The 208,362-nt window shown below is 49.8% G+C and carries 203 protein-coding genes, 3 tRNA genes, 1 rRNA gene, 3 riboswitches and 3 other annotated features; of the genes, 55 read left to right on the top strand and 152 right to left on the bottom strand.

What is annotated here, in order from left to right; all coding sequences use genetic code 11:
- The 24 genes from KI362_RS16945 to KI362_RS16830 form a co-directional block, all read right to left on the bottom strand.
- Window positions 1-87, bottom strand: a 16S ribosomal RNA gene (locus KI362_RS16945); the annotation flags it as partial.
- A gap of 372 nt (window positions 88-459) precedes the next feature.
- Window positions 460-2,061, bottom strand: coding sequence for a LysM peptidoglycan-binding domain-containing protein (locus tag KI362_RS16940; protein ID WP_301628835.1), 1,602 nt, complete (start codon window positions 2,059-2,061; stop codon window positions 460-462).
- A gap of 153 nt (window positions 2,062-2,214) precedes the next feature.
- Entirely contained in the window at window positions 2,215-3,093 is an 879-nt protein-coding gene (gene ilvE / locus KI362_RS16935) for a branched-chain-amino-acid transaminase (RefSeq protein ID WP_301628833.1), read from the bottom strand.
- A gap of 5 nt (window positions 3,094-3,098) precedes the next feature.
- Window positions 3,099-3,983 carry a prephenate dehydratase gene (gene pheA / locus KI362_RS16930; RefSeq protein WP_301628832.1) on the bottom strand — a complete coding sequence of 295 codons (885 nt, stop codon included), beginning with the start codon at window positions 3,981-3,983 and terminating at the stop codon, window positions 3,099-3,101.
- Window positions 3,984-3,987: 4 nt separating this feature from the next.
- On the bottom strand, window positions 3,988-4,947 hold the full coding sequence (gene thrB, locus KI362_RS16925; protein ID WP_301628853.1) for a homoserine kinase: 960 nt from the start codon (window positions 4,945-4,947) through the stop codon (window positions 3,988-3,990).
- A 14-nt stretch (window positions 4,948-4,961) separates the two neighbouring features.
- On the bottom strand, window positions 4,962-6,248 hold the full coding sequence (locus tag KI362_RS16920) for a homoserine dehydrogenase (protein ID WP_301628831.1): 1,287 nt from the start codon (window positions 6,246-6,248) through the stop codon (window positions 4,962-4,964).
- Between the two features lie 34 nt (window positions 6,249-6,282).
- Window positions 6,283-6,720, bottom strand: a complete 438-nt coding sequence (locus KI362_RS16915; RefSeq protein ID WP_301628829.1) for an ACT domain-containing protein — start codon at window positions 6,718-6,720, stop codon at window positions 6,283-6,285.
- 174 nt (window positions 6,721-6,894) lie between these two features.
- Entirely contained in the window at window positions 6,895-8,208 is a 1,314-nt protein-coding gene (obgE, locus tag KI362_RS16910) for a GTPase ObgE (RefSeq protein WP_301628828.1), read from the bottom strand.
- A 14-nt stretch (window positions 8,209-8,222) separates the two neighbouring features.
- A complete protein-coding gene (locus KI362_RS16905) occupies window positions 8,223-8,969 on the bottom strand; it encodes a Spo0B domain-containing protein (RefSeq protein WP_301628826.1) in 747 nt (248 codons plus the stop codon).
- Window positions 8,970-9,151: 182 nt separating this feature from the next.
- Window positions 9,152-9,463, bottom strand: a complete 312-nt coding sequence (gene rpmA / locus KI362_RS16900) for a 50S ribosomal protein L27 (protein WP_044481732.1) — start codon at window positions 9,461-9,463, stop codon at window positions 9,152-9,154.
- Between the two features lie 19 nt (window positions 9,464-9,482).
- The gene (locus tag KI362_RS16895) at window positions 9,483-9,818 is read right to left on the bottom strand and encodes a ribosomal-processing cysteine protease Prp (RefSeq protein ID WP_044481734.1); all 336 of its coding nucleotides are present in this window, start codon (window positions 9,816-9,818) and stop codon (window positions 9,483-9,485) included.
- A gap of 12 nt (window positions 9,819-9,830) precedes the next feature.
- On the bottom strand, window positions 9,831-10,142 hold the full coding sequence (rplU, locus tag KI362_RS16890; protein ID WP_044481735.1) for a 50S ribosomal protein L21: 312 nt from the start codon (window positions 10,140-10,142) through the stop codon (window positions 9,831-9,833).
- 14 nt (window positions 10,143-10,156) lie between these two features.
- Window positions 10,157-10,243: a sequence feature (ribosomal protein L21 leader region), on the bottom strand.
- A 75-nt stretch (window positions 10,244-10,318) separates the two neighbouring features.
- Window positions 10,319-11,500 (bottom strand): Rne/Rng family ribonuclease, encoded by a 1,182-nt coding sequence (locus KI362_RS16885; protein ID WP_301628822.1) that lies wholly within the window; start codon window positions 11,498-11,500, stop codon window positions 10,319-10,321.
- Between the two features lie 65 nt (window positions 11,501-11,565).
- Window positions 11,566-12,423, bottom strand: coding sequence for a M50 family metallopeptidase (locus KI362_RS16880; protein WP_301628820.1), 858 nt, complete (start codon window positions 12,421-12,423; stop codon window positions 11,566-11,568).
- Window positions 12,416-13,318 (bottom strand): M23 family metallopeptidase, encoded by a 903-nt coding sequence (locus KI362_RS16875; protein ID WP_301628818.1) that lies wholly within the window; start codon window positions 13,316-13,318, stop codon window positions 12,416-12,418. Before KI362_RS16875 ends, KI362_RS16880 begins: the two co-directional genes overlap by 8 nt.
- Before the next feature lie 193 nt (window positions 13,319-13,511).
- On the bottom strand, window positions 13,512-14,660 hold the full coding sequence (locus KI362_RS16870) for an FtsW/RodA/SpoVE family cell cycle protein (protein WP_301628815.1): 1,149 nt from the start codon (window positions 14,658-14,660) through the stop codon (window positions 13,512-13,514).
- Between the two features lie 6 nt (window positions 14,661-14,666).
- Window positions 14,667-15,461: a septum site-determining protein MinD gene (gene minD / locus KI362_RS16865; protein ID WP_301628813.1), complete on the bottom strand. Its 795-nt coding sequence runs from the start codon at window positions 15,459-15,461 to the stop codon at window positions 14,667-14,669.
- A gap of 3 nt (window positions 15,462-15,464) precedes the next feature.
- The gene (gene minC, locus KI362_RS16860; RefSeq protein ID WP_301628811.1) at window positions 15,465-16,124 is read right to left on the bottom strand and encodes a septum site-determining protein MinC; all 660 of its coding nucleotides are present in this window, start codon (window positions 16,122-16,124) and stop codon (window positions 15,465-15,467) included.
- Between the two features lie 76 nt (window positions 16,125-16,200).
- A complete protein-coding gene (mreD, locus tag KI362_RS16855; RefSeq protein WP_301628809.1) occupies window positions 16,201-16,731 on the bottom strand; it encodes a rod shape-determining protein MreD in 531 nt (176 codons plus the stop codon).
- Window positions 16,728-17,606, bottom strand: coding sequence for a rod shape-determining protein MreC (gene mreC, locus KI362_RS16850; protein ID WP_301628807.1), 879 nt, complete (start codon window positions 17,604-17,606; stop codon window positions 16,728-16,730). Before mreC ends, mreD begins: the two co-directional genes overlap by 4 nt.
- A gap of 93 nt (window positions 17,607-17,699) precedes the next feature.
- Window positions 17,700-18,734, bottom strand: coding sequence for a rod shape-determining protein (locus KI362_RS16845; RefSeq protein WP_301628805.1), 1,035 nt, complete (start codon window positions 18,732-18,734; stop codon window positions 17,700-17,702).
- Window positions 18,735-18,772: 38 nt separating this feature from the next.
- The gene (gene radC / locus KI362_RS16840; protein WP_044481745.1) at window positions 18,773-19,468 is read right to left on the bottom strand and encodes a RadC family protein; all 696 of its coding nucleotides are present in this window, start codon (window positions 19,466-19,468) and stop codon (window positions 18,773-18,775) included.
- A 69-nt stretch (window positions 19,469-19,537) separates the two neighbouring features.
- Window positions 19,538-20,137, bottom strand: coding sequence for a Maf family protein (locus KI362_RS16835; protein WP_301628802.1), 600 nt, complete (start codon window positions 20,135-20,137; stop codon window positions 19,538-19,540).
- A 153-nt stretch (window positions 20,138-20,290) separates the two neighbouring features.
- A complete protein-coding gene (locus tag KI362_RS16830) occupies window positions 20,291-21,478 on the bottom strand; it encodes an SPOR domain-containing protein (protein WP_301628801.1) in 1,188 nt (395 codons plus the stop codon).
- Between the two features lie 436 nt (window positions 21,479-21,914).
- Between KI362_RS16830 and KI362_RS16825 the strand changes: the two genes are divergently transcribed.
- The 4 genes from KI362_RS16825 (at window position 21,915) to KI362_RS16810 (ending at window position 26,351) form a co-directional block, all read left to right on the top strand.
- On the top strand, window positions 21,915-22,577 hold the full coding sequence (locus tag KI362_RS16825) for a response regulator transcription factor (protein WP_301628799.1): 663 nt from the start codon (window positions 21,915-21,917) through the stop codon (window positions 22,575-22,577).
- On the top strand, window positions 22,574-23,587 hold the full coding sequence (locus KI362_RS16820; protein WP_301628797.1) for a sensor histidine kinase: 1,014 nt from the start codon (window positions 22,574-22,576) through the stop codon (window positions 23,585-23,587). The genes KI362_RS16825 and KI362_RS16820 overlap by 4 nt, the downstream gene beginning before the upstream one ends.
- 69 nt (window positions 23,588-23,656) lie before the next feature.
- Complete coding sequence (locus tag KI362_RS16815; protein ID WP_044481750.1) at window positions 23,657-24,415, top strand: ABC transporter ATP-binding protein; 759 nt, start codon at window positions 23,657-23,659, stop codon at window positions 24,413-24,415.
- Complete coding sequence (locus tag KI362_RS16810) at window positions 24,405-26,351, top strand: ABC transporter permease (RefSeq protein WP_301628794.1); 1,947 nt, start codon at window positions 24,405-24,407, stop codon at window positions 26,349-26,351. Before KI362_RS16815 ends, KI362_RS16810 begins: the two co-directional genes overlap by 11 nt.
- Window positions 26,352-26,517: 166 nt before the next feature.
- Here KI362_RS16810 and murC read toward each other — a convergent pair whose 3' ends face one another.
- From murC to KI362_RS16680, 26 genes are all read right to left on the bottom strand, one after another.
- On the bottom strand, window positions 26,518-27,891 hold the full coding sequence (murC, locus tag KI362_RS16805) for a UDP-N-acetylmuramate--L-alanine ligase (RefSeq protein WP_301628792.1): 1,374 nt from the start codon (window positions 27,889-27,891) through the stop codon (window positions 26,518-26,520).
- Between the two features lie 8 nt (window positions 27,892-27,899).
- Window positions 27,900-29,273: a bifunctional folylpolyglutamate synthase/dihydrofolate synthase gene (locus KI362_RS16800; protein WP_301628790.1), complete on the bottom strand. Its 1,374-nt coding sequence runs from the start codon at window positions 29,271-29,273 to the stop codon at window positions 27,900-27,902.
- Between the two features lie 12 nt (window positions 29,274-29,285).
- Window positions 29,286-31,967: a valine--tRNA ligase gene (locus KI362_RS16795; RefSeq protein WP_301628789.1), complete on the bottom strand. Its 2,682-nt coding sequence runs from the start codon at window positions 31,965-31,967 to the stop codon at window positions 29,286-29,288.
- Between the two features lie 51 nt (window positions 31,968-32,018).
- Window positions 32,019-32,310, bottom strand: a binding site (T-box leader).
- A gap of 323 nt (window positions 32,311-32,633) precedes the next feature.
- Window positions 32,634-33,968: a LysM peptidoglycan-binding domain-containing protein gene (locus tag KI362_RS16790; RefSeq protein WP_301628787.1), complete on the bottom strand. Its 1,335-nt coding sequence runs from the start codon at window positions 33,966-33,968 to the stop codon at window positions 32,634-32,636.
- A 115-nt stretch (window positions 33,969-34,083) separates the two neighbouring features.
- Entirely contained in the window at window positions 34,084-34,995 is a 912-nt protein-coding gene (locus KI362_RS16785) for an RluA family pseudouridine synthase (protein WP_306432845.1), read from the bottom strand.
- Window positions 34,992-36,293 carry a glutamate-1-semialdehyde 2,1-aminomutase gene (hemL, locus tag KI362_RS16780; RefSeq protein ID WP_301628786.1) on the bottom strand — a complete coding sequence of 434 codons (1,302 nt, stop codon included), beginning with the start codon at window positions 36,291-36,293 and terminating at the stop codon, window positions 34,992-34,994. Before hemL ends, KI362_RS16785 begins: the two co-directional genes overlap by 4 nt.
- 20 nt (window positions 36,294-36,313) lie before the next feature.
- A complete protein-coding gene (gene hemB, locus KI362_RS16775; RefSeq protein WP_044481755.1) occupies window positions 36,314-37,318 on the bottom strand; it encodes a porphobilinogen synthase in 1,005 nt (334 codons plus the stop codon).
- A gap of 40 nt (window positions 37,319-37,358) precedes the next feature.
- Complete coding sequence (gene cobA, locus KI362_RS16770) at window positions 37,359-38,906, bottom strand: uroporphyrinogen-III C-methyltransferase (protein ID WP_301628784.1); 1,548 nt, start codon at window positions 38,904-38,906, stop codon at window positions 37,359-37,361.
- 6 nt (window positions 38,907-38,912) lie between these two features.
- Window positions 38,913-39,863 (bottom strand): hydroxymethylbilane synthase, encoded by a 951-nt coding sequence (gene hemC, locus KI362_RS16765; protein WP_301628782.1) that lies wholly within the window; start codon window positions 39,861-39,863, stop codon window positions 38,913-38,915.
- Window positions 39,860-40,516, bottom strand: coding sequence for a precorrin-2 dehydrogenase/sirohydrochlorin ferrochelatase family protein (locus KI362_RS16760; protein ID WP_044481757.1), 657 nt, complete (start codon window positions 40,514-40,516; stop codon window positions 39,860-39,862). The genes hemC and KI362_RS16760 overlap by 4 nt, the downstream gene beginning before the upstream one ends.
- A 226-nt stretch (window positions 40,517-40,742) precedes the next feature.
- Window positions 40,743-42,131 (bottom strand): glutamyl-tRNA reductase, encoded by a 1,389-nt coding sequence (gene hemA / locus KI362_RS16755; protein ID WP_044481758.1) that lies wholly within the window; start codon window positions 42,129-42,131, stop codon window positions 40,743-40,745.
- A 229-nt stretch (window positions 42,132-42,360) separates the two neighbouring features.
- Window positions 42,361-42,759 carry an adenosylmethionine decarboxylase gene (gene speD, locus KI362_RS16750; RefSeq protein WP_044481759.1) on the bottom strand — a complete coding sequence of 133 codons (399 nt, stop codon included), beginning with the start codon at window positions 42,757-42,759 and terminating at the stop codon, window positions 42,361-42,363.
- A 358-nt stretch (window positions 42,760-43,117) separates the two neighbouring features.
- Window positions 43,118-44,131: a glycoside hydrolase family 130 protein gene (locus tag KI362_RS16745; RefSeq protein ID WP_101781204.1), complete on the bottom strand. Its 1,014-nt coding sequence runs from the start codon at window positions 44,129-44,131 to the stop codon at window positions 43,118-43,120.
- Between the two features lie 50 nt (window positions 44,132-44,181).
- Window positions 44,182-45,813, bottom strand: coding sequence for an extracellular solute-binding protein (locus KI362_RS16740; RefSeq protein ID WP_301628777.1), 1,632 nt, complete (start codon window positions 45,811-45,813; stop codon window positions 44,182-44,184).
- A 60-nt stretch (window positions 45,814-45,873) separates the two neighbouring features.
- Complete coding sequence (locus KI362_RS16735; RefSeq protein WP_301628775.1) at window positions 45,874-46,749, bottom strand: carbohydrate ABC transporter permease; 876 nt, start codon at window positions 46,747-46,749, stop codon at window positions 45,874-45,876.
- Between the two features lie 52 nt (window positions 46,750-46,801).
- Window positions 46,802-47,755 (bottom strand): ABC transporter permease, encoded by a 954-nt coding sequence (locus KI362_RS16730; RefSeq protein ID WP_374705674.1) that lies wholly within the window; start codon window positions 47,753-47,755, stop codon window positions 46,802-46,804.
- A 255-nt stretch (window positions 47,756-48,010) separates the two neighbouring features.
- The gene (locus KI362_RS16725; RefSeq protein ID WP_301628774.1) at window positions 48,011-50,296 is read right to left on the bottom strand and encodes a helix-turn-helix domain-containing protein; all 2,286 of its coding nucleotides are present in this window, start codon (window positions 50,294-50,296) and stop codon (window positions 48,011-48,013) included.
- A 187-nt stretch (window positions 50,297-50,483) separates the two neighbouring features.
- Entirely contained in the window at window positions 50,484-51,071 is a 588-nt protein-coding gene (locus KI362_RS16720) for a hypothetical protein (protein WP_044481765.1), read from the bottom strand.
- Between the two features lie 224 nt (window positions 51,072-51,295).
- Window positions 51,296-51,913 carry a ribosome biogenesis GTP-binding protein YihA/YsxC gene (gene yihA, locus KI362_RS16715; protein WP_044481767.1) on the bottom strand — a complete coding sequence of 206 codons (618 nt, stop codon included), beginning with the start codon at window positions 51,911-51,913 and terminating at the stop codon, window positions 51,296-51,298.
- 16 nt (window positions 51,914-51,929) lie between these two features.
- Window positions 51,930-54,269 (bottom strand): endopeptidase La, encoded by a 2,340-nt coding sequence (lon, locus tag KI362_RS16710; protein ID WP_301628771.1) that lies wholly within the window; start codon window positions 54,267-54,269, stop codon window positions 51,930-51,932.
- A gap of 200 nt (window positions 54,270-54,469) precedes the next feature.
- Window positions 54,470-56,188 carry an ATP-dependent protease LonB gene (gene lonB / locus KI362_RS16705; protein WP_301628769.1) on the bottom strand — a complete coding sequence of 573 codons (1,719 nt, stop codon included), beginning with the start codon at window positions 56,186-56,188 and terminating at the stop codon, window positions 54,470-54,472.
- A 133-nt stretch (window positions 56,189-56,321) separates the two neighbouring features.
- Window positions 56,322-57,446: a flavodoxin-dependent (E)-4-hydroxy-3-methylbut-2-enyl-diphosphate synthase gene (gene ispG, locus KI362_RS16700; protein WP_044481772.1), complete on the bottom strand. Its 1,125-nt coding sequence runs from the start codon at window positions 57,444-57,446 to the stop codon at window positions 56,322-56,324.
- A gap of 121 nt (window positions 57,447-57,567) precedes the next feature.
- Entirely contained in the window at window positions 57,568-58,830 is a 1,263-nt protein-coding gene (gene clpX / locus KI362_RS16695) for an ATP-dependent protease ATP-binding subunit ClpX (protein ID WP_044481773.1), read from the bottom strand.
- Window positions 58,831-58,849: 19 nt separating this feature from the next.
- Entirely contained in the window at window positions 58,850-59,434 is a 585-nt protein-coding gene (clpP, locus tag KI362_RS16690) for an ATP-dependent Clp endopeptidase proteolytic subunit ClpP (RefSeq protein ID WP_044481774.1), read from the bottom strand.
- A gap of 246 nt (window positions 59,435-59,680) precedes the next feature.
- Window positions 59,681-61,084: a trigger factor gene (gene tig / locus KI362_RS16685; protein ID WP_301628765.1), complete on the bottom strand. Its 1,404-nt coding sequence runs from the start codon at window positions 61,082-61,084 to the stop codon at window positions 59,681-59,683.
- A 207-nt stretch (window positions 61,085-61,291) separates the two neighbouring features.
- The gene (locus KI362_RS16680; RefSeq protein ID WP_301628845.1) at window positions 61,292-62,122 is read right to left on the bottom strand and encodes a hypothetical protein; all 831 of its coding nucleotides are present in this window, start codon (window positions 62,120-62,122) and stop codon (window positions 61,292-61,294) included.
- A gap of 218 nt (window positions 62,123-62,340) precedes the next feature.
- Between KI362_RS16680 and KI362_RS16675 the strand changes: the two genes are divergently transcribed.
- The 3 genes from KI362_RS16675 to KI362_RS16665 all read left to right on the top strand — a co-directional run bounded on the left by KI362_RS16675 (window position 62,341) and on the right by KI362_RS16665 (window position 64,354).
- Window positions 62,341-62,414: transfer RNA gene (locus tag KI362_RS16675), tRNA-Arg, on the top strand.
- A gap of 396 nt (window positions 62,415-62,810) precedes the next feature.
- Entirely contained in the window at window positions 62,811-63,779 is a 969-nt protein-coding gene (locus KI362_RS16670; RefSeq protein ID WP_301628763.1) for a MerR family transcriptional regulator, read from the top strand.
- 17 nt (window positions 63,780-63,796) lie between these two features.
- A complete protein-coding gene (locus KI362_RS16665; RefSeq protein ID WP_301628761.1) occupies window positions 63,797-64,354 on the top strand; it encodes a hypothetical protein in 558 nt (185 codons plus the stop codon).
- Window positions 64,355-64,467: 113 nt separating this feature from the next.
- Here the strand turns inward: KI362_RS16665 and KI362_RS16660 are convergent.
- Window positions 64,468-64,538, bottom strand: a tRNA-Gly gene (locus KI362_RS16660).
- A 38-nt stretch (window positions 64,539-64,576) separates the two neighbouring features.
- Entirely contained in the window at window positions 64,577-64,954 is a 378-nt protein-coding gene (locus KI362_RS16655; RefSeq protein WP_301628759.1) for a PilZ domain-containing protein, read from the bottom strand.
- 503 nt (window positions 64,955-65,457) lie between these two features.
- Between KI362_RS16655 and KI362_RS16650 the strand changes: the two genes are divergently transcribed.
- Window positions 65,458-66,417, top strand: coding sequence for an L-lactate dehydrogenase (locus KI362_RS16650; protein ID WP_212941491.1), 960 nt, complete (start codon window positions 65,458-65,460; stop codon window positions 66,415-66,417).
- 220 nt (window positions 66,418-66,637) lie between these two features.
- Here the strand turns inward: KI362_RS16650 and KI362_RS16645 are convergent.
- Window positions 66,638-66,711 (bottom strand) — tRNA-Arg (locus KI362_RS16645).
- A gap of 283 nt (window positions 66,712-66,994) precedes the next feature.
- Here KI362_RS16645 and KI362_RS16640 point away from each other — a divergent pair.
- Window positions 66,995-68,614 carry a hypothetical protein gene (locus KI362_RS16640; RefSeq protein WP_301628757.1) on the top strand — a complete coding sequence of 540 codons (1,620 nt, stop codon included), beginning with the start codon at window positions 66,995-66,997 and terminating at the stop codon, window positions 68,612-68,614.
- Between the two features lie 142 nt (window positions 68,615-68,756).
- Here the strand turns inward: KI362_RS16640 and KI362_RS16635 are convergent, their stop codons facing one another.
- Entirely contained in the window at window positions 68,757-69,110 is a 354-nt protein-coding gene (locus KI362_RS16635) for a hypothetical protein (RefSeq protein WP_301628755.1), read from the bottom strand.
- 4 nt (window positions 69,111-69,114) lie between these two features.
- The gene (locus KI362_RS16630) at window positions 69,115-69,441 is read right to left on the bottom strand and encodes a hypothetical protein (RefSeq protein ID WP_301628753.1); all 327 of its coding nucleotides are present in this window, start codon (window positions 69,439-69,441) and stop codon (window positions 69,115-69,117) included.
- Window positions 69,442-69,591: 150 nt separating this feature from the next.
- Between KI362_RS16630 and asnB the strand changes: the two genes are divergently transcribed.
- Complete coding sequence (asnB, locus tag KI362_RS16625; RefSeq protein WP_301628751.1) at window positions 69,592-71,436, top strand: asparagine synthase (glutamine-hydrolyzing); 1,845 nt, start codon at window positions 69,592-69,594, stop codon at window positions 71,434-71,436.
- A gap of 92 nt (window positions 71,437-71,528) precedes the next feature.
- Here asnB and KI362_RS16620 read toward each other — a convergent pair whose 3' ends face one another.
- The 3 genes from KI362_RS16620 to KI362_RS16610 all read right to left on the bottom strand — a co-directional run bounded on the left by KI362_RS16620 (window position 71,529) and on the right by KI362_RS16610 (window position 74,159).
- On the bottom strand, window positions 71,529-72,152 hold the full coding sequence (locus KI362_RS16620) for an XTP/dITP diphosphatase (protein WP_301628749.1): 624 nt from the start codon (window positions 72,150-72,152) through the stop codon (window positions 71,529-71,531).
- Complete coding sequence (gene rph, locus KI362_RS16615; protein WP_283571214.1) at window positions 72,152-72,913, bottom strand: ribonuclease PH; 762 nt, start codon at window positions 72,911-72,913, stop codon at window positions 72,152-72,154. Before rph ends, KI362_RS16620 begins: the two co-directional genes overlap by 1 nt.
- 184 nt (window positions 72,914-73,097) lie before the next feature.
- Window positions 73,098-74,159: a GerMN domain-containing protein gene (locus tag KI362_RS16610; protein WP_301628745.1), complete on the bottom strand. Its 1,062-nt coding sequence runs from the start codon at window positions 74,157-74,159 to the stop codon at window positions 73,098-73,100.
- Between the two features lie 189 nt (window positions 74,160-74,348).
- On the opposite strand from KI362_RS16610, the gene KI362_RS16605 reads away from it, so the two are divergent.
- The gene (locus tag KI362_RS16605) at window positions 74,349-74,927 is read left to right on the top strand and encodes a phosphatidylglycerophosphatase A family protein (RefSeq protein WP_044481786.1); all 579 of its coding nucleotides are present in this window, start codon (window positions 74,349-74,351) and stop codon (window positions 74,925-74,927) included.
- A gap of 40 nt (window positions 74,928-74,967) precedes the next feature.
- On the opposite strand, the gene KI362_RS16600 is transcribed toward KI362_RS16605, so the two are convergent.
- From KI362_RS16600 to KI362_RS16590, 3 genes are all read right to left on the bottom strand, one after another.
- Window positions 74,968-75,972 carry an MBL fold metallo-hydrolase gene (locus KI362_RS16600; RefSeq protein ID WP_301628743.1) on the bottom strand — a complete coding sequence of 335 codons (1,005 nt, stop codon included), beginning with the start codon at window positions 75,970-75,972 and terminating at the stop codon, window positions 74,968-74,970.
- A complete protein-coding gene (locus tag KI362_RS16595) occupies window positions 75,969-76,721 on the bottom strand; it encodes a class I SAM-dependent methyltransferase (protein ID WP_301628741.1) in 753 nt (250 codons plus the stop codon). Before KI362_RS16595 ends, KI362_RS16600 begins: the two co-directional genes overlap by 4 nt.
- Before the next feature lie 131 nt (window positions 76,722-76,852).
- A complete protein-coding gene (locus tag KI362_RS16590) occupies window positions 76,853-78,031 on the bottom strand; it encodes a foldase protein PrsA (protein ID WP_301628739.1) in 1,179 nt (392 codons plus the stop codon).
- Between the two features lie 213 nt (window positions 78,032-78,244).
- On the opposite strand from KI362_RS16590, the gene KI362_RS16585 reads away from it, so the two are divergent.
- From KI362_RS16585 to KI362_RS16575, 3 genes are all read left to right on the top strand, one after another.
- Entirely contained in the window at window positions 78,245-79,600 is a 1,356-nt protein-coding gene (locus tag KI362_RS16585) for a dipeptidase (protein ID WP_301628737.1), read from the top strand.
- A 283-nt stretch (window positions 79,601-79,883) separates the two neighbouring features.
- Window positions 79,884-80,837: an ArsR/SmtB family transcription factor gene (locus KI362_RS16580; RefSeq protein WP_301628735.1), complete on the top strand. Its 954-nt coding sequence runs from the start codon at window positions 79,884-79,886 to the stop codon at window positions 80,835-80,837.
- A 4-nt stretch (window positions 80,838-80,841) separates the two neighbouring features.
- Window positions 80,842-82,128 carry an MFS transporter gene (locus KI362_RS16575; RefSeq protein ID WP_301628733.1) on the top strand — a complete coding sequence of 429 codons (1,287 nt, stop codon included), beginning with the start codon at window positions 80,842-80,844 and terminating at the stop codon, window positions 82,126-82,128.
- A gap of 197 nt (window positions 82,129-82,325) precedes the next feature.
- Here KI362_RS16575 and KI362_RS16570 read toward each other — a convergent pair whose 3' ends face one another.
- The 4 genes from KI362_RS16570 to KI362_RS16555 all read right to left on the bottom strand — a co-directional run bounded on the left by KI362_RS16570 (window position 82,326) and on the right by KI362_RS16555 (window position 85,206).
- On the bottom strand, window positions 82,326-82,550 hold the full coding sequence (locus KI362_RS16570; protein WP_044481798.1) for a helix-turn-helix domain-containing protein: 225 nt from the start codon (window positions 82,548-82,550) through the stop codon (window positions 82,326-82,328).
- A gap of 116 nt (window positions 82,551-82,666) precedes the next feature.
- Window positions 82,667-84,157 (bottom strand): glycerol kinase GlpK, encoded by a 1,491-nt coding sequence (glpK, locus tag KI362_RS16565; RefSeq protein ID WP_301628731.1) that lies wholly within the window; start codon window positions 84,155-84,157, stop codon window positions 82,667-82,669.
- 57 nt (window positions 84,158-84,214) lie between these two features.
- The gene (locus KI362_RS16560) at window positions 84,215-84,640 is read right to left on the bottom strand and encodes a DUF1801 domain-containing protein (RefSeq protein ID WP_301628729.1); all 426 of its coding nucleotides are present in this window, start codon (window positions 84,638-84,640) and stop codon (window positions 84,215-84,217) included.
- A gap of 116 nt (window positions 84,641-84,756) precedes the next feature.
- On the bottom strand, window positions 84,757-85,206 hold the full coding sequence (locus tag KI362_RS16555) for a MarR family winged helix-turn-helix transcriptional regulator (protein ID WP_301628727.1): 450 nt from the start codon (window positions 85,204-85,206) through the stop codon (window positions 84,757-84,759).
- Window positions 85,207-85,399: 193 nt separating this feature from the next.
- On the opposite strand from KI362_RS16555, the gene KI362_RS16550 reads away from it, so the two are divergent.
- The 3 genes from KI362_RS16550 to nagA are packed head-to-tail and all read left to right on the top strand — an operon-like array spanning window position 85,400 to window position 88,168.
- Complete coding sequence (locus KI362_RS16550) at window positions 85,400-86,269, top strand: MurR/RpiR family transcriptional regulator (protein WP_044482139.1); 870 nt, start codon at window positions 85,400-85,402, stop codon at window positions 86,267-86,269.
- Window positions 86,262-86,981 carry a glucosamine-6-phosphate deaminase gene (gene nagB, locus KI362_RS16545; RefSeq protein ID WP_081671829.1) on the top strand — a complete coding sequence of 240 codons (720 nt, stop codon included), beginning with the start codon at window positions 86,262-86,264 and terminating at the stop codon, window positions 86,979-86,981. Before KI362_RS16550 ends, nagB begins: the two co-directional genes overlap by 8 nt.
- The gene (nagA, locus tag KI362_RS16540; RefSeq protein ID WP_301628725.1) at window positions 86,981-88,168 is read left to right on the top strand and encodes an N-acetylglucosamine-6-phosphate deacetylase; all 1,188 of its coding nucleotides are present in this window, start codon (window positions 86,981-86,983) and stop codon (window positions 88,166-88,168) included. The genes nagB and nagA overlap by 1 nt, the downstream gene beginning before the upstream one ends.
- A gap of 76 nt (window positions 88,169-88,244) precedes the next feature.
- Here nagA and KI362_RS16535 read toward each other — a convergent pair whose 3' ends face one another.
- Window positions 88,245-89,159: a YhcN/YlaJ family sporulation lipoprotein gene (locus KI362_RS16535; protein ID WP_301628723.1), complete on the bottom strand. Its 915-nt coding sequence runs from the start codon at window positions 89,157-89,159 to the stop codon at window positions 88,245-88,247.
- A 120-nt stretch (window positions 89,160-89,279) separates the two neighbouring features.
- Window positions 89,280-90,263 carry a glycosyltransferase gene (locus KI362_RS16530; protein ID WP_301628722.1) on the bottom strand — a complete coding sequence of 328 codons (984 nt, stop codon included), beginning with the start codon at window positions 90,261-90,263 and terminating at the stop codon, window positions 89,280-89,282.
- 68 nt (window positions 90,264-90,331) lie between these two features.
- On the opposite strand from KI362_RS16530, the gene KI362_RS16525 reads away from it, so the two are divergent.
- Window positions 90,332-91,312, top strand: coding sequence for a DUF4855 domain-containing protein (locus KI362_RS16525; RefSeq protein WP_301628720.1), 981 nt, complete (start codon window positions 90,332-90,334; stop codon window positions 91,310-91,312).
- A gap of 62 nt (window positions 91,313-91,374) precedes the next feature.
- On the opposite strand, the gene KI362_RS16520 is transcribed toward KI362_RS16525, so the two are convergent.
- The 5 genes from KI362_RS16520 to KI362_RS16500 form a co-directional block, all read right to left on the bottom strand.
- Window positions 91,375-91,929 (bottom strand): hypothetical protein, encoded by a 555-nt coding sequence (locus KI362_RS16520; RefSeq protein ID WP_301628717.1) that lies wholly within the window; start codon window positions 91,927-91,929, stop codon window positions 91,375-91,377.
- A 143-nt stretch (window positions 91,930-92,072) separates the two neighbouring features.
- The gene (locus tag KI362_RS16515; protein ID WP_301628715.1) at window positions 92,073-93,392 is read right to left on the bottom strand and encodes a nucleotide sugar dehydrogenase; all 1,320 of its coding nucleotides are present in this window, start codon (window positions 93,390-93,392) and stop codon (window positions 92,073-92,075) included.
- 36 nt (window positions 93,393-93,428) lie between these two features.
- The gene (locus KI362_RS16510) at window positions 93,429-94,136 is read right to left on the bottom strand and encodes an N-acetyltransferase (protein WP_044481808.1); all 708 of its coding nucleotides are present in this window, start codon (window positions 94,134-94,136) and stop codon (window positions 93,429-93,431) included.
- Entirely contained in the window at window positions 94,137-95,171 is a 1,035-nt protein-coding gene (locus tag KI362_RS16505; protein ID WP_301628714.1) for a glycosyltransferase family protein, read from the bottom strand. It abuts the gene before it with no gap.
- Complete coding sequence (locus tag KI362_RS16500) at window positions 95,172-96,167, bottom strand: glycosyltransferase family protein (protein ID WP_301628712.1); 996 nt, start codon at window positions 96,165-96,167, stop codon at window positions 95,172-95,174.
- 177 nt (window positions 96,168-96,344) lie between these two features.
- Between KI362_RS16500 and KI362_RS16495 the strand changes: the two genes are divergently transcribed.
- Entirely contained in the window at window positions 96,345-97,367 is a 1,023-nt protein-coding gene (locus KI362_RS16495; RefSeq protein WP_301628710.1) for a DUF4855 domain-containing protein, read from the top strand.
- Between the two features lie 128 nt (window positions 97,368-97,495).
- Here KI362_RS16495 and KI362_RS16490 read toward each other — a convergent pair whose 3' ends face one another.
- The 7 genes from KI362_RS16490 to KI362_RS16460 all read right to left on the bottom strand — a co-directional run bounded on the left by KI362_RS16490 (window position 97,496) and on the right by KI362_RS16460 (window position 103,773).
- The gene (locus tag KI362_RS16490; RefSeq protein WP_301628708.1) at window positions 97,496-97,906 is read right to left on the bottom strand and encodes a hypothetical protein; all 411 of its coding nucleotides are present in this window, start codon (window positions 97,904-97,906) and stop codon (window positions 97,496-97,498) included.
- 22 nt (window positions 97,907-97,928) lie between these two features.
- Complete coding sequence (locus KI362_RS16485) at window positions 97,929-98,945, bottom strand: glycosyltransferase family 4 protein (RefSeq protein WP_301628706.1); 1,017 nt, start codon at window positions 98,943-98,945, stop codon at window positions 97,929-97,931.
- Complete coding sequence (locus KI362_RS16480) at window positions 98,915-99,874, bottom strand: NAD-dependent epimerase/dehydratase family protein (RefSeq protein ID WP_301628704.1); 960 nt, start codon at window positions 99,872-99,874, stop codon at window positions 98,915-98,917. Before KI362_RS16480 ends, KI362_RS16485 begins: the two co-directional genes overlap by 31 nt.
- A complete protein-coding gene (locus KI362_RS16475; protein ID WP_301628702.1) occupies window positions 99,871-100,938 on the bottom strand; it encodes a Gfo/Idh/MocA family protein in 1,068 nt (355 codons plus the stop codon). The genes KI362_RS16480 and KI362_RS16475 overlap by 4 nt, the downstream gene beginning before the upstream one ends.
- The gene (locus KI362_RS16470) at window positions 100,935-102,047 is read right to left on the bottom strand and encodes a DegT/DnrJ/EryC1/StrS family aminotransferase (protein ID WP_301628700.1); all 1,113 of its coding nucleotides are present in this window, start codon (window positions 102,045-102,047) and stop codon (window positions 100,935-100,937) included. Before KI362_RS16470 ends, KI362_RS16475 begins: the two co-directional genes overlap by 4 nt.
- A complete protein-coding gene (locus KI362_RS16465) occupies window positions 102,040-103,047 on the bottom strand; it encodes a CgeB family protein (protein ID WP_301628698.1) in 1,008 nt (335 codons plus the stop codon). The genes KI362_RS16470 and KI362_RS16465 overlap by 8 nt, the downstream gene beginning before the upstream one ends.
- Before the next feature lie 216 nt (window positions 103,048-103,263).
- Complete coding sequence (locus tag KI362_RS16460; RefSeq protein ID WP_301628696.1) at window positions 103,264-103,773, bottom strand: hypothetical protein; 510 nt, start codon at window positions 103,771-103,773, stop codon at window positions 103,264-103,266.
- A 189-nt stretch (window positions 103,774-103,962) separates the two neighbouring features.
- Here KI362_RS16460 and rfbG point away from each other — a divergent pair, with 189 nt between their 5' ends.
- From rfbG to KI362_RS16435, 5 genes are read left to right on the top strand one after another with little or no spacing between them, the layout of a single operon-like run.
- Window positions 103,963-105,078: a CDP-glucose 4,6-dehydratase gene (gene rfbG / locus KI362_RS16455; RefSeq protein ID WP_301628695.1), complete on the top strand. Its 1,116-nt coding sequence runs from the start codon at window positions 103,963-103,965 to the stop codon at window positions 105,076-105,078.
- A complete protein-coding gene (gene rfbC, locus KI362_RS16450; RefSeq protein ID WP_301628693.1) occupies window positions 105,075-105,641 on the top strand; it encodes a dTDP-4-dehydrorhamnose 3,5-epimerase in 567 nt (188 codons plus the stop codon). The genes rfbG and rfbC overlap by 4 nt, the downstream gene beginning before the upstream one ends.
- 2 nt (window positions 105,642-105,643) lie before the next feature.
- Window positions 105,644-106,411, top strand: a complete 768-nt coding sequence (locus KI362_RS16445; RefSeq protein ID WP_301628692.1) for a glycosyltransferase family 2 protein — start codon at window positions 105,644-105,646, stop codon at window positions 106,409-106,411.
- A 37-nt stretch (window positions 106,412-106,448) separates the two neighbouring features.
- A complete protein-coding gene (locus tag KI362_RS16440) occupies window positions 106,449-107,123 on the top strand; it encodes a GNAT family N-acetyltransferase (RefSeq protein ID WP_044481821.1) in 675 nt (224 codons plus the stop codon).
- A 14-nt stretch (window positions 107,124-107,137) separates the two neighbouring features.
- Entirely contained in the window at window positions 107,138-108,271 is a 1,134-nt protein-coding gene (locus tag KI362_RS16435; protein WP_301628690.1) for a DegT/DnrJ/EryC1/StrS family aminotransferase, read from the top strand.
- 107 nt (window positions 108,272-108,378) lie between these two features.
- On the opposite strand, the gene rfbF is transcribed toward KI362_RS16435, so the two are convergent.
- The 14 genes from rfbF to KI362_RS16365 all read right to left on the bottom strand — a co-directional run bounded on the left by rfbF (window position 108,379) and on the right by KI362_RS16365 (window position 121,569).
- Window positions 108,379-109,149, bottom strand: a complete 771-nt coding sequence (rfbF, locus tag KI362_RS16430) for a glucose-1-phosphate cytidylyltransferase (protein ID WP_301628689.1) — start codon at window positions 109,147-109,149, stop codon at window positions 108,379-108,381.
- Between the two features lie 129 nt (window positions 109,150-109,278).
- Window positions 109,279-110,451 (bottom strand): CgeB family protein, encoded by a 1,173-nt coding sequence (locus KI362_RS16425; protein ID WP_301628688.1) that lies wholly within the window; start codon window positions 110,449-110,451, stop codon window positions 109,279-109,281.
- Between the two features lie 26 nt (window positions 110,452-110,477).
- On the bottom strand, window positions 110,478-111,470 hold the full coding sequence (locus KI362_RS16420; protein WP_301628686.1) for a CgeB family protein: 993 nt from the start codon (window positions 111,468-111,470) through the stop codon (window positions 110,478-110,480).
- A 1,302-nt stretch (window positions 111,471-112,772) separates the two neighbouring features.
- Window positions 112,773-113,138 (bottom strand): hypothetical protein, encoded by a 366-nt coding sequence (locus KI362_RS16415; RefSeq protein ID WP_044481824.1) that lies wholly within the window; start codon window positions 113,136-113,138, stop codon window positions 112,773-112,775.
- Window positions 113,139-113,157: 19 nt separating this feature from the next.
- Entirely contained in the window at window positions 113,158-113,454 is a 297-nt protein-coding gene (locus KI362_RS16410; RefSeq protein ID WP_044481825.1) for a hypothetical protein, read from the bottom strand.
- Window positions 113,451-113,804 carry a hypothetical protein gene (locus tag KI362_RS16405; protein ID WP_044481826.1) on the bottom strand — a complete coding sequence of 118 codons (354 nt, stop codon included), beginning with the start codon at window positions 113,802-113,804 and terminating at the stop codon, window positions 113,451-113,453. The genes KI362_RS16410 and KI362_RS16405 overlap by 4 nt, the downstream gene beginning before the upstream one ends.
- Before the next feature lie 33 nt (window positions 113,805-113,837).
- Window positions 113,838-114,125, bottom strand: a complete 288-nt coding sequence (locus KI362_RS16400; protein WP_081671834.1) for a nucleoside-diphosphate sugar epimerase — start codon at window positions 114,123-114,125, stop codon at window positions 113,838-113,840.
- Between the two features lie 144 nt (window positions 114,126-114,269).
- Window positions 114,270-115,607, bottom strand: coding sequence for a glycosyltransferase family 2 protein (locus KI362_RS16395; RefSeq protein WP_301628681.1), 1,338 nt, complete (start codon window positions 115,605-115,607; stop codon window positions 114,270-114,272).
- 34 nt (window positions 115,608-115,641) lie between these two features.
- Window positions 115,642-116,718, bottom strand: a complete 1,077-nt coding sequence (locus tag KI362_RS16390) for a GT-D fold domain-containing protein (protein ID WP_301628679.1) — start codon at window positions 116,716-116,718, stop codon at window positions 115,642-115,644.
- Between the two features lie 17 nt (window positions 116,719-116,735).
- Window positions 116,736-117,479 (bottom strand): sugar phosphate nucleotidyltransferase, encoded by a 744-nt coding sequence (locus tag KI362_RS16385; protein ID WP_301628677.1) that lies wholly within the window; start codon window positions 117,477-117,479, stop codon window positions 116,736-116,738.
- Window positions 117,476-118,246 carry a glycosyltransferase family 2 protein gene (locus KI362_RS16380; protein ID WP_301628676.1) on the bottom strand — a complete coding sequence of 257 codons (771 nt, stop codon included), beginning with the start codon at window positions 118,244-118,246 and terminating at the stop codon, window positions 117,476-117,478. The genes KI362_RS16385 and KI362_RS16380 overlap by 4 nt, the downstream gene beginning before the upstream one ends.
- Window positions 118,246-119,277: a glycosyltransferase family 2 protein gene (locus KI362_RS16375; protein ID WP_301628674.1), complete on the bottom strand. Its 1,032-nt coding sequence runs from the start codon at window positions 119,275-119,277 to the stop codon at window positions 118,246-118,248. Before KI362_RS16375 ends, KI362_RS16380 begins: the two co-directional genes overlap by 1 nt.
- Window positions 119,278-119,433: 156 nt before the next feature.
- On the bottom strand, window positions 119,434-120,261 hold the full coding sequence (locus KI362_RS16370; RefSeq protein ID WP_301628671.1) for a glycosyltransferase family 2 protein: 828 nt from the start codon (window positions 120,259-120,261) through the stop codon (window positions 119,434-119,436).
- Window positions 120,262-120,417: 156 nt separating this feature from the next.
- Entirely contained in the window at window positions 120,418-121,569 is a 1,152-nt protein-coding gene (locus tag KI362_RS16365; RefSeq protein ID WP_301628670.1) for a glycosyltransferase family 4 protein, read from the bottom strand.
- 276 nt (window positions 121,570-121,845) lie between these two features.
- On the opposite strand from KI362_RS16365, the gene KI362_RS16360 reads away from it, so the two are divergent.
- Entirely contained in the window at window positions 121,846-122,943 is a 1,098-nt protein-coding gene (locus tag KI362_RS16360; protein WP_044481832.1) for a YheC/YheD family endospore coat-associated protein, read from the top strand.
- Between the two features lie 9 nt (window positions 122,944-122,952).
- On the opposite strand, the gene KI362_RS16355 is transcribed toward KI362_RS16360, so the two are convergent.
- Genes KI362_RS16355 through KI362_RS16345 form a run of 3 tightly spaced genes read right to left on the bottom strand, consistent with a single transcriptional unit; the run spans window position 122,953 to window position 126,019 of the window.
- The gene (locus KI362_RS16355; RefSeq protein ID WP_301628668.1) at window positions 122,953-123,765 is read right to left on the bottom strand and encodes an energy-coupling factor transporter transmembrane component T family protein; all 813 of its coding nucleotides are present in this window, start codon (window positions 123,763-123,765) and stop codon (window positions 122,953-122,955) included.
- On the bottom strand, window positions 123,762-125,378 hold the full coding sequence (locus KI362_RS16350) for an ABC transporter ATP-binding protein (RefSeq protein ID WP_301628666.1): 1,617 nt from the start codon (window positions 125,376-125,378) through the stop codon (window positions 123,762-123,764). The genes KI362_RS16355 and KI362_RS16350 overlap by 4 nt, the downstream gene beginning before the upstream one ends.
- 2 nt (window positions 125,379-125,380) lie before the next feature.
- Window positions 125,381-126,019 carry an ECF transporter S component gene (locus tag KI362_RS16345; protein ID WP_301628665.1) on the bottom strand — a complete coding sequence of 213 codons (639 nt, stop codon included), beginning with the start codon at window positions 126,017-126,019 and terminating at the stop codon, window positions 125,381-125,383.
- A gap of 100 nt (window positions 126,020-126,119) precedes the next feature.
- Window positions 126,120-126,231, bottom strand: a riboswitch (TPP riboswitch).
- Window positions 126,232-126,613: 382 nt separating this feature from the next.
- On the opposite strand from KI362_RS16345, the gene asd reads away from it, so the two are divergent.
- A complete protein-coding gene (asd, locus tag KI362_RS16340; protein ID WP_301628663.1) occupies window positions 126,614-127,435 on the top strand; it encodes an archaetidylserine decarboxylase in 822 nt (273 codons plus the stop codon).
- Here asd and KI362_RS16335 read toward each other — a convergent pair.
- Both KI362_RS16335 and KI362_RS16330 read right to left on the bottom strand, forming a co-directional pair.
- A complete protein-coding gene (locus tag KI362_RS16335; RefSeq protein ID WP_301628661.1) occupies window positions 127,400-128,308 on the bottom strand; it encodes a hypothetical protein in 909 nt (302 codons plus the stop codon). The two genes, asd and KI362_RS16335, sit on opposite strands and share 36 nt — an antisense overlap.
- Before the next feature lie 211 nt (window positions 128,309-128,519).
- Window positions 128,520-129,305: a helix-turn-helix transcriptional regulator gene (locus KI362_RS16330; protein WP_044481837.1), complete on the bottom strand. Its 786-nt coding sequence runs from the start codon at window positions 129,303-129,305 to the stop codon at window positions 128,520-128,522.
- A 177-nt stretch (window positions 129,306-129,482) separates the two neighbouring features.
- Between KI362_RS16330 and KI362_RS16325 the strand changes: the two genes are divergently transcribed.
- A complete protein-coding gene (locus KI362_RS16325; RefSeq protein WP_044481838.1) occupies window positions 129,483-130,781 on the top strand; it encodes an aminotransferase class I/II-fold pyridoxal phosphate-dependent enzyme in 1,299 nt (432 codons plus the stop codon).
- Between the two features lie 99 nt (window positions 130,782-130,880).
- On the top strand, window positions 130,881-130,994 hold the full coding sequence (locus KI362_RS16320) for a YjcZ family sporulation protein (RefSeq protein ID WP_212941163.1): 114 nt from the start codon (window positions 130,881-130,883) through the stop codon (window positions 130,992-130,994).
- 70 nt (window positions 130,995-131,064) lie between these two features.
- Here the strand turns inward: KI362_RS16320 and KI362_RS16315 are convergent, their stop codons facing one another.
- Genes KI362_RS16315 through KI362_RS16305 form a run of 3 tightly spaced genes read right to left on the bottom strand, consistent with a single transcriptional unit; the run spans window position 131,065 to window position 134,418 of the window.
- Window positions 131,065-132,279, bottom strand: a complete 1,215-nt coding sequence (locus tag KI362_RS16315) for an ABC transporter permease (RefSeq protein WP_301628657.1) — start codon at window positions 132,277-132,279, stop codon at window positions 131,065-131,067.
- Between the two features lie 3 nt (window positions 132,280-132,282).
- Complete coding sequence (locus tag KI362_RS16310; RefSeq protein WP_301628656.1) at window positions 132,283-133,029, bottom strand: ABC transporter ATP-binding protein; 747 nt, start codon at window positions 133,027-133,029, stop codon at window positions 132,283-132,285.
- A 12-nt stretch (window positions 133,030-133,041) separates the two neighbouring features.
- Window positions 133,042-134,418, bottom strand: coding sequence for a DEAD/DEAH box helicase (locus KI362_RS16305; RefSeq protein ID WP_374705675.1), 1,377 nt, complete (start codon window positions 134,416-134,418; stop codon window positions 133,042-133,044).
- A 170-nt stretch (window positions 134,419-134,588) separates the two neighbouring features.
- Between KI362_RS16305 and KI362_RS16300 the strand changes: the two genes are divergently transcribed.
- Window positions 134,589-135,512 carry a helix-turn-helix transcriptional regulator gene (locus KI362_RS16300; RefSeq protein WP_301628652.1) on the top strand — a complete coding sequence of 308 codons (924 nt, stop codon included), beginning with the start codon at window positions 134,589-134,591 and terminating at the stop codon, window positions 135,510-135,512.
- 1,289 nt (window positions 135,513-136,801) lie between these two features.
- Here KI362_RS16300 and KI362_RS16295 read toward each other — a convergent pair.
- Entirely contained in the window at window positions 136,802-137,578 is a 777-nt protein-coding gene (locus tag KI362_RS16295; RefSeq protein ID WP_301628650.1) for an SDR family NAD(P)-dependent oxidoreductase, read from the bottom strand.
- Between the two features lie 29 nt (window positions 137,579-137,607).
- Window positions 137,608-138,069, bottom strand: a complete 462-nt coding sequence (locus tag KI362_RS16290) for a chemotaxis protein CheX (RefSeq protein ID WP_301628647.1) — start codon at window positions 138,067-138,069, stop codon at window positions 137,608-137,610.
- Window positions 138,070-138,313: 244 nt separating this feature from the next.
- Here KI362_RS16290 and KI362_RS16285 point away from each other — a divergent pair, with 244 nt between their 5' ends.
- Window positions 138,314-139,216, top strand: a complete 903-nt coding sequence (locus tag KI362_RS16285; protein ID WP_301628645.1) for a LysR family transcriptional regulator — start codon at window positions 138,314-138,316, stop codon at window positions 139,214-139,216.
- A gap of 43 nt (window positions 139,217-139,259) precedes the next feature.
- Window positions 139,260-140,069: a histidinol-phosphatase gene (locus tag KI362_RS16280; protein ID WP_301628643.1), complete on the top strand. Its 810-nt coding sequence runs from the start codon at window positions 139,260-139,262 to the stop codon at window positions 140,067-140,069.
- A gap of 98 nt (window positions 140,070-140,167) precedes the next feature.
- On the opposite strand, the gene KI362_RS16275 is transcribed toward KI362_RS16280, so the two are convergent.
- The 3 genes from KI362_RS16275 to KI362_RS16265 form a co-directional block, all read right to left on the bottom strand.
- On the bottom strand, window positions 140,168-140,656 hold the full coding sequence (locus KI362_RS16275) for a GNAT family N-acetyltransferase (RefSeq protein WP_301628841.1): 489 nt from the start codon (window positions 140,654-140,656) through the stop codon (window positions 140,168-140,170).
- A 64-nt stretch (window positions 140,657-140,720) separates the two neighbouring features.
- The gene (locus KI362_RS16270; protein WP_301628642.1) at window positions 140,721-141,458 is read right to left on the bottom strand and encodes a DUF1361 domain-containing protein; all 738 of its coding nucleotides are present in this window, start codon (window positions 141,456-141,458) and stop codon (window positions 140,721-140,723) included.
- Window positions 141,459-141,609: 151 nt separating this feature from the next.
- Complete coding sequence (locus tag KI362_RS16265; protein ID WP_301628640.1) at window positions 141,610-142,164, bottom strand: GNAT family N-acetyltransferase; 555 nt, start codon at window positions 142,162-142,164, stop codon at window positions 141,610-141,612.
- A 74-nt stretch (window positions 142,165-142,238) separates the two neighbouring features.
- On the opposite strand from KI362_RS16265, the gene KI362_RS16260 reads away from it, so the two are divergent.
- A complete protein-coding gene (locus KI362_RS16260; RefSeq protein WP_044481868.1) occupies window positions 142,239-142,556 on the top strand; it encodes an MGMT family protein in 318 nt (105 codons plus the stop codon).
- Here the strand turns inward: KI362_RS16260 and nagZ are convergent.
- From nagZ to KI362_RS16215, 9 genes are all read right to left on the bottom strand, one after another.
- Window positions 142,519-143,820 carry a beta-N-acetylhexosaminidase gene (nagZ, locus tag KI362_RS16255; RefSeq protein WP_301628637.1) on the bottom strand — a complete coding sequence of 434 codons (1,302 nt, stop codon included), beginning with the start codon at window positions 143,818-143,820 and terminating at the stop codon, window positions 142,519-142,521. The genes KI362_RS16260 and nagZ overlap by 38 nt on opposite strands.
- 19 nt (window positions 143,821-143,839) lie before the next feature.
- On the bottom strand, window positions 143,840-144,373 hold the full coding sequence (locus KI362_RS16250; RefSeq protein ID WP_301628635.1) for a hypothetical protein: 534 nt from the start codon (window positions 144,371-144,373) through the stop codon (window positions 143,840-143,842).
- 181 nt (window positions 144,374-144,554) lie between these two features.
- Window positions 144,555-145,583, bottom strand: a complete 1,029-nt coding sequence (locus KI362_RS16245) for a LacI family DNA-binding transcriptional regulator (RefSeq protein ID WP_301628633.1) — start codon at window positions 145,581-145,583, stop codon at window positions 144,555-144,557.
- 86 nt (window positions 145,584-145,669) lie between these two features.
- Complete coding sequence (locus KI362_RS16240; RefSeq protein ID WP_301628631.1) at window positions 145,670-146,503, bottom strand: carbohydrate ABC transporter permease; 834 nt, start codon at window positions 146,501-146,503, stop codon at window positions 145,670-145,672.
- Entirely contained in the window at window positions 146,503-147,345 is an 843-nt protein-coding gene (locus tag KI362_RS16235; RefSeq protein ID WP_301628629.1) for a carbohydrate ABC transporter permease, read from the bottom strand. The genes KI362_RS16240 and KI362_RS16235 overlap by 1 nt, the downstream gene beginning before the upstream one ends.
- Before the next feature lie 124 nt (window positions 147,346-147,469).
- Complete coding sequence (locus tag KI362_RS16230; RefSeq protein ID WP_301628628.1) at window positions 147,470-148,846, bottom strand: ABC transporter substrate-binding protein; 1,377 nt, start codon at window positions 148,844-148,846, stop codon at window positions 147,470-147,472.
- A 452-nt stretch (window positions 148,847-149,298) separates the two neighbouring features.
- Entirely contained in the window at window positions 149,299-150,066 is a 768-nt protein-coding gene (gene sdhB / locus KI362_RS16225) for a succinate dehydrogenase iron-sulfur subunit (protein ID WP_044481877.1), read from the bottom strand.
- 13 nt (window positions 150,067-150,079) lie between these two features.
- Window positions 150,080-151,825: a succinate dehydrogenase flavoprotein subunit gene (gene sdhA, locus KI362_RS16220; protein WP_301628626.1), complete on the bottom strand. Its 1,746-nt coding sequence runs from the start codon at window positions 151,823-151,825 to the stop codon at window positions 150,080-150,082.
- Window positions 151,826-151,979: 154 nt separating this feature from the next.
- Window positions 151,980-152,654 carry a succinate dehydrogenase cytochrome b558 subunit gene (locus KI362_RS16215; RefSeq protein ID WP_301628624.1) on the bottom strand — a complete coding sequence of 225 codons (675 nt, stop codon included), beginning with the start codon at window positions 152,652-152,654 and terminating at the stop codon, window positions 151,980-151,982.
- A 240-nt stretch (window positions 152,655-152,894) separates the two neighbouring features.
- Here KI362_RS16215 and KI362_RS16210 point away from each other — a divergent pair, with 240 nt between their 5' ends.
- The 4 genes from KI362_RS16210 to KI362_RS16195 all read left to right on the top strand — a co-directional run bounded on the left by KI362_RS16210 (window position 152,895) and on the right by KI362_RS16195 (window position 157,173).
- Window positions 152,895-153,794 carry a LysR family transcriptional regulator gene (locus KI362_RS16210; RefSeq protein ID WP_301628622.1) on the top strand — a complete coding sequence of 300 codons (900 nt, stop codon included), beginning with the start codon at window positions 152,895-152,897 and terminating at the stop codon, window positions 153,792-153,794.
- A gap of 1,407 nt (window positions 153,795-155,201) precedes the next feature.
- On the top strand, window positions 155,202-155,576 hold the full coding sequence (locus KI362_RS16205; protein ID WP_044481880.1) for a GntR family transcriptional regulator: 375 nt from the start codon (window positions 155,202-155,204) through the stop codon (window positions 155,574-155,576).
- A 17-nt stretch (window positions 155,577-155,593) separates the two neighbouring features.
- Window positions 155,594-156,484 (top strand): ATP-binding cassette domain-containing protein, encoded by an 891-nt coding sequence (locus tag KI362_RS16200; RefSeq protein WP_301628619.1) that lies wholly within the window; start codon window positions 155,594-155,596, stop codon window positions 156,482-156,484.
- Window positions 156,485-156,486: 2 nt separating this feature from the next.
- The gene (locus KI362_RS16195) at window positions 156,487-157,173 is read left to right on the top strand and encodes a DUF4052 family protein (protein ID WP_301628617.1); all 687 of its coding nucleotides are present in this window, start codon (window positions 156,487-156,489) and stop codon (window positions 157,171-157,173) included.
- 67 nt (window positions 157,174-157,240) lie between these two features.
- Here the strand turns inward: KI362_RS16195 and KI362_RS16190 are convergent, their stop codons facing one another.
- Complete coding sequence (locus KI362_RS16190; RefSeq protein ID WP_044481882.1) at window positions 157,241-157,906, bottom strand: potassium channel family protein; 666 nt, start codon at window positions 157,904-157,906, stop codon at window positions 157,241-157,243.
- 12 nt (window positions 157,907-157,918) lie between these two features.
- Window positions 157,919-159,262, bottom strand: a complete 1,344-nt coding sequence (locus KI362_RS16185) for a TrkH family potassium uptake protein (protein WP_301628615.1) — start codon at window positions 159,260-159,262, stop codon at window positions 157,919-157,921.
- Window positions 159,263-159,581: 319 nt separating this feature from the next.
- On the opposite strand from KI362_RS16185, the gene KI362_RS16180 reads away from it, so the two are divergent.
- Window positions 159,582-161,264: a CPBP family intramembrane glutamic endopeptidase gene (locus tag KI362_RS16180; RefSeq protein WP_301628613.1), complete on the top strand. Its 1,683-nt coding sequence runs from the start codon at window positions 159,582-159,584 to the stop codon at window positions 161,262-161,264.
- On the opposite strand, the gene uvrC is transcribed toward KI362_RS16180, so the two are convergent.
- Together uvrC and trxA are read right to left on the bottom strand one after the other, a co-directional pair.
- A complete protein-coding gene (uvrC, locus tag KI362_RS16175) occupies window positions 161,233-163,122 on the bottom strand; it encodes an excinuclease ABC subunit UvrC (RefSeq protein WP_301628840.1) in 1,890 nt (629 codons plus the stop codon). The genes KI362_RS16180 and uvrC overlap by 32 nt on opposite strands.
- A 142-nt stretch (window positions 163,123-163,264) precedes the next feature.
- Window positions 163,265-163,582: a thioredoxin gene (gene trxA / locus KI362_RS16170; RefSeq protein ID WP_044481884.1), complete on the bottom strand. Its 318-nt coding sequence runs from the start codon at window positions 163,580-163,582 to the stop codon at window positions 163,265-163,267.
- 193 nt (window positions 163,583-163,775) lie between these two features.
- Here trxA and KI362_RS16165 point away from each other — a divergent pair, with 193 nt between their 5' ends.
- On the top strand, window positions 163,776-163,931 hold the full coding sequence (locus tag KI362_RS16165) for a YqzM family protein (protein WP_101781207.1): 156 nt from the start codon (window positions 163,776-163,778) through the stop codon (window positions 163,929-163,931).
- Window positions 163,932-164,081: 150 nt separating this feature from the next.
- Here KI362_RS16165 and dnaI read toward each other — a convergent pair whose 3' ends face one another.
- From dnaI to KI362_RS16150, 3 genes are all read right to left on the bottom strand, one after another.
- The gene (gene dnaI / locus KI362_RS16160; protein WP_301628610.1) at window positions 164,082-165,035 is read right to left on the bottom strand and encodes a primosomal protein DnaI; all 954 of its coding nucleotides are present in this window, start codon (window positions 165,033-165,035) and stop codon (window positions 164,082-164,084) included.
- A 43-nt stretch (window positions 165,036-165,078) separates the two neighbouring features.
- The gene (locus KI362_RS16155; protein ID WP_301628608.1) at window positions 165,079-166,608 is read right to left on the bottom strand and encodes a DnaD domain protein; all 1,530 of its coding nucleotides are present in this window, start codon (window positions 166,606-166,608) and stop codon (window positions 165,079-165,081) included.
- Between the two features lie 214 nt (window positions 166,609-166,822).
- The gene (locus KI362_RS16150) at window positions 166,823-166,993 is read right to left on the bottom strand and encodes an anti-repressor SinI family protein (RefSeq protein ID WP_101781215.1); all 171 of its coding nucleotides are present in this window, start codon (window positions 166,991-166,993) and stop codon (window positions 166,823-166,825) included.
- A 36-nt stretch (window positions 166,994-167,029) separates the two neighbouring features.
- Window positions 167,030-167,112: riboswitch (cyclic di-GMP riboswitch) on the bottom strand.
- 429 nt (window positions 167,113-167,541) lie between these two features.
- Here KI362_RS16150 and KI362_RS16145 point away from each other — a divergent pair.
- From KI362_RS16145 to KI362_RS16130, 4 genes are all read left to right on the top strand, one after another.
- The gene (locus KI362_RS16145) at window positions 167,542-168,423 is read left to right on the top strand and encodes a hypothetical protein (RefSeq protein WP_301628605.1); all 882 of its coding nucleotides are present in this window, start codon (window positions 167,542-167,544) and stop codon (window positions 168,421-168,423) included.
- The gene (gene sipW / locus KI362_RS16140; RefSeq protein WP_301628604.1) at window positions 168,413-168,985 is read left to right on the top strand and encodes a signal peptidase I SipW; all 573 of its coding nucleotides are present in this window, start codon (window positions 168,413-168,415) and stop codon (window positions 168,983-168,985) included. Before KI362_RS16145 ends, sipW begins: the two co-directional genes overlap by 11 nt.
- A 76-nt stretch (window positions 168,986-169,061) precedes the next feature.
- The gene (locus KI362_RS16135) at window positions 169,062-169,658 is read left to right on the top strand and encodes a TasA family protein (RefSeq protein WP_301628602.1); all 597 of its coding nucleotides are present in this window, start codon (window positions 169,062-169,064) and stop codon (window positions 169,656-169,658) included.
- Between the two features lie 146 nt (window positions 169,659-169,804).
- Window positions 169,805-170,137 carry a helix-turn-helix domain-containing protein gene (locus KI362_RS16130; protein ID WP_216481154.1) on the top strand — a complete coding sequence of 111 codons (333 nt, stop codon included), beginning with the start codon at window positions 169,805-169,807 and terminating at the stop codon, window positions 170,135-170,137.
- Window positions 170,138-170,172: 35 nt separating this feature from the next.
- On the opposite strand, the gene KI362_RS16125 is transcribed toward KI362_RS16130, so the two are convergent.
- Window positions 170,173-170,466: a YuiB family protein gene (locus tag KI362_RS16125; protein WP_044481891.1), complete on the bottom strand. Its 294-nt coding sequence runs from the start codon at window positions 170,464-170,466 to the stop codon at window positions 170,173-170,175.
- A 189-nt stretch (window positions 170,467-170,655) separates the two neighbouring features.
- On the opposite strand from KI362_RS16125, the gene hemQ reads away from it, so the two are divergent.
- Window positions 170,656-171,402, top strand: coding sequence for a hydrogen peroxide-dependent heme synthase (gene hemQ / locus KI362_RS16120; RefSeq protein WP_044481892.1), 747 nt, complete (start codon window positions 170,656-170,658; stop codon window positions 171,400-171,402).
- 108 nt (window positions 171,403-171,510) lie between these two features.
- Here hemQ and KI362_RS16115 read toward each other — a convergent pair whose 3' ends face one another.
- Together KI362_RS16115 and KI362_RS16110 are read right to left on the bottom strand one after the other, a co-directional pair.
- Window positions 171,511-171,765 carry a hypothetical protein gene (locus KI362_RS16115; RefSeq protein WP_301628598.1) on the bottom strand — a complete coding sequence of 85 codons (255 nt, stop codon included), beginning with the start codon at window positions 171,763-171,765 and terminating at the stop codon, window positions 171,511-171,513.
- A complete protein-coding gene (locus KI362_RS16110) occupies window positions 171,766-172,959 on the bottom strand; it encodes an NAD(P)/FAD-dependent oxidoreductase (protein ID WP_044481894.1) in 1,194 nt (397 codons plus the stop codon).
- Window positions 172,960-173,364: 405 nt separating this feature from the next.
- Here KI362_RS16110 and KI362_RS16105 point away from each other — a divergent pair, with 405 nt between their 5' ends.
- Both KI362_RS16105 and KI362_RS16100 read left to right on the top strand, forming a co-directional pair.
- Complete coding sequence (locus KI362_RS16105; protein WP_301628596.1) at window positions 173,365-174,363, top strand: NAD(P)/FAD-dependent oxidoreductase; 999 nt, start codon at window positions 173,365-173,367, stop codon at window positions 174,361-174,363.
- A 72-nt stretch (window positions 174,364-174,435) separates the two neighbouring features.
- Window positions 174,436-174,684: a hypothetical protein gene (locus tag KI362_RS16100; protein ID WP_301628594.1), complete on the top strand. Its 249-nt coding sequence runs from the start codon at window positions 174,436-174,438 to the stop codon at window positions 174,682-174,684.
- 35 nt (window positions 174,685-174,719) lie between these two features.
- Here KI362_RS16100 and sda read toward each other — a convergent pair whose 3' ends face one another.
- Both sda and KI362_RS16090 read right to left on the bottom strand, forming a co-directional pair.
- Window positions 174,720-174,860 carry a sporulation histidine kinase inhibitor Sda gene (gene sda, locus KI362_RS16095; RefSeq protein WP_301628592.1) on the bottom strand — a complete coding sequence of 47 codons (141 nt, stop codon included), beginning with the start codon at window positions 174,858-174,860 and terminating at the stop codon, window positions 174,720-174,722.
- Window positions 174,861-175,121: 261 nt separating this feature from the next.
- Window positions 175,122-175,787, bottom strand: a complete 666-nt coding sequence (locus KI362_RS16090; protein ID WP_301628590.1) for a YheC/YheD family protein — start codon at window positions 175,785-175,787, stop codon at window positions 175,122-175,124.
- A 159-nt stretch (window positions 175,788-175,946) separates the two neighbouring features.
- Here KI362_RS16090 and KI362_RS16085 point away from each other — a divergent pair, with 159 nt between their 5' ends.
- A complete protein-coding gene (locus tag KI362_RS16085) occupies window positions 175,947-176,165 on the top strand; it encodes a hypothetical protein (protein ID WP_044481898.1) in 219 nt (72 codons plus the stop codon).
- 34 nt (window positions 176,166-176,199) lie between these two features.
- Entirely contained in the window at window positions 176,200-177,399 is a 1,200-nt protein-coding gene (locus tag KI362_RS16080) for an AI-2E family transporter (RefSeq protein WP_301628588.1), read from the top strand.
- Between the two features lie 194 nt (window positions 177,400-177,593).
- Here the strand turns inward: KI362_RS16080 and KI362_RS16075 are convergent, their stop codons facing one another.
- The 3 genes from KI362_RS16075 to KI362_RS16065 form a co-directional block, all read right to left on the bottom strand.
- Window positions 177,594-178,010 (bottom strand): type II toxin-antitoxin system HicB family antitoxin, encoded by a 417-nt coding sequence (locus KI362_RS16075; protein WP_301628586.1) that lies wholly within the window; start codon window positions 178,008-178,010, stop codon window positions 177,594-177,596.
- Between the two features lie 23 nt (window positions 178,011-178,033).
- Window positions 178,034-178,225, bottom strand: coding sequence for a type II toxin-antitoxin system HicA family toxin (locus KI362_RS16070; RefSeq protein WP_301628584.1), 192 nt, complete (start codon window positions 178,223-178,225; stop codon window positions 178,034-178,036).
- 168 nt (window positions 178,226-178,393) lie between these two features.
- The gene (locus KI362_RS16065) at window positions 178,394-178,750 is read right to left on the bottom strand and encodes a HesB/IscA family protein (protein ID WP_301628582.1); all 357 of its coding nucleotides are present in this window, start codon (window positions 178,748-178,750) and stop codon (window positions 178,394-178,396) included.
- Window positions 178,751-178,912: 162 nt separating this feature from the next.
- Here KI362_RS16065 and mqnE point away from each other — a divergent pair, with 162 nt between their 5' ends.
- Together mqnE and KI362_RS16055 are read left to right on the top strand one after the other, a co-directional pair.
- A complete protein-coding gene (gene mqnE / locus KI362_RS16060; RefSeq protein WP_044481902.1) occupies window positions 178,913-180,019 on the top strand; it encodes an aminofutalosine synthase MqnE in 1,107 nt (368 codons plus the stop codon).
- A 76-nt stretch (window positions 180,020-180,095) separates the two neighbouring features.
- Entirely contained in the window at window positions 180,096-180,341 is a 246-nt protein-coding gene (locus KI362_RS16055; protein ID WP_044481903.1) for a NifU family protein, read from the top strand.
- 73 nt (window positions 180,342-180,414) lie between these two features.
- Here the strand turns inward: KI362_RS16055 and KI362_RS16050 are convergent, their stop codons facing one another.
- From KI362_RS16050 to KI362_RS15965, 18 genes are all read right to left on the bottom strand, one after another.
- The gene (locus KI362_RS16050; protein WP_301628580.1) at window positions 180,415-181,197 is read right to left on the bottom strand and encodes an SDR family oxidoreductase; all 783 of its coding nucleotides are present in this window, start codon (window positions 181,195-181,197) and stop codon (window positions 180,415-180,417) included.
- A 136-nt stretch (window positions 181,198-181,333) separates the two neighbouring features.
- Window positions 181,334-182,209, bottom strand: a complete 876-nt coding sequence (locus KI362_RS16045; RefSeq protein WP_301628578.1) for a MetQ/NlpA family ABC transporter substrate-binding protein — start codon at window positions 182,207-182,209, stop codon at window positions 181,334-181,336.
- Window positions 182,210-182,304: 95 nt separating this feature from the next.
- Window positions 182,305-182,973 carry a methionine ABC transporter permease gene (locus KI362_RS16040; protein ID WP_301628576.1) on the bottom strand — a complete coding sequence of 223 codons (669 nt, stop codon included), beginning with the start codon at window positions 182,971-182,973 and terminating at the stop codon, window positions 182,305-182,307.
- Window positions 182,973-183,998, bottom strand: coding sequence for a methionine ABC transporter ATP-binding protein (locus tag KI362_RS16035; RefSeq protein WP_044481907.1), 1,026 nt, complete (start codon window positions 183,996-183,998; stop codon window positions 182,973-182,975). The genes KI362_RS16040 and KI362_RS16035 overlap by 1 nt, the downstream gene beginning before the upstream one ends.
- 114 nt (window positions 183,999-184,112) lie before the next feature.
- Window positions 184,113-184,258: riboswitch (SAM riboswitch) on the bottom strand.
- 93 nt (window positions 184,259-184,351) lie between these two features.
- Window positions 184,352-185,068 carry a Cthe_2314 family HEPN domain-containing protein gene (locus KI362_RS16030; RefSeq protein WP_044481908.1) on the bottom strand — a complete coding sequence of 239 codons (717 nt, stop codon included), beginning with the start codon at window positions 185,066-185,068 and terminating at the stop codon, window positions 184,352-184,354.
- A 101-nt stretch (window positions 185,069-185,169) separates the two neighbouring features.
- The gene (locus KI362_RS16025) at window positions 185,170-186,168 is read right to left on the bottom strand and encodes a COX15/CtaA family protein (RefSeq protein WP_301628838.1); all 999 of its coding nucleotides are present in this window, start codon (window positions 186,166-186,168) and stop codon (window positions 185,170-185,172) included.
- Between the two features lie 1,933 nt (window positions 186,169-188,101).
- Window positions 188,102-188,464, bottom strand: a complete 363-nt coding sequence (locus tag KI362_RS16020; RefSeq protein ID WP_216481285.1) for a thioredoxin family protein — start codon at window positions 188,462-188,464, stop codon at window positions 188,102-188,104.
- A 96-nt stretch (window positions 188,465-188,560) separates the two neighbouring features.
- A complete protein-coding gene (locus tag KI362_RS16015; protein WP_301628571.1) occupies window positions 188,561-190,213 on the bottom strand; it encodes a putative polysaccharide biosynthesis protein in 1,653 nt (550 codons plus the stop codon).
- Window positions 190,214-190,234: 21 nt separating this feature from the next.
- The gene (locus KI362_RS16010) at window positions 190,235-190,720 is read right to left on the bottom strand and encodes a DUF456 domain-containing protein (protein WP_044482160.1); all 486 of its coding nucleotides are present in this window, start codon (window positions 190,718-190,720) and stop codon (window positions 190,235-190,237) included.
- A 10-nt stretch (window positions 190,721-190,730) separates the two neighbouring features.
- Complete coding sequence (locus KI362_RS16005; protein ID WP_301628569.1) at window positions 190,731-191,480, bottom strand: Cof-type HAD-IIB family hydrolase; 750 nt, start codon at window positions 191,478-191,480, stop codon at window positions 190,731-190,733.
- Window positions 191,481-191,539: 59 nt separating this feature from the next.
- Window positions 191,540-191,677 (bottom strand): hypothetical protein, encoded by a 138-nt coding sequence (locus KI362_RS16000; protein ID WP_301628567.1) that lies wholly within the window; start codon window positions 191,675-191,677, stop codon window positions 191,540-191,542.
- A 29-nt stretch (window positions 191,678-191,706) separates the two neighbouring features.
- Window positions 191,707-192,600, bottom strand: a complete 894-nt coding sequence (locus KI362_RS15995; protein WP_301628565.1) for a metal ABC transporter permease — start codon at window positions 192,598-192,600, stop codon at window positions 191,707-191,709.
- Window positions 192,597-193,568 carry a metal ABC transporter permease gene (locus tag KI362_RS15990; RefSeq protein WP_301628563.1) on the bottom strand — a complete coding sequence of 324 codons (972 nt, stop codon included), beginning with the start codon at window positions 193,566-193,568 and terminating at the stop codon, window positions 192,597-192,599. The genes KI362_RS15995 and KI362_RS15990 overlap by 4 nt, the downstream gene beginning before the upstream one ends.
- 4 nt (window positions 193,569-193,572) lie before the next feature.
- Window positions 193,573-194,334: a metal ABC transporter ATP-binding protein gene (locus KI362_RS15985; RefSeq protein ID WP_044481913.1), complete on the bottom strand. Its 762-nt coding sequence runs from the start codon at window positions 194,332-194,334 to the stop codon at window positions 193,573-193,575.
- A 238-nt stretch (window positions 194,335-194,572) separates the two neighbouring features.
- Window positions 194,573-195,547 (bottom strand): metal ABC transporter solute-binding protein, Zn/Mn family, encoded by a 975-nt coding sequence (locus tag KI362_RS15980; protein WP_301628560.1) that lies wholly within the window; start codon window positions 195,545-195,547, stop codon window positions 194,573-194,575.
- A gap of 176 nt (window positions 195,548-195,723) precedes the next feature.
- Window positions 195,724-197,790, bottom strand: coding sequence for a peptidoglycan D,D-transpeptidase FtsI family protein (locus KI362_RS15975; RefSeq protein WP_301628558.1), 2,067 nt, complete (start codon window positions 197,788-197,790; stop codon window positions 195,724-195,726).
- Between the two features lie 101 nt (window positions 197,791-197,891).
- Window positions 197,892-199,049, bottom strand: coding sequence for a transglutaminase domain-containing protein (locus KI362_RS15970; protein ID WP_301628556.1), 1,158 nt, complete (start codon window positions 199,047-199,049; stop codon window positions 197,892-197,894).
- 65 nt (window positions 199,050-199,114) lie between these two features.
- The gene (locus KI362_RS15965) at window positions 199,115-199,573 is read right to left on the bottom strand and encodes a hypothetical protein (protein WP_301628554.1); all 459 of its coding nucleotides are present in this window, start codon (window positions 199,571-199,573) and stop codon (window positions 199,115-199,117) included.
- A 171-nt stretch (window positions 199,574-199,744) separates the two neighbouring features.
- On the opposite strand from KI362_RS15965, the gene KI362_RS15960 reads away from it, so the two are divergent.
- The 3 genes from KI362_RS15960 (at window position 199,745) to KI362_RS15950 (ending at window position 201,620) form a co-directional block, all read left to right on the top strand.
- Entirely contained in the window at window positions 199,745-200,899 is a 1,155-nt protein-coding gene (locus KI362_RS15960; protein WP_301628552.1) for an MFS transporter, read from the top strand.
- A 142-nt stretch (window positions 200,900-201,041) separates the two neighbouring features.
- A complete protein-coding gene (locus KI362_RS15955; RefSeq protein ID WP_101781209.1) occupies window positions 201,042-201,164 on the top strand; it encodes a sporulation protein YjcZ in 123 nt (40 codons plus the stop codon).
- 108 nt (window positions 201,165-201,272) lie between these two features.
- Window positions 201,273-201,620: a toprim domain-containing protein gene (locus KI362_RS15950; RefSeq protein WP_044481918.1), complete on the top strand. Its 348-nt coding sequence runs from the start codon at window positions 201,273-201,275 to the stop codon at window positions 201,618-201,620.
- 6 nt (window positions 201,621-201,626) lie between these two features.
- Here the strand turns inward: KI362_RS15950 and KI362_RS15945 are convergent, their stop codons facing one another.
- The 3 genes from KI362_RS15945 to trpS all read right to left on the bottom strand — a co-directional run bounded on the left by KI362_RS15945 (window position 201,627) and on the right by trpS (window position 205,439).
- Window positions 201,627-202,226 (bottom strand): SCO family protein, encoded by a 600-nt coding sequence (locus KI362_RS15945; protein ID WP_301628549.1) that lies wholly within the window; start codon window positions 202,224-202,226, stop codon window positions 201,627-201,629.
- Window positions 202,227-202,239: 13 nt separating this feature from the next.
- The gene (gene cyoE, locus KI362_RS15940) at window positions 202,240-203,187 is read right to left on the bottom strand and encodes a heme o synthase (RefSeq protein ID WP_301628547.1); all 948 of its coding nucleotides are present in this window, start codon (window positions 203,185-203,187) and stop codon (window positions 202,240-202,242) included.
- Between the two features lie 1,268 nt (window positions 203,188-204,455).
- Window positions 204,456-205,439, bottom strand: a complete 984-nt coding sequence (trpS, locus tag KI362_RS15935) for a tryptophan--tRNA ligase (RefSeq protein ID WP_301628545.1) — start codon at window positions 205,437-205,439, stop codon at window positions 204,456-204,458.
- A gap of 62 nt (window positions 205,440-205,501) precedes the next feature.
- Window positions 205,502-205,757, bottom strand: a binding site (T-box leader).
- A gap of 139 nt (window positions 205,758-205,896) precedes the next feature.
- Here trpS and KI362_RS15930 point away from each other — a divergent pair.
- Together KI362_RS15930 and KI362_RS15925 are read left to right on the top strand one after the other, a co-directional pair.
- Window positions 205,897-206,880, top strand: coding sequence for an aldose 1-epimerase (locus KI362_RS15930; protein WP_301628544.1), 984 nt, complete (start codon window positions 205,897-205,899; stop codon window positions 206,878-206,880).
- A 228-nt stretch (window positions 206,881-207,108) separates the two neighbouring features.
- Window positions 207,109-207,330, top strand: a complete 222-nt coding sequence (locus KI362_RS15925) for an alpha/beta-type small acid-soluble spore protein (RefSeq protein ID WP_044481923.1) — start codon at window positions 207,109-207,111, stop codon at window positions 207,328-207,330.
- A gap of 70 nt (window positions 207,331-207,400) precedes the next feature.
- On the opposite strand, the gene KI362_RS15920 is transcribed toward KI362_RS15925, so the two are convergent.
- Window positions 207,401-207,817 carry a hypothetical protein gene (locus tag KI362_RS15920; protein WP_044481924.1) on the bottom strand — a complete coding sequence of 139 codons (417 nt, stop codon included), beginning with the start codon at window positions 207,815-207,817 and terminating at the stop codon, window positions 207,401-207,403.
- Window positions 207,818-208,089: 272 nt separating this feature from the next.
- Here KI362_RS15920 and KI362_RS15915 point away from each other — a divergent pair, with 272 nt between their 5' ends.
- On the top strand, window positions 208,090-208,284 hold the full coding sequence (locus tag KI362_RS15915) for a hypothetical protein (RefSeq protein ID WP_301628537.1): 195 nt from the start codon (window positions 208,090-208,092) through the stop codon (window positions 208,282-208,284).
- Window positions 208,285-208,362: the final 78 nt, after the last annotated feature.

The following is a 208,362-nucleotide window of genomic DNA, read 5'->3' as shown; positions in this document are numbered from 1 at the left end:
GCAAGCACTCCATCAAGTCCGCTCGACTTGCATGTATTAGGCACGCCGCCAGCGTTCGTCCTGAGCCAGGATCAAACTCTCCAATAAAGTGTTTGACTTGCTCATTTCAAAACTGACGAGAAAATTAATTCTCTCAAGATAGAATCTCAAACGACACATGGTCGATTGGAATTCATCTATTTAATACTCACTCGTTGTTCAGTTTTCAAAGATCAACTTTGTTTCGTTCATCGCTGCGTTTCAGCGGCGACTTAAATAATATATCATGCCGAGTAACTAAGTGCAAGCCTTTTTTTCAAAAAGCTATAATCGTATCCGGCTTGTCTACTTCCCCGAAAGAAAGCGCTATATTATCGGGGTATTAAATATAGCATATTTTTTCTTTCTGCTCAACCTTAGCACACAAGAGGTTTAAATCAAGAAGCGGCCCCCTTTGAATCAGGGGGCGCTTCTGTCGTTTTATTTATTGATCCAAGGATTTTGGGTCAGATAACTCTCAGACTTCTTCAACGCAGTACGTTTTCGTGATTTGCTGCTGGATCTCTTACTCGATGAAATCTTGGCTGACTTTCTAGCTTTTGTATTCGATTTTCCTTTTGGAGCGCCTAAACTTTGCGGTGACATATTATCCGTTGCACTGACATAGCCAGTATTATCATTTACACCAAATCCCCCCAGTGGAGCTGCTGGAATATTCCCCAGAGGCAGTGCAGGCCCTCCAGTCATTCCGGCTATTTCAGGAGTGGCAGGAAGAGTGCCTGCCATAGTACCAGGCATTACCATCCCATATGCCGATTGAGGATATCCGTGCGCCATCGGCATTCCTCCCCATGCAGGCGCAGCTGGAAATGGAGCATTGCCGGCATAAGCATTGACAGGGTAAGCGCCCATATTACCAGGAAACGGTGCATTGCCTGAGAATGGTGCATTATTAGGGAACGGTGCGTTATTTGGGAATGGTGCGTTCCCTGCCGGCATTCCCCATGCTCCAGGAAACCCTGAATTTTCCGCCACAGACATCGGACTGATCTCCGTAGGGAAGGGTTGATTAGGAAGATTGCTCGGATAGTTGGAGACTCCATGCAAATTCGGGCTATTATCCATCTGCTGATAAGCAGGAGCATTTGAGATCCCCGGGTACTCTCCAGTCCAAGGGGTCTCTGCATAAGCTGGCTGAACTTGAGAGTATTGCGATGTCTCGTAATAAGCATTCACCGGTTGGGCAGGTACCTGATACTGATAGAATAAATTTTGATGCGGCATGTTAGGCTGGTTTGAGACACTTCCCGAACAACCGCAGGGAGAAGCCGGGGCAGCTGAGATCGGCGCGATATTTGAAGGTACATCGAATTGGTATGCATAAGGTGAAGGAAGCACCGGATACTCTGGAATAGGCGGGCATGGCGACTTCTCAGCTTTTGCAGGCTGAACATGCATCTTATTTTCCTGCTTAACGGTTTCATAGGTAAAATGCTCGACTTCAACCTCCAACTGAATCGGAGTCTTCTTGACCGGCTCGTGGACAATTGGTTTGGTCTCCTCTTTCTTTTCAACCACAGGAGCCGTAAGTTTCTTTTCAGCCACAGGAGCCGTGTGCTTCTTCTCAACCGGCGTAGTAGTGATGGGCGCTGTATTCTTTTTACCTGAAGGAGCTGTAGCAATAGGCGAAATATTCGTGTTCGGGTTGGCTGGATTAGCTGGGCTAGATGGTGCTGGCGATGTCTGTGTCCCTTTGGTCGGGATATGAATCACCTCACCCACCTTGAGCTCATTGGGATTAACAAGCTGAGGGTTGGCTTCTATCAGTGCCTGTAACGGCAATCCCCAAGCTTTGGATAATTTCCATAATGAATCGCCTGATTTTACGGTATGATCGTACACTTTTCCTGTCTCCCCGTTTACAGGTACTACATTTGCCGGGATTTTGACCTTGTCGCCAAGATTCAATACCTCGGGATTGGTAATTTGCGGGTTGGCTTCAATCAGCTTTTCGAGAGGAACATTATACTTTTTGGCAATTTCGTATAAAGAGTCCCCTTGTTTTACAATGTGGATTTTCACAGTGACAAAGACCTCCTAGGATTCTTCTCCGGTACGCGAGTCTCCCGCCCGGGGCCCAATTAATACATCCTATGCGAAGGCCCAGCTTTTTGACATTCTCTCCATAAAAAAATCCCATTTTTCCTAAAAAGGAAAAACAGGATTTACCCCAGCTTACCAGACCTTTAATCCGTCTTGATCAACGATGCTGCGGAATTGTTCAAGCAGCTTCAAGGTGATCGGTCCCGCATGGCCCTCTCCGATCACGCGGCCATCCACCTCGCGGACTGCGATGACTTCAGCGGCAGTTCCCGTCAGAAAGACTTCGTCCGCAACATAGACATCATGCATCGTGAATGGTTCTTCCTTCAGAGGATAGCCTTGCTTGCGACAGATCTCGATGATCGCCTGACGGGTAATGCCGTCAAGGGCTCCGAGGTAGCACGGCGGAGTTGTGATCACACCGTTTTTAATAATAAAGATGTTGTCTCCGGAGCCCTCTGTCACGTAACCTTGGGCATTCATCATAATGGCCTCGCCTGCTCCAGCCAGATTAGACTGAATTTTAACGAGAATATTATTCAAGTAATTCAATGATTTGATCTTCGGATTCAAGGCGTCCGGAATATTGCGGCGCGTGGACACTGACACTGTCTTCAGGCCGGTTCTGTATGCTTCCTCCGAATAAATAGCAAGTTGTTCAACGATAATGACTACCGAGGCTTTCGGGCAACGGTTTGGGTCAAGACCCAAATTGCCGGCGCCACGAGATACAATAAGGCGGATGTAGCCGTCGCGTAGCTCGTTTTTCCGAAGCGTCTCGACCAGTGCATTCTGCATTTCCTCATAGGTGAGGGGAATGTTCAGCATAATTGATTTTGCCGAATCATATAACCGGTCCAAATGCTCTTTACACTTGAAAATATTGCCGTTATAGATCCGAATTCCTTCAAAAATACCGTCCCCATACAAAAATCCGTGGTCGAATACCGATACCTTTGCATTTTCCTTGGTAACGAACTGACCGTCCAAATAAATCCATTGCTCTGCCATCGTTATTACACCTCCGATTTTAATCCTTCATAAGAATAGCTCGGATAGCTGCCAAGTATACGAACCTGACATCCTAAAGCCTCGATTTCTTCGATCGCCAGCGGAAGCAGCACGGAGCTGATAGGCGCCAAGACATCCATGTAGAAATAATAGCTGCCTAACCGCTTCTTCGTCGGACGCGATTCGATCCGTGACAAGTTCAGTCTCCGCCAGGCAAATGCCGCCAGCACCTGATGCAGCGCCCCTGGAAAATCCTCAGGGAGCGTAACCAGAATGCTTGTCTTGTCCTCTACCGGAGCTTGGGGGAGCGCTATTGGCTTGGGCCCGATCAATACAAAGCGGGTAAAGTTATTATCATGGTCCGTGACCTGACCAGCCATAATGTCCAACCCATACCTCTCGGCGCCGAGTGCAGTACCAATTGCCGTCCACCCTTCACCAGGATGCTCCTGTACCAGCTTTACCGCCTCCGAGGTACTGCCGACATGCTCTAGCTCTGCATGCGGCATGTAGGTCCGTATAAACTGAAGACACTGCGCCATGGCTACAGGATGGGACAGTACTTTTTTAACCCGGCTATAATCCAGTTGATCGCTTGCATCGAGAAATTCAGTTCTGCGGCCAACCCAGTTTTGAATCGAGGGATACACCCATTCCACTTGCATAGGTATTTCCACCTCATGCACGAGCCAATCCATGTGCAATGTAACCGATCCTTCAATGGTATTCTCTATAGGAATTACGCTGTAATCACTGTCCCCTTTGGCTGTCGACAGAAATACATCGGAAATCTGCTTGTAATGAAGCAGTTCGACAGGCTCATCGCGGAACAGATGCAGCACGGCCTCATGAGATACAGAGCCTGAAGGCAGCAAGGCAATTCGCTTCATGAACTTATTCTCCTTTTATACGCTTCATAAACGAAACATTATTTAACATGGCAAGCTCCACAACTCCTTCAGTGCAGGGACGCAGCCATAAAGTCTTCGCAGAGATGCCCTCTTCAGCCAATACCTTTGTCAGGAAGCCTTCAAGTTCTGCTTGCCGGGAGCTATCCTCCTCCACAAGCGCCAGCAGCGTTGGTCCCGCTCCGCTTAGAGCCACCCCAAGCGCACCGTGTGAAGGCGCTTCTTCCAAAATCCGCGCCATTCCTGGAACCAATTGGGCCCGATAGGGCTGATGAATCCGATCCTTCATCGCGGAAGAGATTAGATCGAGTCTGCCTGAGGCCAGAGCGGCGGTTAGCAGGGAGGCATGGCTGACATTGAACACAACATCCTGCATACGGAATGCTTCGGGCAGCGCCTTTCTGGCCAGAGAGGTAGACAGTTGAAAATCAGGAATTGCCACAAGGGTAAGGAGTTCAGCCGGAGGTTGAATTTTCAATGCTGTAGCATGCGTTCCATCCCACACGGCAGCGATAATGCCGCCATATAAAGAGGCTCCCACATTATCGGGGTGATTCTCTAATGCTGTTGCCATATCAAACAGCTCATCTTTAGTCAGCGGCTCGCCAATCAGTAAATTGGCGGCATACAGCGCACCGACAATGGCCGAAGCGCTGCTTCCAAGTCCACGGGTCAAGGGAATGTCCGAGTACATGGATATTTCCAGCTCCGGCACCTTCACACCCGCGCGTTTGAATACAGACTGGGCTACCTGGTAGATCAGATTGCTTTTATCGGAAGGAAGACCGTCCAGATGATCTCCATACAGGCGGAAGACCGTCTCTGAAGCCGGCTTGAGCTCAAGCCAGGCATATAAATCCAATGCCATCCCGAGCGTATCAAATCCTGGTCCAAGGTTGGCCGTGCTGGCCGGAATTTTAACGCAAACTCCTTCTTCACGAATCATGCTGCTTCTTCCTTTCATCCTTCGACCCGATATACGCTCTTCACCCGGCGAATTACCTCAAGGCCTTCAAAATATTTCAGCACCTGCTCCATGTTCGCCCTGCTGGCACGATGAGTTACAATCATAATCTCGGCATCAGGCGTATCCGCATTCGGAGACTGTACGACCGATTCCAGACTCACATTATATTCAGCAAAGGCCTGAGTAATCTGGGCCAATACCCCTGCTTTATCCGCAACCTGCAGCAGCAAGAAGTTTTTGTAGCAGATTTGCTCATCGCTCTTCAGCTTCTTCGGCTTGTAAGGAACAATGGACTTTAAGCCATTCACACCGAGCTTGAGATTCTTGACCACAGCAACAATATCCGCAACTACCGAAGTCGCCGTAGGCATCTCGCCCGCACCTGCCCCATAGAACATCGTCTCTCCCACAGCCTCGCCGAATACATACACAGCGTTAAACACGCCGTTCACAGCAGCAATCGGGTGGTTCTTCTTCACCATCGTTGGCTGGACGCTAATGCTGAATTCCTCTTCGTCACGGTCAGCAATACCGAGAAGCTTCATCTCATAGCCCAACCGCTTCGCATAAGCGATGTCTTCTTTGCTTACAGAAGAAATCCCCCGCACCTGAACGTCGCTTAATTCCACATTTGCACGAAAACCGAGCGTACCCAGAATCGCCATCTTTCTGGCGGCATCCAGCCCCTCCACATCGGAGGTCGGATCGGCTTCGGCATAACCGAGCTGCTTCGCTTCTGCCAGCGCATCCTCGTAGCTGGTGCCTTCCTGGCTCATCTTGGTCAAAATATAGTTCGTCGTCCCGTTCACAATGCCCATAATTTTAATAATCCGGTCCGAAGAGAACCCTTCGATCAATGTGCGAATAATCGGGATGCCTCCGGCAACACTTGCTTCATAGAATACGTCGCATTGCTTCTCCGTCGCCTTGGCCAGAATCTCCGAGCCGTATAAGGCCATGAGGTCCTTGTTGGCGGTAACAATATGCTTGCCGCAATTGAGCGCCTCCAGCATGAATTCGCGGGTGCCATTCACTCCGCCCATAACCTCGACGATCACATCTATTTCCGGATCGCGGATAACCTCCCAAGGATCCTCTGTCAGCTTCGCGGGATCGATCTCAATGCTTCGTTGCTTATCAGCATGCTTGACAGCAATTTTCTCAATAATGATCGGAGAGCCCACCTGACTGCTAAGGTCCTCCTGATGCCCTTCCAAAATACGCACTACTCCTGTTCCAACGGTGCCCAGACCCAATAAGCCTACCTTGACTGGTTTCATCCCTTGGATCCCTCCCTCCGTAATGATCTTGTCTTTATCCCTGACCGACGATCTGCGCCTTGCGAACGCCAGGAACCTTCTGTATCAAATCCAGCATTTCATCCAGGTCCTCCGTCAAACGGGAAGTCTCCACGGAAATGACGACATTGGCGATCCCTTGCAGCGGAATGCTCTGGTTGATGGTTAGTACGTTTCCTCCCGAACCGGCAATAAGCCCCATTACCTTGGACAATACCCCGGAACGGTGCTCCAGATCAAACGAGATCGTTACAATGCTCTCCCGCTCAATCTGATTCAGCAGATGAATGCCGTCTTTGTATTTATAAAAAGCACTGCGGCTCATTCCTATTTGCGCAACGGCCTCATGGACCGTCTTCACAACACCGCTGGCGAGAAGCTGCTTCACCTGCAGCGTCTTTAATACAGCTTCAGGTAAAATATCCTCCCGTACTAAATAATACTTCTCCTTCACAAACGTCCTCTCCTTAGAGACTTCTGTTTTCGTATAGTGGACATTATAACGGAAAGCTGGCAAGGTGGCAATCCATTTCCGCGGAATTTCCGCGGAATCCGGCTTGCTTATGTAGAGAAACGGCTACCATCTCCGGCAAAAGGAAGGTACCCGTTTCTATAGAGTTCCTATAACTTAATAATAGTAGCTGCTTCCCTCGACAAACTCGAATTCGAAGTCCCCGATTCGCACGATCGTCCCATCCTTGGCGCCCCGGTTTCTCAGCTCATCATCCACTCCCATATGCCGCAATGTGCGGGCAAGCTTGAGAATGGCGTCATGGGTGTTAAGCTGCATCCGTTTCATCATACGTTCGATCTTCACACTTTCAACGACGAAGGTTTCATTTTCGCGGCGGATGGTAAAGCTCTCGTCCTCTGTTTTGTCCAGCTTATAGATTTTGCGTTCCTCCAGCTCGGTGACTTCCTCAATCGCAGGGAGCTCCGGAATCTCATCCAGCAGATCCGCCGCCCGATACAAAAGTTCTTGCACACCTTGTCTGGTCAAGGAAGAAATCGGATAGATTTCAATGTCCGGCCGAACTTCCTTCACTTGCTCTTTAAAGCGCTCCAGATTCTCTTCTGAATCAGGCATATCCATTTTGTTGGCTGCCACAATTTGCGGACGCTGTTCGAGGTCAGCATTATACAGCTTGAGTTCCTCATTGATCTTCATCCAGTCCTCGAATGGATCCCGGCCCTCTGATCCAGCCATATCGACTACATGGGCAATAACGCGTGTGCGCTCCACATGCCGCAAGAACTCATGTCCCAGGCCGACGCCTTCATGAGCGCCCTCGATCAGTCCGGGCAAGTCAGCCATGACAAAGCTGCGTCCTTCGCTGACATCTACTACTCCCAGATTTGGGGTAATCGTCGTAAAATGATATGCGCCGATCTTCGGTTTGGCAGCGGATACGACAGATAACAGGGTTGATTTGCCAACGCTCGGGAAGCCCACGAGGCCCACATCAGCCATCACCTTTAATTCAAGAACGATCCAGCGCTCTTGACCTTCCTCTCCGTGCTCCGCAAGCTCGGGTGCCGGGTTATTAGGGGTCGCGAAGCGAATGTTGCCTCGTCCTCCACGGCCGCCGCGAGCAACGACCACCTGCTGCCCGTCCCGTGTCAAATCGGCAAGCACCTCTTGCGTATCATCATCAATAATGACCGTCCCAGGCGGAATACGAACAATCATATGATCCGCATTTGCCCCATGCTGGCTCTTGTTGCGGCCCTTCTCACCGCGCTCCGCCTTGAAATGGCGTTGATATCGGAAGTCCATCAGTGTGCGCAAGCCTTCATCGACGCGGAAAATGACGTCCCCGCCCTTTCCGCCGTCTCCGCCAGCGGGTCCGCCTTCCGGAACGTACTTCTCCCGGCGGAACGAGACGATACCATCCCCTCCATCTCCGCCTTTTACATAAATTTTCGCTTTATCTACGAACATGAATTCACCTCATTTTAGTTTGCACAGGCGACACGCAGCCGAAGTGAATTCGGTGCCGGATCCGCCAGTTCCACAGTTACAGCGTTGCCGTATTTCCATTCCTCCAAATACCGCTGTAATAGGGTATCCGAATCAGCGGCCGTACAGTCTTCCCGTTCAAAGACAGCAACAATCTCTCCGCCGAGCCGCGACAATTCAAGCCTTAGCTTGGGAAGCTCTCCCCAGGATGAGCGGCCTGTGTACTGGTAGAAACGAATCGTCTCCATAATCGCTTCTGTAAATTGCTCGGCATCCTGCGGAGCAAGCGCCTCTCCCAGGGTAAGATCCTCCTGAATCTGCACGTCCAGTTGGATCGAACCGTTCATCTCCCGGAAGGAGTATAAATAAAAGACCAGCGAAGGTATCCCCAGTCTTGATATTTTGCTGTCTGCCGCCATACGTTCTTTTATTCTTTCCACACAGTCCTTCAGTTTATCATATTTGCCCAATTGAATATATCCGTATAGAATCTGCAGTTCATTCATCCAATCATGGCGATGATGCCCCAATGTTGCCGCAGCCATCCGCTGCACGGATTCAAGAAGCTGCTTCCGCTCTTCAGCCGCTTTCCTCTGTTCCACAATGATGTACCCGGCAAATACCAGCAGCAGGCACAACCCCAGCAGGGCGTAGAATATAGGCGAACGCATAAAATACATTAAGACAAGAAGGGCCACGGACAACAACACAGCTGCACCGGGCATCATTAACCGATGTTTCATGAGTTTCCCCGTTCCTCTAACAAATTGGGTGATCTTTCCACCCTCACAACTACAAAGTATATCATAAACCTTGTCCCAAATAAGCTAAAAATAATTCACAACGCCTTCCTGATGATGTTCCAAAAAAAATCCCTTGGCACTCTGCCAAGGGATTTCGAAAGCTTCACATGTCAGTCAAGCTATTAAGCTTCTACTGCAGCCGCTACTGGAGCGGTTTCTACCGGGTAGACGCTCACTTTTTTACGGTCGCGACCCCAACGTTCGAACTTAACAACGCCGTCCACTTTCGCGAACAGAGTGTCGTCCTTACCGATTCCCACGTTGGTACCCGGATGAATTTTCGTGCCGCGTTGGCGAACGAGAATGCTTCCGCCGGTAACGGTTTGACCGTCAGCACGTTTAACGCCAAGGCGCTTCGCGATGCTGTCGCGTCCGTTTTTCGTGGAGCCTACGCCCTTCTTCGAAGCGAACAACTGAAGATCCAATTTCAACATTGTCCATCTACCTCCTTCTTCAAATCTTGGTTGCATCGTGTATTTCAATATACTGTCCGTATGAACCTTCGATACTTTGCAGCATAACGACCATCGAAGCAAGCAGCAATTGTACTTGTTCCGCCTGATTTGCTTCTATCTCTCCTGGAAGATCGGCACTCAGGAATCCATCCTTCATATCCGCATCCATCAGAATCCCCGTCAGAGCTTCAATCGCATTGACCGTGCCTACGGTTACCGCAGATACACCGGCACATACAATATCATAACCCGACTTGGCGTATCCGGCATGACCCGATACCTTGAAGCCAGTAATAGTGTTACGATCCGCACGCAAAATGGAGACGCTGATCATCTGATCGCCCTCTTACGCTTGAATTTTCTCGATGGTTACTTTTGTGTAAGGTTGACGATGACCTTGCTTTTTGTGGTAGTTCTTCTTAGGCTTGTATTTGTAAACAACAACCTTTTGGCCTTTGCCGTGCTTCTCGACTTTCGCCGTTACACTTGCACCGGAAACCAAAGGAGCTCCTGTTACCAAACCTTCGCCTTTAGACACTGCCAACACACGGTCGAATGTCACGCTTGCGCCATCTTCAGCGTTCAATTTTTCGATGTAAAGAACATCGCCTTCTTGAACACGGTATTGTTTACCGCCTGTTTCGATAATTGCGTACACTTTGCTTGCACCTCCTCATGTCTCAGACTCGCCTAATCCAGGTGCCGATGATGCTTACATCACCGAACTTGCATACCCGATCGGAGCGGTTGCAGCATGTGTACAAGGCTAACTCATAACACATACCTTACTATACTAGCATGGGGTTTCTTAAAAAGCAACGACTGATTTGCAGATCATAATACGGCCTGTTCCCTCATCCGCTTGCGCGTTAACTCCAGCAGTCCAAGCCGGGTCCAGCCCAGTATGTGATGCTGCATGCGATCACCGGCTAAAGCCCGCTCGAGCCTGTCACATACGGATGAACGATGATCCTCCCGGCTCATATCGATAAAATCAATAATCAAAATTCCCCCGGAATCTCGCAGGCGAACCAGTCTCCCGATTTCTGCCGCTGCCTCCAGATTGGTCTGAAATACCGTATCCTCCAGATCCTCTCCTCCGGTAAACTTGCCGGTGTTCACATCAATGACCGTCATAGCCTCCGTGATATCCCAGACCAGATATCCTCCTCCGGGAAGCCAAATCTTTCGTTGGAAATCCTTGTCCAATTGCTTGCTGATGCCAAAATGATCAAAGATCGGCTCGGATCCCCGGTATACCTGAATAGGAGGAGGACTCTTCTGCAGCATCATGCCCAGAAATGCCGAAGCCTCCTCGGCTTGCTCCGAACAATCCATGATAAGCTCGTCCGTCTCGGGGCTGTAAGCATCGCGCAGCAAACGCTGAACCATGCTGAGTTCCTGATGAAGCACCGCAGGGGCCGATACGCGGCTGCCTTTCTCAATAATATTCTGCCAGACACTGCGGAGCTGCAGCAGATCCTCCTGAATGGATTCCGTGTCCGATTCCTCGGCCACGGTCCTTATAATCAGACCTTCCTCCTCTTCCCGCAGCTCGTCTCCGATATCCTTCAGCCTGCTTCGCAGCTCCTCCGGACTAATCTTCTTTGAGACCGCCGCATAACCCGCAAAGGGCATATAGACCAGCCACCGTCCGGGCAAGGAATAATGCGTCGTCACTCTGGCCCCCTTATTGCCGTAAGCCTCCTTAACCACCTGAACGATCAATTCCTTTCCAGGTTTCAGCACCTCGGTAATCGAGGGCTTTGGTCTGGGCTGCTTCTCCAGATTAGGATGCAAAGCATCATCAATATACAAGAATGCATTTTTCTTCTGGCCGATATCGATAAAGGCCGCCTGCATGCCAGGAATCACATTCATGACTTTGCCTTTAAAAAAACTGCCTACTATTCCGCGTTTTTGCGATGGTTCGGCTGCATATTCCACCAGCTTGTTATCCTCCATCAGCGCCATTCGGGTGGAATCAGCACCGCAGTGAATAATCAATTGCTTCATTGATCTCACCCTCAATTCGTGTTTCAGACTCAACACCATTTTCATTATATCATGGACGAGGCAGATCAGCCCCCGGGATCCCCCCGCAAGTAAGAAGAGATAACTCGCTGTTCAGGAATGACACTAAAGATCTTTCCATGGGAATTCATAATATAAACAAAATGATACTTCTCTCTTCTAAGGAGACGTAGAATCTGATCCAAAGGTTTCGAATGCTCCGCGATGATTGGGTAAGCAAGGCTCCCCTGGAGCAAATGACGAGTAAAAGCAGCCTCCCTGCCCATTAAGAAGCGAAGAAACCGATAAGGAATATTCCGATAATCCGTATAGTTCGAATACAGCAAAAAGCCTCCGATCATGAGCAAATTAAGCTGAGGCCCTCCCTTTCCAAGCAGCAATGGCATCATGGCATAAAGTACCATAAGCGAACTGAAAACCAAGCTGATGCGCAGCGTCCAGACCAAGGTCGTGTGATAAGGCAAGCACATGGCACAGACGGCCTGAACAAGCTTTCCTCCGTCTAACGGCAGAATCGGAAGGAGATTGAACAACGCTATCAACAGATTACACTGGATAAAATAGAAAAAGAAAGCCCCCTCCCATAATCCCATCACATGAAAGGTGGTCGAGATCATAATCAGGAGCAAATTTTGCAGCGGCCCTGCCAGTGCAATGACGATTTCTCGAGAAGAGCTCAAGTCCCCATGGTCCTCGATCACTGCCACCCCGCCAAAGGGAAGCAATTGAACGGAGATCACCGACAACCCGAATAATCTTGCGGCAGCTACATGCCCAAGCTCATGCACGAACACAATGGCAAAGAGCGCAAATAATTCAAGAAAATGTCCTGTAAATACGGAGGTCAGCATGACAAGAACAAACAGCGGGTGAAATGAAAAGCTGATGCCTCCCCATCTAATCAAACGGAATCACATCCGCAGGGTCAATGTAGCGGCCATCCTTTTTCAGGCCAAAATAAAGCGTTGGAGGCACGCTGCTCCCGGAACCCTCCAGGACTCCGACCGAATCTCCGATTTCCACCCAGTCTCCTTTGCTGACCAATGCCTGCTTCAACCGTCCGTAAACGGATTCATATCCTTTGGCATGCTGGACGGTAACCGTGATGCCCGTAAGTGCATCCTCATTCACAGAAAGAATTCGCCCCGTCTCTACGACTTTAACCTGTTCTCCAAGCAACGAATCGCTAACCGCCACAATTTCTACGCCCTTTAGACTAAGCGCAAAGGGGCCTGCCAATGTCCCTTCGATCGGGGCTATAAAGCTGGCAGAGCTCCCCACCTTAACTCCCTTCTCTCCGGTATGCTGAAAGATGGGAATGAACGAGGGAGCACCTCCAAACATCTGCTCATACCAAGCCTCGACAGCACTGAGATCCATTTCAGTAGATAAGGACTCCGCCACGAAGACGCGGATAGGAAAAGCCCACTCGGGCTCAAAACGGTTCATCCCCCAAATGGATAAGAACAGTACCGCACTAATTAGGATGCGCAGAAACAGTCTCGTCCAATACGTTGGACGCCCCTTACCCGGAAGTTCATTATTTCCGTGACCGGAATCATTCAACTCATTCCATCTTCCCTGTCCACGCTTCCAGAGGAGCTCCGGGTCAGGCTCCTCCTGATCCGGTTGTTCATGCAGCGGCAATTTTTGCACGCTCCGGCTTCCAGCAGTCTGCTCCGCACGCCATGCTGGTTGTACATCCGCTCCTCTATAGGCCTGACTTTTCGCCAGCTCACCTAATGTCAGCTGTCTGATCCGTTCCTCACGGCGTTTTTTGACGTTCATTTTCACATCCATGCCAAGCACCCTCCCGGTCTTGTCTCATGCTATAAATGTATGAACGGCTTGACCATAATATGAGCCTCTGACCGAGCTGAGGATAAGCGGATTTGAGAGTACAAAAAAAGCAGCCGGCCGCATTGAAAGGTCTTCATTGCTGCTGAAGATCTCGATACGCCAAACTGCTAGCTATCCGTCCACTCCTGTCATTCTACTCTACCTTGTACTTCTCCTGATGCAGCTTAATACTAAACACCAGTCCGATACAGAGCATATTGATGAGCAAGGATGTTCCGCCGTAGCTAATAAAAGGAAGGGTGATCCCCGTAATAGGCATCAGACCTATCATCATCCCGACATTCTCAAAAATCTGAAACAGAAACATCGCGGCAATTCCGACGATGATATAAGCGCCCCTCTTATCGATACAATGCAACGCAATCAGGATCATCCGGTAAATGAACAAAAAGTAGACGAGCAGCAGAAACGCGGATCCCAGGAAACCGAATTCTTCTCCCACCACAACAAATATGGAGTCCGAATAAGGGTAGGGCACAAACTTCTTGTTCTTCAGTTCCCCTTGCATATAACCGTCGCCCAGCAGACCGCCAGAACCGATCGCAATCTTGGCATAGGTGGATTGATGCTTGTCATCGTTCGTTGCCTGCTCCGGGTTAATAAAGGTATTAATCCGCTGATACCAGTGCTGCTTATTGTGTTCTTCCAAATAGCTTTTGATATCTGCATTATAGTTGTTAAACAAAGTCACAAACAGAATGAGCGCTGCCACTACAGCACTTAGCCCGATCAATACATGGGTGTACTTCGTATTTCCGATCCAGAGCATCGCTACCAGAATAATGAGATAAATGATCGCATTGCCAAGATCGGGCTGAATCAGCACTAGAATAAATGGAATCAGCGTTATAAAGCCGATCGGCAGCACATCCCTGCGAAAACGAAGAGGCTTCCCCCCGCGTTCTCCGAGCAAATAAGCGGTCATCAAGATCAGGATAATCTTGACCAGCTCTGCCGGCTGGAACTGAAGTTTCCCCGGAAGCGTAAACCAGCTGCGAGCACCGTTGATCTCGGGAGCAAACAAGTAGACGAGGACCAGCATAAGGCAGCCCCCGCCATAAATGTACCAGCTATATTTAAGCAGTGATCGGTAATCCACCAAAGACATGGCAAACACGACGATAAAGCCAACGATATAAAAGGCAAGCGTCTTGATATCATAGTCGACAAACTGGTTCTCGTAAGGAGCGATCGCGCTGCGGACGAGCAGGGTACTAAGTACCATAAATATGCCAAGGATGCCTACCATTACCCAGTCCAACTTTTTTAATTTAAAGAACAATCACGATCAACCCATTCCGAAAAACTTTTTGAAGCGTTTGAACATGCCTGGCTTCTGGTCAAGCAGCATTAAAGGAACTGTGTCTCCAAGAATGCGGCGGGCAATATTCCGATAGGCGATGGCAGCCCGTGATTCCGGATTCATCACGGTAGGTTCACCCGAGTTCGCAGCTTTAATCACATACTCATCATCCGGCACGATACCGATCAAGTCGATATTCAACACTTGCAGGATATCCTCAATGTCCAGCATATCGCCAGACTTGACCATATTCGTCCGAATCCGGTTGACGATCAGCTTGGGAGAATGCACATGCGAGCTCTCCAAAAGGCCAATAATCCGGTCGGCATCACGAACAGCTGCATGCTCCGGTGTAGTTACGACAATTGCCTGATCGGCTCCGGCGATAGCATTCTTGAAGCCCTGCTCGATACCGGCCGGGCAGTCGATAATGATGTACTCATGCTCTTTTTTCAGCTCCAGAATTATATCCTTGACCTGCTCCGGCGAAATGGCATTCTTATCCTTCGTCTGTGCAGCCGGAAGCATATACAATTCATCAAACCGTTTATCCTTTACAAGCGCTTGCTGCAAGCGGCAGCGTCCCTCGGCCACGTCAATAAGATCATATATGATCCGGTTCTCAAGCCCCATCACAACATCAAGATTGCGCAGGCCAATGTCCGTATCGACCAGACAAACCTTTTTCCCCAGCAGAGCAAGTGCAGTTCCGATATTCGCGGAGGTAGTTGTTTTCCCGACACCGCCTTTACCGGAGGTGACAACGATAGCTTCTCCCATTGATTACACCCCTTTAAATACGTTAAAATCCGGTCTGACCCGAAAAATATTCGTGATCTTATCAATTTGCATCTTCCCGTCTTGTAAAAAAGCGAATTCCATGCTTGTCTCACGGTTCTCCCACTCATCCGGCGGCCTGCTGATCGTCTCCGAAATCCGCAGCTGGGTAGGAGCAAAATAAGAGGCTGCAATGACCGCCTCCTCCTGACCTCCGAAGCCCGCATGCGCCATGCCTCTAAGAGAGCCAAGCACAAAAATGTCACCGGTACAGCATATCGTTCCGCCAGGATTAACGTCTCCCAGAAATAAAAGATTGCCTTCATGATGCAGCATCTGTCCCGAACGAACAATACCACTCATTGTGGTCAGCCCGTTCGTCTCATCTGCCGTCTCCGGCTCAGGTGCTTCGACCGAGCGAACAAGCAGGTTGCCCTTCTGTCCCAATATATCCAGAATAGCTTGCTTCTGCTCTTCTGTCACATTCCGGGTCCCCAGTTTGACATCGACATGAATGATGGGTCCGGTCAAAATGTTCTGATGGCTATGCTCTAATTTATACCGCAGCTCTTCAAGCAGCAAGTTGAATTCACATTTGTCGTCAAGCAGGAAAACCAGGCCATCCTTGATGCCCTTGATCGTCACGTGATTCGATTTCACTGTCATAAGCCTGTCCCTCCTTCTTATTCAATTCGTGCAGAGGGCGGAAAGTTCCTGCTGGATTGTAACGAATATCGCTAAATCAGGACTTCTCATCCGGCTTGCGCCGTTTCGTAATGATCTCCAGCTGCTTGCGCAAAGGGACATAAATGGCGAGCGCGAACACAAATTGAACGAGTGTATTAGGGATGCCATGATGCAGCATCGCCCAAGAGAGCGGCTCGTGCAGAAGCCCGAACAGCTTGTAATTCCCGTACAGGATCGTCTCCAGCAGCAAACTGCCGAGCAGCACGAAAATCATGAGAAGCGGCAGAGGGGCTTGTCTGGAGCGGGACAAGAGTCCGAGTAAGTAACAAGACAGCCCCATTGCAAAAGAATAGGCGCCGATCATGGAGCCATAATAAACAACATCATGAAGCAAGCCGAACACAAGACCGAGTACAAGTCCGGTATGACGATTCTCGTAAACAGAGAAAAATATAATGGCTATATACACGAAATGCGGAGTAATCCTTGTCTCCCAAGAAGAAGGTACAAGCCAAGGGACGATCGTCCCCTCCATAATAAACAGAACGAACAGCAGCAGTATCAAAACATATTTACGTTTTATCACTCCTGCTCCGCCTCCGGTTCGAACACGACGAACAGCTCCTTCCAATCCGTGAAGCTTGCAGCTGGCTTAACCGTAGCTGTATAAGTCAGTCCGTATTCGCCAACCTGAATATCCAGGACCTTACCGATAATCATACCGCGAGGGAAGACGCCCCCAATCCCCGAGGATACAATTAAATCATCCTTAGCCAGCGGCTTCGGATCTTCGATGCGGCTCATCTGGAAGGTTCCGCTAGACAGATCATAGGTCTCGATGACTCCAAATACTTCATTCTCTTTCCCTTGTGCAGTTACCGCAATCCCATTAGAATTCGGATCCCGAGCATCCATGGTGGTCAGCAGCTTCACGGTGGAGGTGAAATTACTAACATGGCTCACCACGCCGACCAGCCCTTCCACCGAGTGAACCGCCTGGCCTTCCTTAACCCCCTCACGCCCGCCAATATTAAGCACAATCGTCCGGTTTACCGGATCATCGTTCACGCTAATCACATGGGCGATTTTCCAGGTGTAGTTATACTGCTCCTTCTGGGCGTTCGTGAAGTCCAGGTCTTTCTGCAGCCGGGCATTCTCCTGCTCGATCCAGTTAAATCGGGCCTTGTCCCGGGTGTAATGGGCCAGCGCAATCTTCAGCTCTTCATTTTCCTTCTGAAGATTACGCAGATTCGAGATATCTTCAAAGAAGCCCGCTATTGCGCCAGCGGGCTTATAAAAAATGTATTGCACAAAACCAACCGTGTCCTTAACGAATTTCTCCGGCCAGGACAGGCTGGTTCTTGGTCCGAGGGTGAATCCCATAACCGCAATAAACAAAATGAGTCCAATGAGCATAATAAACAAACGTTTGTTGCTAAGCAGCTTAAACAGTTTTAGCACCCTCCAACCTTGCGTAATAAAAATGAGAAAAAACGGCCAGGCCGCCCGAAGGCGGCGCCGCTTTCATCTAAAGGTACTTGCGCACCGCAGCGTCTACCGCTTGGAGCGCAGGGCCGAACTGCTCTTCGACTTGAACATATGAATATTATCCAGGGCTTTGCCTGTGCCGATTGCGACACAATCCAGCGGATTCTCCGCCACAATAACAGGCATTCCCGTCTCACTTGCAAGCAGCTTGTCGAGATTGCGAAGCAGTGCTCCGCCGCCAGTCAATACGATCCCGCGATCCATAATATCCGCAGCGAGTTCTGGCGGACACTTCTCAAGGGTAACCTTCACCGCTTCTACAATGGCTCCCACCGTATCGCTTAGCGCTTCGGAGATTTCATCCGAAGTAATCGTAATCGTCTTCGGCAGGCCGGATACAAGATCGCGCCCGCGGATTTCCAGTGTCTCTACCTTTTCCAATGCCAATGCGGATCCGATATCCATCTTCAACTGCTCGGAAGTTCGCTCGCCAATCATTAAATTATATTGACGCTTGATATACTGAATGATGGAATCATCCATTTCGTCACCAGCTACTCTGACCGATTTGCTGGTAACAATCCCCCCGAGGGAGATCACAGCCACTTCCGTCGTTCCGCCGCCGATATCGACAACCATGCTTCCGGTCGGCTCCCAGACAGGAAGATCCGCCCCGATTGCAGCGGCAAACGGTTCTTCAATCGTATAGGCCTCGCGGGCGCCAGCCTGCTTGGTAGCATCCTCTACGGCGCGCTGCTCTACCGCTGTAATGCCGGAAGGCACGCATACCATCACATTTGGATGACGCTGGAACAGCGAGCGCTGCTTCTGTGCCTGGCGAATAAAGTATTTGATCATCGTAGCCGTCGTATCAAAGTCAGCAATAACGCCATCCTTCATCGGACGGATCGCCCGGATGTTTCCCGGAGTTCTGCCGATCATCTTCTTGGCCGATTCGCCAACAGCAACAATATTCTTAGTATCTGTATGAATTGCGACTACGGAAGGCTCTCTGACGATAATGCCTTTACCGCGAATATATACAAGTGTATTAGCTGTCCCCAAGTCAATTCCTAAATCCTTCGTGAAACCACCTAACATGCTGTATCTCCCTTTCCTTCTGCATCTAATCTATTATATTACATCATGCCCTGCTCCTTCAAACTTACGAATACACCATCACCAATGACGATATGATCCAGCACATCAATGCCGATCACTTCGCCGGCAGAACGCAGTCGTTCCGTCATGCGAATATCCTCCGGGCTTGGCGTCGGATCACCACTCGGATGATTGTGAGCACAGACAACTGAGGCGCTGCTGCATTTGATCGCCGCACGAAATACCTCGCGCGGGTGAACAATCGAAGCGTTAAGGCTTCCGATCGACAAGGTCTCTTGAGCAATTACATGATTTTTTGTATTCAAAAAAAGACACACAAAATGCTCCTTCTGCAAATACCGAAGCTGCTCCATCAACAATTCCGCGGCATCTCGCGGACTTCGAATCACATGTGCTTCAGGCAGTCTTGTCCGCGCAAGGCGTTGCCCCAGCTCGATCCCGGCCTTCAATTGAACCGCCTTCGCGGGGCCGATTCCTTTGATCTCCATCAGTTCATCCAGACTTAAATCGACGATCCCTCTGATGCCTCCTGCTTCTTGCAATAAACGTTGAGCCAGATGCAGTGCCGATTCCCGGCGTGTACCCGTTCTCAGAATAATCGCAAGCAGTTCACTGAGGCTTAATGCGCCTGCTCCGGAGGCCAGCATTCGTTCTCTTGGCCGATCCTCTCCAGGAATGTCTCTAAGCATAGCTAGAGCCGTTGAATTGGTCATATTCATATCCCTCCATCATTATTAACAAACATGATTTCGGAAGGATATGCTTTACCTCTTCCTATTACCTCAGAGAACGTTTATCCCAAAGGTTTTAAGCATCTCGCCGAGTAAAGACAAGGGTAAGCCGACAACATTAAAATAACAACCCTCAATGCTGGCAACAAGCGTCGCGCCCAATCCCTGAATGGCATAGGCTCCGGCCTTATCAAGACCTTCGCCGGTGGCCGCATAAGCCAATACTTCCATCTCTGAACATTCTCTCATCCAAACAATTGTTTTTCTGTAATCAACAAGGCTCTTCCCTGTCACACTGTCAACGCAAGCGACACCCGAGTATACTTCGTGGCTGCGTCCTTGAAGCGACCTCAGCATATCCGCTGCTTCTTGCTGATTCGCCGGTTTGCCCAGTATGTATCCGTCACGGACAACAATTGTATCGCTTCCGACAATAACTCCGGTTCGCTGTTCTTTTTCGAGTGTGTGGTATACAGCTTCTGCTTTGCGTTTAGCCAATTCGATAACGATTTTCTCCGGCTTCCACGCTGCTTCATAGTGCTCATCCGCCAGACTAGGGATCACCTCAAAAGGAATATTCAACGATGCGACAAGTTCACGCCGACGCGGTGACGTGGACGCGAGAATAATATGCCGCGCTGCAGTATTCATTAAGGTCCTCCTTCGGATTCGACAGATTCCAGCTGTCAACCTCGCCATTTTTTGACACTTCATTATTATAAGGTTATTTATGCCCCAATACAAACACAAAAACGGCAAGGGGAATATTACCAGCCCTATGCCGTTCTTAAGACCCAGATAAGTCTACGGAGTCCCTTGGCCCATCATTTTGTACTCCTCCAGAACAAACCTCATAATTTCATCTTGGACTTCCCAAAGCAGTGTCTTCGCATTCTTCTTGTGATACTCATGGACCGCCTCCACCGCACTGTTCATCGAGGTCTCCAGCACGATATTCCCCTCAGCAAGACTATCAGGCAGCTTCCCTCGAACCGCGGCTGCGCTCTCCGTCCATAACTGATGCTTTTCTCCCAATTCCGCAACCTCCTCATCCGACAATGCGGATGGAGACAGTTCACTTAATCGGGAAGCTGATAACGAGCTTAGCAGCTCAACCAGCTCCGCGCTTTGGGCTAGATAGTGCTCCAACGCTGTCACATCCCCGTCGAAGTGAACCTCTGCCGATGAAGGCAATGTTACCTCATGCAGGATCAGGTGAACCCCGGTCGCTTTCAATTGACTGCTTAACAGCTTGGCTTGTTCACGATCCGAGGAAACCCCGGCGTAGACTCTTTTCTCATCCACCGTATCTCTTGCCGCAGCAATTCCGGATTCCTTCAGCTCCTGCTGGGCCAATTCCACTCCCCCAGCCGAGCTGAATACGCCATACTGCAGGAAATGATAGGTTTGCTGGGGCAAGGCGATATTGACCAGCATTTCCTCTTCCGCGGGTAGCAAGAACTCCTCTTCAATACTCCCCATCACCGGAATGCCAGCATCCTGGATCGCGGCTGATTGCACCGGGACATTAGCACCGGGGAGTGGCAAGGTCAGTTCTTGATTAAACATGGATAATACTACCACCCCGAATAAGCCTCCTGTCACGATAGCTCCTGTCACAGAGCCTGCTACTTTCCACCAGGAGGTCCGGCGAGGAGCATTCTTGTGATTGTTGCTATAGGATGGCAATACTATCCCGCCCGTTGAGGTGTAGTCGGCAAAGGGGTCCCCCCATTCCTCTGTTTGATCAATCGTCTGATATACAGGCACAGAGTCTGCATTTCTATAGATTTCTCGGTCTGGTTCTCGATCTGAGCGGTGACCATAGGTCAGCCACTCGTCATCGGCATCTGCCCGGACGTAATCCAAATTTTCCGCGGACGAATTCAAAATTTCGGGAGGGTTACTCCTCCTGACGGGCTCCTGCATCGATTGACGCGGCATTTCCCTCTCTTGCTCATTAAAGCGGAATGTCATCTTGGCATTGTTCACGTTCCGCACGCTCCTTGTCCATTCTTCTAGGACTACAATATGAGTGTTCGCGTTGATATATGCCATGAAACAACCGGGCTTGTCATTTCCGGACACCCCCATACCCATCTGCAGGGCTGATTTGTGGCTTCAGTCCGGAAGTTTTCCAGCAAATCCAAGAAGCGCCCTTCCGTTATGTCGAGGTAGCATAGGGACAAAGTGCCTCCAGCTTTGGAAGATTTCCCCGAATCTTCCCCTGTTAGTGGTATACTTTGAGGAGAGCAATTGGAAGTGTTTGCTGGGAATATGTCCCAGTGCATAGTCCTTATAGAGGCGCTTGAACAGGGCCGCGAGTTCGCCGTCCCACCGTTCAGCGGTGCTCTTGCGGGTGATATGCTTGGCTATTCCTTCTAATTTCGACGGGAGCAGAAAGGATACAACAGAGGACGGTGAGAACTTGGCTAAAATACTGATAGTGGAGGACGAGAAGAGCATAAGCGATGAGCTTGTCATTCTGCTGCAAAATGCGGGATACGATACGGCAGTTATTGATGATTTTGTGTATACAGAGGCACAGATTGAAAGAACCATGCCTGACCTTATTTTGCTGGATATTGGGCTGCCAGGACAGGATGGCTACCGTATTTGCATGGAACTTCGGAAAACATCTCAAATCCCGGTTATCTTTGTCACCAGCAGAAACACCTCCATGGATGAGCTAAGGGCGTTGAGCCTCGGCGGCGACGATTTTATCTCCAAACCCTATGACCTTCCGATTCTGCTGGCCCGTATCCAAGCGCTCCTTCGCAGGAGCAGCCAGACCGAAAAAGACACCTTGACAGCGAATGGGTTGACCCTTTCATTATCCAAGGGGGAAATTGAACACGACGGACAGCGTGCGGATATAGCGAAAAACGAGGCAAAAATTCTGTTTTGCCTAATGAAAACACCCGGCAAGATCATTTCCCGTCCCGACTTGATCGAATATCTGTGGAACAACCAGGTCTATATTGACGACAATACCCTTAGCGTTAATGTTACACGCCTGCGCGGCAAGCTGAACAATATCGGACTTCCGGACTATATTAAAACAAAACGCGGATTGGGGTATAAAATATGAAAATCGGGGGATTTCTGCACGACCGGCTTATGTCCCTGCTGCTGCATTTGTTTTGCATGCTGATGCTCTCCACCTTCCTGCTTGTGACGGGAACCGATTCGGGGGTCGTTTCCATTATCCTGATCGTATGGGCAGTCGGCCTTTGCATGCTGACTGCGGCTGATTATTTTAGGAAAAGAAATCAGTTCCGTGAGCTGGAGGCCATTATGGAAGGTCTAGAGCAAAAATATCTTATTATGGAATGCTCGCCCAAGCCAAATAGCTATGTCGGGCGCAAAATCTTCGGGCTTTTCAGGCTTGCCGAAAAGTCCATGATAGAAGCTGTGTCCGACGCAGAGGCAAAACAGCGGGATTATCGGGAATACATTGAAAACTGGGTGCATGAGATCAAGGTTCCTATTACGGCAGTTGAACTTATCTGCGAAAACAACAAATCTGAAACCAGTCGGAAAATCCGCTCCCAGCTCGCAATTATTGAAGGTCATGTGGAACGCACGCTTTACTATGCCAGACTTGATTGCATAGAGAAGGATTTTATTATACAAGAGACTTCTCTTGCGGACATCATTAAGAAGGCACTGTCGAAGTATCGCTTCTTACTGACGCAGAACAATGTGAGGATTGAAACTGAAAACCTGGACAAATCCGTTTATACCGACGGCAAATGGGTGGAATTTATGCTGGGACAGCTTTTATCAAACGCTGTCAAATACAGAACCGATTCGCCGGTAATCCATATCTGCGCGGAAGAATCCGACGGGAAAACAAGACTAATGGTCAAAGACAACGGTATCGGCATTCCCGCATCGGAGCTGCGGCGTATCTTTGACAAGGGCTTCACAGGTAGCAACGGCCGCGCACTGGGCGGATCTACAGGTATGGGGCTGTATCTTTGCCGGAAGCTTGCCGAATCCTTGAGCGTATATTGGGAGGCTGATTCAAGAGAAAACGAATATACGGCAATTTCCCTCTGCTTTCCCAGACCGTTATCTTACGATAATGAAAGATAACGGAAAGAAATATCGCTACACCAAAAACTTCTTCTTCATTATTATAATGGAGGAAGGAGTGAGTGAATTATGCTGAAGGTTTCACAGATCGAAAAATATTACGGCAGTAGAAATAACGTAACAAAAGCGTTGGACCGGATCAGCTTTGACGTAGAGGACGGCGAATTCATCGCTATCATGGGAGCGTCTGGTTCAGGAAAGACCACACTGCTTAACTGCATCTCCACTATTGATTCAGTAAGCGCGGGAAATGTGTATCTGGACAATAAGAACATCTCCCAAATCCCGGAAGAAAAACTGGCGAGATTCCGCCGGGAAAAGCTTGGCTTTGTCTTTCAGGACTTCAATCTGCTGGATACTTTGACAATTGAAGAAAATATCGCCATCACTCTGACGATAAACGAATATCCGCCCGAGCAGGTGAAGGAAAAGGTTGCAAGCGTTGCAAAGCAGCTTGGAATAGATGATATCCTCTCCAAATTCCCATATCAGGTTTCGGGAGGCCAGAAGCAGCGCTGTGCTTGCGCCCGCGCCATGGTGTTCGGTCAAAGCCTGATTCTGGCCGACGAACCCACGGGAGCGCTGGACTCAAAATCATCAAAAAACCTGCTGGAGCTGATGGGGAACATTAACCGGGAAAACGGCGCCACCATTCTGATGGTGACCCATGACGCGTTCAGCGCCAGCTATGCACGTCGCATTCTTTTTTTAAAGGACGGGCGGCTTTTTAATGAGTTGTATCGGGACGATAAACCGCGTAGGGAATTTTATCACGAAATTCTGGATGTTCTCTCCGTTCTGGGAGGTAACACTGGCGATGCTCTCTAAACTCTCTCTGCGCAATGCTACCCGGCAGATGAAGGACTATCTCATTTATTTTATTACCATTGTCATCGCCGCAACACTTATCTTTTCCTTTAACTCCCTTGTTTTCTCACAAGAAATCAGAAGCCTCTCCAAACTTTTAGACACCTTGACACTGATGATTGGCATCGCGAGCTTTGTGGTTGTGTGCATCATCGGCTGGCTTGTCTTTTACACCATGCGTTTTATGATGAAACGCCGCAGCCGGGAATTCGGCACTTACCTGTTGCTTGGCATCGAGCGAAAAAGAATCGTCAACCTGTTTTTTCTGGAAAACCTGATCATCGGGGCGGTGGCTCTGCTAATTGGTTTGCTCACCGGGAATCTCCTGTATCAGGGGCTTCGGGCGATGCTGCTGCGTTTATATGAGATACAGTACCACTTCAGCTATGAGTTTTCCTTGCCCGCAACGCTGCTCACCTTTGCTTATTTCGCGTTGATCTTCATAGTGGCGCTTTTTTTGAATCGAAGAAAAATCAGGAAATCTAAAATTAGCGAACTGATTTATATGGATCAATATAACGAGAAAGAGCTTGCCACCGACGGCAAAAAACGCAGGAGGCTCTTCGTCGCTTCAGTGATTAGCGGAATTGTCGGAATCGGCCTGCTGATCACCTATGATGCAACATTCAGCCTGATCGGTGCCTTCGCCATCATCTTTTTCCTGTTTACCTTCTACATCAGCTTTTCTTCCGGAATATCCGCCTATTTTAAAAAGCATGAGCGAAAGAAGTACTCCGGTAATACCCTTTACGTCTTTCGCTCTCTTGCCTCCAAGGTTGGCAGCATGGGAATTACGCTATCGGTTATATCTATCTTGCTAACCGCAACGCTGATTGCAGTGGGAACAGGCTTGTCCTTCAACCATCTTTTTATGCGAAATGCGGAACTTGAAACCTCTCATAGTATCTATATAGGCTCAGAAGAAAAAGCGGATTTTTCCGAATATAAAATATATATCGATGAGAACCTTAATGTAACAAGCCAATGGCAATACAATATTTATAAGCAGGATAGCGACTCTGTAACACGGTATGTCGATCCCTACCGGGATAACTTCCGTGCTTATGATTACGATACCGTAATGGCGTTTTCAGACTACACCAGACTCAGGGATATGCTTGGATATCACAAAGTTACGTTGCCGGAGGGAGAATATATCATCCAGTGTCTGGATTATCTTGCAAAGCCATTAGCACAATATAACGAAGCTGTGCGGATCGGCGACAGAACGCTGCTCAAGCGCGCGGTATATTACGAGACCTTTACCCAGCAGCACTGGAATGGAAACGGCAGCGGATTTATTCTTGTTGTGCCTGATGAAATTGCAGAAGCTCTGCCTGTTTCTCACAGTGCCTATGCAGCTATGACCGATGAGCCTGTCACCATGACGGAATATGAGGCTCTGGACATGATACGCATGCACCGGCATGAAACCGACCGCTATGCCGGTTACGATATGATTTACTCCAAAGAAGTTGTAAAGGAGCAGAACGCATCGTTATACGCGGTCATCATCTTTCCGCTGTTTTATGTGGCGCTGGTGCTGTTGATCGTCTCAGCGACCGTTCTGGCAATCCAGATCCTCAGCGAAATGAAAGGCTATCAGAACCAATATGCTGTCCTTCATATGCTGGGTGCTGAAAGAAAATATTTGAGCAGCGCACTTCGCAGGCAACTTGCAGTATATTACATACTGCCCATAATTCCCGCTGCGGTAATCAGCAGTATCTTCATCTTTTTTCTTTGCTTTGCTTTTGATCCTGGGGTGTTTCAGGATATCGCTCAGATTTTTATGATTGTCGGCGCAACGCTAGCCATATTCTTTGCAGTTTTTGCTATCTACATCGCAGCTTCATATGTAAGCCTAAGAAGGAACATCTTGCCGGATGATGCATAAGGCTCTTCTTATATACCGCATTATGAGCATATAAGAAGTCGTCAGATTCCAATTTACAGGATAGTCTTGAGTTGCTGAATAACAATAAATTAAAACACCTCATTTCCAAATGACTTTGGAAACGAGGTGTTTTTCCGTATTCTTGAGATTACATGCTTGTATCCGATTAACTAAGCCGATGCCCCAGTTCCTTGCCTACCTTCCAGATGTCTCCTGCTCCCATCGTCAGCACCAGATCCCCCGGTTGAAGACGATTCTGCAAATCGGCAAGCACGTCCTGCTTGGATGGCAAATATCTCGCAGCCGGGTTGCTGTTCTCCTTGATCAAATCAACGAGCTTGGAAGAATGGATTCCTTCAATCTGCTTCTCGCCAGCCGGAGAGTAAATATCCGTAATGATCACTTCATCCGCTTCACCAAACGCTTTGCTGAAAGCGTCAAGCAAGAAGAAGGTTCGTGTATAGCGCTGCGGCTGGAATACAGCAATAATTCGCTTGCCTGTAGCCTTGGCTGCGGCAATCGTTGCCTGAATCTCTGTCGGATGATGCGCATAATCATCAATTACAAGGATATCATTCTTTTCACCCAGCACCTGGAATCTGCGCTTAGCACCATGAAAACCCTTGATTCCACGGGCAATGTCCGCAAATGGAATCCCTGCTTCCAGGCATACAATGATGGTTGCCATCGCATTTTGAACGTTATGTCTGCCCGGCACTAACAATTCTACTGTGCCCAGGGTCTCAGCGCCATGCTTCATGGTGAAAGAGACCTGTCTGTCGCCCAGCCTGATCTCCTCGGCTGAGTAATCGCACGGTTCATCAATGCCGTACGTAATGACCTGGCAGGCAAGCTGCGGGCGAAGCTCATTAATGATTCCGTCATCACCGCACACCACGGCTTTGCCTTCGGGCTTGATCTGATTCAGAAACTGGACATAAGCTTCCTTCAGTTTACCGAAATCTCCATTATAATTTTCAAGGTGATCGGCCTCGATATTCGTAACTACCCCCAGGTAAGGATGATATTGCAGGAAGGAGCCGTCACTTTCGTCCGCTTCAGCTACCACATAGTTACCTTTTCCAGCCTTCGCGTTCGTACCGATATCCATAATTTCCCCGCCGATAATATAGGTTGGGTCGGTATTGCACTGTTCCATCACCAGCGCGATCATCGAAGAAGTCGTTGTCTTTCCGTGGGCTCCGGCGACAGCCACACCAAGACGTTCATTAAGCAGCCGGGCGAGCATTTGCGAGCGATGAAGAATCGGAATCCCCTGCTCTTCCGCCTCGACCCGTTCTACATTGTCCTTAGGCAGCGCCGTTGAATACACCACCAGATCGGCCCCGTGCACTTGCTCCGCCGTATGGCCAATATAGATTTTTGCCCCCTTTGCCGCAAGCTTCTCAGTTAATTCCTGGGATGCCACATCGGAGCCGGTAACCGTATACCCCATCTCCAGCATCACACGGGCAATGGCGCTCATCCCATAGCCGCCGATACCAATAAAATGCACATGTTGTTCAGTCAAATTTACCAATTTACAAGTCACCAGCCTTTTTCAGAATCGGTTTGATGCAGAAGGGTTGCCCGCACATCAGAAATCATATATAGCGTGCCGGTGACTACCCCAAGATCCTCCGGTTCCGTTCGCGACTCGAGCAGGACGAGCGCCTCTTTCCAGTCACGTTCCACGATGATTTCCAAACCCGGCTTGGCATACAGAGCCTTCAATTCTTCTACAAGACTTAACAGGGAATCGGTATCCAGCTTGCGCCTGAAATCGGGCTCGGTCAGTATAAGTGTATCCACTATGGGTAATATATGCTGCAAGTAACTACGATGATGCTTGTTGGACAGCATCCCCATCATCAAATTCAGCTTTCTGTACGAATAAGAATCAACAAGCGCCTTGGCCAGGCTGGCTGCTCCTTCCGGATTATGAGCCCCATCAAGCACAATTCGAGGCTCGGAAGACACCATCTCCAGCCTTCCAGCCCAGCTGGTAAGCCTGAATCCACGCTCCAATGAATCATCCTCCAGCACAAACGCCAGATATTGACGAAGTACCTCAAGCGCCATCATGGCCCCGGCCGCATTCCGGCATTGATGTTCTCCTGCCATCGTGAGACTCAATTCCAGCTCCCGAAATGGTCCTTGGAACTTTATCTGCTGCTCCGTCTGGTGAACAGATATCCGTTCGAACTGAAAATGCTCGCCCAGCAAATAAAGTGAGCTTCGGCAGTTCTCTGCCTGCTCTTTAATGACAGAAATCGCCTCCGGTTGATCCACGCAACTGACTACGGGAACCCCAGGCTTAATGATTCCCGCCTTTTCACGGGCTATCAGTTCGATCGTATCTCCCAGCACATCGGTATGGTCAAACCCGATATTGGTGATGATGGAGACAATCGGGGTTACGATATTAGTAACATCCATCCTTCCCCCAAGTCCTGTCTCCCATACCACCACATCCGGATAGCACACCTCGGCAAAATAAAGGATAGCTATGGCTGTACTGACCTCAAACATCGTTGGGGACCCCAACTCACTCTCCGCAATTTCCTTTACGAGAGGCAGCAGACGGTTGGATAGAGCCAGAAGCGTCTCTTCCGGAATATCCATTCCATCATACTGAAACCGGTTTGTGAACTTGGTAATATAGGGGGAAGTGAATGTCCCTGTATGGTATCCGCACTCCAGCAAAACTTTCGTTAAAAAGGCACAGGTAGAACCCTTGCCATTCGTCCCGGCCACATGAATGAATTTGAGTCTGCGATGAGGATTGCCCAGCCGTTCCATCAACAGCTCAATTCGTTCCAGGCCCGGACGGACCCCGAAGGGGATCAGTCCGTTAATCCAGTTAACAGCCTCGCTATAGCTATGCAGTGCTGCTTCGATTTTCTGATTGCTTGCCTCCATATCTGTCACCTGCTATCCCTTCAGCTCAGAGATCCGGGCAAGAACGATATCACGCTTTGAAGAATAATCCGCCATTTTGGCACGTTCCTCTTCAATCACCTTAGCAGGCGCTTTGGAGACAAATCCTTCATTGGCAAGCTTCTTCTCTACCCGTTCAACTTCCTTGTTCAGATGTTCCGCTTCCTTTTCCAAACGGGCAATTTCCTGGCTGATATCGATCAGTCCCGCCAGCGGCAGATACAATTCAGCACCGGACACCACAGCGGTCATGGCTTTATCCGGAACCACCGTATCCAGAGAAGCTCCAAAATCCGACGTATTACAGAAGCGGCGGATGTAGTGTGCGTTATTCTCCACGATACGCAGTTCTTCTGCTGAAACTGGCTTAACCAGAAGATCGATCTTTTTGCTCATCGGCACGTTCACTTCAGCCCGAATATTCCGAACAGCACGAATGATGTCCATAAGCAGCCCCATTTCCTTTACAGCCTGCGGAGCTTCAAAGACCGGATCATACTTCGGCCATTCGGCCAAAGTGATCGTATCGCCAGAATGCGGCAAATGCTGCCATATTTCCTCGGAAATAAACGGCATGAACGGGTGAATCATGCGAAGGGTCCGATCCAGTACATAGGCGAGTACGGACTGGGTTTTCTTTTTTGCCGCCGCATCTTCACCATACAGCGAGAGCTTAGCAAATTCAATATACCAATCACACAGATCGTCCCAGATGAAGTTATATAACTGACGTCCGGTTTCTCCGAACTCATATGCATCAATCAGACGGGTAATCTCCCGTGCTGTCTCATTCATACGGTGAAGAATCCAGCGATCCGCTGTCGTCAAATCACCCGTGATATCAATATCCTCTATAGTCACGCCTTCAAGGTTCATCAAGGCAAAACGGGAAGCATTCCAGATCTTGTTCGCAAAGTTGCGGGCTTGCTCCACGCGTTCCCAATGGAAGCGCAGGTCCTGTCCTGGTGTGCTGCTGGTTGAAACCATATAACGCATCGCGTCAGCGCCATATTTGTCGATCACTTCAAGCGGATCCACGCCGTTGCCGAGGGATTTGGACATCTTGCGTCCTTCACTATCCCTGGTTAACCCGTGAATAAGAGCATCCTTAAATGGAATCTGCTGTGTGAATTCAAGCCCAGTAAAGATCATCCGTGATACCCAGAACGGAATAATATCATACCCCGTTACGAGCACATTTGTTGGAAAATAACGCTTGAAATCCTCGGCGCTTTCATTTGGCCAGCCCAGCGTTGAGAACGGCCAGAGCGCAGAGCTGAACCAGGTGTCAAGCACATCCTCATCCTGTCTCAGATCATCGCGTCCCAGCTTGGCGCGAGCTTCTTCCTCACTGCGCGCAACGACCATTTCACCTGTCGCATCGCAATACCAGGCAGGAATCCGGTGGCCCCACCACAATTGACGGGAAATACACCAGTCGCGAACATTTTCAATCCAATGCAAATAGGTTTTCTCAAACCGGTCTGGGACGAATTTTACACCCTTGCCTGATTTTTGAGCATCGATAGCTGTTTCCGCCAGCGGCTGCATTTTTACAAACCACTGTGTCGAAAGATAGGGTTCTACTACTGCTCCCGTACGCTCGCTATGGCCTACTTGATGCACATGATCCTCGATTTTAATCAGCACGCCCTGCTCTTGCAAATCCTTGACGATTTGCTTGCGGCACTCGCTACGGTCCAGACCTTGATACTTGCCGGCTTCCTCGTTCATCGTTCCGCTTTCATCCATCACAGTGATTTGGGGCAAGTTATGACGCAACCCAACCTCAAAGTCATTCGGATCATGAGCTGGCGTAATCTTTACCGCACCGCTTCCGAACTCCTTCTCGACATAATCATCCGCGATAATCGGGATTTCGCGTCCGGTCAAAGGCAGTACCAGCATTCTACCAATCAGGTCTTGATAACGTTCATCCTTCGGATGAACAGCAACCGCGGTATCCCCAAGCATGGTCTCCGGCCGGGTTGTAGCTACCGTAATGGAGCCGCTGCCGTCCTTTAGCGGATACTGTAAATGGTACAGGTGACCATTCACTTCTTTATATTCAACTTCAATATCCGACAAGGCTGTCCGCGCCGCCGGATCCCAGTTAATGATGTATTTTCCGCGGTAGATCAGACCCTTCTCATACAGCTTAACAAACACCTCCCGTACAGCTTCGGATAATCCTTCATCCAAAGTAAAGCGTTCGCGGGAGTAGTCCAATGAAAAACCCATTTTCTCCCATTGTTCATGGATTGTATTTGCGTAAAGCTCCTTCCATTCCCACACCTTCTCCAGGAATGCTTCACGGCCCAGATCATAACGAGTCACGCCCTGCTCGCGCAGCTTCTGCTCCACCTTCGTCTGCGTGGCAATTCCCGCATGGTCTGAACCCGGGAGCCAAAGCGCGTCATAGCCCTGCATCCGCTTAGTGCGGATCAGAATATCCTGCAAGGTAAAATCAAGCGCATGCCCCATATGAAGTATGCCGGTAACATTCGGCGGAGGGATCACGATTGTATATGGTTCTGCATCCGGCCGTTGACCCGCCTTGAAAAAACCGCCCTCCATCCAGTACCGGTACCATTTCTGTTCTGCGGCTTTCGGATCATAGGTCGTCGGCATGTCGGCCGACATCGATTGAGATGATTGATGATTTTGATCTGACATGTTTCCAAGCCTCCGTCAACAAAATTAATAATACAAAAAAAGCCCTTCGTCTCAAAGGACGAAAGGCTTTGCTTTCGCGGTACCACCTTTGTTTTACAGCAACGCATCCCTAGAGATTCCTGTTCATGCCCTCAGGCAATCATAGAAATACCGGAAGCGTATCCGTAACACTCATACACGTAACGGGTGCGATCCGGCCCATTCTATTCGCAGCCATTCATGCTGCGGGTGAAACGGGCGACTCCCGGGCGACTTCGGCCAGCAGCATCCTGCGGATATTCCCAGCACATCCATCCGCTCTCTGAAGGGCTTACTGCCTACTCCTCCCAATCCAAGTCATTGCCTTATATGTTATCCAATATTTATCTTTATCATAATATCCTGAATACATACGGTAGTCAACCTGGATTGGAAAAAATGGACTTAAAGGGTATAAGTGTGAAGGTTGGTGCAGTAAAAGCTTTCTGAAAGAAAGCTGCATCGAGAGCATACGCTCGGAGTGGTCGCCTTTGCGAGTGGATTTCTTCCTTGTCAGAACTTATTACAATAAGAGAAATCCGCGAGCAACAGCGATCGTAAGCACACTTCATACGTTGCCCCCAGCACGCAGAATCATTGGGTCCATAACAGCAAAAAGGTCGTGCGCTATGGCACGACCCCATTACCCTATGGAATATACAGCACCTGTCCCTCGGCAAGGTGATTTTCCGAGAGTCTGTTGTATAGTTGCAATTCACGGGAGCTAAGCTGATATCGGTCTGCGATCTCGTCCAGCGTCTCCTCCCGCTGCACGATAACCAGCTTCACTTTGCGGAAAGGCGTCTGTTCTTCAACATTTCTGATGAACAGGTTTTTCCATCTTATTTCTTCCTCTAAAATTCCTTCATCAGCCAAAGAGTTCAGCTCAGCCAGTGCCTGCTCACTCGGTATTTCCTCTGCCGTCTGGCGTTTCCCCTTCAGCAGCTTGCTCAGCCCGAAGTGCCCTTCGTTCGCAGATTTTTCCGGTTTTTTGCTGCCAAGAGCAATTTTCATTTCCTTCTTCTCTTCTTGTGCCGGGGCTGCGTTCTCTTCTATTTCGGGCTCCAAGTCCAGTTCCTCGTTAGGAAGCGCCTCATGAATCGGGGCAGGAGCTTCCTCTTGAATAGGTTCTACATAAGCCATCACAGGCTCGCTCTCCGGCTCGTTATCAGACAAAGCAGGTTGCGTCTGCAGCTCTCTCTCCCTGTCCAAATGCTCCTGGGGACTTTCATCGGTCGGGTCACTAGCTGGCGTCAACGGATGAAATTCCAGCTCGACCTCTTGCGCAATCTCCCGATCATCATCCTCATCCGTCTCCTGCTCGTTCCAGCTTGAAGCAGAGGCTGCCTTCTTGTCCGCAAAATCAGCCCGGCTAAACAGAGGCGATTCCTCGTCATTCCATGATAACGGGGAAGCCTGCTCGTCCTGACCTGGCTGTGTCTGCTGCGCCTCCTGTTCCCAATTCCGGAAATGCTCCGTATAGCTGCGCTCCAGTTCTCCCGATTGAAATCCGCTGCCCCAATCGGTCAACGATTCCTGAACCGCCTGCTCATTAACATCTGCAGCAGGCTCATAGGCAGCTGTGAATTCGCGTTCCTTCCACTCATCACTGCTGTCATCCCGTGACGCAGACTCTACGCCGTGCAATGAGAGAACACCGGTTATGTTTAAGCTTTTTGAGCTAAGCAGATCGACATCGAAATTGTCGATCTCGACGGCAATGTCCTCCAGCTTGCCAACCCGGCTCAGCGGTATCGTAATTTCAACCGGAATCCAATGCTCCAGTTGATGTGTGCCTTCTCCGCCGCTGTATACGCCCGACAGGAGCAAATGCCCGCGCAGCGAAGCATAGTCCTCTCCGGGAATAACCTGGATTCTAGGAACCAGCTCCATTTCCTCCAGCTCTTCAATGCCGGCAACGTTCTCTCCCAGGTGTACGCGTTCATAAATATCAAACCTCAGACCGTAGGATTGATCGGCCAAAATAATTCCCTCCCTTCAGCATATCCAAACATGATTTTGTATCCGGTAAGTGCACGGGTCCAAATCATCGCTCGATTTTATCTATATGCTTAAAAAGGGAGTGCATGACTCCTTTTTATTCTGCCGATCTCAGCTTGGCTAGGATTCCCTCCCAGGCTGCCGGCCAAGGATCGGATACAACGACCAGTTCACCCGTCATCGGATGAGGAAAGGACAAGCTCTCCCCATGCAAGGCCTGATGCTTCAGATATCGCAGGCTGCCGCCATATAACGCATCGCCTAGCAGCGGATGTCCCATATAGCTCATATGGACCCGGATTTGGTGGGTTCTCCCCGTCTCCAGCGTAAGTCTTACAAGACTTGAAGCAGGATGGGTCTCCACTAATTCAACCCGGGTAACTGCCTTTTTTCCTGTAGGAGATACTCTCCTCCTGGAAGCATGATGGCGATCTCGTCCGATCGGCTCATCAATGAGCCGCAGTGAAGCTGGGACTATTCCATCAACCAGAGCAACATAGATGCGTCCGATTCTTTTTTCCTCCATAGCCGTCTCAAGCTGCCGCCGTGCCAGCTCATTCTTGGCATACAGGACCGGCCCTGAGGTGTGTTCATCCAAGCGGTGAACATGCTCGGGAGCAACCAACTCTCCGCGGCCGGAATAAAGACCGGACACGAGATTAGATAATGCCGGCTCTCGGCTTACTCCGTCCGAATGCACCTTGATCCCCTGCGGCTTGTGGACCACAAGGCAGTAATCATCCTCATATAGAACCTCCACCGGTTCAAGGGCAGGAGGATATTGAGAAATCTTAGGAGGAAAGCCATGTATACGAAGCCGGTCGCCCGCAAGCTTGATTCCACCGGCAGCTTCTAAGGAAGCGAGCCACTTCCGGTTCAGTCCATACTCCTCTTCCAACCACAGAAGGGCCGCACTCATGCGGCCCCCCTCTTCGCGGGCAGGAAGCTTGCCAGGCATCAGCTCCAGCCATTCCCCCCGCCTGATCCCCGGTTTGCGCAGACGGCTCACAGCGCTCTAAGCGCACGGCGATGTGCTTCGATCGTGGCTTCAATATCCTCTTCGGTATGGACTCCGGATACGAACATCCCTTCAAACTGAGAAGGAGCAATATTAATCCCTTCTGTGACCATCGCTGCAAAATACCGGCGGAACAGCTCCAGATCGCTGCTCTTGGCCGTATCATAATTCACAACCTCGTCCGAGGTGAAGAATGGACATACCATCGAGCCTACCCGATTAATTCGGCATGGAATGCCCGCTTCCCTCGCATTCACCGTGAAGCCCTCTTCCAATCTTGCCGACAAACGCTCCAACTGATCATAGACCTCCGGCGTGAGCAAGGATAAGGTCGTATATCCGGCAGTCATCGCAAGCGGGTTACCGCTAAGCGTTCCCGCTTGATAGATCGGCCCTGTCGGTGCAATTTGCTCCATAATTTCCCGTTTGCCGCCATACGCTCCTACAGGCAGTCCGCCCCCGATTACTTTTCCCAGACAGGTCAAATCAGGAGTGACTCCATAACGCCCTTGAGCACAATGAATATGTACCCGGAACCCGGTCATCACCTCGTCAAAGATCAGAAGGCTTCCATAACGGGTTGTAATCTCACGAAGCCCTTCCAAGAAGCCTGGGAGCGGAGGCACCACGCCCATGTTGCCTGCGACAGGCTCCACGATAACCCCGGCAATTTCATCACCAAAACGCTCAAAGGCAAGCTGTACCGAAGCAAGATCATTATAAGGAACGGCAATCGTATTAGCCGCAACGCCCTCAGGAACGCCGGGACTATCCGGAAGGCCCAGCGTCGCGACGCCTGAACCCGCCTTGATCAATAGACTGTCCGCATGACCGTGATAGGAGCCTTCAAATTTCATAATTTTGCTTCGTCCCGTGTAACCTCGAGCCAGCCGGATCGCACTCATCGTTGCTTCCGTCCCGGAGTTAACCATCCGCACAATATCAATAGACGGTACCCGCTCGGCCACCAATTCGGCCATTTTCGTCTCCAGCAGGGTTGGCGCACCGAAGCTAGTGCCTTTGGACGCTGTTTCCTGCAAGGCCGAGACGACCTCAGGATGGGCATGTCCCATAATTAAAGGACCCCATGAGCCTACATAATCAATATATTGGTTACCGTCAATATCAAATACTCTGGAGCCTGCACCATGATCCAGATAGATCGGGGTTAGTCCCACCGACTTGAATGCCCGCACCGGGCTGTTGACTCCACCGGGCAAAACCTTTTTTGCCTGCTCAAATGCCTGACGCGAATGCTCATCACGATGCCGTCCTAAATTTCCGCTCATAAGCTCAGCTCCTGTTCCCCTTATTTTCCTTCCCGTAACCAGCGCGCCGCATCCTTCGCAAAATAAGTAATGATAATATCGGCTCCCGCGCGCTTCATCCCTAACAATATCTCCGTCACGATGGCCCGTTCAGAGATCCAGCCTTGCTGGGCAGCCGCCTTGACCATGGAATACTCTCCGCTCACATTGTAAGCTACGATTGGCAGGTCGAACTGGTCTCTAAGCAGGCGGACAATATCCAGGAAAGCCATAGCAGGCTTCACCATCAGCATATCTGCGCCTTCCAATACATCCGATTCCGCTTCACGCAGTGCCTCGCGCACATTGGCAGGATCCATCTGATACGTCTTGCGGTCACCGAATTGCGGCGCCGAATCGGCTGCTTCCCGGAAAGGACCATAGAAAGCAGAGGCATATTTTACCGAATAGGACATAATTGGAATATGGCTGAAGCCTGCTTCGTCCAATCCGGTACGGATCGCGTGTACAAAACCGTCCATCATATTGGAAGGAGCAATAATATCCGCTCCAGCTTGAGCTTGAGATACCGCTGTACGAACTAGCAGTTCCAGGGACTCATCATTCAAAACATCCCCGCATACATGGCCATCCCGCTCAAAGGTATGAACCATTCCGCAATGGCCGTGATCTGTAAACTCACATAGACATGTATCTGCTACAACCAGAAGATCGGGATAGAGCTCCTTGATTTTTCGGGTAGCTTGTTGAACAATTCCATTCTCGTCATAAGCGGAAGAGCCTACGCTGTCCTTGCTCTCCGGAATTCCGAATAACAGGACGGCCGGAATGCCCAGATCAACGATGTCCTTCACTTCTTCTTCCAGCGTATCCAGAGAAAAGTGATATACCCCTGGCATCGAGTTGATTTCTCTTTTGATCCCGCTGCCATGCGCCACAAAAATCGGCTGAACGAAATCATTTACATCTAATACGGTCTCACGCACCATTCCACGAATACCTGCCGATTGCCGAAGCCGGCGATGTCTTACGATTGGAAAACTCATGGATTACCCTCCTATATAACTAATAAATCGAATTATGTCATCATTGCTGCGAGCCTTGAAGCGCCTTCCATTCAACAAGCTTCTGCACGAGACTGTTAATCGTAGCCTCTTCCGCCATCAGATCGACATGCAAGCCGGCTGTCTTTGCCGTCTCGGCCGTTACCGGACCGATGCAAGCGATCGTAACCTTATCCAATGCTTGAACGGGATTCTCTATCCCCATATTTCTTAGAGCCTTCATGAAATAAGTAACCGTAGAGGAGCTCGTGAAGGTGACAGCATGTATGCCGCCCTTTCCCAGCAGCCGCAGTAATTCGTCATCGTCCTCCCCGGCGGGAACTGTCTCGTACATCACCGCTTCGACCACTTCGAGTCCGAGCTTTTTCAGTTCTTCCGGAAGCCAGGAGCGGGCCAAATCTCCGCGAGGAAGCAGCACCTTCTGACCCGGTTTAAGGACAGGTCCGAATGTCTCCAGCAATCCTTCAGCCTGGAAAGTTCCCGGAAGCTCCTCCGAGGTCAGCCCATGCTGGCGCAAAGCTTCTTTCGTGGCGGGACCGACTGCAATAATCCTTGCTTTATGCATAGAGCGGATATCGCGCCCCGTCTCCAGCAGGTGACGGAAGAAGAATTCAACCCCATTTACACTTGTGAAAATCGTCCAGTCAAACGTATCCAGTTGTCCCAGTGCTTCTTGTGTACGCTGCAAAGCTTCCCCTTGAGGCCAAGCAAAGTCAATCACCGGATACTCATAGGCCTCGCCGCCGAGCTCCTCAATTTGATGAACCAGACCGCTCGCTTGCGATCTGGAACGAGTCACGAGAATGCGGCTGCCGAAGAGCGGCATCGTCTCAGCCCATTTCAGAAGCTCGCGCTGTTGAACTACCTCGCCCACCACAATAACGGCCGGCGGCTTGAAATCGGCCTCCAGCACTTTTTGCTCGATATCGGAAAGTGTACCGACAAGCGTCTCCTGTTCAGCTCGTGTTCCCCAACGAATCAAAGCGACCGGCGTCTCCGGACTCTTTCCGTAGGTCATGAGTTGGCCGCTGATATAACCAATCTTGGCTACCCCCATCATAAACACCAGGGTACCTGTCGCATTGGTCACGCGTTCCCAATCAATAGCTTCATCCAGCTTATCGGGGCTTTCATGTCCGGTTATGATGGACACGGATGAGGCCATATCCCGATGGGTCACCGGTATACCCGCATAAGCGGGAACCGATATAGCTGCCGTGATGCCTGGGACGATCTCATAGGGAATCCCGTGCTGACGCAGCAGCCCGGCCTCCTCGCCCACACGGCCGAAGATCGTCGGATCGCCGCCCTTCAGTCTTACCACAGTCTTGCCGCTAAGGGCTAGATCGACCAGCAGTTGATTGATATCCTCCTGCTTCATCGTGTGGCGATCGGTTCTTTTTCCCACGTAAATCATCTCCGCACCGGGCCTTGCCTTCTTCAACAAACTGGGGTTCGCAAGCCGGTCGTAGACGATGACATCCCCCTTAGCAATGCAATCCAGACCCTTGAGCGTAATAAGCCGGGCATCCCCTGGACCTGCTCCTACAAGATATACTCTCCCTTTCACCAATAATCACTCTCCAGTAGAAGCCAATATTGTATTTGCGCCTTTGGCAATCAGCTTGCCTGCCAATGCTTCTCCCAGAAGGAGAGGATCATTGCCTGCCATCGATTGTCTCAAAATCACTTTTCCATCAGGTGAGCCTACCAGACCGGTCAACACCATTTCTGCAGGTGCTTCCTTGTCCGACCCCGGATTCAGCTGTGCAAAGGCTCCAATCGGCACCTGGCAGCTTCCTCCAAGCACGTTTAAGAAACGGCGCTCGGCCGTTACTGTCACCGCCGTATCCGGATCATTGTATAAGGAGAGCAATTGCTTCACAGCCTCATCGCTTTCCCGGCACTCGATGCCCAAGGCGCCCTGTCCCACAGCAGGCAGACAAATCTCAGGCGGCAGATAGGAGGTGATTCGATCCTCCCAGCCCATTCTTAGCAAACCCGCGGCAGCAAGAATAATAGCATCGAATCCCTCATCTTCCAGCTTGCGCAATCTGGAATCGATATTTCCTCTAAGCGGCTCAAGCACGAAATCGGGCCGATTCGCGGCAAGCTGACTGGAACGCCGCAGACTGCTCGTACCGATCCTGGCTCCTTGAGGAAGCTGCGACAGCTCCAGACCGTTGCGGGAGATAAGCGCATCCCGCGGATCTTCCCGTTTGGGAATCGCGCCGATGATCAAGCCTTCAGGAAGCTCAGCAGGCATATCCTTCATACTATGTACTGCCAGATCAATCTCTCCGTCCAGCATCGCCTGTTCAATCTCCTTTACAAACAGGCCCTTTCCTCCGACCTTTGACAAGGTTACGTCCAGAATTTTGTCGCCTTTCGTAACGATCTTTTTGATCTCAAAGTTGTATGGCAGATCTTGCTCAGCACAAATTTGCTCCAGGGCCCTGATCACATGTCCGGTTTGAGTTAAAGCCAATTGACTCTGCCTGGTTCCAACAATAATAGTGCGCTTCATGCTTCATCATCCTCCCGATAAGCTTCGATCCAGTTCATCCATTCTTCTTCACTCCACGGAGTAAATGTTCCCTGACGGATCTGAGCCAGCATATCCATATCTCTAACTACTCCAAGCAAGACGGACCTTCTATGAGGGTCTCGAACCTGGGCCTTTACCAGCGTTCGCGCCATTGCCATCGCATCCAGATATAGCTCATAGTCATCGCCGTAGACTTCGTCAATCTCGCGGCATAAGCGGCTTGCTGCAGCCGGCCCGCTTCCCGAAGCGGACACAGACAGGACCAGCTTCCCGCGCCTCAGTACACTCGGAGTAATGAAGGAACCTCGTCCCCCATCCCCGGCATGATTCACCGGAATTCCTAGGCGGTTAGCTTCTTCAACGACTGCGTCATTAATCTCTGGTGTATCTGTTGCTGCGTATGCCAGAAAGGCCCCCTCAAGGTCACCCTCCCGGTAGCCTCGCTGAATCCATTCAAGAGCTCCTTCAAGAAAAAGACGATGCAGCCGTTCACTTGTTGCGGGGCTGACAATCCTTACTTTGGCATCCGCATCCAGCAAAGAAAGCGCCTTTCGTTCTGCAACGAGTCCGCCCCCGATGATGATACAGCTCCTTCCTGACACTTTCATCATCAATGGAACATAAGTCTGCATAGTGTCCCCCCTGTCACGCTCTTACAACCTCAATGTGTATAGCATACTGTACACACACTTATTTTTCCACTGACAGACTCTTTCAGAGGTTGTTCAGAAAGTGATCTTTCGATCCTTTTAGAGCACACAATTTCGTGCATGTAAAAAAAGCCCTCGTGTATAAACGCTCCGCTCCGCAGGCTAAGCCTGAGGAGCAAAGATTCGTCATACCAAGGACTACTACACGTTATACAGTAACTTGAACCAACGAAGGCTCAACTACAGCCGGGAATTCCTTCGGTGCCGGAGAATCCGCTTCCTTCGCGGTCCATTCCTGACCAGCGCTGTTCTCCTCACCTAAAGCTTCCATTTGTTCTTCCAGCGCAAAAATTTGCGTAAACCATTCAAGCGCCTCAGGACCATTCTCTTCCGCAGCCATCTCCTTGATCCGGTTAACCGGATCATGCAGCATCTGATTCACAATGCTCTTGGTCAGCCGGCGGATGACCTTGCGTTGCCGTTCATCAAGCTCCGGAAGTTTGTTGAACAGACTTTCCAGGGTTGCTTCATGGATGGCGGATGACTTGGATTGCAGAGCTTGAATCACCGGCTTGATGCCCTGCGTGTGGAGCCAGTTGCCAAAGACGGAGATCTCATGCTCAATCATGCTCTCAATCTTGATGGCCTCTCCTCTCCGCATTTCCATATTACTTTCCACGATTCCTTCCAAATCGTCAATATCGTATAAAAACACATTATGCAGTTCAGCAATTGCAGGCTCAATATCCCGGGGAACCGCTATATCGATCATAAACAAAGGACGCTCAGGACGATGCTTCATCCCCGCAGCAACCTGGGCGGATGTCACAACATAGCCCTCCGCTCCGGTAGAGCTGATAAGGATGTCCACCTCAGACAAGCGCTGCATCGCTTCCTGCATCGAGCAAGGCGTTCCATCAAACTTGGAGGCAAGCTCCTGGGCTTTGGCGAAGGTACGATTCGCTACCAGAAGCTCTGCGGCTCCTGCGCCGCTTAGATGCTTCGCTGTCAGCTCACTCATCTTTCCGGCTCCAAGAATCAATACCCGCTTGCCTTCAAAGCTTCCGAAAACACGCTTGCCCAGCTCAACTGCAGCATAGCTGACCGAGACCGCACTTTCGCCAATGGCTGTTTCCGAATGGGCCCGTTTGCTAAGCGTTATAGCCTGCTTGAACAGCATATTGAACCATTTGCCGGTCGCTTTCTGCTGTTGCGCCAACAGAAAGGCATTCCGGACCTGTCCAAGAATCTGGGTCTCGCCAAGGACCATGGAGTCCAATCCACAGGTGACTCGGAATAGATGACGTAAAGCTTGTTCATCTTCATATATATATAAGTGCTTGGTAAACTCCTCGCGCGGAATACCAAACCACTTTTCCATAAAGCCTCGGATAAAATGACCACACATATTCAACCGGTCTACAACCACATAGATTTCGGTCCGGTTGCAGGTAGCAATTATGACACCTTCCAATACACTCTTGGTGCGCTTCAGTTCTTCCAGCGCTTGTGGCATATCTGTATCTGCAAAGGCAAAACGCTCCCTGACCTCAACAGGCGCAGTCCGATAATTCAATCCCACAACTACAATGTGCATTGCAAAGTTCACCTGCCTCTTGAAAGTTTAGGCGTTAAATTTAACTAATCAACAAAAACAATGTTAATTATATCACACCAAATTTGAATTCCCCTTGGAATTAGGTGAGTAATTTATGAATGTTTTATGAACGTCCACATTCAAAACAAATAACCATGGATATTGTCCATGGTTAAATTTATATTATCGCAAAATTCTTCTTGGTTTACATAAGTCGAGGCGAATTGCTTTACACCAATTCTACGGGATTCAAAGCAGGCGTTGCAACCTCCATCTCACCCGTTCCGCGAATCAATGTTTTTGCGTAGCTTTTCTCGGCTTGCAAGACAGTTACCAGATACTCCACGGCCTGCTGAGGATCGACATCCTCACCACAGGTGTAGCAATCAATTGCAGCAAAGCCTTTATCAGGATACGTATGAATCGAGAGGTGACTCTCCGACAGCATTACCAACACAGTAGCGCCTTGCGGCTCAAACTTTCTCGATTGAATAGAGAGTACAGTTGCCCCGCAGACATCCGCCGCTTCGACTAAGAAAGCCTGAAGCAAATGCTCATTATTCAATACCTCAAAGTCCACTCCCCAAGCATCAACAGCAACGTGTCTTCCGAAAGTTGAACATTCCACCTTCGGTTCCCCCTTCCTAGGAATAAAATGTTTGACCTAATTTCATCCGCTAGGACCTACGTCATTCACTTCCCGAGGGAAAACTCTCTCGCAACATCAACATGTCCTGAGTGAATCCTGGTTCCTATATTCTTTTCAACGAGATTAAAAATAACATCTATCCAAGACAAATGCAATACTTTTTTGTCCCGCTCATATCATATTCCCGGCTCTGCAATTAGGATACCTCAATGAAGCCTGCTGATTATTTAATAATAAAGGCACTGAGGAGCGATAGCATAACTAACGCGTCCACAGTGCCAACAGTTCTATTTGTTTATAATGCCAATAGCTCTGCGCAGTTCTAGTTCAAGCAACTTTACTCCGCGCTCTGAGGCTCCAAACAGAGACGAATCAAATCATCCACATGTGCTGTAGCAAGACATTCCACCGTGTCGGCAGCACCGTAGTAAATCTTCACCTCGCCGGAATCTTCGAGCAGCATGCCACCCGGGAAGATGACATTATTGCGGAAACCGCCTGCGACCTCATAGTCTGCCTCCGGCACGAGGAGCGGCGACTTGTATATCCCGCGCACGCGACTTGGATTGTCAAGCTCCAGCAGCATGATCCCTGCTGTATAGCGCTTCTTCCACGCAGGCTCCCAGCCGTTCTTGCCGCGTGCCGGGTCCAGGTCAACCGCATGGAATGTGGTAAGCCAGCCTTGCTCCGTCTTGATTGGAGGCGCCCCCGGGCCGATCTTGTCATTCGCATAGGGGACCTGTTCCACGGCTAGCAACAGCTCTGAATCCCCCCAGTAGCGCAGATCGTTCGAGCGGCTCAGCCACATATCGAACCGATCCCTACCGCCCCGGCTATATACCGTGAACGGGCGCTCCAAACGTACATACTGACCACCGATCTTCTCAGGGAACAGGACCATATTTCGATTATCCGGCACGGACAGACTAAGTACCTCAAACGATTGAAAATCATCCGTAACGGCAATTCCGCCACGTATACCATGCTTGGTATCTACTGCAAAGCAAAGATAGCAGCGACCCTCAATCACGGTGAGCCGCGGATCATACACTCGCTGAACCTCCTCATCATGCCAGCTCCAGCATGGAGTCGGCTCGACCTTCCAGTCTACCCCATCCTCACTGAAAGCCAGCCCCAGATTCGTGGTATGGCTCGGGTATACCTGCTCCCCCTGCTCATTGCCGTAGTCATTGCGGAATACCATCACATACTTGCCCTGAAATTTGGCAACCCCCGCATTGAAGACCATTGCCGGACCATAGGGCACATCCTTGGGTGCAAGCACCGGATTAGCTGGATGGCGATAAATGCGCTTGCTCGATTCGATTGGAAATCCAAGATTAGCTTGCATCGTCGGTTTCTCCCCTTCTCTCCTCATCACTAAGCAGCCTGCATGGCAGTTTACTGCTGAAAATCACTGATGTAAAGCACATTGTCTGCCTTCTCCTTAAGCCAATTGCTGAAGTATTCATCAATCTTGGTCCCGCCAGCACTGTTCCACAGCGCCTGTACATCAGCGAGCGCCTGATCGGTCGTATATTTATCGCCGCTGACAATCGACTTTCTCCAGATATCACCGATGGTTTCCGTATTTTTGGCTATCACTTGCAGATCCGACGGCAAGCCTGGCCAGTTGATAACCGGATGTGCGTATGGCCGATCCGGATTAAGAAATGCTGCATGTGCAGCATCAATCAGCTCACTAAACCCCTTCTCTTCCGGGATATCCATGTTGAGCTTGACCTCAGCCTGCTCCTTCTCCGGCAATGTGCCGATAAAGCTCAGCATATTGAAATCAAGCATGCCTACGAGTTCAGCTTTATTCTTCTCCGCATCAATCGGGATCGCAACACCGTCTGCATCCTTGTTATAGTGAACACCCTCTATCCCGTTCTTGAGTGTCATGGCCGTGTCTTGATCTACCAGGAAATCAATATATTGCATAACAGCTTCCGGATCCTTGGCATTGGCATTGATAGCGCCAGTCATCTGAATCGGTGATTTATATTTGGGATTAAACGCGCCATATTGGCTTTCTGGCAGCGGAACTGGCTCAATCACCGCTCCGGGATCATTCTTCAACAAGGATTTGTATGCTTCCAGCAGCAAGGCATTGTCAATCCCGCTGCTCGACAGATAAATGCCCAGCTTCCCGCTTACCCAAGTTTGCTTGGCAACTTCGCCCGTCTTATCTGTCAGGAAGTCCTTATCCACGATGCCTTCCTCAAACAAGCGTTTCTGGAAATCCGCTGCTGCCTTAGCCTGCTCGCCTACTGTTGGATTAACCAGTTGACCGTCCTGTACAAAACGGCTTCCATTATTGAACATCGCATTGATGACAGATTCTGCATTATTGCCGCCCATGTTCATACCGAATGTGTCTTTCTCTCCGTTCCCATCCGGATCTTGCTCACGGAATGCCTTAGCCACCTCATAGAGTTGCTCCGTCGTGGTCGGCATTTCGAGCTGCAGCTTATCCAGCCAATCCTTGCGAATCAGCATGTAGTCATTCGTCTTCATACCCAGGATCCGGCCTACCAGATAGGTACCGCCATCATCCATCTGTCCGAGAGTGAGCAACTGCGGGAATTCCTCCGTCATCTTCTTGTAGGTGGTGCTGTGATTAGCAATCAGGTCATCGAGCTTCAGCAGCTGCTTCTGCCCATACAGCTGATTGAGGAAGTTGCCGTCATACTCCAGAATCAGATCGGGTGCATCTCCCGATGCGAACAGCAGATTCAGCTTCTGTACCTGCTCTGAGCGCGGGAATGGAATGAAATCAACCCCTACAGGACTATGCTCATTAATCCATTTGGACCAGATGTTGTCGTCCACCGTACCAGCTGCCGGCGGCACATTACCACGATCATACAAGGTAACGGTAATTGTACTGCGATCAGCAGCTGATTTGTCCCCATTCGCAGACTTGTCTCCTGCGGCTGACTTATTATTCCCTGTTCCGCATGCAGCGAGCACTAACACGATCAGCATAGTCGTTGCAATCAGCAATACACTTTTATTCCTCATCTTCATCTTACAACCCCCATTTATTAATATGCTTTGCCGTAACAAACAGCAAGACAATTCCTGCAGTTAACCCTTGACCGCACCAATCATGACACCCTTAACGAAATACTTCTGCAGAAAAGGATATACGAGCAGCATCGGAATGAGCATCACGAACAATGCAGCGGCCTTGATTGATTCCGGGGTCATCTGCTGGACACTCTCCGATTGGAGATTATTCATCTCCTGCAGCATCGTCTGACTCTGCACCATCTGTTGAACTATCACTGCAAGGTTATATTTGGTCGTATCGTGAATAAAAATCATCACACTGTAAAAGGAATTCCAATAACCGACCGCATAGAATAGCGTCAAGGTTGCAATGACCGGCATAGATAATGGCAGTACGATTCGCAGCAGCTGTCGGTACTCTCCGCAACCATCTATCTTGGCCGACTCGATCACCTCTTCAGGAATGCTTTCGAAGAAGGTTCGCATGACCAGCATATTGTACGTGCTAACCAGCCCCGTCAGCCACAATGCCCAATAACTGTTGATCAGCCCCAATGCCTTCAGGACGAGAAAGGTCGGGATCGTTCCGCCGCCGAATAGCATGGTGAAGACAATGATCAACGTAAGTGTTCTCCGTGCATAGAAATACCGCTTGGATAACGGATAGGCCGCCATGACCGTAAAGAGCATACTCAGACCTACCCCGACAACTGTAAGAATGACACTGTTCGTAAACGCTTCCACAATTCGCGTGCCCACAAACAGCGAGCGATAAGTCTCGAAGCTCCAGCCCACCGGCCACAGCGTAACAGTCCCGGACAGGATTGCATGATTATCACTCAAGGATACAGCCATCAGATGAATAAGCGGCAGCAAGCAACTGAGTCCAGCCAATGTCAGTATCACGTAATTAAATGCATAGAACCATCTTTCACCTCGTGTTGTTCTCATGGCCCCTCTCTTCCTCCCTCTGTATCAGCAGCTTTCTGATTGCATATGGTCTCTACCACAGGCCATTGCCGAATCTCCGAGCGACCAGATTGGCGCTGAACACCAGCACAAAGCCCACGATGGATTCGAACAAGCCCATAGCCGAGGTTAAGCTGAACTGTCCACCTTGAATACCTACCTTGTAGATATAAGTACTGATAACCTCCGATACGTTGTACACCCCGGAATTCTGCAGGACATACACAGGATCGAAGCCTACACTCATCACACTGCCCATCTGTAAAATCAGCAGCAGAACGATTGTAGCACTAATTCCAGGCAAGGTTATATTGATGATCTGCCGCCATTTACTGGCACCATCCATACTTGCCGCCTCGTAGAGAGAAGGGTCGATGCTTGTGATAGCAGCCAGGAAGATAATCGTGCTAAATCCGGCTTCCTTCCAGATACCAGCTCCGAGGAAAATTGTAATCCATGACCCCTCATCGTAGAGGAAGGGAAAGGTATTGCCCGTCATCCGCTCCAGAACGGCATTAATAATCCCATTTTGCTCGGCAAACATCGTCACTACGATCCCGCCAACGATTACCCATGAGAAGAAATGAGGAAGATAAACGAGCGTCTGCACCCATTTCATGAACCATTGTCTGCGTACTTCATTGAGCAGAATAGCGAGCAGGATCGGAATCGGGAAGCCGACAACAATATTCAATACGCTAAGCACCAGTGTATTACGAATAATGTTAATTGTCTGCGGGTTGCTGAAAAGAATCTTGAAGTTGTCCAACCCGATCCATGGACTATGAAGAATGCCGTCTGTAAAGTTGTAGTTTTTGAACGCCATGATTGCGCCGAACATCGGTACATACTTGAAGATCACGTAGAACAGGAGTACAGGCACAAATAATGAGAGCAACGGCAGGTTTTCTCTGAATCTCCGCTTGGTCTCACGTCGGCGCTGAACATGATTACGCAACTCCAGTGCACCACCAGTTGAGTCTGCCACAGGCAACCTCCTTCAATCCTTAATCAGAAGAATTAAGAACAATTTTGCTTATGATGTGGTACCACCCATACATCGACTATAGGACAGCGGCTTCTTGATGAGCAATCATCAAGTTTCTGCTTATCGCCATTTGGTAGAATATTTACCTTATTCACAATTGCGTTAAATCCAGACGATAGACGTTTTTACAAAAAACTGCTGACTCGCAGAAAAAAAAGCCTGTATCAGTCATCCATATTGGATAACTGAACAGGCTTAAAGCAATTGATTTTCCTGCTTGCGATAATCACCAGGTGTCATGCCATAATGCTTCTTGAAGCTGCGAATAAAGGTCATCGGATTCGTATACCCTACTTGCAGCGCAATCTGCTGAATCGCCTCATTCGTCTCCAGCAGCAGATGCTCCGCATGACTCAGGCGAACCTTGGCCAGGAAGTCAACAAATTTATCGCCGATTTCTTCACGAAACAAGGCGCTCATGTATTTGCCGCTAATCCCAAATTGCTCCTCCAGCATACTCAGTGAAAGATCCGGATTCGCATAGTGCTGCTCAATATATTGTCGCACCTCTTGCATTCGGCTATGATGCTTGCGCGACTCGCGGTATTCCGCAAGCCGGCCGTCCATCTCGGTAAATAAAGCCGTGAGTTGCTGCCTGGTCTCTTCAATCGTCTCCATCCCTTGTAATATACGCTCCAGAACCGGATACAGATCATTATTCCATAGCGACTGTCCCTCTTCAGAGAACTCCATCAATTCCCTGCGCAGCATCTGGGTAATATGATTAATCAGATAGTATACATCGCTCTTCGCGAAGCCGCCAGCAATCAGTTCCTGGAACAGCAGATGCAGCTCGTCCTTCCAGCGCTCTTCACCAATCCGATAGGCGTGAGTGAGGGAACGAATCTTTGGAATCAGTCTATAAACCTCTCGCTGACTTTCAACTTGCAGTTCTTCATAAGCAATTACACGTCCGCTGCCTTGAATGAACTTGTCATTCAGAGCCTCAAGAGCTTCCGCATGAATCAGATACAGCTGCTCCGGATCCGAGATCACCCTGCTGAGTCCAATCGAGACCGTGAAATCAAGATTGCTTCTGACCCAATCGGATAGCTGAGCAGCAATCGCATAGACCCTCCCCTGAGGCGCTTCCATTCCATTCCTATTCAACGAATCCCCTTGAGCAAGCGGCTCGGTTCCGTCCGTGTCGACCAGCAAAATCGTCATCCTTGGACCCTCCAGCCACTCCGCCCATATATTCACCGCATGCTGACCCGAGAGTTCTCGTACTACACTATTCATAACAAACTGAAATAAAAACTGATCACGTGTAGAATAACGATCGGCAAAATCCCCATAATGGTCGATCTCAACAATCCCAACCGACAGCTGTTTGGAAAAATCACATACTTTCAGCTTGGCAGCTTCCTTCTTCCATTCATCCCGATTCCAGATTTCGGTGCCGGCAACCAACTCACGCAGCTTGTGCCGACGCTTGAATATCAAGCTTTCTTCCTGTTCGCGCTCATATTCGAGTACCTGTCTAGTGAGATGCTGGAAAGCCTCTTCGATAATTTTCAGCTCATCCTTGGTCGGCTGCGACTGCGGCTGAAAAATCTCATGTTGGGCTGAGTGAAAGTAAACAATGCGCTGCATGATCGTATGAATTGGCTTGTATTGACTGCGTGCTGTATAGACGATCCAAGCGATGCCCAATATCAATAAAATAACGGATATCCCAAGCATCAAGGTGAACAGCCCCGAGGTGAAGGTATAAACCGAGCCATCCTGGATGCCCGTGGCGATCGTCCAGCCTGTATAGTCCGATACAATGTGATGCAATTCCTCCATCTTGTCCGGGAGCGAAGATTTGAAGATTTCCCGGCCATTGCTGCCAATTAATCTTGCACTGCTAATATCCGCCGCCTGGTTCATTTCTGCAACCAGTTGCTGCAGCTCGGATACCTTCACATTCACAACAATAAGTCCGCTCTCACCCTTGGGAGGAGGGTAATCGCTTACTAACGAGACGACATCTCTGGACTGGTCTGAATATTTGTTGCGAAGTGATCGTGCATCCGACCATTTGTGATCCCGCTCGCTGCGTTCCAGCCAATTTCGAATAAATGCCTGATCACCATGCTTGTCCAGCGGCAAATTCATCGTATCAGACAACACGGTCTCATCCGCGGCGCGATACAGATAGATCGAATCAATTAATGGTAATGACAGCTTGATCTTATCCAGTTCTCTAGAGATTTCGTACTTATAGAAATATCGTTCGCCAAGTTCCTTCTCATAAAAATAGGCTGCGAGCTTTTCATTCTGCAGCGCCGCATTCAAAACCTGCGTCTCAACCGCCTTGAGGTTGAAATCAACGCTCTGCTGAACATGCTCTGCAAATACCCCATTGGCACGAACAACATCTTGTTTGGATTGCTGGACAGTAGACAGGAAGGTTGCTCCTAACAGCACAAAGATAATTAATAATAACAACGGCAGATAAGAAAGTACCTGTTTTTTAAACCACCATCGACTCATTATCCGCCTCCAATCCTATCATCCCGTCATGCTATCCGATATCCTTGTATGTTCCCATACTTCCAAATTATTGTAGGTTATTTGGACTACATCCGTCAATCCGGCTGCCCCATCCGATTTAACCTTACAAAAAAAAGATCCTTCAAGGATTCCCCTGAAGAATCTTTATTCTGTATAACTGTACTTGTTAAGCTTCAAGTGCAAAGAGCCGGCGCGAGCAATTCCGAAGCTCGTCGTCAATCCGGTCGAGCACTTTCGGCTGGCTTGCTACAAACCGCTGATCCAGAAGCTGATTGATCCGGGTGTGGATCGACTCAATTTCCTGTTCAATGGCTTCGTTGCGATATATGCTCTGAAGTTCAGCAAGGGTATCCTTGAGCTCGAACACTAATTTGTACGATTCTCTCGAATACTCGACGATTTTACGCACTCTGCCATTCTCATAATAATACATCATCATGAATCCGTTAAAGATTCTGGTGACCATGCCTGAGCCCTTAAAGGCAGCAAAGAGCAATCTCATGACATTGGTCAAATGGGGCGTCTCCAAGCGGAAAGATAATTCACAGACATAGTTACCGTCTCTCAGGTCAAAAGGCAGATGGACTTCCTCCCCGCCGTCATCCTCCAGCACCACCTCTTGACTGCCGTTATCCAGCACTTTCACCCGCTGGCGGACATGAGGATCGTACACCTTATGAATAAACTGCGACATCTGGGCTTCCGACAAACACATACTGGCGTTTACATACTCTGTGGCTAACCGCTGAGCCATAAAAATCTCCTCAATTCTTCAATTTAGCAATTATATACAGTAATTATACAATATAACTCTGACTCCTTGCTCAACAGGTAAATCGTAAAATTGCGGCATATTTCAGGAAAAATCGGTTTGAGCCGTTTTTACATGCAAAATTATCGCAGTATGCTCACTTTCCTGCCATTCCTGCTTCAAATCCCTTCTTGATCCATCGATTTGGGGCTGTATACCTGATTAGGCTACAAGTTGTCCTCTTCTTGCTGCTCTGCACCGTCCTCGATAAAGGAATTAATCTGTTCCCATAGCTCGTCTCTCCCGATTCCCGCCTCCGAAGAGAAGAGCATCAGTTGATCTCCGGCCCGCAGCACAAGCGCATCCCGAATGATCTTCATATGCTTCTGCCAGCGGGACTTCGGAATTTTATCCGCCTTGGTAGCAACAACGCATACGGGTAAGTCATGATGCTTGAGCCAATCATACATCAGCTCGTCATCCTTTGACGGCGGGTGTCGAAGGTCAATGATCAACAGGATAAGTCTGAGCGTCTCACGCTCGAGCAAATACTTCTCTATCATGCCTCCCCAAGCCTGACGCTGGGTCTTCGACACTTTGGCATAGCCGTAGCCGGGGAAATCCACAAAATACAAGTCCTCATTAATCCGGTAATAATTCAGATGCTGCGTCTTGCCTGGTGTAGAGCTCGTACGGGCCAGATTCTTCCGGTTAATCATTCGGTTGATCAAGGAAGACTTCCCTACATTGGAACGCCCTGCCAGAGCAATCTCCGGCAAGGCATCGTCAGGATATTGACTAGGTCCGACTGCGCTTATTACAAATTCAGCTTGATTTACTTTCATACTTCCATTCCTCTCTCTAGTGCGGCCCGGACTGCTGTTCCACAAGCGCGTGCTCCAAAACCTGATCCATATGGGCCACAGGCACGAACGCCACATCTTCCTTCACACTATCCGGAATATCGCGCAAGTCGCGCTCATTATCCTTGGGCAGCAATATTTTCTTGTATCCTGCCCGATGAGCGGCGAGCGACTTCTCCTTCAGTCCTCCGATCGGCAGCACTCTTCCGCGCAGCGTGATCTCACCAGTCATTGCAACATCCTTTGATACGTGGCGTCCTGTCAGAGCGCTGATCAAGGCAGTAGCAATCGTAATTCCGGCAGAAGGACCATCCTTTGGAATAGCTCCCTCCGGGATATGAATATGAATATCGTTTTTCTCGTGAAAATCAGAATCAATTCCAAGCTCTGTTGCCTTGGATCTCGTATAGCTAAATGCGGCTTGAGCAGACTCCTTCATCACGTCGCCCAACTTCCCTGTCAGAATCAGCTTTCCGCTGCCCGGAACCACTGTAACCTCAATGACCAACGTTTCACCGCCAACCTCGGTCCAGGCGAGCCCGGTCACCGTTCCGATCTGGTCCTCTAATTCAGCAACCCCATAACGGAACTTCGGAACTCCCAGATAATCCTTGATCTCTTCCGGTCCTATAGCCAGTGTTTCCTGATCTTCGGATACAATTTTCTTGGCTGCCTTTCGGCATAACGCAGCAATCTGCTGCTCCAGATTCCGAACCCCTGATTCACGGGTATACTCGCGAATGGTGCGAAGCAGCGCTTCCTCGCCAATTTGCAGCTGATTCGGCTCCAGACCGTGCTCGCGCTTCTGCTTAGGCAGCAAGTATCTTGTGCCGATCTGCAGCTTCTCCAGCTCGGTGTAACCCGGAATATAGAGCATTTCCATACGATCCAGCAAAGGACGGGGGATGTTATGTACCGCATTCGCTGTCGTCACAAACATCACATTGGACAGGTCAAAAGGCACCTCTACAAAATGATCGCTGAATGTATTGTTCTGTTCTGGATCCAGCACCTCAAGCAAGGCCGAAGAAGGATCTCCCCGGAAATCCGAGGCCATCTTGTCAATCTCGTCAAGCAGAAAAACAGGGTTCAGCGTTCCGGCGGTTTTCATCCCCTGGATGATCCGGCCCGGCATCGCTCCGACATAGGTACGGCGATGTCCGCGAATCTCCGCCTCATCTCTCACCCCGCCGAGGGAAATTCGTACAAACTCCCTGCCTAGCGAACGGGCAATGGATCGAGCCAAAGAGGTCTTACCCACTCCGGGCGGACCGACGAGACAAAGGATCGGCCCCTTCAGCTTCTTCACCAGCTTCTGAACGGCTAAATATTCCAGGACACGCTCTTTCGGCTTCTCCAGTCCATAATGATCCTCATCCAGCACTTGCTCCGCCTTCGTCAGATCCAGATCATCCTCGGTTTTATTGCTCCATGGAAGACTCAGCAGCCAATCCACGTAATTGCGGATAACTCCGCCCTCCGCAGAGCTGGCGGGCATCTTCTCCAGACGATCGATTTCCTTAAGCGTCTTCTCACGCACTTTCTCGGGAAGATTCTTCTCTTCTAATTGCGCCCGAAGCTCCTCAACCTCTCCGGCACGGCCCTCCTTTTCGCCCAGTTCCTTCTGGATCGCCTTCATTTGCTCACGGAGATAGTACTCCTTCTGGGTCTTCTCCATTTGCTTTTTGACCCGCTGACTGATCTTCCGCTCCAGTTCAAGCACTTCACGCTCATTGTTCAGAATATCCAGCAGCTTCTCCAGCCGCATCCGAACCTCGATCGTTTCAAGAATTTCTTGTTTATCCTTAATCTTCAGAGACAAATGGCTCGTAATTACATCAGCAAGCCGTCCAGGCTCCTCAATGTCCGATACAGCTGCCAATGTCTCCGGAGTCACTTTCTTGGACAGATTGATATAATGTTCGAACTGAGTAAGTACTGTACGCATAAGAGCATCAACCTCAGGATCGTCGGACTCCTCTTCCGGCTGTTCCTTAGCCAACACCTCATAGTACTCCTCATTATCCAGGTATTCTACAATTTCCGCCCGCTCCATCCCTTCCACCAATACACGGATGGTCCCATTAGGGAGCTTAAGCATCTGACGAACCTTGGCGACCGTCCCGATACGGAAAATATCTTCTTGGGTCGGCTCTTCAATGTTCACTTCCGATTGAGAACACAGGAGAATTAAGTTGTCATCGACCATCGCTTTTTCCAGTGCCTTTACGGACTTGTCACGCCCGACATCCAAATGCAGCACCATGCTCGGATACACGAGCAGGCCGCGGAGCGGCAGCAAAGGAAAACGACGGCCTTTCATTTTATGGGGTCCCATCGCTATGCACCTCCAACGTTCCCTTCAGTAATGTTCAAAAATCCGGCCTTTGTTCACGCAGCAGATTCTAATGAAAAAACGGCCTCGCATCTTGAACTCATTTTTCTTCGTAATTTCATACCTATTTTAGCAAAAGTGATCTTAAAACACCAATGAAGGCGGCCGCGCAAACCGCAACCGCCCTTGCAATGCCGAAATGCCTACATGCCTCCATTCGGGGACGGAGAATTCGCCTGCAGGAACGAAGCCGGTGTTGGCATGGGAGCAAAGAGCTCCCCTCCGGAGCTAAAGCCGATATCCTTCTCTATTTCCGGTCCGAATACATGCCGAAACACCTCGCCTACCGACTCCACAGGAATAACCCGGAGCCCTTCCAGGCCTTCAAATAACGTTTGCCAATTGTCCTTTGGAATCAGAACCGTGGTAGCACCGGCTTGAAATGCGGCCTCCACCTTCGCCACCACGCCCCCAACCGGCTTGACCATACCATGAATGCCAATCTCGCCGGTCATCGCAATCCGATGGTCAACAGGAATCCGCCTTAGTGCGGAGGCAATAGCTGTCGTGATTGCCAACCCTGCAGATGGGCCGTCAATCGGAGTCCCGCCAGGGAAATTGATATGAATATCGTACCCTGCCGGGTCCAGCCCCATTCGTTTCAGAACGGTGATGACATTCTCCACCGAGCCCTTGGCCATGCTCTTCCGCCGCAGGGTCCGGCTTCCGCCTCCAATCTCCTCCTCATCCACTACGCCGGTGATGGTGCAGGTTCCCCTCCCGTTCTCCACCTTGACAGCCGTTGCCTCGATTTCAAGCAAGGTGCCCATGTTCGCTCCATATACGGCTAGACCATTAACTACACCGATTTGCGACTGCTCCGGGATTTTGCGTTCAGGACGCGGAGCAAGCTGACTGCTGGTCGCCACCCATTCCAAATCCTTGGCATCCAAATGTTCCCGCTTCTCGGTCAAAGCCAGTCCGGCAGCCAGCTGCACCATATTTACAGCTTCACGTCCATTGGTCGCATACTTTTTAATCACCTCAACCGCCTCCGGACAAGGCTGAAAACCAATCCTCTTTACGGCGTCCTCGGCGATCTGTGCGATCTCCTCAGGAAGCAGGGGCCTGAAGTAGATTTCCATGCAGCGCGAACGCAGCGCAGGAGGAATCTCCTGAGGGGAACGGGTCGTTGCCCCGACAAGCCTGAAATCGGCAGGCAGGCCATTTTGAAAAATATCATGGATATAAGCCGGAGTCCCATGATCCTCTGAATTGTAATAAGCACTTTCCAGATAGACCTTTCTATCCTCCAGCACCTTCAACAGCTTGTTCATCTGAATCGAGTGAAGTTCCCCGATCTCATCAATGAAGAGAATCCCTCCATGGGCTTTGGTCACTGCCCCCGGCTTCGGCTGAGGAATACCCGCCACGCCCATAGCCCCGGCTCCCTGATAGATCGGATCATGCACCGAACCGATTAAGGGGTCAGCTATGCCTCGCTCGTCAAAGCGGGCGATGGTGGCATCAATCTCCAGAAATTTCGCCTCCGCCTTGAACGGAGAGGCCGGGTTCTTCTTCGCTTCCTCCATCACAACGCGAGCAGCCGCGGTCTTGCCAACTCCCGGTGGACCATAAATAATCACATGCTGCGGATTGGCGCTGCACAGCGCAGCCTTCAGCCCGCGGAGTCCGTCCTTCTGACCGACAATATCGCTAAGCGCAGCCGGTCTTGTGCGCTCGGCGAGCGGCTTGGTTAAAGATATAGCTCTCAGCTTGCGAAGCTTCTCCATTTCCTTGCGGGATTCACGATCCACCGCACTCCGATTGCCCTTTTGGCTGCGGAGCTGATTCCAGAAGTAGAGGCCAATCACCACCGCAAAGAACATTTGAACCGCCATCAGAATGATACTTAAATCCATTTCATAGAGCCTCCCCACTTTTAACTGATACATGATAGTATTGCCCTTTCCCACCATCGTAAAACGACAGAGCCTACGAAATAGAAAAAAAGCCGCAAAGCGTCAACCCCGCTTCACGGCCTGGTATATAAATTTATTTGATTTCCGTCGATAATCGATGCTCTTTCCGGCCTGGAATTTCTCCGGTTGCCTCGTACACTTCCACAATATGATCAATTTCCTTTTTCAGCTCCGCCAGCAAATCAGCTTCAGGCACCTTACGGATCATCTCTCCATACCGGAACAGCAAGCCTTCGCCGCGCGCACCTGCAATGCCGATATCCGCTTCTCTCGCCTCTCCTGGCCCATTAACTGCACAGCCAAGTACGGACACCTTAATAGGAACCTTCAAATTAGCGATATAGTCCTCGACTTCATTAGCGAGCGAGAACAGATCGATATCCAGACGCCCGCATGTCGGACAGGATACAAGGGTAGCCGCGTTGGAGATCAGGCCAAATGTCTTAAGCAGCTCTCTTGCTACCTTCACTTCTTCCACCGGATCCGCACTCAGTGAAATGCGCACTGTCGAGCCAATTCCCATAGACAGCAAAGCGCCGATTCCCGCCGCACTCTTTACGGTTCCCGAGAACAGCGTTCCCGCCTCCGTAATTCCAAGATGAAGCGGGTAAGGGATAACCTCCGCCGCCTTACTATAGGCTGCAATCGCCATCGGCACATCAGAGGCTTTTAAAGATACGATAATATCATGAAAATCCAGTTCCTCTAGAATGCCGATATGGTACAAGGCGCTTTCCACCATAGCCTCAGGAGTCGGATAACCGTATTTCTCCAGTAAATGGCTTTCCAGCGAACCGGCGTTAACCCCGATACGGATCGGAATACCCCGTTCTTTACAAGCCTTTACCACAGCCTCCACCTTTTCGCGACGGCCAATGTTCCCCGGGTTAATCCGCACCTTGTCGATCCCGTTCTCGATAGCTTTCAAGGCCAGCTTATAATTAAAATGAATATCCGCGACGAGCGGAATATGAATCTGCTTCTTGATCTCCTTGATGGCTTCTGCAGCCTCATCATTGTTGACCGTTACCCGGACAAGCTGGCAGCCTGCTTCCTCCAACCGCAGAATTTCCGCTACCGTAGCGTCAACATCTGCAGTCTTCGTTGTGCACATGCTTTGAATAAGGACTTCATTGCTGCCGCCAATCGTCAAATTCCCGACCTTGACCGGGCGCGTATTCTGTCTCAAGAAAGTCATTACATATCTCCCCCCAATAACGCCAAAGCTCCACCCCTGGCAGAGCAAGCGGAATAAAACCGCCTCCTCCCCAGAAGTGGAGATTGGGTCATCTATGCTGTGAAAGCCGCGCAGTTAGAACTTACGCGCTTTCCTCTTGCTTTTTGTTCTTGTTCTTCTTGCCTCCAAGCTCAGGAGACGTCTTCTCAACGACTACCTTCTCAGTGATCACGCAATCTGTAACATCATCCCGGGAAGGCACTTCGTACATCACATCCAGCATGATGCCTTCAATGATTGCGCGAAGTCCACGGGCACCGGTATTCCGCTTGATTGCTTCCTGGGCAATGGCCTCCAGCGCCTTGGGCTCGAACTGCAAGTTCACATTATCAAGCTCCAGCAGCTTCTGGTATTGCTTCACCAAGGCATTTTTGGGTTCGGCCAAAATCCGGACCAATGTCTTCTCATCCAACGGCTCCAAAGTCGAAATGACTGGAAGACGGCCGACAAACTCCGGAATCAGACCAAATTTAAGCAGGTCTTCAGGCAATACCATAGACAAGTATTCACCTGGCTTGAGGTCCTTTTGACCTTCGCTGCCTGCGTTAAACCCGATGACCTTCTTGCCGATCCGACGCTTGATCATCTGCTCAAGCCCATCAAAGGCACCGCCGCAGATGAACAAAATATTGGTCGTATCGATCTGGATAAATTCCTGATGCGGATGCTTGCGTCCTCCTTGCGGCGGAACGGAAGCTACTGTACCTTCCAATATTTTGAGCAATGCCTGCTGGACACCTTCGCCGGATACGTCACGGGTAATGGACGGGTTTTCCGATTTACGGGCAACCTTATCGATCTCATCAATATAGATGATGCCGCGCTCTGCCTTCTCCACATCATAATCTGCGGCCTGAATGAGCTTCAATAGAATATTCTCGACATCCTCACCCACATAGCCCGCTTCGGTTAAGGATGTAGCGTCCGCAATTGCAAACGGAACATTCAGGATTTTCGCCATGGTCTGAGCCAAGAGCGTCTTCCCTGACCCTGTAGGGCCGAGCAGCAAAATGTTACTCTTCTGCAATTCAACATCATCGATCTTGCTATGCGTATTTACCCGTTTATAGTGATTGTACACCGCAACGGACAACGATTTTTTCGCATACTCTTGACCAATAACATATTGATCCAGAATATCGCGAATTTCTCTTGGCTTCGGAATTTCCTTCAGGTCCAGCTCTTCCTCATGGCCGAGCTCCTCTTCTACAATTTCCGTGCACAATTCGATACATTCATCACATATATATACGCCCGGTCCGGCAACAAGCTTGCGAACCTGCTCCTGCGATTTACCGCAGAAGGAACATTTCAGCTGTCCCTTTTCGTCGTTAAATTTAAACATGTAAACACCCCTTCAAATATTAGATAGGCTTGGTGATGACCTGGTCGATAATCCCGTAGGCCTTAGCCTCTTCCGCGCTCATAAAAAAGTCGCGATCAGTGTCACGCTCGATTTTTTCAAGGGGTTGACCCGTTCGATCCACATAAATTTGGTTTAACTTCTCGCGTGTCTTAATAATCCACTCCGCGTGGATCTTGATATCGGCTGCCTGTCCCCGGACTCCGCCAAGCGGCTGGTGAATCATCACTTCACTATTCGGAAGCGCAAAGCGCTTGCCCGGTGCTCCCGCTGTCAGCAGCAAGGAGCCCATGCTAGCAGCCATGCCCACACAAATCGTGGACACATCCGGCTTGATAATCTGCATCGTATCATATATACCCATACCGGCTGTAACGGAACCACCCGGAGAATTGATGTAGAGATGAATATCCTTTTCAGGATCCTCTGCAGCAAGGAACAGCAATTGGGCAATTACGAGATTGGCAACATCATCATCAATCGCATTGCTCAGGAAAATAATTCGATCCTTGAGGAGTCTCGAATAAATATCATAAGACCGTTCTCCACGGTTTGTTTGCTCTACGACCATAGGTACCAGACTCATTAGCGACCAACCTCTCTTCATGTTCAGATAAATTGCTTACCACATATTTTATCACGTTCATAGGGCTATGTCATTTCTCACGCAATAACCCGCGTCTCTTTGAGATTACCTTATGTAACAGTTGTATTTGCAGAACTATTCTGGAAATAACTGTATAGCAAAAAGTGAAAAATTAAGGCACGCATTTAAGTATACGTGCCTTAATGAATGTCATGCAATTCAGCAAATGATTGCCAAGCGCAGTTCTTATTCTTCGTCTGTCTTCGCTCCAGCGGCTTCTTCCGCTTTCGGCTCGGACTTTGCTGCTTTCTTCGTTGTCTTCTTTGCCGCAGGCTTTGCAGCTTCTTCAGACTTTTCAGCCGCAACTTCCTTTGCGTTTGCAATCAGGAATTGGATCGTTTTGCGCAGAAGGACATCTTCCCTCAAGCTGCCGAGCGAGCCGTTAGCAGCAAGAATATTGCGGATTTCTTCAGGGGAACGCTTGTAAGCATCAGCCATGTCCTGAAGCTCTTTGTTAATTTCTTCTTCCGAAGCATCGATATTCTCAGCCTTGGCGATTTGCTCAAGCACCAGGTTGTTGCGAACACGCTTCTCGGCATCGACCTTCATTTGCTCCTTCAAGTCTTCTACCGTTTGACCGGAGAATCCAAGGAACATATCCAGGTTCATGCCTTGCGCACGCAAGCGGTTGTCGAAGTCGCGAACCATGTTTTGTACTTCACTTTGAACCATGGCTTCTGGAATCTCTACTTCCGCATTTTCGCCAACTTTATCTACAAGCACCTTTTCACGTTCAGCTTCTGCTTCTTTGCTCTTGCGGTCAGCAAGCTGCTTCTTCAAATCGGACTTGAATTCGTCCAATGTATCGAATTCGCTGACATCCTTTGCGAACTCATCATCAAGCGCTGGCAGTTCCTTACGCTTGATCTCATGAACCTTCACCTTAAATACAGCTTCCTTATTAGCAAGCTCTTCTGCTTGATAGGTTTCAGGGAAGGTTACAGTAACATCCTTGAAATCTCCCGTAGCCAAACCGATCACTTGGTCTTCAAAGCCAGGAATGAAGGTGTTGCTTCCAAGCTCCAGGGAATAGCGCTCGGCTTTGCCGCCTTCAAACGGTACGCCGTCCACGGATCCGTCAAAGTCGATTACTACCGTATCGCCTTGCTTAGCTGCTTCTTCGTCGATAACAACCAGCTCGGCATGACGCTCTTGCAGGCGAGTAAGCTCTTCATTTAGCTCGTCTTCGCTTACTTCAACGTTTGCAGCTGGAACTTCTACGCCTTTATAATCGCCAAGCTTCACTTCAGGCTTCACAATCACTTTAGCCTTGAACTTGAAGGCTTGTCCTTTTTCAAATTGCTCAATGTCTACTTCTGGACGGTCAACCGGGAAAATGTCGGTTTGCTCTACCGCTTCAGAGTATACTTCAGGAAGCAAGATATCGATTGCGTCTTGGTACAGGCTTTCAACGCCAAAGCGGGCTTCAAAGATCGGCCGCGGCACTTTACCTTTACGGAATCCAGGTACATTTGCTTTTTTGACTACCTTTTGAAAAGCTTTATCCAGTGCTGCGGCGACACGTTCCGCATCCACTTCGACCTCGAGAACGCCGAGGTTCTTCTCTATTTTTTCCCAAGTTGCTTTCATTTTATGCCTTCCCCTCCAAATTTCCATATACTTAAATACTGAAACCTCAATCGCGATCAAACAGCTATCTTGGTTCCAGTATAGCTGTCATTGTTCCACGATCAGAATAACCATTACATTATAAACAACAATACAGCATTTTACAAGGGCTCATCCAAGCCGCGAATTTTCCGGACTTTTAAAGAGCATACCGCTACGATTTAAAGACTAACCTTTCAGCCCGCCGGCGACAAATTGCCGGATGGAGCGATAAGCCTGCTCATAACGGAGTCTCAGACTATCTGTGATACTGTACATGGAGCGAATCTCCTGTTCATCCAGGTTTGCCGGGACACTCTCTGACACCGTCTTATGCAATGCCGCCGCCCAGATATCAATGAAATCATCCTCTTCGTTGAGCAATGAAATGTAGTCCTTTGTTCCATACATAGCCATGATAAACTGGCTCCAAAGCTCTTGCGAAAAATAAAACAAGGTCGGATTCTGCACCTGTGCATGATCCGCAATCCGATCCAAGACGGCATGAATCGGCCTAGGAAAATCCTCCGGATTCAGCGGAACAAAGTCCAACTCGATCTCTACTCTCTCGCCAGAGCGCGATAACGTGACGATCCCTGAAGTCTCCCTTCTTCGCAAAATCTGCAAGGCCCGAAACTGCAATAACGGATGTAGCTGCTGCTGTTCCAGCCAGTCGATCAATGCCTTATCAACTTCCGGCTTATCGAGATAGGCCAGTTGATCCAGCGCCAGCAAGGTCTGTTCGGACAGCGGCTTTTTGATAACGGTGTTAAGCAGCTTTTCGGCATATTGCGCATCCTCCGCCATCTTCGCCTCCAGATGCCGCCTCGCCATTTCTTCTTCTCCCTCGTCTTCTGTTCGGGATTGCTCCGCCGCTTCTCCCTGAAGGTTGGGAAATGCATCGATTAACCAATTCAACAAGGCGCGCCACTCATCATACAGACGTTCCTCTTGTCCTTGGCATTGCAACAAAAACCGCAACAGATCAGCCGCCTCGCCATAGCGCTCCGTCTCCAGCATACGAGTCAGCTCAATCTGATAGAAATCCAGTGTCTTCGGAAATAACACCAGGTTGTTTTCGCTATTGTGATTCCCGCTAATGATACCACCCCCTGACGTCCGTTCTAATCAGTGAGATTATAGCATAGAGATGCAAGAAGGCAAAAATGGCTAGAACAAGCAAGCTATTGCGAAACCCGGATTAACGTGATAAAATATTTTTTGCTTCTGTTTTTTATGTCCCAGTAGCTCAGCTGGATAGAGCAACGGCCTTCTAAGCCGTCGGTCAGGGGTTCGAATCCCTTCTGGGACGTATAGGATAAAGGCTCCTCTCGAGGAGCCTTTTGTTGTCCCATCGGGATGAGAACCCCTTGGGGGTTCGTCGGAGTGAGACAGTCGGTGCCCAGCGGACTGTCCGATCGGAGTCTCGCGCCGGAGCGCGAGTATCCCTTCTGGGACGTATAGGATAAAGGCTCCTCTCGAGGAGCCTTTTGTCGTTCCATCGGGATGAGAACCCCTGGGGGTTCGTCGAAGTGAGACAGTCGGTGCCCAGCGGACTGTCCGATCGGAGTCTCGCGCCGGAGCGCGAGTATCCTTCTGGGACGCCATTTAAAAAAGAGAAGAGACGAAGTTGCTAATCACATTCTATTGACTTGATCGTTGCGTCGTACTTTACAATCGTTGTATAAAATTTGTATGGAGGTAACAGATGAGTGAGCTTATAAAAATACGCGACATATCATTAAATTACAATATTTCTACACGCGCATTGAAATACTACGAGGATATGGGGCTACTATCCAGCACCCGAAGTGAGGATTATGCCTATAGAATGTATGATAAGTTGGCCATAAAAAGGCTGGAGCAAATATTGATTCTCCGTAAGCTGAATATCAGCATAAAAGATATCCAGCGTATATTTGACTCAACGGGCTCTCAGGTAGTACTGGACGTTCTTGAGAATAAAGTTAGCGATATTGACGAGGAAGTAGCACTTCTTCACGAGTTGAAGTCGATCGTTCTAGAGTTTATTGCACAAATTAAAAAAGCCAATTTTGCTAAGGATGCGGATGTGAGGCTGCTATACGAAAAAGCGCAGGAAATTGAAGGACAGCTTATCCATGTTGACTACAACGGAAAACCAGCGGATGTAAACCGTTTGATTGAAATAACCGAAAAACTAGACAGGAAAATTCCAGATGTAATGATTGTAAGGATTCCGAAATTCCTGGCACTGACATCGCAGTATCAAGACTTTGGTGATTTGTTCAATGAAGCTAGTTTGATGTTTTGGATGGATAGACATAGACAGCTAGAACAAAAAATTATCTTCGACTGCGCCGACTTTCTGTGCCGAAAAAGCGATGGGAAATTCAGATGGTTGTATAGCGTACAGGAGTGTGTCAAGGAAATGGATACCGCTCCGTACGAAGCGGTTGAATTTGAGGGCGGCTTGTACGCTTCTGCAGTATGCATTGACGGTGATGATAACAGTATTATGAAAGTTGAACATAAAATCCTGAAATGGTTGGAGAAGACGAATTTCATGCTTGATAGCGAACGAGATATCATGGGGAATATGACCTATAATGACGAGGAAGTAAGAAAAGGCCTTGGTTATGAACAGCTGCAAAGATATGTTCCTATAAAACTAAAGGAAGAAGGCTTAGCCCCTTGAAAACGATGCTAGGAATAATGAAAAAGCGAAATAACGATATTCCTGAAAACATATTGTCTATATTTGAAGACATTGTGCAAACATATAGTGGAAACGAGTGCGATAATAGGTTTATGGAAGCCATGGGTAATCATCTCACCAAGGATCAACGCTATAAGCTTTGGGAACAACTCGGAGGTTGTCAGGGTACAGGGCAAGATAAAATCCGTAAAGCATTTGCGTTGGAACATGCCGATACCCCCCTTCCACTAAGGTTAGAACTATACTTAAACACTTTTGTAAAAGATCACTCCGGAAAGACACGCAATATCACTCTAAATGAAGAAAATCATACCCTGACAATAACATTTGCCTGTGATGAGTGTTTCCGACATACGCTGGATGGAAAACTTACCGCCCCGTTTGTGTTGTACTATGAAAGTTGTGCAGGAGGGCGCATGTATGGTTTAGAAAAGACGCTGGGAATAAAACTCAAAATAAATTCAATGGATATCCCCCAGCTTGGAGTAAGCAAGGAAAGGCCCTGCATTTATACATTTGATATCGTGAAGGTCTTGTACTGCAAATTTAATTAACACGACAAAAAACACACCTCCTAAAAGCTTGTTGGCAATTAGTTAGTGTGTTTGATTTCAAGAACAGGTTTCAACGTAGACGCAAAACAAAAAAGCCGCAAAAAGCCTTGAAAAGCGGGTGAAGGGAATCGAACCCTCGCCTCAAGCTTGGGAAGCTGGCATTCTACCATTGAACTACACCCGCATTTAACTACACTATTATAGCAATAAAGCGGATTGATTTCAAATAACCATAATCTTTCGTTCTGCAGCAAGGGTGCGCAGATCGATATTCAATTGCTCCTTTTGAGCTGCATCTAATTCCAATTTCATTCCATAATGGAATAACCCGTCTGCGACTTGCCGTTGCCAACGAACGTACCCCGTATACACCTGGGAGTTCTCGCCGAGATGAAGATGAATGGAGGCTCCAATCAAATTCTGTACAACATGCAAATTCAGCGAGGTTTGAATTCTGCAGCCTGCCTTGCTGATATCAATCAGTACAGCCTCAGCAAGTTTGCTGGCCACAGCAGATTGATTAATTGTAGTAATCTGAATGAAACAGCCTGTAGGCGGAGTTAAGGAATACCTAAAGGGCTCTTTTCTGCGATTCTCCATGGATGAAATACAGCCTCCAACTTATTATGTCTTAATGCCGTTCAGAATGAGTTGTACAACGTCGCGAATCTCCTTCTCCATCCCATGACTGCCCATCTGAGAACAGAAAGCGCGTAACAAACAACCCAATTAGTGAGGAGCCGATAAATCGAAAAAATTGAAAACGAGGGAGGTCTATGACCTCTCCCTTAGACTTATAATGTTCAAATAATCTCGATAAACATGATTCATTTTCCTCCCGAATACTGTATTCGATATTTTAGCACATTTTCCCTGAAAAAAGTTAAGTCGTCTGATGTTTTCTTAGTGCGATTCCATCAGCAGGCTGAATATCGTAGAGAAGGCTGTCAGAACAACGACACTTCGATTTCAGTTATAGTGACATAAAAGTGTAGAAATTGGTGTCAGGTATCCGTTGGATTGTGCCATTCCGTTACAGTTATAATCGAAGATATCGTACAGGAATATGTATTTAAAAAGACAAGGAGATTGGAGGCGGAGAGATGGCCAGAAAAACAAAAAAGGTGACCGTGGTCGGATCAGGGCTTGTAGGAGCGGCCTGCGCTTACTCTATGATTAATCAATCGATTTGCGATGAGATTATGATGGTGGACCGGACTTACGACAGAGCTGTAGCCCAGGCTCTTGATCTGTCTCACTGCATGGACTTCACATCAAGCCGCACGAAGGTATATGCAGGCCGGTTAGAGGATTGTCGGGATGTGGATGTTGTTATATTGACTGCCGGAGCTAATCCGAAGCCGGGCCAAACTCGGCTTGATCTCCTTGAAGAAGCGGATAAAATCACCCGAGGTATCGTCCGTCAAATCATGGACAGCGGTTTTGACGGGGTGTTTGTCGTAGCGGCGAATCCTGTCGATGCGGTAACTTATATCGTCCGAGAAGAGTCCGACCTTCCTCGCGAGCGAGTGATTGGGACGGGAACCTCGTTGGACTCGGCACGACTTAAAACACTTTTGTCTGACGTATTTTCCATCGATCCGCGAAGTGTGAACGGTTATGCTCTGGGTGAGCATGGCGAGTCACAATTCGTCGCTTGGTCCCATGTCACTATCGGAGGCAAGCCTCTGCTACAAATTTTGGACCAGCACAAGGAGAGATTCCAGCATGTGGATCTTCAGGAAATCGAACAGAAGACCAAGGACGCCGGATGGGAAATCTTTACCCGCAAAGGCAATACCCAATTTGGTATAGGGAATGCCATTGCCTATATCGTGCGTTCCATTTTGAACGATGACCATAAAATCATCGCCATCTCTGCCATTCTGGAGGGAGAATATCAGCAAAGCAATGTGTGCACCGGGGTACCGGCCATCATTGGCGAAGGCGGTATTCAAGAGGTTATCGAATTAAATCTAAGCCTAGAGGAGCGGCAAAAGTTTGAGCAATCCTGCGGGATATTACGGAAAGCGCTGGAGAAGCTTGCCGATGCGCAGACGTAAGCAGTGTATTTTCGGGGGTTCTCATCCCAATGGAACGACAAAAGGCTCCTTGAGAGGAGCCTTTTTGTTATACGTCCCAGAAGGATACTCGCGCTTCGGCGCGAGACTCCGTTCGACAGTCTGCTAGGCACTGATCGTCTCACTTCGACGAACCCCCAAGGGGTTCTCATCCTGTTTGGACGCAAAAAGAACCGGTTCATATGAACCGGTTCTTTATCTACGTCCCAGAAGGGATTCGAACCCCTGACCGACGGCTTAGAAGGCCGTTGCTCTATCCAGCTGAGCTACTGGGACACGTTTTGAGACAACAGTAATATTATACCGCATCGCTTCGTTTTTTCAAGTCCCAAATGAACAATATCTTGATTAGATAACCTTAGTAACCCCCTATCACCGAGCTCTTCCCCGCTCACCACGGCCGAAGTTAGATACATATCGTTATTAACCAAGTCCAGCTCCTTATCCGCCCGACCGCGAAAAATCATATGAATAATGCCCTAATTTACTTCCATATTAGCAACTTTATCCTTTTCTTATCCGTCATATTAGTTATTAAAAGAAGGAGTGCGCCTATTTCATGAAAAAGTTGAACATGAGTGTTCTTGCCGTTGCCCTTTCGGCTACGCTGGCCGGCTGCGCTGCTGACAAAGCTGCCGAGCCGACTTCTCCAAGTCCCGTAACCCGGGACACCGAAGCCGATGAGGTTGCCAAGCCGCTAATAGTAGCAAAATCGCTTACCATTGAATCTTTAGGGAGCGGATATCATACGCCTTATACCGATCAGAACGAGATTGGGCTATTTATGCAGGCCATACATACTGCTGAACGGATCACCGGCATCTTGAATGTAGGAGAACAGGATTATCGTCTTCATATCGAAGATACAGATGGCAAGAAATACACTTATACTTTGTGGCTAAGGGATAACAGCGAGCAGGCCATGCTGATGGATATGCAGGATACCCGGACCGGCTACACCGTTTCAAAGCAGCTTACCGAGCAATTGAAGCAGATTATGTTCGCGGAGCCTGAGATAACGCAATTAACCTTCCGTACGGAACGAGGCCCCGGCGAAGAACTGCTTGCCGTGCCCGAAGGCTTAAGAAAGGATCAATACATGCTGTCCGGTGGGCCGTCTTTGAAGCTGCAAGGCAAAACCTATGTAAGCACGCACCTCTTTTACGGCGATCATAACGCTATTAATGCTATCGTTGCCCTTGATCCCTCTACGGATCGGGCAGAGGTTGTGTGGAGCGAGAAGCTCACCGATTCCAACAACCGCTGGAACAACGCGTTTATGAGCAGCTATACGCCGCTGTTTCCGCTGAGCGAGCACCAACTGGTATTTCTGGAACCGGAATTGACGGAGGACGCAGGGGAATACCACCTCTCCGCTTACGATATACGCACAGGTGAAATCAAGCGGCTGCGGGAGGCCTTCTGGCCGCTTACAGATGATTATGATTATGACTATATCTACAAATTCAATTGGAAAGCTGACGAGCAGAAATTGTTTATGCAGAGTTATTTGGGGAATGTATGGTTGTTTGACCTGAAAACGGGAGACGATGAGGTTCATCTGCTGAAATACCGCGTCATCCCTCACTCGACAACTGGCGCACCATCCCTGTTCTTGTCGCCGTCCTTCAAAAGGTTCGTGCACGACGACGAAAGCGGGGATCTGACCTTCTACACCAGCAGCGGAAAAAAGCTCCGTTCCATAGCGCTGCCGGAGGAAGATTACGTCCCCTCCCAAAAAATCAAGTGGAACCCTGCGGGCACCGTCGCCTGGATGGAGCAATCCGAGGACAGCCAGGGACGAATTCTGGACATAGATATCGATTACTTGCGCATCGCGCCCCGCGAGCTTCATTTCTATGATCCGGACGGACAATCCCTGGGAAGCCTGGCGGCCCCAGACGATGAAAATGCCGCCTTGGAGGTTGCAGGCTGGATGGATGAAAATGTGGCCGTCATTAAATCATATACAATCCAAGGCAGATCAGACGAAAGTCCGGAATCAAGGGTCCGGGATGAAGCTTACTATCTCTACAACGTGAGCTCGAAGCAATCGGGGGATCCCCTTACCGCCATGCCCCTGGAAGCCGCACCGGTAACGGACCCCCGGGACAAGGTTGTGCTGCCGGAGGAAGCAGCCGTCGTCGCCGACGGCGAGATTCGGTTCCCGGCCAAATAAGTCGCCCTGCGGGCGGCTTTTTTGTTGCAGTAAACTGTACAAACAGGAGGCTACTTCATTATGGTGTTACCCTGCAGCAATCTCAAGCGGATGGCATAACACCCTTAAATATATGATAAATGCCGATTACGCTCCCTCCTTCTCATACGGACAGCTCTTTCTGCAGGCGATCTGCGATTCCCGGGTAGGCCAGAAGCCTTGCCTTGAATTCTTTGCGCTGCCGCTCGGGAGAAGGCCACCCCTGATCGCCGAACTCCTCTTCGCTCACAACAGCTGTTGCTTGATGCATATCATTATTAAACCAGTCAATTTCCTCATCCGCATTGCTGCGGATCATACGGATGATTTCATAGCCGTCATCCGCCGACTCCGATCGGGCAATATAGACATACAATTGCGGCCCGTCTGCCTCTCCTGGCAATACCTGAACCATCGCGCAAGGCTGTCCGTCCAGCATCGTCACATTTCTGAAAGCAGCCTCTTTAATATAGTACATTTACTTATTCCTCCTCTGTATATCCCATCGACCGCGACAATTGCTCACGAGTCTCCGGCGTTCCAAAACGATAAATTAGCTTGTACAAAGCATCTACAACACTTTGATACCCTGCATTCACATCCTGTTCCGGCGAATCAGGCCAGGGATACGTAAACGCCAGAAACGAGCGGGTCTCCTGTTCGCCAAGCTGCTCCAGCAAATGACTAACCTGATCCGCCTCCTCGGGAGTCGCTTCAATCCTCCATTCATATGCCGTGGCCTGCTGGTCCTCCAGCAATGATCTGCCTTGCAAAGACACATAGTAGATCTTCTTATCAGTAGAGTTCATCGTCGTCACCCTCCATGCGGTTCATCTCGATTCTGCATAGTTTTCCATGCTGGACAGACATTTTATGCTTGCTCCAGGCATATTTTGTTATTACTTTTCATCCGGGTAAGGTTTATTGGTGAAAGCCAGGCAGAGAGAGGAGACAGCATCATGTGCGGAATTGCCGGATTTATCGAGTGGAATCGAGATTTAACGAGAGAACTGGATTTAGTGCTTGACATGACATCGTGTCTGGAAAAGCGAGGTCCGGATGCCCAGGGAACCTGGATTTCCGGACCTTGTGCCTTTGGTCATCGGCGTCTGAGCGTCATGGACCCTGAGAATGGAGCGCAGCCCATGGTCTTTACGGAGGAGGATGCCACCTATGCCATTGTATATAATGGCGAAATTTATAATGCGCCAGAGCTTCGCAAGGAACTGGAACAACGGGGACACCGGTTCAACACCCATTGCGACACGGAGGTTTTGCTCCAGGCCTATATGGAATGGGGACCGGATTGCTTGGAGCGATTAAATGGTATTTTTGCTTTTGCAGTCTGGGACAGCGGAAGACAGCATGTCTTTTTTGCCCGGGATCGCCTGGGCGTTAAGCCCTTATTCTATTGCAATCTGGACGGTACGCTGATTTTTGCCTCCGAGCCCAAGTCTCTTCTTAAGCATCCGAAAATGCAAGCGGCGGTCGGAGCGGACGGCCTTGCCGAGATTTTCGTTATTGGGCCAGCTCGAACTCCGGGACACGGAATCTACAAAAACATGAAGGAGCTCCGCCCAGGCCATGCTATGATCTTCAACCGCTCCGGCTTGCAGGTCTTTACCTATTGGAAGCTGCGAGCGGCAACGCATCATGATTCTGTAGAGGATACAGCCGCTACGATCCGCAGTCTCCTGCAGGATACCGTGGAACGGCAGCTGCTGTCGGATGTTCCGGTATGCACTCTTCTCTCCGGGGGACTCGATTCCAGCGCGCTAACTGCACTTGCGGTTGATTACTACCGAAGAACCGGGCAAGGTCAGGTGCACACTTACTCTGTAGATTATGTCGATAATGACAAGTATTTTCAGGCTCACAGCTATCAGCCCGGGGCTGATGCTCCTTGGATTAAACGGATGGTGGAGGAGCTTGGAACAGAGCATCATTGGATTGCGTTTGATACACCCGAGCTCCTGAAATCATTGCCCGATTCGACCGAAGCGCGGGATCTCCCTGGCATGGCGGATGTGGATGCATCTTTATTATTATTTTGCCGTGAGATTAAAAAAGGGGCTACCGTTGCAATTTCTGGGGAAGCGGCTGATGAGGTGTTTGGGGGATATCCATGGTTTCACCGCGAAGAGCTGCTTGGAGCAGGCACCTTCCCTTGGTCAATTGCAACTGATTTAAGGGCAGACCTGCTCTCGTCAGAGGTTCGGGACTGGATCAAGCCGGAGCAATATGTGGCTGAGCGGTATCAGGAAGCGCTCGACGAAGTGCCGCACTTACAAGGAGAAACTCCTGAACAATCACGAATGAGGACGATGTCTTATCTCAATATCACCCGTTTCATGCCAACTTTACTGGACCGAAAGGACCGAATGAGTATGGGTGCCGGGTTGGAGGTTCGTGTTCCTTTCTGTGACCACCGATTAGTGGATTATGTCTGGAATATCCCATGGGAGATCAAAGCGTTAGGAGGCCGCGAAAAAGGAATTCTTCGCAAAGCGCTTGAGGGGGTATTGCCGGAAGATGTATTGTATCGAAAAAAGAGTCCTTACCCGAAAACCCATAATCCGGAGTACCTCTCTGCTGTGAAAGCGGAGGTTCTAAACATTCTGAATGATCCGTCCTCGCCCATCCTTCCGTTAATCAACAAGGCGCGCATCCTGGAGATTGCCTCCTCACCGGAGTCTTCCACCAATCTGCCCTGGTTCGGACAACTCATGTCCGGTCCGCAGCTGTTTGCGTACCTTGCCCAGGTTAATCATTGGCTGAGCAAGTACCAGGTATCGGTTGGTTAATTAGAGCAATGCGAAGCAAAAAGAGCCCTGAACTTCCGCGCTAGGAAGCTCAGGGCTCTTACCGGTTATATAAGGCTGTCTGACTCCGCCGCTTAAGCCTTCAGCTTCGCAGCCAGCTCGCGGAGCGCCGCACCGCGGTGACTTATGGCCTGCTTCTCCTCGAGCGTCAGCTCAGACATCGTCTTCTCATAATCCGGAAGGTAAAACAGCGGATCATAGCCGAAGCCGCCGTCTCCTGCCGGTGTCGAGGTGATCCACCCTTCAACAGAGCCTGATGCTTCCGTAAAATCACCGGTAGCCGGATCATACAAAGCAAGGTGGCAAATGAAGCGAGCCGTGCCCAGCAGCGGCTGCTCCGTATCTTCGCCTTGCTTCTGCTTCTCCAGCTCACGGAGCAGCTTGTTATTGTTGTCTTCATCTGTAGCGCCCTCTCCTGCATAACGAGCCGAATAGACGCCCGGAGCACCGTCAAGTAAATCCACACAGAGACCGGAGTCATCTGCAAGCACCGGTTGTCCGAGGATATCGCCGGCAGTCTTGGCCTTCTTTCTGGCATTATCGGCAAATGTCTCTCCATCCTCAACGATGTCCGGAACCTCCGGATAATCGTACATGCTTTTGACCGGTTTACCGAGAAAAGCAAGGGCATGGGCGAACTCTCTCACCTTACCCTGATTTCGGGTAGCAACAACAATGACGGATTCACTGCGTTCCATTACACATTCGCCCCCGCTTTTCCTTCAGTAATTTTCAACGCAATCGGCCCCAGGGCCTCGCGCTGCTGCTCAATCATTTCATAAATCCCCTGCTCGGCCAGCTCCAGCAAGCCATCCAGCTCCTGCCTTGTAAAGGGTCTTTCTTCACCTGTGCCTTGAAGCTCCACGAATTGGCCTTGCCCGGTCATGACTACATTCATATCCACCTTGGCCTTGGAGTCTTCCTCATAGTTCAAATCAAGCAATTGCCGGTCACCTACGACGCCTACGCTGACTGCCGCTAGAAAATCGGTGATGGGAAACACCGGCAACGAATGCTTAACCGCCAGTTTATTCACTGCAATTGCCAGCGCTACAAACGCTCCCGTAATCGAGGTCGTCCGGGTTCCGCCATCTGCTTGAAGCACATCGCAGTCCACCGTGATTGAACGTTCGCCCAGGGCGGACAGGTCTACGACAGAACGCAGGGCCCGGCCGATCAGACGCTGGATTTCCATCGTTCGTCCGCTCTGCTTTCCTTTGGCCGATTCGCGCTGATTGCGGCTGTGAGTTGCCCGCGGCAGCATGGCGTATTCAGCTGTAACCCAGCCCTTTCCCTGCCCTTTCATGAACATAGGGACCTTCTCTTCCACGGTAGCCGTGCAGAGCACTTTTGTGTCACCAACTTCTATGTAGACTGATCCCTCCGCATATTTGTTATAATCCACGGTCATCTTCATCGATCGCCGCTCGTTGGCTTCCCGGCCATTTATTCTCATCATCATTGCCTCCTACATGTTCTTGCTGTCTTCGAGATGCCTAAATGCTGTCCTTATTCTATCAAAGTGTGGTCATAAAAGCACCCTTCCATTCCCCTCTGTTGGCGATGGTTGGGGGAAATGCGGTGAAAGGGCCTGCTTCCGCAGGCCCGGTCTTCAGGTCCATTTTTAATTTCACTTTACCTGTCTACAGCTTGATTTCATTAATATTGGCCGGACGAAGTACAGGTTCGCCATATTGCTGATTATCCATTCCGACCACATTCTTCTGTCCATTTAACCATACTCTGACCTTATAGTTCTGTGCATTCTCTGTCACGGTCAGAACGAGGGACTGCAGCATCTGAGCCGGCGGCTTATCTCCCGCTTCGAACATATCGTCCTCGAGGGAAACTGTGATAACCCCATCCTCCGACAGTTCAACCGCCTTGAGAACCGTCCCGCCAGTCAGAACGCTTTCCAGGCCATTACCTTTAACCGGGCCTTCGATCAGCTCGCCCAGCGCGGCTGTAACCGCATTTTTGCCTGTGGAGACAAACCTCGTCACAGGAACATAGTATGGCGCTCCATCGGGATTTGTAGCCGCAAAATAAAGTGTAACCGGGCGAGTCTGGGAGAAGCTCATGCCCTCGCCAAGCTCCAGATTGATGCCTAGTGCACGTGTCAAAGGACGATCCATTGGTGTTTTACCCACCGGCATTTCGTTCAGCTTGGCTCCAGCCATCCAGATCTGTACCTTTTCCACGCCTTCGTTCCCCAAGAGTGTCCAGGTTACCGCCTCCATAATCTTCCGCTCGTCAGCAGCATCATAACCGCCAAAGGCCTGGTTGAATTCCACCATCGCCAGCTTCTCATCCTCTTTAATGGTCACAGCCTCCACCTGAGTTCCTGCAGGAAGCACGCCGCTGAACCCGGATGGAATCAGCGCCTGATACGGGCTGTCCTTGACCAGCATTTCCAATTGGCGTCCAACCCTGGATTGCGCTTCACCCGAAGGTAAATGAAGCGACACGGGAGCCAGCCATCCCTGTTCGTCCTGCAAATAGACCGTCGACAGCGATTCCTCCAGTTCCAGGCTTGTCTGATCCGAGGATTCGAGAGATTGAAGCATCTGGGTCTCAATATCGCTGGGTGGCGGATCGATCTGCGCAGCAGGACCCGCGCCAAACAGTCCGCATCCCGATAACACGAGCGGAACGGCAAGTATGCTGCACATTGCTGTAATTCGAAGCAATCGGCTTATTCTCATGACAGGGACTCCTCCTAATCTGATCTTGACTGTCTAAAAGTGCGCGTTTGAACAACCTCTAAAAGATGACTTTTCAGACAACCTCTATTACTATGTATACGAGCCCCTTTTTGAAAAATAACTATCTTTTTGCACCAAGATGGACACACTGCATCATAGCTATAGCTTGAATACAGTTAGGAGTAGGTGATGAAGATCGAAACAGAAGAACGGAAGACGAAGGCTCCTTATAGCCTGAACAGCAAGAAGGTGGCGGATGCCACGATGTTATGGCTCGAGAAGCGCGGGGTAAAGATCGAGGAAATCGCAGAATTAGTGATGCTGCTACAGAAGAAATATTATCCTGACCTGGCCATAGAGGAATGCATTCATAATGTGGAGCAGGTGCTGAGTAAACGAGAGGTTCAGAATGCTGTGCTAACCGGTATTCAGCTCGATTTACTGGCGGAGCAGGGACTTTTGATCCCTGAATTGCAGGATATGGTCGCTAATGACGAGGGACTGTACGGCGTGGATGAGATTCTGGCCTTTTCCATCGTCAATGTGTACGGAAGCATCGGATTTACGAACTATGGATACGTGGACAAATTGAAGCCCGGCATTCTGGAGCGTCTTAACGATAAGACACTAGGGCCATGCAATACGTTCCTCGACGATATCGTCGGTGCGGTCGCAGCGTCGGCCAGCAGCCGGATTGCTCATCGCAAGCAGGCGGAGCGGGAACAGGAGCAGGGCGAGGATACGCTCGGCAAAGATATCGTCCGTTAGCTCCATTTAAAAACCGTTTGGAGAAAAGAGATTTACTCTTTCACTCCAAGCGGTTTTTCATTCTTGTTGAGCCAAACCGGATATGTGAATTTGAATTACTAATCTCGAGCCTTCCCCGCCGTACTAATTCAAACAGGTGCGCTAATGTCTCCGCCATGGCAAACCGCATCTGATGAATACCCAATTCGGTGCCAAACAGAGCTTCGCAAATATTAAAGCCGCTTCGCTTCCCGTCGTCCAGCAAAGCCTCAATCTTTTCCAAGCGTTCCTCATGATGCAGCAGCAGTCGGTCAATTCGCTCAGTAAAGCCGGAGAAGGGATTTCGGTGCCCCGGGAACGCCACACTTACCCGGAAGTCCTTCAGCTTGTCCAAAGATTGCAGGAAGGAATGCAACGGGTTCGGGTCGCTTCCGGGAAGCAGACTGATATTCGGCGATATCTGCGGAAGGACCGCATCTCCGCATAAGATGATTCCCTGCCCATCCTCGTAGAACGATAGGTGTCCAGGGGCGTGGCCTGCCGTTTCGATAGCTGTCCAGCTTCGACCTCCTAATCGAAGGACCTCTCCGTCCGCAATAAATGTGAGTTCAGGCTGCGGCTCCACTTGAGAAAGAAAGCTGTCCAGATGGCCCGGAAGCTGGGCGAGCCAGGAGTCCGGCATTCCATGCTGAGCAAATAAGGCGCTCAGCTCTTCGTTGATTCGCTGCCCCTTCCCCCACATCAGCTGGGCTTCTTCATAGGCACGGCGGGACATATAAACCTTGGCTCCGCTAAGGGACTGCATGTATCCTGCCAATCCGTAGTGATCCGGGTGATGGTGAGTCACTACGATGGAGGTAATCTCCTGAGCCTGAATCCCCAATTCTCCCAGCGCCTGCTCCCATGTTGCTATGGATTCATCGGTACGGGGCCCGGGATCAACCAGTGTTATCTCTCCATTTCCTTGCAAAACATAGCTGTTTACCCATCGGAGCGGGGGAGCCATCGGAATATGCACGGCGTGAATCCCATATTCGTCCCAGTCCTGTATCATCTGCCGGTTCATTGGCATCCACCCAACAGGATCATACGTGGAGACATTATCTGATCGTAGCTCTCGCCTGCATGGCTTCCGTAAATTTGCTCCAATGTAAGCCCGGCCTCTCCAAGCATAGCGGTAAATTGTTCAGCAGTATACAGCTTGATCCGCTCCAGGTATTCACGGGGTTCCCCCCGATCGTCTCCTTCGCTCTTATCTGCTTGAGAAATCCAGATCCGCTTCATGACATACCCATTCTGAATCACTCTACGCTCCACAATTCGCTGGCCATCATCCATTCGTTCGGACTCTGGAACTAAGTGATCCGCAGTATACCTCGGATTCAGGTAGTCAATGATAAACCTTCCCTCCGGTTTCAGTACCCGCTTAATCTCACGCAGCACTTGAATATGCTCATGGTCCTCCTTGAAGTAGCCGAAGGAGCTGAACAGGTTCACAACCGCATCAAATCCTTCCGTTAGCGGCAGCTTCCGCATATCCGCTTGAAGCCATGTCACCCGGTGCTCCGGGTCATTTCTTCGGGCTTCACGCAACAGGACCTCCGATAAATCAACGCCCGTTACTTCAAAGCCAGCTTCCACCAACGCCATGGAGTGGCGTCCCATTCCACAGCACAGATCAAGAACCTTCGCTTCCTGCGGCAGCTTCAGCCACTCAACCATGCGCTCGACTTCTCGTCTAGCCCCCTGAGTATCACGATGCTTATATACAAGCAAGTAGTCTTCACCAAAGCTGTGCTCATACCATTCCGCCATGATCTCTCCTCCAGTTTGAGCTCTGTTCTGTTCCATATGTATATAGCCTTTATTGTACCTCCAATGAATCATCCTGTACAAACACTCACTAAAAAAAGAGGGTGCCTGTTCAGGCCCCTCTATCATTCCAGTTATTCTGCTGCTTCTGTGTTTGCTTCGTCATCCGATGAATCTGTGAAGGTATTCGTGATTGTTGCGTTGCTGCGCAGGCCCTCAATCCAGCTGTTGCTCAGCTCCGATACTTGGTTGGATACCAGCGTTTTACGGATATAATCCTTCTCTTCCTCATAGGTCGCCGAGTGTGCTTCAATACGGTCCGTAACCTTGATTACTGTATAGCCGCCGCTTGTCTTGACAGCTTCGCTGATTTCATCCTTGGCAAGCGCGAAAGCCGCCTCTTCAATCGCTTCCTCCTGCTCTCCGCGGGCAAAGAAATCTGTATCGCCGCCGTTAGCCTTGGTGTATTCATCCAATGACACACTAGCAGCGAGCTCTGCAAAGTCCTTGCCTTCCTTCAATTGCTTGATTACATCATTCGCTTCTTCTTCCGTAGCGACAACAATCAACGAGGCCCGAACTTGCTCCGGTGTATCGAATGACGATTTGTAATCTTCAAACGTTTGCTTGACTTCATCATCCGTGACCGTGATTTGCGGCTCAAGCAGCTTCGTCATTAACAATTTCAACTGAATATTTTCACGAAGCACTTCCATGCTCATACCGTTAGAAACCAGTGCGCTGTCAAGTGCTTCCTTTGAGCCGAAGGACTTTTCCAGATCTGCAACTTCAGCGTCAATGTCGCTCTCCGTAACCTCAACGCTCTGCTTCACTGCCTCTTGATTGACAAGCTCCTCCATAATCAATTGATCAAGTGCGGATTGCTTGGTGGCGGAGCTTAGTTCTTCATATAGACGGTCCTTGGAGATTTCCACTCCGTTTACCGTAGCTACTGCTTCTGCCTTGTTCGTTGCAAATGGCGGCTTGACCAGCACAATAATCAGCACAACCACAAGTGCCAGTGAAGTAAATAACCAGACCTTGTTGCTGCCGCCATTCCCGTTATTCGATAACGAGCCGTTCTCCTTGATTGATTCATCATGAACCGGAGCCATTACTGTCAAAGACTCGCTTTCAGTTTCCTCTTCATTCGCAATCTCTTCCAAAGGCTGGGTCTCTGTGTCTTCAGCCGCGGTGCCGCCTGTCTCTACAGGCTTCTCTTCTGCAGGTGTGTCAACACTTCCCTCTGTAAGCGCATCCTCTTCTGCTTGTCCGCCCGGGACGATTTCTAATTCCTTGTCCTTATCTTCCATTCGATCGCTGACTCCCTTCATTCTTGTACAAACTTATACTCTTATGACTTTATCAGATTAATGCAGGTTATACCTTAAGGAATCCTAAAAAAGATGCACATTTTTTAAGACAATTTTAATCTGAACCGCAGAATTTACCGCCGGTTATTTCTGTTATCGTGCAAAAAGGTGTAAAATGGGAGGGAAACTAACGTCCGGGAGGAAATGATAACGATGGATTACCAAAGCTATTTTCAGAGCAACAAAGACAAGCATTTACAGGAACTGGGCGAACTGATCTCGATACCGAGTATTTCCGCTCTATCCGAACATAAATCCGATATGAACCGAGCCGCTGAATGGGTTGCCGACTCCCTTCGCCGTGCCGGCATGGAGCAAGTAGAAATTTATCCGACAGACGGTCATCCGATTGTTTACGGTGAGCATGTACATGCTCCTGGCAAGCCTACGGTCTTGGTCTATGGACATTACGATGTACAACCTGTAGACCCGCTGGAGTTATGGGAAAGCCCGCCATTCGAGCCCACCATTCGCGATAACAAATTGTTTGCCCGGGGAGCTACCGATGATAAAGGGCAAATATTTCTTCATATAAAGGCCGCCGAAGCCCTTCTTCAATTGGATAAAGAGCTGCCGGTCAACCTCAAGTTCTGTATTGAAGGTGAAGAAGAGGTAACAAGTCCGAATCTCCCGTCCTTCCTGACCGAACATCAGGGCAAGCTGGCTGCCGATGTCGTTCTGATCTCTGATACCGCCTTGCTGGAACCAGGCAAGCCGGCCATTTGTACCGGTCTGCGCGGATTGTGTTCTCTGGAGGTTAGCGTAAGAACGGCAAATACGGATTTGCATTCCGGGACATATGGCGGCGGAGTGCCGAATTCACTTCATGTGCTGGTCGATCTGTTGGCTTCGCTGCATGATAAGCAAGGCCGGGTTGCCGTCGAGGGCTTCTATGAAGGTGTGCCTGAGATGACCGATCTGATTCGCGAAGAAATCGAGAAGCTTCAATTCAGCGAGGAAGGGCTGAAACAAACCCTTGCCCTGGACACGCTGTACGGTGAAGAAGGCTTCGGATTCATCGCCCGCACCGGTGTTCGTCCGACACTGGAATTAAACGGTGTGTACGGCGGATTCCAAGGGGAGGGAACCAAGACGGTCATCCCGAAGGAAGCCCACGCCAAGATCACCTGCCGGCTCGTGGGAGATCAGGATCCGCAGGATGTGCTTGATAAGATTGAAGCCCATCTTCAAGCCCATCTGCTTCCTGGCGCCAAGCTTGAAGTGAAGCAGCTGGAGCGGGCCCGCGCGTTCACTATCGATCCGTCCGACCCGATGCTGCAAAAGGCTGCAGATGCTTATGAAAAAATCTATGGAACCCGTGCATTGTTCACGAAGGATGGCGGCTCTATTCCAATCGTTGAGACCTTGTCCCGTGTTCTGAAGGCTCCTGCCGTCATGATGGGCTTCGGCTTGCCGAATGAAAACCTGCACGCTCCGAATGAGCATTTCCATTTAGAAAACTTTGACAAAGGTCTGCTGACGATTGTTGAATATTTGAAGTCGCTGTAAACCTCAATTTCGAAAAGCCGTCCCCATGGGGCGGTTTTTTTGCTATCAGACCGTCCGAATGAACTCCGATACAACAGACCTTCCTTATACCTGTTGCCTTGGTAAGGGCCGAAGGTCCGCTATCCGTTCGATAAGCTTGCATCACTCGATAGATTCGATTATTATAGAACAATAACGTCGTTCTATATTTATAGAACTAAAGAACATTGTAATGCCTGCCTTGTTCAAGGAAGGAAAAGGGCAGGAAAGAGAAGGGCAGGAAAGAGAAGGGAAGAGAAGCGTAATGGACTATCAAATCGAAGCGGATTTTGCTCCAATTTATGAATGCGCGGCAAGCCTGACGGCTTTTTTCGCCAAACAAAACCACGGTGCCCTGGATGCCGGAAAACCATGGGTGAAGGACGTTCAGGAGCGGTTTGCGCCTGCGACGCTGCAGAAAATGCGAGTGTCGGTCAAACTGCTGGATGACTTCAGCCTGTCTCCGTTTATTTGGAAATGCCCGGGTCCGCGTACAGTTACCCGATTTTTGGAATGGTTCTCCGGATTGTCGTTGGGTGAACTGTACGAAATTTCAGCCGCTTGCAGCCAATCCGTCCCCGCCAATCTTGCGGAGCTTCGGGATGCGGCCTGCGAGGTGTTGCAGGAATGGCATTTGCATTATTTTTCCACGATCGACCCCCGGATCATCGAAGGTCTGGAGCAGGAAGCGTCCTCCTTGAAGTCCCGATTGGGCGGCGAAACAAGCGGCATGGACATCTACGAGATGGCGACGAACGGGATGCGTTTATATCCAGGCGATGCTCTAGCCCGGGTCGTGCTCATCCCCCAATACCATTCTCGCCCGCTGGTGACTTCCAGCATCTTCGAGACGATGATTTTCACCCAATATTCATGCGACCTGTTTCCTCCGGCCCCGGGCTACCCCGCTCCTGCTCTGCTTCGCTTGACCCGAGCGTTGTCGGATGAAACCCGGCTTCGCATTCTCCGGCTGCTGGCCCGAAAACAGATGACATTTACCGAAATCACCCGCGATATCGCCATCTCCAAGAGCACGATCCATTACCACTTGATCGCCCTTCGGGCGGCCGGATTGGTGATCGTGCATTACCAGGCCAAAAGCTCAGAGTTCAAGTCGGTCGAATACAGCCTGCGCCGCGAAGCGTTAAACGGGTTGTCCGGTCAAATCGACGACTATTTCGCGGGCGGCGAACTTGCCGATCCGGTCGTGGTGAAATAAGGAGATGATTACCTTGAAGCATCGGGCTTATTACGGGCTGCTGTCAACGACCGCCTTAAGCGGATTCGGAGATGCGTTCGGCTTGCTTGCCATGGAGTGGCTGGTTTATGAAATCACCGGCTCAAAACTGGCGATGGGAGCACTCGCTCTCTCTTCCGGCATTCCGGAGCTGATGATTCGCCTGCTCGGTTCGCCACTCTCCGACCGATTGCCCCGGCACCGCCTCATGGCAGGACTGGCCGCCGTGCGGCTGACTGCCATTCTTCTGCCCTGGATCGCCGGCTTGGCCGGGCATCTGCAGTTATGGCACTTGTTCCTGGCGGCCGGACTTAGCGGCTCTTGCTCGGCCCTGTTTATGCCGACAGCCATGGCCCTCGTGCCGGAAGCAGCCGGTTCCCGCAAACTGACCCGGGCTTTCGCCATGATCGACGGATCCCGGAATGCGGCAGCCTTGGTCGGTCCGGCGATCGCAGGCGGTGTAGTGGCCGGATTCGGGTCGCTGCCCGCATTGGGAATCAATGCGGCCTGTTACCTGGCGGCTATCGCCATGCTGCTGCTATTGCCGAGGAGCACGCGCCGGAACGAGACCCCTTCCGCTTCCATCGCCGCTTATCTGCGGGAGATCACCGAAGGCTTTTCGTTTTACAGGCAGGTTCCGGCCATGTTCGCCGTCATGGTCATGGTTTCGATCAGCAATATGTGCCAAGGCGCCATCTGGACGATGATGGTTCCGTTCGTCAGCGAAGTCCTGCAGCTGGACGCCGCAGCGATGGGGACCTTCACGACCGCTACCGCTTTGGGCTCCCTGACGGGGCTTGGATTGATCTCCTGGCTGGGCGATATCAAGCAGCGGCGGTTGGTTATGGTCTTTAGTCTGGCGGCGATCGGATGCTTCAACGCCATCCTCGGTCTAACTCGGAGCTATCCGGTTGCTCTGGCGGCACTGTTTGCTTCGGGCGCCTGCGGGCCCTTCTTCGGCTCCCTGAGTTCTTCCCTGCATGGCAAACTCGTTCCCGACCGTTTGCAGGGCCGCGTAAATGCGAACCGTTTCTTGATCGGCGGTGCCCTGTATCCGGTGGGGACGTTTGCCGGGAGTATCGTCGCCGAGCATTACGGCGTGCAGACGATGTTTTTGGCCGCCGGGCTGCTCCCGATCTTCAGCTCCTGCGTCATGCTGCTCCTTCCCGGACTTCGAACGCTCAATGGAGAGTTGTCCGAAATCCGGACTCCGTTCCAACCCGACACCCCCGCCCTGACGGCGGTGCATAGCCGCGCGCCCATGGACGTTTAACGCAAAAGCCTCCGCTCCCGCATAACAAGCAGGGCGGAGGCTTTCGATTCTTCCTGGCGCGTTGGCGGCATAGCGCGGCACCTTTCCAGACTAGAAAAAAAAGAGCCTCCTCGCTCCTATGCGGAAGCTCGTTAGCTCTCAGTTTTGCATTCACACTGCAAATGACGACAGTGAGCGGGAGGACTTACCGCTCATCGTCAGATTTTCAACTCCCCAAGCTTGATCAGCTCGACAACCGCCTGTGCCCGGCCCTTTACGTTCAGTTTTTGCATGACATTGGAAATGTGGTTCCGGACTGTCTTCTCACTGATAAACAGCTGTCCTGCAATATCCCGTGTCGTTTTATCCTGCACGAGGAGTTCAAAAACTTCCCGTTCACGATGTGTTAACAGAAATTTGCTGTTGCGATCGCTAGTCTTCAAAATGCGTCACCCCTCCTTGCTTGGGTTTTTGGTTTAACAAGGTTCAGGGATACAGTCAACACATCTTATGAAGAAACCGGGTTAATGGTGCGGTATGCAGGCAATTTGGGCTTGAGCTACTTGAAGGCCATAGCCGCATTTACCGCGCGCTTCCAGCCCTCATAGAGGGACAAACGAACCTCCTCTTCTAGAGAAGGCTCAAAGCGACGATCAAGCCTCCAGATCTGGCGGATTTCTTCCCGGTCCTGCCAATAGCCTACGGCAAGCCCAGCCAGGAAGGCTGCTCCCAGTGCTGTAGTCTCGCGAACTTCCGGCCGCTCCACGGCAAGGTCCAAAATATCGCTCTGAAATCCCATTAAAAACGCATTCGATACGGCTCCGCCGTCCACGCGCATCTTGGAGACCGCCATACCTGCGTCCTGCTCCATGGCTGTGAGTATATCCTTCGTCTGATAAGCGAGCGCTTCCAGTGTTGCACGAATAAAATGCTCCTTCGACGTGCCCCGAGTCAACCCGAACACAGCTCCCCTCACTTCACTGTCCCAATAAGGACTGCCTAAGCCTACAAAAGCAGGAACCACATAAACTCCCTCCGTCGAATCCACACGGCTCGCATAAACCTCACTATCCTTGGTATCGCGAAGCATGCGCAGACCGTCCCGAAGCCATTGAATGGCCGATCCGGACACGAAAATGCTCCCTTCCAAGGCATACTCTACCTTGCCGTCAATCCCCCAAGCAATCGATGTAATCAGTCCATGCGCCGACTCAACGGGCCGTTCGCCCGTATACATTAACATGAAGCAGCCTGTTCCGTAGGTGGTCTTCACCATTCCCTCTTCGAAGCAGGTTTGGCCGAACAAAGCAGCTTGCTGATCCCCGGCGACACCTGCAATCGGAACTTCCTCGCCAAAAAAATGATAGGGTACGGTGTTGCCATAGATCTCCGAGGAGGACCGCACTTCCGGCAGCATAGCCGCGGGTACATCCAGAATAGCTAGCAGCTCCTGATCCCACTCCAGGGAGTGAATATTATACATCAGCGTTCTGGAGGCATTGGAATAATCCGTAACATGCAGCGCACCGCCGGACAGCTTCCAGATCAGCCAGGTGTCGATTGTGCCAAACAGGAGCTCACCTCTGGCCGCCCGTTCTCTGGCACCAGCGACATGGTCAAGTATCCATTTTACCTTTGTACCGGAAAAGTAGGGATCAATAAGCAGTCCTGTCTTATCCCGAAAAAGCTCATCATGGCCTGCTTGCTTCAATTCCTCGCAAATGGAAGCCGTTTGTCTCGACTGCCAGACGATAGCCGGATAAACGGGCATGCCTGTCTCCTTATCCCAGATGATCGTCGTCTCCCGCTGATTCGTTATGCCAATTCCGGCGATTTGCTTCGGCTTCACCCCGGATTCGGACAGACAGGAAGCGATCACCGCGAGAATCGAGCCCCAGATTTCATTTGGCTGCTGCTCCACCCACCCCGGCTTAGGAAAATACTGGGGGAACTCGCGCTGGGCGGAATGAACGACAGCGCCCTCCCGGTTGAATAAAATGGCCCGCGAGCTTGTTGTTCCTTGGTCCAGAGCAAGAATATAGGTTTCCAAATAAAATCTTCCCCTTTCTTTTTCCAGCCTCTTATTGCGGAGCGTTCTTCAGTTATTCTATTCCGCCGGCGGATAAGTTTCTTTCAGAAATTGAACCGACTGATTGATCAATGCTATTAAAATATCTTCATTAACATCCGCCACTTTATTGATATAAACGCAGCCTTTTCCCGCTGTATGCTTGCCCAACTGTTCGAGCAGGTTATCCCGCGCTTCATCCCCCGTCGCGAAATACAAGCTGATCTTCGCCTTTCTCGGGGAGAAACCCACGAGCGGCGCATCGCCTTCATGCCCGGAGGCGTACTTGTAATGATAGGATCCGAACCCGATGATGCTGGATCCCCACATTTTTGCCGGATAGCCTGTCGTTTCACTGAAAATATCCAATAACCGATAGGCATCTTCGCGTTTTTGGGGTTGATCCACATTTTCGATAAATTCGATGACGCTGTTTTCAGTTTCCTTTGTTTTCTGCTGATACATCGCTAATTCGCCTCTCTTCTACGGCAGACCGTTTATAATTTTGAAGCTGCTCTATATGAACGATTTTGAAAAGAAGCCTGCCCGCAGGCAAGCTCCTCTCAGTCTCCCTCAAGACTTTAATCACGGTCCGATTTCGGGACATCATTCTGCGAAAGCTTTTCGATGACCCCAATCAGAATCTCCAATTCATGTGAGGTTAAATCCGAAAGGTGAGCTTTTAAAACCTTGCGCGATCGGTTCCCCGCCTCCTTATAGACGTCTGCCCCATGCTGGGTGACTGACAGAAGCACCGCCCGGCGGTCTTGTTCATCATGCCTGCGCTCGATATAACCGCTTTGAACTAGACGATCAGCCATTACGGTGATCGCACTCGGCTTAACATCCAATTTCTCTGACAGGTAACTGACGTTGCAGGACTTACTGCGGTAGATCAAGCTCAGCATCTGGAACTGGGGACCTGTCAGGCCAAGCTCACTGTGCTGCATAATTTCACTATGGATTTTACGGAAGCTGTTAGACCATGCAGCCAGTAGGCGTTCAATATAATGATCCAGGTCAAAATCCAATGTTTTTTCACCTCGGCAATCCTTGATTCTACCATTTTAGTGTAGTATGCAATTGCACAAATCACAACAGTAAATCATGCCTGCTTGAATTCACCGGGAGAATTGGTTATGATGAAATCAAAATAATTTTCATGTATATTAAAGATAATATAAAAATAATTTTCTCTCAGAAAGAGGGTGATTATAGAATATGCTGTCACCGATTTTGCATGCAGTATCCAGCCATCTGGAGACACTCCCGCCTCAAGAGAGACGGCTGGGGGAGTATATTCTGGAGCATTCCTCCGCTGTAATTCACCTTGGGATTACGGAGTTAGCCAATACATGCGGAATTAGCCCGTCTACAGTGACGCGCTTTTGCAAAACCTTTCACTTTAAGGGGTTTCCTGATTTCAAAATGAAGCTGGCCGGAGAGCTGGCCCATCAGACATCGGAAGCCCAGTATCAGGATATTATTGCCGGAAATGACTTGCACAAAATCGTGCAGGCTATGGAAGCAAACCATGTGGCATCCATTACGGACACAACCCGGCTATTGGACATGAATACACTCCAGAGAGCTATTCATGCTTTGTGCCGGGCCAGCAGGATCGATTTATACGGGGTGGCCACATCTTCCATTATTGCTCAGGACTTTTATCAAAAGCTGATTCGAATCGGCAAAAATAGTACAGCATTTTCCGATTCGCATATGCAGATTACTTCGGCATCCGGACTTCAGGCCGGGGATGCGGCGCTTGCCATTTCCTACAGCGGGGAAACCCCGGAGACCATTGATGCCCTAAGGTGCGCAAGAGACAGCGGAGCCGTAACGATCTCGCTGACGCAATACGGCAGCAACTCGCTCGCCTCTATGGCTGATATCTCTTTGTTCTCATCCTCACTTGAAGAGGGGATGCGCCGGGGAGATATGGCATCCAGAATCGCTCAGCTTCATGTTATCGATATTCTATTTACAGGTATGGTCAGTACAGAGTTCGAGGATTTCATTCCGAGATTGGAAGGTTCTTATCAGAACGTTCAAGCATACAGAATATCCAAGGAGGGTAACAAAAATGATTAATATTATTAAAGTGAACAGTGAACAACAATTTAATGAGACCGGTGCCGGTATTATCGCCAGCTTGCTGCAATCCAATCCCCGGGCTATTTTGGGTCTGGCTACCGGCGGCACGCCTGTAGGCGTATATCAGAAGCTGGTAGAACTATATCGTGAAGGTGTGGTCAGCTTCAAACAAGCCAGCAGCTACAATCTGGATGAGTATGTCGGTCTGCCTGAGAATCATCCGGAGAGCTACCGCCGGTTCATGAATGAAAAGCTGTTCAATCATATCGATATTCCGATTGAGAATACACATGTTCCTTCCGGAAATTCAGAGAAAGCCGCAGAAGAATATACCCGACTGCTGGAGAAGGCGGGACAGATTGACCTGCAATTGCTTGGCGTGGGACATAACGGACATATTGGATTTAACGAGCCGAGCGAGAACCTGCACGGACCAACCCATATCGTGGAATTGGATGAACTAACACGCCAGGCCAATGCGCGCTATTTCCCTTCAATTGAAGAAGTTCCAACCCATGCGGTCACGATGGGAATTGGCACGATCCTGCAAGCCAAGCAGATTTTGTTGATGGCAAAGGGCGCCGACAAAGCCGAAATTGTAGCCAAAGCGTTAAAAGGACCGATCACGACTCAATGCCCGGCATCCCTGCTCCAGACTCACGCTAATGTTGTCGTTGTGCTGGACCAAGCCGCAGGGGGACTTCTCTAATGGAATCCTCTTCTCTGCAAATTATTCATGCACAGGTCGTTACTCCACGGGGCATCATTAAGGACGGCGCAGTTTCGGTAGAAAACGGAGTGATCCGTTATGTGGGTACAACCCCGGGCCTCGCCTCGGCAGGCTTGTCGACCCATGAAGCTATTGATGCGAAGGGGGCCTATGTCCTGCCGGGATTTATCGATATACATGTTCACGGCGGCATGCTCCAGGATTTTTCGGCGCCAAGCAAACAAGCATTCGATGATATTACCAAGCTGCACCTGAGTCAAGGCACGACCTCGATGCTAGCCACCACCATGACTATGCCAAAAGAGGTTATTGATGCGGTTCTGGAAGAAGTTCACCGCTATATAGAAGACGGGATGCCTTATGCCAAGCTGGCAGGTGTCCATCTGGAGGGTCCCTTCATCAACCCGAATTGGCCCGGCGCCCAGAATCCAGCGCACATCGTTCCTCCCAACAAGGCTTGGGTCGAGCAATGGAATGCTAAATATCCCGGCCTAATCAAGCAGGTGACCCTTGCTCCTGAACAAGAAGGAGCGCATGAGCTTATCGCCTTCCTTCGCAGTCAAGCAATCGTTGCTGCTGCAGGCCATACAGATGCAACCTATGAGGAGATCATGTCGGCTGTTGAAGTGGGTCTCCATCATGCAGTGCATACCTTCAATGCGATGACTCCGTTCCACCATCGCAAGCCGGGAACTGCCGGGGCCGTGCTAAGCAGCCCAGCTATCAGCGCAGAGATTATTGCCGATGGGATTCATGTGCATAAAGCAGGCATCCAGTTGCTTGCCCAAGTCAAGAACAAACGTAATCTGATTCTGATCACGGATGCGATGTCCGCAGCTGGATTAGGGAACGGAGATTATATGCTTGGGGATTTGCCTGTCGTCGTCAAGGATAATGTATGTACGCTCAAAGAGGATGAAGGAACCTTGGCCGGAAGCACCTTGACCATGATTCGCGGCTTCCGACACCTGGTTCAGGAGATTGGCCTGACGATAGAGCAAGCATCAGAAGCAGCAAGCGGCAACCCGGCGCGACTGCTAAGAATCGATCACTCCACCGGCTCCATCGAGACCGGAAAGCTGGCGGACCTGCTGCTTGTCAGTACGGACCTGCAATTGGAAAAGATTTGGGTCGAGGGCCGTGCCTTCCAGAGTGAACTTCAATAGGTCTATGTAAAATAAAGAACTGTCCGTGATTCCCCCGAGGGAAGGGACAGTTCTTTTTTGCTGCAGACTCCTGTCTCTAACGAGTCACTCCGCCTGAATAGCCATTATTATTGATTCCGGCCGGTGTCATGCCTCTATTGTTAATCCCGTTCGGCTGTGTCGGCGCATAACCGTTCGGTCCAGTCATGGTTCCTGCGCGGGATGGAAACACCCGATCAATCATCGTCTGAAAGTCGGAAATCATATCCTGGAGTGCTGATCCGCCGCGGGATTCTGTAGCATAACTGCCGACCCTTGATACAAAGTCGGAATCATTGGATACATAGACATTACGAATATTCGGGGCTGTCTTTTTAATCACATCGGTAACCTGATCTTTTACCTGTTGAGTCACATTGTCAGTCACCCTGCCGGCTTCCGTACCGTTCTCGATGCCATTGAACGTGCCGGTTCCCATGCCCCCATCGCCGCGATTTATATCGAACAAGCTGCCTGCCGTTCCGGAACGCCCTGTTAATCCGCGAGCCAGCCCGCCATTCCCTCCGCTTCCTCGGGTCTCGGAGTTTGCTCCGTACGAACCGCTGGAATTCGTCATTCCCCGGTTATTATTGATCCCTGTTGACCTCCCTGTCGACATCTCCGATATGCCCGATCCTGTCCCGGGATTGTTATTGGTTCCATGAAGCGTCACCGCTACATAAGCATCCCGGTCAGTCACGACGACATGAGCCGTTTGAATATCGCTCAGCCCGGCAACTTTGTTGCTCAGCGCAGGACTGTATTTCAGCGAAGTAATCCGCTCCGATTGACCGTTACCCGCGCTCCGCGAAAACAAACGATTTCCTTGCGGCAGCGAATTTACGTCAACATTTCGTCCGTTATGGTTTCGCAGGCTTTGCGTTTTGACATTATTGTTATCCGTACGAGTTCCACAGGCCGTCAAACCGACCATCCCGGCGATAAGAGCGGCGGACAATGATAAATGGACCATCTTCTTTATATGCATCGAAAGTACATTCCCCTTCCATAGCTATAATGATTACAGCTATAGAATGGCTCTCTGCATGAAACAGTATCCTGAAAAGTTTTGACAAGGAAGCCGCCGGGAAATTTATAAACGATTGTATATCGAAAGCAATTGACAGCCTACGACCCGGATATCATGATAATGTTCTGCAAACTTCCTTCCCTCGATGCCTTTACGCTTACGCAAGGCGCCTGAGGTTATCAATGTTCTCAATACATCGTACAACGTATCGGGACTAGCATTACACAGAGGAAGCTCTGGGGGAAATGTGCCTATGAGAGCCTCTCTAATAAAGGCGACCACGGGTTTTCCGAGTGCCATCGCCTCAACTGCAACCAACCCGTAAGATCCGCATAAAATTTGGTCTATGATAAGATCGGCCTGGCGGTACAATGCCAGCGCTTCCTCACGCGCCAACTTCTCAACCCTGATGTATCGCAGGGGATATTCCAACTTCAGCTTGCTTATGGCTTCCTCTATCCTTTCCGTTCCTTTAAACAACGGATCTGTAGGCGCATGAATAATAAGCGGGCAAGATTCGTGTTCGTCGGGGTAAGCTGGAGAACTATGGACAACATCTATAGCGAGAGGAAGAATACACACCTCTTTATAATAGGGTTTGACGTACTCGTAAACCTCATGGTCCTGCACGATCCCGATTGGAACATATTCTCCAACATGGGATAACCTGCGCTTAATATCACTCTCTTTAGGCGCATTTACGATACGAACGTAAGGATTATGGAGTGAAGCCATGCTTAGCATTCTGACATCATTTCCCCAATGATGCATTACTATAGGCTTTCCCGCCTTTTGGATCAGCTTCAAATCATCCATGCCGGGGATCATCGTCATATTAAAGTGGAAGTGGAACAAATCGAAGTAATTCAGCGCTTCACCAAAATTTTTCATTAACTCATATTGGTCCGTAAGCATAATATTTTCCGTATAATTCTGAAATGCTCTGAAATAATTAAAGCCAACCGCTTGATGCCCGAATTTGCCCAGTTCTTTGCAAAATAGCCCTACCTGACCGCCGATTTCCATTGGAGCATGAACAATTTTCAAGTCTGTATCGTCCCCTTCTACATATACATAGATCGATTCTCTCTAATCAAAAGTGAGGTGACAAAATATTGCCAAGACCAAAGCATCTCTGTGTCTTGCCCTGCGGCGGACTGTTGCCTGAGCATTTCGCACCGTGGACCTCATCTGACCTCGCCCCTTACGTTCATTATGTACCTGAGGAATTATCCGGATCTCATGCGTTCAAGCCTCTGTTCGATGGCTTTATATTTAATGGAATCGGCTCTCGTCCCGGGCGCTTCATGTATCCGATGTACGCGGCATTCGGAGCGGCCGCTGACCAAAGTGATTGGCTTTTGTGGATAGATTCCCTTTTCGCCCCTGGCTGTAATTTGGACGCTTTAAACTCCCTTGCGGATCGGCCGCTTAATGTATGGGTGTCCATCCCTTATCCGCAGATGCTGTATACAAATTTCGGAAAATTGAATGGCCGAGAGCTTCATTTTATGTCCGCTAAAGACCGTTATGAAGCGGTTGAATGGTGGATCGACCAGTTTCTAGAACGATGGAATCAAGTGGGCAATGATTTTGGTAATCTGGGGCTTCGAGGATTTCTATGGCAGAGGGAATCGATCGATAAGCATGACGAACCATTAGTAAAAATGACCAATCGGTTTATTGCCTCTGAAGGTTATCATTCCCTTTGGCTGCCGCAGTATGGGGCATACGGGGCCGTGAAGTTCAGCATGCTCGGTTTCAATGACGCAGCGATCCATGCCAACTATTACGGAAACGCCGGAATGGGCGTAGAATGGATTAATCATGCAGCAATCATGGCTAGATCCTGCGGGGCCGGGTTCCAAATCATTTGCGGAAAAGGCATTTTATATAACGATACTCATTTCCTCGATTATTTAAATCTGGGGCTTCCCGAGAAAAACGGCTATGCCTCCAGCCATTTGCTCGTATACCAGTTTCCGAACCAAAGACTGGGGGATTTATCGAAAAAACAACCCGAAGACTATGAACGACTATATGCATTTATTTCAGGGGCGTACTGCAAAACATCATATCCTGGAATAGACTATTGAATGGAAAGAGAAAGGAGGCCGGAGAGACAAAGCTCTCTTCCGGCCTCTTCCGAGAATAGTTGCTACACTACGGCAAGCGAGTGAACACGCAGTTCGCCAAGATACTCTCCGGCGGCACCAAATGGATAGGGTGCTACAGTCGGTGCTGTTACGGTCGTTGTTACTGTGAATTGGACGGAACCTAATGGGCCAAGGGTAGCGAGCAAGAGTGTATCACCCGAACCAATAGCTACATTTTGCTTGTTTCCGCCATTGCTAAGGCCTGTAATCAGCGGCACAGTCAGAACGACGATTCCCAACAAGTTGATCGCTTCCAGTGTAACTGTCGAAGTGGCCGTTTCGTCAGCAGCATAAGCAAAAAATGCCGTAATCGGAAGGCCTACCGTAAAGACTGGAAGCAACCCGGCAGGAATCGAATAAGTGGACACAAATGTTACTGTTGAGCCTGGTCCGTCGAACGGAGAAAAGATGTAAGTCCCGTTCCCATTAATAAATGGCATTTCCGGATCTTTTGGTACGACGATTGCGGGGGTGGGAAGGGACCCAGGAGGCGCTCCAGTATCTGCCGTAACCACTGTATTAGCGGTTGTAGTGAAAGCATCCAAGATCAGAGCCATGAATTCACCTCCTTTCTTCATAACTCTGTCAGACTTATCGTCCGACTGTTTAAGATATGCAGCGGTACCTCCCCCTTGCTTGGTCAAATCATCTGAGCTTTCCGTGTAATTTTTTCAGCTCTCTGGCAAGTTGTCCTTGCTAATCAAGTCAAGTTTCCGTGTCCGGCTCCGAAGCGATAAATGTTCTCTTTATCCCCCAGCTTATCCGTTACATTGCGCGTGTCAAAAACGATTTGAGCATGAGCGGCAATGCTATCAATAGGAATAACGGAATGATCTGTCACAATAATGACGCAATGGGTATTCTTCAATATTTCTTCATGAAGCTCAACGCTCCTATAAGTTTGCCCCCCAGCTTCAATCTCTTCAATATAAGGATCGTGATAGCTGACATGATGCCCGGATTGGGCCAGCAAGGAAATCAGATCCAGAGCCGGCGATTCCCGGACATCATTGATATCCCTTTTGTAAGCAACCCCGTAGATGAGCAAGTTTGCCTGATCGGGAGCATTATGCCGTTTAAGCAGGGCTTGGATTCGAGCAGCGACATAGTGCGGCGCCTTCCGGTTAACTTCATCTGCAATTTCAATAAATTTGCTCGTCAGGCCCGCTTTTTGCGCCTTCCACTGCAGGTATAGCGGATCGACCGGAATACAATGCCCGCCGATACCGGGGCCCGGATAATACGGGGTAAAGCCAAAGGGCTTCGTCTTGGCCGCTTCAATCACTTCCCAAATATCAATGTTCATTTCATCACAAATGGTTGCAAGTTCATTAATGAAGCTGATATTAACCAATCGATGGGCATTTTCCAGCAGCTTCGTGAACTCTGCTACTTCCGGCGACGAGACGCTCACTACACTTTCAAATACTTTTGCGTACAGCTCCTCCGCAAGTTTCAGGCACTCCGGAGTCAACCCGCTGATCACCTTGGTAATCTGCTCCACCTTGAAGCTTTCATTCCCAGGATCGATTCTTTCTGGGGAGTAGCCAATATGAAAATCGATGCCTGCAGTCAAACCGCTGCCTTGTTCAAGGACCGGTTTGATAACTTCCCTCGTTGTCCCCGGATAAGTAGAACTTTCTAGGATGACCAATTGGCCCTTTTGCAAATATCGGCTGATGTCAGCTACTGCTCTTTCGAGAATGGTCAAATCTGGTGAATGCTCTGAATTGAGCGGCGTAGGTACACAAATAATGATCGCATCTACTAAGGGGATACAGCTCATTTCATCGGTCGGGTGATACCGGTTCGTTTCCAGGCTTTGACTCAGCTCTTCATCTGTCACATCGGGCAGATAGCTTTTGGCCTGAAGCAGCGCCCTGATTTTCCCAAGGTCTTTATCTACTCCGTACACGGTAAATCCCTTGGAGAGAAATAACAGGGACAACGGCAGGCCCACGTATCCTTGCCCGATTACGGCAATCGTTTTGATCAAATTCTTGGAGTTGTTGCCGGTCATAAATACGTCCTCCTTGGTTCAAAATATAGCTAATAATTATTGAGTTGATTTGATCGGTTTTCCCGGGTTGCCTGCTACCGTTTCGCCAGGAGGAACATCTTTCGTAACGACCGTTCCCGCACCGACGACCGCTTGTTCACCGATCGTAATCCCAGGCAGCAAGGTTGCATTATTCCCTATTCTTGCGTGACGCCGAATAATAGGGCCTTGGTGAGGGTAGTTACCGAGCCCCATATATTTATCGTTAGAGGTAGAGCAGCATGGACCAATAAAAACATGGTCTTCGATCACCATGTCGCTGGTAATATACGAAGATGTTTGAACCGTAACTCTGCTTCCGATCTCCGTTTTCGGCTCCACGATGACATTACGGCCGATAATGCTGCTGTTTCCGATGCTTACCCGTTCACGAATGCTGGCCATATCACCTACGAACACATCCTCGCTGAGATTCACTCCGCAATAGATCACAACGCTGCAGCCGATTTTGACCCGGTCGCCGATCATTAGCGGCGGCAGGTCCACAGGCGGCTTTTGTGACATTTTGGGATTGGACGCAGGGCGCTTACCGAGAACACACAGATCTCCGATGTGCACCCCGTTGCCGATATTCGTGCCCTGCTTGATCACGACAAAATTCCCAATGGCGACATCATCACCGATTACCACGCCAGGCTCAATAATGACATGTTCGCCGATCGTAACATTCGATCCATACAAAATCTCTGTGCTTCTTACGCCCATCTATAAAATGCTCCTTCCTAAAACCTCTTCATATATTGAGATCAACTGTAAAATAATTTGATCTGCATCATGATGCTTCTTAACATAGGCGATGCCCTGTTGCCCCCGCTGCACCCTGAGTTCCGGGTGAAGCACCAGCTCTTTCAAACCGTCATAAAGCGTATCCGGATTACAGGACAGAATCGGCAAGTCAGCCGGTAACGTGTCTTTAAGGTCCGGGCGTATATAGCATACAACCGCCTTCCCGAGCGCCATCGCTTCCACACTCAGGTTGCCGTAAGCGCCGCAAAGCACCTGATCGATCACGATATCCGCTTCTTCGTAAAGCGCCATCGCTTCGTCATGGCTCATCCCTTCGACAAGCTTGAAGCGAAGCGGAACCTCTTTCGCCAGTTTCTCAACCGCATTGATAATAAACTTGGTTCCCTTGAACTCACGATGAGTCGGTGCGTGAACAATCAATGGCGGATCTGACTTTTGTGACTTCGGACTTGGGGGAGTGACGGAAGACGGAATAAACAGTCTGGGCAGCACATATACTTTTTTTCCTTCTGCCGCATAGTAATCCGCCACGTAATGATACAATTCATAGTCCTGGACAATAGCCGCGGATACATGCTTGGCAAAAAACTTCAGGTTTTGTTCGATTTCCTCCTCGGGAAAGGAGGAATCCGTATTTACATAAGGATTCTTGTATCCGTTCCATGCCTTCGCCCGCTTATGGGACCTGACGTCATTGCCTCGATGATGCATGATAACGCCTCTGCCAGCCTCGCGTATCATTTGAATGTCCCGCTTATCCTCGATGAAAGTATAGCTATTATGAAAATGGAACAAATCATAATTCAGGATGCTGTATTCCAGCAGCTTAACGAGCTCATAGGATTCAATAGGGATTACTCGGTTGTAATTCAAATAGTTCAGAAAATAATTAAAACCAATGGCATGGATCCCTTTGTTCATCAAAGTATCGCAGATCAGGCCGACCTGTCCGGCAATCTCCACCGGAATGTGCATGACTTTTACTGATTCCAATTACTCTCCTCCTTTAGCGCTGTTATAAATATCCAGCAGTTTCGGAGTGATGTAATTCAAGCTGTGGTATTTCTCTACATAATAACGACCGGCTATGCCCAGGTTATGTCTCGCTTCTGGTTGATCGATCAGCGTGGCAAGCACCGCGGATATCGTATCCGGATTCGCCACCACAATCGGCAACTCCGGCGGAAACTTCGCTCTAACATCGTCCCTGACAAAAGCAACCACCACTTTTCCCATTGCCATAGCTTCCACGCTCAGCATGCCGTAGGTTCCGCAGAGGATTTGATCGACGATAATATCAGCGGTCAGGTAGGTTTTCATCGCTTCCCGATGGCTCATTTTCTCGATGGCACGGTATTCAAACCTCTTCGTTCTCTTCAGCTCCGCAATAGCCTTCTCCACATATTCCGAGCCTTTGAATTCACGATTGGTGGGAGCATGGATAATTAACGGATTCCTGTTGTCTATGGAAGGATAAGCGAAAGGAATATCCTCGTGCTTGCAAGCCAGAGGCAGAACATGAACATGCTCGTAATAGTCGGCCACATGCGGGTATAGCTCATAGTCCTGAACAATGGCATGCTTGATATACTTGCTCGTAAACATAAGATTTTGATGAATCCGTTCATCGGTAAAATAACTAGCAGGAATCTGATAGGGGTTGAGCAAGGCAGTGATCTTTTTAGTCCGCACATCATTTCCCCAATGATGCATGACCATTGCTTTTCCATTCGCATACAGGGAAGGTAAATCGATATTATTGGCCAGAAATGAGTTGCCGTTGTGGAAATGGATTACGTCTGCATATCTGGCAATCGGATCCACGATTCTGATTAGCTCGTAAGCATCCGTTATATTGATGTCTCCGCTGTAGTTCAAATAACTGAGGAACCAGTTATAGCCGTTGCTTTCATGTCCCGCCAGCCGAAGCCCATTCACCATGGTCTGCATTTGACCCGCAATTTCGGTCGGCACATGAACGATCTTCATAATGCTCCTCCCCTCAATAAATGACTGCATTCTTCTGACATTATGATTTATTCATTTATAGAGATGGTTGCCAGTGCTCTGGACAAAATTGGATTGTTGTCTAGGTCATCCCTAATTCTGAGAACATACTATTTATTGATAAAAGAACAAAAAATAAAATGGCTGGAGTGTGAAAAGATGATTCCTGCGTCGGCTAGTGGATATTTATCACCGCAGGCCTATCAATTGAAAAACCAGGTGTGCATGATACCGTGCGGAGATTTATTGAATGAAATGCCTCTAAGTTGGGATGAAAACCAATTACGCTATTACACGAATTACATGCTGAACGGTCAACCGATTGACAGCTTTTTTAAGGGATTCATCTTTAACGGGATCCGTACAAAGAGTAATCGCCATTTCATGTACCCGCTTTACGTCGGCTTCGGAGAGCCCTCGGGAAAAGCCGACTGGCTGGAATGGATTGACAACCTGTTCGCCCCCGGCGTCAATCTGACTGCCCTGCACCGGCTTGCCACGAGCGATAAACTCGATGTCTGGGTCTCCATCCCGTATCCTCATCAATTTCAAAAGGCATTCGGGGAAATTCAGGGCCGCAACCTTGACTTTTCGTCGAACATAGACCGCTTTGCTGCAGTCATCTGGTGGATCGACCAGTTCAATGCCAGATGGAACCAGCGAACCGATCTGCACGACAAATTGGATTTCAGAGGATTTCTATGGCAAAGGGAATCCATCATTCCGCAAAGCAATGACGAGGGACTTTTAAAATGGGTCAACGGAGCGATTGCCTCTCGAAATCAGCTCAGCATGTGGCTGCCCAATTACGGAGCCAATGGGGTGATCCAATGGCGCGAGCTTGGCTTTCATGTCGTAGCCTTGAACTCGAACTATACGGGAAATACCGGCTATCAGACGAACTGGATTCTAAACTCATCCGGCTTCGCGAAATTCTATCATTTGGGTACTCAAATTACGTTCGGCAAAGGAATGATCTACAGCGATTACCATCATCTCGATTATTTCAACCTTGGACTTCCGAATAAACAGAACTATATGAAAGACTCCTTCCTTGTATATCAATTGCCGAATCAAACCCTTGAGACGGTATACAAAGAGCGGGTCACTGATTATATCCGGCTCTACACATTCGTTAAAGGCATCTATCAAAGAGTTGATTATCCTGGCATCGCATACTAGAACGCGAAAACGGCGGACAGACTTACTGTTCCGCCGTTTTTTCTGTTATAAAAAGACTGCCTGAGCGCAAGCGGCGATTCCGCCTCCACTCAAACAGCCCTTCACGTTCAAGACAAGCCTCGAAGCGGTCACATGGTGCCGACAAGCAAATAGGGTGGGTCCTCCAGCAAGAACGAGGCATCACCCTCAGATTCCAAGCCTACATAAACCCCATGATTGTTATGGCTATCAAACCGCCAAGGTCCGGACAATCGAGTCAAATCAAACTCGGCTTCCTTCACCCCTGAAATGGCAACAGTGTCCTTAATCTCCGTACACGTTGGCCGAGCCTTCAAGATGTACTGTTCATCCCAGCCATGTGCGATCTCACGCAATACAAGCGTTCCCGTAGCTGGAACATGGGCGGTTACGACCAGTTTCATGGACAGAACCTCCATGTCTTCAGGAATGACCGATATATTATAGGACACATAGATTTCCTTCCCATGAGCAGAGTAACGATTTGGAATAAAGAGCATCGACTTCTCCAGGATATTCATCGGTTATCTCAGACCTCCTTTCTTATGGCCGCAGATTGGCATACACCTGCTCCAACTGATCCACGACGACTTCTTTGGCATGATATTTCTCTGCATACGATCTGCCTCTTCTTCCCAACTCCTCATAAAGAGACGGGTTTTCCAGAAACACCTGGATGGCGGTGATGATATTGTCCGGATTGGCATTCATGATCGGTAATTCGGAGGGAAACTTCTCGACCAGATCGCTGCGAATATAGGTGATAACCGGTTTGCCCAGGGCCATCGCTTCTACGCTGAGCAGACCATAGGAGCCGCACCGGATTTGATCGACAACCAAATCAGCTGCTCGGTACATCTCTACTGCCTGCTCGTGGTTCATCTTTTCAATTCGCATGTATTCGAAGTCATAAGACTTTTGCAGTTCTTGAATGGCCGCTTCGATGGCCACCGTTCCTTTAAAATCCTGTTGTGTCGGAGCATGCACGATCAGCGGCCGTCTGACCTTTCCGCTCGGATATGCCGGGGTAAAGGGAGCCAGGTCGATCGAGATCGGTATGACATGCACTTTTTTGTAATAAGGCTCGACATAGGTGTATACTTCATAATCCTGAACGATGGCTTCATCCACATATCGGGTAATCTCTGTTAAGCGGCTGTCAATGACTTCATTAGGCGGTGAATCTCCGGTAAAGACATAAGGATTGTTTTCCCGAGCCTGCTCGTGAAAACGGACATCGTTGCCCCAGTGATGCATGACCATTTTTTTGCCTTTGCTCTTGATGATCTCCAGATCCTTATAGCCGTCGAGAAGACTGGTCGCATAATGGAAATGAAACACATCGTAAAAATTGATCAGATGATGGCTCGTATTCACGAGCTCTTCTATCGTTGTATTGATCAGGTGATCCCTATATCCCAAATAGGTATGGAATGTATTATAGCCTGTGGCAAGGTGACCCCGCTTTTTCAATTCTCCGCACATGATCCCCATTTGCCCGGCGATTTCTAGCTTTCCATGAAAAATCCTCATCCCGGCGACTTCCCTCCTCTTCTCCATAGATCCGTCTTCCTAAGTCCTGAGGCCAAATCCACTTGAGGCTTCCATCCAAGCGTGCTCCGCAGCAGTCCGGCATCCAAAGACCGACGCCGAACGATGTCCACTTTTCGCTTCGGGTGCCAGGAGATGGCTGGCTCGGACTGTCCGGCAATCCGGGAAATGTGCTCAGCAAGTTCCATGACGCTAGTCTCCACCCCAGTGCCGACATTAAACACCTTTCCTATGGCTTCGGGATGGACTCCCGCAGCCATCAAGGCGTCGATCGCATCATCAATGTAGGTGTAGTCGCGTGTATTCGTTCCGTCCCCGAAGATCGTGAAGGGTTTCTCAAGCTCAGCCTCCTCGAAAAACTTGGCTACAACCCCGCAGTAGGGATTCGTCGTCAGCTGGCCCGGACCGTAAACGTTCGACAAACGGAGCACCGAAATCGGTAATTGATGCATCCTGAAATAAACCTGGCAGTAGTGCTCCATGGAAAATTTACTTGCTGCATAAGGAACCGATGTCTGATACCAGCTCTCCGGAGTCGGAAATTGTTCCGCATTCCCATAAACAGAGGCCGTGGACGTATACACAAACCGCTGTAAATCAGGACATAAGTGCATCGCCTTTTGAAGCAGCAAATAGCCTCCATACAGGTTAACATGAAAGTCATCGTCCATATTTTCGGCGGACATGACAAGATTTCTACAAGCCAAGTGAAAAATATGGGTCGTTCCCGGAAGCACCTGCTCCAACAGCTCTTCATTCACATAGGACATCTCATGGAAGGTGATCCGGTCCGAGACCGGCACGTTCTCTCGCCGGCTTGTCGAGCAATCGTCGATCACCGTAATATGCTCAGAAACGGGAAGCAGTCTGAGCAATAACTGAGAGCCTATGAATCCCGCCCCTCCGGTTACCAGCACCCGTCCAAAAGCCGAGCTCATATTCCCACCTCCAGATCGCCCATCATTTCCGTATGAAAAGAGGTTAATGGAATTGGCACGCTTTGGCCTTTCAGCGCAGAATCATATAAAGCGAAGATCAACTCGAGCGCCCTTTTCCCTTCCTCCGCATCAATCAGTACGGAATTCTCCCGGTTCTTGGCCGCCGCTATAAAGCGTTCGTACATTCTGACATGCTCCTCTCCGGCAGGCTCTATCACCGGGTCGGGGACATTGGGATCTGAAAATGACCATTTACGGACTTCGTCCAGACGAATGCCTCCGATGCTTACCGTTCCTTTTTCTCCGAACAAGGTGATACAGTTATCATAGTTGCCGGGATAAGTTACCGTATTGGCCTCAATCATCCCGATCGCACCGTCTTTAAAATTCACGATACCGGCAGCTACATCCTCGGTTTCCTTCATAAGCAGACCGCGCTGCAAGCTTCCGAATACCCGAGTGCCGTCGCCCAGAAACCATTGAAGCAGATCGACGAGATGAATGCCTTGGTTCAGCAGCATCCCCCCATCCTGTTCCCATGTCCCTCTCCAAGGGGCTGCTTCATAATATGCGGCGGATCGCTGCAATCTCATCGAAACAACGCCAAGGTACAACTTGCCCATCGTACCCGACTCGATTAACTCCTTCACCTGGGTCATTACTTTTCTATATCTTAACTGGTGGCATACTTGCACAATGACTTCATGCTTGCGGGCAAGGGAGATCATATTCTCCGCATCTTGAAGGGATAGGGCCATCGGCTTCTCGAGCATGACATGCTTGCCGCTTCGAATAGCCTCACTGGCGAGCTTGGCGTGCAGGGCCGAGGGAGTAGCGATAATGACCGCCTGAACCTGCGGATCCTTTAGGAGTTGCTCCATGTCCGTATATTTAGCCAGTTCTCTCTGACAACCCGAAAGTTTCACATAATCCGCTTCCACTGCAGCCATGCGCTCCGGCTGAACGTCAAACAATGCGGTAAGCTCCGCGCCTTCACACTCGGCCAGCGAACGGATGTGCCGATCGGCTATTCTTCCGCAGCCGACCAAACCAAACTTGATCATGACAGGCCTTCCCCTTTCGTGGTACGCAAAGCGGAGATGACTTGATCCTGCTCTTCTTCGTAAAGGAAAGCGCCCATAGGCAGGGCAAACAACTGAGCCGATAGCCGTTCCGACACCGGGAAATCGCCCTGGCTATAATGAAGATGAGCATAGGCTTCCTGTAAATGCAGAGGACAAGGATAATATACACTTGTTTGTATATTGCGAAGTTTGAGCTGCTCCAGCAATTTTTCTCTCTGTTTAGACTCTACGCAAAATAAATGATAAATGTGACTTCGGTCCTTTCTTTCCGGTGAAATCGTCAGATCGGGCAAGTCTTTCAGCGCTTCGCGGTAGCGCGCGGCCAAAATCATCCGGTTCTTATTCCAGCTATCAATCTTTGTCAAGGCGATGCGAAGGATGGCTGCATGCAATTCATCCAGGCGGCTATTATACCCAAGGATGGTATGATGATATTTCTTCTCGCTTCCGTGCTGACGAAGGAGCCGGACCCTCCGGGCAAGCTCATCGTCTGAGGTGACGATCAAGCCGCCGTCCCCGACGGTGCCCAAATTTTTGGTCGGAAAGAACGAAAAACATGCCGCATGGCCGATGCTTCCGACACGGCGTCCCTTATACTCCGCGCCAAATGCCTGACACGCATCCTCAATGACCTTCAGATCATATCGGTCTGCAATATCCATGATTTCGTCCATATCGGCGGATTGACCGAATAAATGAACCGGGATGATCGCTTTCGTGGCCGAGGTTATTTTTTCTTCAATACGGGCCGGGTCAATGCAATAGGTTTGCGGATCAATGTCGGCAAAGACCGGAACAGCGCCGACCCTGGATATCGCTTCCGCCGAAGCAAAAAAAGTAAACGGAGTCGTGATGACCTCATCTCCGGGGCCAATTCCTAGAGCGTCCAGTGCCAGAACCAAGGCGTCCGTGCCGTTACCGACGCCGATCGCATGCGCTGCCTGCAGATAGGCCGAAATCTCGCTCTCCAGCTTTTTAACATTTGGCCCCAGCACGTACTTGCCGGATTCAATGGTTTCGGTTATGGCCTCCAACATTTCAGGCAGAATCGATTGAAACTGACGGGCCAACGGTACTAATTCAATCATAGAACGATACCCTCTTTTCCTTTAGTAATTGTTCCACGTTAGGCCAAAGGCGTTCCAGTTCACGGGAAAACGTATGCCTGGACAACACCTTTGTTCTTGCCATGCGGCCGATGGCCGTCCGCTGCTCCGGATGCTTCAAGTAGTACCGGGCCAGCTCCAATGTTTCATCCGGTTCCGACGAATAGACAATCTCTTTCCCATGTTCAAATAATCTTTCCAGCTCTTCCGTCCGGCTGGCGATCATGAAGGCGCCGCAGCCAAGAATTTCAAACGTGCGCTGGGTAACCTGATCCCTGGCGTTCTGCACACCGAGCATAATCTTGCTGTCATGGTACACTCTCACCGTCCTCTTGTAAGGCAGGAAACCATGAATGCATGAAGGCGGCAAGGCCATGCCGAATTCATGCTTGAGCAGCGCCGCGTTCTCCTTCCAGTTCCCCCCCCAAACATGGACGCTCTCAGGCGAGGCAACCAGCGGGAACAGCAGCTCCTTCAGGCTTTCATAGCGATATGTTCTTGTCTCCAGATGCGTCGTCCCGACAAAAGCAATGTCGTACTGCTCGGGACCGACGTCCCGTTTTTCCGGAAAAAGACGCGGGTTAAAAGCAAAGTTCAGAAACTCCGACATGATCCCTTTTTCGCGGTACATGGAGACACAATCGGGATGAATCGTCCAGACGATGTCGGGGTTAAGACGCTGCACCGCTTTTTGAGACAGCCTTTCAAAATGAATTTTGTCTTCCGTAGCCCAGTAAATTTGAAGCAATCCATATTTCTCGCACCAGTCCGGAATGACTTCCAACGGAAACTCGGCCATAGGTTTGTCGTAACCGACAGTGATCAGGACCTCAGGCCGAAAGTAAGCAATTGCAGCTTCGATTTCTTGCTGGTTCCAGGATGACTGATAATACAATTTGTGGCCGAGCTGGCTTAGAGCATCGCCCAGGCTGTTAATATAACAGGACAGATGATTCAGAAAAAAGATTTTTCGCGGTTCCAAACGAGTTCTCTCCTCTCGCTAAGCCCTTTACCCAGCGAAATCTTTATTTATTGCTACCTTATGGCACAATAGCCGCGTAATGGCACGGCAGACGCACAGGTACAAGCCTTAATATTCGGGCGCATACCATGTTCAAGAAACTTATAGCTCCAAAATCTAAAAAAAGGCTCTCTAAAGGCATAAGCGCCTTTCGAGAGAGCCTCCTTCGTCAAACGATCATAAGCGAATCTGCGTCTGATTTCTCAGCAAAGTCTGCAAATTGCCAAGAAGCGCATTCCCATTCAGGTTGAAGGATCCTGCAACATTCGTAAGCACCGAATTAAGCTGATCGTAGAATGGACGAATCGAGGAAAGAGCCGTTTGCGGATTCACCTGCGGATCTCTGATCAGCCTATCAATGCTGTTCAGTTGAGCCACAAGATCATTCAAAATTTGCGGGCTGAATCCCGCTGCAGCCGGAACCGCGCCGGCTGCCTCTTCGCGTGCCGCTGACGCAAGCGCAGTTTGAAGTTCGCTTCTCTGCTCGTCATCCAGATTTAGCGCGGCCATTTGCTGCTGGAATTGAGCTATTGACGGCTCAGTGGCTCCACTGCCTTGCGCAGCATCTGTATTTGTTTGGAGTTCTCCTAGCACTCTAAACAATTTACCAAGCGGATGATTTTCGTCACCAACATATCCTTGCAACATGGTGGTAACCTGCTGCAGTCTAGTTTCCAATTCATTCATCCAATATCCCTCCCTTCTCGTGCTATTCTATGCCAAAAAGAATCTCGTGCTTGGATGAATACATATTTTTAAAATTTAATAGTCCAGTAGTTTCTTGCCAGTTCCAGAGTCCTTATCCAAACCATATGATGCCTCTGAACGATCTGCTATCTTCATTCATTTAAATTATGGAAAGGAGGAGATGGTGAAATGGCGCTCGACAAGCCGGAGCCGTGCCCCGGCTTCTGGAAAGGAAAAAAGGTGTTTTTGACCGGTCATACAGGGTTTAAGGGGACATGGCTAAGCCTGTGGCTGCATTCGATGGGCGCACAGGTCACCGGCTATTCTCTTGAACCTGCCACCAAGCCCAGCATTTACGAGATTTGCCGAATGGATGAGATTATACCTTCTTATTATAGTGATATCCGCGATCTTGCTTCCTTATCGGCAGCACTCTGCGAGACCAGCCCGGATATCGTTATTCATATGGCCGCCCAGCCCCTTGTCAGGGAGTCGTATCATGACCCGGTTACCACATTCGAAGTCAACATGATGGGAACCGTTCATTTATTAGAAGCGGTCAGGCAGGCCGTCAGTCACGGCTCAAGGATCTCGGCCGTCATTAATGTCACGACTGATAAATGTTACGACAACAGGGAATGGGCCTATGGATACCGCGAAACCGACGCTCTGGGCGGAGCCGATCCTTATTCCGGCAGCAAGGCCGGGTCTGAAATCATTACCGACAGCTACCGCCGCGCTTTCTTTCATCCCCCGGGTTCCGCTGATCCAATTGTCCCGGTCGCTACTGCAAGGGCCGGCAATGTAATAGGCGGTGGAGACTGGAGCAAAGACCGCCTGGTTCCGGACGGTATTCGGGCCATTTTGGAACAGCGGCCGATCCTGCTGCGCAACCCGAAGGCGAATCGTCCTTGGCAGCATGTACTTGAGCCCTTATCCGGATATCTGCTACTGGCACAGCATCTAGCGACATCCAATGCGATATTTGCCCAAGGATGGAACTTTGGCCCTGACCACGCCAGCTCGGCTTCCGTCGAACAGCTTGCGGGTCTCCTATGCAAGGAGTGGGGAGAAGGCGCCTCCTTTGCCAGTGAGCTTAGCGCCGACCACCCTCATGAAGCCCGCTACCTCAGTCTGGACAGCTCCATGGCCAGACAGGAACTCGGTTGGCAGCCGCGCTGGGGCCTCGGCTCCGCCGTGACTCATACCGTTGAATGGTATAAAGCCTGGCATCGGCAGGAAGACATGCGGGCATTAAGCCTGCGGCAAATCAACGAATATATGAAGGGAGTACAGACAGGATGATCATTCAGCCTTGCAAATTGCAAGGGGTTTACGAAATCATCCTCCAACCTAAGCAAGATCATCGCGGACATTTTACCCGCATCTATGACCAGAAGATCTTTCAGGAACACGGGTTAACAGGGGAATGGATCCAGGAGAACCGGTCGTTCTCAGCGAAAAAGGGAACACTCCGCGGGCTGCATTTACAGCACGGGATCTATGCGGAGACAAAGCTGGTCCGGGCAGCCAGAGGAGGCATTTTCGATGTATTCGTCGATTTGCGGCCCGGCTCTCCCACCTACGGTCAGTGGGATTCCATTTTGCTGACGGAGAACAACCATCGAATGGTCTATATTGGAAAAGGCTTTGCCCATGGCTTCTGTACGCTTACGGATGATTGCGAGATCGTGTACAAGACCGACCAGCCTTACGCTCCTCAGCATGAAGGCGGCGTGATCTGGAACGACGAAAGCCTGCGTATCACCTGGCCCATTCTGAAACCGATCATTTCAGAAAGGGACCTTTCCCTTCCTTCGCTTGATGAATTCAAACGGATTCAGCAGCAAAAAACAAAGGAGAGATGATGATGAACCCCTTGGTAAGTATTTTGATCCCGACTCATAATCGCCCGGAATACTTTGAACTGGCTTTGGCTAGCGCATTGATGCAGACTTATCCCAATATCGAGATTGTCGTCGGCGATAACAGCACGAACAATTTGACAGAGCAAATCGTTGCGAAACACCGGTCACACCCTCGCGGCTCGGTGATTCGTTATTATCATCATTCCGGAAATATCGGCCCGATTGCCAACCAGCAGCAACTCCTCAATCTCGCCAACGGCGAGTATATTAATTATCTGAATGATGATGATTTGTTTCATCCCCGCAAAATCGAAATTATGATGCGTCATATTCTCAGCCATACGAACGTCGTGCTCGTCACATCTCAAAGAAGAGTCATTGATAGTAAAGGAAAACGTATCTTTGTTCCCCCGATCGGAACGTTCAAGGTGCTTCGTCCCGTGGATACGGTCATTGATGGCGGGGTTTTAACGCGGGATATGCTTCAGGACAGAACCAACTACATCGGAGAACCGACTACGGCATTATTCCGCAGAAGAGACCTTACCGAACCATTCGGGGTACTCGCCGGGAAACAAGTGCTTTTTGCCGTCGATATGGCCTCCTGGTTCAGTCTCATGACCCGGGGCCATGCTATCTATCTCGTTCAGCCGTTAAGCTATCTGCGGTTCCATCCCGAACAACTCTCCCAAAGTAAATACGCACAAAAAATTGCCGAGATGGACTATAAAGTGTTTGAAAGATTTGCAAAGCTTCGGGGCTTTGCCTAAAACCTAGGCTACGTGAGAACAGAAGGGATCGTTCTACATGAAAGAGATACTGCGAAGCTATAAACAAACACCCGCAAGCTCTATCGCTGCCCGCTGCATCCCGATTACCGCCAAGGGCGTTGTTCGGGGAAGATTAAGGCCGATCACAGGCGATACGCTCCAAAATCCGGCTGAAATCAAACTGATTGCCGAGTGGAGGGAGGCCTCCGCGGATTGGTTTACCACACGGTTTCCTTTGTCGGAAGCCGGAACCTCACGGTGGCTGGAGCAAGTGTGGCGCGCCGACGACCGGATTTTGTTCTTTGTGGAAGACGAGGAATGTACCCCCGTGGGCCAGGTAGGAATCCTGCATTATGATCCGCTCAAGAAACAGTGCGAATTCGATAACCTGCTTCGGGGACGGAAAGGAAAGTTCGGAAACATCATGATTTATGCTCTGATTACGCTTGGCATTTGGACCATCGAAGAGCTTGACGTTATGGAAGGCTTCATCCGCGTTGTCGCGGACAATTATCGGGCTATTCGTATGTATGAAAGTCTTGGAGCGGAAGAAATCGAAAGAACTTCGCTTATCCGGCTGGAGGAGAATGGCGTGACCCGCTGGGTTCCAGGACAGCCCGGATCAAGCCCCCCTCCCGAACGTGAGCTGGCTACGATGCGAATCAAAAGGGAAGTGTTTCTGAAGCTTCATCAAAGCAATTTACCGACTTGAAAGGCGGGACGGATATGAAAGTCAGATTATTTAAACCTTCCGTCGGCAAAGAGGAGCTTGAAAGCATACAGGACTCGTTCAAAAGCGCATGGCTCGGCTTAGGGCCGAAAGTGACGGAATTCGAACAGCGGTGGAGTCAATATATCGGCTCTAAGGAGTCAGTGGGGGTGAATTCCTGCACAGCAGCACTCCATCTGGCTCTTGCCGCTTATCGGTTCCCCGAAGGAAAAAAAGTGCTGGTTCCCGCCTTGACGTTTGCTTCAACCGCAATGGCGGTCCTGTATAACCGGCTCATCCCCGTCTTTGTCGATGTAGACGAAACAACACTTGGAATCAGCCTCGAGGACCTCGATAGAAAATGCGACAAAGATTGCGTCGCTGTGATGCCGGTTCATTTCGGCGGTCACCCGGTGCCAATGGACGAACTAGTCGCATGGGCGAAATCGCGTGGTCTCAAGGTCATCGAAGATTGCGCCCACACCGCCGGCGGCAAATATAAAGGCAAGTCGCTGGGAACCTGGGGGGATATCGGCTGTTACAGTTTCGAAGAGAAGAAATGCATGACGACCGGCGACGGAGGCATGATCTCCTTTGATGACCCCGAGCTCCTGAATCCGCTCAGACATGTCCGCTGGATCGGCATCAACAAGGATACATGGGTGCGTTATGAACAGTCTGAAATGGGAAGCTCGGATACGAACGGCTGGTATTACGAAATCTCTGACATCGGCTATAAATACAATATGAATGATCTGATGGCCTCGATCGGTCTCGTTCAATTGCAAAAGCTTGACGCCATGAATCGGAGAAGAGAGAGCATTATCGGGCAGTATTTGAACACCATTAAGGACCTGGATTATATTCATCCAGCCATTCCCTACCATTTGCAGGACTCCTCATATTGGGCATTTATCGTAAGGGTACAGGACAGGGAACGATTCATCGCCCACATGCAGGCTCGGGGCGTGTCGACAGGCGTCCATTATATGCCGCTTCCGATGCAGCCTTTGTTCATGAAGTTTGCTGGAGCAACGCCGGTGGCGGAGTCAATCTGGAAACAACTGGTCACCCTGCCGTTATTCCCAGATTTGACGGCAGAAGAAATCGAACACGTGAAGGAAAGCATCCGATCCTACGACGGCGAATAAATACAGCAAAGCGCGGATTCCTGAAGGGCATTATCCCTTGGAGCCCGCGCTTTTTCTTATGCATGCATACTTTCCTAAACTATATAGTTGAGCTATTGAAATGAAGGTTACCACACTTTCCAGGGAGCTTGCCTGGAGCTCCAAAGGGATTGCAGGTGGTTTTTGTCCCGCAATGTATCCATCGCATACCAGAAGCCATCATGCCTGTAAGCACGAAGCTGTCCTCCCGCAGCAAGATTGACGAGCGGTTCCTGTTCAAAGACCGTTGTATCGTCCGTCAAATAGTCAAAAACCTCCGGCTGCAATACAAAAAAGCCGCCGTTTACCCACTTGCCGTCCCCTTTCATTTTCTCGTTAAACCGGTTTACGGTTCCATCCTCCTCGATCGAGAGCGCGCCGAATCGGCCTGCAGGTTGGACGGCGGTTACCGTAGCGAGTCTCCCATGGGATTTGTGATACGCTTCCAGATCCTTAAGAGATACATCGCACAATCCGTCACCGTAAGTCAGCATAAAAGGTTCATCGCCAACATACGGCTGAATCCGTTTGATTCTCCCCCCGGTCATCGTTTCGCTGCCTGTGTCGATAAGCGTCACCTTCCAAGGTTCGACCTGTATATTGTGAAATTGAGAGCGCCCGCTGGGATATTCAAAAGTCACATTGGAATGATTACGAACATAATTAGCAAAATATTCCTTAATAGCTTCCCCCTTGTATCCGAGACAGATGATAAACTCGTTGTATCCGAAATAGCTATAAATTTTCATAATATGCCAAAGTATCGGTTTATCGCCGATCTGGACCATCGGCTTCGGCTTCGTTTGGGTCTCTTCGCTGATCCTGGTACCCAACCCTCCTGCAAGTATCACAACTTTCATGAGCATTCTCCATTCTATAAAGAGGTTTGGAAGAAGTATAAGATATTATATGTGTCTTCTAGCGCTTTGACAGGTACAGCTATAGTACGGGCATTATCATATATTCCTCTTTATAGATTGCAGGAGGGGCTAACCGAAGATGACCGTCAAAAGTTCGTTTAACCTGTGGGTATAGGTATGCTCCTTTAATGTCCGGTCCAGCGCACGGAGCACGATTTCACGGCGCTCCTTCTCATGGTTCAAATAGAAATCAATCTTCCCGAGCAGCTCCTCTTGTGAACTGAATGTCTCTATCTCAACGCCAGGCGTATAAAATCTTGCGATATCGCTGCGGGCATCCACGATTTGCAGGGTGCCGCTGGCCGCAATTTCGAAGGTACGGGGATTCGGGGATAGGGCCTCGATCATCGCGGCATTGTTATTTACCGAGATGTCGTTGAACGCCCGATGCAGGTTGATCGCAATTTTACTGCTGCTATAGACTTCCGCCGTCTCCTGTGGACCCATCCATTTGTCCGTCTCAACTCTGCCGGGGTATGCGCCGGGTTCGAACAACCGGTCCCACCAAAAACCGTTAATGTAAAGTCCGCGGTCCATCAATTCATTAAGGATTGGTCTGAAGAAGTCGACCCGATTCCAAAAGGCGCTGCCCACAAAGGACAAATTGCGCCGGTTAGCCGCACGATCGCGAAGCGGCCGATAATAACCTGTATAAGCCGCGAAAGGAAGGTAATGTACATTAGCGCAGCCATTTTGCCGGTAAAAATCAACACAGTTCAGTTCCAGCGTAAAAATATAATCATAGTGCATCACGAGCCCTGAGGTAACATCCGTATAATAAGGGTCATCCGTCAGCCAGAGCGCAGTCCGGATCCCCATTCCACGGATTTCGTCGACTTGCTCAAGAGGCAAATTCCACCCATCCAGCGCCAATACAAGATCCGGTCTGATTTCGGCTGCCAGCTGGGCAACGGCCTGGGACGGACTCGCAACCGTGACATTGGCGGCAAGTAAGCGAAGTGTCTCCTGAATCCCATCATCAACCGGCGCATAAGGATACTCCTTGCCTGATGTGATATACAAGACATGAATCTGCCTTAATGGAAACACGGGAGCCGGTCTGCTCGCTAAAACGTCCATTCTCCCGCGTAAATATCCTTCGTCAAATCCTTCCTGGAGACCAACGTTTCTGCCCAGTTGTCTTATCGATATCTCTTCAGGAACCAGCACTACCGCCTTTGGCTGTCTTGCTCTTCCACTCCTTCTTCTTACAATTTCTGTCTCACCATAAGGTTTCGCCAACATTTCCACTCTCCTTGGGGATTTCCTTATTTCATGATGGCAAGCATACGTGCGGCGCGGTCATTATAAGTGTGCCGCTCCCTCGTCGTCCGGAGCGATCTCCAGGCCATCTCGATGCGCTCCTGCTCATGCGTCAAATAATATTCGATTTTTTGCTTCAATTCCTCCGCCGAACCAAATGTCTCGATGTCATATCCCGGCCGGTAATACCGCTGAAGATCCTCGCGAACATCTGTAATTTGCAGGGCGCCGCACGCGGCGATCTCATAGGTGCGGGGATTGATCGACAGACCGGGCAGATTGGCTGTGTTCGCGTTATCCTGGCCCGATTCCGTAGGGCGGTGCATATTAATGACGATTTTCGCCCCGTTATAGTAGATCCGGGCCTCCCCCGGTTCAACCCATCCTTCGTGAATATGGGGCCTAAGAAGCTCTTGCTGCTGAAGCCTGCTCCATAAACCACCGATAATCCGAACCCTTTTTTGCGACAGGTATGGGGCCAGCTCGTCAAACAAAGCGACCCGGTTCCAAAATCCGCTGCCAATGAAGCAGACGTCGGACTGATAAGAACGGGGCGGCTCGATGGGAGCAAATCTCTCCGAGTCCGCAGCAAGAGGCAGATAGTGAACCTCGCTGCAGCCAGCTTCCCTGTAAAAAGGAACACAGGAAAGTTCGTGCGTAAATACATAATCGTAATGCCCCGCAAGCGGCAGCGATCTGTCGGTATAATAGGGATCATCCACAAACCAGACCGCGGTTCGGATGCCCCGGCTGCGAAGCAAATCGATTTGTTCGCTGTGCTCGGCGGGAAACACATGCAGGGCATTCATTACAAGCACCAGATTGGGGTTCGTTTGTTCCGCTTTCTGAAGCATTTCTTCCGGGCTAGCTACCTCCAATGCTCCAGCCAAAGCCCGCAGAGCCCCAATCATCCCCTGATCTACGGATTCAAAGCCCTGCTGAACATAAAGAATGCGGATCTCTTCCTTAGGAGGGGCTGTCACCTGGGTTTGTTCCATGACTGCCACACATCCTCCATACCGATATCCCTCGCTCCATCCTTGCCGATATATCGCTCGCCGGGCTTTTTCTTTAGCTCGTACTGTTGCTCTGTTCACGGCATTCAATCCTATCTATGGGTTAATCTCTTGACTGTATAACTATATGCGGAGGGCCATTCGCCGGAGTGGATAAATACCCGTTCGCCTCGTAAATTGGCGAATGTCCCAGCTTGTCCGGTCTTTGAAAGTGCAAAAAAGGCGGCACTCCTGCCAAGATAATGATGCTGATTGCACCGCACTCCCTCTAAAACACAGATGCATTCAAACAGTAAGTAGACAACACCGTATCATTATTGGGGATACCCCCATTTCAACAAGCCCGCAGAGCAAGGCAATTCCAGCAGATTCTGCAAAATACCGACCAAGTACGCATGAGTACACCTCGCACCGAGCGCAGCCTCCAGCACGCGGTGTTTCGCAGTATGACGGGATCGGTCGACTGCATGAAAATATGACTATTACGCATCTAGTGAAAAAAGTTACCTTAAATTCAGTAGAAATGATAAAAATGCGGATATAGTGAAATTTTTGTACTTAAAGTGGACTAAAACACCGGTTTGGTTTGTTACTGGCGATCTAAGGTAAGTTTTTTCACTAAATGTGGGTTCGAGCGTCGAATGAAGATTTTAAGGGAAGTTATTTCATTAAATCGCGACCTGATGAGCATGAGCAGAAGAATGAGTTGCTCATATCGTCTTGTAGGGCAATTGAAGTTCGGAGCAAGACCTAGAATGCCAGTGGAGAAGTAAAGTTCGGAGAAAAACTTCCGTACTGGCAGGACAGACGATGTTTCGGTGCAAGGCCGAGGCATCGTGAGGCGAAGGTGCAACTTTAGGCGCGGCAGGTCATTGACGTCGTGCATAAGCTATCGCGCAAGCTGCCCTTCGCGTTTATCCCAAGGCTGTGCTTAATCTCCTCCTTGTATGTCAAGGCGGCAAGTTAATAGCAGTGCAGTTATTGCTATGCTGCTTCAGAATAGCCATGTGCAACTGCATATCAGTTAAACAGCAAAGGCGAAGAGCAAGGGCATAAGTGTGAAGTGTTACAAGCTTTCTGTAGGAAAGCTACTTCGGAAGCATAAAGCGTCAGCGTTCGCCTTTGTGAGCGAATTTCTCCCTTGCCAGAACTTAGTCCGATCATGGAAATCCGCGAACAACAGCGATCGTAAGCATACTTCACACGTTGCCCCTCTAACTCGCCCTCCGATGTTTAACTGCCTTATGCTTTTGCACACGGGGCGGAAGCTCTAGCTTCCCCCCTTTACTTAAATTCCTGCTGCTGGTAAGCCAATTTATGGCCATCTTCGAAGCCCTTAGCGAATCCGGAATTAAAGCCTTCCTGATAGGATTCATTATATCCCTCTTGATAGAGCGCATCCTTATCCACGTCTGCCGGCACTGGCACCGGCACCGGTACAGGAGTCGGTGCCTCAACCGGATTTCGGCGACGTCGTGCTGAACCCCGGCGTCTGGCTCCGCGGCGGACAAGCTTTCTTCTGCGCAGTGTCTTCCGCCGTCCATATGCCTTTTTACCATGCGCTCTAAGGCGTCTGCCTTTTCGTACTGTCCGCTTTATACTGCCTTTTCTCCCTTTGCGCAATTTGGAGCGTTTCTTTTTTAGCGCCATTTCAATGGTCAGCCTCCCCTTAATTTAAACTGGATTCAATAAAAACGCCTTTATCCGGATTGATCCAAGGCGCTGAAGGGATCCCGGTATTTAGCGGGTTCAGCGTGATATTCATTAACATCGATGCCATCGCCTGCTGATACCGCGTTATCCGGTCCATATGATTCGCTAATGTAAGAGCTGTTTCTTCAGAGTAACTCGACACATCGGCGATGCTTTCCAGAATTCGGGCCAGTGCATTTTGACTTCTCGAAATAGAAAGAATCACCTCAAGCTTGGCATCCCGTTCATTCCGGAGACTAGAGATCGGTATCATTTTTCCTTGTCCCCATCACCGAAGCCCATCCCGCCGCCAAACAAGTCCCCGAAGCCTCCCGAATCATCCCCGCTGCTATCACCCGACGACAGCAGTGAACGCAAATTGCTGCCCAGGCCGTTTGACATTTTGGTCAATCCTTCAATGATTTCCACAATCTCATCATGCACCCCGATCGGCTTCGCTAACTGGTCCTCATGATCTTCGAAGCTTTGCGCGTGTATGTGGTTCAAGCTCCAGGTTCTTACCTTTTCCGCCTCTACCGCCTTAGCCTCGAGAATCATCGCCACGTTCCATTGAATTTTGGCCATAGCGTCCAATATGTTGAGATAAGCATGTTCTCTGCTCATAACGTCACCTCCAACGGCTTCCGCTTATACGGCCTACTCATCTTCCGAACCATTTAACTCCGACATGACATGCGTCAAATTTTCTGCCATGGCATCCTGCAGATCGGCAATCGAATTCAAGTACGATACGAGGCTTTTGTTGATAGACGACGAATTTTCCATCAAACCCTCCACACCTTCGAAATTCGGACTCTGGTCGGGAAGCGCGTTGACGATTTCAGACAGCCTGACGGTAACATGGCGTTCGGCATCAATGATACGGGCCAATTGCTGATGCGAGTGCCCTATATGCATGATAATATCCGTGATTTTCTGTTCCACTTCCAGCCCTCCATTTGACCTAAGAATCAGGACGTTTTCATTCAACTACCCGAAAAAGCGCCCTGGCATTCTACTGTTTCAGCATATGCCGGGGCGCTGTTCTATGTTACGACAGGACGGGAATTCCTCCCATATTACACGCGATCAAATTTCTGCAGAATTGTACCGGATCGGCGGCAGCACAGGCCAGCCCTCCGGATATGCAGCAAGCTCCTCGGCTGTCACTGTTCTTGCCCTATTCTTTAATCCCCATGCTTCAGCGGCATACTCGGACCAAATGAGCCGTGCTGCTCCCTGATCAATCTGAAAAAGCCGGCCATCCGGAATCCGGACCACGGCTCCTTCACCGATCGGCCGATCCCCGCGCCACGCCTCCGACAATGCCCGGACCGCTTCCTCTATCTCCCACTCTCCCCCAAACGGCAATGCCCGGAGCGTCTGCTGTGATAACCTGATCGCACTTGCAGATGGATGCAATGCATGAAGATCAGTCATTTTAGCGTTCTTGATCCTGTATCTCATCCCTTGGTCAATCCAATACAAATGTCCTGCCCCACTGCTGGCAAGGATTTGAACGGGGCAGCCCTCTATCCGGGGAGCCTGATCCGTAAAGGCTTGCCCGCCCCGCTCCTTCCTCTTCCGTTCGATCTGCCTGAGCCGTTCATGGACCTGCCCCCATTTTAAATGGAAATAAGCCTCGTTCTCCTGTTCGATTCGTTCAAAAAGCCGGGCGTCCAGACTCCTGATTGTTTCGCTGCCCAGATGATGGATGAATGAATCCCCGGCAATCACCAGCCTCCATCCAAGAAGCCTTAAACGCGCCGACCAATCATCATCCTCATAGTTGCCAATACGAAAGCCTTCATCGAAAAAGCCGATTTTCTGGACGACCTCCCGCCGCAGCAGCAGGCAAAACCCGACGAGTCGTTCCGTCTCTTTCCATTTTGTCTGGTCTAACCGGTTTCGGCTGGCTGCAAATTCCCTCATGCCTGTAAGATCTCTGTACGGAACCTCAATCTGTTGCTCCCCGCCGATATAATTAGTGACCGGGCCGACGGCGCCGATGTCCGGGGAACTATGGAGGCAGGTCAGCATATTTTCAAGCCAATGCTCCGTCACGATCACGTCATTGTTAAGAATCAGCACCGTCTTCCCTTTCGCCATCATCAGTCCGGTATTAACAGCTCCGGCAAAACCCTTATTGCGCTCATGCACCGCAACCCGGATTCTGCGTCTTGTCCGCAGCGCTTCAGGCGTGCCGTCATCCGATCCGTCGTCAACAATGATCAATTCATAGGGAAAAGGGGTATTAGCTTCTATGCTGTCCAGACATTGCAGCAGCAGATCCTTCTTATTGAAAGTAGGTATAATAATGCTTGTTCCATCGAACGGCTGTTCAAAGTCCTCATAGCCCGCCGTCTTTCCTCTCTCATATCCGGCTCTGTACCCCTTATCGAATAAGGTCTGTCCGCTTCTTTTCATGCGCCCCCTCCTTGTCGATTGGCGGAGCCTTCTGCTAAGCGCCACTCTCAAGTTTATTCGCCAAATGGCCGAAATCGAACGCCGGCTTGCCTAGCCGGCTTGCAATTTCCGTGCAAATCAGCACCGCCGCAATCCCCGCCGCCACCAGCGCAATGTCAAAGGCGTAGCCTGATGCAGCACGCACAACCAACTCCGTATCATGAACACCTCTGACCGGTGTAATAAGACCGCTAATCTCAATATCATGCGGCTGCAATGCCAGCGCAAGCCCTTCTGCCCGATTGCCGACGATCAGCACCTTCCTGCCTTGAAGCAGCGGAAGCAGCAGCCCTTCTTCCTCTAAGGCGTAATTCACCGTAGAGGAAGTAAGCCGAAGGCTTGCCGGGTTCAGGCCGTAATGTCTGAAAACCGGGAGCAGCAAGCCTTGGAAGGAAGGATGCCGCGACTGCGGGACACCGATGATATCCGCCTTGCGCAATGCGTCAGCAAGTGCCTCGCGGATCGAATGTGCCGGAAGCTCTACCCCGCTATAGGGGAGGAAGGGTCCACGCTTACGCACTTCCTCCACCGGCAGAATCGTGTCATGAGCCAACGTCAAAAGCTCTCCATCACCGAGCCGGATAACCGACAAATGAAGTTTGTCATCCATGGCATCCTGCAGCGCTCGAGCTACCTCGTGCGGAGGGAGCAGCGGGATCATCTCTTCCGGAGCGAGCTGCCGGATGCCTGAAGCGATTAAGCCTTCGACCGTCACGCCGGGCATAATCATGTTCGGCGGGAGCAAACGTGTCACGATCCCCTCTCCGCCCTCAAAGTATCCTTCTCGGTAGCCGGCTTCATAGGCATCCCGGAGTGAAGACTCCAGCATACCCGCGGAATTCTCCTGCTCTTCTCCTTCTAACGAGGGGTTCTCCGATTCCGAATCCATGATAAGGTCATGCTCTTTCTCATACAGAACCGGAGAATCCGCTTGCCCCCGCAATGTCCGGGCGGATCTGCGTCTGCCTGAACGCCTCCGATCACGGTAACCAGATTTGCGTTCACGGGAAAGCTTCGTAGAAAACCTTCTCCTTCTCCGCCTGCTCCACTTTTTGCCCGGTCTGGTCCTCATCTTCCTACCTCCCGCTGTCAAGGTTTCTTCTCGGGCCCCGTATCCTTCATTTGCTCCGCAGCAGCATGCAAGGACTCAAACGTTCCTGCATCCGTCCACCACCCATGCAAGATGTCGTATTCGAGCTTCCCCTCGCCGGCATACAAGTTATTGACGTCCGTAATCTCAAGCTCCCCCCTGCTGGACGGCTTGGTAACTGCAATGTGCTCAAATACTTTATCATCGTACATGTAGATGCCGGTGACACAGAAATCAGACTTGGGATGCTTCGGTTTTTCTTCAATATATGAAATCAATTCAGGATGATTCGGGTCAAAGACCGGAACTCCGTATCTCTCGGGATCGTCGACTCTCTTCAACAACACCCTGGCCGACCCGGCAGGCTGCTCGGCGAATTTGTCGACGAAAGGCTTCAGACTCTCAAGAAACAGGTTGTCGCCGAGCAAAACTACCAAGCGGTCGCCTGGAACAATATAGCCGCGGGCAAGCTCCAATGCTTCGGCAATCCCTCCTGCATTCTCCTGGATTTTATAAGTCAGCCTGACACCCAGATCGCTCCCGCTCCCTAAAAAGTCGGTGTATAGTCCGGCGGACTGTTTGCTGATAATCAACAAGATATCCGTAATTCCTGCCTCTTTAAGTTTTTCGATCCCGTAGCAGATCATCGGCCATTCGCCGACCGGAAGCAAATGCTTGTTAATCAGCCGGGTTAAAGGTAATAATCTTGTGCCTGTTCCTCCCGCCAAAATGACACCTTTCACGAACTCTCCTCCTTTTGAATGAACTGCCGGGGATCGGCTCCCCATTTATTCATAAACCGTTTACGGTTATTTTCAATTAAGAGCTTCCACTCCTGTGGCTGCGTTTCTCTAAAGCTCGCACTGCCCTCATGATAAATAAAGGTGTCTTTGCAAATGAGCAGCCTGAAGCCTTCCTTGACAGCCCGGTAACAATAATCGTCATCCTCATAATGGCCAGGCGAAAAATCCTCGTCCAACGGCCCTATCCTTTCGTAAACACTTCGCTTGAACATTAGGCAGAAGCCGATGAGCCGCTTTACTTCCATCCATTTTGAACGATCCGTACGGTTAAATATCCTCGCAAATTCTATCCATCCATCGTCATCCTGTCCGCCAAGACCGGCAGCGATCTGCTGCTCTCCGCTCGCATAATTCGTTACCGGCCCGACCGCCCCGATATCCTCCGCGCTGTTTAAAGCGGTCAGAAGCTGTGAAAGCCAGTTCGGGGTAACCCTGCAGTCATTGTTCAGCAAAAGCAGCTGTTCCCCAGCGGCGACAGCCAGCCCCTTGTTGCAGGCCACCGGGAATCCCCGGTTCTCGGGCAAGGAAATCAGGATCAGCCGCTCCTTCCGGCAATATTCCTTCGTCCCATCATTTGATCCATTATCCACAACGATAATCTCATAAGGAACATCCGTATACTTGCGGATCGATTCTATGCATTTTATCAACAGTTCTAATCCGTTATAGGTGGGAATGATAATACTTGTCATTGTCCGGCTGCTCATCACCCATTCCTCACTTTCGCCAATTGCGAACGAGAGGCAGTTTCCCAGCTCAGCTTCGTCCCTTTACGGCGTATCGCCTCATTCAGCGCTTCCAGATGATCGCCTAAAATAAGCAAGAGCACGCTGTTCCCCGCTCCCGAATTTCCTTGCCGGAGCCTGTTGCGACTGATCACATCTGCGGAACAGGGCGCTGCTACCGTAAGCCCCTCCATGATCGCGATTGCCTGTGCCATCGGAGGAACCAACAGCATTTCGGTCCCTACTGTCTCAAGAGCTTTTCTTGATAAAACATGAGGGACGGCGGTTAAGGAGTTGCTTCGCAAATCCGGGCGGTCGAGCGCCTGATTCAAATACAGCTTGCATCTCGTTACTTCATCCTGCCGTTCATAAGGAGGAAGATAGCGGGAAATATCATTTAATACGACATCCGCCCCCTGTTCCTGTTCGTACAAAAAAGCGCCAAGCTCTTCGGCGGGCACCTCCATGTCACCGTCCACAAATAATATCGAATCGCCCGTCACCAAAGCGGCTCCGACGGATCGTCCAACATCATGGCCGAGCCGGTCCGGAAAGTTTACCAATATAATGTTTTTACGCCATGCCACCTTGGAGAAGCTGTTATCTGTGCATCCATTCAGAACCACGATAATTTCACTCAGGGGCAAACGCTCCAGCTCATTGATCACCTTTCCAATCGTATTTTCTTCATTACAGGCGGTAATGACGGCGGAAGCCTTCGAGACCAGCGGCAGGGGTACACCATAAATGCTCTCGTTCTCCTGCCTTGAAGCCGCATAGCCCTTCTGATAGGAAGAGCATAGAGCTAGAGCCTCAGAATATGGCGGCCGGTTTCCTGCAGTATGATCAGCGAACCAGTCTGTCAAAGCGCTTTGAAAATGACTTCGGGACATAGGGACGTTAATCTTCCCATGCAATTGCAGCGCCTCCGCTCCGGCTTGGGCTCCTGCCGCATAAGCGGCTGACAAATCCAGCTTCGGCCGGGGGGGCTCCGACTTTCCAGTTCTCTGCACCGGACGACGTCTGTTCCGTTCTTTCCTCACCGGGCCAACTGGGTGAAAAAACGTTCTGCCTCGCCGGGTTGTCTTTTTCCGGCCTCTGAAAACGGCAGGTTTATTGCGTCTTTTTCGTGTTCTGATGATTTTCTTGGATCTGGTCACCTTATCTGCTCACCTCACTCTTTCACGAAGCCGCCCGAGATCGGAAAATCCACCGCGGGGACCAAGCCGGTTCAAGAGCAGCTGGGCCGCCTCCAAATGATCGCCAATCACGATCGCGGTCAACAAATCCCCCTTCCCCTGCTGCCTGAGCCGGGGCCTTGGACGGTTTAAGCGCCCGACATTCACGGAGTGCACAGTCTGAATCTCCAATCCGCCCAGAACGGCGGCCACCTGGGCGAGCGGCGGCTTCTCCAGCGCCTCGAAGCCTATTTGAAGTACGGCATGTCTGCTAAGCGCATGCGGTACTGCTGTTAATGAAGCTCCCTTTATATCGGGTCTGCCGAGGAAAGAATTCAATGTGTGCTTGGCACTGACGACCGGATGTGCTTCCTGACTTTGAACCGGTCCGTCATAATCGTTCAGAGCCACATCTATCCCGGATAACACTGCAGCCGTGAACGGCCGTAAATCCCTAGCTGGAACAACCATATCTCCATCGACGAACAATAATACTTCACCCTTTGCATGTCTGGCACCGATCGCCCGCGGGACATCATGTCCCAACGGGTCCTTGTATTCAAGAACAATAGCGCCAAGTCTTCTTGCTAGCCGTACGCTTCCGTCCGTACAACCGTTTGCCACGACAATAATTTCGGTCTTCGGGTGTACTCTGGCAGCTTCCCGAATCACCCCGGCAAGTGTCCGCTGTTCATTCATAACCGGAATGATGACAGATACGACCGGCTTGGGATCGCATTGAAAGAATGCTCTACTCCGTTTTACTTTTTGGAGGGGCGACCGTCTTTTCCGATGACTGAGCCGTATTCTCTTATCCATCAAGGTCCATCCTTCCAGATATTCATAATGGCTGGAATATAAGATAGCTTATGCGGCGTTTCGCCCTATGTAACGGCAAACGTACAGACTTCGCCCGATGCAAGCCCCAATTCAGCAAACAAGCGTAGATACCTTTCGAGCTAGGCTCACAGGCATTTACGCTTGTTTGGCTGAAAATATGGATACAAAGCGGTCGGCGGTATGCCGCCATCTGAAGCGGCTCCGTATCGCCTCCAGCCCGGCCGTTCCCATCCGGCGGCGAAGCTTCTCATCATTCAATAGCCTTACGATCCCGTCCGCGAGCCTGCCATCAAGATGTTCCGAAGGAATCAAAAAACCTGAATGTCCATGCTCCACAATTTCGGGAATACCGCCGGCATCGGACGCAATGACGGGAATACCCGAAGCCATCGCTTCCACATTCACGAGTCCGAAAGCCTCCTCCTGACCCGAAGGAACAACTACAACATCCGCCAGATTGTACCAGTCCGCTACGCGGGGATAGGGCGTAAACGGTTGAAAAATGACGTGATCCGGCCAAGAGGACGCAAGCCCCTTCAGATGCCTGACGTAACTTGTCTCGCCGGGTCTGCTGTAAAAGGCGCTGCCGACAACGACGAACAGAACGTCAGGATGGGTTCGGGCGACATGGGGAACCGCCTTAAGCAGAGCATGCACCCCTTTTTCTGGAATCAGCCTGCCGACGAAGAGGACGATTTTGCGTCCGCTCCATCCGTATTCCGCCATTCTCGCCTGACGAAGACCTTCGCCAACCGGGGTCCAACGGGGCATGAAATCTTCAAGACTCGCACCGAGATGATTTACATACATAGGCAGCGACAATCCCGGATAACGGTACTGGACCTCCCGGCGCAAATAATCGCTGTTTACGCTAATTCCGTCAAGCGCGCGCAGCTTACTTATCATAAGGGAACGCGAAGGATTACGGCTTTTGATAAAAGTTGTTGAATGCAGCGACAAAATCACTCTGACGCCTGGAAGATTCTGCTTGATCAGATAAGCCAGCGCCGGCCGATTATGCACATCAACCGCCTCAGGCTGCCATGATTTGAGATGGGAGAGAATCGACGGATAATATGCGGCTCCCTCCGCTACCCTGATGCACGGAACATCGCCAATCTTTTCCCGTGCATTCATATGTTCGCCTCTCTTGCCGAAGACCGTGATATCCAGCCGATCCGATGCAAGCGGGACAATTTTTTCAATAACTCTTTCTACCGAACTGCTTCTACCCGAAGGAATAATAAAGGAGCCCGGTGTCACGACAGCGATTCTGGGTCGGTTCACAACCTCTTCCCTCCTAGCCAGCCATTCATGCTCTTATCAGTAGTTATACGAGGGAGCTTTTTCTTTGGTGACTATTTAGGAGGCAATTCCAAATACTAACCTGTCCTCATCCATATCCCCTGTGGTGAGAACTTGACTCTTTTGAACTTGGCTATAAATCAGGCTGTTAACCTCCCTCATCCGTCCATGCTGAGCCGGGGAAAATCACATACTGTGAAGAGAAGGGAACAGGGCGGGCGCATGACAATGACGTACCGTAAAAAAGGAGGGAGCGCCATGCCACCCGATTATGTCGGTATCCTGCTAAATGCCAGAACACACCGGGGAGCGGAAAGAGGCAGAACCGGACAGGAAGCTCTGCCCTTCTATGAAGAAGCTGCCGCCCTTTACGATCTGAAACCTTGTTATCTGTGTCTGGACAATATCCATCCCGATTCCGGTAAAAGTCTCGTTTATCTGAAAGAGAAAGACAGACTCAGAAAAGTGGTCATTGAAACTCCGGGAGTCATTCATAATCGCGCGATCTATAAAGCCCCTTCCGCCTTGCGAAAAATTCGCATCCTTCAAGAGCAGGGAACCATCATCTACAACCACAACAACCGTTATGGCAAAGATGAGATTCATCGTCTGCTGGCGGAGCATCCCCTGCTGTCGCATCACTTGCCTGCTTCTTTACAAGCTACGTCGGGCAATATAGAACTGATGATGGAGCGTTATAACGACCTGCTGCTCAAACCGGCAAGCGCTTCGGTCGGACGCGGAATTATGCGTCTCAAGCTGGATAACCGGGGATGGAGCCTGCTCTACAAGGCCCGCCGGACGGCGGATCTTTGGAAGGTGCTTCGCCTTGACAAGCGAGGGACACTGCCCGCCTGGGTAAAGCGAAGAGTCACGCAAATTCCATATTTGATTCAGGAAAGGCTGCCGCTGGCTGAAATAGACGGCCGCCCCCTGGATGTCCGTGTAACTGTTCAACGGGGTCTGAGCGGAGATTGGGCGGTTACAGGACTGTATGCCAAAGTTTCCGCTCCGGGAAGATTCCTCTCCAATCTTGCTCAGGGAGGCAGCGCTTTTCCCGCCGAGCTGTTACTCCGGCGCATATTTCCGCCTTTCACAACAGCTCGCGCCCTGACGGACAGCCTGGATCTGGCCCTTAGGGCCGCAGCTTACCTGTCCGGCCGTCTGCCCTTGCTCGCCGACCTTGGCATGGATATCGGAATTACGAATAACGGGCAGGTATATCTTATTGAATGCAACGGCAGAGATCAGCGTTACGGCTTTCGGAAAGCCGGAATGAACGAAGTATGGTTCGATACGTACCGACAACCTATGGCTTTTGCACGTTATTTGCTGCAGCATTCAGGATCCTGCTGACTCCGTCAATCAAGTATTGGCGGAATATCTTACATCCGTGATATGAAATAGCGGGAGACCATCGCTTAGAGCCAGGGCTGCAATAACCGCTGCTATGAAGATCGCCGCCGCCAGCGGATCATAACGCGAGAAGCGCGATGGGTAATAGTAGGTTCTACGGCCATTCCCGTCGAAAGCCTTCGCCTCCATCGCGACCGCCACGCGGTGGGCTCTTCGAATACTTTGGGACAGCAGCGGGACCGCGTACATCTTGATTCCGGCAATCCATCCCCGCGGCCCCTTCAAACTTCGCGCCCCCCGAATACGGAGCGCATTCCGCCTGATCAGGAATTCCTCCCAAACCATCGGCAGCAGTCGGATGGAGGCCATAAAGCTGTACGCATATTTGGGAGGAAGCTTTATTTTCTGCATCAAGGCGTAGAACATATCTACAGAAGATGTTGTAAGAACGAACAGCAGCCCTTCAGACGCAATGGTCACCGATTTAAATCCGATATGAATTCCGCGGTAGAAGCTCTCCTCCGTAATTCGGAATAATCCCCATTCCCACCACAGCACATCCCCTTTACCGAACAGGATCATTGTCGAAGAGGAGGATATAAATACCAGGCCGAAAGACAGCACAAGCAAGAGCACCTTCCAGAAGGAGTACCCGCTTTGCCAGAACAACAGCAGCGTAAATAGCACCGCCTGGTAGAACATAAAATCAGTCCTGTGCGTAAATAAGGCCACAAAAAAGAGCCCGATGACGAACAGTAGTTTAAGCACCGGATTAGCCCGGTGCATCCATGTGATTGCGGAGGGAGTCAGCCATGTATTCATAGCATTGCCTCCGCCATGCCGGCTTCGCATATATGATGCGGGAGCAGGGTTCCCCGGTCCGTGTACCCATAATCGGTCAGGGTTCCTTCTCTGACTTCCCATCGGCGGGTAGCTACCGCTTCCGCGATCTGTTCCTCGTGAGTCACCATCACAATCGCCACTCCACTGCGCCGAAGATCCTCGCACAAGTTCAAAATGGCAAACGTGTTCACAGCATCCTGTCCGAACGTCGGCTCATCAAGCAACAACACCGGTCTCTTCAGGACGGCCGCGCCCGCCACGCTCAATCTCCGCTTCTGTCCAAGTGATAATTGGTACGGATGGCGCTGCTCCAGTCCGGCAAGACCAAATTGGTCCAACGCATGATCCACCCGCTGCCTGATCTCTTCGGGAGATAATCCCTCTTCCCTTAAAGAAAATCCGATCTCCTGATCCACCCGGTTCTCGACAAACTGAAACTCGGGATTTTGAAAGACGAATCCGATTCTCTTCGACAGCGATTGGACTTGTCGTTTTCGAAGCTTTTTTCCCCCGAACCGTTCCCCCAGCAGATGATAACTACCTTCAGAGGGAAGCAGTCCCATTAGCGCAAGCAGAAGCGAGCTTTTTCCGGCTCCGTTCGGCCCCGTAACCGCAATAAAATCTCCAGCGTACACCTCGGCCCGCTTGACTTGAATGACTTTCTGGTGCCCGCGAAAGCCCCGGAACTCGGAGAGTTCGATAATAGGCCGGTCCAACCGTTCGGCTGAAGGCAGGAAAGGACCTGAACCTGGCTGAAGGCTCCCGCCCTGTTCTATTTGACTGCCTGCCGTAAACCGAAAACGACTCCAGACGCCAGGATGCCAGATCCCGTACTCCTCCAGCTCCTTTCGGCAGTGGACAAACAATTCCTCGGGAGCGCCTTGGCCCAGAAGCTGTCCGCTTGGTCCGAACAAAGCTACCCGATCCACAAGCCCCAAATCAAGCAATTCTTCGATCCGATGTTCGACGATAATGAGCGTCCTGTCCTCCGCCACCTCAGAAACCGCCTCCCAGATCTGTCTTCTTCCCTCGGGATCCAGCAGGGCGGAAGGCTCGTCAAGCAGCAGCACGTCGGGATCCATCAGCAGAATGGAGGCCAGCGCCAACCGCTGCTTCATGCCCTGGGACAATGTCCCGATCAGAAGATGAATTTCCTTCAAATCGAGCCCTACTTTTCTCAGCACATCGCGCATCCTGGGCAGCATTTCTTCCCTAGCCACCCCCCGGTTTTCCAATACGAAAGCCAACTCTTCATCCACATAAGGCATACAAAACTGAGCGTCCGGGTCCTGGAACAGCATTCCCCAGGAAGCAGGAAGCACTTGCCCCGAGCATCTCATAGGCACCTCCACAAGTCCCGGAACGATGCCTGCAAGCACTTGGAGCAGCGTCGATTTCCCGCTGCCGCTTGGTCCTAATACAAGCAGCTTCTCCCCTCGTTTCACCGAAAAGGAGAGGTCTTTGAAAACAAATGCTTCCCCTTCGGGAAATTTAAGCCGCAAATCCCAAACCGCAGCGGCCAGTGAGACGGTATCGCCAGTTGCTTCAGCATGTAAGTCCGAAGATATGGCTTCACAATGCAATCCACCCATCTCTAATCTTCCAAAGCCGCATAATCTCGTTCTGCTACTGGCCGAAGCAGAGAGGTGACTCCGGTGGCCTCCACCGCCTTGGCCAGCGCAAAGGCCAGGTAACCGGCGATCACAGCTGAACTGACTGCCCGCATGCCGTACTTGGCGATTAATAGCCAGGTTTGGGTGTCCCCGACATAACCGTAGTAAATATCGGGAATCAACGATCCCGCAGCGGCGCCAACACCTGCCAAGGCCGCCACGGAGCCTGAAAATTTACGATACCGGAACAACGCAAATACCAGCTCCGCCCCAAGCCCTTGCAGTACGCTATACAGCACCAGTTGAATTCCCCATTCACTGCCAAACAGAATTTCCACATGTGCTGCAGCAACCTCAGCAAGCAGAGCGACTCCCGGCTTACGAATCAGTAAAAAGACCAGCGTTGGAGCAATGAACCACATCCCGTACACCAGTTCATCCGCCTGAAAAAACAAGGGGGAGAACAACTTGTATACCGAGCTCCAAAAGTGATAGACCACTCCAAGGACGACAGAGATCAATACCGTTACCAGAATATCACTCAGCTTCAGCCCCTTGCCTCCTCTGCCGTTTGGAGCGAGACGGCTCCCTCCGCTTCTTGAATTTCTTTGTTCATTCATCCTTGATCTCTCCTTCTGTTTGATATTCCGGGATACGCAAAAAAACCGGCTGAATATGCTCAGACGGCTGTAAATTGGCCTGCCTATACAACAAAAGTGCATGACAAGACGACAGATTCTCTACGCTGGCATTATCCAGATCAGATTAACGGTTCGCAGCGGATTATGCTGCTATCTCAGCCTGATTCACTCAAGCTCCCGTATCCCGTATTCAATTGACACTACTATACTCCAAAACCTTCCAGAGACACAAGCTAAAAATATAGACAATATAAGTTGAACTATAAATCTGAGTAGAAAGGGCATAAGTGTGAAGTGTGCTGAAGTGAAAGCTTTCTGCAGGAAAGCTGCTTCGGGAGCATAAGCTCGTAAGCGTTCGCCTTTGTGAGTGGATTTCTACCGTATAACATCTTAGTTCAATTCAAGAAATCCGCGAACAACAGCGATCGTAAGCACACTTCACACGTTGCCCCCAAGACGTAATATTCAATAGTTCAACTTATATCTATATTGATTTCGTCCTTATTCTGTGTCAATATTAGCGGAAGTGAGAACAGGAGGATGCCTGTTCAACAAAGGTTAGGGGGATATACATTGGCTGTGAACTGGATGAAGTGGATGACTGAACTGTCTTCCCGAAAATGGATTTCTAACTTAATGGGGCGATTCTCCCATTCAGGGATGAGCCGGCATCTGATTCCCTGGTTTGCCAAATCTTACGGTATTCCGCTGCATGAGGCAGAGAAGGAAGTGCGTGAATACCAGACATTGAATGAGTTTTTCACGCGAAGACTGAAGGCGGGGATGAGAACGCTTCAATTATCGGAGCACGGATTAATTAGTCCGGTCGATGCAAAAATCACCTACATGGGGGAGATTTCTGCAGGGACGATTCTTAATGTGAAGGGGCAGGATTACAGCGTATCCGAGCTGCTTAATCATTCGCCAAGATTACCGGCTTACGAGCATGGATATGCGTTCGTCCTATACCTTAGCCCAACTGATTATCACCGAATTCATGCACCCGTATCGGGAACACTGCTCGAGAAGGAACATATTCACGGTAAGGTTTATCCTGTTAATGAGTTCGGAATGCGTCATATGAACAAGGTATTGAGTCGGAACGAGCGGCTGATTACCTATATTCGACATTCTTTAGGTGAGCTTGCCTTGATCAAGGTTGGGGCTATGAACGTCAGCAGTATCCGTTATAGCGACGACAAAGCCGTCTCCTGGAATCAGGGCGACGACCTTGCTTATTTCGAGTTTGGCTCCACCGTTGTGCTTCTTACCCAGAATGGAACGTTTCAACCTGATCCTTCGCTAAAAGAAGGCCAGAAGGTTCAAATGGGGCAATCCTTGGGAGCTTTCCTGGTTCCCTCAGTTAACATCGACGTTGCCGACGTCAACAGCTAAGGAGATAGAGCCGTCTTTACCCATGCGGCTCTTATTTAAGCTGCTGGACACTTCCCCCAGTCCCACTTCTGTATCTACACTGCTATCCACAGTATCCGCAAGGGTGGCATGAATATCCCCCAGTGCAACGTTTACGGCAAGCTTGCCTTTGTTCTCAAGGGACTGGACATCCAATTCGACGCTTCCTGTCGAGACATTAATCTTCGATGCCCCTGCAATTCCAGCCGAGACGAGGTCAACATTCCCCACCTCATTTTTTAATTCGAACGCCCCTGTCAATCCGGTCAACTCGATATTCCCGACGTTATTGGATACCTTGTAGGAGCTTATAGCTGTCGGCAACTCGATCTTATAATCCACCCCGAATCCATTGTTCTTATATTTAGACTTTGCCCAGTCCCACAAGTCTTTCCGTTCGTCGTCCCTGGCATGAACCCGGATGCGTGCTTGTGTCCCCTCTGCCTGTATTGAGACTGCAGCCTGTTCAAAAACCTTCTCCAGGTTCTTGCTGACTGACTTGCTGTTCAGATCGTAAATTCGGGCAGATACCCGAATTTGGTCGTCCGCGCTTGAGGCAATCTCAATATTGCCTATTTCGTGGTCGATAATCATCCCGCTGACTTTTCCTACAGATGAAGAGGCTTCCAGTACAAGGCTATCTGAATCATTTCCCAGCGCGGTCAATTCCTGTCCCTCTTCTACCGCTCGGGCTACGGCTTGCGCAGCTGAATTCACGGCTTCCTTTGTACCGCCTCCAATGACTCCGTCTACCGACTCCTCCACGGATTTACACCCGGACAGCAGCATGAACGATAATACCGTCACCCCTGTGACTAAAGCCACCTGGCTAAAGCTCGACCTTTTCTTATTCATAAATAATGTTCCTCCTTGATTGTAAGCCCAGTGAACAGGTGAAGTGTCCTTTGACCGCTGTTGTAATTTTTTCTCAATATTCTATTTCAGTATAGATTTTTGAAGTCGAATTAAATACCACCCTCAGACTGGTATTCTACTGGACCAAAGTCGAGTACAAAAAAAACGGACATGGCATTGAGGGCCTGTCCGCTTAAGCATGATCTCACATTCAGCGAATTTCTGAGGGACTTTTTCCGGTGTATTGCTTGAATTGTCTGCTAAAAAAGAAAATATCACGGTAGCCAAGCGCATCGGCTACCTCAGTCACATTCATTCCAGCGTGAAGCAGCAAATGCTGAGCGCGGTCAATTCTCGATTTGATAATGTAAGACTGCACGGATTGTCCGATAATTTCTTTGAACTTGATGGAGAAATATCTTGGAGACAGCCCGGCGCGTGCCGCCAAATCCTCTACTTTATGATTCAGACTGGGCCGCTGCAGTACATAATTGGCAATTTCCTGAATGACTTCATTCAACTGGTTGCTTACCTTTTTTTCCTGGGGAACTCCGCGTTCTTCACGGAGCAGGTGAATGAGCATTTGCTTCAGCAGAAGTCTCGCCTCCTCTTCAGCCCCGTAGGCCTTCACAAGGAACAGGCGGACATAGCGGGAGAGCATGTATTCAAAATCCAGCCGATCCTCCAGCTTGCGGTAGGAGACTGGAACCTCCTCCGCCGGCTCACTGACATCGAAATGGATGTACGTTAATACGAGCGGGCGCTGAGGGTTGTGGGTCGCACTGGTGTGATCGCCCTTGCGGAACAAAAAACAGCTTCCGGGGCCGACTTCAATCGGGTGGTCATTCAATACGACAGTGCCTTCTCCACTCCACACATAGAACAAGTCGTAGTTCTGCAGAGGCTTCTCGCGCTTATGCCATTTCCAACCGGGCTCGCACACAATTTTGGCAAAGGCCGGCTTCAAAATGAACGAGGACGGTGATAAATGTAGCATCGTTTAGCCTCCTTAAATCTTGATATTTTTCTAATTATACTCCGAAATGATCATTTCATAAATATCCTCATTCATCTATGATTTGACCGTGACGTTTCATAGGGCAGATGATATAATGTTAGGCAATTATAAAAGGGAATCGCCCATTACAACCGATCGGAAGGATGAATAAAGAAAATGAATCCACTTGCAGAGCAACTGAATGAATCTCTGAAATCCGGCAACATTCATGTGTATGACATGCTGTCCGAGCTGGGCCGGGAGATTTATTTCCCGAAGGAAGGCATCTTGAGCCAATCCGCCGAAGCAGCGGCAGGCGCTAAAAAGTTCAATGCAACCATTGGCATCGCGACCGAAAATGGCGTACCCATGCATTTACCTGCCATTCAGGACTCCTTATCTGCCTACAAACCGCAGGACCTTTATCCTTATGCTCCTCCAGCAGGCAAGCCGGAGCTCCGCAAGGTATGGCGGGAGAAGATGCTTGCCGAGAATCCGGCGATGGCGGACAAAGCCTTCGGCAATCCGATTGCGACCAATGCGCTGACCCACGGCCTGAGTATTGTTGCCGATTTGTTTGTGGATGAAGGCGATGCAGTTATTTATCCTGACAAGAACTGGGAAAATTATGAGCTGACCTTTGGAATCCGTCGTCATGGCGCCATTGTCAATTATCCATTATTCACAGAGGATATGCGATTCAACAGCCAGGGATTGCGGGAATCGCTGCTGGCCCAGAAGGATAAGGGCAAGGCTGTCGTGATTCTCAACTTCCCGAATAATCCGACAGGCTACACGCCGGGGGTATCGGAAGGAGAAGAAATCGTCTCTGCGATTCTGGAAGCTGCCGAGGCCGGCATTAATGTTGTAGTAGCCACCGATGATGCTTACTTCGGGTTGTTCTTCGAAGATTCCATGCACGAATCCCTGTTTGGCAAATTGGCCGGGTTACATCCACGGATCTTACCGATTAAAGTGGATGGTGCGACTAAAGAAGAATACGTGTGGGGCTTCCGTGTCGGCTTCATCACCTATGCCTCTGAGGATGCCGGTGTTCTGGCCGCGCTTGAGCAAAAGACTACCGGCATTATCCGGGCCACGATTTCAAGCGGAGCCCACCCTTCCCAGACCTTTGTGCTTGAAGCTCTGAAGTCTCCGGATTTCCAGGCTCAGAAGGATGCCAAGTTCAAGATCATGAAGGGACGTGCCAATAAGGTCAAGGCCTTGCTGGACAGCGGAAAATACGGAGACGCATGGGGTTATTATCCGTTTAACTCGGGATACTTTATGTGCCTGAAGCTTAAAGATGTAAACGCAGACCAGCTGCGTCTTCACCTGATTCGCGAATATGAGGTCGGAACAATTGCGCTGGGAGATACCGATTTGCGGATAGCCTTCTCCTGTATCGCGGAGGAAAACCTGGAAGAGCTGTTTGATCTTATTCATCGCGGCGTTCAGGACTTGCAGAACAGTTAATTTTACAAATGGACCGTTATACCCGCCCAAGCATCCCCCTGAATACGCTCATAGAATACTGTGTATTATCGATCTATTCTTAGAGAAAGGGGAATGAGCATGAGCGGAGTAGAAGAAGTAAGAGGCGGATATGGCGGTCTGTGGACCAGCACTGGTGTAATTCTTGTTCTTTTCATCCTGCTGGTTATTATCAGCCGGACTTTCTTCATCTAAGGGATCGGTTTCAAGTCTTTACATGATAAAACCGCCGGAGCTGTTATTGCTCCGGCGGTTTTTGTGCTGTTCAATCCTCTTCTTCCTCGCGCCACTTGCGATTCCAGTTGCTTCTCATAGCGTATACCAGGATAAGACCAGCCGCCAACGATCCTCCGAGATATATCAACGGACCGTCTCCCTGCGGCAAGAGCGGGAGCCACATCATCACAGCAGCTCCTGCCAGGGTCCGGCTTCCCAGATCGGCGGCCTCCTTTTTTCGTGCACCGGACGGAAGCGGGTAATACAGTGCTGCCGAGGAATCCCGGTGAGCATGGCGGAGCACACTCAGTTGGGCACCGATCAGGAAGACAAAGAACAGATAGAGCCCCAGCCCCAACCATGTTCTGCCGCACCAGCCGACCAGGATGGCACCGAGAATCGTAAGTCTCGCTCCGATTCCCAGCAGTTCGCCGCGAACTAATGTTTTCGTCAGCAGGTAGCGGTATGCCCCTTCTCTGGACCAGGAAATCCGCTTGCCGATCCAGTCCAGCCAGCGCCGCGGCGATACCCCTTGTCCTTCGGCAGGGACGTCTACAAACCATCCCAGCACCAGCATATTTTTAGCCGCACTCGCCTTCTCCGCTGCAATCAGATTCTCCCAAGGAACCCGATGCTTCATGGGGAAACGCAAAGCCAGCACATAATTCACCATAACCAAAATCAGAAATAACAGACTTTTCCAGGCGGGTTGCCAGATCCAGGCTGCCAGCAGCAACAGGAGCACGGACCACCGCAGCAGGTGGAAGCCTGTCCTTGCGCGATGGGATGCAATTTTTAACTCCTGCCATGCACCATAGGCTCCAGCCAGCTTAAGTAAAAGAAGTACGATTAGCCAGAACCAGAACGGATGCCGAATACCGTCGCTTCGTTGATACAGAGGCCATAGCACTAGAAGAATAAAATAAGTGCCTAGCAGCTTATACAGGATCCCGCTCCAAAAGGCCGGCCTGAAATACTTGGACATTGAAGCTTCCTGAGGCAATAAAAAGACGGAATCCGCCGGATGAATGTAAGTCCGGAATCCCGAGTAAATCACCGCAGGTCCCAGCAATAGAAGCATAATCCAGCCGATAGGCAAGCCTTCCGGAATATGCTGAAGAAAACGGGTATACCAGGCCGAAAATGCGATCATCAAAATCAGCAGCAAGACCGCTACTCCACTCTGAAACACATAAGGCAAGTAAGGAAGAATCTTGCTCCAATGCAGCGCTTTGCGCCGTTTGCGCAGTTCCACAAGATCCATGTCTTAATCTCCGCCTTTGACCAGATTATAGAAGATGTCCTCCAGCGTTGCTCCCGGCATCCCCGCGGCCTGAGCAATCTCCTCCAGCGTGCCCTGGGCGATGACGCTACCTTGGTGCAGAACCACAAACCGGTCACAATAGTTCTCAATGGTGGACAAAATATGAGAGCTCAGCAGGATAGAAGCTCCGCTCCGCTTCAGATCCATCATGAAATCCAGCAAGGAACGAATGCCTAGCGGGTCCAGACCAAGAAACGGTTCGTCGATGACATACAGGGAAGGTCTGGCAATAAATGCGCACATAATCATGACCTTCTGCTTCATGCCCTTCGATAGGTGAAGAGACAGGCTATCCGCCTTCTCCTCCATGCGAAAGAGCTTCAGCAAGGCTGCCGCACGCTCTTCATATACCTCTGATGCAACATTATACGCTCGTGCCGCAAATTCCATATGCTCCCGAACGGTAAGCTCATCGTAAAGAAGCGGTGATTCCGGTACAAACGCCAAGGCAGCCTGATATGCTTCGGGATCCTCGTCCCGGGTATGGCCGAGCAGGCTAACCCCTCCTTGATGCGGGGTCATGAGACCAAGAATATGCTTCATGGTCGTGCTTTTTCCCGCTCCGTTCAATCCAATCAGACCGACCATTTCGCCCGGGCTGACCTGAAACTCGATGTTGTGCAGGACCGGCCGGCCCAGACTGTAGCCTCCGGTTAACCGCTCAATTTGCAGGACAGGCGTGTCATTCATTTCATTTCCCCCTTACTTTCGGGTCTCGGACTGTTTTTCCTTCAACCACTTCGGTGCCCCTTTATTCTTGCGATCCTCCTTCGAGGATGGTTTACGCACATTCGGAGCCGGTTTGATTTCCTTAGCCTGATCCTGTCGTGCCTTAGCCTTGGCAGGCGGATGTTGCTTCAGTTCACTTGAAGACTTTCGCTGCTCAGCCTGCAAATTTGAGCCTGCTGAAGTCTTGCGATGAGCAGCTGACCCAGCTCTTTCCGTCTCCGCACCCGCTTCGATGACCCTTCCGCCAAAAAGGCGTTGCTCGGATATCTCAATGCTCAGCTCCCGGGCAAATTTCCGAATAATAAAGCGTTCCTTCGGGTTAATGATGGATACCGCAAGGCCGTGGCGCCCCATCCGTCCTGTCCGGCCGGCACGGTGCACATAGTGCTCCGAATCGATCGGAGGATCCAGATTAACAACCAATGACAGCTCTTCAATATCCAACCCGCGGGCGGCAATGTCCGTGGCAACCAGCACCTGGATTTTGCCTTCTCTAAATTTGCGCAAGGTATGGCTGCGAACGGATTTGTCAGCATCTCCATACAGAGCCCCCGCGCGGAAGCCCAGGAAATTCAGCTTGCCCTCCACCTCGGCGATATCCTGCGTATTATTAATAAATACAATAGATCTTGCAGGATTATAATGGCGCAATATCCGCCGCAGATTATCCATCTTGTCGCGCTGCTCGCATTCGAAAAAGACATGCTCCAGCGATTGCGAGGTGCGCTGCTCCGGCGTAATTCCCACCCACTGCGGATCCTTCATCTCACGTGCAGCGAGTGCACGAATCTCCGGATTTAATGTTGCTGACAAGAACATCAACTGGCGGTCTCGCAGAGTTCCACGCAAAATTTGCTCCAAATCCGCGGTGCCACCAAGCTGGAACATTTGATCCACCTCGTCTACAACCACCGTCCGCACCGTGTGCAGCTTCAGCTTACGCAGTGCCAGCACTTCCCGAATCCGGCCCGGTGTGCCGACAACGAGCTGCGGATGCAGACGGAGCCTCTCTAGCTGCCGCTTGATGGCGGCCCCGCCGATCAGTGCCTGCGCGGATATTCCTAGTGATTCTCCGTATTTCTCCGCTTCCCGAACGATCTGCATGGCCAGCTCCTGCGTCGGAGCAAGCACCAGCGCCTGCAGCGTCTTATCCTCGGGCTCGATTCTTTGCAGCAGCGGAAGCAAATAAGCCAGCGTCTTCCCTGTGCCTGTCTGCGATTCGGCCAGGATATCCTTGCCCTCCAGCGCAGCCGGAATACACTCTGCCTGAACGGCAGTCGGCTCCAGAATTCCATAATCGGCAAGCTTTGCCGCAAGAGCCTCAGACACGCCAAGGCCCGTAAAAGTCATACTTTTCAAATTGATTTCATCCTTTACAAGGTTCATTATTTCCATTATATGCGAAAATGCAAGCTTGACCAAATACAAAGCTGTCTTGATCCAAATAAGACATATGCTTGTCATGTTACTGTGGTACACTTAAGTACAAATTGATCCTTATACGAAGGGGTTCAGGTTCCATGCAAATTGCCAGACTCTTTGAAATTGTGTATCTCCTCCTGGATAAAAAGAGCACTACCGCAAAAGAACTGGCGGAGCATTTTGAGGTGTCTACGCGAACAATCCTCCGCGATATAGAGGCACTCACTACAGCCGGTATTCCTATTTACACTTCAAGGGGCAAAGGCGGCGGCATTTCTATTCTCGAACATTTCGTTCTGAATAAAACCCTGATCTCCGAGGAAGAGCAGAACCAGATTCTGTTCGGGCTTAAAAGCATGGCCGCAGTGAATACGATCGACACAGCCGATACGCTCACAAGGCTCCAATTGCTCTTCAAAAAGAGCCGAACCGATTGGATTGAAATTGACTTTTCCAATTGGGGAAGCCCCGCGTCGGAGAAGGAAAAGTTTGCTCGCATCAAACAAGCCGTAATATCGCAGAAAATCTTGGAATTTGATTATCTCAACTCCTACGGGCAGCGGACGTACAGGCAGGTGGAGCCGCTGAGAGTGGTATTCAAGGGGCATTCCTGGTATTTGCAAGCCTTCTGTAGACAAAAGCAGGATTACCGTATCTACAAAATTTCCCGCATCCGAAATCTGAAGATCTGCGACATAAGCTTTGACCGAAACCTGCCGGACAATCTCGGATTTGACGTGGACCGGCTGAATCCCGAGCATACCGTTACCCTCAAGCTCAGATTTGCACCGGAAATCGCCTTTCGAGTATACGACATGTACGACGACAGCGGCATCGAAGCCCATGAGGACGGGTCCATTACCGCAACGGCCACTTACCCTTACGACGATTGGGTAATTAGCCATATCCTATCCTTCGGCAGCGCCGTAGAGGTCATTGAGCCTGATGATCTTCGTCAGGAGGTCGCTGACCGCGCAAGACGGATTGCCGAAAAGTATCAAAATCATTCTCCAGTAGTATGACACGCCATTGTCATATTAGGTCTGTTATGATGGGGCCGGCAGAGGCGCTCAGGTATTCATGTAACGTGCTATTCAGCGCAGTTTCGTGCAATAGCGCAGCAGTCATTATAAAGCGATCAATGATTCTGCGTTCCGGGGGTAACGTGTGAAGGTTGCTTACGATCGCTGTTGCTCGCGGATTCCTTGATTGTATAAACCCTAGCAGGGTAGAAATCCGCTCACAAAGGCGAACACTCCGTTTCTGCACCAACCTTCACACTTATACCCTTATTGCGCAGGCTCGTCTTTATAATGCTAAATGTACCGCACTCTCTATGACGCAGATTCATTCAAACAGTAAATAGGCAACACCGTATCATTATTGGGGATACGCCCATTTCAATAAGCTCGCACAGCAAGGCAATTCCAGCAGATTCTGCAAAATACCGACCAAGTACGCATGAGTACACCTCGCACCCGAGCGCAGCTTCCAGCACGCGGTGTTTCGCAGCAGGACGGGATCGGTCGATTGCATGAAAATAGGACTATTACGCATGCAGTGAAAAAAGTTACCTTAAATTCAGTGGAAATGCTAGAAATGCGGATATAGTGAAATTTTTGTACTTAAAACTGACTAAAACACGGGTTTGGCTAGTTACTGGCGATCTAAGGTAAGTTTTTTCACTAAATGTAGATTCGAGCGTCGACTGGGAATTTTAAGGAAAGTAATTTCATTAAATCGCGACCTGATGAGCATGAGCAGAAATGAGGTGCTCATATCCTCCTGTAGGGCGATTGAAATTCGAAGCAAGACTGCAATGCCAGTGGGGCAAGTTAATTTCGGAGAAAAACTTCAGTACTGGCAGGACAGGCAAAGCTTCGGTGCAAGACTGGAGCATCGTGAGACGGAGGCGCAACTTTAGGCGTGGTAGGTATTGACGTCGTGCATAAGCAATAGCGCAAGCTTTCATTCGCGCTTAGCCCAAGGCTGCGCGTAGTCTCCTGCTTGTATGCTGCAAGGAGGTAAGTTAATAGCAGTGCAGCTATTGCTATGCAGTTTATGCATAGCTATGTGTAAACTGCATTTCAGTTCAACTGCAAAGGCGAAGTGCCCGGGCATTAGTATGAGGTGTGCTGAAGAAGCGTTAGCGGTCGCCTTTGTGAGCGGATTTTTCCCTTGTGAGAACTTAGTCTAATCAAAGAAATCCGCGAACAACAGCGATCGTAAGCATACCTCATACGTTGCCCCGTCCAACTCGCCATCTAATATTCTATTCATTTATCACGGCACAGCAAGCAGGCTATAACGATCATTTTTTATTCAGCATTCCGGACGTTAGGCGGCCTACCGCAGCGGGAAATAGCTGATAAAGCTTTGCGCCCGCCCCTGCTACCCAGGGAAGATTCATCTCCGTCTTGCCTGTCCGGACCGCCTTCACGACCGCGCCGGCCACCCTTTCGGGCTTCATCATAAACCACTTTACATTGTTTACATAATGCCCGTCCGGATCAGCGATCTGGAAAAATGGCGTATCGATCGGTCCGGGATTGATCGTCGATACCGTAACCCCGCTACCCGACAGCTCTTGTCTCAATGCGCTGCTGAAGCCAATAACGGCATGCTTGGTAGCTGTATAAGCCGTGGACTTCGCTGTGCCGATCTTTCCCGCAATCGAAGCAACATTAACGATCCTTCCTCTTCCTGCCGCTTTCATCGCCGGAAGGACTTCCTTTGTACAGCGAACGATCCCCATGTAGTTCACATTCATCATTTCGGAATAGTCCTGCAACGGCGTCTCATCCAGGGCTGTGAATTTTCCATAGCCCGCATTGTTCACAAGCACATCCACCCTGCCGTACCGCTTGTAAATCTCAGCAAAGCCTGCGGCTACCGATGCATCGCTTGCCACGTCCATCTCGACCACATGATAAGGCCCCATCATGCCTCTGCCAACGGCTTGGAGCTTATCGGCCGACCTAGCGGCAAGTACAACCGTAGCTCCTTCCCGGGACAGCATCTGCGCAGCAAGAGCCCCAATTCCACTTGAGGCTCCGGTAATGACAACCACTTTATCGTTAAGCTGCATCCGTATTCCTCCGGTTCAACTCATTTCCCTTAAGAAACCATCACCTGAATGTCCAACTCCCCGATTCCATCCATGACGAGTGGAATGCACAAGGCCTTGCGCGGCGACTGCTCACTACCGCCTACGCTAGACTTAATCACTTGCGGAGGGGTAATATCAACGCTGTAACCTTGATTGGCCAGAATCATGCTTGCATTTCCGCTAATCATATTGCCCAGCTCAGAAATAGCACTTTGGCCCATCTCATCCATTTCCGTGATAACAAAACCGCCCATCATCGCCGAGACAAGTCTTAAAGCAACTGTCTCCTCCAGACCAAACACGACCATTCCGCTGAAATACCCGGTCATACCGATTTGAATCCAGATATGATCCTGAATCAAAGCGACATCCTTTAGACCCGGATTGCCGGTTGAAGGAGAGACTTGTACCACCTGTTCTATGACCGAACGCGCAGATTCCAGAAAAGGATTGATCACTTCTGCTTTCACTATTACGCCCCTTTTCACATATGAAGTAGTTATCTTACTAAAATACCGCTACAAAAGTCCTGCTTTTTTATGTTGATATTATACTTTATTCCCATCTATAAGTCATTAAAAATCGAAATCTGTAATATTAGAGAAAATTTGCGCACTCCCTCTAACTCCTCTTGTCAAATACGTGTCATTGATTTAGCCCAGAAAAATCTTCTATAATTATTAGATATCAAATGAATCAGAGAGGGGGATCGCCATGAATATCAGTCAATTGGAGACACTGATCACCATTTCCAAGACTAAGAGCTTCCGCAAGGCGGGCGAACTGCTGAATTTGACACAGCCTGCAGTATCTGCCCAGATCAAAAGCCTGGAGGATGAATTCGGAGTTGTCCTCGTCGACCGGAACCAGCCTGTAGCCCTTACAGACAGAGGACAAGTATTCTTGGATAAGGCAGAGCAAATTCTGGACGTGGTGGAAGAACTCAAGCAAAAGCTCACCGATCTTGAGCACACACCGCAAGGACATATTGTGCTGGGAACGACAACCTCTATCGCCATCCAGATCCTGCCGCGGATCTTGTCCTATTTCCAGGATCAATTCCCGCTGATCAAGACCACCATTCAGTCCATGCCCTCTTCCCTCATTTATCAAAGTGTCGAGCAAGGTTTGGTCGATATCGGGATCGGTTACCTGATCGAGAACAATCCCCAGGTGCATTCATCTGTGCTGTACTATGATACCTTCGGGTTGGCGGTATCTCCGCATCACCCGCTCGCAAGTGAGAAAATCCCCCGTATGGATATGCTGCGCGACGTTCCGCTCATTATGCTGTCCCCGGATACGGTAGGCCGAAGATTCGCCGACGATTTGTTCAAATCCCATGATATCGAACCGCATATTGTCATGGAACTGTCCAGCAGTGAGGAAGTAAAGCGAATGGTGGAAATCAACCTTGGGGCCGCGATCATCTCCAGACAATCCATTCTCCGCGAGCTCAAGCAAGGCTCCCTTGTCGTTGTACCGATCCCGGAACTGGAAGTCACCCATCCCGTGGGCGTGATCTATAAGTCCAGCAGATACATCAATTCTGCAATGCAGCAATTTCTAGGCGATCTAAAGGGGATGCCTGAAACAAGTTTTATCAGCTCAGAATAAATTCCTCAATCTATCGAAAAATAACCCGGAAAGGAGCATCCATATGAAATTTGATCTTCATACTCATCATTTTCGCTGCGGTCATGCCGACGGAACCATCCGCGACTATATCGAAGCCGGAATTGCAGCCGGCTTGTCTGTCATCGGCATTAGCGATCATACGCCTTACTTCGGGCATGGCGAGGAGCATCCATTCCCGCATATCGCCATGGCCAAGCGTGATTTTGCCGGCTATGTCGATGAGGTCCTGCAGTTAAAACAGGAGTACGCCGGCCGCATCGACGTGCTGCTCGGCATTGAGTCCGACTATTTTCCAGATCATATCGAGCAATACAGGAAGGTGCTGTCTCAATATCCCTTCGATTACATTATCGGCTCCGTACATAGTGTAAATGAGGTAAGCATCTTCAACAAACGGCGCTGGAAGGGACTGGACGAGCAGAGACGAATTGCGGACAAGACCGCCTATTACGCATTAATACAGGACTCCGCCCGCAGCGGGCTGTTTCAAATTCTTGGCCATATAGACGCGATGAAGGGAAATTATCCGGCCTTCTCGGATATTCCTGCCACAGAGGCCGTCGATGAGACGCTGCGGATCATTGCCGGGGCTCGGGTGGCTATCGAAGTAAATACGTCGGGAAAGACGAAGCTCTCCGGAGGCTGGTATCCGTCCGATGCCATTCTGGAGCGCGCCCGTTACTTCGGCGTAGATATTACCTTCGGCTCCGATGCTCATATCCCTAGCCGTGTTGCGGATGAATGGGACGAGGTTGCCCGGAAACTGAAGGAAATCGGATATAACGAATGGGTCTACTACAAGAATAAGACCCGTATAGCAGTCCCTCTGTAGTCTTACCGATTTTCATCAGGACAAAAAAAGGGAACCCGTACGTTTCCTCGCCGGATTCCAAATAACAAATATATTCAAAAGGGGGTCATGCACTAAGTTTACCCCCTTACTGTTAGGGTTCTGTCACAAGTATATTTCAGTTGTGTAACAAATGCAGCACCGACACTTCCTTGCTCTGAATATCCGCATTTTTCAAGGACACGGCGCGAAGCGAGATTCGCTTCTCCGCAAAAGGCTTCAATCTGCCGAAGCTCCAATTGTTCAAACCCGAAGCCGGTAATCAGCTTTACCGCCTCTGTGGCAATTCCTCGATTCCACCATTCAGGGGCCAGCAAATAGCCCAGTCTGGCGCTCCCGCTCCCGGGGTCCCAGCGCTGGAGCGAGCATAGCCCGATGCAATCTCCCGTCTCCCTCCATTCCACCGCAAAATGCACATCCCGCAAATGCCGGTAGCTGTCCATAAGATAACGCATCAGGCGATCAGGAAACAACAGGGTGTGCGGTTTAAAAGCGGTATACACCCGAACCTGAGGGGCCATAATGCAAGCATATAATATTTCTGAATCCTTATGCTCCAATCTCCGCAATCTGAGGCGCTCACTTTCCAAGACAGGAAACTGCAACCGAAGTCTTTCTTTATGATCCAATCACCTAGTCACCTCCTTGTGTCATCCTGCGATTCATCGCTCCGAACAGACAGAATACCATGTATCCGAAGCCGGTGATCAAGAAAATCCACTTACAATACGCATATGCATGAAGCACATGTTCCATGTTTGTAAAATAGGACAGGATTTGTCTCAGCAATCCGATAGGCTGATGCAGCACATCCCAGCTGTTAAACCGGAAAAACCGGCCCAGATACACACCAAAGCTGCTCAGCAGAAGAACTGCCGCCGCAAAGATGATTCCGATAATTCTTCCAAGTGCACGCTCTACCAGCCGATGTACAGAGGCAAGGGAGATTGCCCCGAGCACAAGACCTAACAATGCCGTCAGCAATACGGTAAATAAATGATTCCAAAACAGCATATCCTGCCAAAACAAGTAGCTGTCCTCAATAGTTAACCGCGCAAATGGATGCAACAGATCGGTAATCAAGTAAGCCGCATTGGGATAAAAAAAGAGCCACAGTCCGCCGGCGATCAAATAGAGCATCCATCTCAAGCTCTTCGTCCGGAGCAGGCTTATCCCGTCCAACACCAGAGCGAGTCCCGCCGGCACCCATGCCAGAAAGGTGTTCCAAACCAGGAACAGGTAGGGCGGTCTTCCCCCCTCAGGCAGGTGTGTGCCTGTGACGAACAGCATGGCTACTAACGACCCCACAAATATTACGATATAAAGATATATTTTCTCCGGATATCCCAGTTGCTTCAATTGCTTGCCCATCGTCGTCCTCCTTCCGCATCCTATACCGAACTATATAAGCCAAACCACTAGCTTACCGCTGAAGGCCACGTATGAACTCTAAATGGCGAATGCTTCCGCTAATTTTACGAATGAGGATCGGAATAGGTTACGCTGCAGCTAGCGGAGGGGATTATTCCATCGCCGAATTTCGAATCACCATGTGAAGGTGATCTTCCCAGATCCCGTTGATTTTCAGATACTTTATGGCCTTGCCTTCTTCGTAGAAGCCCAGCTTCCGGACCACCTGCAGGGACGCCTCATTTCTTGGCATAATGTTAGCCTCAACTCGATGCAGGCCCAGCCCGTTGAAGGCGTATTCGATCATTGATCGAACGGCTTCTGTCATGTATCCGCGGTTTGCTTGCTCTGCATCCAGCCGATACCCCAGGTGGCAGGACTGGAACACGCCATACACAATGTTGCTGAGCGTTACCGAGCCGATGACGACTTCAGGCTGCTCCTTCCGAAAGATCCATAGCTTGTGAAGCTCACCGGAACGGTGCTGCTCAGCCTCTGTGGCCAATAACCTTTTCTGAGTATCAAGCCTGTAGAATTCGTCAAATCGCTCAGGCTCCCAGGGCTGCAGGAATTCCTTGTTCCGCAGCAAATAGGCGAGCACCGGTTCCGCATCATTTTCATCCAGCCGCTTCAAAATCAGCCGCTCCGAGTGTAAAATAGATTTCATCATTCCTCCGCCTTTCTGACAAGTTGAACTAATGAATTTTATGGCGAGATTACTTTCCAGAAAGGAGCACGCACATGCAGCCCTTTACCGCAATGGTCATTTCTATCATTCACTCCATTCCTCCCGGAAAGGTGATGACATATGGACAAGTTGCCCGCGAAGCAGGCAGCCCGAGAGCCGCGAGACAGGTCGTCCGGATTCTGCACTCCTCAAGTGAAAAGCACGGACTTCCCTGGCACAGAGTCGTCAATGTCCGGGGAGAAATCGCGCTTCAAGATGATGAGTCTCGCTTTTTGCAGAAAATGTACCTGGAGCACGAAGGCGTCCAGGTACATGAAGACGGTCATATTGATCTTAAAGTGTACCAATATATTCCATCACATACCGGCTAATCTCCGCATTGATTGCCTTTGCATCCGCGCCTTCGGCAGGCTCGTTGGTCAGGGCATACTTCTGCTTCAGCTTAAGGATCTGGTAGACCCGCTGATCGAGCATATCTCCGCTAATCTTTCCTTCCTCAACAGCAAGGGTTAGCGCCTCGATCACTGCGATCTCCTGATCATAGTTATGACCGACAAGCACGATGTTCCCGCCTGCCGTAATGAAATCAACCGCGGCTTGTTCAATTTTGTAATTTTCAGTGATTGCTCCCATCGTCATATCGTCGGAAATAATGACTCCTTCATACCCCATTTCCTGCCGTAACAAGTCATTAATGACCGCAGGGGAGAACGAGGCAGGATGCTCGGCGTCCAATTTGGGCAGCAAAATATGGGCGATCATAACCATGTCTGCTCCGGCTTCTATCGCATCGGCGAATGGCTTCAACTCGAATTCCCGCAGCCGGTCGAGATCATGCTCGACTACTGGAAGTCCCAGATGGGAATCAACCGAGGTATCGCCATGGCCAGGGAAGTGCTTTACAACCGGAATGACGCCGGTATCCGACAAGCCCTTCATCGCCGCTAATCCCATCAGACTAACCTCTTCAGGAGTCGTGCCGAAAGCTCGGTCCCCAATGACCGGATTATCCGGGTTGCTATGAACGTCGAGCACCGGAGCGAAATCCAGGTTCAATCCGAAGCCGGAAAGAGCCTGTCCGATGATCCGGTAAGCCTCCGCTGCGGCCTCCGCCTCGCCGGTCCCGCCTATTTTGGCTGCGGTCGGCATCTTGCTGAATTCGCCTGGCAATCGGGATACCCGGCCTCCCTCTTCATCCACACTTAAGAATAGCGGCACCGGATTGGAGGCATTATCCTCTTTTAATTGATTGAACAAGCTCAGCGCTTGGCCGCTATCGGAAATATTGTCCTTGTAAAAAATAAATCCGCCTACCTGATAATCGTCCAGCAATTGCCGGGTATACTTGTCAGGCTTGGTTCCATCCATTCCAACGAGGACGAGCTGGCCGATCTTCTCTGCCGTTGTTAGCTGCTCTAATTGGCTCGCAATGAGATCAGCCGGCGGCTCGGACTCCTCCTGCTTTCCATGCTCATCCGGCAACGCAGAATCCGGCCGGGTCTCAACCTGATTCGGTGTATTATGATCCGACTCTGACGGTCGAGCGATTGTCCCGGATCGGCAGCCTGACAGCACGAGAAATGCTGCCAGCATCACAATCCATAAAGCGAAGTAATGACGCTTTGCTCGATTCATCGATTCATCAACCTCCTCTCTAGCGGCTGCCTTCGGCCGCCGCGGTTTCCCAGCGATGACTGAATTGGGTCAGCCTCGAATGAGGCTGGACCGGCTCCTCCGTCAAAATCAGACGAACCCGGGTAATCCATTCCTCAAAGGAGGAGAAGGAAGCGAAGGCATTCGCCATCTCCGGGGTGAGATATAAGAAATAAGGAGCAGGGTATTTCTCTGCCAAGAATCGCAAGGCGGAATCCATCGGTGTGTATTTCTTCCTTTTGCCATCCCAGCCCTCTACGGTAACCTGGCTGCTGCCCCTGCTGCGTCTCCAGTCATGAAGAGCATCCTCCCGCTTGTAGTACGGAGTTACCGGCTTGCGGCTCATTCTGCGCACGGTCTCTTCGTGCAGGGGATACAGGACCAGCTGGGCGAAAGAGCGCCGCTCCAGCAGAGCCAATGCCTGATCCAGCTCCTCCTCCGTGATCTCTTCAAATGAATCGTAGAACACCAATGTCCCTTTTTCCCGCTCTGCGGGCGGTTCATATCCGAAGGGGACTTGTATATTATTCCGCATATTGTCCTCCTAAAGCATTTTAAACTTATTAAAAGGTTTCATCACGATTAAAACTATCCGTATTTTAACCTTTAACCAAAATCGTACTCCAATATGTAATTCCAAGCAAATGATACAGGTGTTTTAGCCACACAAACAAAAGAACCCGACCATGCAGATTGCTCTGCGCAGCCGGGTTCTTTCATATCCGGGCAGTGGATTCACGGATCATCAGCTCACCGGGGAAAATTTTGTGGGAATGGGACTGCTTCTTATTGATCAAATCAAACAGAATCCGCAGCGTCTCCTCCGCAATTTCCTCGACAGGCTGCCGGATCGTAGTAATCGAAGGATTATAGTAATAAGCGATATCCAGGCCATCAAAGCCCGCAACCGAGTAATCGCCCGGCACATGTTTACCGCTTTCAAAAATGGCCTTGCACGCTCCCACAGCCAAGCTGTCCGAGACAGCAAACAGCGCCGTGAACGGTTCGCCTGATTCCAGCAAGTCCTTGGTGACCACATAGCCATTCTCCATGGAGTAGCTCTCCAGATGGTCCTTCATACTGCAGACCAGCCTGCTGTCAACCTGCAGGCCGCGGTCCTCCAGCGCCTTCTTGTATCCTTCGTATCTCAGCTTCCCGATACTGACGTCGTCCATAGGAGCCGTGATGATCGCAATTTTGCGATGCCCGAGGCTGCACAGAAAATCGACGATTTTATAGCTTTCCTTAAAATCATCCACTGAGACGGAGGAGAACTCTGTCGGATCGAATTCCGGCGCCATCCCGATCGTGCTGAGGACAAATGGCACGGTTAACTGCTCAAGCTTCTCCTTGGAATGAGAGAAGTATCCGCCAAGGAACACAATGCCCTTCAGCCGCTTCTCCTTTTCAAGCTCAATGGCCACCTCGATCTCGTCCTGATGCTCATCCACCCTTTGTAGGATGAAGGAATATTTTTTACGCTTGATTTCCTTCTCGAACACCTGGATCATCCGGTTGAAGAACGGATTCGTAATCCCTTTGATCAGCACAGCAATCGTCTTGGACGCGGAGCGCTTCAAATTTCTGGCGCTGTTGTTCGGGACATAATGGTTCTCCTTGATGACCTTCATAATCATCGCTTTTGTCTCTTCACTGATATCCGGATGATTATTGATGGCACGGGATACCGTCGTTACCCCAACACCGCACATTTTTGCAATATCTATAATTGTAATCGATGCCATTTTTACGATCTTCCCTCATATTCTTGGTCTTGTCATTCTCAAGTTGAATATAGCAATTAAATTTATGGAATACAAGACCAAAGGTTCTACCCTTTAACAGCACCTGCCACCACACCCTCGATGATGTACTTTTGGCAGAATAGATAGAAAATGATAATCGGGATTATCGCCAGCACCAGCATCGCCATCATCGCGCCCATATCAATTGAACCGTACCCGCCCTTCAAATACTGGATCGCAATCGGGATCGTTCTGTATTCGGACCCGATGACCAGCAGCGGAAGCAGGTAGTCGTTCCATACCCACATTACATTCAGAATAGCCACTGTAATAGCAATAGGCTTCAGGATCGGCAGGACGACCAGGAAGAAGGACTGAACCGAGGTACAGCCATCGATAAGGTCCGCTTCCTCGATCTCAAGCGGGATAGATTTGACAAAGCCGCTATACAGAAACACAGACAAGCCCGCGCCAAACCCAAGATAGATCAGCAGAATGCCAACCGGATTATCCAGGTGCAGCATATTGACAGTCTTGGTCATGGTGAACATTACCATCTGGAACGGAACAATCATTGAAAATACGAAAACATAGTAGATCATCTTCGTAAAACCGCTTTTCACGCGGGTAATATACCAGGCCGTCATCGCTGTCAGCAGTACGATAATGAGAACCGAACCGACGGTAATAAAGAGTGACATCCCGAAGGCGTTGAAAAAACCGGTCTTTGCCACACCTTCTGTGTAGTTTTTCAACCCAATGAACGTCGTCTGATCCGGAAACCGAAACGGGGTATCACTGATATAAAACTTCCCTTTGAACGAGTTCATCAATACGATTAGCACAGGGGCAAGGAACAGACAGGCCAGCAGGAACAGCAGAATAGACAGGGTTGTATTGCGGATTGTGGTCTTTTTCATCAGCTCTCTACCTCCTTGCTTCGTGTAGCTGCCAGCTGAATCAAAGCAATCAGGGCAACCAGCACGAAGAATACCACGGCCTTCGCTTGGCCAACCCCTTCCCAGCCTACACTTCCATAGAACGTGTTATAGATATCGAGCGCCAGCATCGAAGTCTCCTTGGAGGGTGCGCCCGCGGTTAGCGCCAGATTCTGATCAAACAGCTTGAACGAATTCGACAGGGTCAGGAACAAGCAGATTGTAATGGAGGGCATGACTAGCGGGATCGTAACATTGCGTAATATGCCAAAACGGGTGCTTCCGTCAATTTGCGCGGCTTCGATAACTTCCTTGGATACGTTCTGAATGCCTGCAATGTAGATAATCATCATATATCCGATCAATTGCCAGTTCATCAGAATAACTAGGCCCCAGAATCCATAGGTAGCGCTGAAGGTTAGCGTTACATCGAACTTCATCAGGATTCCGTTGAGGATGAGCAGCCAAATATAACCCAGTACAATACCGCCGATCAGATTCGGCATGAAGAATACGGTCCGGAACACATGGGTTCCTCGGGCGCCCCGGGTCAGCAGTACCGCTAGAAGAAATGCCAATACATTGATAGTAATTACAGAAACCACTGTGAATTTTACCGTAAACCACAGTGCATTTATAAAATCCTGATTCGAGAATGCCTTGATATAATTACCCAGCCCAATCCAAGAGGCATCGGTCACCGTCCTGAATTCCGTGAAAGACAAGTAGACGCCCAGAATAAACGGGATAATGAAAATGACGGCGAACACCAGGATCGTCGGCAATGCAAACAGGGCGAAATATCTTCTTATCGATTTTTGCATGAGATTTCTGCTCCTCACCTTACCTGACATGATGGATCAGCTTGATATGCCAAATTGCATAAAAGGAAGACCACGGCATACCGGCCGGTACACCGTGGCTTGAAACCCATTAGAGCGCTGAGGCTTACTTTGCCTTCTCCGCTTTCCAGCTACCCTTGAAGATTGTCACCACTTCATCCCACGACTTATTGCCTTGGGCATATTGCAGCAAGCCATCCCCGAACTGATTCTTGAATTCCTCACTCGGGAATGCTGCGAAGGTCCACGGAACCGAGACGATGCCATCCTTTTCCATCCAGTTCGTTACTTCTTTTGCAAGCGGGTCAGCAGGCTTCTCATCATCATTGAAGGTATTGAAAGGAGCGATGAAGCCCAGGTCGTTCGTCACATAGGATTTACCCTTGTCACTGGAGAACAGCCACTCCAGGAATGCGATGGAGGCTTCCTGCTTCTCGGCAGACACCTTGCTGTTGATCGCCAGGTAGTTCTCGGTTCCGATCGCCAGCCCTTGGCTTTCTTCTCCGTCTACGCCAGTGTATATTGGCAGGAACTTGATGTCCCCGGATTTCACTATGTTGCCGTCCACTTCATTAATTTGCGACCATGCCCAGTTCCCGTTCTGCACCATTGCCGCTTGACCCAAAGCAAACTCGGCCATGGAATCCGATACGGACTTGCTGCCAAGCAGCGTAGACTTCGTGACCGAATTATTGATATAGAGGTCAAAAATATTTTTGAAGTTCGCATTATACTTGAACTCTGCCTCGTTTGTTGCAAGACCGGCTAGCACAGTATTGTCATAATCCTTATTGTCCTTGAACTCATAATACAGCGGCATGTTTGCCAAGTGAGTCTGCCATCTCCACTGCTCGCCCGCAGCCAGCGAGGTGGAAGCGAACACTCCCTTGATGCCCAACTGCTCACTCTTCGCCGTCATATCCTCGACTACGGCCTTCAGGGTGTCAAAGTTATTGACTTCTTCCATCGAGGATACCGATACCGCCTTATCCGATAGCCCAAAATATTGCTTCATTAACGCATCGTTATAAATAATGCCATACCCTTCTACAACATAAGGGATCCCGTAAACGCCGCCTTCGCTCGTTACTGCCAGGCTTTGATCGGACAAGTAGCTGTACAGCTTAGTGTCCTTGAGATCCAATGTGTAATCCTTCCAGTTCTGATACCCTACAGGTCCGTTAATTTGAAAAATCGTCGGAGCCTCGGACTTGGCAATTTCCGACTTCAGTGTGGTCTCATAGGTACCCGCAGCAGCTGTAACTACCTTCACCTTAACGCCAGTCTCCGCCTCATAATCCTTGGCAATCTTCTCGTACACCTCTGCGATCTCCGGCTTGAAATTCAGGAAGTAAATTTCTCCGGCCTTGCCGCTTGCGCCATTCGAACCTGAAGCCCCGCTGTTGTCCTTGCCGCAGCCCGCAGCAATTCCTGCAAACAAAGTTAATGCAAGGATCAAACCCAACCATTTTTTACGCTTCATTCTCTAATAACCCTCCTGAAATTTTTTTATAAACCATAATGAATCCGTTTCCAAATAAAATGTCGAATCAACTCGGTATCGTTTCCGAAAACCTTATCGGCATCCTTTTCGGTAACGTTTTCGATTTCCCAGACATCGTATCACATTCCATTTTTTAGATCAATATAAAATTTGTTTGCGCTTTCAAAAAATATAAAAAAGCAGACTCCCTGCACCTGTCAGAGAATCTGCTTGAGACGTTGCTATATAAGTTGAACTATAAAGCTACGTAGAAAGGGCATAAGTGTGAAGTGTGCTGAAGAAGCGTAAGCGTTCGCCTTTGTGAGTGGATTTCTACCTTATAATAACTTAGTCCAATTAGAGAAATCTGCGAACAACAGCGATCGTAAGAACACTTCACACGTTGCCCCAGAACGTAATATTCAGTAGTTCAACTAATATATAAAATATGGCTATACATTCAACCAACGCTTGAACATATGCTTTGTGGTGGCTTTGTTCATTTCGGCAATGGAGGTCGTCAGTGGAATTCCCTTCGGACAAGCCCGCACACAGTTTTGGGAATTTCCGCAGCCCTCAATCCCGCCATCCTCCATCAAGGCATCCAAGCGTTCATCCTCGTACATCTCTCCCGTTGGATGCGCATTGAACAAGCGAACCTGGGAGATTGCCGCCGGCCCCATGAAGTCGGTTTTCTCGTTCACATTCGGGCAAGCCTCAAGGCACACCCCGCAGGTCATACATTTAGAAAGCTCATAGGCCCACTGCCGCTTCTTCTCCGGCATTCTTGGGCCCGGACCAAGATCATACGTACCATCGATCGGGATCCATGCTTTAACCTTCTTCAGGGCATTGAACATCCGGGCCCGGTCAATGACCAGATCCCTGACCACCGGAAAAGTACGCATGGGCTCGATCCGAATCGGCTGCTCCAATTGGTCGATCAGCGCCGCACATGCCTGCCGGGGCTTGCCATTGATCACCATCGAGCAAGCGCCGCACACCTCCTCAAGACAATTGGATTCCCAGCATACAGCTGTGGTCTGAGCTCCATCCTGCTTGACCGGGTTCCGCTGAATTTCCATCAAGGCGCTGATCACATTCATGCCTGGACGGTAATCCAGCTCGAATTGCTCGATATATGGCTTGGATTCGGGATCATCCTGACGAGTAATAATGAACTTCACTTTTTTAACAGCGAGCTTCGTATCCGTAGTCATGATTCTCTCCCTCCTATTTATCCTTAGAATAGTCGCGAATCCGCGGCGGGATCAGAGAGACGTCGACCGGATCATAAGAGATTTGCGGCCCGTCAGGCGTCCACGTCGCCTTGGTTGTCTTCAGGAACTCTTCATCATTGCGGTCCGGGAAGTCCGGCTTATAATGTGCGCCGCGGCTCTCATTGCGAAGGAGCGCCCCGAGTGTCATTGCTTCCGCAAGCTCCAGCATATTCCACAGCTGTCTGGTAAATGCGGCACTGGCATTATTCCAGCGTGAGGTGTCGTTAATATTGATATTCTGGTACCGCTGCTTCAGCTCCTTGATCTTGCCGATCGTCGCCTCCAGCCGATCATTGTAACGCACAACCGTCATATTGTCGGTCATCCACTCGCCCAGCTCCTTATGCAGCACATACGGATTTTCCGTGCCATCCATGGAGAGCAAGCGATCAAACTTCGCCTCTTGCTGCTTCGTGTAACGCTCGAATACAGCCGGACTGATGTCCTCGGCCGAGGTCTTGAGCCCGCGAATGTACTCCACCGCCTTCGGCCCGGCAACCATCCCGCCATAAATGGCCGAGACAAGCGAATTCGCACCGAGGCGATTCGCACCATGATACTGATATTCACATTCCCCGGCAGCGAATAGCCCCGGAATATTGGTCATCTGATTATAATCGACCCACATCCCGCCCATGGAGTAGTGAACCGCCGGGAAAATCTTCATCGGAATCTTCCGGGGATCATCGCCCATGAATTTCTCATAAATCTCAATAATTCCGCCCAGCTTCACGTCGAGCACCTTCGGGTCCTTATGAGACAGGTCCAGATAGACCATGTTCTCTCCATTCACGCCCAGCTTCAGATCTACACAGACGTGGAAAATCTCCCGAGTCGCGATATCCCGAGGCACCAGGTTCCCGTAAGCCGGATATTTCTCCTCCAGGAAGTACCATGGCTTGCCATCCTTATAGGTCCAGATTCTTCCCCCTTCCCCGCGGGCGGATTCGGACATCAGCCGCAGCTTGTCGTCACCCGGAATTGCGGTAGGATGAATCTGGATAAACTCTCCGTTTGCATAATGAACCCCTTGCTGATAAACTGCTCCAGCTGCGGTTCCCGTGTTAATAACCGAATTCGTTGTTTTTCCGAAAATAATCCCCGGCCCGCCGGTCGCCAAAATGACTGCATCTGCCGCAAATGTAACAATCTCCATGGATCGAAGATTCTGCGCACAAATTCCCCGGCACACTCCCTCATCGTCGATCACCGCGGAGAGAAACTCCCAATTCTCGTATTTGGTCACAAGCCCTTCCGCTTCATATCTGCGCACCTGTTCGTCCAGCGCATATAGAAGCTGTTGGCCGGTTGTCGCCCCTGCAAATGCAGTCCGGTGGTGCTTGGTGCCGCCGAAGCGGCGGAAATCCAGCAAGCCTTCCGGGGTGCGGTTGAACATAACGCCCATCCGGTCCATTAAGTGAATAATTCCCGGGGCTGCCTCACACATCGCCTTGGCAGGCGGCTGATTAGCAAGAAAGTCCCCGCCGTAAACGGTGTCATCAAAATGCTCCCAAGGAGAATCGCCTTCCCCTTTCGTATTCACCGCGCCGTTTATCCCGCCCTGGGCACACACGGAATGCGAGCGCTTGACCGGAACCAGCGAGAATAGCTGTACCGGAACTCCCGTCTCTGCGGCCTTGATCGTCGCCATGAGCCCGGCCAAGCCTCCGCCGACGATGATGATGCTTTGTTTAGCCATGTAAGCTCATCTCCTAAAAGTTTTGTATAGCATAAGCTTCTTGGGTTACTTCGTACAAAACTTGCTTCGTAAGCATTCGCTTTGTTTTGTATAGCACATCCTTCTTGGGTTACTTCGTACAAAACCGATTCGTAAGCTTTCGCTTCATCCGCCTCTATCCGGCCAATGTCCGGAATGTCATCTCCAGCCAAGCCGTTCCTTCGGCCTGAAACTCTGCCCCTCTGAAAGCAAACAGGGACCAGGTGAATAAAATAGCTACGATAACAAACAGCCCCATGCAAATGTTCGACGAAACCCGCTGCGCGCGGGGACCGACCGTAATCCCCCAACTAACCAGAAAGGACCACAAACCATTCGCAAAGTGAAATGCTGCCGAGATAACCCCGATCAGATACAATATAAAATAGACCGGATGGGTCACTATCTCGTGCATCACTCCACCCAGTTCCTCATGGGTGACATTGCCTAATGCCACCTGCACACGGGTCTCAAAGACATGCCAGATCACGAAAGCGAATACCAGCACGCCCGAGATACGCTGCAGCAAGTAACGCAAGTTCCGCTCATTCCGGAACCGATTATTGTTCGGCTTTGCCTGGAACGCAATGTACATGCCATAGACACCGTGATAGAGCAACGGCAGCCATATACCGAACATCTCCAGAGCCAGCACCATCGGCAAGCTGTTCAGGAAGGCGACGCTTTCCTTAAACCCTTCGCTCCCGCCTTCAACCGCCGAAAAATTCGTGAGCATATGCTCTAACAGGAAGAAGCCAAGCGGAATGACGCCCAGAAGCGAGTGCAGTTTCCTGGAATAAAACCCTTTCATAAGTTCATGAACCCCTTTCCATGTCATAGATACTCCAACTCTTCAAGGCCCTAAATAAATTTGCAATTCGTTGACGTATATGAAAAATTACACAAAAACAAGACTGTTCCCCACTAAAAAAAATGTTACTTGTGAACAACTTGTGTCACTTTTCATGTTACTCCTTTTTATCTTATAATGGAATTGCAATATATTTATTAATACTTATTACATTTATGCATAAGAGACAGGAGGATAGCTATGAACGAGGAACTATTGGTCTTCACTACTGTCGTGGAGCAATCCAGTCTGAATAAAGCCTCCAAGCTGCTCAATTTATCACAACCGGCCCTTTCGCGTAAAATCGCCAAGCTGGAGGAAGAATGGGGCGTCTCTCTATTTTTGCGTAAAGGAAAGCGGCTGGAGCTGACACAGGTCGGACAAGAGGCTTATGTCTATGCCTTGGCTCAGCTCAAGCGCCATCAGAAATTTCTGCAATCCGTATCCCGGTTCAAAGGAACAGAGCGCAGACTGGTGACGATAGGCGCAAGTCTGACCACGATCCAGACCACCTTGCCTCCGCTTGTCACGGCTCTGATGCACAAGTATCCTGATATCGAGATGAAGCTGATTACCGGGAAAACCCATGAGATTGTTGCCTCTGTAAGGGAACGAAAAGTCGATGTCGGCATCATTGCTTCGTCGATTCAAGAAACCGGCTTGATCTGTATTCCCATGTTTGATGATCACCTAGAACTGGTCGTTGCAAAGAATCATGAATTGGCAGGACAGGTCCGAGCAGAGATGGATTCGCTGCGGGGACAGCCGATGATCGTCTTCTCCAAGGGAACCTGGTACCGCCGGCTGATTGACGAGCTGTTCGGAAGATATGGCGTGGTGCCGGACATTAGAATGGAAATCGACTCCTTTGAGGCGATCGTGAGACTGCTCCCTACCTGCAAGACCGCAGCGCTTCTTCCCAAATCCTATCTGCGAAGCCAGCTGTTAAGAGATAACGACCTTGTAACCGTGCCTATGAAGGAGTTGGCACAGACCCGGCGGGAAACCTGTCTGATCTATGGGGAGCACACCCTCCTGAGCCCTGAGCTCAAAGAATGGATGAAGGAGATCAAGGAAAGCCTGCCTCGCGAGCTATCTTGATGTGCCACGTCCGAAGCTGTTCATTTACTGAGGGACATTGCATTAAGCTTGTCGCCTACGGCATGCAAGCAGGAAAATGTGCAGTAGCGGGAAGACAGTGAAACATCTTCGGAGGGCGAGTTGGAGGGGCAACGTGTGAAGGGTTGCTACGATCGCTGTTGTTCGCGGATTTCTATGATTGGACTAAGTTCTAACAGAGGAGAAATCCGTTCACAAAGGCGACCGCTAACGCTTCTTCAGCACACTTCACACTTATGCCCTAACTACTTCGACTTTGCTGTTCAACTGAAATGCAGTTTGCACGTGCCTGCGCCCACATGCATTACAGTAAGTTGACCGCCTGCGGACACAAGCAGGATATTCCGCGCAAGCCTCCCCTTACTGCCAGGCTCGCCTTAGGTTAGGCATCACAAATGGAGGCCTGCGCGATTCACTTTACGCACAGCTAATAGAACACTGGGCGCCTGGAGTTGCGCCCAGTTGCACGTTGCTTCGGCCTTACACAGAACGCGGAACTTCGTTATTCGACTAGGTATTCCAGTCTTGCTCTGAAACTTTACTCGCCTACTTGATCAGCTTCATTACGGTCGCGCTCCAGTGAAATTTCTTACCTTAAAATCCTCATTTGACGCTCGAACCCAATTTTAGTGAAAAAATCCACCTTAGATCTCCAGAAACTAGCCAAATTTACGTAGTGCCCGACTTTAAGCGAAAGAATTTCACTATATCCGTATTTCCACCATTTTACCTAAATTTAGAGTAACTTTTTTCACTACATGCGTACGATCCATATTTTCATGCGGTCGTTCAACCGTCCGTCGTCATTCTGTGAAGCACCGCGCGTTCGGAGTCCGCGCAGTGCGAGAACTGCATGATGCTAATGCGAGATGTGCATGTGCGTATACATAATTCGTCGGCTTTTGCAGAATATGCTGGGGATAGTTCTGTAGGGTAGTTGTCCATCCATCTACCCCGAAGGTGCAATGACGCGCAGTTGCTGTTTGTATTGCATCGGCATCGGCGTTATCCGGCCTCTCAAATGCCGGACGAACGAGCCTGTAGGTACATATCGAGGGATTCGAGCATGTGGGCTACTGTCATGCATTCGGCACCTATAAAGCCGAAGAGCCTGCGTAATAAGGGCATAAGTGTGAAGGTTGCTGCAGAAACGGAGTGGTCGCCTTTGCGAGTGGATTTCTTCCTTGTCAGAACTTATTACAATAAGAGAAATCCGCGAACAACAGCGATCGAAAGCAACCTTCACACGTTGCCCCCTGCACGCACCTTGCAGTTCATTAGTCCGCTTTCGGGCTTTTTTTCTGCGCTTAGGCAATCTGCACTTGACTTCTACGTTCGTTAGTTATATGGTTAGTTACATAAGTAATTAACCAAAGTGGTGGTGAGCAAATGAATGGGATTCACGAGGATTCACGGCCGATTTTTCAACAAATCGCTGAGAAGATTGAAGACGACATTATCGAAGGACGCCTGTCCGAGGAGAGCCAGGTTCCATCTACCAATCAATTTGCAGCCTTTTACAAGATCAACCCTGCTACGGCGGCTAAAGGGGTCAATCTACTGGTGGAGCAAAACATTTTGTACAAGAAGAGAGGGATCGGGATGTTTGTTGCGGAAGGAGCCAAAGAGATGCTGTTAGAGAAACGAAGACATGAATTTTATGAGCAGTACGTGGTCACCATGCTTCGGGAAGCAGCTCGGCTCGGCATTACAACTGGCCAGATCGCTGAGATGATCACGGCTACAACCAAGAATAATGATTAGTGAGGGAGATGAAACCATTGAGTTCGATACTGGAATGCAGACAAGTTAGCAAGAGATTCGGCAAGAGCCATGCCATCCTGGATGCAACTGTATCCTTTGAGCCGGGAGCCGTCCATGGCTTGCTTGGCGCAAACGGAGCAGGTAAGACAACATTGCTCCATATCCTGTCTGGAATGATCTATCCTACCCAGGGGGTCGTTACCTTTGACGGTCAGCAAGTACATGAGAATGCGCTGGCTATGTCGAGCATTTGTCTGGTCAAATCCGATGAACGCTCCTGGGCGGATTACAAGGTGAAGGATATCATGAGGTTTTGCTCCTTGCTCTTGCCGGGGTGGGACGAACGCAAGGCGCTTTCTCTACTGCAAAGGTTCAACCTGCCTGCGAACAAGCGCTACAAACAATTGTCCCGCGGAATGCAGTCGCAGCTAGGGATTGTGAAGGGCTTGGCCAATCAGGCGCCCATAACACTTTTTGATGAGCCTACGCTTGGCCTGGACGCAGACATGCGTGAAGCCTTTTATGAGCTGCTCATTCAGGAATGCAGCGGAAGCGACCGAACAATCATCATCTCAACCCATCTGATCGATGAATCAGCCAATCTGTTTGAGTACATCGCACTGCTTGAAGAGGGCGTCATTACGAAGCATCAGGACACCGATTCCTTTCTGGAGCATGCCTATTATCTGCAAGGAAACAGTGTCACTTTGGAACAGTTCTCGGGAGATCCTCGTGTGCTGCATGCCGAGTCCCTCGCAGGAACAACAATACTGGCTTGGTACGGAGATTTGTCAAAGGAACGGACAGAGCTGGAACAACAAGGCATCCGAATCAGCCCCCTCCCTCTTCAAAAGCTGTTTGTATATTTAACCCGCAAAGGAAGATTTAACAACGAGGAGGTGATGTAATCATGGCATCCTATCGTAACACTATGCGATTTATGTGGAAGGACTCTTACAAGGCCTTGCGTATCTTTCTTGCTGTGCTGTTGTTAGTTGACATCGGCTTGCTTGTATTCCAGGTGAATTGGCCCCATTTGGTTGACAATCATTCGAATAATTTCTATTCCTCCAATTACGGAGCAATCGGGATTTTCACGCTGGTCAGCGGACTGCTTACTGCTACGGTCACTTTTCCGCTGATGCTCAGCCTCGGCTCTACCCGAAAGAACTATATTGCAGGCGCCTTATCTTATGGAGTCCTCTCCTCCGCAGGATTGGCCCTGTTCCAGACCCTGGTTGCACATGGCGGTACGGCGATTCTTGAGGGATTAGGAAAGCTGAGCGAGAGTGCGCCAACACCTTTCCTGACGCTTTGGTACACACAATTCACTATTTATCTGCTGATTTTCCTCTTGTTCACGTTGCTGGGCACCATTTTTTACAGGTACGGCACCGTGCCGGGATTGATCACGATCGCAGGGTTCCTATTCATTCTGTTCTTCACCGCTAATGCTCCCGGCGGAACCGACTACACGGATAAGGATATTTCCAGCTGGGGCTTTCTTCTGGCGGCACACTATCTATTGGCGCTCTGCGTGCTGGTCGCCGCCCTGCTCTGGCTCATCATTCGTAAAGCCGCAGTACGAACTTATTAATTGAAATTGTTGTTCAAAAAAATTAAGGGTGTCTCCCGGGTATGCAAGCCCGGTGAGACACCCACTTCTATTCTTCGGAGATCATTTCTTCAAATTCCTCCAGATTCTTCTTCGCCCCAATGACAACCATAATATCTCCCTGTTCCAGACGATCCATGGCTGTAGGTGCAATTATGATTCCCTGCTTCCGCTGCAAAGCCACAATGCTGCATCCGTACCGGGCGCGAGGATTCAGCTCGCTGAGGCTCTTTCCTTCAAGGCAAGAGGGGGCCTTCAGCTCCACAATGCTGTATTCCTTGGAAATTTCAATATAATCCAGAAGGTTTGGAGATACCAGCTGATGCGCTACACGAACTCCCATATCCCGCTCCGGAAAAATCACCCGGTCCACGCCCAGCTTCTCCAAGGCACGTCCATGCAGAACCGAAATCGCTTTGGATACGACCGTCTTTAACCCCAGTTCCTTCAACAGAATCGTCGAAAGGATACTCATCTGGATATCGTTGCCGATCGCTACGACCCCGCAATCGAAGTTGCGGATGCCTAACGATTTTAATACCTCTTCATCTGTGGCGTCTGCCGTTACCGCATGGGTCAGTTGGCTGCTCAGTTCATCCACAACCTCTTCATCGCGATCGATGCCAAGCACCTCGTAGCCAAGATCCATTAGCTCAAGCGCCAGACTGGCTCCAAACCGCCCCAGCCCGATAACGACAAACTGTTGCTGTTTCATTTCAATTTCCCCTTATCCTAAAATCATCTTGCCTTCCGGATGTCTGTACAACTGTTTACCCTTTTTTGGGCCTAGTGCATAGGCAAGCGTCAGCAGACCAAGCCGTCCCGTAAACATTGTAAAGCTGAGAATCAGCTTGCCGGCGGTCGACAGATCACCTGTAATCCCCATCGACAGCCCCACAGTTCCGAAGGCGGAGGTCGTCTCGAACAGAATGCTCAGAAAAGAGGTGCCACGCTCCGTTGTCGACAGGATCAGCGCAACACTGATAACCAGGAACAAAGCCAGCATCGTGATCGTTACCGCCTTGAAGATGCGCTCCTGAGCAAGCCGGTATCGGAACAGAACCAGTTCGCTGCGCCCCCGGATCATCGAGACCACCGCACCAAGCAGGATCATAAAGGTGGTTGTCTTGATCCCGCCGCCCGTTGAGCTTGGTGAAGCCCCAATAAACATCAGGATCAGGATGAAGAATTGGGTGGCCTGCCGAAGGGAACTAATATCCAGTGTGTGCGCACCCGCTGTTCTCGGAGCCACCGATTGGAAGAAGGCGCTCCACAGTTTTCCGCTCCAATCCAGCGAGCCTAGTGTATGCTTATTGGTAAATTCAAAGACCAGAATGACCAAGGCCCCGGATATAATCAAAAGACCTGACATGGTCAGAACCACTTTCGAGTGCAGTGTGAGTCTCCGCCGATTTCGATAATCTGCCAGGTCTGAGAGCACAATAAAGCCCAGACCGCCCGTAACAATTAAAAACATTGTAATCAGGTTGACCGCCGGATCGGCAGTATACATCATCATACTGCGGTAATTGCCGAACAGGTCAAACCCCGAGTTGTTGAACAAGGACACAGCATGGAAGACTCCAAAGTACAATGCCCTCCCGAAGGGCATATCGAAGGCAAAACGGATCGCATACAGCACAGCCGCAGCACTTTCGATCGCCAAGGCATAGAATAGGACCCGCCGGATCAGCCGGACGATTCCCTCCATGGAGCCCTGATTCATCGCCTCTTGCAGCAGAAGCCGTTCTTTGAGCGAGATTTTTCGTTTGAATACCAGGGCAATCAAGGTCGCCATCGTCATAAAGCCCAGTCCTCCGACTTGAATCAGCAGCATGATAACTACCTGTCCAAACCATGAGAAGGAGGTTCCCGTATCTACGACCTCAAGCCCGGTCGCAGTGGTAGCCGAGACCGAGGTGAAGAAAGCATCTATGAACGGCAGGAACTCTCCATTATTATTGGATACCGGAAGCATCAACACTACGGCTCCGAATAAAATAATGAGAGCAAAGCCGAGCACGATCACCTGTGGCGGAGAAAAGTTAACCCACTTTATACGCAAGCCCATTCACCTCATTACATTTTGCCAAAAGAAAAAGCACTGGAAATCCAATGCAAATGGATTATAAGCTTTATTCCCCTCCACCACAATGATTTGTATCTTCAGAAAAGTCTGAAAATCCTTTGAATTAGGTTAAATGAGGGGATATTTCTTCACCTTTCTAAGCCTGGCTGTCATTTGCCCCGTTTATGATCACTTTTCGCTAATATATGAATTGATCTGGCGCGGCTTCCTAACCTTATGTTATCTTTACTGTGACATTCTAAACCGAAACTCATGCATCAATACCGGTTTTACTACAAAATACTGAAAAAGGAGTTATCACATGAATTCTGAAGTCCGTAAGGTCCAACCGCGAAGGCTTGGGCTTAAAACACTCTGGATCATGGCTGCGGTCGGGCTGGTATTATTCGTGGTTCTGCAGATTCTTCCTACTTCGCCTGAAGAGGCCAAGCAAGTCGAGCTGGCGGCCAAGATCATAACCAAGCAGGAGGCGGCGGAAGCAGCGGCGGAATTTGCTGGCTCGGCATTGGGATTACAGGTCCAATCAGATACAGGTCTGGTTGTCTATGATACGGATTCCAATCTTTACGGCTACCTTACCCGTGATTCATTATTAGAGCCTTACTTAAATGAATATGAGGCACAGTTCCCTTATGACAAATTCCAGGTTCGATTTGATCTGGTCGCCGAAGCTTACGAAACCCTGGCAGTGGATGTGCATATGACATCAGGGAAGGTTGTTGGCTTTGAGTTGCTATCCTCTCTGTTCAGTATGATGCCAGCAGAAGAGGATGTAGCCGACTGGGAGGGGGTAAAGGCTCAGGTTACTCCGATGCTGGAGGCTGTAGGCTACTCCGCTGACCAGCAATGGGTAGTACAGGAGATTCCCGGAGGGTTCCTGCTCTCTGATCCACAGCAGCAAATTGGAGAGGCCTATCCTGAAATTGAGGTTTTCCTGGATCAACACATCGTTACCGGCATCCACAAGGGATTCGCCCTTCCGGACAGCTTTACAAATTATGTAAAGAAGCAACAGACCCTGGCTAACTGGATGACCTATCTCGGATATGCGCTTCTGACCTTTGTACTCGGTATTCTTGCCATCGTCTACAGCGCATTAACAAAAGCGCATACCTCCTTCAAGAGAGGCATCGTATTGGCTTCCGTTTATTTTGTGCTTTCCATGGGCTCTGCGCTGAATATGCTTCCTTACTTTGAAAAAGAAGGCATGACCGGTGAGCTCTTGGCTTTCGCGCTCGTATTCCAGGGCGTAATCACCCTCGTGCTAGCTGCTTCGGTCTACTTCTCCCTGGTAGGAGGAGATGGCCTCTGGCGTCAGCAAGGAACGATTCTATGGTCCCGTTCCCGGGAAACCGGATATGGGCGCCATGTTCTTCGCTCCGTTTCGGAGGGATACGCTTGGGCGTTGATCATTATGGGCGTCCAATCCGCCCTCTTCTTCCTTCTTGAGAAGACGATTCACACCTGGTCAACGACGGATGCTTCCCAATCGACTTACAATATGCTGTATCCGGCACTGCTGCCGGCACTGGCATGGGTAGCCGGAATCGGGGAGGAAGCCGTGTATCGGCTATTCGGGATTCCCATGCTGAAGAAGATGTTCAAGAGCACGATCGCAGCGAGCATCATTACTACACTGATCTGGGCTTTTGGCCATACGCTCTATCCGATCTACCCTGTCATTTCACGTCCCATTGAATTGCTGTTTATCGGCTTGATCTTCAGTTATATCTTCCTGAGACATGGCTTCATTACGGCTGTATTCGCGCACGTGATCTTCGACAGCCTGCTCATGTCGATCAGCATTATATTCATGGGCGGAACCCTTAATATTGTATCAGGCCTGTTCTTTATCGTGCTGCCATTACTTGTCGCTTACCTGATCTACTTGTTCAATCCTTCCGGCAAGGAAAGGCCGCCGGTCTTGAAGAAAAAAGAAGAGGAGCCGCTGTTTACGACTCCTCATCTCGGAGGGCATTTATAATTTCATTCGCTAGCTTGTCACCAATGGAAAGGGGCCGGAAGTCTTCGACTGAGGCCTCTTTTATTTTTTTGAGGGAGCCGAAATGCTTCAAGAGCAGCTTCCGCCGCTTCTCACCGATTCCCGGAATGGAATCCAGCTTGGAGACTACCATGGATTTCCCTCGCAATTCTCGGTGGAACGAGATCGCATAACGGTGAACCTCATCCTGAATCCGCTGCAGCAGATAAAACTCCTGGCTGTCTCTTGGAAGGGAAACCGGCTGGGGAGGATCTCCCACCATCAGCTGGGCCGTCCGGTGCTTGGCATCCTTGACAAGTCCGCCTACCGGGATGAACAAGCCCAGTTCATTCTCCAGCACATCTATCGCTGCCGAAATCTGTCCCTTGCCTCCATCGACGACAATCATATCCGGACGAGGCAGATTTTCCTTCAGCACCCGTTCATACCGGCGCCGGATCACCTCGCGCATCGTCTCATAATCATCCGGACCTTGTACCGTTCGAACCTTGTATTTCCGATACTCCTTCTTCGCGGGCTTGCCGTCGATAAAGACAACCATCGCCGATACCGGATTGGCTCCCTGAATATTGGAATTATCGAATGCCTCAATCCGTGAAAGACGCTCCAGGCCGATGGCCGCGCCAAGATTCTGGGCAGCGCCGCTGGTCCGCACCTCATCCCGCTCAATCAGGCGGAATTTCTCTTCCAGGGCTACCCGCGCATTGTCCTCGGCCATCTTCACCATTTGGCGCTTCAACCCCCGCTGCGGGAGCAGGGTCTTGACACCGAGCCACTCGGTCAGCGCATTTGCTCCGCTTACGGCACCCAGCGTCTCCGGCGCTTCTTCATTCACAGCATTAGTCTCGGTCTGCAGGCTCTCCGCAGACTCCTGAGACTCGGCTGTCCCATCCGTCACATTGGATTCATCAGCTGTGCCGGGAAGCAGAATCTCCTTCGGCAAGGCCGGATTATCACTGTAATATTGTGTGACGAACGACAGGAAGTCGCTATATGGCTCGCCGAAGAACGGAAATACAGAGGCATGACGCTCGATCATTTTCCCCTGGCGCATATAGAGAATTTGCACGCACATCCAGCCCTTGTCCACCGCATAGCCGAATACGTCCCGATCCTTGGCGTCTGCGGTAGTAATCTTCTGCTTCTCCATCAGGGCATCAATATTCATAATCTGGTCCCGAAGCTCCTTGGCCCGCTCAAAGTTCAGTTCCTCCGCGGCCTCATGCATCTTCCGCTGGAGCTCCTTCTTGATCTCCTCATGCCCGCCGCTAAGAAATGAGCTGATCTCCTGAATCATCTGATCGTAGACCTCATTTCCGACCTCCTTCTCGCAAGGCGCCAGGCATTGGCCGATATGATAATACAGGCAGACCTCCTTCGGCATCACATTGCACTTGCGCAGCGGATACATGCGGTCAAGCAGCTTTTTGGTCTGCTGGGCCGCGTAGGCATTGGGATAAGGCCCGAAATATTTGGCCTTGTCCTTCAGCACCCGGCGTGTAACCTCCAGCCGCGGATGGCGTTCATTCGTAATTTTAATATAAGGAAATGTCTTGTCGTCCTTAAGCAAGACATTGTATTTAGGATGATGGGTCTTGATTAAATTGCATTCAAGAATAAGGGCTTCCATATTGCTGCCGGTAACAATATATTCAAAATCCCGAATATCCGATACCAGCCGCTGTGTTTTTCCGTCATGGCTGCCGGTAAAATAAGATCTTACCCGGTTCTTCAGGATCTTGGCTTTTCCGACATAAATAATGGTTCCATCCCGGTTCTTCATCAGGTAACAACCTGGAAGATCAGGAAGCAATGCGAGCTTATGGCGGATTCCCTCCATCGCCTTCTCCTTTTCCCGCTCCTCCTCCAGATGTGGGTTCAAGCAGACAACCTCCTTTCAAGGCAAACGATTCCCCGACTTACGCAAAAACGCCCCCGGGACAAGCCGGAGGCGGTAGACCAAGCCCGATCGAGACTCAATCTTATTGATGCTTAGCGATCAGATTCTTGAGCGAATCCTTGGAGTTCAAACCGACGATCTTGTCGACCGGCTGTCCGTCCTTGAACAGGATCAGCGTCGGGATGCTCATCACACCGAAGCGAGAGGCAGATTCCGGATTCTCGTCCACATTCAACTTAGCAATCTTTACGGAGTCCCCCAGATCACCGGACAAATCCTCAAGAATTGGAGCAATCATTTTGCAAGGGCCGCACCATGGAGCCCAAAAGTCAACCAGGACTGTGCCTTGGCTTTCTACTTCATTATTAAAAGTTTGGTCAGATACATTAACAATTGCCATCGGTAATTACCCTCCTTATCAACGCGTGTTGACCATTATACCACATTTATTCCACAAATGAAAAACTCCAATCGGAAAGCCTTCTTTACAAAGTTCTTCATGGGTGGTTATACTATTATTAACCCAAATTCGGTTTGTCAATGATTTATTATATTGACAAAAGCGAATTTGATCATCTAGGAGGTCTGCCGCAATGGATGCCAATCCTCATGTTAATGATCCCAGAGAGCATATCAACGAAGAACCGCGCAATGACTTTTTTGACTTGATGAACGGCTTCTTCGGCATGTTTACCTTCATGGCCGTCATCTTCTTCGGCATGGTCATCATCAAGTTCATTGCCGGATAACCCAGTGACTGTCTCTACACTGAACAGGCTGCCCCTTTAGGAACGGACTTATCGGTTCGCAAAGGGGCAGCCTGTTCCCTGTTCACCTATAAATGCGAGTACAAAAAGTCGGCTTTTTTAGCACCGGGAAGGCTGTGAGAGCCTACTTCACTATCTCTGTCCGCGCTTGTTCGTGCCATTGACCGAGACCACTTCCACAAACGGGGCAATCCGATCCATCAGCCGCTGCCCTTTATGAGCTTCCTCCCCATCTTTGCTGGTGAAGCTCAGATGCTTCTCCAATGCATCCAGGGAATAATTTGAGGTATAAAAGGTAGGCTTGCGGTTCATCCGGTAGTTCAGAATCGAGCCCATCACATGATCCCGAACCCAAGGGCTCAGATTCTCCGCTCCGATATCATCAAAGATAAGCAAGTCCGCCTGCTTCATCATTTCGGTCGTATCCTTAAGCTTCTGGCTATCCTGAAGCATCGACTTGAGATCCTCCACAAACTCAGGCATATAGACGATCACACCGGAGTAGCCCTCTTTGGCCAACTCATGCAGCAGATAGCACATCAGGAAGGTCTTCCCTGTACCAAAATGCCCCTCCAGATACAACCCTCTCGGTTGAAGCCCGGAGGCCTTTGTCTCATTAATATATCTGAACACCTGGCTCACGGCCGGTACTCTAGCCCCGTCCTTGGACAAAATTTCAACCTCGTCATATCCTTGCTGCAAAGCACGCTCATCAATGTAAAAGCTGTGAATCCGTTTCTTCACGCTGGATTCATGCTCAAATTGCAATTGCTTCTGGCAAGGAATCTGGCGGTCGACCACCTGCGGCCCAAGACCGTGGTCTTCCACGGTAATCTTGGTATAATGCCCTTGAAAATCATTGGGACACTGCTCCAGTCCCGGACAGTTCGCACAGTGACGACTATCGTTAATATAGTGATACAGCTTCGCCATGTCCCGGATCAGCTGCGCTTCCTCTAATTCCGGATGGCGCTCACGCAATTCGCGAACCAGCGGGTCATTCATCAGTCTAGTCGTCAGTTCCTCCGATCTGCGTCGAAGCTGCGGATTCTGTAATTGAGTTATCAACTCTCCCAGCGACTCCATCTATGATCACCACCTCTCTAACGGAGAACGGCATCCGTTCCCGTTACCTCTTCTTATGGGCCTTCATCTGCTCGGCCATTTTTAACAGCTCCGCATACTCTTCCTCCGATACGCTTTGCGGAGACTGGCCGGTTTGTTCCACGATTGGAATCTCAGGCTTTGCTTTGGCGTTCCTGGAAGCATAGCTTCTCGAACGGTTGTCCCGAGACTTGTCCTGCTGCGTCGAGAGCTTGTCCTTCAGACTTGCCTGATCCCGAATATATTGCACAGCCTTCTCATAGCTGTCGACTTGCTTCATCAGCATATTTGAGGCGATAGCATCAATAAAGTTGCGGTTAATCCGCTGCTCCTTCCCGGAGGTAAGCAGGGTCATCAAATAGTGGATCAGAACGTTAATGACTTCATCCGGCAGCTTGTAGTTCAGATCGATTTTCTCAAATATATCGAGCAGATTATCCGGCACCGAGCCCGGAAAGAACGTCTTTAGCAGCCGCGTGTAAGGCTCGTTCCTCAGCATCATGTTGTATTGATGTGCATCGCATTTGGATTGGAACTGCAATGGCACCTCGACATAAAATTCCATCTGCACCGCAATCTCTTCCGGATGACCCGCCGGTGTCTGACCGGCTTCACTCTCCGCATGGACAGCCGCAGCCTTCGCGTAGGCAATCTCCCTGCCTTCCTTCCGGCGCTTACCTTGGCGGAAATGAAGATTAGCCTTGTGCTGAAGCTCGTCCAGGATCAGCCCGCCTGCAGGATCGAAGACGTCATCCTCATCCAGTAGCCGGCACACATCCTGCACGTTCAGCTCATATTTGCGGGCCACATAGTTGAGAATCCCCATTCCTTCCGGATCAAAGCGAAGCTTCTCGACAAAGGTCCGATTTATCGAATCCCGGGGATAGCGGATAATAATATCGGCGTAGTTAATCTTGCCTTCCTCATCCAGGCCGGCCTTCAAGGCAGGCTGTCTGGCAATCGCCGTCTCTGCGATAGCCTGCTCCAGTTCATGATCGATCGAATGAGCATTCAGTTCAAAAATCTCATAAAAAGGCAGTGAAATATTTTCCTTATTATAGGTAAGTCCGTACATGTCCCCCGGCTCGACACAGAAAAAGCGTTCCTGCAAGGACAGCACAGCAAACTTCCCAATCCTGTCCCTCAACAGAAGCGTCAAATGCTGGGTCCGGAAAAATTCCCCTGGCGATAAAGGAGCTTGCAGCTCATATTCGTACAAATAATCATCACTGTCCGGAATATACAGACGACTGGTCTGCATCAGTCCGACCGCCTCCAGCTTGGAAGCTTGCTGCACCAGCACACTTCTCCCCCGTTCTCCGGGCTCCAAGCCAAGGGTCAAGAACAAGTTTCTCTGCTGCTCAATGGCCGAATAGCCGATTTGATCAATCGGAACCTGTTCCGCCAGCAACCGGTAAAGAGCCACAGCTACAGCGCCAACCATGGGCTGATAGATGAGGCTCAGCATTTTATCATCCACAGGACTAAGAGAGAAGTCGCGGTATACGCAATATCTGTGGTTTTCGGTAAAATGCAGCATGTTGTTGATGCGCACGGCTTAATCTCTCCCTCTCCTCATCGTTCCTTCAAGACCTTCTCTATTCTATCATAAAACCATTTCTTCCGAATTGCTAAAACTCTGCAAAAAGCGCCAATTTCTCTCCTTGCCCGCCATATTAAAACCTTATGCTTCTATTTTTATATGCAAAAAAAAGAACGGAGCCAAACCATTCCGCGGCAGCCCCGTTATATTCATTGAGTTAGAGTTATCAAGCAAGATTGCGTATAGCCGCCTCTCCCGCGCTCGCATGCCTTAAAAACTGTCGCACCTCCTCTACGGAGAGCCCGGCATCCCTTGCCATCAAGAGCAGATGGATCCATTCTAGTTCACTTTCCTCCAGCACATTTCTATCCATACTCATCCGGGCAGACTTCTCCAACATAACCTCCTCCTAAAAGATGATTATTCATGTCCACCAGGCAGTCCAGCCATCCTGAAAAGCTTCCCGGATCTGAGACTTTGCGCCCCTGCCTTTCGGCAGGTTTACCTTTTACTGGTTCCTTTCCATCCGCTTTATGTAAGACCCTCTTGGCAATAACCACATTATAAAGACTGCCAATCAAAAAGTATGTCACAGCATGAACGTTGTCTGATTAAAAAGACTCTGTTTTTTTCGTCGATCATGTCGCATTTAGGATGCAGTTGTCTATTTCAAGACAAACACATGTTATAACAAACAATCAGGAGAAATATTCAGTATACTCAGGAAAATGAAAGATATCTGGCTATTTAATATGTATTTCTGTCTTATACAGCTCAAATCCAGGGTTTTCAATCCTTCCTAAATTCGTTATATTGAACTCGCAAGTCGTTCTTTATTAAGAACGATACGAAGAACAATAGACTTTGTAGAAAGAAGGGCCTCTTTTGCGAAGAAGCAGAAGTGTCAGAATCCAGAAAAAAAGAAAGCTGAAGCGTCAAAAGACGATGAGCGCTATCCTTCAATCCAGTCTGCTGATCTCTTCTCTTCTTGCCTACTCCACCAAACAAATAGGCACCACCTACGGAGAATTCAACAGCACTCAGGCTACGGAGGGGAATTTCCAGACCTGCCGCGTCTTCCCTGGCAAAATTGAAGAGTTGCTCTCAAGTGTAACCGATCATCTTGAACTAGCGGCTGTACATAAAGTAAGGATTGCTCCGGTCACCGTCACATGGCAGGTCTACGGAAATTCATCCGCCGCTTATGAATCGGAGCCGACACCTCCTTCAGTGACGGACAGCGTATATGGTGAAGGATCCGGTGACTCTTCTCCGTCTGTAACCGACGATGTCTACACAGGCGGCGGAGAAGATTACACGGACAGTTGGGAGTTGCAGATCTCGGAGCTTACGAGCCAGCTTCAAGCGCTTCAACTGCAATTCGATGCCAATCAATTAGCCATGAACCTCATCACCAGCGAGGTCACGGAAGGAGGCCGGCAGCTGCAGGAACTGCTCTTGATTTTGGAGGAGCTTCATTCCAATTGCGTCGAGATTGCCAATATCGGGCTGCTGGATGAACTCTCCCGGGTAAGCAGACAAGAGCTTTTATCTTTATCCATGCAGCAGCAGATCGACGCAGCGGTTTTCTATTTACGGAGAGTATCACAATCCGGCCTTCTGGCGGAAGCTGACCCGTCCGGCCAAATGAGTCCCATTGCCTTTATGAAGCCGGAAGCCCTTGGAGAGCCCTTAAACCGAACGGCCTTCCAACAATATATAGAGCTGCAGGCTTCCATAGAAGAAGCGATGTCCGGACTTAAGCATTCGATTTCGTATTGGGGACAGAACTCAGGGGATATAGAGGTGAAAAGCGATGAAGCTTAGACGCGTAATCAGCCATACATTTACTTTCATGATGGTCGTGCTATTTATTGCGGTGTTCGGTTCCTTCATCACATCGAAGATATCGGGAGGAGAACCCGGATTTTATGGCTACCAGGTGAAGAGTGTACTATCCGGTTCGATGGAGCCTGGCATTAAGACCGGATCCATTATTGCTATCAAGCCCTTTAGCGATACAACCTCGTTCCAGGAGGGGGATGTCATTACCTTTCGGGAGAGTGAAGACCGGCTGATTACTCACCGGGTCATAGAGGTCGTAAAGAATGAGCTTACGGGTCAAGTCATGTATGGGACTAAAGGCGATAACAACGATGCCCCGGATCTGAATCCAGTTCTCTCCGCGAATGTGATCGGGAAGTATACCGGATTTACCCTCCCGTACGCCGGTTATGCAGCTAGCTTCGCAGGCAGCAAGATGGGGAACGTGACCCTGTTGATTGTGCCTGGAATTCTATTAGTGTTATACGCCATATTCACGCTTTGGAGAGCTATTTCATCCCTGGAGGAAGCCGGCAAGCAGCCGAAGGAGACTCTTTCCGAGTAGGCACCAAGGTTGTATTCCTTATGCAACCCATAAGGATTCAATAAATATATATTCTATTTTAGGGAGGATTTTAGGAATGGGAATCAAAAAGACATTAGGATTCGGCGTAGCCGCTGCAGCACTCGGTTTGTCACTGATCGGAGGAGGAACTTTTGCTTACTTTAGCGATTCCGTGCAAACTACTGGCACGTTTGCTGCAGGAACGCTGGATCTGGATGCAAGTCCAACCGCGATCATTGATGTCTCGAACCTGAAACCCGGCGACGGAGCTACCAGAACCTTCAAGCTACTGAACAAAGGCACACTGGATATCAGCAAAGTGAAGCTGGTTACAACTTACGACGTGGTCAACCAATCAGGCGCTCCTGCAAATACGGATGACTTCGGCAAGCACATTCTCGTCAAGTTCTTGACGAACGTAGACAAGACTGATGAAGTGATTTACCAAACAACACTTTATGATCTTCAGCAAAAGACTCCGGATGCCGTTGAGAACAGCTTCTACCTCCCATTCGTTGACGAGCGTGCCGGACTTAAAGCAGGCGACTCCGATAATCTGATCGTCAGATTCGAATTCGTGGACAACGGTGAAGACCAGAATCAATTCCAAGGGGATGCCCTGAGCTTGAAATGGACGTTCAATGCTGTACAAGGAAATGGCTCCGAAAAATAATCCATTGCGCTAATTTAAGCGCAATATAAATAGTGAACACCTCATTTTCTGCAACGAAATGAGGTGTTCACTTCTATTTCAGCTTTGTCCGCCATCTTTCTTTTGATATAATAACTCCAAAGACGCAAACAAAGGACGAAGATGACATGGCTGAACTGATTGGAGAGCGCATACAAAAAATCCGCCAGGAGCTCGGATTATCCTTATCCGAATTGGCGGCTAAAGCGGATGTCGCCAAATCCTATTTGAGCAATGTTGAGCGAAACATCCAGATCAATCCTTCTATTTCATTTATCGAGAAAATATCTCATGCTCTGAACGTCTCCGTCGGGGTGCTCCTGTATGGAGACCAGCCAGATCAGTTGCTCGACCCCGAATGGTCTTCGCTGCTTCATGAAGCCATGTCCTCCGGAGTCAGCAAGCAGGAGTTCAAGGAATTTCTTGAATACCAAAAATGGAAGCGGGATCAGAAGAATTGATCCACGCCTCTCTTCTATAATTTGCGGGCAGCTTCCTAGAACATTTTGTAGCCGCCCTGACGCAGCTTCTGAATTGTCCAGCCGCTCAGAATCGCACCGGCCAGTCCCGCAAGCGCTGTCAAATAATCCACGATCCGAAAAGATGCCAGATAGGCCCCGAACCCTTTTTCATGATCCCACAGCGTGTATACCACGATCGGCAGGATCACAATAACGAATATGTATGCGGGAAACCAGGTTGTCTTCATAAGCATATTGAGAATAAAACCGATGCCGAACATCATGACAAAGAACAATACCATCAGCACCAAAACGATGAGCCATCCCATACGCTACCCTCACCCTCTGTATTCTTTACTATAATTATTATCACATGAACATGAGCTAGAAGATAGTTTACTAGAAAAAATATTGCAAATCAATGAACTTTCCAAGTTTAACTCCCAATTCCGTTTGCTCCTTTGATGAACATTGAGATACAATAAAGGAAGCGTTTGTATCCAAGGAGTGATTAGTTAATGAATGAAGCAGCTTTAACTTTGGAAGGCTGGTATGCTCTTCATGATTTTCGGTCTATAGATTGGTCAGCCTGGAAGGCAGCGGACGATGAAGAACGCGCCGGAGCTTTGGAGGATTTGCACCAGTTTTTGCAAGAATGGACCGATATCGAGCTCAGCAAAAAGGGCAGTACCGCCGTGTACTCCATCGTAGGGCAAAAGGCAGATATCCTGTTCATGCACCTGCGGGAGACGCTTGAAGAATTGAATGCGCTGGAGAATGCCTTCAACAAGACGACATTTGCCCAGTATACAACGAAGGCTTATTCCTACGTAAGCATCGTGGAGCTTAGCAATTATCTGGCTTCCGGCGATGGAGATCCCAAGGACAATCCGGAAATCCGTGCCCGACTTGAGCCGATTCTTCCGAAGTCGAACCATATTTGCTTCTACCCGATGAACAAGAAACGCGATCTGAATGACAACTGGTATATGCTGTCCATTGAGGAGCGTCGGGGAATGATGCGCAGCCACGGCATGATCGGCCGGAGCTACGCCGGTAAGGTGAAACAGATCATTACCGGGTCTGTCGGACTGGATGATTGGGAATGGGGCGTCACCTTGTTCGCTGATGATGCGCTCCAGTTCAAGAAGCTGGTCTATGAAATGCGGTTTGATGAAGTAAGCGCCCGCTTCGGCGAGTTCGGCTCGTTCTATGTCGGCAATCTGCTGAACGAACCCTTGCTGGAGCAAATGCTTAAGCTCTAAGCTGGTAAGACGAACGAAAAAAAAGTTGGACGAAAGCCTTGCGGTTTCGTCCAACTTTTTATTTTGGGGTCTTTCTTAGAAAGCCACCCGATTACGCTTGTCAAGAACTCATTCCTCTTCTTCTTCCTGAAGCTTTCTTAGCGATTCCAGAAACTCCTCCGTTGCCCGGTCGCGGTCCCTGCTCTTCTCCTTCAGCCGTTCTATGGCCGGCATAATCAGCAGATCCACTTCCTTCTGCACGATATAGGACAGGTCGTATTGCTTCTGTCCTTCCAGATAAGAGCCTACTTCCATCAATGCGTTGTATCTGTCCAATTCCTCACGCGTCAGCAGACCTCTTACCTGAACGCTGCAGTGACGCATTTAGAAAAATCTCCCTTTCCGGAGTACAAGAGGAATCCCGCCAATGGTTAACAAATAACGCAGGTCGACGACCTTCTTCAATTGGGCGGCTACCCAGCCTGTATATTTCTTGCCGAAGGCCGAAGCGATGGCTTCTCCCTTCCCAAGCGAAGCCACAGTTCCTTTATGGCTGAAGATGAATTTCTTCAGTTCCTTGCCGCGAATGGCAGCTACCACGTTCTGGGCGCAGACCACACCTTGCTGCATGGCGATCTGGGCCGTTGGCGGGTATGGCCGGCCTTCCGGATTAAACATCAGGGAATTATCACCGATGATGAATACCCGTTCATGCCCCGGGGCACGCAGATACTCATCCACCTTCACGCGGCCGCGCGCGGTCTCAAAGCCTGCCGCCTCAACAAGACGGTTGCCGCGGATCCCCCCGGTCCATACCACTGTCGCGGATTTGATCTCTTCTCCAGTAGCAAGCACGACACCGCTTGGCGTACATTCCTTGATCGCTGTGCCGATCTTGAACTGGACACCCTTCTTGCGCAGTACCTCCATCGCATATTCCACCAGGTCAGGATCAAAGCCCGGCAATACGGTTGGAGCCGCTTCGATATTGTAAACATTCACCATATTCGGATCCACGTCATATTCCTTGCACAGCTTAGGAATCCGGTCAGCAAGCTCGGCTACAAATTCTACGCCGCTGAAGCCCGCTCCTCCGACAACAAAGTTAAGCCGGTCTGTACGGCTCTCATCAGCCTTGAACATCGCAAATTGATATTCGATATGCTGCCGAATCATGCGCACAGAGTTAATACTGCGGATCGTCATCGCATAGTCAGACAATCCTGGAATCCCGAAGGATTCCGGTTCACCGCCGAGCGCGATAATCAGATAGTCGTAAGATAACGTCCCGTCCTGGAGAACAACCTTTTTATCGGAAAGCCGGATCTCCTGAACATTGGATTTCACGAGATCGATTTTAAATTCATCAATCAGCCTGGAGATTGAAACACGCGAATGATCAATCGAATCGGTCCCCGCTGCCGGCATATGCAAATGGGTCGTGAAGTAGTGGTAATCATGGCGGTTAACCAGAGTTACATCCGCCTCATTGTAGTTCAACTCTTTCTGCAGTCGCTGGGCCGTTAAAATCCCGCCATAACCCGCTCCGAGGATGACGATTTTCGGTATGGTGCTCATTTGGTTGTTCTCCTTCCAGGTGTATCTCTATATTTGATAGTGTGTCCTGCTGTCATGATTCAATGTGAAAATAGCCACATATAATAGTAGTTTTCTAAAAAATATGGGAAGTCTTGCGACATTGATCACAGTCATTGTAAGGCTTCGAGCAACCTTTTTCAAAACCAGGTGCCAAAGTTTTAATAAATGTACTCATTTCGTCACATATAAATGTGCATACATTTGAATGATATCGACTTTTCTACAAAAGATCAAGTCTTATTTTACGCGTATTCCCGCGTTTTTTCACGGGTATGCTAAGAACAAATGTGCAAATGAGCTCATACTTGCAATCAAGGTTGTGACAGATATAATAAAGTAGAAATGACATTATAAGCTTTCTTGAAAATTTCTGGAGGTGTTTGCATGAGTTCCCAAGCAAGCGGCGAGTTTTCCGACCTGCTTATTATCGGCGGCGGGCCGGCGGGCATGTTCGCTGCATTCTATGGCGGAATGCGTAAAGCATCTGTCAAACTGATCGAAAGTATGCCTCAGCTGGGAGGGCAAGTCGCAGCTCTCTATCCTGAGAAATATATTTACGATATTGCCGGTTTCCCCAAGATCACCGGCCAAGAACTGATCAACAACTTGAACGAGCAGATCAAGCTGTTCAACCCGGATATACGTCTTGAAGAAAAGGTGCTTCAGATTGAGAAGAAAGAAGAGCGTCACTTCGTGGTCACGACGGACAAGGATGTCCATCATGCCCGTGCCCTGATCATTACGGCCGGAGTCGGAGCCTTCGAACCGCGTCGTCTTGAAGTCGAAGGGGCCGCACAATACGAAAAGAGCAATCTTCATTATTTTGTCAGCGATTTAAGCAAGTTTCAAGGACGCCGTGTGCTGATCAGCGGCGGCGGCGATTCCGCAGTCGATTGGGCGTTAATGCTTGAGCCGATTGCTGAACAGGTCACCTTGGTGCATCGCCGCGATAAATTCCGCGCCCATGAGCATAGCGTGGAGAAGCTGCTTGCATCCAGCGTTCAGGTCATCACACCAACCGAGATTGCCGTACTTCACGGGGAGGACCGGATTGAGCGCGTTACGCTGGCTCACTGCAAGACCGGAGAAACCCAGGAGCTTGAGGTGGATGATGTTATCGTGACCTTTGGATTCGTATCCTCGTTGGGCCCGATTGCCGAATGGGGACTGAACATTGAGTCCAATGCCATCGTTGTCGATTCGCGCATGGAGAGCTCCATTCCGGGCATCTTCGCAGCTGGGGATATTACTACCTATCCCGGCAAGCTTGACCTGATTGCTGTCGGCTTCGGTGAAGCTCCTACAGCTGTGAATAACGCAAAGGTATATATTGATCCCGAAGCCAAGCTGTCACCTGGACATAGCAGTAATATGAAGATCTGATTACATGAGTAGACACAAAAAGGGGTATCTTAACTTTACGCAGGAAAACATGCTGTAAAGGAGAGATACCTCTTGTCTTATATCTGCCCGTTATGCAACGGACTTGCCTCATTCACGGCCACATGTCCGGATTGCGGACATGTGCTGGAGGATGCGGGAATAAAAAGCGATTATATCGGCCCCTACAGTCCATATGGATCTGCAGATCAATACACCGCAGTCTATTCGCTCCAAATCAGCCCGGGCTGCGAACATGTCGTGGTCTGTCCGCACTGCCATGAAGGTTATATCTATCATGTAAACGCTTGGAAAGCGCCTTAATCATTAGCTTGTCCATCAAATAACGATCTGTATCCTTAGTGCAACACGGTAGGATCGCTAATCAGATTACGTCTATGGATCTCTGCCAACAGCAGTGCTATGAATTCCCGTTCCAAATCAAGCAGGGTTGCCATTTGGTAGGACTCGAGCAGCATCTCATCTGTTAACATCGCCATCACTAACACTTCCTTTCTATATTTTTCCTAATCATATCAAGAATCCCTTTCCAGAACAAGCGTTCTGTTATCCACATAAGTCTGTGGAAATCCTGTGAATAAGCTGTGAGTAAACCTCTGCAGTTATTGTAAAATAAGCTGGGATAATGTGGATAAAAGTTATTCACAGGATTTGACCACAGGAAAATCCACAAAAAATTTTTTTCAAAGATTCATATTTTCTATATAACCTGTCAAAAAAAGGTTCAAACGCCGGGATACTTACTGGGGACGCGTATTCACTTCAAAAATCCAAATCTTGCCCCCCGTATCCACACCATAGTCAAAACCCAACTGCTCAATTCCCGGAAAAGCGTTCTCCATAATGGAGATGCATGTATTGGTCAAGTTCCGCATCTCCCTTCTTTTTTTCGTGCTCACTTTTTTATTGCGGAAAGACAAAGCAAGGCCCTCCCGCGCTGTCATCATCGTCCCTCCCTTGCACAGGTTCGTGACGAACAAGCCGGGTCTGGCGAGTCTTCCTACCATGGATCTATATCCCCATTTGCCGTTTTCCTTTACGACCTTGACCCTGTAATCAATGGGACGACCCCCGATCCGAGCCAGGACTATGCCTTGCTGGATCATATACTTCCTCTTCGTCCGCGCCTTTTCGAGCGCTGTGAACATGGCTTCAAAGCTGCCAAACACCCTTGTCTTGGACATGTACGTGAAAGCATAGCGCCCATTTTTCCAGACGACTCGGATTACGCCATAGCCTCCCCCGCCCCGGAGTGGCTTGATCACGACCATGCCATGCTGATGCACCATGCTTTTCAGTGTATCGGCACTGTAAATTTGGGTATGTGGTATGTGGGGGGCCACGTCAGCGTTGCTGAGGAGCGCTTCCGTTTTGAGCCATTTGTCAGCCAGTTGTCTTCCTGCCATGACACCATCCCCTTTCCGTTATAAGTTATTCATACTCATTCTCCCATGCGGTTTCTTGGATGATTGTCCACGGCTCACGCCTTTTTTGACTGTAACCGAAGTTGCATACTGGACGTATAAACATATATTATTGTCCTAACAAACCTTGGAGAGAGGGGGATGGCCTTGGAAAAGGAAGGGGCAATTATCGAAGTATTGTACTGGTTCGGAATGGTCGCCATGTCATTGATGCTTGCAGCCATTACGGTGCTGCTGTTCATCACGGGGATCAAGTTCACCAGGAGCAATCGTAAGGGACTCGGAGTCGGCAGTATTATTTTTTCGCTGGTGGCAGCCGTAATGGTGATTCTGATGATAAACCGACAATTTTTAACCTAAATAGATTGATCATTGGATACAGGGGGCAATTTTTATGGAGAGTACATCTACCTGGGGCGGGCGATTCAAGAAGTTTTTTCTAAACAACCGATTCGTTCTCTTCCTGCTGATTCTACTGCTCATCGGCCTGAACATTATGGTACTGGGCAAAATCTCATACATATTCACACCGATCGCCGTGCTGCTCAAGACCGTGATGCTGCCGATCTTGCTCACTGGCGCTATCTTTTATCTGCTGAATCCTCTGGTGGATTGGCTCGAACAGAAGGGGATCGGACGAGTCTATACAATCGCGGCCTTGTATCTTCTGATTGCGGGATTGATTACGATCGTCGTTATCTCGATCGTTCCCGTCGTTCGGGATCAGATTACGGATCTGATCTCCAATTTTCCGCGTTACAGCTATCAGGTGCAATTGGAGTTTGAAGCCCTGATCGGAAGCGACTTCTTTCATCAGATGCAGGAATCGACAGGCTTTAGCCCGACCAAGATTGCCGAATCGATCTCCAGTCAGGCCACTACATTAATAGACGGTGCCTGGTCCGGTATTGGCGGATTCCTTGGCGCCTTGAAGGATATTGTACTGGCCGTGATCACCGTGCCGTTCATCCTGTTCTACCTGCTGAAGGACGGCAAGAAGCTCCCTTCGTTCATCCTCCGCTTCGTACCTGTACGCCTTAGAGGACAGACCAAGCATGTCATGACGGAAATGAACGGCCAGATCAGCTCGTATATTCGCGGACAGATCATTGTCAGCTTCTGTATCGGCGTACTGCTCTACATCGGCTTTCTGATTATCGGGCTTGATTACTCGCTCGTACTGGCCATCATTGCCTCCTTTACGAGCATTGTGCCTTATCTCGGACCGGCGATTGCCATTACGCCTGCCCTGATCATCGCGATTGTAACTTCGCCATTCATGCTGCTGAAGCTGATCATCGTTTGGACGGTCGTGCAGCTCGTGGAGGGCAAGTTCATTTCTCCGCAAATCATGGGTAAAACCCTCCGGATCCACCCGATTACCATCATTTTTGTCATCCTGACCGCCGGTAATCTGTTCGGGATTGTAGGGATCATCCTCGCTGTGCCTGGTTATGCCGTGTTAAAGGTCATTGCCGGTCATTTGTTCAAATGGTTCGAGCTGCGTTCTCATTTGTATGAGAGCGGGGAGGAACCATCGGAAGGAGATTCCAGCGAGGTTGAGGTTACTGTGACTGTGAAGGAAGAAGAATAGCTGCAACATCTCGTCTAACCACTTGTTTCATTTATCAATTGAAACAAGTGGTTATTTACTTGAAATCGAACCTCAAGAAAAAAGCTTTACCCGAGTAATCTTTAGATTGCTCGGGTAAAGGCTGCTTTTAAGCATTCGTTTTCAAGAAGGAAGACCATACTATTATTAATTCCGCTTTTCATTTGGAACTGCAGTCAACGCGTTTTTTTGCGCATGTTTACGCCAAGATACTCTTTCAACGCATCCTGCAGAATGTGCGAATAATTAACCTTGTTCTCAGCCGCGATGTCGTCAAGCCATTTTGGTATGGTTAACGTCTTTTTTACGGCGCGCTCGGCCATATTGTCGCGAACTGGCGGCATCCATACGTCAATTAAGACAGGTACTTTCTTTGGCATTTGCGGTAATTCCGAAACAGGAGTGGGTTGCGGAATTACATCGCCATCTTGTTCCATTCCATAAAGGTGTAGCGCAAGGCAATCCTTCGCCATATACAAAGCTTCTTCATCAGTGTCGCCGCAAGTAATTGCACCAGGTAAGTCTGGAAATTCTATAGAAATACCATCGTCTGCATAATCAAAAACTGCGGGATATACATATCGGTCTTTCATATTTATGACCTCCTTTGGAGGAACTATTTTAGCCCTGCCTGTTTGAGTATACTTAAAATTGTTTTTTGCGGTAAATCTTTGTTTGGGTGAGGGATTGTCACCTTACCAGGCTTGGTGGGATGTTTAAACTGATAATGATCGCCTGATGCTCTTACAAAGTACCATCCGGCAGCTTCGATTAGTTTTACTAATTCCCTCGAAGAATAACCCCTCATGTCCCCACCATCCTTCCCCTTCATCATAACACGTATATTAGCACGTATCAATGGATATTGACATAGAAAACGACCTCTAAAACGTATTTATTTACGCATTAGAAGTCGTAATCAATAGCTCATAAATGTGCCTTAAAAGTTGTTAACGTACGCTACAGGATAATGCTTTTAATCACAAACTTCCGGACGGCCTTCCTCATTCCGCATTTTAAATGACTGGCCGCAACCGCAGGAAGCGATGGCATTCGGATTATTGATGGTGAAGCCGCCGGACATGCCATGCTCTTCAAAGTCGATTTCAAGACCATTCAAATACCGCATGCTCTCCTTGGCAATCACAACCTTGATACCCTGCACGTCAAGATAGACGTCTTCCTCGCTTTCCTCGTTATCCAGGCCCATGCTATATGAAAAGCCGCTGCATCCTCCCGGATTGACTCCCAGCCTCAGGAACATATCAGGCGTCTCCTCCTCGGCGATCATATCCTTGATTCGCCCCGCAGCGCTGTCAGAAATAACAATCATCGTTACCCCTCCTTTATACTCAAAGTATACTCCACATGTCGTCCGCTCTCAAGCGGGTGTGATTTTTATTGCAGCAAATTCCATATATCTCCTTTACACTTGTTGTCCCTTTTTCCACAGAGGTTTATAATGAAATAGGTTATGAGAAATGGAGGTTTTATCATGATTACTACGGTAACACCGGGTATCGACCATAAAATGGCCGAGATTATAGAAAAGGTAAGACGTGGAGAGCGCTTAACATTAGAAGACGGCGTTTATTTGTATGAAAGCGATGATTTGTTAACTATCGGTCAGTTGGCCAATGAGGTCAATTTGCGCAAGAATGGCAAGAAGGTCTATTTTATTGAAAATATGAGCCTGTATTTCACCAATGTCTGTGAATCGCATTGCGCCTTCTGCAGCTTCCGCAAGGACCAGGGCGAGGACGGCTCCTATACCTTGTCCGGCGAAGAGATGGTCTCGTATGTGAAACAGCACATCACACCGGGCGTGCGCGAATTCCATATTGTCGGCGGGCATAATCAGCATGTTCCCTTCCAATACTATGTGGATTCCTTGAAGGCTCTGAATGAGAACTTCCCGGAGGTCACTTTGAAGGCTTACACAGCGGCAGAGATTGAATTCTTCACCCGCTTGAGCGGGCTTAGCACAAAGGAAGTACTATTGGAGCTGCAAAAAGCCGGGCTAAAATCCCTGACCGGGGGCGGTGCGGAAATCCTATCCGACCAGTATCGCCAAAAAATGAAGGTCGAAAAGGCCAACGTCGACCAATATCTGGATGTGCACCGTACCGCTCATCAGCTTGGCATGAAGACCCATACCACCATGCTGTACGGCTCCATCGAATCGCATGAGGACCGGATTCGTCATATGCTGCAAATCCGCGAGCTGCAGGATGAGACCGGCGGATTTATGGTGTTCATCCCGCTATCGATGCAGCCTCGCAACAAAAATGCCGGCATTATGCGGCGCAACTCGGCTTACGAGGATCTCAAGACGATTGCGATCAGCCGATTGATGCTTGATAATATCCAGCATATCAAAGCCTATTTTATCAACATTGGTGTTCAACTGACTCAAGTGGCCCTGACATTCGGTGCTTCCGACGTCCACGGCACGATCGTGCGTGAGCAGATCAGCCATGCGGCAGGAGCTTTAACCCCTGACGGCTTGACGCGCAAGGAGTTGATCTGGCTGGTTAAGGGCGCAGGCCGGATTCCGGTTGAACGGGACACCTTCTATAATGAAGTCGAGGTTTACGAGTAAATCCTGCCTGCCGGGGATAAGGATTTAAATTTAAAGTGTTTTGTACTATAATGAATTGAGAAAGGAGTTGAGAATGATGAGTGAACATGTACAGGATAAATTGTATGATGAGGTACTTGAGGTACTGGATAAGCTTCGTCCGTTCCTGCAACGTGACGGCGGTGACGTTGAATTGGTTGACGTTGAGGACGGCATTGTTAAGCTGAGACTGATGGGTGCTTGCGGCAGCTGCCCAAGTTCCACCATTACCCTGAAGGCAGGGATTGAACGTGCTCTCTTTGAAGAAGTGGACGGCGTTCAAGAGGTCGTACAAGTATTTTAATATACGAGAAGAGGCTGGCCATTCGGTCAGCCTCTTCCTCTATCTTCAATGCTTATCCGGGATCAAAGAAAGATCACATGTCCTTGGTCCGCTTGCTCCACGGGCGAATCGGATCCAACCCGCCGGAGATGTCCATAATATTGCCTGTTATAAAGTCCGAATCCACGTCGCACAGGAAGGCAATGACTCTCGCTATATCCTCGCCGCTTCCAGTTCGTCCAAGCGGTGTATCGCCATCTGAAATTTCACGGGCTTCCGAGATCAGAATCTCCTTGTTCCTTCCCCGGATATCGCCCGGACAGACCATGTTAACTGTAATGCCATTGGAGGCTTCCTCTACTGCCAATGTCTTGGTGAACGAGACCAGGCCCGTCTTCGCTGCGGCATAGACCGCACGGTACGGCCAAGCTCGCGATTCAGCCGCATGACCAAAGCCAAAGTGAATAATTCTTCCCCAGCCTTTGCTGCGCATGCCCGGCAGAATCAGATGATCAAGCAGTATGGTGCCTACCAGGTTCCCGTCAATCATTGCCAAAATATCCGCATCCGTATAATCCGCGAACATCTTCCGCTCCCGAATGAACGGCCCTGCATTGTTGACAAGAATATCTACCGTTCCCAGCTGCCTCTGAACTTCGTCCGCCAAGCCCGCTATATCCTCACGTTTGGAGATATCGGCTTGCACGGTGATGCATTTTACACCTTTCGCTTCGATGGAGGAGCGGAGGAGCAATGCATCAGATTCACTATGTACATAATTCAGCGCAACATGGCAGCCTTGCTCCGCCAGCGTCAATGCGGTTCTTTTTCCCAGTCCCTTGGCACTTCCGGTGATGAGTGCAACCTTCCCCTGCATGTCCTTCCTCCCTTGCTTTGAGATCGCCAAGCACTGTATTAAGTATAAAAGATTTACGGCATCGGGACAAACCAAGCATCAAAAAAAATCCCGCTGCCCAATTTCGGACAACGGGATTGCAGCATATGGGACCGGCTTAGAATACCGGAACCAGCGCACCTTTGTAAGTATCGTTAATGAAGGTTCTGACCTCTTCGCTTGTGAGCGCTTTGGCCAGCTTCTGGATCGCCTCGGAGTCCTTGTTGTCCGGACGGGATACCAGCAGGTTGGTGTACGGTGAATCCTTATCTTCAATGAACAGCGCATCTGTCGTCGGATTCAATCCGGCTTCAAGCGCATAGTTCGTGTTGATCAAGGCCAGTTCCACTTCTTCAAGCTGACGCGGAAGAATAGCTGCCTCCACTTCAATGAACGTGAGGTTCTTCGGATTTTCAGTAATATCCTTCTTGGTTGCTGTGATACCTGCTGCTTCGTCGAGCTTGATCAAGCCTTGCTTCTCAAGCAACAACAGAGCGCGGCCGCCATTGGTAGCATCATTCGGAATCGCTACTCTTGCGCCATCCTTCAGCTCATCAATCGATGTCAGCGTCTTGGAATAAGCACCAAACGGCTCAACGTGCACGCCGACTACAGGAACCAGATCAAAGCCGTTTTGGGCGTTTTGATCATCCAGGTAAGGCTGATGCTGGAAGTAGTTCGCATCAAGCTGCTGCTCATATACTTGAACGTTAGGCTGTACATAATCTGAGAATTCACGGACTTCCAGCTCCACGCCTTCTTCTTTCAGAGCAGGGGCAATAAATTTAAGAATGTCTGCATGAGGTACTGTTGCTCCAACAACCAGCTTTACAGGCTCTGCAGTATCAGTTGCCGGTTCAGTTGTATTGGTCGACGTATTTTCGCCAGCCGATGTGTTGTTGCCAGCCGCCGAATTGTTGGTGCTGTTGTTACCGCAAGCAGCCAGAACAAGCACCAGTGCAAGCGTCAAGATTGAAAATGTCCATTTCTTCATAATAGGTAACCCTCCCAGTGTTTTTTGAATAAGGATTTTAATGAGGTTGTTCAAAAAGTCATCTTTTGAACTCACTCTATATATGTTTTGATTCCTTATTTCCGAGTGAAATGAATGACCAGCCGGTCGCCCAGCATTTGCAGCACCTGCACCAGAACGACCATAAAAAATACGGAGATAATCATAACTTCCGTCTCGTACCGGTAATAACCATACCGAATCGCTAGATCGCCAAGACCGCCGCCGCCAATCATGCCCGACATGGCCGTATAGGATACGAGTGTGACCGCCGTAATCGTCATGCCTGCGATTAACCCTGGCAGAGACTCCGGCAGCAGCACCTTGCGGACGACCTGGGCCGTTGACGCCCCCATCGCATAGGATGCCTCGATGACTCCGCGATCCACCTCCCGCAGCGCTGTCTCAACCAGACGGGCAAAGAACGGAGCTGCACCGATTACGAGCGGCGGTATCGTGCCTTCCACCCCGGAGGATACGCCCATAATCATCCGGGTAAACGGGATCAAGGCTATGATCAGAATGATAAACGGTACGGATCGCACAATATTTACAATGAAGGACAGAACCCGGTAGATCCAGATGAGTACAGGTGCATTAGACTTTGAAAAAATATAGAGCAAAATCCCCAACGGCAGCCCGATCAGGAAAGTGAACAAGGTGGAAAAGCCCATCATTTGAAGGGTATCTCCGGAGGCAGTCGCCATTTCCGACCAATCAATCTTTGAAAAATCCAGCTGATCCATTATCCGATCACCTCCACATCAAGCTCCCGTTCCTTAAGAAGCGCAAGAGTCTGTTCCACTTGCCCGCTGTCCCCTTCGAAGGAAACGGTCAGTTTGCCGTAGGGGACATCCTTGATCGTGGAGATCGTACCTTGAAGGATTGCAAAATGAACGCCGGTCTCTCTGACCACTTGTGACAGTACCGATTCATAGGTTTTCGCGCCAAGGAATGTAATCCGCACCAGCTTGGCCCAGGTCGGCCGGGGAACGGAAGCGGCTAAGCGAAGCCCTTCTTCCCCTTCCGCTCCGGAAGCATCGCGGTTGATGAACTCGCGGGTGACCGTGTGCTGCGGCTTAAGGAACACTTCCGTAACCGGTCCTTCCTCTACAATGCCGCCTTCATGAATCACTGCAACCCGATCACAGATGCTCTGAATAACATGCATCTCATGGGTGATCAGCAGGATGGTCAGCCCAAAACGTTTGTTAATGTCGAGCAGCAGCTTCAAGATGGAATCCGTCGTCTGCGGATCGAGCGCCGAAGTCGCTTCATCACAGAGCAGCACATCAGGATCGCTAGCCAACGCACGGGCAATGCCCACCCGTTGCTTCTGACCGCCCGATAACTGGGCCGGATATTTGCTGCGGTGATCCTCCAGGCCGACAAGCGAGAGAAGCTCATCCACCTTCTTGCGGATCTGATTCTTCGGTGTTCCGATCAGGGTGAGCGGAAAAGCCACATTATCATATACCGTTGCCGAGGATAACAGATTAAAGTGCTGGAAGATCATCCCGATTTTCCGGCGCTGCTGCTGCAGTTCCCTTTTACCCAGGCCGGTAAGCTCGATGCCTCCAACCCAGACCTCGCCTTCGCTCGGCCGCTCCAGCAGATTGATGCAGCGGATCAAGGTACTCTTCCCTGCCCCCGAATGTCCGATAACTCCGAATATTTCACCCTTCTCTACCTTCAGGTTCAATCCGGATAGTGCGGTTGTCCGCTTCTTTTTATTACCGTAAATCTTCGTTATTTGCTTAAGTTCAATCAAACCGCGCACCTCCAGGGATCCCGCTATCTCATAGCATGTCCCAATCCTACAGGATAAAAATAAAAAAGAGAGCTCCACAGATTCAGAGGGCTCTCTTTACGTAAAGACAATGCCTTCTCATCTGCCAAAACCTGCATTAAGGTTTTGAAGGATTTAGCACCATGGCATTTGCGGCTGTACAGCGGGAGAACCCGTCTATTCAGACTCAAATCGGTTGCTGGGCTTCATCGGGCCTTTCCCTCCGCCACTCTCGATAAGAAATATGAAGTTAACTGATCAATTTACTATGAATTAGACTTGAAACTTAATTTTGAGTATAGGGTCTTTTCCATCGTATGTCAAAGGAAAAATTTTTATTTTCGGGAAAGCTTCTTCCAGCGCTGATTTGTGTATGTAAACACCGCCCTTAAGGTTTCTGTCACCATGTGAAGTCCCTGCTCCAAATCCCGCAAATATTCGTCCAGATCCTCCAGCTTGATCTTGCCTTGAAGCGCTTGATTCCGCTGCCACAAATCATCCTTCAGTTCAGAATTCATATAATGAATTTCCATATTCCGCCGCCCCCGCAATACCCGAAGCGCATCCTTGTACTGGTCCTTAATCTTCTCCAGCTCTCTGGCCAAATCCAAATGAGTCTTCTTATAATTAAATTGACGCAGCACGGTAAAATAAGAAAAGTGCTCCTTCACCTTGGAGGTCTCCAGGTCAAACAATTCATTTAATACGGTCCCAAGCTTGTCCAAGGTCGCAAAGACCCGGATAAAGCCATCCTTGTAGAAAAATACATGTCGGGCATAATCACCGCGCTCTGCGGGATCCATATCATCCACGGAAGCATTCGTGACTTTTCCCCTGAAAAAGGCCGATGCAAACAGGCACTGCTCCAGCTCATCCAGCGAGGTAATCAGACCGAGCACCCAGATTTCCAGCTTACGAAAATCGTGAGTCGGATCTTTGGAAATCTCCATCTCTTTCCGCAGAAGCCTGGCGGTGCCTGCCATTGCATCGATCGTCTCTCCAAGCAAGCCTTCATTCTTTCTGGGCGGCTCGCCCAGTAAAGTTCGCAGCATATAGGTTCCTCCGGTATCATCAAAATTGACTCGATCCATTCATTCAGGAAAGGTACCTTTATCACTGCCCGAAAAGGCCTTTCCTCATTCTGATTCTGTAGTTAAGCTTCCCGACGGGAATTGGCAGCTTCGGACTCTACGGAAGAAATGGAAGTGTCCTCCAGCTTCTTACCGCTTCCCGACCGGCTCAACTGCCAGGTTCTTACACTCAAATAACAGAGCACGCCGAACAGTCCTGCAATCGCAAGCATGTGGGAAAGTGAGGCAAACAGATACACCTCCAGGTTATCCAACGTAAGCACGATGAAGGCGCCGGTCAGCACCTGAATTGCGGTCAACGCTGTCGCCGCCACACCCAGGAGTCGGATCTCCCGGTTCCCGGGATGGCGCCAAAAGGCCCAATGCCCTAACAGGGCCATCAGTATAAAAAGCAGCGCCGCAGCTACTCGATGGAAAAAGGCAATCCCAACTCCGCCGGAGAGCTCGGGTATGAACTCGCCATTACAGAGCGGCCATCCGCTGCAGCCTCCGGCAGAATCAGTGTGGCTGACATAAGCCCCGATATATACAACGATATAAGTGTATACGGTTGCAAACCAGGTCAAATTGCGGAAGCCTTTGGTCACCGTGTAAGCTCCCTTTGACGGAGCCTCCTGCTGTTGCCTTTCTTCCTGACGGATGCCTAGGGCAAGCATCACCGAGCTGGCGAAGGCAATTAAGGAGAAGCCGAAATGCAGGGCCATCACCGCTGAGGAAGACGGGCTTTTGACAGCCATAGCGCCCATAAATGCTTGAACCATAACGAAGATCAGAGCAAGCCCTGCGTAACCGACCAGGTCGCGGCGCATCTTCCGGTAGACGCGGAAGGCAATGTAAGCCCCAAGCGCCAGCAGCCCGGCAGCTCCGCTGACCGCCCGATGGGAGTACTCAATGATGGAAGCGACAGTGTGCGCGGGAACGAACTTCCCGTTGCAGAGCGGAAAGTCTGTTCCGCAGCCAAGTCCGGACTCCGTCTTCGTAACGACAGTGCCTCCAAGCGTAGCAAGAAACATAATCAAAACGGAAGCATAACTGAGCCATTTTAGCTGCTTCGTATTCAATAAAATCACCCATTTCATCCGGAAAGGAGTATGTATTCGGTCTGGAAAATAGGACACAATTACAACCATTATAACCGATCAGCTATTCATCTTCATAGGTTTCTGCAACAAAATGTTCACAAATAGTAAAAGGCCGGATTAATGATTGTGCGTTCTGGGGGTACGTGTAGAGGATGCTTGCGATGCTGTTGCGTTACATCCTGCGAGAGCACAGCTACAGCCAATATAAAACCAACCAATGATTTTGCCGCGTGCCGGAGGGCAACGTGTGAAGTATGCTTACGATCGCTGTTGTTCACGGATTCCTTTGATTGAGTAAAATCTGAAATGGTAGGGAATCCACTCGCAAAGGCGAACACTCCGTTTCTTCAGCACACTTCACACTTATGCCCTTTCTACGCAGGCTCGTTAGTTCGGCATTATAGTGCTGAAATGCACTATAGTAGCTCACACACGGCCCTTCATGCGGTAGCCAAAGCACTCCGATTCATTATAGGCTCGTCATCCGGCTATACTGTGCCGGATGGAGCTGATGCACTGCAGACTTCACTGAAGCGTGACCAGAATGAGGCTGATTAGGTAGGACGAGTGAAGTTCGAAGCAAGACTGGAATGGCCAGTCTGATTATCCTGTTTGTGCGAATAGGCAACAAGCGTATTGCAATGCAGCTTAGGCATATTCATGTGCAAGCTGCATTGCAGTTGAAGCCAATAAGCGCGATAGTTAGGGCAAGAGTGTGAAATGAATCTGAAAAAGCGAAGCGGTCGCCTTTGTGAGCGGATTTCCCCCTTGTCAGAACTTAGTCCAATCATGGAAATCCGCGAACAACAGCGATTGTAGGATCATTTCACACGGCTGCCCTTTCTACGTGCCTAGCTGCGGTTCAACCTGCTAACTGCTATTGCACAGTAAACAGTAACTGCGCATCATTGTATCTTCAGTGGGGACCGGTGCATGGACAACTACCCGCACAAGGACTATCCCCCAGCAGATTCTGCAAAATAGCAACAAAGTACGTATACGCACCTCACATCAGCATCATGCAGATCTCAACCTGCTCAAAGCTCCAACGTACGGTGCTTCACAGCATGACGTCGGTTGGCAGACCCTATGCATATACGGATCACACGCATCCAGTGAAAAAAGTTACCTTAAATTCAGTGGAAATAATAGAAATGCGGATATAGTGAAATTTTTGTACTTAAAGTGGACTAAAACACGGGTTTGGCTAGTTACTGGCGATCTAAGGTAAGTTTTTTCACTACATGTGGATTCGAGCGCCGAATGAAGAATTTAAGGGAAGTAATTTCACTGGAGCATGACCGGAATGTGGCTAGGCAAGTGAGGAAAGTTAATTTCGGTGCAAAACTGGGATATCTGTGGGACAAGCGAAGCTTTCACTTTAAAACCGGAGCATCGTGAGTCGGAGGCGCAACTTAAGGCACGGCAGGTCATTGACGTCGTGCATAAGCATTCGCGCAGCTTCCATTCGTGATTAATCCCAAGGCTGGACGTATCCTGCTTGTATGCCGCAGGGAGGCAAGTTAATAGCAGTGCAGCTATTGCTATGCAGCATAAGCATAGCTATGTGCAAACTGCATTGCAGTTGAACTGCAATCGCGAAGTAATCAGGGCATAAGTGTGAAGGTAAAAGCTTTCTGTAAGAAAGCTACTTCGGAAGCATAGAGCGTTAGCGTTCGCCTTTGTGAGCGGATTTCTTCATTATGAGAATTTAGTCCAATCATGGAAATCCGCGAACAACAGCGATCGTAGCAACCTTCATACGGTGCCCCTCTGACGCGCCTTCTTATGTTTTGCACACTTTCCTGCAAAAGTGGCAGCACAAAAAAGGCTGGGCGAAAACCTTCAGTTTTCCCTCCCAGCCTTATTTTGTATGCTATTGGACAGTCGCTTCGCGCATCGTGTCAGCTGCCTATTCTTTGCGCTCCGCCGTATCATGCAAGGTATGATACACATCCAGCGCTTTGCCTACAAAATCTTCAATCTCCTCGCGGGATTTGCGAAGCTTGTTCACAAAGCGAACCAGCTCCCGGCCGTCCGCATAGGCGACAAAGCTCGGGATTCCCATAATGCCTTGCTCCTGGCTGACATCGCCAACCTTGTCGACATCGACCTCAATAAAGGTGAGGCGGTCCTTGTACTTCTCCTCCACCTCTGGCATGAATGGATCGATATATTTGCAATCTCCGCACCAGTCTGCCTTAAACACCGCAATGATCAGATTGCTTGATTGAATGCTAACCTGGAATTCTGCTGCATTTTGTACCTGCTTCATCCCTATCCACCCTTTCACTTATGAGGATTACGATCTTCTAATTTCTAGTCAACCAAAGTCAAACCCGGAAGTCAAATCGGCAGCCCGCTCCCCGACTTATTCAGAAGCCTTGGAGCGCGGTCTGCCCTGAAGCCGCATAAGCGGCCCAAATACCTTGCGAAGCGGTGCAGGATAGCTCGACAGCTCATCCCGTTTGACGACGCGCAGTGCAATCAGCAGCACAAAATAGAATACAACCACGACAAGGCCGACGATGCCGCAAGTGATCAGGAACGCAAGACGGTCGGGCAGCAGCGGAAGCAGCATATTGTTCGAAGCCGTGTTCAAGGCATACCCCCCCGCGCCAAGCGCGGCGCAGGACGCCAGGAATCCTACCCAGCGGCTGCCAAGAATCGAGAATGGGACAATACGCTTCATCGTCAGTACATTCAGCACTGTGATGACAAGGAAGCCAAGCCCGGTCGCCGTGATAATCCCGTATATCCCCCAGACAGGAGCCAGGATATAGTTGGCCGCTAGCTTGACGCCGATCCCGATCGCTACGTGAACCATCGAGCGGTTCGCCTTGCTAATCCCGAGCAGGATCGAATTACTCGTCATCATTGTAATCTGGAAGATGGTCATGACGGTCAGCAGCCCGACTATGGCACTGCCCTCTCTTGTACTAAAGAGCAATCCGTTCACGGAATAAGCCGCTGCTCCGAGTGCAAGAATAATAGGTGCTCCCGTCAGGATAGAGACTCTCATTGCCAGCGTCACCTGACGCGTCAAATGCTCCGAGTCCCCTTTGGCATAAGCGGCCGAGATGATCGGTACCAGAGATTGGCTAAGTGCAATCGCCAGGATAGGCGGAATACCTGCGATCATTTGAGCCCGATTGGTCAAAATCCCCAGGATATTCTCTGCTTCTAACGAGCCAACTTGTCCGCTAAGCAGCGGCTTTACGAGTGAACCATCAATAAAATTGACTGCGGGCACGGCCAGTGCCGTCAGCACAATCGGAATAGACAGTTTGAAAATATCGGAATAAATTTTACCGTATGATATCCGGGATTTCTCGGTTGGAGTCGATCCCGGCTTCCTGGCCGTGATCCGGTCTTTGCGTCTAACCCGAGTGCTGTAGGTGATCATCACGATCAGCGCTGCCACACCGCCAAGCACGGCGCCAAAGGTTGCCCCTGCGGCCACCTTTTCCTCGGAATAGCCCCAATAGTAGAACAGGAAGGCCAGGCCAATACCTGTGGCAACCCGGACAATCTGCTCAATGACCTGGGAGACCCCGCCGGCAATCATAATATTCCGTCCCTGCAGATAGCCGCGGATCATGGCGATCAACGGAAAGAGAAGCAAGGCTGGAGCCAGCGCCCGAATGGCTATCGCAGATTGCGGAACCTGCGCACGCGCTGCATAATAAGGAGCCAGAACATAGAGCAAGGCGAACATAATAACCCCGGCCACAACCGCAAAGATCAATGCAGCCTGATACACCCTGCGCGCCTCTTCCGGCCGGTTCAGCGCATGCCGCTCGGAGACCATCTTGCTTAATGTGCTGGGGATACCCGCCGTTGCGAGTGTCAGCAGCATAAAATAAGCGGCATTAGCCTGGCCATAAGCAGCATTCCCCGTCACCCCGAGAATATGCTCCAGAGGCACCCGCTGGAATAACCCCAGCACTCTTGCAATGAGCGCCGCTCCGGCAAGAATTAACGTACCTTGGATGAATGATTCCTTTTTTTCCTGATTGGACACGAAATAATTCCTTCCTTCTCTCTAGAACAAGACGATCCAGATGATAAAAATAATGATCATGGCAAGCTGCAGAATAATCTTGACGACCATGCTGCTAAATAACCCCACGACCGAGCCGACCCCGACCTTGAAGGCTTTTTCCAGCGATTCTCCCCTGAACAGTTCACCAAGCATGGCGCCAATCAACGGACCCAGCACCAGACCGAACGCGGGGATCACGAACGGACCTACGATAATGCCGATGGTGCTGAGCCAGACGGACAGCTTGCTGCCGCCGAACTTTTTCACGCCCCAGGCTCCGACCGCATAATCCGCGATCAGCAGCACCACAACGATTAACGTCTGAAGCGTCCAGAAGAACCAGCCGAAGGATTCAAACGAGAAGAACCATCCATACACAAAGAAAGCAAAATAAACAGCCACCACGCCTGGCAATACCGGATATACCGTTCCCGCCATCCCGACGACAAACAACAGGATGACCAGGAGCCAACCCACAATTTCCAACATGAACGGCTCACTCCTTCGGCAAAATATAATCTCTGATGATCCATGCAATTCCATCATCATTATTGGATGCAGTCACCACGTCAGCGTTTTCCTGTACCGCAAGCTGTGCATTGCCCATGGCTACGCCAAGACCAGCCGCTTGAATCGCTGCCAGATCATTCAGGCTGTCTCCAACAGCAACCGTCTCCGACATTTGAATGCCAAGCAGCTCGCATACCGTACGGATCCCGCTCGCCTTATTCACACCAGCCGGATTGATCTCCAGATTGTAAGGCGATGAATTCGTAATTTCCAAGCCGCCCATATTCTGCAGCTCCATCATAAGCTTATGGCGAATATCGTCATCCTCGGTGTGATAGCCGAATTTGACCCATTGATTCACGTCCAGCAGAGCCGGATCCCAATTTTTCTCATTGTAGCTTCCTTCAACAGAATAAGCCCAGAACCATACGCCATAACGCTGGGCAAGACCGTGCATCCGGGCAATAACCGCTTTATCCAGCAAATCCCGGTGATACAATTCATAAGGAGATCTCCAGATTTCGCTGCCGTTCGCAGTAATCATCGGAGTGTTAAGCCCCAGTTTTTCTCCAAATGGCACCGCCTCGTCAAATCCTCTTCCCGTTGATAGACAAACATGGACTCCGGCCTGCATAGCCTTGCGAATCCACCGCTCTGTCTCCGGAGAAATATCATGCTGATCCGTCAGTAAGGTTCCATCCATATCCAAGGCAAGTAATTTATATTTAAGTTCCATTTTATGTGCCCTCCTATCCCAAGCCATAACGCCATTTTATCACAACCTGGTGACTAGCACTAGGCAAGACGGTCGGTCAAGTCCCTGGCATTGGTCATAGTAGTCCATATTTTTCCTCCACGCAAAAAAGCAGTCAGAAGACCTGGGAAGTGAATCCCTGCGATCTTGCCTGACTGCATAACCTGACTGCGAACCATGTTTTATATCGGCTCAGCTTTGAAAATCTTTATGCCTGAGCCATCCCCGTCCCGGTCTTCAATCGGCGGCGCTTCAAGTAACGTGCCGCAAGACCGTGCAGCGGCGAGAAGATAAAGGCAAGCACAAACAAAATCCCTGCCACACTAATCATGGCTCCTGCGATAGAAGCGTCCAGCCATTTAGCCAGGTAATAACCTCCTGCCGAGCTCAGAATACCGATCAGCACACTGTACAGCAGCATCCGGCTAAGCCGGTCTGTCAGCAGGTAGGCTGTTGATGCCGGTACAATCAGCATCCCCACAACCAGAATCGCGCCTACACTTTCAAAGGAGGCAACCGTAGCTACCGATACCATTCCCATCAACAGGTAGTGGAACAGCACCACGGGAATGCCGACGGCAGCTGCCAATGCAGGATCAAAGGCGCACAGCTTGAACTGCTTGTAGAACAACCCGATCAGTGCAAGCACCAGAAGGAGCGTTCCTCCCAGCATCCAGACAGCGGCAGGCCCCATATCATATCCGTTCAAAATCCATGTATCCCAGGGAACATAGGCAATCTCTCCGAATAACACGCAGTCGAGATCCAGATCGATATGAGAGGCGTTCAGACTGATCAGGATCACACCAATCGCAAACAGCGCTGTAAAGACGATCCCGATAGACGCATCGGATTGAAGTCCGCTTTGCTGAAGCATTTGAATGAGAAATACGGTAATCAGGCCCAGCACCGCAGCACCTGCAAGCATCAGCACGGAATCCCGGGAGCCGCTGATCAGGAAAGCAATCGCAATCCCCGGCAGAACCGAGTGACTGATCGCATCGCCGACCATCGCCATTTTTCTCAAGACGAGAAAGCAGCCAAGCACCCCGCATGTCGCGGCAACAAGCGAACCGGTTAGAATAATCCAGAAATCCATCATGAGTCTGCACTCCTTTCCCCGGCATATCTTCTGGAAGCTGCTGCTCCCAAGCCGGGCTCAGCCGTTCCAGCCCATTGTCTGACTGCTGCGCGCTGACGGCTGCGTCTCATCAGTTTGGCGACAAGCCCTCGATTGGGTGCAAAAAGAGCAGAAACCGCAAATAGCAACGTTGCTGCCAGCACGGTTACAGGACCGGTAGGCAGATTTGACAGGGTTCCGCTGATCATCGTCCCTACCGCTCCGGACAAACCGCCAAATACTCCGGCGAATACCACCATAACTCCTAATCTGTCCGTCCAGTAACGTGCGGCAACTGCCGGCGTAATAAGCAGTGCGGCAACAAGCACAACGCCCACCGCCTGGATACCGATCACCACCGCAATGACTGTCATAAGCAGGAGCAGTTGCTCCAGAAACGCCGTCTTCATCCCCATACCCCGGGCAAACCCCGGGTCGAAGCTAACCAGCTTGAATTCCTTGAAGAGCAGCGCACAGATCAGGATGAGCACCAGCGATACCGCTCCTACCAAATAGACATCCGACAGCATCATGGATGCGGCCTGCCCGAACATGTATTTATCAAGTCCGCTCTGGTTGCCGTTCCCGCTATGCTGAATCTTGGTCATGAGGACAACGCCGACACCGAAGAACACGGACAGTACAATCCCCAGAGCCGCATCCTGTTTGATTCTTGAAAACCGGGTTATGGCATGAATTCCGAAGGTGGCCAGAGCGCCCGAGATAATAGCGCCCAGAATGAACAGTCCCATGGATTTCACACCGCTGAGCATAAAGGCGATACAAATCCCCGGCAGAGCAGCATGGGCAAGCGCATCGCCCAACAGGCTTTGCTTGCGAAGATATGCGAAGGAGCCGATCACTCCGCTCCCCAGCCCCAATAGCAGCGAGCCCATAAGTATCCATTGCAGATTCGGATCTGCGAACCAGCTTGTGAAGGAGGATAGCATATCGTTACACCTGCCCTGCTGAAGCGGAAGCAGAAAAGTCCTGCAAAATCGCAATACGTCCGCCATAGGTTTTCTGTAGGTTATCCGGCGTGAAGACTTCCTGTGTCGGTCCTTCAGCTACCAATCCGCCATTAAGCAGAAGCACATGGTCAAAATACTGCTCAACCGTCGCCAGGTCATGATGAACAACCAGGACGGTCTTCCCTTGCTCCTTCAGCTCTTGCAACAAAGCCACAATCGCCTTCTCGGTGGTAGCATCCACGCCTGCAAAGGGCTCATCCATAAAATATAAATCTGCTGTTTGAGCCAAAGCTCTCGCTAAAAACACCCGCTGCTGCTGTCCGCCCGACAATTGGCTGATCTGTCTTCCCGCCAGCTCGGACATGCCCACCTTGGTCAAGCACTCCAGTGCAAGATTACGCTCAGCCGCACCCGGACGGCGGAACCAGCCCAGATGTCCATAGCGGCCCATCATGACTACATCTAGCGCATGCGTCGGGAAATCCCAGTCGACCGATTCCCGCTGCGGTACATAACCCACTCTCTTACGCTGTTCATGGTAAGCACCGCCAAATATTTTCACATCGCCATCCACAACCGGGATGAGACCTAGCATCGCCTTAAGTAAGGTTGACTTCCCTGCTCCGTTTGGTCCCAATACTCCAATCAGCTTGCCGGATGGGATCTTGAACGATACGGAATTGAGCACCGGCTTTTTCTGATAAGCCACGGTTAACCGTTCCACTTCCAACGGATATGTCGTCATTCTAATCTCCTTCTTCCTTGAGCTATATAAGTTGAACTACTGAATTTTACGTTCTGGGGGCAACATGTGAAGTGTTCTTACGATCGCTGTTGTTCGCGGATTTCTCTAATTGAACGAAAATATTATAAGGTAGAAATCCACTCACAAAGGCGAACGCTTACGCTTCTTCAGCACACTCCGCACTTATGCCCTTTCTCCGCAGCTTTATAATTCAACTTATATATTAGCTCCTTCTGTTTTATTTTAACGCTTCGACAATCGTGTCAGTATTATGCCGGACCATCTTGATATAAGTATCCGCATCGGAGCCCGGCTCACCCATGGAGTCCGAATACAATTCTCCGCCAATAATAACTTGGTGCCCCATTTCCTCCGCCCCTGCAATGACTGCTTCCATCGACTTGGTCGGAATGCTTGATTCGACGAAGACCGCCTTAATCTGATTCTCCACCAGATAGTCCCGAAGCTTGGCGACATCCTTGGAGCCGTATTCCGCAGCCGTACTGATGCCCTGGAGGCCCATTACTTTAATATCATAGGCATCTCCGTAATACCCGAATGCATCATGAGCGGTAACGAGCACCCGTCCCTCCTCAGGAATGGAAGCGATTTTGGTTCTTACCTCTTCATCCAGTTCGTCAAGTTGATTAATGTATTCCTCCGCATTCTGCCGATAGATATCGGCGTGATCCGGGTCATATTCGATCAGCGCATCCCGCACCGTCTCGGCAGCCGAGATCCAGTTGCGAACATTGAACCAGATATGCGGATCATATTCGGTCCCTCCCGTATCCGCCCCGGACCGCAGCTTTGAAGGATCCAGATTTTTCGAAACCGCAACCGTCGGCCTGCTCCGCTCCAGCTTCTCAAAGATTTCTGTCATTTTGCCTTCCAGATGAAGCCCGTTGTAGAACACGAGCTCTGCTTGATCAAGCTTTGCCATGTCTCCTTGCGAGGCTTTATAAAGGTGAGGGTCTACACCCGGCCGCATTAACCCGGTGACATGCACCTCTTCGCCGCCAACCTCCTGAACTACGTCGCTGATCATTCCTGTCGTCGTCACCACTTCAATCGGACTCTCATCCCCTGAGCGTTGCCTGCTCTCGGGATTCACTTCGACTTGGGAACAACCGGCGATCAATATAAACACAAGAACACTTAGAGTCATCTTAGCTCGTTGAAACGGGCTTTTTTTGATTGTTGTCTGATTCATGTTAAACCTCCTCTAAAAATCAATTGATTGTTGTACGAGTAAACACTTGTTTCCCCTATCATTAAATTATAGCTTCGGACAATAATGTTTCCCTAGTGCAAATTTTATAACTTTGCAAATAAAAAAGCAAGAGGAAAATTCCCCTTGCTTGGCCATGCTCATTTTATGCAGTTCAATTACTGTCCATCGGCAGTTGTGGTATCCGTCTCATTATTTTTCACTGAGTTTTTCTTTGGTACCCCGTCCAGACCATATTCCTGATCATAAGCATCAAAGATTTTGCGTGCGACAGGCGCGGCGCTGGAGCCTCCGAAGCCGCCTTCCGGAATAATGACCGCAACGGCAAGCTTTGGATTCTCACGGGGAGCAAACGCTATAAATACGCCGTTATCCCGGTTAGCCCCTTTCCCCCATTGCTCCGAGGTACCCGTCTTCCGTGCAAAGTCATAAGGAAAGCCCGAGAACGCCGAGGACACATTTGTAGACATGCCCTTGATCACTTCGTCCCAATAGGCTTTCTTGAAATCCACTTCATTCAAGACTGTCGGCTGGAACTCCTTAACGATATTGCCTTGTTCATCTGTAATTTTACTTACTAAATGCGGCTCCATTCGCTTGCCGCGAGTAGCAAGCGTCGTGGCATACTGAGCCAGCTGCATGGCAGTATACCCGCCTTTTTGGCCAAAAGAGGCATATACCAAGTTGGAAAGGTTCGTCTCGGACTCTTCAAAGTAACCAAGCTTCCCAAGGAATTCATTAGGCAAGTCAACTCCTGTTGAAACGCCAAGTCCAAACTGCTTCATATAATTATCCCAAACAGTAGGGCCCTCCGCATAATATTTATAATACAGCTTCTCCCCAACCATATCGACCATGAACGCATTGGATGAGACACGGATTGCCTCAGATGGATCGATATTCCCGTAGACGTGTCCCTGGGAGTTGCGGACCCTTGCTGAATCATTTTTACCGAAGTAGGCAACACCGCGATCCGGATAAATAGTGGTGGTCGTAAACAGGTTTTCATTCAAACCTATCAACACTGACAACGGTTTAACAGTCGATCCAAGCAGGACGGCAGAATCGAAATCATGGCCAGAACGACCCGAACTGATCGGGGTTATTGTCCCGTTCTGGTAGTTCGTCATGATCTTGCTCCAATCATCATTGGAGATGCTTCCATTCTGCCATAAGTTCGTGTCGTAATCCGGCATACTTGCCATTGCCACGACATTTCCTGTATCCACTTCCATAGCTACTGCGTAGCCCGTCTTAGCATTAGGGTGTGTTTTACCTGACACGGGGTTTTTGTGCACCCACTCTATCTGGTCTAGGATGGCTTGCTCCGTAATCATCTGAATATTCTTATTGATCGTTGTATGCAGGTCATATCCCTTAACCGGCGGAGTGACCTCCGGAATTCCAGTCGCCATATTTCGCGGATCGATAGGCACACTCTTGAAGCCGTTCTTTCCGCGAAGCTCCTCTTGGTAGTAGAGCTCCAATCCATCGTAACCTACGAGTTCCGATTCTGTGTATTGGAGGGCCGGATCTGTCTCCGTTTGCTCGCGGATATCCTTATAATACTTAAAATCCGAACTATCCGTCGTCGACGCGCTAGAGAATTTCTTCATGTAACCGATCGTCTGAACGGCGACCGTATCGGTATCATAATGGCGAATACTTTCCTCCACGATTTCGATTCCAGCGAACTGGTCCTTACGCTCCAGGAAATAGGCCATTTCCTCTTTGGTTAAACCAATCTTGATTCGCCGGGGAGTAAAGCCGTTATTCTGACGATAATCAAGGTCCATAGCCTTGATGATATCTTCCAGTGTCATAGGGGCTTCCTCGGGATCACCGTACTTATCGAAGACCTCCTTCAATTCGCTCGCCAGCGCCAGCGCTTCGTGACGGTTCCCCTTGCCGCGATCTGTGCTTTGGCTGTAGTCCTTCTGCAGGGTAATGTACAGAGACTGGACAGGCGTCGAGTAGGCAAGCGCTTCGCCCCCCGCAGCCAGAATACTGCCCCGAATCGGAGTCATCGGAACGGCCCTTACCCGCATATCGCTCTCCTGCTGCGACAGACTAGGCCCCTCAACAAATTGCAGAATGGCCAGCCGGACAATGATGACCGTAAAAATAGCAAACGCGCTGAAGAAAAATAAATTCAGCCTGATATTAAAGTGGCGCTGCATTGCCGCTTCTTGCTCGCGCGGATCATCTTTATAGACACTTTTCATTACCTGTTCTCCCCATTGCTCTTAATCCTCAAAAAACTGCAACAATTCTATATTAGCATAACGAATGGCAGCCTGACGAAGTTACAGCCTGCCTCGAATTTTTATACCGCTTTGTCAGGGATATGTGTCTCCGCAAAGGCCGGAGGATCAAACCAATCCCCGCTCCCTGCCCAAGTAGAATCCAGTGGAATCCAACGGCTCTCTTCCGACAAATACACTTCATTCCAGGCATGAGGCCCATAACCGCCCCGTCCGTCATATCCAAGTCCGGTTACGACGCGGACATTAAGGTCCTGCGACCTCGCCATGACCGCATAAAGCCGGGAATAATCAATACATACGCCAAGCTTGGTATCAAAGGTCATTTGCGGAGTCTGTTCCCGCCAATTGCCATTCTCTTCGTAATCTTTTACCTTATCGTAATCATAACTGACCTGGGAGCCAACCCAATCATACAGTCTTCTAGCCTTCTCTTTATCTGTAGAAGCGCCTTTCGTGACTAATGCAGCTGTGTTCCCGATAGACGAAGGGATGTCAGCATCAATCACCTCATACCTGCGCTGTAGAATTCCGTTCAGTTCGGCTTCCACACTGCGCGTGAATACCGGCAATTTCTCTTTGATCAGGTTGCCGGTAAGCGGCTCTATGACACTGCGCGCCCCCTGCTGATACACAGGCGATGACTCGACATACCGGCTGAACCCGCTGTCCGGGTTGAGGGTGACCACGATAAACAATACCGCAATGACGGTCAGACAGCGCGCACCGCCGATCATTCCGCCCAAGACGGCCCCAGCAAGTCGGCTTAGCAGAGAGGAAGGGCGTTCTCCTCGAACCATCATCCGTCCAAGGAATGAGCTTCCCCCCAGCAAAAATGCAGCGGCCAGGCCAAGAAGGGTGCGCAGCAGCCAGTAGCCGAGCAGAAATACCACCGCGAACCGCATAAGCGGATAATCTGCCACAGCCGTGAGCAAGGTGTAATAAACCTGTTCAAAGCCGGACAGCTCGCGCTGGGGCGGCTTCACTCCCGAGAGCCAGGTTTGAACCATAGGCGACAGCCAAAGCGTCAGCGGAATGGATGCAAGCAGACTCAAAGCCGTAAGCACACCGCCGCTAACCAATGATACCAGTCGTCCCGCCGAACGGGAAGCCCCGCGGAACAATCCTTGCACCACCGAAAGAATCATAATGCCTAACAGTAGCAAGCTGATCAGATTTAGATTTTCCAGACTTAATCCTTCCAAATTCGGTCCCTCCATCCTTCCACCTCCTCTGGTTGTCTATTCCATCCTTTAAGTTGGCAGCAGACCGCAGGCCGGTGAGTTTACTTGGAATTGCGCGATGCCTCCTGGATGAAGGCTTCGAGCGTATCGTTCATTGACCATTCGCCCAAAGGCACTCCATGAAAGGAAACCTTCACCTTATCAGCGCCCGGGCTTCCTGTAACCTCCAGGTTAGGGGTAGTAATCGTAAAGGTTCCGTCCCCATTACTCGTCATCTTGGCCTCGCCGGCCTCATCCTTCAGCATATTCAACGCTTCATTTTTACTGATTGTTACAGCCTGATCCTTAACGGCGGTCACAGCTTCTCCAATGTCCTTAAGCTCAATTCCGCTGTAAATAATCACGAAGGCGGCGATCACCAGCACAAGCGCCCACTTCACAACCGTCTTCACAAAATTCAGGACGACAAACAGCACGACCAAGGCCACTATAATGACCAGCCAGTTCGCCTTCAGAAATTCAACCCATACATCTACATTCAAGTTCAGACCTAAATCCATTCTTCCACACTCCCGAATCTCAATATCATCATTTCTCCGCGCTTCTGGATGTCCTTTTCATTATACATGATGGCCCTGCTCAGTGACAGTTTAACCATGGATTGTAATAAGTTCGTCCGATGAAACGTACAAGTAGTAGCATAACACTCTTTTATAAGGAGGCTGCCCCATTTGAAAATGGCATTCTGGCTCTATTTCTTCTTGTTCCTCGCGTTCTTTGATTTGCATGCCCAATATCCGATACTGACCCCGTTCGCATTGACCCTGGGAGCTACCCCGGCTTTTATCGGCTGGATGATGGGCATATACGCCCTTACGCATCTGCCGGGAAATCTGCTTGCAGGGCAAGGGGTAGACCGCCATGGGAGCCGCCGATACATGATCTTCAGCCTGATCAGCGCAGGCATTATTTTGCTGCTGCAAGCCCATGTCACCGAGCCATGGCAGCTTCTGGCCCTGCGCTCTGTCAGCGGATTCGTGCTGGCCTTTCTCGCCCCGGCCTGTCTTGCCATGCTTGCCTCTTTATCCAGCGATCCGATTCGCCAGGGGAAATTCATGGCTGGTCATGGCGTCGTCCATACCCTTGCCTCCGTGGTATCTCCCGCAGCCGGCGCCTTTTTGGTTGCGCAGACAAGTTATTCCTTCACGTTCCAGTCGCTCGGGTGGCTGCTGATCGCAACAGGCATCCTGGCGATATTTACAATTCGCGAGCCGCAAGGAGCTGCATCCAAGCTCACGCTTCAAGAGACCGCGAAGACGCCGGTCAAGCTGAACATCATTCCCTTGCGCTTTTATATTCTTCCTCTTGCCGTATCCTGCTCTCAAGGCATCCTGTACTTCGAGCTTCCTTTCCAGGCAGGCGGAGCATCCGGTATTGTAAATACCGGGGTTTACTTCTCCATTATCAGTCTGGGTGCTCTTGCAACCCTGTCTATGCTCTTTCTAAGTCATTATTCCCCTTATGTCCGGGCGGCATTGGGCATCCTGGGCATAGCTCTCTCGTTCTTTGCGATGGCTGCTCTGGATTTTGTGCCTTTGCAAGTATCACTCTTCATACTAGGAATGGCAAAAGGCGTGACCTTCCCGGCGATCGCATCTATGTTCATTGATCTGAGCGGAGGAAAAAGGCTAGGAACCGTATTCTCCTTGCAATCCATCTCCATGTCCATCGGCTCGTTCATCGGGCCGATTGCCGGAGGAATGCTGCACGGCAAGATTACCTCTCCTTATTTCGCCGCTTTTCTGATCCTTATGGTCGCGCTCCTTCTCATCCCGCCGAGAACAAGCAAGCTGAAGTCCAACACAATACCTCCTGTTACAACTTAGCGTCATTGCACGCTCATTAGTTCAGCTTCCACGGATGACCATTATAATTTCGCCATTTAGGCATTGGTACAATACCGAGACTCACGCCCCACATAGTATATCGTGTAGTAAACACCGACCGATTTGAAAGTGGGGTGAAACTATGGGCGGTATTGATCCTTGCGGACCAGGTCCAGTAGTTCCTAATTGGACATCTACAGGCGCTATTCTCGTACTTTACATTTTGCTGGTAATTATTTTGCGCTCCCCGTTCTTTATCTGCTAACAGCAATGAGAGCTGCGGTCTGCCCATCCGGGCGGGCCGTTTTGCATGAAGAGGACTTGCCGGTATACACTATATAAGTTGAATAATCTGCAGCCAGGAGGAGCCGACTTGTCCATCAGCATTATTGTCGAAGGAAAAAATGACCGCAGCAAGCTGCGCCGGGTACTCCGGGACAACGTGAATATCCATTGTACCTTTGGGACGCTCAACACCATGAAGCTCGAAGCACTGCGCAAGCAAGTAGCGGACGACGAGGTATTCTTGTTCATGGACAATGATTCGTCCGGCAAAAAAATTCGGGGTGTGCTGCGGGATTTATTCCCGGATGCAGTCCATATCTACACCAGGAGAGGCTATGCAGGCGTGGAAGGCACACCGGAGGAATATGTAATCGCCCAATTAGAAAAGGCCGGCCTTGAGGAATTTATCATTTATCCTCCGGCCAGCCCGTATTAAGCTGTTTTATTCTTTTGCCAGATTAGCTACGCCCTTTGCAATTTCTTCTGCCGTAGCCTCTGGCCGGTATATATCCCGCAAGTTTCCGTCGCGGTCAACCAGACCGATCAGATCCGCATGCACAAAGTTCCCGCTCTGATCCTTCGTGATCAAGGTCTTGAAGGAATTGATCGCCAGATCCATCGTCTGCTGCTGATCCCCTCTCAGAAAATACCAGCCGCTGTAATCCACTTTAAACTTATCGCCGAACGCCTTCATATTCTCCAGGGTATCCCGTTCCGGATCAAATGTCACCGAGACGAATGAAGCGTCCTTGCCGAACAACCCCTTCTCCTTCAAGATATCTTGAACCTGAGAGAGCCGGAAAGTCGTTAAGGGACACACATCAGGGCAATTGGAGAAGAAAAAATAAAATAGTCTGACTTGTCCCTGAGTATCTGCAAGCGTAATCGTTCTGCCGTCCACATTCTCCATACTGAAGCTTTCAACCGGTCCAATGACCGGAAGCTTAGGCTTATTCAGGCTGGTGAGCAGCAAATAGCCCGCCAACAAGATCAATATGGCCAGAAGCAGCCAGGTCCATTTATATTTTTTCAGAAGAGACATGTCTCGCCCTCCATTACGAAATACGTACAGTATCCAGAATCATCACGATCAAAGCTATGGTCAGGTAGTTTACTGAAAATAAAAATACCTTTTTGGCCCATTGATCATCATTCTTCGAACGGAATCCCTTGACAGCCATCAAAAGCCATGCAACCGATAGGATTTCCCCGATCACAAGGAACCAGATCCCGGTATAGTCAAATACATACATAAGGATCGGAATCGGAATCAGCAGCGCAAGATAAGGCAGCATCTGCCATTTGGTTCTCCGAATTCCCTTCACAACCGGAAGGAGCGGGAAGCCCGCTGCTCTGTATTCTTCTACCCGCCGAATGCCAAGCGCCCAGAAATGGGGTGGCTGCCAGAGGAAAAGCAAGGCAAAGAGCAGAACCGCGCCTAGATCCACTTTGCCTGTGACGGCAACATAGCCGATAAGCGGCGGCATTGCACCGGAAATGGCACCGACCGATGTGCTCCAGGTGGAGCTTCGCTTCAGCCATAAAGTGTACACCAGCACGTAGACGATCATGCCTACGATCCCGAACACTCCGGCAAGCCATCCCGAGAAGGCAAATAGAATACCAAGTCCAAGAATCCCAAGTATGACTGCATAAATAAGTACCGTTCGCGGGGACAACTTGCCAATCGGCAGCGCCCGATTCTTGGTTCGTTCCATCTTTGTATCGAGATCACGGTCGAAGTAGTTATTAAATACGCAGGAGGAAGCCATGACCAGCATCGTCCCAAGTAATGTGAGTATTAGACTGCCGTATTGCAGCTGCCATTGTGAGGCAACCCAGAATCCGGCAAACGCTGCGATCAGGTTGGAGCGCAGTATTCCCGGCTTCGTCACGGCAACAAAATCTCTCCAGGTCGCCGCAGACTCGCCAGGCGGAGAAGTTCTTGCAGCAGCAAGAGCCGCAGACTCAGCTGGAGCGTGGTAACGAAGTTGTTTATCCACTTGTCGTTGTGCCTCCCTATTCTTCAATGATGTCTATAAAAAGAATCACAAAAAAGTCTAAAAAACACCTCTTGCTATAAACTTTATCATATCAAACCTGAAAAGTGTTTGACAAACATATGATTAAAAGCTTGTTGTTGTGACAATTCGGTGACATGAAGTCGAGTGATGCCAACTTTGCATTCGCCGCTGTTTCGTGCGAGAGCGCAGCTACAGCCAATATAAAACCAACCAATGATTTTGCCGCGTGCCGGAGGGCAACGTGTGAAGTATGCTTACGAGCATATGCTCCCGAAGTAGCTTTCTTTCAGAAAGCTTTTACTTCAGCACACTTCACACTCATGCCCTTATTAGCAGACTCTTGAGTAGGGCATTATAGTGCTAATTGCATCGCACTCTCTCTAAGACACAGATACTCAAAGCAGGTAAATAGACGACACTGCATCATCATTGGGGATACCCCAATTTCAACAAGCCCACATAGCAAGGGTATTTCAGCGGATTAAGCAAAACCCGCCAAGTACGTATGCGCACACCTCGCACCGAGCGCAGCTTCCAGCGCGCGGTGTTTCGCAGCATGACGGTGATCCGTCGACCGCATGAAAATATGGATCGTACGCATCCAGTGAAAAAAGTTACCTTAAATTCAGTGAAAATAATAGAAAAGCGGATATAGTGAAATTTCTGTACTTAAAGTTGACTAAAATGTGGGTTTGGCTAGATACTGGCGATCTAAGGTAAGTTTTTTCACTAAAACTGGGTTCGAGCGTCAAATGAAGAATTTAAGGTAAGTTATTTCATTGGAGCGTGGTTGGATAAGGCACGATCAGAATGAGGTTGGTCAAGTAGAGCGGATGAAGCTCGGAGAAAACTTCAGTTCTGGCAGGACAGGGCGAAGCTTTGGTGCAAGGCCGGAGCATCATTAGGCCGGGGAGCAACTCTAGCGCGAGCTTACCCTGCTTGTATGATGCCGCGGGCTGCAAGCTTGCTGTAATACAACATGTGAGCAGGCATGTGCAAAATGTATTGCAGTTGAACTGTAAAGGCAAAGTAGTCAGGGCATAAGTGTGGAGGTAAAAGTTTTCTGTAAGAAAGCTACTTCGGAAGCATAGAGCGTTAGCGTTCGCCTTTGTGAGCGGATTTCTCCTTTGCTAGAACTTAGTCCAATTAAAGAAATCCGCAAACAACAGCGATCGTAGCAACTCTTCACACGTTGCCCCTTTAACTCGCCTTCTTTTCAGAAAGCCCCTGCTTTGCAGTCCTTACATTCAATAAGGAAGAAAACCCATAAGCTGCTGCACATCAGTCAGCGTTTTCTCTGCCATTTCAGAGGCTTTCTCAGCGCCTTGACGCAAGATACTGCGGATTTCCCCAGACTGCCTGATATCCCGATAACGCTGTTGTAGCGGCTCAAGTTCGCTTACAACCACTTCGGCCAGATCCTTTTTGAACGGTCCGTACATTTGTCCTTCATACCGCGCTTCGACCTCAGCAACAGACAATCCAGAGCACTGACTGTAAATGGTGATCAGATTGCTTACCTCTGGCTTGTTCGCAGGATCGAATCTCACTTCCCGTCCGGAATCCGTCGTTGCACGGCTGATCTTCTTCCGAATTTCATCCGGAGTGTCCAACAAGGCAATCATGCTGCCAGGATTCGGATTGCTCTTGCTCATCTTCTTAGAGGCATCGTCCAAGGACATAATTCTGGCCCCAACCTTCGGAATGTAGGGCTCAGGCATTTTGAAATATTCACCATAACGGCTGTTGAATCGTCCGGCAAGGTCCCGGGTAAGCTCCAAATGCTGCTTCTGATCTTCTCCTACCGGTACCAGGTCAGCATTATAGATCAGAATATCGGCGGCCATCAATGCAGGATAGACGAACAGGCCAGCTCCTACGGATTCTTTACCTGCCGACTTATCTTTGAACTGGGTCATGCGTTCCAGTTCACCCATTGAAGTTAAAGTCGTAAGCATCCATCCCAACTGAGCGTGCTGACGAACATGGGACTGCATATAAACATTGGCTTTGGCAGGATCGATTCCGGCTGCCACGAACAGGGCCGCCACGGACTCGGACTGCTCCCGTAAATCAGCCGGATTCTGCGGAACCGTAATAGCATGAAGATCTACAACCATGAAGTTGCAGACATGATCATGCTGAAGTGTAACGAAGTTTTTCAGTGCACCGATATAATTGCCTAGTGTTAGCTTCCCGCTTGGCTGGATGCCGGACAGTACTCTTTTCATAACCTAATTCCTCCATTCATATGCTGGGCTGCACTTAAATAAATACAAAAAAACTCACATCCGCAAGGGACGTGAGACCGTGGTGCCACCCTATTTTACCGAGCTTCTGAATCTGACAATACTTTACTTCCAGCTGCCCAGCCTTTGGAACTCCATAACGCGGAGTCAAACGGCCGACATAATTGAGAAGACGTTCATCTTCCGTTCTGTTCGGCACTCAAGGGTCCATTCAGCCAGATGCTTCCACCGGTTCACAGCAACCACCGGCTTTCTGAAGGAGAGGCTTCTATACTTACTTATCCCTGTCAACGTATTTACAATATTCACTGATTTGTCTATGATCATCATAAATGGCCTAAATAGTCATGTCAAATCCATTTTTCGTCCAGCGCAAAAAGTGTTATTATAGTTTAAAGCTTATAGAAACCGATTATGATGTGGGAAAAGGAGCAAAGATATGAAGAAAGTGACCAAAGGGCGATGGAATGGGTACGATACGTATATCCTGCATAGCCGCGAACTTGAAGTCACACTGCTACCCCGTCTTGGCAACAACGTCATTCGTATTTGGGACCATGTTCATGAGCGCGACATCCTTCGTCATCCGGAGGAGCAAGAACTGGATTTCTACCTGCAGAAGCCGTATCATTTCGGGATCCCGGTGCTGATTCCGCCCGGACGGATCCGCCGCGGACAATTTACTTATGCCGGCCAGTCTTATCAATTTGATCGCAATACCGCTAATGACAATCACATTCACGGCTTACACCGGACTCAGGCCTGGTGTGTAAGCGACATCGATGAGGACGAGGACGGATGCGCGATCACAACCGAATTCCTGACCTCTGATGATCCAAATTGGATGCGCCAATATCCGGAGCCCTTAAAGCTGGAGATGACAATTCGGCTTCAAGGAACATCCCTGACGCAAACCTACAAGGTTAGCCATCTTGGCTCTTCCCCTGCTCCCTTCGGATTAGGACTCCACACCTGGTTCCTGATCGACGGTGCCCCGGAAGCTTGGACACTGAAGGTTCCCGTATCCGGAATTTACCTGTCTGACGAAGAGATCATTACGACAGGCGAGACAGCCCCGTTGGGAGAGCTTGAAGCGCTCAATGAAGGATTGAATCTGAAGGGTACAAATTTTGACACGATGTTGAAAATTGGCGATCTTCCTGTCAAGGCAGAGCTTGTCCGTGATGATGGCTACGGGTTGATCTACTCTGCGGATCCTGCCTACTTTAAGCATTGGGTATTATACTCCAAGGGAGAGGCTGATCAATTCATATGCGTGGAGCCTTATACCTGGCTGCCGGATGCTCCTAATTTAGGCCTTCCAAATGAGGAGACAGGACTGATTGATCTCCAACCAGGACAGAAATTAGATCTGACGGTGAAGCTGGATATCGTTCATCCGACTGAAGAAACTCAGCCTTAGAAACAAGTTACGTCTGCATCTCTATTGTCCATTAAATATTGCTTCTGTCAGGGCCGCTCGTCCAGCAATTCTGCTGTGCGGGCGGCTTTTTAGTATGCCTGCTCATAGGATTACGGCTCTACTCTTCAAAGATGCAATAATTACCACTACTTTTGTATGACAGAGAACCGAATATTTTGCTCTCGAAGAACCATACTAACATCACAAAGGACGAAGGAGGTGACAAACATGGCAGGACAAAGCCGCTCCAACAACCTTGTAGTTCCTCAAGCAACTGCTGCATTGCAACAGTTGAAAATGGAAGCAGCACAGGAACTTGGTGTAACCATCCCACAAGATGGATACTATGGGAACTATACTTCCCGCGAAACCGGATCCCTCGGGGGTTACATCACAAAACGTCTGGTACAATTGGCAGAACAGCAATTGTCGGGTCGTTCGAACCTGTAATCGGAATTTCCCTAAGTATTAAAATAGGAGGAAAGGCGGTCTGCAGTGAATGCAGGTCGCCTTTCTTTCCTTATGCACTGGATGATTCCTTGTATGTATGTGCGGAGGAACGGTTCGGGTAGCGCTGAATCAATAGGTTAGCCATGTTATAATTCGATTCCAGCGTGGCATCCATCATCAGCTTGTCTTTCTTTACTGTAAAATCAAAGCTGATCTCGCCGTGCGTCCAATATCTTTTGAATCTCAGCGATTCCAACGCCATGGTTCGCAGGTTGTCCAGCTGTTCAGAATCCAGTCCATCGCCTTCTTCCATCAAGCTGCCGTCACGCCCTGCAATGGGATTGTGGCGAACGCCAAACTTACCGATCACGTTATTGCGGATTTGTACGAATACAGTCCCGGAGTTCATCGAGCCAAGCTCAATCTCCAGTTCTTTAAATACAATATCCATTTGTCTCGCCAGAGACAGATTGTCCGTGTTTATCATCATTACACCTCCTCTCTCAAGATTTTCCCTTTTAAGGGGTCATAATCCATTATAGAGCAATAAATTACATCTTTCAACAATATTAAACATATTTTAGGAGGCAGGAAATAGAAATAAGGGCTACAAAAATCGCACTTTGGCTGATGGATGTGTAGCTTTTTTTATTCGGATTTTCGCACAACTGACCTTGCAAGATACCGCGCGGGATTTTAATGCTTTTTTGCACTTATTAGCTCCACCCTGGCTCTAGCTCCTTCGGAGACGATTTTTGCATGAATTTCCGTACAAACTCCGAACTGGCGATTTTAATGCAGAAAGTCACTAAAATTACTGATGGCGGCGTTCAGGTGACCATTTTAGTGCAGAAAGTCATTAAAATTCCTGATGGCGGAGCTCGGGCGACCTTTTTAGTGCAGAAACTCCAAGGCCCCCTAATTAAACTGGAGTCTCCCTGCCCAATAATTTAAACTTAGGACAAAGGGAGATGATCGGTATGGGAAAAAGGCTGAATGAAGAAAAACGTTTACAAGTTGTGAAAGAAGCGA

The sequence above is a fragment of the Paenibacillus apis genome, from assembly GCF_018333295.1.
GTDB lineage: Bacteria > Bacillota > Bacilli > Paenibacillales > Paenibacillaceae > Fontibacillus > Fontibacillus antibioticophila.
The sequence above is the reverse complement of the archived record's forward strand: the minus strand, read 5'-3'. Positions and strand labels throughout refer to the sequence as shown.

Coding starts and splice junctions, on each gene's coding strand:
- KI362_RS16215 (WP_301628624.1), bottom strand. CDS start 152,654: ATGAAAGGGTTTTATTCCAGGAAACTGCACTCGCTTCTGGGCGTCATT.
- sdhA (WP_301628626.1), bottom strand. CDS start 151,825: ATGGCTAAACAAAGCATCATCATCGTCGGCGGAGGCTTGGCCGGGCTC.
- KI362_RS16585 (WP_301628737.1), top strand. CDS start 78,245: ATGGATTACCAAAGCTATTTTCAGAGCAACAAAGACAAGCATTTACAG.
- KI362_RS16235 (WP_301628629.1), bottom strand. CDS start 147,345: ATGCAAAAATCGATAAGAAGATATTTCGCCCTGTTTGCATTGCCGACG.
- KI362_RS16085 (WP_044481898.1), top strand. CDS start 175,947: ATGGCCTTGGAAAAGGAAGGGGCAATTATCGAAGTATTGTACTGGTTC.
- KI362_RS16560 (WP_301628729.1), bottom strand. CDS start 84,640: ATGTATCAGCAGAAAACAAAGGAAACTGAAAACAGCGTCATCGAATTT.
- KI362_RS16265 (WP_301628640.1), bottom strand. CDS start 142,164: ATGAAATCTATTTTACACTCGGAGCGGCTGATTTTGAAGCGGCTGGAT.
- KI362_RS16575 (WP_301628733.1), top strand. CDS start 80,842: ATGATTACCTTGAAGCATCGGGCTTATTACGGGCTGCTGTCAACGACC.
- KI362_RS15985 (WP_044481913.1), bottom strand. CDS start 194,334: ATGACGACATATCCGTTGGAAGTGGAACGGTTAACCGTGGCTTATCAG.
- sda (WP_301628592.1), bottom strand. CDS start 174,860: ATGGCGATGTTAACAGATGAGATGCTGCTCGAGTCCTACCAAATGGCA.
- minD (WP_301628813.1), bottom strand. CDS start 15,461: ATGGGAGAAGCTATCGTTGTCACCTCCGGTAAAGGCGGTGTCGGGAAA.
- KI362_RS16185 (WP_301628615.1), bottom strand. CDS start 159,262: ATGGGCTTGCGTATAAAGTGGGTTAACTTTTCTCCGCCACAGGTGATC.
- KI362_RS15945 (WP_301628549.1), bottom strand. CDS start 202,226: ATGTCTCTTCTGAAAAAATATAAATGGACCTGGCTGCTTCTGGCCATA.
- KI362_RS15955 (WP_101781209.1), top strand. CDS start 201,042: ATGGGCGGTATTGATCCTTGCGGACCAGGTCCAGTAGTTCCTAATTGG.
- KI362_RS16320 (WP_212941163.1), top strand. CDS start 130,881: ATGAGCGGAGTAGAAGAAGTAAGAGGCGGATATGGCGGTCTGTGGACC.
- KI362_RS16490 (WP_301628708.1), bottom strand. CDS start 97,906: ATGAATATCCTGGAGAAGTCGATGCTCTTTATTCCAAATCGTTACTCT.
- KI362_RS16315 (WP_301628657.1), bottom strand. CDS start 132,279: ATGGATCTTGTGGAACTGCGCAAACGGCGCAAAGCGCTGCATTGGAGC.
- KI362_RS15970 (WP_301628556.1), bottom strand. CDS start 199,049: ATGGAGGGACCGAATTTGGAAGGATTAAGTCTGGAAAATCTAAATCTG.
- KI362_RS16735 (WP_301628775.1), bottom strand. CDS start 46,749: ATGAGAACAACACGAGGTGAAAGATGGTTCTATGCATTTAATTACGTG.
- KI362_RS16815 (WP_044481750.1), top strand. CDS start 23,657: ATGCTGAAGGTTTCACAGATCGAAAAATATTACGGCAGTAGAAATAAC.
- KI362_RS16310 (WP_301628656.1), bottom strand. CDS start 133,029: ATGAATGACACGCCTGTCCTGCAAATTGAGCGGTTAACCGGAGGCTAC.
- KI362_RS16070 (WP_301628584.1), bottom strand. CDS start 178,225: ATGAGGGGTTATTCTTCGAGGGAATTAGTAAAACTAATCGAAGCTGCC.
- yihA (WP_044481767.1), bottom strand. CDS start 51,913: ATGAAAGTAAATCAAGCTGAATTTGTAATAAGCGCAGTCGGACCTAGT.
- KI362_RS16335 (WP_301628661.1), bottom strand. CDS start 128,308: ATGAATAAGAAAAGGTCGAGCTTTAGCCAGGTGGCTTTAGTCACAGGG.
- KI362_RS16835 (WP_301628802.1), bottom strand. CDS start 20,137: ATGAATACTGCAGCGCGGCATATTATTCTCGCGTCCACGTCACCGCGT.
- KI362_RS16500 (WP_301628712.1), bottom strand. CDS start 96,167: ATGAAGATCGTTCATGTGCCGACCGAAATTGCGGGTCAAATGCAGACC.
- KI362_RS16920 (WP_301628831.1), bottom strand. CDS start 6,248: ATGAAACCAGTCAAGGTAGGCTTATTGGGTCTGGGCACCGTTGGAACA.
- KI362_RS16580 (WP_301628735.1), top strand. CDS start 79,884: ATGGACTATCAAATCGAAGCGGATTTTGCTCCAATTTATGAATGCGCG.
- tig (WP_301628765.1), bottom strand. CDS start 61,084: ATGAAAGCAACTTGGGAAAAAATAGAGAAGAACCTCGGCGTTCTCGAG.
- KI362_RS16090 (WP_301628590.1), bottom strand. CDS start 175,787: ATGGCAGGAAGACAACTGGCTGACAAATGGCTCAAAACGGAAGCGCTC.
- pheA (WP_301628832.1), bottom strand. CDS start 3,983: ATGAAGCGAATTGCCTTGCTGCCTTCAGGCTCTGTATCTCATGAGGCC.
- KI362_RS16670 (WP_301628763.1), top strand. CDS start 62,811: ATGAGTGAGCTTATAAAAATACGCGACATATCATTAAATTACAATATT.
- trpS (WP_301628545.1), bottom strand. CDS start 205,439: ATGAAAAGAGTACTGTCCGGCATCCAGCCAAGCGGGAAGCTAACACTA.
- hemC (WP_301628782.1), bottom strand. CDS start 39,863: ATGAAGCGCACTATTATTGTTGGAACCAGGCAGAGTCAATTGGCTTTA.
- rfbC (WP_301628693.1), top strand. CDS start 105,075: ATGATCATTCAGCCTTGCAAATTGCAAGGGGTTTACGAAATCATCCTC.
- KI362_RS16495 (WP_301628710.1), top strand. CDS start 96,345: ATGATTCCTGCGTCGGCTAGTGGATATTTATCACCGCAGGCCTATCAA.
- KI362_RS16795 (WP_301628789.1), bottom strand. CDS start 31,967: ATGTCAGATCAAAATCATCAATCATCTCAATCGATGTCGGCCGACATG.
- KI362_RS15975 (WP_301628558.1), bottom strand. CDS start 197,790: ATGAAAAGTGTCTATAAAGATGATCCGCGCGAGCAAGAAGCGGCAATG.
- KI362_RS16075 (WP_301628586.1), bottom strand. CDS start 178,010: ATGAAAGACCGATATGTATATCCCGCAGTTTTTGATTATGCAGACGAT.
- KI362_RS16535 (WP_301628723.1), bottom strand. CDS start 89,159: ATGGTCCATTTATCATTGTCCGCCGCTCTTATCGCCGGGATGGTCGGT.
- rfbG (WP_301628695.1), top strand. CDS start 103,963: ATGGCGCTCGACAAGCCGGAGCCGTGCCCCGGCTTCTGGAAAGGAAAA.
- KI362_RS16800 (WP_301628790.1), bottom strand. CDS start 29,273: ATGGAGGCAAGCAATCAGAAAATCGAAGCAGCACTGCATAGCTATAGC.
- KI362_RS16050 (WP_301628580.1), bottom strand. CDS start 181,197: ATGCAGGGGAAGGTTGCACTCATCACCGGAAGTGCCAAGGGACTGGGA.
- hemL (WP_301628786.1), bottom strand. CDS start 36,293: ATGAGCGGAAATTTAGGACGGCATCGTGATGAGCATTCGCGTCAGGCA.
- KI362_RS16245 (WP_301628633.1), bottom strand. CDS start 145,583: ATGGCATCGATTACAATTATAGATATTGCAAAAATGTGCGGTGTTGGG.
- KI362_RS16190 (WP_044481882.1), bottom strand. CDS start 157,906: ATGAAACAGCAACAGTTTGTCGTTATCGGGCTGGGGCGGTTTGGAGCC.
- KI362_RS16240 (WP_301628631.1), bottom strand. CDS start 146,503: ATGAAAAAGACCACAATCCGCAATACAACCCTGTCTATTCTGCTGTTC.
- KI362_RS15980 (WP_301628560.1), bottom strand. CDS start 195,547: ATGAATCAGACAACAATCAAAAAAAGCCCGTTTCAACGAGCTAAGATG.
- thrB (WP_301628853.1), bottom strand. CDS start 4,947: ATGATTCGTGAAGAAGGAGTTTGCGTTAAAATTCCGGCCAGCACGGCC.
- KI362_RS16485 (WP_301628706.1), bottom strand. CDS start 98,945: ATGGAGAAGAGGAGGGAAGTCGCCGGGATGAGGATTTTTCATGGAAAG.
- KI362_RS16300 (WP_301628652.1), top strand. CDS start 134,589: ATGCAAATTGCCAGACTCTTTGAAATTGTGTATCTCCTCCTGGATAAA.
- radC (WP_044481745.1), bottom strand. CDS start 19,468: ATGACCAATTCAACGGCTCTAGCTATGCTTAGAGACATTCCTGGAGAG.
- KI362_RS16395 (WP_301628681.1), bottom strand. CDS start 115,607: ATGAAAAGAAGCGGACAGACCTTATTCGATAAGGGGTACAGAGCCGGA.
- nagA (WP_301628725.1), top strand. CDS start 86,981: ATGGAATCCTCTTCTCTGCAAATTATTCATGCACAGGTCGTTACTCCA.
- ilvE (WP_301628833.1), bottom strand. CDS start 3,093: ATGGCAGAGCAATGGATTTATTTGGACGGTCAGTTCGTTACCAAGGAA.
- KI362_RS16655 (WP_301628759.1), bottom strand. CDS start 64,954: ATGGAGAATCGCAGAAAAGAGCCCTTTAGGTATTCCTTAACTCCGCCT.
- KI362_RS16280 (WP_301628643.1), top strand. CDS start 139,260: ATGAAATTTGATCTTCATACTCATCATTTTCGCTGCGGTCATGCCGAC.
- KI362_RS16875 (WP_301628818.1), bottom strand. CDS start 13,318: ATGGATGTGAAAATGAACGTCAAAAAACGCCGTGAGGAACGGATCAGA.
- clpX (WP_044481773.1), bottom strand. CDS start 58,830: ATGTTTAAATTTAACGACGAAAAGGGACAGCTGAAATGTTCCTTCTGC.
- KI362_RS16885 (WP_301628822.1), bottom strand. CDS start 11,500: ATGAAGCAATTGATTATTCACTGCGGTGCTGATTCCACCCGAATGGCG.
- lon (WP_301628771.1), bottom strand. CDS start 54,269: ATGGGACCCCATAAAATGAAAGGCCGTCGTTTTCCTTTGCTGCCGCTC.
- KI362_RS16440 (WP_044481821.1), top strand. CDS start 106,449: ATGAAAGAGATACTGCGAAGCTATAAACAAACACCCGCAAGCTCTATC.
- uvrC (WP_301628840.1), bottom strand. CDS start 163,122: ATGGAGGGAATCCGCCATAAGCTCGCATTGCTTCCTGATCTTCCAGGT.
- KI362_RS16110 (WP_044481894.1), bottom strand. CDS start 172,959: ATGAGCACCATACCGAAAATCGTCATCCTCGGAGCGGGTTATGGCGGG.
- KI362_RS16180 (WP_301628613.1), top strand. CDS start 159,582: ATGAATTCTGAAGTCCGTAAGGTCCAACCGCGAAGGCTTGGGCTTAAA.
- KI362_RS15920 (WP_044481924.1), bottom strand. CDS start 207,817: ATGATAAACACGGACAATCTGTCTCTGGCGAGACAAATGGATATTGTA.
- ispG (WP_044481772.1), bottom strand. CDS start 57,446: ATGACTTTCTTGAGACAGAATACGCGCCCGGTCAAGGTCGGGAATTTG.
- KI362_RS16065 (WP_301628582.1), bottom strand. CDS start 178,750: ATGATTGTTATTTCTGACAGCGCTGCGGGGCGAATCAAGGATATGATC.
- KI362_RS16115 (WP_301628598.1), bottom strand. CDS start 171,765: ATGCGTCACTGCAGCGTTCAGGTAAGAGGTCTGCTGACGCGTGAGGAA.
- KI362_RS16130 (WP_216481154.1), top strand. CDS start 169,805: ATGGCTGAACTGATTGGAGAGCGCATACAAAAAATCCGCCAGGAGCTC.
- KI362_RS16720 (WP_044481765.1), bottom strand. CDS start 51,071: ATGGCTCAGCGGTTAGCCACAGAGTATGTAAACGCCAGTATGTGTTTG.
- KI362_RS16845 (WP_301628805.1), bottom strand. CDS start 18,734: ATGTTAGGTGGTTTCACGAAGGATTTAGGAATTGACTTGGGGACAGCT.
- nagZ (WP_301628637.1), bottom strand. CDS start 143,820: ATGAATCGAGCAAAGCGTCATTACTTCGCTTTATGGATTGTGATGCTG.
- minC (WP_301628811.1), bottom strand. CDS start 16,124: ATGACAGTGAAATCGAATCACGTGACGATCAAGGGCATCAAGGATGGC.
- KI362_RS16445 (WP_301628692.1), top strand. CDS start 105,644: ATGAACCCCTTGGTAAGTATTTTGATCCCGACTCATAATCGCCCGGAA.
- trxA (WP_044481884.1), bottom strand. CDS start 163,582: ATGGCAATTGTTAATGTATCTGACCAAACTTTTAATAATGAAGTAGAA.
- KI362_RS16270 (WP_301628642.1), bottom strand. CDS start 141,458: ATGGGCAAGCAATTGAAGCAACTGGGATATCCGGAGAAAATATATCTT.
- KI362_RS16250 (WP_301628635.1), bottom strand. CDS start 144,373: ATGCGGAATAATATACAAGTCCCCTTCGGATATGAACCGCCCGCAGAG.
- KI362_RS16165 (WP_101781207.1), top strand. CDS start 163,776: ATGGATGCCAATCCTCATGTTAATGATCCCAGAGAGCATATCAACGAA.
- KI362_RS16590 (WP_301628739.1), bottom strand. CDS start 78,031: ATGGAAGATAAGGACAAGGAATTAGAAATCGTCCCGGGCGGACAAGCA.
- KI362_RS16460 (WP_301628696.1), bottom strand. CDS start 103,773: ATGAATGAATTGGAAACTAGACTGCAGCAGGTTACCACCATGTTGCAA.
- KI362_RS16040 (WP_301628576.1), bottom strand. CDS start 182,973: ATGGATCAGCTGGATTTTTCAAAGATTGATTGGTCGGAAATGGCGACT.
- KI362_RS16380 (WP_301628676.1), bottom strand. CDS start 118,246: ATGAGCAGCCGGACAATGACAAGTATTATCATTCCCACCTATAACGGA.
- KI362_RS16475 (WP_301628702.1), bottom strand. CDS start 100,938: ATGATCAAGTTTGGTTTGGTCGGCTGCGGAAGAATAGCCGATCGGCAC.
- KI362_RS16145 (WP_301628605.1), top strand. CDS start 167,542: ATGAGCGCTATCCTTCAATCCAGTCTGCTGATCTCTTCTCTTCTTGCC.
- KI362_RS16030 (WP_044481908.1), bottom strand. CDS start 185,068: ATGCTGCGAACTTTACTGGGCGAGCCGCCCAGAAAGAATGAAGGCTTG.
- KI362_RS16630 (WP_301628753.1), bottom strand. CDS start 69,441: ATGAACTCTACTGATAAGAAGATCTACTATGTGTCTTTGCAAGGCAGA.
- KI362_RS16325 (WP_044481838.1), top strand. CDS start 129,483: ATGAATCCACTTGCAGAGCAACTGAATGAATCTCTGAAATCCGGCAAC.
- KI362_RS16260 (WP_044481868.1), top strand. CDS start 142,239: ATGCAGCCCTTTACCGCAATGGTCATTTCTATCATTCACTCCATTCCT.
- KI362_RS16350 (WP_301628666.1), bottom strand. CDS start 125,378: ATGGGTGGATTGCATTGTGAAGCCATATCTTCGGACTTACATGCTGAA.
- KI362_RS16410 (WP_044481825.1), bottom strand. CDS start 113,454: ATGATACCGATCTCTAGTCTCCGGAATGAACGGGATGCCAAGCTTGAG.
- obgE (WP_301628828.1), bottom strand. CDS start 8,208: ATGTTCGTAGATAAAGCGAAAATTTATGTAAAAGGCGGAGATGGAGGG.
- hemQ (WP_044481892.1), top strand. CDS start 170,656: ATGAATGAAGCAGCTTTAACTTTGGAAGGCTGGTATGCTCTTCATGAT.
- KI362_RS16055 (WP_044481903.1), top strand. CDS start 180,096: ATGAGTGAACATGTACAGGATAAATTGTATGATGAGGTACTTGAGGTA.
- KI362_RS16515 (WP_301628715.1), bottom strand. CDS start 93,392: ATGACCGGCAACAACTCCAAGAATTTGATCAAAACGATTGCCGTAATC.
- clpP (WP_044481774.1), bottom strand. CDS start 59,434: ATGAGTCTGGTACCTATGGTCGTAGAGCAAACAAACCGTGGAGAACGG.
- KI362_RS16510 (WP_044481808.1), bottom strand. CDS start 94,136: ATGGGCGTAAGAAGCACAGAGATTTTGTATGGATCGAATGTTACGATC.
- sipW (WP_301628604.1), top strand. CDS start 168,413: ATGAAGCTTAGACGCGTAATCAGCCATACATTTACTTTCATGATGGTC.
- KI362_RS15915 (WP_301628537.1), top strand. CDS start 208,090: ATGAATTTCCGTACAAACTCCGAACTGGCGATTTTAATGCAGAAAGTC.
- KI362_RS16600 (WP_301628743.1), bottom strand. CDS start 75,972: ATGAACCGGCAGATGATACAGGACTGGGACGAATATGGGATTCACGCC.
- KI362_RS16610 (WP_301628745.1), bottom strand. CDS start 74,159: ATGAGAATAAGCCGATTGCTTCGAATTACAGCAATGTGCAGCATACTT.
- KI362_RS16665 (WP_301628761.1), top strand. CDS start 63,797: ATGAAAAAGCGAAATAACGATATTCCTGAAAACATATTGTCTATATTT.
- KI362_RS16745 (WP_101781204.1), bottom strand. CDS start 44,131: ATGCAAGCTAATCTTGGATTTCCAATCGAATCGAGCAAGCGCATTTAT.
- KI362_RS16105 (WP_301628596.1), top strand. CDS start 173,365: ATGAGTTCCCAAGCAAGCGGCGAGTTTTCCGACCTGCTTATTATCGGC.
- rph (WP_283571214.1), bottom strand. CDS start 72,913: ATGATGAGAATAAATGGCCGGGAAGCCAACGAGCGGCGATCGATGAAG.
- KI362_RS15995 (WP_301628565.1), bottom strand. CDS start 192,600: ATGATGGATTTCTGGATTATTCTAACCGGTTCGCTTGTTGCCGCGACA.
- KI362_RS16740 (WP_301628777.1), bottom strand. CDS start 45,813: ATGAAGATGAGGAATAAAAGTGTATTGCTGATTGCAACGACTATGCTG.
- KI362_RS16605 (WP_044481786.1), top strand. CDS start 74,349: ATGAAGATCGAAACAGAAGAACGGAAGACGAAGGCTCCTTATAGCCTG.
- KI362_RS16480 (WP_301628704.1), bottom strand. CDS start 99,874: ATGAGCTCGGCTTTTGGACGGGTGCTGGTAACCGGAGGGGCGGGATTC.
- lonB (WP_301628769.1), bottom strand. CDS start 56,188: ATGGATTTAAGTATCATTCTGATGGCGGTTCAAATGTTCTTTGCGGTG.
- nagB (WP_081671829.1), top strand. CDS start 86,262: ATGATTAATATTATTAAAGTGAACAGTGAACAACAATTTAATGAGACC.
- mqnE (WP_044481902.1), top strand. CDS start 178,913: ATGATTACTACGGTAACACCGGGTATCGACCATAAAATGGCCGAGATT.
- KI362_RS16210 (WP_301628622.1), top strand. CDS start 152,895: ATGAACGAGGAACTATTGGTCTTCACTACTGTCGTGGAGCAATCCAGT.
- KI362_RS16135 (WP_301628602.1), top strand. CDS start 169,062: ATGGGAATCAAAAAGACATTAGGATTCGGCGTAGCCGCTGCAGCACTC.
- KI362_RS16195 (WP_301628617.1), top strand. CDS start 156,487: ATGGCATCCTATCGTAACACTATGCGATTTATGTGGAAGGACTCTTAC.
- KI362_RS16330 (WP_044481837.1), bottom strand. CDS start 129,305: ATGCTACATTTATCACCGTCCTCGTTCATTTTGAAGCCGGCCTTTGCC.
- KI362_RS16905 (WP_301628826.1), bottom strand. CDS start 8,969: ATGAAACATCGGTTAATGATGCCCGGTGCAGCTGTGTTGTTGTCCGTG.
- KI362_RS16470 (WP_301628700.1), bottom strand. CDS start 102,047: ATGATTGAATTAGTACCGTTGGCCCGTCAGTTTCAATCGATTCTGCCT.
- hemB (WP_044481755.1), bottom strand. CDS start 37,318: ATGAGTTTTCCAATCGTAAGACATCGCCGGCTTCGGCAATCGGCAGGT.
- sdhB (WP_044481877.1), bottom strand. CDS start 150,066: ATGACTACGGATACGAAGCTCGCTGTTAAAAAAGTGAAGTTCATTATT.
- asnB (WP_301628751.1), top strand. CDS start 69,592: ATGTGCGGAATTGCCGGATTTATCGAGTGGAATCGAGATTTAACGAGA.
- KI362_RS16390 (WP_301628679.1), bottom strand. CDS start 116,718: ATGAGGACCAGACCGGGCAAAAAGTGGAGCAGGCGGAGAAGGAGAAGG.
- hemA (WP_044481758.1), bottom strand. CDS start 42,131: ATGCACATTGTAGTTGTGGGATTGAATTATCGGACTGCGCCTGTTGAG.
- KI362_RS15990 (WP_301628563.1), bottom strand. CDS start 193,568: ATGCTATCCTCCTTCACAAGCTGGTTCGCAGATCCGAATCTGCAATGG.
- KI362_RS16725 (WP_301628774.1), bottom strand. CDS start 50,296: ATGAGTCGATGGTGGTTTAAAAAACAGGTACTTTCTTATCTGCCGTTG.
- KI362_RS16420 (WP_301628686.1), bottom strand. CDS start 111,470: ATGGAACAAACCCAGGTGACAGCCCCTCCTAAGGAAGAGATCCGCATT.
- KI362_RS16635 (WP_301628755.1), bottom strand. CDS start 69,110: ATGTACTATATTAAAGAGGCTGCTTTCAGAAATGTGACGATGCTGGAC.
- KI362_RS16205 (WP_044481880.1), top strand. CDS start 155,202: ATGAATGGGATTCACGAGGATTCACGGCCGATTTTTCAACAAATCGCT.
- KI362_RS16760 (WP_044481757.1), bottom strand. CDS start 40,516: ATGCAGACTTATGTTCCATTGATGATGAAAGTGTCAGGAAGGAGCTGT.
- KI362_RS16285 (WP_301628645.1), top strand. CDS start 138,314: ATGAATATCAGTCAATTGGAGACACTGATCACCATTTCCAAGACTAAG.
- KI362_RS16680 (WP_301628845.1), bottom strand. CDS start 62,122: ATGCTGGAGACGGAGCGCTATGGCGAGGCGGCTGATCTGTTGCGGTTT.
- KI362_RS16295 (WP_301628650.1), bottom strand. CDS start 137,578: ATGCAGCTTAACGATAAAGTGGTTGTCATTACCGGAGCCTCAAGTGGA.
- KI362_RS15925 (WP_044481923.1), top strand. CDS start 207,109: ATGGCAGGACAAAGCCGCTCCAACAACCTTGTAGTTCCTCAAGCAACT.
- KI362_RS16360 (WP_044481832.1), top strand. CDS start 121,846: ATGCCACCCGATTATGTCGGTATCCTGCTAAATGCCAGAACACACCGG.
- rfbF (WP_301628689.1), bottom strand. CDS start 109,149: ATGAAAGTTGTGATACTTGCAGGAGGGTTGGGTACCAGGATCAGCGAA.
- KI362_RS16005 (WP_301628569.1), bottom strand. CDS start 191,480: ATGGAACTTAAATATAAATTACTTGCCTTGGATATGGATGGAACCTTA.
- KI362_RS16355 (WP_301628668.1), bottom strand. CDS start 123,765: ATGAATACATGGCTGACTCCCTCCGCAATCACATGGATGCACCGGGCT.
- KI362_RS16045 (WP_301628578.1), bottom strand. CDS start 182,209: ATGAAGAAATGGACATTTTCAATCTTGACGCTTGCACTGGTGCTTGTT.
- KI362_RS16345 (WP_301628665.1), bottom strand. CDS start 126,019: ATGAATGAACAAAGAAATTCAAGAAGCGGAGGGAGCCGTCTCGCTCCA.
- KI362_RS16000 (WP_301628567.1), bottom strand. CDS start 191,677: ATGGTTCGCAGTCAGGTTATGCAGTCAGGCAAGATCGCAGGGATTCAC.
- KI362_RS16415 (WP_044481824.1), bottom strand. CDS start 113,138: ATGGCGCTAAAAAAGAAACGCTCCAAATTGCGCAAAGGGAGAAAAGGC.
- KI362_RS16370 (WP_301628671.1), bottom strand. CDS start 120,261: ATGGATAAGAGAATACGGCTCAGTCATCGGAAAAGACGGTCGCCCCTC.
- KI362_RS16595 (WP_301628741.1), bottom strand. CDS start 76,721: ATGGCGGAATGGTATGAGCACAGCTTTGGTGAAGACTACTTGCTTGTA.
- KI362_RS16125 (WP_044481891.1), bottom strand. CDS start 170,466: ATGGGATGGCTCATCGTTTTGGTGCTGATGGTATTGTTCTTTGTCATG.
- KI362_RS16405 (WP_044481826.1), bottom strand. CDS start 113,804: ATGAGCAGAGAACATGCTTATCTCAACATATTGGACGCTATGGCCAAA.
- rpmA (WP_044481732.1), bottom strand. CDS start 9,463: ATGTTGAAATTGGATCTTCAGTTGTTCGCTTCGAAGAAGGGCGTAGGC.
- KI362_RS16230 (WP_301628628.1), bottom strand. CDS start 148,846: ATGAAGCGTAAAAAATGGTTGGGTTTGATCCTTGCATTAACTTTGTTT.
- KI362_RS16895 (WP_044481734.1), bottom strand. CDS start 9,818: ATGATCAGCGTCTCCATTTTGCGTGCGGATCGTAACACTATTACTGGC.
- KI362_RS16810 (WP_301628794.1), top strand. CDS start 24,405: ATGCTCTCTAAACTCTCTCTGCGCAATGCTACCCGGCAGATGAAGGAC.
- dnaI (WP_301628610.1), bottom strand. CDS start 165,035: ATGGAGTCGCTGGGAGAGTTGATAACTCAATTACAGAATCCGCAGCTT.
- KI362_RS16080 (WP_301628588.1), top strand. CDS start 176,200: ATGGAGAGTACATCTACCTGGGGCGGGCGATTCAAGAAGTTTTTTCTA.
- KI362_RS15930 (WP_301628544.1), top strand. CDS start 205,897: ATGAAGAAAGTGACCAAAGGGCGATGGAATGGGTACGATACGTATATC.
- KI362_RS16020 (WP_216481285.1), bottom strand. CDS start 188,464: ATGAAGCAGGTACAAAATGCAGCAGAATTCCAGGTTAGCATTCAATCA.
- KI362_RS15965 (WP_301628554.1), bottom strand. CDS start 199,573: ATGGATTTAGGTCTGAACTTGAATGTAGATGTATGGGTTGAATTTCTG.
- KI362_RS16620 (WP_301628749.1), bottom strand. CDS start 72,152: ATGGAACGCAGTGAATCCGTCATTGTTGTTGCTACCCGAAATCAGGGT.
- KI362_RS16640 (WP_301628757.1), top strand. CDS start 66,995: ATGAAAAAGTTGAACATGAGTGTTCTTGCCGTTGCCCTTTCGGCTACG.
- KI362_RS16435 (WP_301628690.1), top strand. CDS start 107,138: ATGAAAGTCAGATTATTTAAACCTTCCGTCGGCAAAGAGGAGCTTGAA.
- KI362_RS16650 (WP_212941491.1), top strand. CDS start 65,458: ATGGCCAGAAAAACAAAAAAGGTGACCGTGGTCGGATCAGGGCTTGTA.
- KI362_RS16820 (WP_301628797.1), top strand. CDS start 22,574: ATGAAAATCGGGGGATTTCTGCACGACCGGCTTATGTCCCTGCTGCTG.
- KI362_RS16520 (WP_301628717.1), bottom strand. CDS start 91,929: ATGGCTCTGATCTTGGATGCTTTCACTACAACCGCTAATACAGTGGTT.
- KI362_RS16305 (WP_374705675.1), bottom strand. CDS start 134,418: ATGACTTTTACGGGCCTTGGCGTGTCTGAGGCTCTTGCGGCAAAGCTT.